The 227841-nt window shown below is 71.9% G+C and carries 209 protein-coding genes, 1 tRNA gene, 1 pseudogene and 1 riboswitch (1 of these 212 only partly in view); of the genes and pseudogenes, 71 read left to right on the forward strand and 140 right to left on the reverse strand.

Annotation, left to right across the window (positions count from 1 at the left end):
* The first annotated feature begins 577 nt into the window (after positions 1-577).
* On the forward strand, positions 578-2161 hold the full coding sequence (locus EIW28_RS17800; RefSeq protein WP_125249081.1) for a TROVE domain-containing protein: 1584 nt from the start codon (positions 578-580) through the stop codon (positions 2159-2161).
* Between the two features lie 101 nt (positions 2162-2262).
* Here EIW28_RS17800 and EIW28_RS17805 read toward each other — a convergent pair whose 3' ends face one another.
* From EIW28_RS17805 to EIW28_RS17815, 3 genes are all read right to left on the reverse strand, one after another.
* Complete coding sequence (locus tag EIW28_RS17805) at positions 2263-3348, reverse strand: epoxide hydrolase family protein (RefSeq protein WP_125249082.1); 1086 nt, start codon at positions 3346-3348, stop codon at positions 2263-2265.
* A gap of 77 nt (positions 3349-3425) precedes the next feature.
* Positions 3426-4352, reverse strand: a complete 927-nt coding sequence (locus tag EIW28_RS17810) for a LysR family transcriptional regulator (protein ID WP_125249083.1) — start codon at positions 4350-4352, stop codon at positions 3426-3428.
* A 78-nt stretch (positions 4353-4430) separates the two neighbouring features.
* On the reverse strand, positions 4431-5783 hold the full coding sequence (locus EIW28_RS17815) for a dihydrolipoyl dehydrogenase family protein (RefSeq protein ID WP_125249084.1): 1353 nt from the start codon (positions 5781-5783) through the stop codon (positions 4431-4433).
* Between the two features lie 234 nt (positions 5784-6017).
* Between EIW28_RS17815 and EIW28_RS17820 the strand changes: the two genes are divergently transcribed.
* From EIW28_RS17820 to EIW28_RS17865, 10 genes are all read left to right on the forward strand, one after another.
* Positions 6018-6839, forward strand: coding sequence for an ABC transporter ATP-binding protein (locus EIW28_RS17820; RefSeq protein ID WP_125249085.1), 822 nt, complete (start codon positions 6018-6020; stop codon positions 6837-6839).
* Between the two features lies 1 nt (position 6840).
* Positions 6841-7515 carry an ABC transporter permease gene (locus EIW28_RS17825; protein ID WP_125249086.1) on the forward strand — a complete coding sequence of 225 codons (675 nt, stop codon included), beginning with the start codon at positions 6841-6843 and terminating at the stop codon, positions 7513-7515.
* Positions 7512-8252, forward strand: coding sequence for an ABC transporter permease (locus EIW28_RS17830; RefSeq protein WP_125249087.1), 741 nt, complete (start codon positions 7512-7514; stop codon positions 8250-8252). The genes EIW28_RS17825 and EIW28_RS17830 overlap by 4 nt, the downstream gene beginning before the upstream one ends.
* 11 nt (positions 8253-8263) lie before the next feature.
* Positions 8264-9172, forward strand: a complete 909-nt coding sequence (locus EIW28_RS17835; protein WP_125249088.1) for an ABC transporter substrate-binding protein — start codon at positions 8264-8266, stop codon at positions 9170-9172.
* A gap of 126 nt (positions 9173-9298) precedes the next feature.
* A complete protein-coding gene (locus EIW28_RS17840; protein ID WP_125249089.1) occupies positions 9299-10975 on the forward strand; it encodes a DUF885 domain-containing protein in 1677 nt (558 codons plus the stop codon).
* A 375-nt stretch (positions 10976-11350) separates the two neighbouring features.
* Positions 11351-12850 carry a pyridoxal phosphate-dependent decarboxylase family protein gene (locus EIW28_RS17845; RefSeq protein ID WP_408612235.1) on the forward strand — a complete coding sequence of 500 codons (1500 nt, stop codon included), beginning with the start codon at positions 11351-11353 and terminating at the stop codon, positions 12848-12850.
* On the forward strand, positions 12847-14157 hold the full coding sequence (locus tag EIW28_RS17850) for a lysine N(6)-hydroxylase/L-ornithine N(5)-oxygenase family protein (RefSeq protein ID WP_125249090.1): 1311 nt from the start codon (positions 12847-12849) through the stop codon (positions 14155-14157). The genes EIW28_RS17845 and EIW28_RS17850 overlap by 4 nt, the downstream gene beginning before the upstream one ends.
* Positions 14154-14744 (forward strand): GNAT family N-acetyltransferase, encoded by a 591-nt coding sequence (locus tag EIW28_RS17855; protein ID WP_197717357.1) that lies wholly within the window; start codon positions 14154-14156, stop codon positions 14742-14744. The genes EIW28_RS17850 and EIW28_RS17855 overlap by 4 nt, the downstream gene beginning before the upstream one ends.
* On the forward strand, positions 14741-16507 hold the full coding sequence (locus tag EIW28_RS17860; protein WP_125249091.1) for an IucA/IucC family protein: 1767 nt from the start codon (positions 14741-14743) through the stop codon (positions 16505-16507). Before EIW28_RS17855 ends, EIW28_RS17860 begins: the two co-directional genes overlap by 4 nt.
* Positions 16508-16618: 111 nt before the next feature.
* On the forward strand, positions 16619-17386 hold the full coding sequence (locus tag EIW28_RS17865) for an SDR family NAD(P)-dependent oxidoreductase (RefSeq protein WP_158630456.1): 768 nt from the start codon (positions 16619-16621) through the stop codon (positions 17384-17386).
* Here the strand turns inward: EIW28_RS17865 and EIW28_RS17870 are convergent.
* Entirely contained in the window at positions 17383-18654 is a 1272-nt protein-coding gene (locus tag EIW28_RS17870) for an MFS transporter (RefSeq protein ID WP_125249093.1), read from the reverse strand. The two genes, EIW28_RS17865 and EIW28_RS17870, sit on opposite strands and share 4 nt — an antisense overlap.
* A gap of 66 nt (positions 18655-18720) precedes the next feature.
* Entirely contained in the window at positions 18721-20031 is a 1311-nt protein-coding gene (locus EIW28_RS17875; RefSeq protein WP_125249094.1) for an aminotransferase class I/II-fold pyridoxal phosphate-dependent enzyme, read from the reverse strand.
* Between the two features lie 48 nt (positions 20032-20079).
* Here EIW28_RS17875 and EIW28_RS17880 point away from each other — a divergent pair, with 48 nt between their 5' ends.
* Complete coding sequence (locus EIW28_RS17880) at positions 20080-20697, forward strand: pyridoxamine 5'-phosphate oxidase family protein (protein ID WP_125249095.1); 618 nt, start codon at positions 20080-20082, stop codon at positions 20695-20697.
* A 168-nt stretch (positions 20698-20865) separates the two neighbouring features.
* On the opposite strand, the gene EIW28_RS17885 is transcribed toward EIW28_RS17880, so the two are convergent.
* Both EIW28_RS17885 and EIW28_RS17890 read right to left on the reverse strand, forming a co-directional pair.
* Complete coding sequence (locus tag EIW28_RS17885) at positions 20866-21738, reverse strand: ThuA domain-containing protein (RefSeq protein ID WP_125249096.1); 873 nt, start codon at positions 21736-21738, stop codon at positions 20866-20868.
* Between the two features lie 30 nt (positions 21739-21768).
* Positions 21769-21948, reverse strand: a complete 180-nt coding sequence (locus EIW28_RS17890; protein ID WP_125249097.1) for an Arc family DNA-binding protein — start codon at positions 21946-21948, stop codon at positions 21769-21771.
* A gap of 30 nt (positions 21949-21978) precedes the next feature.
* Here EIW28_RS17890 and EIW28_RS17895 point away from each other — a divergent pair, with 30 nt between their 5' ends.
* Complete coding sequence (locus EIW28_RS17895; protein WP_232014035.1) at positions 21979-23316, forward strand: RNA-guided endonuclease InsQ/TnpB family protein; 1338 nt, start codon at positions 21979-21981, stop codon at positions 23314-23316.
* Here the strand turns inward: EIW28_RS17895 and EIW28_RS17900 are convergent.
* The 4 genes from EIW28_RS17900 to EIW28_RS17915 form a co-directional block, all read right to left on the reverse strand.
* A complete protein-coding gene (locus tag EIW28_RS17900; protein ID WP_125249098.1) occupies positions 23255-24145 on the reverse strand; it encodes a M23 family metallopeptidase in 891 nt (296 codons plus the stop codon). The genes EIW28_RS17895 and EIW28_RS17900 overlap by 62 nt on opposite strands.
* 117 nt (positions 24146-24262) lie before the next feature.
* Positions 24263-25060, reverse strand: coding sequence for an ABC transporter permease (locus tag EIW28_RS17905; protein WP_232014036.1), 798 nt, complete (start codon positions 25058-25060; stop codon positions 24263-24265).
* Between the two features lie 9 nt (positions 25061-25069).
* A complete protein-coding gene (locus tag EIW28_RS17910; RefSeq protein ID WP_125249099.1) occupies positions 25070-25897 on the reverse strand; it encodes an ABC transporter permease in 828 nt (275 codons plus the stop codon).
* A complete protein-coding gene (locus EIW28_RS17915; protein ID WP_125249100.1) occupies positions 25894-26847 on the reverse strand; it encodes an ABC transporter ATP-binding protein in 954 nt (317 codons plus the stop codon). The genes EIW28_RS17910 and EIW28_RS17915 overlap by 4 nt, the downstream gene beginning before the upstream one ends.
* 250 nt (positions 26848-27097) lie before the next feature.
* Between EIW28_RS17915 and EIW28_RS17920 the strand changes: the two genes are divergently transcribed.
* Positions 27098-28153, forward strand: a complete 1056-nt coding sequence (locus EIW28_RS17920; RefSeq protein WP_125249101.1) for a fatty acid desaturase family protein — start codon at positions 27098-27100, stop codon at positions 28151-28153.
* A gap of 150 nt (positions 28154-28303) precedes the next feature.
* Here the strand turns inward: EIW28_RS17920 and dnaG are convergent, their stop codons facing one another.
* Entirely contained in the window at positions 28304-30169 is a 1866-nt protein-coding gene (gene dnaG, locus EIW28_RS17925; RefSeq protein ID WP_125249102.1) for a DNA primase, read from the reverse strand.
* A gap of 350 nt (positions 30170-30519) precedes the next feature.
* Here dnaG and EIW28_RS17930 point away from each other — a divergent pair, with 350 nt between their 5' ends.
* Positions 30520-33075 (forward strand): hypothetical protein, encoded by a 2556-nt coding sequence (locus EIW28_RS17930; RefSeq protein ID WP_125249103.1) that lies wholly within the window; start codon positions 30520-30522, stop codon positions 33073-33075.
* A gap of 413 nt (positions 33076-33488) precedes the next feature.
* Entirely contained in the window at positions 33489-34652 is a 1164-nt protein-coding gene (gene dusB / locus EIW28_RS17935) for a tRNA dihydrouridine synthase DusB (RefSeq protein WP_125249104.1), read from the forward strand.
* A 91-nt stretch (positions 34653-34743) separates the two neighbouring features.
* Here dusB and EIW28_RS17940 read toward each other — a convergent pair whose 3' ends face one another.
* Together EIW28_RS17940 and EIW28_RS17945 are read right to left on the reverse strand one after the other, a co-directional pair.
* Positions 34744-34995, reverse strand: a complete 252-nt coding sequence (locus EIW28_RS17940) for a type B 50S ribosomal protein L31 (protein WP_125249105.1) — start codon at positions 34993-34995, stop codon at positions 34744-34746.
* Between the two features lies 1 nt (position 34996).
* The gene (locus EIW28_RS17945; protein WP_125249106.1) at positions 34997-36247 is read right to left on the reverse strand and encodes a CobW family GTP-binding protein; all 1251 of its coding nucleotides are present in this window, start codon (positions 36245-36247) and stop codon (positions 34997-34999) included.
* A gap of 63 nt (positions 36248-36310) precedes the next feature.
* Between EIW28_RS17945 and rpmB the strand changes: the two genes are divergently transcribed.
* The 4 genes from rpmB to EIW28_RS17965 all read left to right on the forward strand — a co-directional run bounded on the left by rpmB (position 36311) and on the right by EIW28_RS17965 (position 37412).
* On the forward strand, positions 36311-36547 hold the full coding sequence (gene rpmB / locus EIW28_RS17950) for a 50S ribosomal protein L28 (RefSeq protein ID WP_125249107.1): 237 nt from the start codon (positions 36311-36313) through the stop codon (positions 36545-36547).
* A 1-nt stretch (position 36548) separates the two neighbouring features.
* On the forward strand, positions 36549-36719 hold the full coding sequence (rpmG, locus tag EIW28_RS17955; protein ID WP_125249108.1) for a 50S ribosomal protein L33: 171 nt from the start codon (positions 36549-36551) through the stop codon (positions 36717-36719).
* Complete coding sequence (gene rpsN / locus EIW28_RS17960) at positions 36720-37025, forward strand: 30S ribosomal protein S14 (protein WP_125249109.1); 306 nt, start codon at positions 36720-36722, stop codon at positions 37023-37025.
* A gap of 198 nt (positions 37026-37223) precedes the next feature.
* Positions 37224-37412 (forward strand): hypothetical protein, encoded by a 189-nt coding sequence (locus EIW28_RS17965; protein ID WP_125249110.1) that lies wholly within the window; start codon positions 37224-37226, stop codon positions 37410-37412.
* Between the two features lie 60 nt (positions 37413-37472).
* Here EIW28_RS17965 and EIW28_RS17970 read toward each other — a convergent pair whose 3' ends face one another.
* Complete coding sequence (locus tag EIW28_RS17970; RefSeq protein WP_125249111.1) at positions 37473-38633, reverse strand: hypothetical protein; 1161 nt, start codon at positions 38631-38633, stop codon at positions 37473-37475.
* Between the two features lie 61 nt (positions 38634-38694).
* Between EIW28_RS17970 and EIW28_RS17975 the strand changes: the two genes are divergently transcribed.
* Entirely contained in the window at positions 38695-39588 is an 894-nt protein-coding gene (locus EIW28_RS17975; RefSeq protein ID WP_125249112.1) for a hypothetical protein, read from the forward strand.
* Positions 39589-39591: 3 nt separating this feature from the next.
* On the opposite strand, the gene EIW28_RS17980 is transcribed toward EIW28_RS17975, so the two are convergent.
* From EIW28_RS17980 to EIW28_RS17990, 3 genes are all read right to left on the reverse strand, one after another.
* Positions 39592-40968, reverse strand: coding sequence for a glycine--tRNA ligase (locus EIW28_RS17980; RefSeq protein ID WP_125249113.1), 1377 nt, complete (start codon positions 40966-40968; stop codon positions 39592-39594).
* A gap of 197 nt (positions 40969-41165) precedes the next feature.
* Positions 41166-44063: a hypothetical protein gene (locus EIW28_RS17985; RefSeq protein WP_125249114.1), complete on the reverse strand. Its 2898-nt coding sequence runs from the start codon at positions 44061-44063 to the stop codon at positions 41166-41168.
* 51 nt (positions 44064-44114) lie between these two features.
* A complete protein-coding gene (locus EIW28_RS17990; RefSeq protein ID WP_197717358.1) occupies positions 44115-45926 on the reverse strand; it encodes an HSP90 family protein in 1812 nt (603 codons plus the stop codon).
* Positions 45927-46087: 161 nt separating this feature from the next.
* On the opposite strand from EIW28_RS17990, the gene EIW28_RS17995 reads away from it, so the two are divergent.
* Positions 46088-47305 (forward strand): hypothetical protein, encoded by a 1218-nt coding sequence (locus EIW28_RS17995; protein ID WP_125249116.1) that lies wholly within the window; start codon positions 46088-46090, stop codon positions 47303-47305.
* Here EIW28_RS17995 and EIW28_RS18000 read toward each other — a convergent pair.
* From EIW28_RS18000 to EIW28_RS18040, 9 genes are all read right to left on the reverse strand, one after another.
* Complete coding sequence (locus tag EIW28_RS18000; RefSeq protein WP_125249117.1) at positions 47302-48381, reverse strand: hypothetical protein; 1080 nt, start codon at positions 48379-48381, stop codon at positions 47302-47304. The two genes, EIW28_RS17995 and EIW28_RS18000, sit on opposite strands and share 4 nt — an antisense overlap.
* Positions 48378-48749 (reverse strand): antibiotic biosynthesis monooxygenase, encoded by a 372-nt coding sequence (locus EIW28_RS18005; protein ID WP_187350629.1) that lies wholly within the window; start codon positions 48747-48749, stop codon positions 48378-48380. The genes EIW28_RS18000 and EIW28_RS18005 overlap by 4 nt, the downstream gene beginning before the upstream one ends.
* A 10-nt stretch (positions 48750-48759) precedes the next feature.
* Complete coding sequence (locus EIW28_RS18010; protein ID WP_125249118.1) at positions 48760-49170, reverse strand: Fur family transcriptional regulator; 411 nt, start codon at positions 49168-49170, stop codon at positions 48760-48762.
* Positions 49170-49484 (reverse strand): ArsR/SmtB family transcription factor, encoded by a 315-nt coding sequence (locus EIW28_RS18015; RefSeq protein ID WP_232014037.1) that lies wholly within the window; start codon positions 49482-49484, stop codon positions 49170-49172. Before EIW28_RS18015 ends, EIW28_RS18010 begins: the two co-directional genes overlap by 1 nt.
* Before the next feature lie 53 nt (positions 49485-49537).
* A complete protein-coding gene (locus EIW28_RS18020; protein ID WP_125249486.1) occupies positions 49538-50392 on the reverse strand; it encodes a metal ABC transporter permease in 855 nt (284 codons plus the stop codon).
* A 26-nt stretch (positions 50393-50418) separates the two neighbouring features.
* The gene (locus EIW28_RS18025) at positions 50419-51183 is read right to left on the reverse strand and encodes a metal ABC transporter ATP-binding protein (protein ID WP_125249120.1); all 765 of its coding nucleotides are present in this window, start codon (positions 51181-51183) and stop codon (positions 50419-50421) included.
* A gap of 15 nt (positions 51184-51198) precedes the next feature.
* Positions 51199-52227 (reverse strand): metal ABC transporter solute-binding protein, Zn/Mn family, encoded by a 1029-nt coding sequence (locus tag EIW28_RS18030; protein ID WP_125249121.1) that lies wholly within the window; start codon positions 52225-52227, stop codon positions 51199-51201.
* A 155-nt stretch (positions 52228-52382) separates the two neighbouring features.
* Positions 52383-53090 carry a TIGR03943 family putative permease subunit gene (locus EIW28_RS18035; RefSeq protein ID WP_125249122.1) on the reverse strand — a complete coding sequence of 236 codons (708 nt, stop codon included), beginning with the start codon at positions 53088-53090 and terminating at the stop codon, positions 52383-52385.
* Positions 53087-54115 carry a permease gene (locus EIW28_RS18040; protein WP_125249487.1) on the reverse strand — a complete coding sequence of 343 codons (1029 nt, stop codon included), beginning with the start codon at positions 54113-54115 and terminating at the stop codon, positions 53087-53089. The genes EIW28_RS18035 and EIW28_RS18040 overlap by 4 nt, the downstream gene beginning before the upstream one ends.
* Positions 54116-54189: 74 nt before the next feature.
* Here EIW28_RS18040 and EIW28_RS18045 point away from each other — a divergent pair, with 74 nt between their 5' ends.
* Positions 54190-55044: an ion transporter gene (locus EIW28_RS18045; protein ID WP_125249123.1), complete on the forward strand. Its 855-nt coding sequence runs from the start codon at positions 54190-54192 to the stop codon at positions 55042-55044.
* Here the strand turns inward: EIW28_RS18045 and EIW28_RS18050 are convergent.
* Positions 55041-55829: an isoprenyl transferase gene (locus EIW28_RS18050; protein ID WP_125249124.1), complete on the reverse strand. Its 789-nt coding sequence runs from the start codon at positions 55827-55829 to the stop codon at positions 55041-55043. The two genes, EIW28_RS18045 and EIW28_RS18050, sit on opposite strands and share 4 nt — an antisense overlap.
* A 238-nt stretch (positions 55830-56067) precedes the next feature.
* Positions 56068-56808: a DNA repair protein RecO gene (recO, locus tag EIW28_RS18055; protein WP_197717360.1), complete on the reverse strand. Its 741-nt coding sequence runs from the start codon at positions 56806-56808 to the stop codon at positions 56068-56070.
* A gap of 77 nt (positions 56809-56885) precedes the next feature.
* Here recO and EIW28_RS18060 point away from each other — a divergent pair, with 77 nt between their 5' ends.
* Positions 56886-57527: an MOSC domain-containing protein gene (locus tag EIW28_RS18060; RefSeq protein ID WP_125249126.1), complete on the forward strand. Its 642-nt coding sequence runs from the start codon at positions 56886-56888 to the stop codon at positions 57525-57527.
* Here the strand turns inward: EIW28_RS18060 and EIW28_RS18065 are convergent.
* The 3 genes from EIW28_RS18065 to EIW28_RS18075 form a co-directional block, all read right to left on the reverse strand.
* A complete protein-coding gene (locus EIW28_RS18065) occupies positions 57524-57976 on the reverse strand; it encodes a hypothetical protein (RefSeq protein WP_125249127.1) in 453 nt (150 codons plus the stop codon). The genes EIW28_RS18060 and EIW28_RS18065 overlap by 4 nt on opposite strands.
* 71 nt (positions 57977-58047) lie before the next feature.
* The gene (locus EIW28_RS18070) at positions 58048-58755 is read right to left on the reverse strand and encodes an endonuclease V (protein WP_232014039.1); all 708 of its coding nucleotides are present in this window, start codon (positions 58753-58755) and stop codon (positions 58048-58050) included.
* A 303-nt stretch (positions 58756-59058) separates the two neighbouring features.
* Positions 59059-59313, reverse strand: a complete 255-nt coding sequence (locus EIW28_RS18075) for a hypothetical protein (RefSeq protein WP_125249128.1) — start codon at positions 59311-59313, stop codon at positions 59059-59061.
* A gap of 157 nt (positions 59314-59470) precedes the next feature.
* Here EIW28_RS18075 and EIW28_RS18080 point away from each other — a divergent pair, with 157 nt between their 5' ends.
* Entirely contained in the window at positions 59471-60556 is a 1086-nt protein-coding gene (locus tag EIW28_RS18080; protein ID WP_125249129.1) for an NAD-dependent epimerase/dehydratase family protein, read from the forward strand.
* Positions 60557-60619: 63 nt separating this feature from the next.
* Here the strand turns inward: EIW28_RS18080 and EIW28_RS18085 are convergent, their stop codons facing one another.
* The 5 genes from EIW28_RS18085 to EIW28_RS18105 all read right to left on the reverse strand — a co-directional run bounded on the left by EIW28_RS18085 (position 60620) and on the right by EIW28_RS18105 (position 66832).
* On the reverse strand, positions 60620-61330 hold the full coding sequence (locus EIW28_RS18085) for a hypothetical protein (RefSeq protein WP_125249130.1): 711 nt from the start codon (positions 61328-61330) through the stop codon (positions 60620-60622).
* An 81-nt stretch (positions 61331-61411) separates the two neighbouring features.
* Complete coding sequence (locus EIW28_RS18090; RefSeq protein ID WP_125249131.1) at positions 61412-62560, reverse strand: uroporphyrinogen-III synthase; 1149 nt, start codon at positions 62558-62560, stop codon at positions 61412-61414.
* Positions 62560-62901, reverse strand: a complete 342-nt coding sequence (gene nirD, locus EIW28_RS18095) for a nitrite reductase small subunit NirD (protein ID WP_125249132.1) — start codon at positions 62899-62901, stop codon at positions 62560-62562. The genes EIW28_RS18090 and nirD overlap by 1 nt, the downstream gene beginning before the upstream one ends.
* Positions 62902-62906: 5 nt before the next feature.
* Complete coding sequence (gene nirB, locus EIW28_RS18100; RefSeq protein ID WP_125249133.1) at positions 62907-65390, reverse strand: nitrite reductase large subunit NirB; 2484 nt, start codon at positions 65388-65390, stop codon at positions 62907-62909.
* Positions 65387-66832, reverse strand: a complete 1446-nt coding sequence (locus tag EIW28_RS18105) for an FAD-dependent oxidoreductase (RefSeq protein WP_197717361.1) — start codon at positions 66830-66832, stop codon at positions 65387-65389. The genes nirB and EIW28_RS18105 overlap by 4 nt, the downstream gene beginning before the upstream one ends.
* A gap of 293 nt (positions 66833-67125) precedes the next feature.
* Between EIW28_RS18105 and EIW28_RS25690 the strand changes: the two are divergent.
* From EIW28_RS25690 to ispH, 5 genes and pseudogenes are all read left to right on the forward strand, one after another.
* A pseudogene (locus EIW28_RS25690) lies at positions 67126-69090 on the forward strand (terpene synthase family protein); the annotation flags it as partial.
* 988 nt (positions 69091-70078) lie between these two features.
* A complete protein-coding gene (locus EIW28_RS25750; protein WP_125249138.1) occupies positions 70079-70873 on the forward strand; it encodes a bestrophin-like domain in 795 nt (264 codons plus the stop codon).
* A gap of 81 nt (positions 70874-70954) precedes the next feature.
* Complete coding sequence (locus EIW28_RS18135; protein WP_125249139.1) at positions 70955-72379, forward strand: family 2B encapsulin nanocompartment shell protein; 1425 nt, start codon at positions 70955-70957, stop codon at positions 72377-72379.
* Between the two features lie 83 nt (positions 72380-72462).
* Positions 72463-73476, forward strand: coding sequence for a polyprenyl synthetase family protein (locus EIW28_RS25145; protein WP_125249140.1), 1014 nt, complete (start codon positions 72463-72465; stop codon positions 73474-73476).
* Positions 73473-74411, forward strand: a complete 939-nt coding sequence (gene ispH / locus EIW28_RS18145) for a 4-hydroxy-3-methylbut-2-enyl diphosphate reductase (RefSeq protein ID WP_187350639.1) — start codon at positions 73473-73475, stop codon at positions 74409-74411. Before EIW28_RS25145 ends, ispH begins: the two co-directional genes overlap by 4 nt.
* A 213-nt stretch (positions 74412-74624) precedes the next feature.
* On the opposite strand, the gene EIW28_RS18150 is transcribed toward ispH, so the two are convergent.
* From EIW28_RS18150 to EIW28_RS18160, 3 genes are all read right to left on the reverse strand, one after another.
* Positions 74625-75737, reverse strand: a complete 1113-nt coding sequence (locus EIW28_RS18150; protein WP_125249142.1) for an alpha/beta hydrolase family protein — start codon at positions 75735-75737, stop codon at positions 74625-74627.
* Between the two features lie 127 nt (positions 75738-75864).
* Entirely contained in the window at positions 75865-77901 is a 2037-nt protein-coding gene (locus EIW28_RS18155) for a molybdopterin oxidoreductase family protein (RefSeq protein ID WP_197717362.1), read from the reverse strand.
* Between the two features lie 112 nt (positions 77902-78013).
* Complete coding sequence (locus EIW28_RS18160) at positions 78014-79423, reverse strand: MFS transporter (RefSeq protein ID WP_125249143.1); 1410 nt, start codon at positions 79421-79423, stop codon at positions 78014-78016.
* Positions 79424-79679: 256 nt separating this feature from the next.
* Here EIW28_RS18160 and EIW28_RS18165 point away from each other — a divergent pair, with 256 nt between their 5' ends.
* Both EIW28_RS18165 and EIW28_RS18170 read left to right on the forward strand, forming a co-directional pair.
* On the forward strand, positions 79680-80597 hold the full coding sequence (locus tag EIW28_RS18165; RefSeq protein WP_125249144.1) for an ABC transporter ATP-binding protein: 918 nt from the start codon (positions 79680-79682) through the stop codon (positions 80595-80597).
* Complete coding sequence (locus EIW28_RS18170) at positions 80594-81697, forward strand: ABC transporter permease (RefSeq protein ID WP_125249145.1); 1104 nt, start codon at positions 80594-80596, stop codon at positions 81695-81697. Before EIW28_RS18165 ends, EIW28_RS18170 begins: the two co-directional genes overlap by 4 nt.
* Before the next feature lie 86 nt (positions 81698-81783).
* Here the strand turns inward: EIW28_RS18170 and rsmI are convergent, their stop codons facing one another.
* Positions 81784-82644, reverse strand: coding sequence for a 16S rRNA (cytidine(1402)-2'-O)-methyltransferase (rsmI, locus tag EIW28_RS18175; protein WP_408612229.1), 861 nt, complete (start codon positions 82642-82644; stop codon positions 81784-81786).
* Between the two features lie 301 nt (positions 82645-82945).
* On the opposite strand from rsmI, the gene EIW28_RS18180 reads away from it, so the two are divergent.
* Positions 82946-83506, forward strand: a complete 561-nt coding sequence (locus EIW28_RS18180) for a restriction endonuclease (protein ID WP_158630457.1) — start codon at positions 82946-82948, stop codon at positions 83504-83506.
* A 69-nt stretch (positions 83507-83575) separates the two neighbouring features.
* Here EIW28_RS18180 and EIW28_RS18185 read toward each other — a convergent pair whose 3' ends face one another.
* The 3 genes from EIW28_RS18185 to EIW28_RS18195 form a co-directional block, all read right to left on the reverse strand.
* Positions 83576-85018: a S1C family serine protease gene (locus EIW28_RS18185; RefSeq protein WP_125249148.1), complete on the reverse strand. Its 1443-nt coding sequence runs from the start codon at positions 85016-85018 to the stop codon at positions 83576-83578.
* A 161-nt stretch (positions 85019-85179) separates the two neighbouring features.
* Entirely contained in the window at positions 85180-86697 is a 1518-nt protein-coding gene (locus EIW28_RS18190; protein WP_125249149.1) for a sensor histidine kinase, read from the reverse strand.
* Positions 86694-87413, reverse strand: coding sequence for a response regulator transcription factor (locus tag EIW28_RS18195; protein ID WP_091053582.1), 720 nt, complete (start codon positions 87411-87413; stop codon positions 86694-86696). Before EIW28_RS18195 ends, EIW28_RS18190 begins: the two co-directional genes overlap by 4 nt.
* Positions 87414-87736: 323 nt before the next feature.
* Between EIW28_RS18195 and EIW28_RS18200 the strand changes: the two genes are divergently transcribed.
* The 5 genes from EIW28_RS18200 to EIW28_RS18220 all read left to right on the forward strand — a co-directional run bounded on the left by EIW28_RS18200 (position 87737) and on the right by EIW28_RS18220 (position 95401).
* Entirely contained in the window at positions 87737-88090 is a 354-nt protein-coding gene (locus tag EIW28_RS18200; RefSeq protein WP_125249150.1) for an STAS domain-containing protein, read from the forward strand.
* 237 nt (positions 88091-88327) lie between these two features.
* Positions 88328-92023, forward strand: a complete 3696-nt coding sequence (locus EIW28_RS18205) for a multifunctional oxoglutarate decarboxylase/oxoglutarate dehydrogenase thiamine pyrophosphate-binding subunit/dihydrolipoyllysine-residue succinyltransferase subunit (RefSeq protein ID WP_232014041.1) — start codon at positions 88328-88330, stop codon at positions 92021-92023.
* Positions 92024-92222: 199 nt separating this feature from the next.
* Positions 92223-93548 (forward strand): extracellular solute-binding protein, encoded by a 1326-nt coding sequence (locus EIW28_RS18210; RefSeq protein ID WP_197717363.1) that lies wholly within the window; start codon positions 92223-92225, stop codon positions 93546-93548.
* 19 nt (positions 93549-93567) lie between these two features.
* Positions 93568-94512, forward strand: coding sequence for a carbohydrate ABC transporter permease (locus EIW28_RS18215; protein ID WP_125249153.1), 945 nt, complete (start codon positions 93568-93570; stop codon positions 94510-94512).
* A gap of 1 nt (position 94513) precedes the next feature.
* Positions 94514-95401, forward strand: a complete 888-nt coding sequence (locus EIW28_RS18220; protein WP_125249154.1) for a carbohydrate ABC transporter permease — start codon at positions 94514-94516, stop codon at positions 95399-95401.
* A gap of 118 nt (positions 95402-95519) precedes the next feature.
* Here EIW28_RS18220 and EIW28_RS18225 read toward each other — a convergent pair whose 3' ends face one another.
* Together EIW28_RS18225 and EIW28_RS18230 are read right to left on the reverse strand one after the other, a co-directional pair.
* Positions 95520-96008, reverse strand: coding sequence for a hypothetical protein (locus EIW28_RS18225; protein ID WP_125249155.1), 489 nt, complete (start codon positions 96006-96008; stop codon positions 95520-95522).
* Positions 96009-96179: 171 nt separating this feature from the next.
* On the reverse strand, positions 96180-97142 hold the full coding sequence (locus EIW28_RS18230; protein WP_125249156.1) for a zinc-binding dehydrogenase: 963 nt from the start codon (positions 97140-97142) through the stop codon (positions 96180-96182).
* Positions 97143-97300: 158 nt separating this feature from the next.
* On the opposite strand from EIW28_RS18230, the gene sodN reads away from it, so the two are divergent.
* Together sodN and EIW28_RS18240 are read left to right on the forward strand one after the other, a co-directional pair.
* Positions 97301-97711: a superoxide dismutase, Ni gene (gene sodN, locus EIW28_RS18235; protein ID WP_125249157.1), complete on the forward strand. Its 411-nt coding sequence runs from the start codon at positions 97301-97303 to the stop codon at positions 97709-97711.
* Between the two features lie 228 nt (positions 97712-97939).
* Entirely contained in the window at positions 97940-98392 is a 453-nt protein-coding gene (locus EIW28_RS18240; protein ID WP_125249158.1) for an ATP-binding protein, read from the forward strand.
* Between the two features lie 284 nt (positions 98393-98676).
* On the opposite strand, the gene EIW28_RS18245 is transcribed toward EIW28_RS18240, so the two are convergent.
* Together EIW28_RS18245 and EIW28_RS18250 are read right to left on the reverse strand one after the other, a co-directional pair.
* On the reverse strand, positions 98677-98940 hold the full coding sequence (locus EIW28_RS18245; protein WP_030154989.1) for a WhiB family transcriptional regulator: 264 nt from the start codon (positions 98938-98940) through the stop codon (positions 98677-98679).
* Between the two features lie 838 nt (positions 98941-99778).
* Positions 99779-100735, reverse strand: coding sequence for a diacylglycerol/lipid kinase family protein (locus tag EIW28_RS18250; RefSeq protein WP_125249159.1), 957 nt, complete (start codon positions 100733-100735; stop codon positions 99779-99781).
* A 32-nt stretch (positions 100736-100767) separates the two neighbouring features.
* Between EIW28_RS18250 and EIW28_RS18255 the strand changes: the two genes are divergently transcribed.
* Positions 100768-101211 (forward strand): hypothetical protein, encoded by a 444-nt coding sequence (locus EIW28_RS18255; RefSeq protein WP_125249160.1) that lies wholly within the window; start codon positions 100768-100770, stop codon positions 101209-101211.
* A gap of 122 nt (positions 101212-101333) precedes the next feature.
* On the opposite strand, the gene EIW28_RS18260 is transcribed toward EIW28_RS18255, so the two are convergent.
* The 16 genes from EIW28_RS18260 to proS form a co-directional block, all read right to left on the reverse strand.
* A complete protein-coding gene (locus EIW28_RS18260; RefSeq protein WP_197717364.1) occupies positions 101334-102059 on the reverse strand; it encodes a sirohydrochlorin chelatase in 726 nt (241 codons plus the stop codon).
* Positions 102052-102762, reverse strand: coding sequence for a phosphoadenylyl-sulfate reductase (locus tag EIW28_RS18265; protein ID WP_125249161.1), 711 nt, complete (start codon positions 102760-102762; stop codon positions 102052-102054). Before EIW28_RS18265 ends, EIW28_RS18260 begins: the two co-directional genes overlap by 8 nt.
* Positions 102763-102786: 24 nt before the next feature.
* Positions 102787-102990, reverse strand: coding sequence for a hypothetical protein (locus EIW28_RS18270; RefSeq protein WP_125249162.1), 204 nt, complete (start codon positions 102988-102990; stop codon positions 102787-102789).
* The gene (locus tag EIW28_RS18275; protein WP_125249163.1) at positions 102987-104660 is read right to left on the reverse strand and encodes a nitrite/sulfite reductase; all 1674 of its coding nucleotides are present in this window, start codon (positions 104658-104660) and stop codon (positions 102987-102989) included. The genes EIW28_RS18270 and EIW28_RS18275 overlap by 4 nt, the downstream gene beginning before the upstream one ends.
* Before the next feature lie 50 nt (positions 104661-104710).
* Positions 104711-104812 carry a putative leader peptide gene (locus EIW28_RS25695; protein WP_408612230.1) on the reverse strand — a complete coding sequence of 34 codons (102 nt, stop codon included), beginning with the start codon at positions 104810-104812 and terminating at the stop codon, positions 104711-104713.
* A 139-nt stretch (positions 104813-104951) separates the two neighbouring features.
* Complete coding sequence (locus tag EIW28_RS18280; protein WP_125249164.1) at positions 104952-106430, reverse strand: sensor histidine kinase; 1479 nt, start codon at positions 106428-106430, stop codon at positions 104952-104954.
* A 73-nt stretch (positions 106431-106503) separates the two neighbouring features.
* The gene (locus tag EIW28_RS18285; RefSeq protein WP_091040324.1) at positions 106504-106806 is read right to left on the reverse strand and encodes a DUF2469 domain-containing protein; all 303 of its coding nucleotides are present in this window, start codon (positions 106804-106806) and stop codon (positions 106504-106506) included.
* 144 nt (positions 106807-106950) lie between these two features.
* Positions 106951-107577, reverse strand: a complete 627-nt coding sequence (locus EIW28_RS18290; RefSeq protein WP_125249165.1) for a ribonuclease HII — start codon at positions 107575-107577, stop codon at positions 106951-106953.
* Between the two features lie 26 nt (positions 107578-107603).
* Positions 107604-108302, reverse strand: coding sequence for a signal peptidase I (gene lepB, locus EIW28_RS18295; protein WP_232014042.1), 699 nt, complete (start codon positions 108300-108302; stop codon positions 107604-107606).
* The gene (gene lepB, locus EIW28_RS18300; protein ID WP_125249166.1) at positions 108299-109453 is read right to left on the reverse strand and encodes a signal peptidase I; all 1155 of its coding nucleotides are present in this window, start codon (positions 109451-109453) and stop codon (positions 108299-108301) included. The genes lepB (EIW28_RS18295) and lepB (EIW28_RS18300) overlap by 4 nt, the downstream gene beginning before the upstream one ends.
* A gap of 98 nt (positions 109454-109551) precedes the next feature.
* Positions 109552-109902: a 50S ribosomal protein L19 gene (gene rplS, locus EIW28_RS18305; RefSeq protein WP_125249167.1), complete on the reverse strand. Its 351-nt coding sequence runs from the start codon at positions 109900-109902 to the stop codon at positions 109552-109554.
* An 88-nt stretch (positions 109903-109990) separates the two neighbouring features.
* The gene (gene trmD, locus EIW28_RS18310) at positions 109991-110761 is read right to left on the reverse strand and encodes a tRNA (guanosine(37)-N1)-methyltransferase TrmD (RefSeq protein WP_125249168.1); all 771 of its coding nucleotides are present in this window, start codon (positions 110759-110761) and stop codon (positions 109991-109993) included.
* Positions 110761-111258 (reverse strand): ribosome maturation factor RimM, encoded by a 498-nt coding sequence (gene rimM / locus EIW28_RS18315; protein WP_125249169.1) that lies wholly within the window; start codon positions 111256-111258, stop codon positions 110761-110763. Before rimM ends, trmD begins: the two co-directional genes overlap by 1 nt.
* Positions 111259-111319: 61 nt before the next feature.
* The gene (locus EIW28_RS18320; protein WP_026922808.1) at positions 111320-111550 is read right to left on the reverse strand and encodes an RNA-binding protein; all 231 of its coding nucleotides are present in this window, start codon (positions 111548-111550) and stop codon (positions 111320-111322) included.
* Between the two features lie 3 nt (positions 111551-111553).
* Positions 111554-112054, reverse strand: a complete 501-nt coding sequence (rpsP, locus tag EIW28_RS18325) for a 30S ribosomal protein S16 (RefSeq protein ID WP_125249170.1) — start codon at positions 112052-112054, stop codon at positions 111554-111556.
* Between the two features lie 161 nt (positions 112055-112215).
* Positions 112216-113622: a proline--tRNA ligase gene (gene proS, locus EIW28_RS18330; protein ID WP_125249171.1), complete on the reverse strand. Its 1407-nt coding sequence runs from the start codon at positions 113620-113622 to the stop codon at positions 112216-112218.
* 155 nt (positions 113623-113777) lie between these two features.
* Here proS and EIW28_RS18335 point away from each other — a divergent pair, with 155 nt between their 5' ends.
* The 3 genes from EIW28_RS18335 to EIW28_RS18345 all read left to right on the forward strand — a co-directional run bounded on the left by EIW28_RS18335 (position 113778) and on the right by EIW28_RS18345 (position 118167).
* The gene (locus EIW28_RS18335; RefSeq protein WP_197717365.1) at positions 113778-116156 is read left to right on the forward strand and encodes an HAD-IC family P-type ATPase; all 2379 of its coding nucleotides are present in this window, start codon (positions 113778-113780) and stop codon (positions 116154-116156) included.
* A gap of 160 nt (positions 116157-116316) precedes the next feature.
* Positions 116317-117273, forward strand: coding sequence for an ATP-binding cassette domain-containing protein (locus tag EIW28_RS18340; protein WP_125249172.1), 957 nt, complete (start codon positions 116317-116319; stop codon positions 117271-117273).
* A 33-nt stretch (positions 117274-117306) separates the two neighbouring features.
* The gene (locus EIW28_RS18345) at positions 117307-118167 is read left to right on the forward strand and encodes an ABC transporter permease (protein WP_125249173.1); all 861 of its coding nucleotides are present in this window, start codon (positions 117307-117309) and stop codon (positions 118165-118167) included.
* Between the two features lie 93 nt (positions 118168-118260).
* Here EIW28_RS18345 and EIW28_RS25480 read toward each other — a convergent pair whose 3' ends face one another.
* Positions 118261-121248, reverse strand: a complete 2988-nt coding sequence (locus tag EIW28_RS25480; protein ID WP_158630458.1) for an ATP-binding protein — start codon at positions 121246-121248, stop codon at positions 118261-118263.
* A gap of 298 nt (positions 121249-121546) precedes the next feature.
* Here EIW28_RS25480 and EIW28_RS18355 point away from each other — a divergent pair, with 298 nt between their 5' ends.
* A complete protein-coding gene (locus EIW28_RS18355) occupies positions 121547-122008 on the forward strand; it encodes a hypothetical protein (protein WP_125249175.1) in 462 nt (153 codons plus the stop codon).
* 55 nt (positions 122009-122063) lie between these two features.
* On the opposite strand, the gene dapC is transcribed toward EIW28_RS18355, so the two are convergent.
* Together dapC and fdxA are read right to left on the reverse strand one after the other, a co-directional pair.
* Complete coding sequence (gene dapC / locus EIW28_RS18360) at positions 122064-123179, reverse strand: succinyldiaminopimelate transaminase (protein ID WP_125249176.1); 1116 nt, start codon at positions 123177-123179, stop codon at positions 122064-122066.
* A 4-nt stretch (positions 123180-123183) separates the two neighbouring features.
* A complete protein-coding gene (gene fdxA / locus EIW28_RS18365) occupies positions 123184-123504 on the reverse strand; it encodes a ferredoxin (protein ID WP_125249177.1) in 321 nt (106 codons plus the stop codon).
* Positions 123505-123602: 98 nt separating this feature from the next.
* On the opposite strand from fdxA, the gene EIW28_RS18370 reads away from it, so the two are divergent.
* The gene (locus EIW28_RS18370; RefSeq protein WP_125249178.1) at positions 123603-124598 is read left to right on the forward strand and encodes a GNAT family N-acetyltransferase; all 996 of its coding nucleotides are present in this window, start codon (positions 123603-123605) and stop codon (positions 124596-124598) included.
* Here the strand turns inward: EIW28_RS18370 and EIW28_RS18375 are convergent.
* Both EIW28_RS18375 and EIW28_RS18380 read right to left on the reverse strand, forming a co-directional pair.
* Complete coding sequence (locus EIW28_RS18375; protein WP_125249179.1) at positions 124517-125005, reverse strand: hypothetical protein; 489 nt, start codon at positions 125003-125005, stop codon at positions 124517-124519. The genes EIW28_RS18370 and EIW28_RS18375 overlap by 82 nt on opposite strands.
* Positions 125002-125412, reverse strand: a complete 411-nt coding sequence (locus EIW28_RS18380; RefSeq protein ID WP_125249180.1) for a hypothetical protein — start codon at positions 125410-125412, stop codon at positions 125002-125004. The genes EIW28_RS18375 and EIW28_RS18380 overlap by 4 nt, the downstream gene beginning before the upstream one ends.
* Before the next feature lie 89 nt (positions 125413-125501).
* Between EIW28_RS18380 and EIW28_RS18385 the strand changes: the two genes are divergently transcribed.
* Positions 125502-127238 (forward strand): SulP family inorganic anion transporter, encoded by a 1737-nt coding sequence (locus EIW28_RS18385; RefSeq protein WP_125249181.1) that lies wholly within the window; start codon positions 125502-125504, stop codon positions 127236-127238.
* Here the strand turns inward: EIW28_RS18385 and EIW28_RS18390 are convergent.
* Positions 127176-128726 carry a heparinase II/III domain-containing protein gene (locus EIW28_RS18390; RefSeq protein WP_158630459.1) on the reverse strand — a complete coding sequence of 517 codons (1551 nt, stop codon included), beginning with the start codon at positions 128724-128726 and terminating at the stop codon, positions 127176-127178. The two genes, EIW28_RS18385 and EIW28_RS18390, sit on opposite strands and share 63 nt — an antisense overlap.
* A 171-nt stretch (positions 128727-128897) precedes the next feature.
* Here EIW28_RS18390 and EIW28_RS18395 point away from each other — a divergent pair, with 171 nt between their 5' ends.
* From EIW28_RS18395 to EIW28_RS18405, 3 genes are all read left to right on the forward strand, one after another.
* Positions 128898-129554: a MerR family transcriptional regulator gene (locus EIW28_RS18395; RefSeq protein ID WP_125249183.1), complete on the forward strand. Its 657-nt coding sequence runs from the start codon at positions 128898-128900 to the stop codon at positions 129552-129554.
* A 50-nt stretch (positions 129555-129604) separates the two neighbouring features.
* Entirely contained in the window at positions 129605-130414 is an 810-nt protein-coding gene (locus EIW28_RS18400; RefSeq protein ID WP_125249184.1) for a spermidine synthase, read from the forward strand.
* Positions 130415-130846: 432 nt separating this feature from the next.
* A riboswitch (cyclic di-AMP (ydaO/yuaA leader) is annotated at positions 130847-131003 on the forward strand.
* Between the two features lie 7 nt (positions 131004-131010).
* Complete coding sequence (locus EIW28_RS18405; protein WP_158630460.1) at positions 131011-131994, forward strand: C40 family peptidase; 984 nt, start codon at positions 131011-131013, stop codon at positions 131992-131994.
* Between the two features lie 167 nt (positions 131995-132161).
* Here EIW28_RS18405 and EIW28_RS18410 read toward each other — a convergent pair whose 3' ends face one another.
* Positions 132162-133118: a sigma-70 family RNA polymerase sigma factor gene (locus tag EIW28_RS18410; protein ID WP_125249186.1), complete on the reverse strand. Its 957-nt coding sequence runs from the start codon at positions 133116-133118 to the stop codon at positions 132162-132164.
* 603 nt (positions 133119-133721) lie between these two features.
* On the opposite strand from EIW28_RS18410, the gene orn reads away from it, so the two are divergent.
* Complete coding sequence (orn, locus tag EIW28_RS18415; RefSeq protein WP_232014044.1) at positions 133722-134354, forward strand: oligoribonuclease; 633 nt, start codon at positions 133722-133724, stop codon at positions 134352-134354.
* 57 nt (positions 134355-134411) lie between these two features.
* Positions 134412-134487: transfer RNA gene (locus EIW28_RS18420), tRNA-His, on the forward strand.
* A gap of 79 nt (positions 134488-134566) precedes the next feature.
* Here EIW28_RS18420 and EIW28_RS18425 read toward each other — a convergent pair.
* The 9 genes from EIW28_RS18425 to EIW28_RS18465 all read right to left on the reverse strand — a co-directional run bounded on the left by EIW28_RS18425 (position 134567) and on the right by EIW28_RS18465 (position 141896).
* Positions 134567-135043 (reverse strand): DUF1707 SHOCT-like domain-containing protein, encoded by a 477-nt coding sequence (locus tag EIW28_RS18425; RefSeq protein ID WP_158630461.1) that lies wholly within the window; start codon positions 135041-135043, stop codon positions 134567-134569.
* Between the two features lie 49 nt (positions 135044-135092).
* The gene (locus EIW28_RS18430) at positions 135093-135617 is read right to left on the reverse strand and encodes a DUF1707 SHOCT-like domain-containing protein (protein ID WP_125249188.1); all 525 of its coding nucleotides are present in this window, start codon (positions 135615-135617) and stop codon (positions 135093-135095) included.
* A 23-nt stretch (positions 135618-135640) separates the two neighbouring features.
* Positions 135641-136477, reverse strand: coding sequence for a type I methionyl aminopeptidase (gene map / locus EIW28_RS18435; RefSeq protein WP_125249189.1), 837 nt, complete (start codon positions 136475-136477; stop codon positions 135641-135643).
* A gap of 5 nt (positions 136478-136482) precedes the next feature.
* Positions 136483-137118: an adenylate kinase gene (locus EIW28_RS18440; protein WP_125249190.1), complete on the reverse strand. Its 636-nt coding sequence runs from the start codon at positions 137116-137118 to the stop codon at positions 136483-136485.
* Between the two features lie 109 nt (positions 137119-137227).
* On the reverse strand, positions 137228-138565 hold the full coding sequence (secY, locus tag EIW28_RS18445) for a preprotein translocase subunit SecY (RefSeq protein WP_125249191.1): 1338 nt from the start codon (positions 138563-138565) through the stop codon (positions 137228-137230).
* 249 nt (positions 138566-138814) lie between these two features.
* Complete coding sequence (gene rplO / locus EIW28_RS18450) at positions 138815-139288, reverse strand: 50S ribosomal protein L15 (protein WP_125249192.1); 474 nt, start codon at positions 139286-139288, stop codon at positions 138815-138817.
* A 2-nt stretch (positions 139289-139290) separates the two neighbouring features.
* The gene (gene rpmD / locus EIW28_RS18455) at positions 139291-139473 is read right to left on the reverse strand and encodes a 50S ribosomal protein L30 (RefSeq protein ID WP_106361906.1); all 183 of its coding nucleotides are present in this window, start codon (positions 139471-139473) and stop codon (positions 139291-139293) included.
* A 10-nt stretch (positions 139474-139483) separates the two neighbouring features.
* On the reverse strand, positions 139484-140119 hold the full coding sequence (rpsE, locus tag EIW28_RS18460) for a 30S ribosomal protein S5 (protein ID WP_197717366.1): 636 nt from the start codon (positions 140117-140119) through the stop codon (positions 139484-139486).
* Between the two features lie 319 nt (positions 140120-140438).
* Positions 140439-141896, reverse strand: a complete 1458-nt coding sequence (locus EIW28_RS18465; RefSeq protein ID WP_125249194.1) for an RICIN domain-containing protein — start codon at positions 141894-141896, stop codon at positions 140439-140441.
* A gap of 455 nt (positions 141897-142351) precedes the next feature.
* Here EIW28_RS18465 and EIW28_RS18470 point away from each other — a divergent pair, with 455 nt between their 5' ends.
* The 4 genes from EIW28_RS18470 to EIW28_RS18485 are packed head-to-tail and all read left to right on the forward strand — an operon-like array spanning position 142352 to position 150092.
* Positions 142352-142849 (forward strand): GtrA family protein, encoded by a 498-nt coding sequence (locus tag EIW28_RS18470; RefSeq protein ID WP_125249195.1) that lies wholly within the window; start codon positions 142352-142354, stop codon positions 142847-142849.
* Positions 142782-145121: a glycosyltransferase gene (locus EIW28_RS18475; RefSeq protein WP_232014045.1), complete on the forward strand. Its 2340-nt coding sequence runs from the start codon at positions 142782-142784 to the stop codon at positions 145119-145121. Before EIW28_RS18470 ends, EIW28_RS18475 begins: the two co-directional genes overlap by 68 nt.
* The gene (locus EIW28_RS18480) at positions 145118-146557 is read left to right on the forward strand and encodes a glycosyltransferase family 2 protein (RefSeq protein ID WP_232014046.1); all 1440 of its coding nucleotides are present in this window, start codon (positions 145118-145120) and stop codon (positions 146555-146557) included. Before EIW28_RS18475 ends, EIW28_RS18480 begins: the two co-directional genes overlap by 4 nt.
* Positions 146547-150092 carry a PQQ-dependent sugar dehydrogenase gene (locus tag EIW28_RS18485; RefSeq protein WP_125249197.1) on the forward strand — a complete coding sequence of 1182 codons (3546 nt, stop codon included), beginning with the start codon at positions 146547-146549 and terminating at the stop codon, positions 150090-150092. Before EIW28_RS18480 ends, EIW28_RS18485 begins: the two co-directional genes overlap by 11 nt.
* 80 nt (positions 150093-150172) lie before the next feature.
* Here the strand turns inward: EIW28_RS18485 and EIW28_RS18490 are convergent, their stop codons facing one another.
* Genes EIW28_RS18490 through EIW28_RS18505 form a run of 4 tightly spaced genes read right to left on the reverse strand, consistent with a single transcriptional unit; the run spans position 150173 to position 154382 of the window.
* Positions 150173-151048: a carbohydrate ABC transporter permease gene (locus EIW28_RS18490; RefSeq protein WP_125249198.1), complete on the reverse strand. Its 876-nt coding sequence runs from the start codon at positions 151046-151048 to the stop codon at positions 150173-150175.
* Between the two features lie 8 nt (positions 151049-151056).
* Positions 151057-151980 carry a carbohydrate ABC transporter permease gene (locus EIW28_RS18495; protein ID WP_125249199.1) on the reverse strand — a complete coding sequence of 308 codons (924 nt, stop codon included), beginning with the start codon at positions 151978-151980 and terminating at the stop codon, positions 151057-151059.
* Positions 151981-152007: 27 nt separating this feature from the next.
* Positions 152008-153399 (reverse strand): N-acetylglucosamine/diacetylchitobiose ABC transporter substrate-binding protein, encoded by a 1392-nt coding sequence (gene ngcE / locus EIW28_RS18500; RefSeq protein ID WP_125249200.1) that lies wholly within the window; start codon positions 153397-153399, stop codon positions 152008-152010.
* Positions 153400-153449: 50 nt separating this feature from the next.
* Positions 153450-154382 carry a MurR/RpiR family transcriptional regulator gene (locus EIW28_RS18505; protein ID WP_125249201.1) on the reverse strand — a complete coding sequence of 311 codons (933 nt, stop codon included), beginning with the start codon at positions 154380-154382 and terminating at the stop codon, positions 153450-153452.
* Positions 154383-154520: 138 nt separating this feature from the next.
* Here EIW28_RS18505 and EIW28_RS18510 point away from each other — a divergent pair, with 138 nt between their 5' ends.
* Positions 154521-155474, forward strand: coding sequence for an N-acetylglucosamine kinase (locus EIW28_RS18510; protein ID WP_125249202.1), 954 nt, complete (start codon positions 154521-154523; stop codon positions 155472-155474).
* 92 nt (positions 155475-155566) lie between these two features.
* Here EIW28_RS18510 and murQ read toward each other — a convergent pair whose 3' ends face one another.
* Positions 155567-156493: an N-acetylmuramic acid 6-phosphate etherase gene (gene murQ / locus EIW28_RS18515; RefSeq protein WP_232014047.1), complete on the reverse strand. Its 927-nt coding sequence runs from the start codon at positions 156491-156493 to the stop codon at positions 155567-155569.
* Between the two features lie 102 nt (positions 156494-156595).
* On the opposite strand from murQ, the gene EIW28_RS18520 reads away from it, so the two are divergent.
* Positions 156596-157477 carry a MurR/RpiR family transcriptional regulator gene (locus EIW28_RS18520; RefSeq protein ID WP_125249203.1) on the forward strand — a complete coding sequence of 294 codons (882 nt, stop codon included), beginning with the start codon at positions 156596-156598 and terminating at the stop codon, positions 157475-157477.
* A gap of 48 nt (positions 157478-157525) precedes the next feature.
* Here EIW28_RS18520 and EIW28_RS18525 read toward each other — a convergent pair whose 3' ends face one another.
* From EIW28_RS18525 to EIW28_RS18720, 39 genes are all read right to left on the reverse strand, one after another.
* A complete protein-coding gene (locus EIW28_RS18525) occupies positions 157526-158194 on the reverse strand; it encodes a peptidoglycan recognition protein family protein (RefSeq protein ID WP_125249204.1) in 669 nt (222 codons plus the stop codon).
* Between the two features lie 56 nt (positions 158195-158250).
* Positions 158251-159042, reverse strand: coding sequence for a lysozyme (locus tag EIW28_RS18530; RefSeq protein ID WP_232014048.1), 792 nt, complete (start codon positions 159040-159042; stop codon positions 158251-158253).
* Between the two features lie 159 nt (positions 159043-159201).
* Positions 159202-161001, reverse strand: a complete 1800-nt coding sequence (locus tag EIW28_RS18535) for a glycoside hydrolase family 3 protein (protein WP_125249206.1) — start codon at positions 160999-161001, stop codon at positions 159202-159204.
* 119 nt (positions 161002-161120) lie between these two features.
* Positions 161121-161537, reverse strand: coding sequence for a type II toxin-antitoxin system VapC family toxin (locus EIW28_RS18540; RefSeq protein ID WP_125249207.1), 417 nt, complete (start codon positions 161535-161537; stop codon positions 161121-161123).
* Entirely contained in the window at positions 161530-161775 is a 246-nt protein-coding gene (locus EIW28_RS18545) for an AbrB/MazE/SpoVT family DNA-binding domain-containing protein (RefSeq protein ID WP_232014073.1), read from the reverse strand. Before EIW28_RS18545 ends, EIW28_RS18540 begins: the two co-directional genes overlap by 8 nt.
* 145 nt (positions 161776-161920) lie before the next feature.
* Positions 161921-162316: a 50S ribosomal protein L18 gene (gene rplR, locus EIW28_RS18550; protein WP_125249209.1), complete on the reverse strand. Its 396-nt coding sequence runs from the start codon at positions 162314-162316 to the stop codon at positions 161921-161923.
* Positions 162316-162855 carry a 50S ribosomal protein L6 gene (gene rplF, locus EIW28_RS18555; protein ID WP_125249210.1) on the reverse strand — a complete coding sequence of 180 codons (540 nt, stop codon included), beginning with the start codon at positions 162853-162855 and terminating at the stop codon, positions 162316-162318. The genes rplR and rplF overlap by 1 nt, the downstream gene beginning before the upstream one ends.
* Positions 162856-162870: 15 nt before the next feature.
* Positions 162871-163278 carry a 30S ribosomal protein S8 gene (gene rpsH / locus EIW28_RS18560; RefSeq protein ID WP_125249211.1) on the reverse strand — a complete coding sequence of 136 codons (408 nt, stop codon included), beginning with the start codon at positions 163276-163278 and terminating at the stop codon, positions 162871-162873.
* An 84-nt stretch (positions 163279-163362) separates the two neighbouring features.
* Complete coding sequence (locus tag EIW28_RS18565; protein WP_030155111.1) at positions 163363-163548, reverse strand: type Z 30S ribosomal protein S14; 186 nt, start codon at positions 163546-163548, stop codon at positions 163363-163365.
* A complete protein-coding gene (rplE, locus tag EIW28_RS18570; protein ID WP_125249212.1) occupies positions 163548-164117 on the reverse strand; it encodes a 50S ribosomal protein L5 in 570 nt (189 codons plus the stop codon). Before rplE ends, EIW28_RS18565 begins: the two co-directional genes overlap by 1 nt.
* A complete protein-coding gene (gene rplX / locus EIW28_RS18575; protein WP_125249213.1) occupies positions 164117-164431 on the reverse strand; it encodes a 50S ribosomal protein L24 in 315 nt (104 codons plus the stop codon). Before rplX ends, rplE begins: the two co-directional genes overlap by 1 nt.
* Positions 164432-164434: 3 nt before the next feature.
* Positions 164435-164800, reverse strand: a complete 366-nt coding sequence (gene rplN / locus EIW28_RS18580; protein WP_091039823.1) for a 50S ribosomal protein L14 — start codon at positions 164798-164800, stop codon at positions 164435-164437.
* Positions 164801-164812: 12 nt separating this feature from the next.
* Positions 164813-165082 carry a 30S ribosomal protein S17 gene (gene rpsQ / locus EIW28_RS18585; RefSeq protein ID WP_125249214.1) on the reverse strand — a complete coding sequence of 90 codons (270 nt, stop codon included), beginning with the start codon at positions 165080-165082 and terminating at the stop codon, positions 164813-164815.
* The gene (gene rpmC, locus EIW28_RS18590) at positions 165079-165312 is read right to left on the reverse strand and encodes a 50S ribosomal protein L29 (RefSeq protein WP_125249215.1); all 234 of its coding nucleotides are present in this window, start codon (positions 165310-165312) and stop codon (positions 165079-165081) included. The genes rpsQ and rpmC overlap by 4 nt, the downstream gene beginning before the upstream one ends.
* 2 nt (positions 165313-165314) lie before the next feature.
* Positions 165315-165740, reverse strand: a complete 426-nt coding sequence (gene rplP / locus EIW28_RS18595; RefSeq protein WP_125249216.1) for a 50S ribosomal protein L16 — start codon at positions 165738-165740, stop codon at positions 165315-165317.
* A 5-nt stretch (positions 165741-165745) separates the two neighbouring features.
* On the reverse strand, positions 165746-166549 hold the full coding sequence (gene rpsC / locus EIW28_RS18600) for a 30S ribosomal protein S3 (protein WP_125249217.1): 804 nt from the start codon (positions 166547-166549) through the stop codon (positions 165746-165748).
* A complete protein-coding gene (rplV, locus tag EIW28_RS18605; RefSeq protein ID WP_125249218.1) occupies positions 166549-167016 on the reverse strand; it encodes a 50S ribosomal protein L22 in 468 nt (155 codons plus the stop codon). The genes rpsC and rplV overlap by 1 nt, the downstream gene beginning before the upstream one ends.
* Before the next feature lie 37 nt (positions 167017-167053).
* Positions 167054-167335, reverse strand: coding sequence for a 30S ribosomal protein S19 (gene rpsS / locus EIW28_RS18610; protein ID WP_125249219.1), 282 nt, complete (start codon positions 167333-167335; stop codon positions 167054-167056).
* Positions 167336-167338: 3 nt separating this feature from the next.
* A complete protein-coding gene (rplB, locus tag EIW28_RS18615) occupies positions 167339-168181 on the reverse strand; it encodes a 50S ribosomal protein L2 (RefSeq protein ID WP_125249220.1) in 843 nt (280 codons plus the stop codon).
* 22 nt (positions 168182-168203) lie between these two features.
* Positions 168204-168518 carry a 50S ribosomal protein L23 gene (rplW, locus tag EIW28_RS18620; protein WP_091053655.1) on the reverse strand — a complete coding sequence of 105 codons (315 nt, stop codon included), beginning with the start codon at positions 168516-168518 and terminating at the stop codon, positions 168204-168206.
* On the reverse strand, positions 168515-169165 hold the full coding sequence (rplD, locus tag EIW28_RS18625; RefSeq protein ID WP_125249221.1) for a 50S ribosomal protein L4: 651 nt from the start codon (positions 169163-169165) through the stop codon (positions 168515-168517). The genes rplW and rplD overlap by 4 nt, the downstream gene beginning before the upstream one ends.
* 2 nt (positions 169166-169167) lie before the next feature.
* The gene (rplC, locus tag EIW28_RS18630; RefSeq protein ID WP_125249222.1) at positions 169168-169815 is read right to left on the reverse strand and encodes a 50S ribosomal protein L3; all 648 of its coding nucleotides are present in this window, start codon (positions 169813-169815) and stop codon (positions 169168-169170) included.
* Between the two features lie 7 nt (positions 169816-169822).
* Positions 169823-170131 (reverse strand): 30S ribosomal protein S10, encoded by a 309-nt coding sequence (gene rpsJ / locus EIW28_RS18635; RefSeq protein ID WP_026922761.1) that lies wholly within the window; start codon positions 170129-170131, stop codon positions 169823-169825.
* 391 nt (positions 170132-170522) lie between these two features.
* Positions 170523-171716: an elongation factor Tu gene (gene tuf / locus EIW28_RS18640; RefSeq protein ID WP_125249223.1), complete on the reverse strand. Its 1194-nt coding sequence runs from the start codon at positions 171714-171716 to the stop codon at positions 170523-170525.
* 126 nt (positions 171717-171842) lie between these two features.
* Complete coding sequence (fusA, locus tag EIW28_RS18645) at positions 171843-173948, reverse strand: elongation factor G (RefSeq protein WP_269462612.1); 2106 nt, start codon at positions 173946-173948, stop codon at positions 171843-171845.
* A 15-nt stretch (positions 173949-173963) separates the two neighbouring features.
* The gene (gene rpsG, locus EIW28_RS18650) at positions 173964-174434 is read right to left on the reverse strand and encodes a 30S ribosomal protein S7 (RefSeq protein ID WP_106361877.1); all 471 of its coding nucleotides are present in this window, start codon (positions 174432-174434) and stop codon (positions 173964-173966) included.
* A gap of 2 nt (positions 174435-174436) precedes the next feature.
* Positions 174437-174808 carry a 30S ribosomal protein S12 gene (gene rpsL, locus EIW28_RS18655; RefSeq protein WP_091053661.1) on the reverse strand — a complete coding sequence of 124 codons (372 nt, stop codon included), beginning with the start codon at positions 174806-174808 and terminating at the stop codon, positions 174437-174439.
* Between the two features lie 610 nt (positions 174809-175418).
* Complete coding sequence (locus EIW28_RS18660; RefSeq protein WP_125249225.1) at positions 175419-175766, reverse strand: hypothetical protein; 348 nt, start codon at positions 175764-175766, stop codon at positions 175419-175421.
* A gap of 134 nt (positions 175767-175900) precedes the next feature.
* Positions 175901-179785 carry a DNA-directed RNA polymerase subunit beta' gene (locus tag EIW28_RS18665; protein WP_125249226.1) on the reverse strand — a complete coding sequence of 1295 codons (3885 nt, stop codon included), beginning with the start codon at positions 179783-179785 and terminating at the stop codon, positions 175901-175903.
* Positions 179786-179869: 84 nt separating this feature from the next.
* Positions 179870-183304, reverse strand: a complete 3435-nt coding sequence (gene rpoB, locus EIW28_RS18670) for a DNA-directed RNA polymerase subunit beta (RefSeq protein ID WP_125249227.1) — start codon at positions 183302-183304, stop codon at positions 179870-179872.
* Positions 183305-184144: 840 nt separating this feature from the next.
* Positions 184145-185272: a hypothetical protein gene (locus EIW28_RS18675; protein WP_125249228.1), complete on the reverse strand. Its 1128-nt coding sequence runs from the start codon at positions 185270-185272 to the stop codon at positions 184145-184147.
* Between the two features lie 177 nt (positions 185273-185449).
* Entirely contained in the window at positions 185450-186703 is a 1254-nt protein-coding gene (locus tag EIW28_RS18685; RefSeq protein WP_125249229.1) for a hypothetical protein, read from the reverse strand.
* Between the two features lie 192 nt (positions 186704-186895).
* Positions 186896-187279 carry a 50S ribosomal protein L7/L12 gene (rplL, locus tag EIW28_RS18690; protein ID WP_125249230.1) on the reverse strand — a complete coding sequence of 128 codons (384 nt, stop codon included), beginning with the start codon at positions 187277-187279 and terminating at the stop codon, positions 186896-186898.
* A 39-nt stretch (positions 187280-187318) separates the two neighbouring features.
* Complete coding sequence (rplJ, locus tag EIW28_RS18695; protein ID WP_125249231.1) at positions 187319-187855, reverse strand: 50S ribosomal protein L10; 537 nt, start codon at positions 187853-187855, stop codon at positions 187319-187321.
* Between the two features lie 276 nt (positions 187856-188131).
* Positions 188132-188827 carry a 50S ribosomal protein L1 gene (gene rplA, locus EIW28_RS18700; RefSeq protein WP_125249232.1) on the reverse strand — a complete coding sequence of 232 codons (696 nt, stop codon included), beginning with the start codon at positions 188825-188827 and terminating at the stop codon, positions 188132-188134.
* Positions 188828-188915: 88 nt separating this feature from the next.
* Entirely contained in the window at positions 188916-189347 is a 432-nt protein-coding gene (gene rplK, locus EIW28_RS18705; RefSeq protein WP_125249233.1) for a 50S ribosomal protein L11, read from the reverse strand.
* Positions 189348-189493: 146 nt separating this feature from the next.
* A complete protein-coding gene (gene nusG / locus EIW28_RS18710; protein ID WP_125249234.1) occupies positions 189494-190231 on the reverse strand; it encodes a transcription termination/antitermination protein NusG in 738 nt (245 codons plus the stop codon).
* Positions 190232-190508: 277 nt separating this feature from the next.
* Positions 190509-190790: a preprotein translocase subunit SecE gene (secE, locus tag EIW28_RS18715; RefSeq protein ID WP_197717367.1), complete on the reverse strand. Its 282-nt coding sequence runs from the start codon at positions 190788-190790 to the stop codon at positions 190509-190511.
* 57 nt (positions 190791-190847) lie between these two features.
* On the reverse strand, positions 190848-191369 hold the full coding sequence (locus tag EIW28_RS18720) for a GbsR/MarR family transcriptional regulator (RefSeq protein ID WP_125249236.1): 522 nt from the start codon (positions 191367-191369) through the stop codon (positions 190848-190850).
* Positions 191370-191461: 92 nt separating this feature from the next.
* On the opposite strand from EIW28_RS18720, the gene EIW28_RS18725 reads away from it, so the two are divergent.
* From EIW28_RS18725 to EIW28_RS18750, 7 genes are all read left to right on the forward strand, one after another.
* On the forward strand, positions 191462-192382 hold the full coding sequence (locus tag EIW28_RS18725) for an ABC transporter ATP-binding protein (protein ID WP_125249237.1): 921 nt from the start codon (positions 191462-191464) through the stop codon (positions 192380-192382).
* The gene (locus EIW28_RS18730; RefSeq protein WP_125249238.1) at positions 192379-194010 is read left to right on the forward strand and encodes an ABC transporter permease; all 1632 of its coding nucleotides are present in this window, start codon (positions 192379-192381) and stop codon (positions 194008-194010) included. The genes EIW28_RS18725 and EIW28_RS18730 overlap by 4 nt, the downstream gene beginning before the upstream one ends.
* A gap of 130 nt (positions 194011-194140) precedes the next feature.
* The gene (locus EIW28_RS18735; RefSeq protein WP_158630462.1) at positions 194141-197230 is read left to right on the forward strand and encodes an ATP-dependent DNA helicase; all 3090 of its coding nucleotides are present in this window, start codon (positions 194141-194143) and stop codon (positions 197228-197230) included.
* The gene (locus tag EIW28_RS18740; protein ID WP_125249240.1) at positions 197223-200306 is read left to right on the forward strand and encodes an ATP-dependent helicase; all 3084 of its coding nucleotides are present in this window, start codon (positions 197223-197225) and stop codon (positions 200304-200306) included. The genes EIW28_RS18735 and EIW28_RS18740 overlap by 8 nt, the downstream gene beginning before the upstream one ends.
* Positions 200307-200413: 107 nt before the next feature.
* A complete protein-coding gene (locus EIW28_RS18745) occupies positions 200414-200884 on the forward strand; it encodes a DUF4878 domain-containing protein (protein ID WP_125249241.1) in 471 nt (156 codons plus the stop codon).
* 103 nt (positions 200885-200987) lie between these two features.
* Complete coding sequence (locus tag EIW28_RS24340; protein ID WP_158630463.1) at positions 200988-201164, forward strand: hypothetical protein; 177 nt, start codon at positions 200988-200990, stop codon at positions 201162-201164.
* Positions 201161-201553, forward strand: a complete 393-nt coding sequence (locus tag EIW28_RS18750) for a type II toxin-antitoxin system death-on-curing family toxin (protein WP_125249242.1) — start codon at positions 201161-201163, stop codon at positions 201551-201553. Before EIW28_RS24340 ends, EIW28_RS18750 begins: the two co-directional genes overlap by 4 nt.
* Before the next feature lie 97 nt (positions 201554-201650).
* Here the strand turns inward: EIW28_RS18750 and ileS are convergent, their stop codons facing one another.
* Positions 201651-204797: an isoleucine--tRNA ligase gene (gene ileS, locus EIW28_RS18755; RefSeq protein WP_125249243.1), complete on the reverse strand. Its 3147-nt coding sequence runs from the start codon at positions 204795-204797 to the stop codon at positions 201651-201653.
* Between the two features lie 509 nt (positions 204798-205306).
* Between ileS and EIW28_RS18760 the strand changes: the two genes are divergently transcribed.
* Entirely contained in the window at positions 205307-207433 is a 2127-nt protein-coding gene (locus EIW28_RS18760; protein WP_125249244.1) for an anthranilate synthase component I, read from the forward strand.
* A 59-nt stretch (positions 207434-207492) separates the two neighbouring features.
* On the opposite strand, the gene EIW28_RS18765 is transcribed toward EIW28_RS18760, so the two are convergent.
* On the reverse strand, positions 207493-207909 hold the full coding sequence (locus tag EIW28_RS18765) for a hypothetical protein (RefSeq protein WP_125249245.1): 417 nt from the start codon (positions 207907-207909) through the stop codon (positions 207493-207495).
* Positions 207910-208133: 224 nt separating this feature from the next.
* On the opposite strand from EIW28_RS18765, the gene EIW28_RS18770 reads away from it, so the two are divergent.
* On the forward strand, positions 208134-208721 hold the full coding sequence (locus tag EIW28_RS18770) for a dihydrofolate reductase family protein (RefSeq protein ID WP_125249246.1): 588 nt from the start codon (positions 208134-208136) through the stop codon (positions 208719-208721).
* Between the two features lie 450 nt (positions 208722-209171).
* On the opposite strand, the gene EIW28_RS18775 is transcribed toward EIW28_RS18770, so the two are convergent.
* Positions 209172-209732, reverse strand: a complete 561-nt coding sequence (locus tag EIW28_RS18775; RefSeq protein WP_125249247.1) for a PepSY domain-containing protein — start codon at positions 209730-209732, stop codon at positions 209172-209174.
* A 204-nt stretch (positions 209733-209936) separates the two neighbouring features.
* Here EIW28_RS18775 and EIW28_RS18780 point away from each other — a divergent pair, with 204 nt between their 5' ends.
* Both EIW28_RS18780 and EIW28_RS18785 read left to right on the forward strand, forming a co-directional pair.
* Positions 209937-210614 (forward strand): response regulator transcription factor, encoded by a 678-nt coding sequence (locus tag EIW28_RS18780; RefSeq protein WP_125249248.1) that lies wholly within the window; start codon positions 209937-209939, stop codon positions 210612-210614.
* 76 nt (positions 210615-210690) lie between these two features.
* On the forward strand, positions 210691-212202 hold the full coding sequence (locus tag EIW28_RS18785) for a sensor histidine kinase (protein WP_125249497.1): 1512 nt from the start codon (positions 210691-210693) through the stop codon (positions 212200-212202).
* Here the strand turns inward: EIW28_RS18785 and EIW28_RS18790 are convergent.
* From EIW28_RS18790 to EIW28_RS18850, 13 genes are all read right to left on the reverse strand, one after another.
* Complete coding sequence (locus EIW28_RS18790; protein WP_125249249.1) at positions 212199-213839, reverse strand: LPXTG cell wall anchor domain-containing protein; 1641 nt, start codon at positions 213837-213839, stop codon at positions 212199-212201. The genes EIW28_RS18785 and EIW28_RS18790 overlap by 4 nt on opposite strands.
* 139 nt (positions 213840-213978) lie before the next feature.
* On the reverse strand, positions 213979-214338 hold the full coding sequence (locus EIW28_RS18795; protein ID WP_125249250.1) for a tRNA-binding protein: 360 nt from the start codon (positions 214336-214338) through the stop codon (positions 213979-213981).
* Between the two features lie 23 nt (positions 214339-214361).
* On the reverse strand, positions 214362-215387 hold the full coding sequence (gene alc / locus EIW28_RS18800; RefSeq protein ID WP_125249251.1) for an allantoicase: 1026 nt from the start codon (positions 215385-215387) through the stop codon (positions 214362-214364).
* Entirely contained in the window at positions 215384-216733 is a 1350-nt protein-coding gene (gene allB / locus EIW28_RS18805) for an allantoinase AllB (RefSeq protein ID WP_125249252.1), read from the reverse strand. The genes alc and allB overlap by 4 nt, the downstream gene beginning before the upstream one ends.
* 262 nt (positions 216734-216995) lie before the next feature.
* Positions 216996-217403 (reverse strand): allophanate hydrolase-related protein, encoded by a 408-nt coding sequence (locus EIW28_RS18810; protein ID WP_125249253.1) that lies wholly within the window; start codon positions 217401-217403, stop codon positions 216996-216998.
* Between the two features lie 349 nt (positions 217404-217752).
* Positions 217753-218784, reverse strand: coding sequence for an XdhC family protein (locus EIW28_RS18815; protein WP_125249254.1), 1032 nt, complete (start codon positions 218782-218784; stop codon positions 217753-217755).
* Positions 218781-221003, reverse strand: coding sequence for a molybdopterin cofactor-binding domain-containing protein (locus EIW28_RS18820; protein WP_187350630.1), 2223 nt, complete (start codon positions 221001-221003; stop codon positions 218781-218783). The genes EIW28_RS18815 and EIW28_RS18820 overlap by 4 nt, the downstream gene beginning before the upstream one ends.
* Positions 220996-222357, reverse strand: a complete 1362-nt coding sequence (locus EIW28_RS18825) for an 8-oxoguanine deaminase (RefSeq protein ID WP_125249255.1) — start codon at positions 222355-222357, stop codon at positions 220996-220998. The genes EIW28_RS18820 and EIW28_RS18825 overlap by 8 nt, the downstream gene beginning before the upstream one ends.
* A gap of 94 nt (positions 222358-222451) precedes the next feature.
* The gene (locus EIW28_RS18830; protein WP_197717388.1) at positions 222452-222916 is read right to left on the reverse strand and encodes a (2Fe-2S)-binding protein; all 465 of its coding nucleotides are present in this window, start codon (positions 222914-222916) and stop codon (positions 222452-222454) included.
* A 47-nt stretch (positions 222917-222963) separates the two neighbouring features.
* Entirely contained in the window at positions 222964-223695 is a 732-nt protein-coding gene (locus EIW28_RS18835; RefSeq protein ID WP_125249256.1) for an FAD binding domain-containing protein, read from the reverse strand.
* A complete protein-coding gene (pucL, locus tag EIW28_RS18840; protein WP_125249257.1) occupies positions 223692-224537 on the reverse strand; it encodes a factor-independent urate hydroxylase in 846 nt (281 codons plus the stop codon). Before pucL ends, EIW28_RS18835 begins: the two co-directional genes overlap by 4 nt.
* Positions 224538-224861, reverse strand: coding sequence for a hydroxyisourate hydrolase (gene uraH, locus EIW28_RS18845; RefSeq protein ID WP_125249258.1), 324 nt, complete (start codon positions 224859-224861; stop codon positions 224538-224540).
* Positions 224858-225508: a 2-oxo-4-hydroxy-4-carboxy-5-ureidoimidazoline decarboxylase gene (locus tag EIW28_RS18850; protein ID WP_125249259.1), complete on the reverse strand. Its 651-nt coding sequence runs from the start codon at positions 225506-225508 to the stop codon at positions 224858-224860. Before EIW28_RS18850 ends, uraH begins: the two co-directional genes overlap by 4 nt.
* 289 nt (positions 225509-225797) lie before the next feature.
* Between EIW28_RS18850 and EIW28_RS18855 the strand changes: the two genes are divergently transcribed.
* Positions 225798-227312 carry a PucR family transcriptional regulator gene (locus EIW28_RS18855; RefSeq protein WP_158630464.1) on the forward strand — a complete coding sequence of 505 codons (1515 nt, stop codon included), beginning with the start codon at positions 225798-225800 and terminating at the stop codon, positions 227310-227312.
* Between the two features lie 79 nt (positions 227313-227391).
* Positions 227392-227841, forward strand: the 5' portion of a protein-coding gene (locus EIW28_RS18860; protein ID WP_125249261.1) for a nucleotidyltransferase family protein. 138 nt of this gene lie beyond the right edge of the window; the window shows 450 of its 588 coding nt (coding positions 1-450); its start codon is at positions 227392-227394; its stop codon lies beyond the right edge, outside the window.

Below are 227841 nucleotides of genomic sequence, written 5' to 3' on the forward strand. Positions count from 1 at the left end.
CTCCTTGACATGCCGAGATTCGGAAACGGCAGGTTCTTGGTTCGAGTCCAAGTTGGGGAGCCACCAGAGAAAGGCCGGTCGTCTCAACCGGCCTTTTCCGTCTCTTCGACAGTGGTTGGACACCTCCCCGCACGGAAGTCACCGGTTCGTGCATCGGGGACAGCGTGGATGCGGCCGCAGTGCACCGGAGGTCCGTTCCGGCGCTTGGATTCTCGGTCGCGCTCTATGGGCGGGGGTCGGTATGGTGGGGGCGCACCTCCCGGTGCGACGCCCGCGGTTCCTTCAATTCGCATTTGACCAGCCCGCAGGCACTTTGATCTCGGGAGGGCCGATATTCGGAGACAGGCGCGCCCGGTGCGAAGGCGGCGGGTTCCTTCGGAGCCGGAGGTTGCGGGTTCGAATCCCGCCGTCGTGCGCAAGCGCGGTGCAGCTCGACTCGGACGAGCGCCGGCCTGCGACCTGCGGTCGACGGTGACCTCGGGCGCGCCTGCTCGAATGGCGGCTCCTTCCGGCGCAGCGACTGGGATGGCGAGCGCCCGGTGCGCAGGCGCCGTTCCACCCTCGGAAGGTCCCCCTCATGGCCAAGTTCAACAAGTCCCCCGCCCGGCCCGTCCTCGCCTCCCCCGTCCGCAGCGAGCGCGTCCCGTCCGGGCGCACGCACGAAGGCGCCCCCGGCTACGCCCGGGACGCCAAGTCGGAGCTGTTCCTGCTCGCGGTGACCAACATGGTCGGCGAGCAGACGTTCTACGAGACCGCGAGCGGACGCGACGACCGGTTCGCCGAACTCGTCCGGGACGTCGCCGTCGCGGACGCCGAGTGGACGGCGCGGTTCCTCGCCTGGCTGCGCTCCGGCGCCAACCTGCGCTCGGCCTCGCTCGTCGGCGGCCTCGAGGCGGCCAGGGCGATAGCCGCGAACGGCGTCCCAGGCGGTCGCCAGATCGTGAACTCGGTGCTCCAGCGCGCCGACGAGCCCGGCGAAGCGCTCGCCTACTGGACCGCCTCCTACGGGCGGTCCGTGCCGAAGCCGGTGAAGCGGGGCATCGCCGACGCCGCGGCGCGGCTCTACAACGAGCGGTCGCTCCTCAAGTACGACACCGCGTCCAAGGGCTTCCGGTTCGGCGACGTGCTCAACCTCGTCCACGCCGCCGCCGGGACCGAGCGGCAGCGCGACCTGTTCCAGCACGCCCTCGACCGCCGGTACGGCCGCGACGAGTCCGTACCCGGCAGCCTCGCGGTGATCGCCGCGAACCGTGCGCTGCGGTCCGAGGCGGACAGCGCTCCGGAAGTCATGCTCGACCCCGACCGGCTGCGCGAGGCGGGGATGACCTGGGAGGACGCGCTCTCCCTCGCCGGTTCCCGACTCGACAAGGGCCGGCTGTGGTCGGCGCTGATCCCCTCGATGGGCTACATGGCGCTCCTGCGCAACCTCCGCAACTTCGACGAGGCCGGCGTTCCTGACGAGGTCGCCGCGGCGGTCGCCGCACGGCTGGCCGACCCCGCCGAGGTGGAGCGGTCCCGGCAGCTGCCGATGCGGTTCCTGTCCGCCTACCGGGCCGCGCCGTCGCTGCGGTGGGGCCACGCCCTGGAGCAGGCCCTCGACCACTCGCTCGCGAGCGTGCCCGAGCTGCCCGGCCGGACGCTCGTCCTGGTGGACACCTCGGGGTCGATGAACTCCGGGTTCTCGCGCGACGGCACGCTCAAGCGCTGGGACGCCGCCACCGTCTTCGGCCTCGCGCTGGCGCGGCGCTGCGAGCAGGCCGACGTGGTGTCCTTCTCGAACGGCTGGGGCGGCCACCCCGGCTCGATGGTCTTCCCGCGCAAGCGCGGCGAGTCGCTGCTCAGGGCGGTCGACCGCTGGAAGGACGGCGGCTTCTTCATCGGCGGCGGCACCGACACCGAGGCGGCCGTGCGCGGGCACTACCGGCGCCACGACCGCGTGGTGATCCTGACGGACGAGCAGGCCCACTTCGGCGGCGAGCAGGACGTCACGACCGCGGTCCCCGCCGACCGAATGGTCTACACGTGGAACCTCGCCGGGTACCGGCACGGGCACGCCCCGTCGGGAACGCGCACCCGCCACACCTTCGGCGGCCTCACCGACGCCGCGTTCGCGATGATCGGCCTCCTGGAGGCGGGCCGGGACGCGGACTGGCCGTTCTGAGCCCCGCGCCGCGGCAGGGCCGGTCGTTTCCGACTGGCCTTCTTCGCTGACCGAAGGAGCGGGGCCGGTCGGAAACGACCGGCCCCGCTTTCGGTTGCGGGTCAGCGGAGGGGGTTGAAGAAGGCGGCGATGTCGGCGGTGATCTCGGTGGGGATGGCGTGGTGGAGGTAGTGGGAGGCCTGGTCGTGGACGGTCCAGGCGCGGATGTCGGTGTGGTCGCGCTCGGCGAACTTGCGGATGCCGTGGAAGTCGCCGGAGGCGCCGGAGAGGGCGAGGGGGACCGTGGTGGGGCCGGAGGGGTGCTCGGCGCGGGCGTTCTCGTAGTAGAGGCGGGTGGAGGAGCCGCCGGTGGCGGTGAACCAGTAGATCGCGACGTTGGTGAGGACGAAGTCGTCGTCGACGGTCTCGTCGAGGAGCTGGGCGTTCCAGCCCAGGAGGCCCACCGGCGAGTCGGTGAGGGCGTGCGCGAGGGTCTGCGGCTGCTGGGAGTGGAGCGTGTTGAACGCGGACTTGTGCTCCATGAACTCGTTCAGGTTCTCCAGGGTCGCGAAGTCCTCGGGGGCGAGGCCCTCGAACTCGGCGGGGTCGCCGCTCGGGAAGGAGAAGACCTGGGTGACGTGGACGCCGGCGACGTGGTCGGGGTCGACGCGGCCGACCTCCGGGGAGATCATCGACCCGGCGTCGTTCCCGGCCGCGCCGTAGCGGGTGTAGCCGAGGCGGGCCATGAGTTCGGCCCAGGCGCGGGCGACGCGCTGGTTGTCCCAGCCGGCCTCGCCGGTCGGGCCGGAGAAGCCGAAGCCGGGGATCGAGGGGATCACGAGGTGGAAGCCGGCGGCGTTGAGCGGCTCGATGACGTCGAGGAACTCGACGACCGAGCCGGGCCAGCCGTGGGTGAGGACGAGCGGGAAGGCGTCCTCGCGCTCGGAGCGGGCGTGGATGAAGTGGACGGTCTGACCGTCGATCTCGGTGGTGAACTGCGGGTGCGCGTTCAGGCGGGCCTCCCAGGCGCGCCAGTCGTAGCCGTGCTGCCAGTACTCGACGAGGTGCTTGACGCGGTCGGTGCTCACGCCGTAGGCGCCGGGGATCTGGTCGGCGAAGCGGGCCCGCGCGAGGCGGTCCTGGAGGTCCTTCAGGTCGGCCTCGGGGATGTCGACGGTGAACCGCTCGATGCTGTGCTCGTTGCTCATGATCACTACAATGCCGCAGGTCAAGGGCATGATCAAGATCGAATCGCAGCACGTGCGTGTTGCCGTGCAACACGATCTCAGGTCTGCCAGCCGGCCTGGCGGGCGCAGTCCGAGGCGACGTCCGCGAACGCCTGGACCAGGAGGTTCCGGGAGGAGCGCGGCCACACCAGGCGGATCGGCATGGGCGGCAGGCCGATCAGGGGCAGGACGACGACGCCGGGCCGGTGGTAGGAGTCCAGGAGCGACGCGAACGTCAGGTGCGCGAGCTGCTGCTCGGCGACGAGGCGGAGCACGTCCTCGATGTACTCGGCGTTGACGCGGCGCAGCCGCAGCTCGCGGCCGCCCGGCGTGGTCTGCGGGGTCCAGGCCGCGCCGTACCAGCCCGGGAGCTGCGGGTAGACGACCTCGTGGTCGGCGAGGTCTTCGACGTCGACGACCGCGCGCTCGGCGAGCGGGTGCTGGACGCCGAGCATGACGGCGCGGCGCACGCGCTGGAGGACGGGCCCGATCGCGAGGTCGGCCTCGGGCGAGTCCTCGACGGGCATCCAGGTCGCGAACACGTCGACCTGCCAGGAGGGCCGGTCGCCTTCGAGCCAGCGGAACAGGTCGGTGGTCGGGGCCGCGTACTGGACGACGCGCGCCTGCGGGTACGCCTGCTCGAACGCCTGGACGAGCGCCCCGGGGACCTTCTCGGGGAGCGTGGTCGCGAAGCCGACGCGGATGACCTTGCCGGCGGGGTCGGCGGCGTCGCGCACGTCCGCGAGGGCCCGCTCGATCCGCACGTACGCGGCGCGGAACTCGGCGAAGAGGTGCTCGCCGGCGCGGGTGAGGCGGACGTTGCGGCTGGTGCGCTCGAACAGCGCCGCCCCGGCCCGGCGTTCGAGGGTGCGGATCAGCGCGCTCACCCGGGAGGTCGACAGGGCGAGCCGTTCGCCGGCGCGGCCGAAGTGGAGCTCCTCCGCGACGGTCAGGAACGCTTCGATCTCTCGCATCTCAAGGTTCACGACCGACAGTATGCCCCCGCGGCGGGCGGTCCGAACGCGTCCCGAACGCAACCGAACACCGTCGGACCTGCGAACTCGTCAGAGGCGCGAGAGCGCGTCCTCGACCGCCCGGTGGAACGTCGGGTAGGCGTAGATCATGCGGCGCAGGTTCGCGATCGGGGTGCGCTCGTGGACGGCGAGCGTGAGCATCGACAGGACCTCGCCGCCGGCCGGGCCGGCGGAGGTCGCGCCGACGAGGATGCCGCGCTCGGTGTCGGCCACGAGCTTGACGAGGCCTTCGTTGCCGCTCTTGTGGATCCAGCCGCGCGAGGAGTTCGGGATCTCGGACACCGAGGTCGCGACCGCGATGCCCTGCTCGGTGGCCTGCTTCTCGGTGAGGCCGACCGCGCCGACCTCGGGGTCGGTGAACGTCACGCGCGGCACGGCGTGGTACTCGGCGCCCGCGTTGTCCTTGCCGAGGACGTGGTCGGTGACGATCCTGGCCTGGTACATCGACATGTGCGTGAAGGCGCCCTTGCCGACGATGTCGCCGATCGCGTAGACGCCGTCGGCGACCCGCAGGTGCTCGTCGGCGTCGAGGGACCGGCCGGTGGCGTCGACGCCGACGGTGTCGAGGCCGAGGTCGCGGAGGTTCGGTTTGCGCCCGGTGGCGACGAGGAGGCGGTCGGCCTCGACGGTGACGGTGCCGGCCTTGACGGTGAAGCGGCCCGCGTCGTGCGCGACGGACTCCACGGCCGTGCCGGTGTGGATCTCGATGCCCTCGGTGCGGAAGACGTTCGCGACGAGGTCGCCGGCCTCCGGCTCCTCGACCGGCAGGAGCCGCTCGGCGGCCTCGAACACGGTGACGTGGGTGCCGAAGCGCGAGAACGCCTGCGCCAGTTCGAGGCCGATCGCGCCGCCGCCGAGGACGACGAGGGACGCGGGAGCCTCGGTCGCGGCCACGGCGTCCCGGTTCGTCCAGTAGGGCGTGTCGGCGAGGCCGGGGATCGGGGGCACGGCCGGCTCGGTGCCGGTGTTCAGGATGATCGCCTTGGCGACGGTGAACTCCTCGTCGCCGACGCGGACCGCGCCGGGCCCGGTGATGACGGCCTCGCCGCGGACGAGGCGCCCGCCGGCGTCGGTGAAGCGGTCGGCGGCGGCCTGGTCGTTCCAGTCGGCGGTGGCCTCGCCGCGGATGCGGTCGGCCACGGGCCCGAAGTCCGCGGCGACGTCGGCCGCGCCGGCGAGGCCCGGGACACGGCGCGCCTCGGCGAGCGCGTCGGAGGCGCGCACGATCATCTTGGTGGGGATGCACCCGTAGTAGGGGCATTCGCCGCCGACGAGGCGGCGCTCGGCGCCGATGACGGTGAGCCCGGCGCGGGCGAGCTCGGCGGCGGCCGACTCCCCTCCCGGGCCCATGCCCACCACGACGACGTCCACTTGCTCGGGCATGTCCCGCTCCTTCCGTCCGCGTTCGGCGCCAACGATACCGGCGCGCGCGTGCGCGGGGGCCGGTCTCGCGCCGGGACACCCCCTTCGGAGAACCCGTGCCGTCGAGCAGGTTCGGATGTCGTACAGGTCGGGTATTGTCGCGTGAGCGCCCGGCCGATAGCGGGCGCAGGCCCGGCCGACCGGGCGGTGCGGAGGCGTCGGCCGAGGTCCCGTCCGTGCACCCGGAGGAGCCCGATGATCGAGTTCCGCAACGTGACCAAGCGATTCCCGGACGGGACGGTGGCCGTCGACGCGTTCGACCTCGTCATCCCGTCGCGGAAGACGACCGTGTTCGTCGGTTCCTCGGGCTGCGGGAAGACCACGCTGCTGCGCATGATCAACCGCATGGTCGAGCCGACCGGGGGCACGGTGGCGATCGACGGCGAGGACGTCGCCTCCAAGCAGGCCGTGGCGCTGCGGCGCAGCATCGGCTACGTCATGCAGAACAGCGGCCTGATGCCGCACTTCACGGTCGCCGAGAACATCGCCACGGTGCCGCGCCTGACCGGGCGCACCCGCCGGGCCGCGCGCGCGAGGGCCCTGGAGCTCATGGACGTCGTCGGGCTCGACACGGCGATGGCAGACCGGTACCCGAGCCAGCTCTCCGGCGGGCAGCAGCAGCGCGTCGGCGTCGCCCGCGGGCTCGCGTCCGACCCGAACATCCTGCTCATGGACGAGCCGTTCGGGGCCGTCGACCCGATCGTGCGCGCCGAGCTCCAGCGCGAGCTCATCCGCCTCCAGCGCGACCTCGACAAGACCGTGGTGTTCGTGACGCACGACGTCGACGAGGCGTTCCTCCTGGGCGACCAGGTCGCGATCCTCGCCAAGGGCGCCCGGCGGCTCCAGTTCGGCAGCCCCAGCGAGATCACCGAGCAGCCCGCCGACGACTTCGTGGCCGCGTTCATCGGCGCCGAGCGCGGCAAGCGCGCCCTGCGCGTCAAGCAGACCCCGCACGGGCCGGTGCTCGTCGACGCCGAGGGCCGCACGCAGGGCGTCCTCGTGGAAGGCGGCGCCTGACATGGAGTGGGTCACGGGGAACCTCGACCTGATCGGCTCCCTCACGCTCGACCACCTGCGGCAGAGCGTCATCGCGATCGCCGCCGGGTTCGCGCTGTCGCTGCCGCTGGGGTGGGTCGCGTGGCGGTACCGGCTGCTGCGCGGCTGGGTCATCACCGTCACCGGGCTGCTGTACACGATCCCGTCGCTGGCGCTGCTCATGATCCTGCCGGTGGTCGCGGGCTATCCGGCCACGAGCGAGACGAACCTCGTCATCGCGCTCACGATCTACGCGGTCGCGATCATGGTCCGCGCGGTCACCGACGGCCTCGACGCGGTCGACCCGGCGGTGCGCCGCTCGGCGACCGCGGTCGGCTACGGCGACGCGCGGCGCTTCTGGGCCGTGGACCTGCCGCTGGCCGGACCGGTGATCCTGGCGGGCCTGCGGGTCACCGCGGTCTCCACGATCTCCCTGGCGACCGTGGGCATCCTGGTCGGCGTCACGAACCTCGGCTACCTGTTCACGAACGGCCTCCAGCGGCGCATCATCCCCGAGGTGCTCGCCGGGATCGTGGCGGTCGCGCTCGTCGCGCTCCTGATCGACCTGCTGCTCATGCTCGCCGGCCGGGCCCTCATGCCGTGGGCGCGCGCCGAGGCGCCGCGCCGGTCGAGCACGGCCGCGGAGGCCGCCGCGTGAACCTCCTCGCCGACGCGTTCGCGTGGCTCGCCGCGCCCGAGCAGTGGACCGGCCCGAACGGGCTCCAGCACCTGCTCGCGCAGCAGCTGTACTTCACCGCGATCGCGGTCGCGATCGCCGCGGTCATCGCCGTCCCGGCCGGCTGGGCGATCGGGCACACCGGGCGCGGCCGCGAAGTGGCCGTGGCGTTCGCGGGCGCCGCGCGGGCCGTCCCCTCGTTCGGGCTCCTGGTCCTGCTGGTGCTGCTGTTCGGCGTGCTCCACAAGCCGGAGGCCGCCACCGTCACGTTCGTGATCCTCGCGATCCCCTCGCTCCTCGCGGGCGCGTACGCGGGCTTCGAGGCGATCGACCGCCGCGTCATCGACGCCGCGCGGGCCGTGGGGATGACCGAGGCGCAGATCCTGTGGCGCGTGGAGGTGCCGCTCGGGCTGCCGCTGCTCGTCGGCGGGTTCCGCTCGGCGGTCCTCCAGGTCGTCGCCACGGTGACGATCGCCGCGTACGTCAACCTCGGCGGCCTCGGCCTGCCGATCATCACCGGCCTGAGCCTGCGCCGCTACGAGGTCGTCCTCGGCGGCGCCGTCCTGGTCGCACTCCTCGCGCTCGCCCTCGACGCGCTGCTCGCGCTCGCGCAGCGCGCGGCCGTGCCCCGCGGCGTCCGCGCCGACCAGGGCCGCGCCGCCGCACCGCGCCGGCGCGACCACCCCGAATCCGCCACCGTGAGCCCACACCCGTCTTGAGAGGAAGACCCATGTTGAGAGTGCGAGGCACTCGCGCCGGACTCGCCGCCGCGGCGGCCCTGGCGATCGCGCTGACCGGCTGCTCGTCCGAGGACCCCCTCGGCGAGAACGAGTCGGACGGCCCGGCCGCCGAGGGCGCCATCGTCGTCGGCTCCCAGGCGTACTACTCGAACGAGATCGTCGCCGAGATCTACGCGCAGGCCCTCGAAGGCGCCGGCCACGAGGTCGAGCGGCGCTTCAGCATCGGCCAGCGCGACGCCTACATGCCCGACGTCGAGAGCGGCGCCATCACGCTGTTCCCCGAGTACACCGGCAACCTGCTCCAGTTCCTCGACCCGGAGACGACCGCGCGGTCCCCCGAGGACGTGTACGCGGCGCTCCAGGAGGCGCTGCCGGAGGGCCTGGCGGTGCTCGACCAGTCGAGCGCGACCGACCAGGACTCGTACACGGTGACGAGCGCGTTCGCGGAGGCGAACGGGCTCACCACGATCGCCGACCTCGCGAACGTCTCCGAGCCGCTCACGCTCGGCGGCCCGCCGGAGCTCGCCGAGCGCCCGTACGGGCCGACGGGCCTGGAGGAGACGTACGGCGTCTCGGTCGAGTTCTCGGCGACCGGCGACACCACGGTCGAGGACCTGGTGGCGGGCACGGTGAACGTGGCGAACGTGTTCACCGCGGACCCGCGCATCCAGACCGACGACCTGGTGGTCCTGGAGGACCCGGAGTCGCTGTTCCTGGCGTCGAACGTGGTGCCGCTGGTGAGCGCCGACGTCGCCGACGAGATCGCCGAGGTGGTCAACGCGGTGAGCGCCGCGCTGACGCCGGAGGGCCTGGTGGCGCTGAACGTGCAGAGCACGGTCGAGCAGCAGTCCACGCCGGACATCGCGGCGCAGTGGCTGTCGGACAACGGCCTGAGCTGAGCGCGGTCCGAGGAGGGGCCGGTCGCCGTCGCGGCCGGCCCTTCCCCGTGCCGCCGGGACGGGCACTGCTTGCCGGGCGGCTAGGGAGGCGTTAGGGTCGGGGCACCTCGTTTTGGAAGGGTGCACATGGGCGATCCTCAGCTGGCTGCGCTGGCGCAGCGGTACTTCGACTTTCACCTGGCCGACAACCCCACGGCGGCCAGCTTCTACGGGATTCCCGGCTACGACGACCTGCTGCCGGACCCGAGCCGCGACGGCGACGCCGTGCGGCTCGCGCATCACGCGGAGGTCCGGGACGGGCTCGCCGGGATCGACGCGGACTCACTGGAGGGCCAGGACCGGATCACGCACTCGATGCTCGGGCGGCTGGTGCGGGACCAGTCGGCCGTGATCGAGGCGCGCCTCGGGGAGGTGGCGCTGAGCAGCACGATCAGCGGGCCGGTGGCGTCGATGCTGTCGTCGCTGCCGCGCCAGAGCCTGAACTCGGAGCAGCGCAGCCGCGACTACCTCGTGAGGCTCGGGAAGCTCGGGGACTACTTCGACGCGGTCCTGGAGCGGTACCGGCAGGCCGGGGCCGAAGGGCGGCACCAGACCCGGACCGGGGTCCTGGGTGTCATCGGGCAGTTGGACGACTACCTCGCGACCGATATAGCACGTGACGCGCTGGCGGAGCCGGAGCCCACCGGCGTCGACGCCGACGCGTGGAAGGCCGAGGCCAGGGCCCTGGTCGCCGAGCGGGTCAGGCCCGCGCTCGCCCGGTGGCGGGCGGCGCTCGAGGCCGAGTTCCTGCCGGTGTCGCGCGGCGACGCGGAGGTCGGGATCTGCCACGTGCCCGGCGGCGAGGCGGGGTACCGGGCCGCCTCGCGGCAGTTCACCACCACCGACCTCGATCCCGAAGCGGTGCACCGGATCGGGCTCGAGGAGGTGGAGCGGAACCGGGCCGAGTTCGCCGAGATCGGGGCGCGGGCGCTCGGCACGGGCGTCGTCGCCGAGGTCGTCGACCGGCTCCGCGGCGACGAGTCGCTGCGGTACGAGACGGCCGAGGAGATCCTCCGCGACGTGACGGCGGCGCTGCGGCGGGCCGAGGCCGCGCTGCCGGCCGCGTTCCTGGACTACGAGATCGCCCCCTGCTCGGTCGAGGTGATCCCCGAGGCCGCGGCCAAGGGCTCGACCCTCGCGTACTACACCGTGCCGGCCTCCGACGGGTCGCGGCCGGGCACGCACTGGGTGAACACCCACGCGCCCCGGAGCCGGGCGCGGTACGAGTACGAGGCCCTCGCCTTCCACGAGAGCGTCCCCGGCCACCACCTCCAGTTCGCGCTCGGGCAGACCCTGAAGGACCTGCCGCGGTTCCGGCAGTTCGGGTACGTGACCGCGTTCGGCGAGGGCTGGGGCCTGTACACCGAGCGGCTGTGCGACGAGATGGGGCTCTACAGCGGCGATCTCGCCCGGCTCGGCATGGTCTCCTTCGACGCCTGGCGGGCCTGCCGGCTCGTGGTCGACACCGGGATGCACGCGTTCGGCTGGTCGCGCGAGCGCGCCGTCCAGTACATGCGCGACAACACCGCCCTGTCCGAAGTGAACATCGCGAACGAGGTCGACCGGTACATCGCGTGGCCGGGCCAGGCGCTCGCGTACATGATCGGGCGCAAGCACATCGAGGGCCTGCGCGAGCGCGCCGAGCGGGAGCTCGGGGACGCGTTCGACGTGCGGCACTTCCACGACCGCATCCTCTCCAGCGGCTCGATCCCGCTGGAGACGATGACCGGCGTCGTCGAGGCGTGGATCGCCGAGGCCCGCTAGTCCACCGATCGTTGTCGGATCGCTGACAGACAGTGGCGGTCCGGTTCGAGATGATTCCTACGCGGCGGCGACTCCCCCCGGGCGCCGCCGCAACTCCTCCGACGGCGGTGCCGCGGACGGAGTCGCCGCCGCGTTCCCGTTGCGCCGCTTAGGCCCCGGCAGGGACGGCGTCCACTCCATCAGTCCACATTGGACTTCACCGAGCATTCACCGCAATTCCCAACAAAAGTCATGCAGCGGATGACGAGGCAGGAACTCGTGGAGAACATCACCATCCGGGACGACCTCTTTCGCTCCTCGTGCGCTTAGGTTAGCCTAACCTACACGTTCCCCGGCATCCCGAGAGACCGTCCCTCCCTGAAAGGACCCTCCGTGCTGACAAGCGCCGACCTCCGTCCGGCTCCCGCGCCGCACCAGCGGACCGCACCCCCGGCCCTGCTCGGCCGCGACTCGGCGGCCGCCTACCGCGGCCTCGTCGCCGACGTCGCCGACCGCATCGCCGCGCGCTTCGCCGCCGTCGAGCGGCCCTGGACCGGCGCCGCCCCGGCCGCGCTGGCGCCCTCGATCGCCGCCGTCGACCTCGACCGGCCCCTGGAGTCCTTCGAGGCCGCCTTCGACGAGGTCGGCGCCCTCTACCTCGACGACGCGGTCTGGTTCCACCACCCGCGCTACCTCGCCCACCTCAACTGCCCGGTGGCGCTCCCGGCCGTCGCGGCCGAGACCGTCCTCGCGGCCGTGAACACCTCGGTGGACACCTGGGACCAGAGCGCCGGCGGCACCCTCATCGAGCAGCGGCTCGTCGAGTGGACCGCGCAGCGCCTCGGCCTCGGGCCGGACGCCGACGGGGTCTTCACCTCCGGCGGCACCCAGTCGAACCTCCAGGCCCTGCTCCTGGCCCGCGACGAGGCCGTCGAGGCCCAGCAGCTCAAGCACGAGGTCGAGCACGGGACGCCGCTGCGCGGCGTCGAGGTCCTGCCGCGCCTGCGGTTCTTCGCCTCGCCGCACTCGCACTTCTCGGTCGTCAAGGCCGCCAGGCTCCTCGGCCTCGGCGAGGACGCCGTCGTCACCGTCCCCGCCGACGACTGGTTCCGCATGAACCCGGCCGCGCTCGACGCCGCGATCGAGACCTGCCGCGAGCAGGGGAACGTGCCGGCCGCGATCGTCGCCACCGCCGGCACCACCGACTTCGGGTCCGTCGACCCGCTCGCCCCGGTCGCCGAGATCGCCGCCGCGCACCGCGTCTGGCTCCACGTCGACGCCGCCTACGGCTGCGGCCTGCTCGTCTCCCTCGAGCACCGCGCCCTCCTGGCGGGCGTCGAGGCCGCCGACTCGGTCACCGTGGACTACCACAAGTCGTTCTTCCAGCCCGTCAGCTCCTCCGCGCTCCTGGTGCGCGACCGGGCCGCGCTGCGCCACGTCACCCACCACGCCGACTACCTCAACCCGGCCGAGGGGGCGCTCCCGAACCAGGTCGACAAGAGCCTCCAGACCACGCGCCGCTTCGACGCCCTGAAACTGTGGATGACGCTGCGCACCTTGGGACCCGACGCGATCGGCGCCATGTTCGACCGCGTCTGCGCCCTCGCGGACGAGACCTGGGACTGGCTCGCCTCCGACCCGCGCTTCGAGGTGGCCGCGCCGCCCTCGCAGCTGTCCACCGTCCTGTTCCGCCTCGCCGGGGCCGACGACGCGACCCACCGGCGCGCCCGGGAGGCCCTCGCGGCCTCCGGGGAGGGCATGGTCGCCGCCACCCGCGTCGAGGGCCGCATCGCCCTCAAGCTCACGCTGCTCAACCCCGAGACCGCCCTCGACGACGTCGTGCCCGTGCTCGAGGCGCTCGCGCGCCACGGCAAGACCGCGCAGGAGGCGGTGTGAGCGGGCGCGTCCACGACTTCGTCGGGATCGGCCTCGGGCCGTTCAACCTCGGCCTCGCGGCCCTCACCGCCCCTATCCCGGACCTCCACGGGATCTTCCTGGAGCGCAAGCCGAACGTCGACTGGCACCCCGGGATGCTCATCGAGGGCACGACCATGCAGGTCCCGTTCATGGCCGACCTCGCGACCCTCGCCGACCCCACCTCGCCGTACTCGTTCCTGAACTACCTCAAGGAGCGGGGCCGCCTCTACCCGTTCTACATCCGCGAGTCGTTCTTCCAGCTGCGCGCCGAGTTCCAGGACTACCTGCGATGGGCCGCAGGGAAACTCGACAACCTCGAATTCGAGCGCGACGTGACCGGGGTGACCTGGGAGGACGGCGCGTACGCCGTCCGCTCCGAGGGCCCGGGCGGCGAGCGCGTCGACCGCGCGAAGCGCCTGGTGCTCGGCACCGGCACCCCGCCGTGGGTCCCGCCGGCCTGCCGCGAGCTGGAGTCCGACACCGTCTGCCACGCCTCGGCGTACCTCCAGCACCGCGAGCGGCTCAAGGGCTGCAAGTCGATCACCGTGGTCGGCTCGGGGCAGAGCGCCGCCGAGATCTACCGGGACCTGCTGGGCGGCATCGACTCCGGCGGGTACGAGCTCAACTGGGTCACCCGCTCGCCGCGGTTCTTCCCGCTGGAGTACACCAAGCTCACGCTGGAGATGACGAGCCCGGAGTACGTGGACTACTTCCACGGCCTGCCCGCCGCGAAGCGCGACGAGCTCAACCAGGCCCACAAGGGACTGTACAAGGGCATCAACGCCGAACTGATCAACGAGATCTACGACGTCCTCTACGAGCTGCGGTTCGCGATGGGCGAGGTGCCGACGCGCCTGTTCACCAACTGCACCGTCGAAAAGAGCACCGTCGAGAAGAGCGCGGCGGAGCAGGCGGCCGGTCGCGGGAGCGTGCGCCTCGGGATCAGGCAGCACGAGCAGGACCGGAGCTTCGACCTGGTGACCGAGGGGCTGGTGCTCGCCACCGGCTACAGTTACCGCGTCCCCGCGTTCCTGGACGGCGTGCGCGACCGGCTGCGCTTCGACGCGACCGGGCGGCTGGAACCGCGCCGCGACTACAGCGTCGACAAGGCCGGCGCCGGCGAGGTCTTCGTCCAGAACGCCGAACTCGCCACCCACGGGTTCACCGCCCCCGACCTCGGCATGGCCGCGTACCGCAACTCCTGGATCATCCGGTCGATGACCGGCCGGGAGGTCTACCCCATCGAGCAGCGAATCGGCTTCCAGGAGTTCGGAGCACCGTCGTGAACACGCTTTTGAAGGCGCCCAAGTCCTTCTACCACCTGCACGAGCGCCTCGGCGACTTCGGGCTGCGCCCGGTCGACCCGCCGACGGACTCGCCCCTGCTGCACGAGTGGGTCACCCACCCGAAGGCGCGGTACTGGATGATGCAGGACGCCTCCGTGGCCGACGTGCTCGCCGAGCACGAGGCCATCGAGATGAACCCGCACCACTTCGCGTACATGGGCCTGCACCACTACCGGGCCCGGTTCCTCGTCGAGGTCTACGACCCGGCGCACTCGGAGCTGGCCGCGGTCTACGACCCCGAGGAGGGCGACGTGGGCATGCACGTGCTCACCGCCCCCGCCGACACGCCGATCCCCGGGTTCACCAGGGCCGTCATGGCGACCGTGATGCACCTGCTGTTCGACGGCTTCGGGGCCCGGCGCGTCGTCGTGGAGCCGGACACCGGGAACGAGGCGATCCACCGCCTCAACGAGCACGTCGGGTTCCGTCCTGAGAGGACGGTGAAGCTGGAGGGCAAGGACGCGCTGCTGAGCTTCTGCACCCGCATGGACTTCGAGCGGTCCGCCGCGAAGGGAGTGAACGCATGAGCGCCGTCGACCACCTGCGGCCGGAGCTGTGGGCCGAGGCCACGAGGGGCCTGCTGGCGAAGGCGATCGGCGAGTTCGCGCACGAGCGGCTGCTCGTGCCCGTCAAGGACGGGGACGGGTACGTGCTGCACGCCGGGGGCGGGGCCGAGCGGTACCGGTTCGCCGCCAGGCGGTTCAAGCTCGACCACTGGGTCGTGGACCCCGCCTCGATCGAGCGCGCCGGCGCCGGCGGCGAGGCGCTCGACCTCGACGCGGCCGCGTTCTTCCTGGCGTTCAAGGGCGAGCTGGGCCTGAGCGACGCCGTGCTGCCGGTGTACCTCGAGGAGGTCGCGGCGACGGTCAACCGCGGGGCGTTCCAGCTCTCGGAGGACCAGCCGTCCGCGGCCGCGCTCGCGGGCGCGGGCTTCCAGGCGATCGAGGCGGCGATGACCGGCGGGCACCCGTGCTTCGTGGCCGGGTCGGGCCGGCTCGGGTTCACCTCCGAGGACTACCGGGCGTACGCGCCGGAGGCCGGGGCCGGGGTGCGGCTCATGTGGCTGGCGGCCCTGCGCGAGCACGCCATGTTCGCGTCCTCGCCGGAGCTGGACTTCGCGTGGCTGCTGGAGACCCAGGTCGACGCCGACTCGCGCGACTACTTCGCGTCGCTCCTGACCGACCGAGGCCTGAGCTACGACGACGTGTACCTCATCCCGGTGCACCCGTGGCAGTGGCGGAACAAGATCTCGGTGACGTTCGCGCCCGAGATCGCGGCCGGGCGGCTGGTGCCGCTCGGCGAGGGCCACGACGAGTTCCAGGCGCAGCAGTCGATCCGCACCTTCTTCGACCGCACCGACCCGGGCCGCGACTACGTCAAGACCGCGCTCTCGGTGCTGAACATGGGCTTCATGCGGGGCCTGTCGACCGAGTACATGGAGGTCACGCCCGCGATCTGCGAGTACGTGGCCGACCTGGTGCACAACGACGCCACCCTGAAGCGCCACGGCACGACGGTCCTGCGCGAGCGCGCGGCCGTGGGCTACCGGCACCCGGCCTACACGGCCGGGGCGCCGAAGGGCTCGCCGTACCGGAAGATGCTCGCGGCCCTGTGGCGCGAGAGCCCGGTCCCGAAGCTGGCCAAGGGGGAGCGCGCGGCCACGATGGCCTCGCTGCTGCACGTCGACCGGGACGGGAGGCCGTTCGCGTCGGCGCTCATCCGCCGCTCGGGGCTGCGCCCGGCCGACTGGCTGCGCGGGTACCTCGACGCATACCTGGTGCCGCTCGCGCACTGCCTCTACAAGTACGGGCTGGTGTTCATGCCGCACGGGGAGAACATCATCCTGGTGCTCCGGGACGGGGCCGTGGAGCGGGTGTTCCTCAAGGACATCGGCGAGGAGTGCGCGGTCCTGGAGCCGTCCACGGAGGTGCCCGAGGCGATCGCGCGGATCAGGGCCGAGGTGCCCGACGGGGTGCGGGCGCTGTCGATCCTCACCGACGTCGTGGACTGCTTCCTGCGGTTCCTCGCCGGCATCCTGCACGTCGACGGCGTGCTCAGCGAGGACGAGTTCTGGCGGGTGGCCGCGGAGGCCCTGAAGGACTACATGGCCGCGCACCCGGAGCTCGCCGCGGCGTTCGAGCGGTTCCCGCTGTTCGAGGACGCGTTCCCGCTCTCGTGCCTGAACCGCTTGCAGCTGAAGAACAACCAGCAGATGGTGGACCTGGAGAACCAGGAGGAGAGCCTGATCTACGCGGGTCGCCTCGACAACCCGCTGGCGCCCTGGCGCTGACGGCGGGCCGCGCGGCTCCGGCGCCGCTCCGGGGCCGGGGTCCGACCGGCGGGGCGGCCCCCGCCGGTCGGCCGTGGACCGGACGAGACAGGGCGGGTCAGAATGAACGGCATGCACCTCAACAGTCCTGTCCTCATCACCGGAGCGAGCCACGGCCTCGGCCAGGCGACGGCGGCGCTCCTGGCCTCCCAAGGCGTCCCGCTCGCACTGTGCGCCCGCAACGCCGCGCCCCTGAACGAGTTCGCCGCCAAGCTGCGGGCCGAGCACGACGTGCAGGTCGCCGCCAGGGCGCTCGATGTGAACGACGCGGAGATGCTCACCGAGTTCGTGCACGAGGCCGGGCGGCGCCTGGGCGACCTCGGCGGCGTGGTCGCGAACGTGGGCGGCGCCCGGGGCCGCAGCCTCACCGACACCGAGGCCGACGACTGGGCCTACACGCTCGGCGTCAACGTGGTGAGCGCCATGACCGCGCTCAAGGCGGCGCTGCCGCAGCTGCGGCGCACCCGCGGCGCGGCGGTGCTGGTGTCCTCGATCTCGGGCTCGAAGCCCTCCCCCGGGCTCGCGTACGGGTCCACGAAGGCCGCGCTCAACCACGCCGCCACCGTCCTCGGCCGCGAGCTGGGCCCGAGCGGCGTCCGCGTGAACGCGGTCGCGCCCGGGTCCATGCTCATCCCCGACCGGAACTGGGACCGGCTGCGCGTGGCCGACCCGGGGCGCTACGAGACGTTCCTGAAGGAGTTCCCCTCGCGCCAGCTCCTCGACCCGAACGATGTGGCCGAAGTCATCGCATTCCTGCTGTCGGACAAGGCGAAGGCGGTGAACGGCGCCGTCGTGCCGGTCGACGGCGGCCAGAACGCGCCCAGCGCCTACGGGTACTAGGCCGACTCCTCCGCGGCCCGCGGCGGCGCGATGCGGCCCATCAGGAACGGCACCACGCACAGGGTGACGACGGCGCAGCACACGCACAGCATCCCGTAGGAGGCGTACTCGACGATCGGCCCGGAGGCGATGCCCGCGCCCATGGCGGCCAGGCCCATGACGAGGTCCGAGAAGCCCTGCGTGGACGGGCGCTGCGCGGGGCTGACGGCGCCGGTGACGAGCGCGGCCGAGCCGACCGTCATCGCCGACCAGCCGAGGCCGAGGAGGACCAGGCCGATCGAGAGCCGCACGTGGTCGTCGGCGGGCGAGGACCCGGAGACGGCGCACGCGGCGACGAGGACCGCGGTGCCGGTCACCAGGACCGGGCGCGCGCCGTGGCGGTCGACGAGCCGGCCGACGACCGGCGCGAGCGCGTACATGCCGCCGATGTGGAGGCCGAGGATGACGCCGACGACGGTGAGGGCCCGCTCGGGGTCGGCCATGCCGTGCTTGATGTGGAGCGCGGTCATGGCCATGACCCCGACCATGACGAAGTGGCCGAGGGCCGCGGCGACGACGCCGGTGCGCACGGCCGGGTTCGACTTCGCGGTGCGGTAGCCGTCGGCGATCGAGCGGCGCGGCGCGTCCGTCTCGCCGCTGATCTCGCGGGCGGTCAGCAGCGGGTCGGGGCGCAGGAACACGCCGATCACGGCGGCGGTGGCGACGCAGAGGACGCCGATGGCGACCATGGAGCCGACGTAGGCGGGGCCGCCGAACCAGGCGGTCCACCAGCGTTCGGCGAGCCCGGCGACCGAGGGGCCGACGACCGAGCCGATCGTGGTGGCCCACACGACGATCGCGAGGTGGGAGCCGCGGCGCGCCGCGGGCGCGAGGTCGGCGGCGGCGTACCGGGACTGGAGGCCCGCGAACGACGCCGAGCCGAGCAGGAAGTACCCGCAGACGGCGACGGCGGCGTTGTCGAGGTGGATCGCGCCGATGATGACGAGCGTGCCGAGGACCGCGCACGCGTAGCCGAAGGCGAGGCCGCCGCGGCGGCCGTAGCGCTCGGTGATGCGCACGGCCGGGACGACGACGAGGGCGGAGCCGCCCACGAACAGGCTCTGGCCGAGCCCGGCGTACGTGGACGAGCCGGTCATGTCCTCGATGAGGAGCGCGCCGACGGCGATCCCGATGCCGACGGCGAGGCCGCCGAGGATCTGGGTGGTGAACAGGGTGCGCAGGACGCGCTTCTGGAGGGCGGTCGTGTCCGTTGATGCAGTCGCGGTCACGGGGGGTTCCTTTCAGTTGTCGGCCCGGGGCCGGGCCGGGCGGGCCGCCGCGGGGCGGCCCGCGGGCTAGACCGGCGTCGTCGCCGGTCCGGAGGCGTACGCGATCGCGTCGGCGACCGCGGGGGCGGCGGCGGGGTCGAGGCGGGCGGTGCTCACCCGGATGCCCTGGTCGCCGTGGAAGGAGAAGCCGCGGCCGGGGGCGACCGCGTAGCCGCTGTCGCGCAGGGAGACGACGGCGGCGGTCTCGTCGGCGACGGGCACCCACAGGTTCAGGCCCGAGGTCCCCCACGTCTCGATCCCGCGTTCGGCCAGCGCGGTCCGCAGGGCCGCCTGGCGCTCGGCGTAGACGCGGCCGGCGTGCGCGATGGTCTCGGCGACGCCCTCGTCGGTCCAGGCGGCGATGACGAAGTGCTGGAGGATGCGCGAGACCCAGCCGTGGCCGAGGGCCATGCGGCCCTGGACGCGGGCCTTGGTGTCGGGGTCGGCGGCGACGAGGGCGGTGCGCAGGTCGGGTCCGTACGGCTTGGAGACGGACCGGACGAACATCCAGTGCTCGGCGGCGTCGGCGACGAAGTGCAGCGGCGTCTGCGACAGCTCCGCCCAGTGGTCGTCCTCGATCACGAAGACGCCGGGGCGCTCGGCGATCACGGTCCTGAGGGCGGCGGCGCGGTCGGCGGTGACGGCGGCGCCGGTGGGGTTCTGGCCGCGCGAGGTGAGGATGAACGCGCGGGCGCCGGCGGCGAGCGCGGCGGCGAGCTCGGACGCGATGGGGCCGTCGCCGTCGATGGCGACGGGCGCGACCTGGTATCCGGCCGAGAGCAGGAGGTCGCGGCCGTTGGCCCAGGTGGGCTCCTCGACGGCGACGGTGTCGCCGGGTTCGAGGCGGGCGGCGAGGCCGCGCTCGAAGGCGTCGAGCGCGCCGGAGGTGACGGTGAGCTCGCCGTGGACGCCGTCGTTCGCGAAGCGGTCGCGGGCGAGGTCGAGGAGGTCGGGGCAGGGCCCGCCGTCGCGGTAGTTGCCCGGGGGGATCTCGACGCGCGGCTTGAGGGCGGCGAGGTCGGGCAGGAGCGCGGTGTCGGGCTCGCCGGAGACGAGGTCGTGCACGCCGGCGGGGACGGTGAGCATCCCGGTGGGGGTGAACGCGGACCGCTGGCGCACGAAGGTGCCGGCGCGGCCGCCGGTCTCGACGACGCCGCGCTCGCGCAGCCGCCGGTAGGCGGAGGCGACGGTGCCGGGGGCGACCCCGAGGTCGGCGGCGAGCTTGCGGACGGGGGGCAGGGTGCGGCCGGGCGCGAGCTGTCCGGAGCGCACGCCGGCCTCGATGCTGGCGGCGATCTCGCTTGCCGCGGCACCCGTGATCTGGTACTGTACTGACATAACTCAAGTATTGTATCAGTACAAATAATCAGATGGGAGCCCCCCTCGATGTCCACCCTCGAATGCCCCTACAGCGGCCGGTTCGAGCAGACCGAGCGCACGACCCCGAAGCGCTCGCGCGAGCGGGTCACCTACGAGCGGGCCGACTCCTACCGCGTGCTCGACGAGGCGCTCTTCGTCGACCTCGCCTTCGTCGGCCCCGACGGCGCGCCCCGCGTCCTGCCCACCTTCCATGTGCGCGTGGGCGACACGCTGTACCTGCACGGCTCGACCGGCAGCAGCATGGGCCTCGGCGGCCGCGAGGGCTTCCCCGTGAGCGTCACCGCCACCGTCGTCGACGGGCTCGTGTTCTCCAAGAGCTGGTTCCACCACTCCATGAACTACCGCAGCGTCGTCGTGCACGCGAACGCCCGGCTGGTCGAGGACGCCGACGAGCGCTGGAACGTCTTCAAGGCCCTCATCGACCGCTTCGCCGAGGGCCGCTCCGACCGGTCCCGGGCGGCCAGCCCCAAGGAGAACGCCATGTCGGCGCTCCTGGCGATCCCGCTCGAGGAGGTCTCCATCAAGCAACGCTCCGGCGGCCCGATCGAGGAGCCCGAGGACGAGGACCTGCCGTTCGACAACGGCGTCGCGGACGTGCGGACGCTCGTGACCGGGCGGCTGTAGACTCCGTTCCGCGCGGTGCCGGACCCGGCTCCGCCCCTGGGCTGCATGGTGCTGCGGGGGTGTGAGCGGGTCGTGGGAACTTCCGGCTCGGAGCCGGCCGGCACCGCGCCCGGAACGAAGGAGGGCGGGCCCGCGGGCCCGCCCGTTTCGCTTGTCCCCCAAGGGGCTCTAGGCCCGGGTGCCCGCCGGCTCCGCGGCCTCCTCGGCTTCGCGCTCCGTCTCGTCCCGGTCCAGGCGCCACACCGCGACCGAGCCGCCGCCGGCGACCGCGACGACGAACAGCACGAACGTCCACGTGTAGGGCCACTCGGGGGCCGCGTCGTCGGAGTTCTGGAGCAGCGCCCCCTCCTCGCCCGCGGCCCACCAGATCCCCTGGCGGATCAGCTGGAGGAAGTCGCGGTCGCCCCAGGTCTTCCCGGCGCCGCCCGGCGAGGCGTAGAACGCCTTGTAGGACACCGAGTTCCAGGCGACCGGGTCGCCGGAGCCGAGCTGCGCGAGCACCGTCGAGGACGGCTGCGCGGGCGCGGGGTCGAAGGAGTACCAGCGCTCGGTGACCTCGAGGTCCTCGTCCAGGCCCTCGGTGATCGGGGACCCCGCGTTGAAGGACACCTCCTGCTCGGAGGCCGGCTCCTGCGGCGGCGTGAGCGCGGTGGCGCCGAGGAGCTCCTGGTAGAAGTCCCAGTCGGGCTCGCTGGCGGCGGCCGAGTTCGTGGCGACGAAGCCGCCGCCGCGGGAGACGAACGAGTGCAGCGACGCCTGCTGCGCCTCGTCGAGGATGTCGGTCCCGGTGTTGACGAACATGACCACGTCGACGTCCTCGAGGTCCTCGAGGTCCTCGGGCGCGCCCTCGACGAGGGTGAAGTTCCAGCGGCGGGCCTCCATCTGGAGCCGCTCGACCGCGAAGTCGGCCACGTCCTGGGCCTCGTTCCCGGTCGTCAGCACCAGGACCCGGGGGCCGCCGGCGGCCAGGGCCGCCGAGGGGGCGAAGGCGGGCGCGCAGGCCAACGCGACGATGATGCACAGTCGCAGGAGGGTTCTCACGTCAACTCCAAGAAGCTGGTCCGGTTTGCCTCATAGCGAATCACGGAGATCCGAGGCTTTGGCGGGCAGCTCGGCTTCAATCCTCAGGCTGCTCTCCAGACGGTAGACGATCTCGGCATTGAGCGATCGCCGAGCGCTCTTGGCCTTGGCCGACAGCCGGGTGCGGACATCAGACGGCAAGCGCAGCGTGAGGCGTGTCTCGTGTTCCATATCCCAGGATCATAGTGTTATTTTGGTGTCATGACGACACCATCCGCAGGATCGGAGACCGGCTACGCCCGGTATACCTATCGACTTCGGGTGTCGTCCAATGCCGAAGCGGCCCTGCGCGAGGAATGGGATCGGTGCAGATGGGTCTGGAATCAGTGCGTCGCCGATTCCCGCGAGGCGTTCCGGACCGGAGCGACATGCGGACTCGCCCAATTGGATAAGCGCCTGACGGGGTGGCGCTCTGAGCATCACTGGCTCGGGAGCGGCGCGTCAGTGCCGCAGCAGCAGACCATTCGCAGTTTCGCCGCGTCTCGAGCCAAGGCGATGAAGGACGTCAAGAACCGGCTCCCCGTCCCTCAGCGAGCGGGAATGCCGAAGTTCAAGAAGCGGGATCTCGCCTCGCCCACACTCAACTACACACTGCGCGGATTCCGGATCAAGGGCGGGCGACTCCTCCTGGCCGGCCGCGTCTCGCTCTCCGTCGTCTGGTCCAGGCCCTTGCCCGCCGCGCCGTCGAGCGTGCGCGTCCACCTCGATCGCCTCGGCCACTGGTACGCATCTTTCGTCGTCCCTTCGACGACCGAACCGCTCCCCGCCACCGGTGCGGTGATCGGCATCGACTGGGGAGTGACCGTAACCGCCACGACCACCAGCGACGCATACGATCTTCCGCACCCCGAGTACGGAAAGCGGTCAGCGGGAGCACTCGCCCGCTACCAGCGCATGATGGCCCGGCGACGCCGGCCGAAGGGGAAGGCGCAGAGTCGCGGGTACCTCGAAGCCAGGAAGCAGGCCGCGAAGGTGGCCAAGAAGGTCGCCAGGCAGCGGGCGGACACCGCACGCAAGTGGGCGAAGCGCGTCGTGAGAGATCACGACCGCATCGCGGTGGAGGACTTCCGGCCGAAGTTCACGGCCAAGTCCACCTTGGCCCGGAAAGCCGCCGACGGCGCCATCGGCGCTACCAAGACCGCGCTCATCGAAATGAGCCGGAAGCATGTCCGCGACCTGCGGTTGGTCCATCCGGCCCACACCACCACGGACTGCGCACGGTGCGGAGCGAGAGCCAAGCACGCACTCCCCCTCTCCCAACGGATCTACGCCTGCACCGTGTGTGGCGCCGTCTCATCTCGAGACAAGAACTCTGCACACATGATGCTGGCCCGGGCAGGTTTCGACCCGGATGGCGTTGATCGCGTCAGCCTCGGTCACCCGCAGGGTGATCCGAGCAGCGTGAGCCTGAAATCCCCTCCCTCGCGGGAGGGGAGGATTCAAGCGCCCACCTTAGCGGGCTTCGGGACCCGGCGTGTCAGCCGCAATGGCTCCACGCGCTCGTCCACGAGGTCGAGCCGACCGAGCCGCCCCATTTGACGCACGTGTTCGGGGCCGACTTCTTCACCGGCCCCGCATAGTAGGAGAAGCTCCCCGAGTCGGTCGTGGAGCTGCCGCCCTGGACCGCGAGGGTGGCCGAGACCGCGCTGGCGGTGCCGACGTTCGTGTACTTCAGCGTGACCACGCAGTTGTAGCCGTTGGAGGCGTTGTACATCAGGAAGACCGCGCCGACGGTGCCGAGCGCGCGCTGGTTGATCTGGGAGTAGCCCGAGCCGCAGACCTCGCCGGGCGTGTACGGGTTGCCGCCGGAGCAGCCGTTGCTGGAGGTGATGGCCTTCTTGGTGCCCAGGGGGACCTGGACGCCCTCGACCACGGGCGTGACGACCGAGCCGGAGCTGTTGCGCTGCTCGTAGTGCAGGTGGGGGGCGGTCGAGCCGCCGGTGGAGCCGACGGTGCCGATGATCGTCCCCTGGGAGACGCTCATGCTGGAGCCGGGGGCCTTGACCTGGGTGGCGAGGTGGGCGTAGCGGGTGCTGGAGCCGTCGGAGTGGACGATCTTGACCCAGCGGCCGTAGCTGGTGCTGCCCTCGTTGTAGAAGTAGGCGGTGCCCGCGGCGGTGGCGCGGACGTTCTCGCCGCCGATGGCGTCGGAGCCGTAGCTCTGCCAGTCGATGGAGTTGCTCGGGTTGTGCCCGCCCGTCCAGTTGTTCGCGTAGAACGTCTTGTTGCAGTTGAACGGGCTCTTGTGGGAGACGGCCTGGGCCGTGACGTCGTCGGCGTTCGAGACCAGGGCCGGGGCGAAGGCCGCCGCGGCCGCGGTGAGGAGTGCCGCGACGAATAGTGCGATTCGTCGGTTGCGGTGTCTCATAAGGGGAACGTACCGAAGATTTTCTCCGTTGTGAAGATCACATTTGAAGAAAAGCTTCTTAACGCCAAGCGGCCGCGCCCCCGTCCGACGGGGGCGCGGCCTGCTGCTTGACCGCTGCTACTTATACAGCGCCCGTGCAAGCCGGCGCTGCGCGATCCACATGCCGACGACCCACAGCGCGAGCAGGTAGACGACGTTGACCAGCATCATCGGCTCGGCCTGGCCGAGGCTGATGCCGCGCACCAGCGAGATCCCGTGGTACAGCGGCATGGCGTACACGAGCGGCTGGAGGTAGTCCGGGTAGGACTCCACGGGCGTGAACGTGCCGCCGAACAGGAACATCGTGAACACGACGGCGTTCATCCAGTCGAAGTCGGTCCAGTCGCGGAACAGCGTGGCGAGGGTGAGGCCAATCCCGGAGAACGCGAGCGCGACGAACAGGCACGCGGGCACGGCCAGGACCGACCACCACGAGTCCAGGAGCCCGAAGAGCGCCATGATGACCACGAACGCGCCGATGTAGGTGAAGCCGCGGATGAGCGCCCACCAGACCTCGCCGAGCGCCACGTCCCAGGGGCGCAGCGGGGTGTTGAGGATGCCGTCGTAGACCTTCATCCACTTGAACTTGGCGAACACGTTGATGGAGGTCTCGGCGAGCACGCCCATCATGGCGGCGTTCGCGAGGATCGCGGGGGCGACGTACGCGGTGTAGGAGACGACCGTCCCGTCCGGGAGGGTCAGGTCCCCCACGAGCGCGCCGACGCCGAACCCGAAGGCGAACAGGAACAGGAGCGACTCGACCGCGCCGGAGATGATGAGGATCCACGCCCGGCGCATGGCGATCCAGTTGCGGTTGAGCAGTGCTCCGGAGGAGCGCAGGGAGGCGCGCGCGGCGCCGTAGGCGATGACTGACACGGCCGGCTCCTAGAAGTTCAGGCGCTTCTGGATCCGCCAGCGGGCGGCGAACCACCCGGTGACGGCCAGCGCGGCCAGGTAGGCGATGTGGACGTAGGGGGGCAGCGCGGGGGCGGTGCCGGCGGTGGCGGCGCGCGCGAGCTCGGTGCCGTGCCACAGCGGGGAGGCCCACACGAGCGGCTGGAGGAAGGCCGGCATGTCGCTCGCGGGGAAGAACACGCCGGAGAACAGCGAGATCGGCATGACCGCGAACCGGAAGATCATGTTCAGGTTCGAGTCGTTCTTGATGCTGGAGGCCCAGAAGTGCAGCCAGGGCGCGAGCGAGGCCGAGACGAGCGCGGCGGCGACGACGGCGAAGGCCGCCCGCCACGAACCGGTGTAGACGCCGAAGAACGCGAGGACGACCGCGACGATGGTGCAGTTCGTGAAGGGCCGGAACACGGTCGCGTAGGCGAGGTGGCCGTTGAGGATGTCGACCGGGCTGAGCGGGGTGGCGCGCTGGGCGAGGTAGTGGCCGCCCCAGTCCTGGTAGCCGCCGTGGACGGGGAAGACCATGTCGTTGCCGAGCATCATGACCGCGACCGAGCAGATGAGGCCGGGGGCGATGAACTCGGCGTAGGTGAGGCCGCCGACGGCCGCGGGGTCGATGTAGGCGCCGACGCCGATGCCGATGGAGACCATGTAGAGGACCGGCAGGAGCACGGAGGTGAAGACGGTGCCGTGCCAGACGTGGCGGTAGAGGGCCAGTTGGAGGGTGAACGCCCGCCAGGCGCCGGTGAGGGTGCCGGGGGCGGTGCGGTCGGCCGCGGTCGCGCCGTTCTCGAGGACGGTGGTCACGCCTCGTCCTCCACGAGGGCGCGGCCGGTGAGTCGCAGGAAGACGTCTTCGAGGGTGGCGCGGCGGGCGAGCACGGAGCTGGGCCGGATGTCGCGGGCCTCGAGGGCGGCGCCGGTGTCGTCGGCGTCGTCGGTGTAGACGAGGATCTTGTCGGGCAGGGGCTCGATCTGGGCGCCGACGCCGTCGAGGGTGTGGGCGAGGGCGGCGAGCTCGGCGGTGTGGGCGGTGCCGAAGCGGAGTTCGACGACCTCCTTGGTGACGTGGGTGTCGATGAGCTCGCGGGGGGAGCCGGAGGCGATGATGCGGCCCTCGTCCATGACGACGAGGCGGTCGCACAGCTGCTCGGCCTCGTCCATGTAGTGGGTGGTGAGGAGGATCGAGACGCCGCGGTGCTTGAGCTGGAAGAGGCGCTCCCAGACGAGGTGGCGGGCCTGCGGGTCGAGGCCGGTGGTGGGTTCGTCGAGGATGACGAGCTCGGGGTCGTTGATGAGGGAGCGGGCGATGGCGAGGCGGCGCTGCATGCCGCCGGAGAGGTCGGAGACCTGGTCCTTCGCGCGCGGGGTGAGCTGCACGAACTCGAGGAGTTCGGCGGCCTTCTCGCGGGCGGCCTTCTTCTTGATGCCGAAGTACCCGGCGTAGACGACGAGGTTCTCGAAGACGGTGAGCATGCCGTCGAGGGTGTTGTCCTGGGGGACGACCCCGAGGCGGGCGCGGATGGCGGCGCCCTGGGTGTGGGGGTCGCGGCCGAAGACCTGGAGGCTCCCGCCGGTGGGCTGGGAGACGCAGCCGATCATCCGCATCGTGGTGGACTTCCCGGCGCCGTTCGCGCCGAGGAAGCCGAACGCCTCGCCGCGCCGGATCTCGAAGTCGACTCCGCGGACGGCCTCGTGGTCGCCGTAGCTCTTTCGCAGGTCGGCGGCGCTGACCAGGATCTCGTTGTCATCAGGCATACCGTCGAGCGTAGAGGCCCGATATGACATCGTTCCACTCCTTACTCACCGTCATGGCCCTGACGCGGTCCGGCCCGCCCCCGGCTCGCGCCGCACCTCGTCCCGCAGGTCGGGAGCGGGGGGTGGGGCAACCCCTACCAGTGGGACGGGGCAAGCCCCACCGGTATTGGCGGGTCAGCGGTAGCGACTTGGGGCGGAAAACACACGAGGCTAGAGGAGTCGCAGTCGTCCACGCAGAACGGAAGCCTTTATGACGATGCTCATCGCCGAACCGCCCGTGCAACAGCAGCGGACGGGCAGCGACTTCGCCCAGCTCTCGCGCCGCATCAACGCGGCCGGCCTGATGCGCCGGCGCCCCGTGTACTACGCGGTGCGCTTCGGGGTCACGGCGGCGGTGTTCGCCGGGACCTGGGCCGCGTTCGCGGCGATCGGCGACTCGTGGTGGCAGCTGCTCACGGCGGTGTTCCTCGCGATCGTGAGCGCGCAGGTGGCGTTCCTCGGCCACGACCTCGCGCACCGCCAGGTGATCCGCAGCCGCGCCGCCTCGGAGCGGATCGGCTGGTTCACCGGGAACCTCGCCAACGGCATGGGCTACGGCTGGTGGAACGACAAGCACAACCGCCACCACGCCAACCCCAACCACGAGGACCTCGACCCCGACGTGGTCGGCGGCCAGCTGTTCGTGTGGTCGAAGCGCCAGGCGCGGCTCGCGCAGGGCATCGACCGGTTCTTCGGCAAGTACCAGGCCGAGCTGTTCTTCCCCGTGCTCACCCTCGAGGGCCTCAACCTGAACTGGTCGGGTGTCAAGTCGGTCCTCAAGCCGGGCCTGAAGCACCGCGGCGCCGAGGCGCTGTTCCTCGCCCTCCACTGGGCCGCGTACCTCTCGGCGCTGTTCCTGGTCCTCTCCCCCGGCAAGGCCGTGGTGTTCCTGCTGGTGCACAAGGCCGCGTGGGGCCTGTACATGGGCTCGGTCTTCGCGCCGAACCACAAGGGCATGCCGACGTTCGTGGGCGAGACCGAGCTCGACTTCCTCCGCAAGCAGGTGCTGACCTCCCGGAACGTCAAGGGCGGCTGGTTCACCGACTTCGCGCTCGGCGGCCTGAACTACCAGATCGAGCACCACCTCTTCCCGGCGATGCCGTCGGTGCACCTGAAGTACGCCCAGCCGATCGTCGAGGAGTTCTGCGTCGAGAAGGGCATCCCCTACCACGCGACGGGCCTGATCCAGTCGTGGAGGGAAGCCCTCGGCGAGCTCCACGCCCACGGCGAGCCGCTCCGCAACCCGCAGTCGGCCAAGGCGCTCTAGGCGACCCGCGACCAGAGCGGCCGCTCCCGCGAGGGGCGGCCGCTTCGCGCTGCACTGGGAGACGGTGCCGCTGTTCAAGGCCGCTGTTCAAGGCCGCTGTCCAAGCGTGCCGTCGTTCTGGCGCGCTGCGCGTGCTGGCGTGCTGCGGCGCTACTCGATGGTGTTCGCGGCCTGGTCGCGCAGGGACCGCACGTGCTGCTCCAGGCCCATGAGCTGGCCGAAGAGCGTCATGTACTGGTCCTTGTCGGTGCTGGGGTTGATGCGCTGGAGGCGGCGCTTGAGGTCGGCGACCTCGGCTTCGACGACGGGCCGCTGGATGCGGGCGAGGATCGTGCGGACGTAGACCGCGTCGGGCTCCCCGGCGAGGCGCAGCTCCTCGACGGCGAGCTCCGAGACGAGCGCGCCGGCGGCGATCTCGGTGCAGGCGCTCTGGACCGCGGCGATCCAGTTCGGGCCTGCGGCGGCCCGGGCCGCGCCGCCGGCGGCGGCGATGGCCTCGCGCACGGCCCGGTAGTTGGGGTCGGTGTACGGCGCGGCGTCGACGGCGTCGAAGTACGGCCCGGCGATCTGCGGCTGCTGGAGCGCGACCTTGAGGACCTCGCGCTGGGCGCGCAGCTGGGTCGAGTCGGCGCGCGTCTCGCGCCGCGGCTGGGCCGGCGCCTCGGCGGGGGCCTGGCCGGCGGCGGCGCCCTGGACGGCGCGGCGCAGCTCGGCCTTGTCCTTGCCGAGCCGCCCGGCGTAGACGCCGAGGTACTCCTCGACGAGCCCGCGGTCCTTCACGCGCGCCAGGAGCGGCGCGATCGCGCGGGTGGCGTGCAGGCGGCCCTCGGCGGTGTCGAGGTCGTGCTTGGCGATGGCGCGTTCGAGCGCGAACTGCACCAGCGGCGTGTGCCGCTCGATGAGTTCGCGGACCGCCGCGTCGCCGGCGCTCTGGCGCAGCTCGCACGGGTCCTGCCCGCCGGGGGTGACCGCGATGTAGGTCTGGGAGACGAACCGCTGCTCCTCGTCGAAGGCCTTGAGGGCGGCCCGCTGGCCGGCCTCGTCGCCGTCGAACGTGAAGATGATGCGCCCGTCGGCGGACTCGGAGTCGAACAGGAACCGGCGCAGCACCCGGATGTGCTCGGGCCCGAACGCGGTGCCGCAGGTGGCGACGGCCATCGGCACGCCCGCGAGGTGGCAGGCCATGACGTCGGTGTAGCCCTCGACGATGACGACCCGGCCGGTCTTCGCGATCTCCTTGCGCGCCAGGTCGATGCCGTACAGCACCTGGGACTTCTTGTACAGCGGCGTCTCGGGGGTGTTCAGGTACTTGGGCCCCTGGTCGTCGTCGAAGAGCTTGCGGGCGCCGAAGCCGATGACCGAGCCGGAGGAGTCGCGGATCGGCCACAGCAGGCGGCGGCGGAAGCGGTCGATGAGGCTGCCGCTGCGCGAGGGCTTCGCGAGCCCGGCCTGAGTCAGCTCCTCGACGGTGAAGCCCTTGGCCCGCAGGTGCTTCGAGAGGGCGTCCCAGGAGTCGGGGGCGTAGCCGCAGCCGAACACGGCCGCGGCCTCGCGGTCGAAGCCGCGCGCGGACAGGAACTGCCGGGCCGTGACGGCCTCGGGGGTGAGGAGCTTCCCGGTGTAGAACTCGGCGGCGGCGGTGTGGGCGTCGAGGAGCCGCTGCTTGAGGCCGGGCTGCCCGGAGGGGCCGCGCTGGGGGCGGCCGTCGACGTCCTCGTAGGTGAGCTTGAGGCCGGCGCGCGCGGCGAGGCGCTCGACCGCCTCCACGAACGTGAGGCCGTCGAGTTCGGTGAGGAACGTGATGGCGTCGCCGCCGACGCCGCAGCCGAAGCAGTGGTAGACGCCGCGCGCGGGCGTGACGTTGAAGCTCGGGGAGCGCTCGTCGTGGAAGGGGCACAGGCCCTTGAGGTTGCCGCCGCCCGCGTTGCGCAGGGTGACGCGCTCGCCGATGACATCGGCGATGTCCACCCGCTCGCGCACCAGCTGGATGTCGGCGTCCCGGATTCGCCCCGCCACTCTGCCCCTTTTCTTCTTTCACCGCTTCCCTCAATTGTGCCCGGCCCCTCCGACACCCGGGCGGCGGACGCGGCGGGTTGTGAGGCGGCGGGGCGACGCGCGCGCGGCGGACGTCACGTCCCCTCTGGGCGGCCCGGGAACGCTTGCGGCCGAAGAAGTTCGAGGTGACCGGCCGGTTGTACCACGCACCCCGCGGTCATCTTTCCCGACCACGCCTCACTGTCACGAGCCCCGATCCGCTAGAGTCGCCTATCATGCCGGACCCATCGCCCGAGCAGCCGCCCTCCTGGCCTCCCACCAGCGAACCCGCGGCCACACCCACGAATCCGCCCCGAATCACCGCGCGCGGGGTGGGTCACCTGCCTTCCGCGGCGCCGGAAGACGAGGCGCCGTCCGATCCGCGTCCTCCCGCGGGCCCGAACCTCTTCGGCGACCCCGCCCCCTACGACGACCTCGACCCCGAGGCCCGGCGCAGCGAATGGGCCGCGGACCTCGGCGGGGCCGAGCCGCCCCGCGCCGGCGAGGCGCGCGGCACCCTCTTCGAGACCCCCGCGCCGCAGGAGGCCCCGCAGCCGCAGCCGCAGGGCGACTGGGGCGAGTCCGCCGACTGGCCGCCGCGGTCGAGCCAGGACTGGATGAACCAGCAGGGCCAGACCGGCTGGGGTCTCGCCTCCGGCGGCGCCTCCTGGGTCGGCTCCGGCCCCGTCCCGGGCCAGCCCGGACCCGCCGAGCCGCACGCCGAGCAGGGCCAGCGCCCCGAGCCGCACGCCGCCCCGTACGCCGCCCCCGCGTCCGGGCCGGGCCTCGCCGGCCCCGATCCGCAGGCCGGGGGCCTGGAGTTCCCCGAGCTGCGCGCCGACCCGTACGAGGCCGACGTCTACGGCCAGACCCAGTACCGCGGCGACTCCGGCGGCCAGGACCTCTACCAGTCCGACCCGTACCAGGCCGAGCGGCTCGCCGCCGAGGCCCAGGCCGCGCGCGAGGCGTACCAGGCCGAGCAGCAGCAGTACCAGGCCGACCCGTTCCCGGCCGCGACCCAGGGCGCCTTCCCCGAGCAGCCCCGGTTCCCCGAGCAGCCGCAGGGCGCCTTCGCGGAGCAGCAGGGCGGCTTCCCCGAGGCGCCCGCCAGCGCGTACGGGGGCGAGCTGTTCCCCGCCGACGCCCCGCCGTCCTATGGGGAGCAGGCCGCCGAGGCGACCGTCACCGAGACGGTCCCGGCGCAGCGCCGCAGCGAGGAGACGGCCGCACCCGAGCCCGCGCCCGCCGAGGCGCCGCCGGTGAAGGTCGCCCCGCCGACGCATGTGGGCGTGCGCTATGCGATCTACGGCATCGGCGGGCTCATCACGCTCGGCCTGATCATCGGCATCGTCCTCATGCTGGGGGCGGCCCCGCCGAGCGAGCCGAACCAGCCCGGCGACGACACCGAGGGCGACGCGACCAGCGAGAGCCCCGGCGCCGACGAGGCGCTGAGCGCCGAGCGGTACACCGAGCTCGCCGCCGCGGCGGGCACCGCGGAGTGGTTCGCGTGGCGCTACGGCGACGCTTCCGGCGGCGCCGACGCCGAGGAGGTGCCGGCCGCGGAGGGCGACGCCCTCGCGACCGCGCCGCTCCTGGGCGACGCGGACCGCAGCGTCCAGGGCCAGCTCGGCTACCTGACCGACGACGCGGCCCTGAGCGGCATCGACCACGTCACGGCGGTGGAGACCACCGACGACCTCGCGGGCCTCGTGCCGCGCGCGGGCGGGCGCTTCTCCGAGGACGGCACGCCCGAGCTCGAGCTCGTCGAGGGTTCGACGGCCGAGTGCATCGCGGGTCTCGGCGTCGAGCTCGGCCGGCCGGTCGCGCTCGCGCGGCCGGAGCAGAGCGGCGAGGTCAGCGCCCACTCGGTGATCGCGTTCTCCTCGGGGGTCGTGGCGACCGCGGGCATCAGCGGCGCCCAGGGCGGCACCTGCCTGCTCCTGCCGGACGGCCAGGTGCCGACGGACGTGGCGCTCACCGACGGGAACGAGCTCGCGCTCGTGACCACGTGGAACCCGGCTTCGCAGACCGGTTCGCTCGTGGTGATCGCGATGGGCGACAAGAGCGGCTCGTACTCGTCGAGTTGGTCGGAGTCGTATCCGGGCCTGCCGAACCCGGGGCATTTCGCGTCGGCGCAGATCGTGGGCACGGTCGCGCTGCCGTTCTCGGCCCCGACCTCGGTCGACGCCTGGTCGGACTCGTCCGGTTCGCTCGCGATCGAGCGCGGCACGGTCGAGGACGCGGCGCACCGCGACACGGTCGCGACCGCCGGGTACGCGGTCGTGGGCGACCTGAGCGCGAGCCAGGTGGCGGTCGTGGACCTGGCGTCCACGCTCCAGGGGCTGGCGGCGCAGTATTACGACGGGGCCGAGTTCGCGTTCGACGCGGCTCCCGGCGAGGCGATCGGGTTCGAGGGCGGCGTCGCGGACGTCGCCGCGGCGGAGGCCGGGCCGGCCGTCGCCACGAGCACCGGGACGGTGCACGAGCTCGACCGGGAGCTCGCGGAGACCGCGGCGACCGAGGTCGGCGCGAACCCGACCTGCCTCGTGGTGGGGGCCCAGAGCGGGCAGTTCATCGCGACGAGCCGCGGCGCCGGCACGATCAGCTGGGTCGCGGGCGGCGAGGTCGCCAAGCAGCTCGCGGACTCGCGGCTGACCGACCCGGTGTGCGCTTCGGAGACGCCCGCGCTCGACGTGCAGGGCTACGCCGGGTCTGCCGCGGTGGTCCTGGTCTCGGACTTCGAGGGCCAGAAGCTGCACGCCTACCTCGACGGCCAGGCGACCCTCCCCGGCGGCGCGGCCGTCGGCGGGGAGGGCTTCAGCTACGGCGGCGCCTACGACGTGCAGGGCAAGCCCTGGGGTGTCTCGGTGACGGTGGACCTGGAGTAGCGGCACCTGGAGTAGCGGCATTGAGGGCTTGAGGCCGTATACCGTCCCAAGCCCCCACCCACCCAGAGGGGAACGTAGCGCCCAGCATTGCTCGCGGGTCCGACAGGAATCGGGCCCGCGAGCGCTTGTGTCACCCGAAGGAGGGCGCGCCTCGTCCGGGTCCCTCATTGCTGCTGCGTGCCGCGGCCCGGTCGCGCCCCGAATCGCGGTTGGGCGCGTCGCGGTTGCGTGCCGCGTCTCGGAGGCGTGCTGCGGCTCCGCTTCGCAGTCCTGTGCCTGCGCCGTGCGTCGGCGGGGCCGGGCCGCGCCAACCGCCGGGCCGAGCCCTTCCCACCGCGCGGCCGCGCCGCCCCGCGTCGGCGGTCACGCCCGCGGGCGTTGGCGGACCGCCGGGGCACTGGGATAATCGAGCGGTGACGAATCAGCTCTCGCTCGCGGGGAAGGCCGTGTCCCCGCCCGTGGTCCTGGCGCCGATGGCCGGGATCACGAACCTGCCGTTCCGCAAGCTCTGCCGCGAGCAGGGTGCCGGCATCTACGTGTGCGAGATGATCACGACGGTGGCGCTCACCGAGCGCAACCCGAAGACCATGCGGCTCATCGAGTTCGACCCGGACGAGGAGACGCGCAGCCTCCAGCTGTACGGCGTCGACCCCGAGGGCGTGCGCAAGGCCGTGCGAATGGTCGTCGAGGAGGACCTCGCCGACCACGTCGACCTCAACTTCGGCTGCCCGGTGCCGAAGGTCACCCGCCGCGGCGGGGGCTCGGCGCTGCCGTGGAAGCGGCGCCTGTTCCGCGACATCGTCACCGCGGCCGTCGACACCGCCGCCGAGCGCGGCATCCCCGTGACCGTGAAGATGCGCAAGGGCATCGACGACGACCACCTGACCTACCTCGAGGCCGGCGAGATCGCGCAGGACGCCGGGGTCGCGTGGGTCGCCCTCCACGGCCGCACCGCGGCCGAGCGGTACTCCGGGACCGCCGACTGGGAGGCGATCGCGAACCTCAAGGAGCGCCTGGACATCCCGGTGCTCGGCAACGGCGACGTCTGGGAGGCCGACGACGCGCTCCGCATGGCCGCCGAGACGGCCTGCGACGGCGTCGTGGTGGGCCGGGGCTGCCTGGGCCGCCCCTGGCTCTTCGGGGACCTGGAGGCGGCGTTCAGCGGCCGCGCCGAGCGCCTCATGCCGTCCCTCGGGGAGGTCGCGAAGGTCATGCTGCGCCACGCCCAGCTCCTCGTCGAGTGGATCGCGGGCGCGGAGTCGTACGAGGCGCGTCGGAACATCGACGCGGAGGAGCACGGCTGCCGCGAGTTCCGCAAGCACGTCGCCTGGTACCTCAAGGGGTTCCCGGTCGGCGGCGAGCTGCGCCGCTCGCTCGCGATGGTCTCGACCCTGAACGAGCTCGAGGACCTGCTCGGGAAGCTCGACGCCGACGCGCCGTTCCCCGAGTCGACCATCGGGAAGCCGCGCGGGCGCACCAACTCCCCCGGGAAGGTCTCGCTGCCCGACGGCTGGCTCGACGACCGCGACGACCGCACCGTCCCCGAAGGCGCCGAGATCGACTCCTCCGGCGGCTGAGGACGTCCCAAGACACGACAGGAGGGGCCTCCCGGTGCCGGGGAGGCCCCTCCTGCGGTCTGCGGGGCCGCGAGCGGTCGCGGCCCGGGCGCTACCTGCCCTTCTGGCCGTAGCGCTTGTAGAACTTGGCGACGCGGCCCTCGTCGTCCAGGACGCGGTTCTTGCCGGTCCAGAACGGGTGCGAGGCCGAGGAGATCTGGACGTCGACCACCGGGTAGGTCCGGCCGTCCTCCCACTCGACGGTCTCGGCCGAGGTGGCCGTGGACCGCGTGAGGAAGGCGAAGTCGGCGCCGCGGTCTCGGAAGACCACGTAGTCGTAGTTCGGGTGGATGCCTTGCTTCATGTCAGTTCCCTTCCCTGCCGTCGAAACAACCGTCGAACGGGTCGTCGTATTCCCGCCACCGGTCCGCGCCCTCGGCGGCCTCGGCGTCGGTGAGGAGGCAGCCGTCGAGGACGGCCGCGAGCTCGTCGGCCGCGAAGTGCAGGCCGACGAACGCGAGCTGGACCTCGCGGTCGCCGAACTCGGGGTCCCAGTGCAGGTCGGCGTTGACGCGGCGCTCGGGACTGGACTCCTCCCACTCCTCGTCGGGGGTGGCCGCGAGCCAGCGCCCGAGGTCGCCCATCGCGACGCCGCCGCCGCTGGACTCCCAGGCCACGATCGCGTCGGGCTGTGAGGCGATCCACAGGTGGCCGCGGCCGCGGAGGGTGCGGCCGGCGATCGCGGGGAGCGCGGCGTGGAGGCGGCCGGGGTGGAAGGGCCGGCGGGCCCGGTAGACGGCGGCGACGACGCCGCAGTCCGGTTCGGGCTCGTGGCATCCGACGGCGTAGCCCTCGAGGCCGCGGCCGTAGGGCTCGGGGCCGTCGGGGTCGAAGCGGCCGCTGCGGCGCAGGTGCGCGGCGAGCGGGGCGGGCTCGTCGCGGTCGGCGACGAGGTGCCGGGCCCAGGGGTTGAGGCGCTGGAGGAGGACGGCGAGGCGGGCCTGCTCGAAGTCGGGTTCGCGGCCGGGGGTCCAGAGGACCACGGTGTCGGCGTACTCGATCTGGCGGGCGGCGGTGTCGGCGACGGAGCGGGTGTCGTCGTCGGCGGCGTGGAGGCCGCGGTCGCTGAGGTCCTGGTCGGAGTCGAGGGTCTCCATGAGGCTCGCGGGGTCGCAGACGGCGACGACGGAGTCGATGCGGAGGGCCTCGGTGACGGGCGCGCCGTCGACGTGGGTCCAGGAGCAGGCGGCGGCGACGGTCTCGGGCTCCATGTTCGGCGGGAGGACGAGGGCGATGTCGCTCGCGGGCCGGGTGCGGGCGAGCCGGACGAGGGCCGGGAGGAGGTCGTCGCGGACGGTGCAGGAGAGGCAGCCGTGCTCGAGGGCGGTGCGCTCGTCCTCGACGGGGCCGCGGCCGTCGCGCACGGTGCGGCGGACGGTGCCGTCGACCGGGAGGGCGGCGAGGTCGTACTCGACGACGAGGAGGGCCGGGTCGGCGCGGGTGAGCAGGTCGGCGGCCGCGCGGGTCGCCTCGGGGGCGAATCCGGTCAGGAGCGTCAGCGCGGGGCGCAGGTCGGCGTGCGGCGGTGCGGCTCCGGGCTGGGCGAGCTGGGACATGGGACCTCCGATCTAATTGAAAACGATTGTCATTATAATTGCAGACTCGAGAGGAGGGCGACAGTGTCCAGAACATGCGACGTGACCGGGGCCGGCCCCGGGTTCGGCAACAACGTGCCGTGGTCGAAGAAGAAGACCCGCCGGCGCTGGGACGTGAACCTGCAGACGAAGCGGTACTACCTGCCGAGCGAGGGCCGGCACGTGCGGCTCCGCTTGTCGGCCAAGGGGATCAAGATCATCGACCGCGACGGCGTGGAGGCCGTGGTGGCGCGGATGCGAGCAGAGGGAAGGAAGGTCTGAGATGGCGTCGAAGAGCACGGATGTGAGGCCGGTCGTGAAGCTGCGGTCGACCGCGGGGACCGGGTACACCTACGTGACGAGGAAGAACCGCCGGAACGACCCCGACCGGTTGGTGCTGAAGAAGTACGACCCGGTCGTGCGGCGGCACGTCGAGTTCCGGGAGGACCGCTAGATGGCGAAGAAGTCGGCGATCGCGAAGCAGCGGCGGCGCGAGGTCCTCGTGGAGCGGTACCGGGAGCGGCGCGCGGAGCTCAAGCGGCTCATCGCGCACCCCGCGACGGACCCGGAGGCCCGCGCCGCGGCGGTGCGGGCGCTCCAGCGGTTGCCGCGGGACTCCGCGGCGGTGCGGCTGCGCAACCGGGACGCGGTGGACGGGCGCCCGCGGGGCGTGTTCCGGAAATTCGAACTGTCGCGTGTCCGACTCAGGGCGATGGCGCACCGCGGCGAATTGCCCGGAGTACGGAAATCGTCCTGGTAGGAGGCTCGTCCGAACGGATGAGGAAGCGGCCGTGACCTGCGCCCCCGGCGACCCATTGGCATGAAACCGTTATATGCCCGTCGCCGGGGGACGCTAATCTGGGCGGTGCGAGTGCGCTGTGAGACTGCTCTCAGGCCCGGAACCAGGTGAGCCGCCTCCGCGTTTGACTCGGATAGAGACTAAGGAGCGAGAAGAGCAATGGTCCAGCAAGTGGAGACCGCCCCGGCCGAGGCGTCCGAACCCCTGCCCGCCGAAGTCCAGGCCGATGTGCCCGCCAGCCCCGCGTCCCTCTGGGCGTCGGAGAGCCGCGGCCACTACATCACGCACACCGACCGCGCCTCGGCCCCCGCGTGGGTCGACTGCGACTGCGTCATCCACAGCGACTGAGCCCGCGCGGCCGTCCGGCCGCGCCGCTCCTCCCCTGCCGCGGCCCTGAACCGCGGCAGGTCACTCCACCTCCGCGAGCGAGTTGCAGCGCTCTACGGTGGTGCCGTCCGCACGGCCGATAGCGGCCCCGGCGGCGCCGAATTCCACGGCCAGCCCGTCGATCCACACCGGGCAGCTCACCACCGCGGTCCGCGACGAGCCGTCCTCGGTGACGACCGCCTCGATGCGCGCCTCGCCGGGCACCACGGTGGTGAGCACGAAGCCCTCGAGCATCTCGTACCCCCACCACTGCGCCTCGGACTCGGGGTAGGCGGTGATCTCCCACTGCGCGCCGGGCGCGGCGGCGACCTCGCGCTCGGGGTCGTCGGGGAACCCGAGCGGGCAGCCCGCGACCTCCGGTTCGCGCGCGCACGCGTCGAGGTGGCCGCGCAGCGCCTCGTCGATCTGCGCCCGGCCCTCGGCGGTGACCTCGGGCCACGGCATCGGCAGCCACTCGTCCGACCGCTCCTCGCCCAGGAGCGCGAACCGGTCCCCGAGCGCGACCACGACGGACGGGCCGTCGAGCTCCATCGTGGACGGCAGGTCCGGGTAGAGCTCGTACACCCCCGGCAGCAGCACGATGTTCGTGATGCCCAGCGCCTCGTCCACCGGCGCGGTCACGCCGTTGATGTCGACGTGCCCGAACGGCGGGTACGCCTCGGTGGCGTCGAGCGCGTTCTCGATCAGGGCCTGCCCGTGCTCGATGCCGACCAGGTACCGGAACCCGATGCGGGTGCCGTCGAACGCCTCGATCTCGGCGTACACCTGGGCGGTGTAGCGGCCCTCGCGGGCGCTCGCGGCGTACTGGACCTGGCCGACCTCCACGATCTCCCAGCGGTCGTCGAGCGCCTCGGGGACGAGGAAGTCGCCGGTGGCGTTCGGCTGGTCGGTGAAGGCGAGCGCCCCCTGGATGTCGCCGGCGCGGGCGGCCTCGAGGTAGCCGGTGACGACGTCCTCGGCGTTCAGCCGGGCGACCGGGGCCCACTTGGCGACCGCGACGGCGCCGGCGGCGAGGACGCACACGGCCGCGGCGAACGCCATGGCGGCGTTGGGAAAGCGGAGGCGGGGCCGCGGCGGGGCGGGGGCGGGCCCGGGTGTCTCGGCCTTCTCGGGCGCGTCGACGGCGCCGAGGTCGATCGCGTGCTCCTCGCCCCAGCGGTCCGGTGACGCCGCTTCGGACACCCTGGCTCCCTTGGCTGCTACGGTGGTGAGCAAAGTGTAGCGTTCTCACACGGGACCCTCTATGCCCTCGACCAGGTGGATCAGCGCCCCCGCCGGGAAGGCCCGGCGCCTCGCGGCGCGCCTCGCCCGCCGCGCCGAGCCGCTGCCGCGCCTGCCGTTCGCGGTGGCGCTCGCGGCCGCGGCGGCGGTGCTGGCGGTGTCGGTCGAGTGGGAGCCGCGGCCGCCGGACGACATCGCGGACGTCTCGGAGCTGCCGTCGGCGCCCGAGGACGGGATCGACTTCACCGCCGGCTCCCAGGTCGAGTTCAGGATCCTCGAGTACGGGTTCAGCGTCGTCGTCGACGAGCTCGACCAGCGGCGGATCATCCTCGGCGCGGTCGTGTACAACCCGTTCGCGACCGCGATGGTCAGCCCCGGCTCGCTCGACATCGTGTCGCTGCGCGAGGACGGCACGGCCGCGTACGTCGAGAGCTTCTACCCCGACCCGATCCCGCCGGACACGGCCGTGCAGGTCGGCTACGTGCTGTCCGAGTCGATGGCCGAGGTGCCGCTGGACTCCCTGCGCCTGGAGACGCAGGAGCCGTCGTTCCTCGCCCCGGACCCCGCGGAGCTGAGCCCGGAGCTGCGGGAGTTCGCGGCCGTGCAGCCGCTGCCGCGGATCGAGCTGCTGTCGGTCCAGCCGCTGGTCAGCCCGGACGGGTACCGGATCCACTACCGGGTCGTGAGCGAGACGGCGCGGACCGTCCAGCTCGCGGTCCTGTTCCGGGACGCGGCGGGCGAGCTCATCGGCGGGCTCCCGGCGGGGGAGGACCCGTTCGCGTTCGAGTTGGGCGCGGCCGGCTGGCGCACGGTCCAGGCCGGGGAGACGGTGCAGGAGATCGACCTGCACGAGACGTGGATACCCGAAGGGGCCGACCTCGACCGGATCGAGATCGGCCCCCGCTCGGCCGGCTAGGGCCTAGAGGCGTTCGAGGAGGTACCGCTCGACTTGGTCGAGGGCGACGCGCTCCTGCTTCATCGAGTCGCGGTCGCGGATCGTCACGGCCTGGTCCTCGAGGGTGTCGAAGTCGACGGTGATGCAGTAGGGCGTGCCGATCTCGTCGGCGCGGCGGTAGCGGCGGCCGATCGCGCCGGCGTCGTCGAAGTCGACGTTCCAGTGGCGGCGCAGGCGCGCGGCGAGGTCCTTGGCCTTCGGCGACAGGTCCTCGTTGCGGCTCAGCGGCAGGACCGCGGCCTTGACCGGCGCCAGGCGAGGGTCGAAGCGGAGCACGGTGCGCTTGTCGACGCCGCCCTTGGTGTTCGGGGCCTCGTCGACGTCGTACGCCTCCAGCAGGAACGCGAGCACCGAGCGGGTCAGGCCCGCCGCGGGCTCGATGACGTACGGCGTCCAGCGCTCGCCCTTGGCCTGGTCGAAGTAGGACAGGTCCGCGCCCGAGTGCTTCGAGTGGGTCGACAGGTCGAAGTCGGTGCGGTTGGCGATGCCCTCGAGCTCGCCGAACTCGCTGCCGGCGAAGTTGAACCGGTACTCGATGTCGACGGTGCGCTTCGAGTAGTGGGAGAGCTTGTCCTTCGGGTGCTCGTAGCGGCGCAGGTTCTCCGGCTTCAGGCCGAGGTTCACGTACCAGTTCCAGCGCTCGGTCAGCCAGTACTCGTGCCACTCCTCGTCGGTGCCCGGCTCGACGAAGAACTCCATCTCCATCTGCTCGAACTCGCGGGTGCGGAAGATGAAGTTCCCCGGCGTGATCTCGTTGCGGAAGCTCTTGCCGGTCTGCGCGATGCCGAACGGCGGCTTCTTGCGGGAGGCGGTCATGACGTTCGTGAAGTTCACGAAGATGCCCTGGGCGGTCTCGGGGCGCAGGTAGTGCGTGTTCTCCGAGTCCTCGACGGCGCCGAGGAACGTCTTCATCATGCCGTTGAACATGCGCGGCTCGGTGAAGGAGCCGCGGGCGCCGCAGTGCGGGCACGCGAGGTCGGCGAGGCCGTTCTCGGGCTCGGCCCCGTCGTGCTTCTCCTGGTACGCCTCGACGAGGTGGTCGGCGCGGAAGCGCTTGTGGCAGGACTGGCACTCGGTGAGCGGGTCGGTGAACTCCTCCAGGTGGCCGCTGGCGACCCACACCTGGGGGTTGAGGACCACGGCGGAGTCGAGGCCGACGACGTCGTCGCGCTCGCGGACCATCGCGTTCCACCACTCGCGGCGGATGTTCTCCTTCAGCTCCACACCGAGCGGTCCGTAGTCCCAAGCAGAGCGGGTGCCTCCGTAGATCTCCGAACTGGGGAAGACGAAGCCGCGGCGTTTGGACAGGCTGATGAGCGCTTCGGTGCGGTCCTGGGACACGATGATTCCTCTCGATCCGGCTGGCGGTCGGTGAGACTGCGGATGATGCTGAGAACAGATTGTTCGAGCGGCGGCGGAAGTTCAACCCGGTTTCGTCCCGGTGCCGAACGGATGGGCGCACACCGCGTGCGCGCCTGCCGCCAGTGGGCAAGCGTACCTCGCGGTAGGGGCCGCGCTGTGCGCGCCCCGCTGGTGAATCAGGCTTCGGCGGCGCCCCGCCGGAGGTCGGCGAGGTGCTGCTCGAAGCCCTCGCGGGCCTCGGCGTGCTCGGGCGCGGCGAGCCAGCCGAGGGCCTCCTCCCCCACCTCGATCGCCCCGGCGGTGTCGCCGAGCTCGGACAGCAGCCACATCGTCTGGTGCGCGGTCAGGCTCGCGCGTTCGAGCAGGAGCGGGCCGTCGCGGAACACCGCGAGCGCGCGCCGCTGGAGGTCGAGGACCGGCTCGGCCTCCTCGCGGCGCAGGCCCGGCTCCCCGGCCTGGGACTCCAGGAACTGGAACGTGAGCTGCGCGTGCTGCCGGTAGGTCTCCCCGAGCTCGAACCGGGCCGCCTCGCGGAGGGCCTCGGGGGCCTCGGGGTCGCCGCGCTCGGCGATGAGGCCGGCCGCGATGTGCGCCATCGCCTGGAGGCCCTCGCCGAACGCGGTGTCGCCGGAGATCGTGCGCAGCAGCCACACGCGGGCGCGGCTCACCCGCGCCCACGACGTGGTGTCGCCGATCTCCTCGGCGGCCTCGGCGGCGCGCGTGTACACCTCGAGGGCGTGCTCGTGCTCGCCGAGCTTCTCCAGCAGCTCCCCGGTGAGGAACAGCATGTCGGCGTACAGCGGGGAGTGGCTGGTCTCGCCGCCGGCCTCCATGAGCGCGAGCGCGGCGAGGCCGTGCTCGACGCCGAGGCGGGTGTCGTCCTGCTTGTCGTACGCCTCGGCGAGGTGGAAGCGGATGTTGCACACCCGCCACAGCTCGGCGTCGGGCAGGTCCTCGAGGGCCTGCTCGAGGAGGGGGACGGCCTCGGCGCGGCGGTCGAGCTCGACGAGGGCGGCGCCCATGAGGTGGCGGGCGACGGCCCCGGGGACCGCCATGCCGGCGGCGTCGCAGTGGACGGCGGCGGCGAGGGCGTGCTCGTAGGCGCCGGCGTGGTCGCCGTCGCGCATGCGGAACTCGGCGGCCTGGAGGTGGAGCTTGGCGGCGATCGCGCGGCCGGGGTCGTCGCCGAGGGCGTCCAGGCCCTCCCGGGTGACCGCGTACGCGCGGGTGAAGTCGCCGGTGACGCCGATCTGGTCGGCGAGGTCGGCGCAGGCGCGGGCGACGGCCCAGCCGGCGCCGGCGGCGCGGGCGACCTCGAGTTCGGTGGTGAGGAGCCAGGTCCTGGCGTCGGCGTCGGCGGTGAGGCGGGCGCGCAGGTCGAGGAGGTCGCAGCGGCGGATGAGCGCGTAGCGTCGGTCGGCGAGCTCGGCGAGTTCGGCGTCGAGGGCCTCGGCGCGGGCGTCGAGCCCGGGGACGTCCTCGCCGCCGGCGGCGAGGTGTTCGGCGCGCATGGCGAGGACCTGGCTGGTGTGGAGGCTGCGGTCGTCGATGCGGTGCTCGGCCGCGAGGCGCCGGGCGGTGGCGGCGACCTGGGCGGCGCCCTCGCGGACCTCCTGGGGAGCGCTCTCGGCGCGGTGGATGAGCAGGAACGCCTCGGCGACGAGGGCGCGGCCGGGCTGCCCGGCGGTGCCGAAGAGGGCGATCGCGCGGCGCAGGCCGGACTCGACGGCCTCGGGGTCGTCGGCGCGGGCGGACTCGGCGTGGGCGATCTCGGCCCGGTGCTCGGCGATGAGCTCGATGCCGAGGGCGTCGGCGAGCGCGCCGACCTTGAGCCAGGCCTTCCACGTGTCCGGGGAGCAGGCGTCGTAGGCGGCGTAGGCGGCGTCGATCGCGGCGTCGAGGTCGGGGCCCGCGACCGGCTCGTCGCGCGGGAGGACGATGTCCGGCTCGACCGCCTTGGGCTCCTTGAGGCCCAGGTGGACCGGGTGCTCGTAGGGGGTGGACTCGACGACGCTCGCGGACATGCGGGAGTGGTGGTCGTTGCCGTTGCGGGCGTCGAAGCGGGCGCAGATCGCGGCCCGCTCGGCGTCGGCCCAGTCGTGGAGGGTCGCGGCGGTCCACTCGCGGCCGCCGGGGCCGGGGACGGCCGCGTCGGCGAAGCCGAGGGCCTGGAGGCGCCGGCAGGTGAGGACGGCGACCTCGAGGAGCCGCTGGCGTTCGCGCACCCCGAGGTCGAGGTCGAAGAAGCGGGCGTGGTCGGCGAGGATCTCCACGGCCCGGTGCTCGTTGCCGGTGAGCGCGCAGAACTCGATGTGGAGCGCGATCATCGGGACCATGTCCTCCTTGCCGCGGCACATCTGGTAGCCGCGCAGGTGGTTGGCGCGGGCCTCGGCCGGGCGGCCGAGCTCGACGAGCGGGAGGAGGGAGAGCGCGAGCGCGTAGTGGGGTTCGTGCGCGCACGAGTGCTCGCCGGCGAGGACGGGCTCGAGCATCTCCATCGCGGCGTCGGCGGAGTCCTCCTCGGCGTAGAACACGATGGTCGCGAGGGTCGTGTACTGGCAGGCGGTGCAGTCGGACATCTCGTCCTCCTCGGCCTCGCCGAGGGCCTCGATCGCGCGGGCGACCCGGTCGTAGTCGCCGGTGTGGTAGGCCAGCTGCATCTCGTACGCGGCGGGCGCGTGCATCGAGTAGCCGGCCTCGGCGTAGCGGCGGCGCATCTCCTGGAGCCAGTGCTCGATCGACTCGAGCGGGACGTCGGGCTGCTGGATCATGGAGTCGACGATCCACTTGAACGTCCAGTACAGGGACCGGGTCAGGTAGGCGTCGAAGTGCTCGGGCCGGGTGTCGTAGCCGCGCAGGAGCCGCGCGAACGGCACCAGGAGGCGGGTGGAGTCGCGGGAGAACTCGTAGGCGTCGACCAGTCCGTTGAGCGCGTAGTTGATCAGCTCGGGGTCGCCGACCGCGTCCGCGGCCTCGACCGCCCGCTCCAGGGCCGCGACCTTGGCCTCGCCGGCCTCCTCGAAGCGGGCCTCGTTGAGCAGACGCCAGATCGCGTCGGGGTCGGGAGTGGCCATCGCGGGTCCTCGGTCTCTCTCAGCGGTGTCGAGGGGGTGCTGGTGCGGGCGCTATTCCTTTGTAACGCGTTCCAGCAGGTTCATGAAAGAGCGGTTGAGCAGCGCGGTGTCGGCGCTGCGCAGGGGCCGGTGGCTCATGAGCAGCGCCTGGCCGTACAGCGACTCGACGGCGGTGCCGGCCAGCTCCGGGTCGGCGATCGCGCCGATGCGGCGCACGGTCGGGTTGCGGTGGTTGAGGACCAGTTGCGCGCGCGGCGCGTGCTGCTTGATGGACGCGAGGATGCCGCCCCACAGGTCGTCGGCCTGCGCCTCGGCTTCGGCGCGCTGGCGTTCGCGGCGGGCCTCGCGGTCGTCGAGGAGGAGCGCGGGCACCGACACGGGGTTGAACTCGCGGACGACGACGTCGACGTCGACCGCGTCGAGGCGGGCGCGGGCGGCCGCGAGGAAGGACTGGAGGGCGAGCTCGGTGCGGGTGTCGACCGGGTCGAGGCTGGCGGAGATGACGCCGGGCTGGAGCTGCTCGACCTTCACGCCGGGGTCGAGGCGCGGCAGGGCCTGGACGAGCTCGGCGTCGTACGTGTAGCCGCCGTTGACGACGCCGATGCCCTGGGCGGCGGCGATCTGGGCGACCTGCCGGTACTCGTCGACGGTCGCGGCGAGGTACACCGGCTGGTAGGCGCGGGCGAACTCGGGGAGGCTGGTGCGCCCGGCGGTGGTCTCGAAGCGCAGCCACGGGAGCATCGCGGCGAGGAGCTCCTGGTCGTGGCGGGCGAGGGCCTTGACGCCGAGCTCGTGGACGGCGAGGAACGCCTCCAGGCGGGCCGGGTCCTCGGCGGCGAGGCGGGAGATCCACTCGCGGATCTGCGCGCCGATCGCGTCCCGGGCGACGGCGAGGGCCTCGTCGTCGTAGAGGGATTCGCGGGACGCGGTGGGCCGCAGGGAGTCCGTGTCGACGACGCAGCGGACGAAGAACGCCCACTCGGGCACGAGGTTGTCGGCGGTCTCGGTGAGCAGCATCCGCTTGAGGTGCACGCGGTGCGCGGGGCGCGCCGAAGGGGAGGCGGCGTGCGGGAGGACGAACGCGACGCCCTTGAGGCCCGAGAGCGGCACGTCGAGGTCGATGACGTCGAGGGGCGGGAAGCCCATCACGGTCTCGCAGTAGCGGTTCAGGGCGAGGCGGCGCGCGGTCGGGTTGGGGTGCTCGCGTTCCCACAGCGGCGGCGTGTCCGTGACGCGGACCGGAGCCTCGCCGCCCTCGACCGTGATGTCCACCGGCAGCAGGGAGCCGTACTCGCGGGCGAGCTGGACGACGCGCTCGGGCTGGAGCCAGTCCTCGCCGGGGCGGGCCGCGAGCTCGACGGTGGTGCCCGGCTCGGGGTGCTCGGCGGCGGGGGCCTCGGTGACGGTGTAGGAGCCGTCGTCGCGCGCGGACCAGCGGACCGCGGGCGCGCCCGGGTCCTTCGCGGAGCGCGAGGTCACGGTGATGACGGAGGCGACGGTGAAGCAGGCGAGGAGGCCAATGCCGAACTGCCCCAGGAAGTCCCGGCGGGCGCCCTCGATCTCCTCATCCCTTTTGGACGATCCGCCGATGGTGGCGAGGAGCTTGTGGACCTCCGCGACCGTCAGGCCCACACCGGGATCGGTGATCCGCAGCCGCCTGCCGTCGGTGCTGATGCGCACCTGCGCGGCGGCGGCGTCGAACCCGGGGTCGAGCTGGCGGCGCGCGGTGATCGCGTCGACGGCGTTCTGGAGCAGCTCGCGCACGTACACCTTCGGCGAGGAGTACAGGTGGTGGGACAGCAGGTCCACCAGTCCGCGCAGGTCCACTTGGAACGTATGGGAAGTGGGCGTTGTCTCAGACACGGCGCGTCCTGCTCTGATCGGAGTCGTTCAGCGTCAGTCAGACTAGCAAACCGCCGCTTCCCCGGAACGCGTGAAAAGCCCGCTCCGAGGGGACGCGGACGGGCGGCCGCGTCCGGTAGGGTGGCCGCTACCGAGCACCCCGAAGGCGAGGATTCCGCCCGATGAGCCTCCAGCCCCCGCTCCTCCCGGCCGCGATGCCCAAGCCCGCCAGCATCACCGGCGTCCAGGTCCTGCTGTGGGTCCTGGCCGCGCTCGCCGGGATCGGCGACCTCTCGACGGTCGTCGTCCTGGTGCGGTACCCGACCGCGTTCGGCGTCCTCGGCCTCCTCTGGGGCGCGCACGCGACGGTCCAGGCCCTCGTGTGCGGCGTCCACGTGCCGCGCGGCAGGCACTGGGCGTGGGTGTGGTCCCTGGTGGGCGCGATCATCGGCCTCGCCTTCAGCGCCGCCGCCATCGTCATCGGCGCCGCGTTCATCGAGACGGGCTGGGCCGCGCTCGCCGCGGGCCTGGTCGCGGCCGGGCTGCACGGCACGCTGCTCGGACTCCTGTGCTCGGCCTCAACGCGGCGGTGGATCCTCATGCACCGCATATGGAGAGGCGAAGTGCAGGTCGCGGGCACGGCGGTCGGCGCGGTCGGGACGGGCGGCTTCGGCCAAGCGGGCGGCATCGGAGGCGCTGCCACGGGGAGTCCCGCCGCAGCGGGCTTCGTCGACACAGGCGGCATCGCCGCAGGAGGCGCTGCCATTGGCGGCCCCTCCGCGGCGGGCTTCGCCCCGGCCGCCACCGAAGGCCCGCAGCGGCCCGAGCGGCGGCCGCGGGCGGTCGCCCTGGCCGCGGCCGCGATCGTGCTGCTCGGGGCCCTCGGCGCCTGGGGCGTCTTCAACCTGCTGCGCCCGATACCGGACCTGGCCGCGCACGAGGCGGCGGTCCTGGGCGGGCGGCCGATCGGCGGCGCCACTCCCCCGTGGGTCCACCTGCTCGGCGACCTCACCGTGTTCGCCTGTGCCGCCGTCGCCGCCCCGCTGCTGTTCAAGGGGCGGTTCGGCGGCCGGGTCCTCGGGATCGTCTGGGCCGCGCTCGCGCTGGCCGTGTACCTGACGGTCCTCGCCGGCACCGCGGTCGACCACGCCGGCGGCTTCTACGACTTCACGGTGCCTCCGGGCCAGGTGCACCCGGTCGCGCCCGCGTACGCCTGGCCGGTCGGGCGGGCCGCGCTGGCGCTGCTCGCGCTGGTCCTGCTGCTGGGGCCGGGCGTGCGGGCATGGACGCCGCGGCGGCAGGCGGGACCCTTGGTCGTGGTGGTGCAGGCGCCGGGGCCGTCCGGGCCGGGGCAGCAGCCCGCGCCGGGGCAGGCGCCGCCACCGTTCGGGCAGGGCTAGTCGGTGACGTCGTACCAGCCGCAGATGCTGGTGCCCAGGGTCTCGGCGGTCTGGTCGACCTGGACCACGAGCGCGATCTCGGAGCCGTCGGCGAGGCGGACCCTGACGTCGACGTCGTCGAACGCGAGCGGCTGGACCTCGGCGCTGTCGGGTTCCCAGGACTGCCACTCGGCGATGTAGTCCTCGGCGGGGCGGTCGCGCATGTCCTCGCAGAGCATCGCGTACGCGCCGTCCCAGTCCTCGTCGGCGAGTTCGCCCACGAACTGGGCGGCGGTGTCCTGGACTTCCTCGGTGATCGAGTTCGCGAAGGTCACGAACGCGACGACGACCGCGATGACCACGGCCAGGACGAGGACGACCCCGCCGCCGATGCCGAGGCCGAGCTTGAGGCCGAAGCGCGAGCCGAAGCCGGTGGGCGGGGCCGCGAACGGGACCGGGACGCCGGTCGGGGGCGGCGGTGCGGAGGAGACGGCGGGCGGCTCGACGGCCTGCGTGGTCGGCGGCAGCGCGAGCGTGTCGGCGGTGCCGGGGTCGAGGGCCACGGGCGCGGCGGTCTCGGGGGACGGGTCCGGGACGGACGGCTCGGGTTCGAGCGGGATCGGGGCGGCGCCGGGCTCGGGCGCGATCTGCGCGGGGGCGGCCGGTTCGGCGACGGCCTCGACGGCGGTGTGCGGCTCGACCTCGATCGGGCCGGGCGCGTGCTGCGCCGGGGCCTCGGGTTCGGGGGCGGTGGTGAAGTCGGGGATCGGCTCGAGCGGCGGGTCGAGGCGCTCGACGGGCTCGGGCTGCGTCACCGGCTCGGGGACCGGCTCCTGCACGGGCGCGTGCGCCCGGCCGGTCGCGGCCTCGGGATGCGCGGGAGCGGAGTTCGCGGCTTCGGTGCTCGCGGGAGCGAAGTTCGCGGCCTCGGGATGCGCGGGAGCGGAGTCGGGGGTCGCGGGGTCAGGCCGCGCGGATTCGGACTGCGCGGCGTCAGGCTGCGTGGCGTCGGACTGCGTGGCGTCGGACTGCGTGGATTCGGACTGCACGAGGTCGGGCTGCGCGGTCTCGGGGTGCGCGGCGTCGCGGTCGGTCATCGGGCGGCCTCCCGGCGGGCCGAGTCGGGGTCGGCTTCGCGGTCGGAGCCGGTGCGGCGCGGCGTCCCGCCCGGCTCGCACTCGGCGAGCACCTCGAAACCGGAGGCTTCGGGGAGCGCCCGCGACAGGAGCGGGGTGGCCATCTTGACCTGGAAGTTCGAGAGCGCGCGGCGGTAGGAGCCGACGTCGTCCCACTCGGTCGCGAGCATCCAGACGGCGCCGTCGGCGTCGAAGTCGTCGAGCGCGCGCCCCAGGGAGCCGCGGACGTAGCCGCCGCAGGAGGCGAGCGCGGCGAGGGCGTCCTCGGCGTCGCGCGCGAAGCGCTCCGTCTCGCCTTCGGTTACGGCGAAACGATATACAACCAGCACGTCGCCCAGCCTACTTGGAGCAGTCGGCGCACAGGCCGTGGAGTTCGAGCGTGTGTCCGACGTCGGTGAAGCCGTGCTCGGCCGCGACCTTGTTGGCCCAGCGCTCGACGGTGGGCCCGGCGACCTCGGCGGTCTTGCCGCAGGAGCGGCAGACCAGGTGGTGGTGGTGCTCCTCGGCGGCGCAGAGCCGGTAGAGGTGGTCGCCGCCGGGCAGGCGCATCACGTCGACGATGTCGGCCTCGGCGAAGGCCTGGAGCGTGCGGTAGACGGTGGTCAGGCCGATCTTGGAACCGGCGTCGCGCAGGATCGCGTGCAGGTCCTGGGCGCTGCGGAACGCGTCGTCGTGCTCGAGCAGTTCGAGGATCGCGGTCCGCTGCTTGGTGGACCGGGCCATGTTCTCGGCCGGGGGCTTCGTCGGCATCAGTGCTCCTCCCGGGCGTGGTGGACGGCGTCGGTGACGATGTGCGCGATGTGGTCGTCGATGAGCGAGTACGAGATCTCGCGGCCCGACCTGGTGCCGCGGACGATGCCCGCGCCGCGCAGGACCCGCAGGTGCTGGGAGACCAGCGGCTGCGTGACGCCGAGCGTCTCGACGATCTGGTGCACGTACTTCGGGCCGGCGGCCAGCTCCATCACGATCGCGATGCGCAGCGGCGCGGCGAGCGCGCGCAGCAGCTCGCCGGCCGACTCGTAGTCGGCTGGCGTGGCCTCGGTTGGCTCGGCTTCGGTCCGCACTCCGCAAAAATATCGCGTCGCGCCCTCGGCCGAGGTCCCAGGTGTCCGAGCCGTCATGCTTTCGCGGGCAGCTCGACTTCGAGCGGCTCGCCTTCGGGCGGCAGGTGGCCGCGGCGGGTCTGGCGGACGCGCCTGGTGAGGGCCGCGATCACGGCGGTGGCGACGAACACGGCGACGCCGATGAGCACGATCGTGGCGCCGGGCGGGACGTCTTGGACCGCGGAGGTGAGGACGCCGGCGCCCGAGATGAGGAACCCGGCGGCCATCGCCGCGAACATGGTGGCCTTGAACGAGCGCGTGAACTGCTGGACGGTGACGACCGGGATCACCAGGAGCGCGGAGACGAGGAGGATGCCGACGGCGCGCATCGACACCGAGACGGTGACGGCGGTGGTGACGAGCAGGAGCAGGTTGAGGGCGGCGACGGGGAGCCCGGAGACGCGCGCGTACTGCTCGTCGGCGCAGATCGCGGTGAGCCAGGGCCGCAGGACGAGCATGAGCGCGGCGACGGCGGCGCCGCCGACCACGATCGTCCACACCTCGGACCAGCCGGCGGTCAGGAGCGAGCCGAACAGGTACTGCTGGAGGTTGGCGACGCCCTTGTCGGAGGCGATGCCGGTGAGGTAGACGCCGCCGGCGAGGCCGCCGTAGAAGAGCATGGCGAGGGCGACGTCGCCGGAGGTCTTGGACTTGCTGCGCAGCAGCTCCATGACGACGGCGGCGGCGACGGTGACCGCGAGCGTCGTCCACACGGGGGCGGCGCCGGTGAGGAAGCCGACGGCGACGCCGGTGAGGGCGACGTGGCCGAGGCCGTCGCCGATGAGCGCGAGGCGCTTCTGGACGAGGAACACGCCGACGGTGGGCGCGCACAGGCCGACGACGAGCGCGCTGAGCAGGGCGCGCTGCATGAACTCGTACTGGAAGTACTCGAGGATCACTTGCCACCCCAGAGGTCGTCGGAGTCGCTGTGGCCGTTGGCATGCGGGTGCGCGTGCTGGTGGGCGGGGTCGGCGTGCTCGCCGACGGGGCGCGGCGGGGCGCCGTCGTGGACGACCTTCCCGTCGGCGAGGACGACGGCGCGGTCGAGGCGGTCGGTGAGCGGGCCGAGCTCGTGGGTGACGAGGAGGACGGCGCAGCCGGCGTCGATGCGGTCCGCGATGACGGCGGCGAGCGCGGCCTGCGTCTCGGCGTCGACGCCGACGGTGGGCTCGTCCATGATGAGCAGGTCGGGGTCGGTGGCGAGGGCGCGGGCGATGAGGACGCGCTGCTGCTGGCCGCCGGAGAGCGTGTCGACCGAGCAGCGGGCGTGGTCGGCGAGGCCGACCTCGGCGAGGCTGCGGGCGACGGCGTCGCGGTCGGCGCGGCGCGGCGGCGTGCCGAGGAGGCGGTGGGAGAGGCGGCCCTGGGAGACGACTTCGGCGGCGGTGGAGGGGACGCCGGAGGCGGCGCCGGTGCGCTGGGGGACGTAGCCGACGCGCTTCCAGTCGCGGAAGCGCCGCTGCGGCGTGCCGAACAGCTCGATGGAGCCGCCGGCGAGCGGGACGAGGCCGGCGACGGCCTTGATGAGCGTGGACTTCCCGGAGCCGTTGGCGCCCATGAGGGCCACTGCCTCCCCGGGGGCGACGGCGAGGTCGGCGCCGCGGACGACGGCGCGACCGCCGTAGGAGACGGTCGCGCCGCGGACGTTGAGGACGGGCATTCGTGTAATGCTGCCTTACGCCGCGCCCAGGGCGGTCTGCAACGCGGCCAGGTTCTCGCGCATCACAGTGAAGTAGTCGTCGCCGGCGTCGGTCTGCTCGTCGGTGAGCCCTTCGAGCGGGTTGAGGACGGCGGTCTGCGCGCCGGACTCGGCGGCGAGGGTCTCGGCGATGTCGGGCGACACGAGGGTCTCGAAGAAGATCGTGGTGACGCCGTTCTCCTCCACGTAGTGGGCGACCTCGGCCATGCGCTGGGTGTCGGGCTCCTGGTCGGGGCTGAGGCCGGAGATGGCGACCTGGGTGAGGCCGTAGCGGTCGGCGAGGTAGCCGAAGGCGGCGTGGGAGGTGACGATGGCGTCGCTGGTGCGGTTCGCGAGGCCGTCGGTGAACTCGGCGTCGAGTTCGGTGAGGTTCGCGGTGAACTCGTCCGCGGCCGTGGCGTACCGGTCGGCGTTCGCGTCGTCGAGGCCGGCGAGGCCGTCGGCGATGGCGGCGCCGATCTGGGCGTAGCGGGTCGGGTCGAGCCAGATGTGGGGGTCGGTGCCTTCGAGCTCCTCGTCGTGCCCGTGCTCCTCGCCCTCCTCTTCGGTGCCGGAGGCGGGCTCCTCGGAGTGGTCCTCTTCGGCGTGCTCGTCCTCGGCGTGCTCGTCGGCGTGGTCGTCCTCGAAGACCTGGGTGGAGTCGTAGCCGATGGTGTCGACGGCGGTGCTCACGTCGAGGGACTTGTCGGCGGCGTACTCCTCGACGGCGGCGTCGAGCTCGGGGATGAAGCCCTTGAGGTAGACGACGTAGTCGGCCTCCTCGATCGCGGCGATGTCGGAGGGGGCGAGCTCGAGGTCGTGGGGCTCCTGGCCGGCGGGGGTGAGGTTGGTGACGTTCACGTCGTCGCCGCCGACCTGCTCGGCGGCGTAGGCGAGGGGGTAGAACGCGGCGACGACGTCGATCGCGCCGTCGTCGCCGGAGCCGCCCGCGCCGCCGCACGCGGCGAGGGTGCCGGCGGCGGCGAGGCCGGCGATGGGCATGATGAGCAAGCTGGATCGGCGCATGAATGAACCTTGCTCCGTCATGACAATCATTGTCAACACCTAATATGAGCCGCGCGGCGCGCCGACCGGGCGGCGAGCAGCGGGAACGCCGCCGTTCCCGCTCCGGCAGGCGCGCCCCGCATGACGGGCATCACGCGATCCGGGTGCAGCCGCGCCTACTGGTATTCGTTGTCGGGGGCCTCGATCGCGGTGATCGACTCGACCTCGATGTAGGGCACGAGCTCGCCGTTGATCTCGTCGCGGCCCTGGCGCGGGGAGTATTCGCCGACGACCTCGACCCACTGGTCGGGCTCCAGGTCGGCGGGCACCTCGCCGTCGAAGCCGATCTTGACCGGGCGCGCGTCGGCCGCGCAGCAGGAGACGACCATGCGCGCGAGTTGCGGCTCGTCGCCGTCGTAGAGGATGAACCCGCGCAGCTGGATCCGGTGGCCCTCCAGAGTCTGGCCCTCGTCGAAGATCGCGCGCGCAGCGTAGTCGAGAAGCGTGAGCGGCACCGGGTCGACGTCGTCGGGCAGCTCGGGGTAGCTCGACCGGGACTCCTCGGCGCCGAGCACGGTGCCGGTGCGCTCGGCCTCGTACGAGCCGAGCGCGTCGGGCGCGACCAGGAGCATGCCGACGACGGGCGCGAGCAGCAGCCACGCCACCTTCGGCTCGCCGTGGCCGTGGCCGTCGTCGGTCTCGCGGCTGCCGCGCCAGGCCTGCACGCCGGTGATCGCGGCGACGGCGACCAGGAGGATCCCGGCCGGGACGATGAGCCAGAACGCGTAGGGCTTCACGTAGTCGAGGTAGTCGCCGGTCCAGGCCAGGCGCAGCATGCCGCCGCCGACCAGGAGCAGGACGACCGCCTGCGCGTCGCGTCTCACAGCCAGACCGCTCCCATCAGCACGGCGGCGGCGACCGCCGCGATGAACGCCGCCGGCGCGAACCGCGCCGCGAACCGGCGGCCGAAGGTCCCGGCCTGCATGGCCGCGAGCTTCACGTCGATGAACGGGCCGACGACCATGAACGCGAGCTTCGCCGTCGGCGAGAACTGCGTCAGGGACGCGGCCACGAACGCGTCGGACTCCGAGCAGATCGACACGAGCACGGCCAGGACCGCCAGCGCGAGCACGCCGAGGACCGGGTCGTCGGCGATCGGCGCGAGCCAGGTCTCGGGCACGAGCGTGTTCAGGCTCGCGGCGATCGCGGCGCCGATGACGAGGTAGCCGCCGGCGTGGAGGAAGTCGTGGCGGATCGCGTCCCAGAATGCGGCCCACCTGCCGTCCTCGTGGTGGCGGTGCTGCGGAAGCCGGAGCCATTCGGTCTTCCCGAGTTTGGCCCACAGCCAGCCGATGGTGACGGCGGCGAGGAGGGAGGCGCTGACCCGGGCGGCGACCATCTCGGGGTTCCCGGGGAAGGCCACGAACGTGGAGACGACGACGATCGGGTTGATCGCCGGGGAGGCGAGCATGAACGTGAACGCGGCGGCGGGGGCGACGCCGCGGCGGACGAGCGCGCCGGCGACGGGCACGGACGCGCATTCGCACGCGGGCAGGACCGCGCCGGCGACGCCGGCGACGGGCACGGCGAGCGCGGTGCGCTTGGGGACGGCCTTGTGGAAGAAGTCGGCGGGCACGAAGGCGCTGATGGCGGCGGAGAGGGCGACGCCGAGGACGAGGAAGGGGAACGCCTGCACGCAGACGGCGACGAACCGGGCGGACCAGGCCTGGGCGACGGGGGCGGCGAAGAGGTCGGTGAGGCCGGGCCGGGCGGTGAGGCCGAAGACGAGGAGGAGGGCGAGCGCCTCGATGGAGGTGAGCCCGCGGCGGCGGGCCCGGGGCGGGGCCGCGGGGGCGGGGGTGCCGGTGTCGTCGGCGAGGTCGGCGCTCACGGCCCCATTGTGCGGCATGGGCGCTGCCGGATCGGTCACCGGCCCGCTCACCTCCGGGGTTGAAGCGTGTTCGCACTTATTACGCTTGTGCGGTGCGAGTCCCCAGCCTAGGTACCGACCCCAGCCGTATCCCCGCCGCGTGCCGTGCCCTGCTGGCCCACCGGCGGTTCCAGGTGCTGTCGATGTCGGTCATCCTGGTGAACGGGGCGGCCCTGGGCGCGATGACGTTCGAGCGGGCGGTGGCGGTCGCCGGGGACTTCCTGCACTGGGTGGACTACGTGTGCCTGGTGTTCTTCACGTTCGAGGTGGTCGCGGGCATCCTGTCGTTCGGGCGGCGGCCGTGGCGGTACTTCGGGAACGGCTGGAACGTCTTCGACTTCGTGATCGTGGTGGCCTCGTTCATGCCGGGCCTGCGGGAGAACGTGACGATCCTGCGGATGCTGCGGCTGGCGCGGATCGTGCGGATCTTCCGGTCGCTGCCGTCGCTGCGGCTGATCCTGGTCGCGGCCGGGAAGGCGCTGCCGAAGTCGGCCGGGGTGATGGCGCTGACGGGCATGGTCATGTACCTGTGGGCGATGATCGGGTGGATCGCGTTCAGCGACTCCGACGAGGAGCACTTCGGGTCGGTCGGGAAGGCGCTGCTGAACCTGTTCCAGCTGGTCGCGTTCGACGACATGGGCAACGTCATGCGCGACAGCATGCGGCACAACATGTGGACGCTGCCGTACTACATCGTGTTCATCCTGTTCGGGGCGTTCATCCTGGTGAACATCATGATCGGCGTCGTGCTGGCCTCGATGGAGGAGGCGCAGAAGATCGACGACGAGGACGGCCAGATCCACGCGGACACGGCGCTGCTGCTCGAGCGGATCGACAAGCTCCAGACCGCGGTCGACAAGATCGCCGCGGACCAGGAGCGCGGCCGCGAGTACACGCCGTTCCGCTAGGGCGCGGCGACCGGGTTGGGCTCGGCTCCGCCGAAGCGGCGATCCCGGCGGGCGTAGAGCTCGCAGGCGTGCCAGAGGTGGCGGCGGTCGAAGTCGGGCCAGAGGACGTCGAGGTAGACCATCTCGGCGTACGCGGACTGCCAGGGCAGGAAGTTCGAGGTGCGCTGCTCGCCGGAGGGGCGCAGGAACAGGTCGACGTCGGGCAGGTCGGGGTTGTAGAGGTACCGGGCGAAGGTCTTCTCGGTGATCCGCTCGGGGTTGAGGCGCCCGGCCTTGACGTCGCGGGCGAGGGCCGCGGCGGCGTCGGCGATCTCGGCGCGACCGCCGTAGTTCACGCAGAACTGGAGCGTGATCTTGTCGTTGTGCTTCGACATCTCCTCGGCGACCTCGAGCTCCTTGATGACGCTCTTCCACAGCTTCGGGCGGCGCCCGGCCCAGCGGATGCGCACGCCCATGGCGTGGAGCTCGTCGCGGCGGCGGTGGATGACGTCGCGGTTGAAGCCCATGAGCCAGCGGACCTCGTCGGGGCTGCGCCGCCAGTTCTCGGTCGAGAACGCGTACGCCGAGAGCGTGCCGATGCCCATCTCGATCGCGCCCTCGATGGTGTCGAAGAGCGAGGCCTCGCCCATGGTGTGGCCCTCGGTGCGCTTGAGGCCGCGCTCCTTGGCCCAGCGGCCGTTGCCGTCCATGACGAGCGCGACGTGCCGCGGCACGAGGTCGCGCGGCAGCTCGGGCGGCACCGCACCGGACGGGTGCGGCTTCGGCGGCTCGTACGTGCGGCTCACTGGACCTCCAACTCGGGCGAGGCCCGCGGCGGGGAGCGGCCGGCGGGCGGCCTCGATCGTAGTCCGGGCGCGCCCCGCCCTCGCGGCACCGTCGCCCGAAAGCCCGACCGAAAGGTGAGCCCGATGCGCGTTCACAACCGCCCCCGGTCTGCCCACCGCGGTGTCGGACCCGGCGGGCACTATCGAAGCCGGGGGCGGCTGCGAATCGGCGTGATCTTCGCGTTCCGCGAGGCCGCGCCTAGTGCGGCACGTACTTGAGCGTCCTCAGTGGACGCTCGGAGTGCCATTGGAAGTGCGCCGCGATGAGGCCGGCGGCCTCGCTGCGCTGGCGGGGGTCGGCGGCGGTGGCGTTGGCCCAGTCGCCGGACTCCAAGGCGCGCATCAGATCGAGCGAGGCGACCGCGGGGACCGTGGCGCCGCCGGGGCGGCAGTCGCCGCACACGGCGCCGCCGGCGGCGACGGCGAAGGCGCGGTGCCGGCCGTCGGCCCCGCACACCGCGCACTGCTCCAGCGAGGGCGCCCACCCGGCCGACTTCATGCCGCGCAGCAAGTAGGAGTCCATGACCAGGACGGGCGGCAGCTCGGTCTCCGCGAGCGCGCGGAACGCGCCGAGGGTCAGCTGGAAGACGTCGAGGTCCGGCTGGTGGTCCTCGGGGACGAGCCGCTCGGCGGCCTCGGCGATGACGCACGCGGCGGTGTACGCGGCCCAGTCGCCGCTGATCGCGCCCCCGGAGAGGTGCAGGCCGACCGCCTGCGTCACGGTGTGGAGCTCGGCGCGGCCCTCGATGAGCTGGAGGTCGACGTGGCTGAACGGCGCGAGGCGGGCCCCGAACTTCGAGGAGGTGCGGCGCAGGCCCTTGGCCATGGCGCGGTAGCGGCCGCGGCCGCGGCCCAGGAGCGACACGATCGCGTCGGCCTCGCCGAGTTTGAAGGTGCGCAGGACCACCGCATCGTCGCGGAACAGCTTCCGAGTGCTCACCCCCACGCCGCAAGCCTAGCCGGAACCCCCGACAAACGCGGTTGAGGCGTCCGGGATACGCCGCTAGGCTCCGGGGCGTGAAGATCCTCTCGGTGAACGTCGGCCGCCCGCGCGAGAACCCCTGGAAGGGCCTCGCCGCCACCTACATCGACAAGCGGCCCGTCGAGGGCCCGGTCCAGGTGACCTCCCCCGGTCCCAAGGGCGACGGCTCGGTCGGCCTCGCGGGCGACCGGGTCGGCGACGTGGAGCACCACGGCGGCACCGACCAGGCCGTGTACGTCTACGCGAGCGAGGACTACGCGCACTTCGGCCGCCTCCTCGGCCGCGAGTTCGGACCGGGCGCGTTCGGCGAGAACCTGACCGTGGCCGGGTACGACGTGAACGCGGCCCTCATCGGCGAGCGCTGGGCGGGCCCCGGCGGGCTGGTGCTCCAGGTGACCGGGGCGCGCATCCCGTGCGGCACGTTCCGCGGCTGGATCGACGAGCGCGGCTGGCTCAAGACGTTCGCGCGCGAGGCCCGGCCGGGCCCCTACATGCGGGTGGCCGAGCCGGGCCACGTCGAGGCGGGTGCCGTCCTCGACGTTGTGCACCGGCCCGACCACGGGGTCACGGCGGCGATGTTCTTCCGCGCCGCCATGGGCGAGCGGGAGCTGGTCGAGCAGGTCGCGTCCTGCCCGGACCTGGCGCCGGGCGAGGCCGACTGGCTGCGGGGCCGCTAGGCGGCCGGCTGGAGCGCGGGCTTCCTGAAGTAGGCGTTCGCGCTGGGGCTGAACATGACGGCGGTCGCGGCGAGCACGGCCGCGATGTGGAGCATCCGGGCGACGAAGACGCCCATCATGAGCTCGCCGTCGCCGCCGAACGCCTCCAGGAACGGCGTGCCGTCCATGAGGAGCCGGGCCGGCTCGACGACGAGCGAGGCGAGGCCGACGACGGACAGGAGCCCGGCGAGGGCCCAGCGGGCCCAGCGGCGGCCGGAGGCGAAGATCCCGATGAGGACGAGCACGCCGACGTAGATCGCACCGCGCACGCCGAGGGCCGTCCACGTGCCGGCGTCGATCCCGGACTCCTGGCGGATCTCGCTCACGACGAAGACGGCCTCCACGACCCCCGCGGCGACGGCGGTGGTCCACAGGAGGGCGGCGTTCGTGACTGAATGGGGTTTCTGCATGGTCTCGACATTAGGGTCCAGGACCCCTCCGATCGATCCGGTGAGCGTCCCGGTCCGCGGTGGGGTGGGCCCTACCCCGCGGCAGTGCGCTCGGCGAGTCGCTTGCGTCCCAACTGGTCCGCGGCGCGGATCGGCTCGGGCAGGCGGTAGCGGGGCGCGAGTTCGAGGACGAGGTCGCGCGCCGAGTCGAGGGTGCGCCGGTGCCCGACCGAGACGTACACGGGCTTGACGCCGTCCTGGGTGCGCAGCGCGCAGCCGACGGTCTCCTCCCCCGCCGCGATGGGCGTCCACGCGCCGCGCGCCGCGCCGGGCGGGTCCACGGGCAGGTGCGGGGGGTTCTTCGCGACGCCGATCGCGGGCGCGTCGAGCACCACCCCGAGGTGGCAGGCGAGGCCGAAGCGGCGCGGGTGGGTGAGCCCGTAGCCGTCGCACACGTACAGGTCCGGGGTCACCGTGAGCGCTTCGATCGCCTTGAGCAGCAACGGGAGTTCGCGGAATGCGAGGAGCCCGGGCACGTACGGGAAGTCGGAGGTCCCGCGCACGACGGTCTCGTCGAGCACGGCGAGGTCGCCGCGGCGCAGCACGACGGCGGTGGCGACCGCCTCGTCGGAGTCCTTGCCGTAGGCGATGTCGAGTCCGGCCACGGTCTCGACGGGCCGGTCGTCGTCGGCGACGACCACGCACCCGGCGAGCTCGGTCTGCATCGCGACGGCCTCGGCCTCGTCGCGCGGCAGGCGGGCGTAGGCGGCGCGGTTCGGGGGCGCTTCGGAGTCGCTCACACCGGAAGCCTAACGAAGCGCCCGCGCGGCCGGTTCGAAGCGCCCGGCGGCCGCGTCCCTGCGGCGGCGCGCATGGGTGCTGAAGGCCGTATTTCCATCCCAAACCCCCACCCACCCAGGGGAATCTAGCGGCCAGCATTGCCGAAGGGTCCGACAATCCGCGGCCCCCGCGGCCCTGATGTCACCCGGAAAGGTGCATCGCGGCCCCGATGTCACCCTGACGGGCGACAAGGTTCAGTCGGAAGGGACCCAGGGCCGATCAACGTCGCTGCGGAGATCGAACCCGAAAGGACCCGGCGCGGGTCAGCCCTCGCCGCCGAGGTCGAACGGGTAGTCCTCCGCGTCGAACTCCTCGGGGAACTCCTCCGCGGCGGCTTCCGTCTCGAAGCTGCCGTCGCCCTCGGCCTCGTACTGGAACTCGTCGGCGCCCGCGTCGCCGTCGAAGACGCCGTCCGCGGCGCCCGCGTCCTGCGGCTCAGCGTCCGGGGCGGCTTCGAGGGAGTAGAAGAAGTCCTCGCCGAAATCCGCTTCGTCTCCGGCGTCCCATTCATCGGTCATGGCGGCCTCCCCGCGTCTCCTTCCAGCATATTCAGCCCGCGCGAGCCCCGCGCCCGGACCGCCGCGATCCGGGCGCGCCCGCCCTCGCTGCCGTGAGCGGATCCGCCGAGGGCGAACGCGCCTTGCCCGCCGACCGGCAGGCCGCCATGCTCAGGGCATGAGCACGCAACCGAAGCGGGTCCTCGTCCTCGGCGGAACCGTCTACCTGTCCCAGACCATCGCGCGCCTCGCGGTCGAGCGCGGCCACCGCGTCACCGTCGCCGCCCGCGGCACCAGCGGCGAGCCGCCCGCCGGGGCCGAGTTCACCGCGATCGACCGCAGCGTCCCCGGCGGCGTCGACGCCCTGCGCGGCAAGGAGTTCGACGCGGTCTTCGACGTCGCCCGCATCCCCGCGCACGTCACCCCCGTCCTCGACGCCCTCGCCGACCGCGCGGGCCACTGGTCGTTCGTGTCCACGATCTCGGTGTACAAGCACTTCCACGTCGTCTCCGACGAACTCCACGACCCCACCGCGCCCGACTCCACCGACCCCGCGATCGAGGTCTACGGCGCCAGCAAGGTCGCCTGCGAGAACCTCGTGCGCGAACGCCTGGGCGACAAGGCCCTCATCACCCGGCCCGGCCTCATCGTCGGCCCCGGCGACCGCAACGACCGCCTCGGCTACTGGCCCCTGCGCATGGCCGAAGGCGGCGAGATCCTCGCCCCCGCACCGCGCGAGCGCCTTCTCCAGTGGATCGACGTCGAGGACTACGCGACCTGGCTCCTCGACGCCGCCGACGCCGGCACGAGCGGCACGCTCGACGCCATCGGGCACCCGATCGGCATGGGCGCCTTCCTCGACGGCGTCGGCGCGGCCCTCCAGGAGCAGGGCGTCATCGACGCCCCGCCGCAGCTGACGTGGGTGCCGCAGGAGTTCCTTCTCGAACACGGCGTCAACATGTGGGCCGGCCCCGACTCCCTCGGCATGTGGGTCACCACCCCCGAGTACGACGGACACGGCAGCCGCCCCGCCGGCCCCGCGATCGCGGCCGGGCTGCGCCTCTCCCCGCTCGCCGACACCGTCGCCCGCTGGTGGGCCGCGAACGCCGCCGCCCCGCGCCTCAAGGCCGGACTCAGCCGGGTCAAGGAGGGCGAGGTCCTCGCCGCGTTCCACGGCCGCGAACCCGACCCCGGGCTCGCCCGCCTCGACCGCGAGCGCCGCTTCGCCGTGCCCGCGCCCGAGACCCCCGACTACGAAGGCTGACAACGCGAGGGGACACGGCAAGACGGCCCCGCCGGGAAGGCGGGGCCGTCTGCGTCGAGTCTCCTACGGGGCCGGCGGCGGGGGCGGCTGCTGGCCGTAGCCGGGCTGCCCGGGCTGGCCGTAGGGAGGCTGGCCGCCGTACGGCGGCTGCCCCTGGTACGGGCCCGCGGCCGGGTCCTCCTTGCGGAAGAACTCGTTCGAGGCCGGCACCGCCAGCAGGATGATGATCACCAGCGAGCCGACGATGAACATGATGAGGGTGATCCAGTCCAGGGCGGTGAGCCAGCTCGGCGTCGCGTCCTCGACGGCCTGCGTCATCTCGTCCTGGTACTCGGTCCCGTTGACGTTGTAGGTCATCGAGCCGACCTGGCCGACGATGCCGCCGAGGCCGCAGCACAGCAGCGCGATGCCCGAGAGGATCCACGACATGATCCGGCCCGGCCGGTTGCCCTTGCCGTTCAAGATGCCGAGGACCACGTAGAAGATCGCGAACAGCAGGTAGACGCCGGCCGTGGCCGCGAAGATCACGGTCATGAGGGCGCTGACGTCGTCGGCGGTGACGCCCGAGCCCTCCAGGGAGGGGTCGTTCAGGATCTGCTCGTTGACGACGTCGCCGACGGCCGACTGGACCGCGAACATGGCGATGCCCGTGGCGACGAGCAGTGCCGCCGTGAGGAACTGGGTCCACACCACGGCGGTGACCGATCCCGGCCTGGTCTTCGGTCCCTGCGGCAGCGGCTGCTGCGGGTACTGCGGCGCTGGCGGGTACGCCATGGCGGCCTCCGATTCAGATATAGGCAGGCGGTGGTTCAGGCTCCCTCATCGTACAAAGGGAAACCGGTCGCCGCACGCCCCTCACACTTCGAGGTTCAACCGGTAGCCGCGCTTGATCACGGTCTCCACACAGGACCGGAGGTGGACGGCGTCGCGCAGGCGCGTCACCGCCATCTCCACGGCGTGGCCGTCGGCCCCGCGCGGCAGGTGCCCGAGGAGCTCGGCCCGCGAGAGGACCCTCCCGTTCGCGGAGGCCAGCGCCCGGATCACCGCCATCGGCGCGGGCGGGAGCTGGAACGGCTGGTCGTCGAGGAGGACCATGTGGCCGCGCAGCTCGATCTGGTGGCCGGTGGCGAGCTGGAGGCGCCGCGACCGCTTCGGCAGGGCCGAGGCGACGGTGCGCACGAGCGCGCCGAGGCGCGCCCGCTGCGGCTGGACGGTCTCGACCCCCAAGCGCTCCAAGGGGGCCGCAGTGACCGGGCCGACCGCGACGGGGAGGACGCCGTTGTCCTCCGCCGGCGCGCGGAACGCCTCCAGCATGTCGGCGGCCTGGTCGCCGGCGATGCGCAGGAGCGCGTTCGCGGCGGGCGCCGAGGTGAAGGTGACCGCGTCGATGCGGCGGGCGCAGATCGCGTCCACGAGGCGCTGGACCGGCGTGATGTCGGTCGGCAGCGTCCACCGGTAGACCGGGACCGGGACGGCCGCGCCGCCGCCGGCGCGGACCGTGCGGATGAAGTCCTCGGCGGGGTCGCCGTGGAGCTGGATGGCGACGCGCTGCCCGGCGACGCCGCGCTCGCGCAGGTACTCGACGACCTCGTCGCCGGTCTCCGACGGCGCGGTCCACTCCTCGGTGAGCCCGGCGGCGCGCACGGCGCCGAGGGCCTTCGGGCCGCGGCAGAGGATGCGGGCGCGGGAGAGGACGTCGAGGAGGTCCTCGCCCATGCCCCAGCCCTCGGCGGCCTCAAGCCAGCCGCGGAAGCCGATCCCGGTGGTGGCGACGACGAGGTCGGGCGCCTCCCTGATGAGTTCGACGGTGGCCGCGCGGAGGGCCTCGTCGTCGGGGAGCGGGACGATGCGCAGCGTCGGGGCGACGATGGTGCGGGCGCCGCGGCGCTCCAGGAGCGTCGCGAGCTCGTCGGCGCGGCGCTGCGCCGTGACGGCCACGGTGTAGCCGGTCAGCGGCGCGAGCGTCGTCTCGGCCTCTTGGACGGGGGCTCCGGCAGCGGCCATCAGGCGCTCGCTTTCACTTCCGAGAGGGCCCCCACGCGGATCTCTCCGGCGGCGACCTCGACTGCGTACACCTCCAGCGACACGGCCTCGTCGTCGAGGCAGACGCCGGTCTTCAGGGAGAACGCCTGCTTGAGCAGGGGGCTGATGACGACGGGTTCGCCGCCGCGGTCGCCGACCAGGCCCCGGCTGATGACGTTCGCGCCCGTGAACGGGTCCTGGTTGGACACCGCGTGGAGGCTGTCGTCGAGGAGCCGGAACACGGCGACCTGGGAGCCGTCCGCCAGGAGGGCGGCGACGCCGCGGCCGGGGACGAGCCGGTCGAATGCGCAGATGGGTTCCATCGTGGTCACTTCCCTTGGGAGGAGCGGAGGACGGGCGTGCCGAGCAGGACCGGCTGGGAGCGCTCGGTCGTGCCGGCCGGGAACTTCTGGCCGCGGACCTCCTCGAACTCGATCGAGGGGTCCGGGGTCTCGGGGGCGTTGACGAAGGACACGAACCGCTGGAGCTTCTCGGGGTCGTCGATGACGCCCTTCCACTCGTCGGCGTAGGTCTCGACGTGCTTGGCCATCATGGCGTCGAGGTCCTCGCAGATCCCGAGCCGGTCGTCGACGATGACCTCGCGGAGGTAGTCGAGGCCGCCTTCGAGGCCCTCGACCCACTTCGAGGTGCGCTGGAGCCGGTCGGCGGTCGAGATGTAGAACATGAGGAACCGGTCGATGGTGCGGACCAGCGTCTCGGAGTCCACATCGGACAGGAGCAGGTCGGCGTGGCGGGGCGTGAAGCCGCCGTTGCCGCCGACGTACAGGTTCCAGCCGTGCTCGGTGGCGATGACCCCGAAGTCCTTGCCGCGGGCCTCGGCGCACTCGCGCGCGCAGCCGGAGACGGCGGACTTGAGCTTGTGCGGGCTGCGCAGCCCCCGGTAGCGCAGTTCGAGGTCGATGGCCATCTTCACCGAGTCCTGCACGCCGTAGCGGCACCAGTCGGTGCCGACGCAGGACTTGACGGTGCGCAGGGCCTTGCCGTAGGCGTGGCCGGACTCGAAGCCGGCGTCGACGAGCTTGCGCCAGATCTTCGGGAGGTCTTCGACGCGGGCGCCGAACATGTCGATGCGCTGGCCGCCGGTGATCTTGGTGTAGAGGTCGAACTCCTTGGCGACCTGCCCGATGACGATGAGCTTGTCGGGCGTGATCTCGCCGCCGGGGATGCGCGGGACGACCGAGTAGGTGCCGTTGCGCTGCATGTTGGCGAGGAAGTGGTCGTTGGTGTCCTGGAGCGCGGCCTGCTCGCCGTCGAGGATGTGGCCGTTGGAGAGCGAGGCGAGGATCGAGGCGACGGCGGGCTTGCACAGGTCGCAGCCGGAGCCGGTGCCGTGGCGGGCGATGAGCTCGGAGAAGGTCGTGATGCCGGTGACCTTGACGATGTCGAACAGCTCGGCGCGGGACTGGGTGAAGTGCTCGCACACGGCCTTGGAGACCTCGACGCCGCCTTCGGCGAGGAGCTGCTTGAGCATGGGGATGCACGAGCCGCAGGAGGTGCCGGCCTTGGTGCACGCCTTGATCTCCGCGACGTCGTGGCAGCCCTCGTGGATGGCGCCCATGATCTCGCCCTTGGTGACGGCGTTGCAGGAGCAGACCTGCGCGCCGTCGGGGAGCGCCCCTTCGACCTCGCCGCCGCCGAGGAGGTCGGCGAGCTTGCCGGGGACCTTGCCGCCGACGCTGGCGCGCAGCAGCGGGTAGGGCTCGGCGTCGCCGACGAGCATGCCGCCCAGGAGGGTCTGCGCGTCGTCGGAGAGGATGAGCTTGGCGTAGGTGCCGTTCGCCGGGTCGAGGTAGGTGGTGGCGAGCGGGCCGTCGAAGGCGCCGAACTGGGCGACGTCGACGCCGAGGAGCTTGAGCTTGGTCGACATGTCGGCGCCGGGGAAGGTGGCCTCGCCGCCGGCGAGGCGGTCGGCGACGACCTCGGCCATCGCGTAGCCGGGGGCGACGAGCCCGTAGCAGACGCCCTCCATGGCGGCGACCTCGCCGATCGCGTACACGTCGGGGTCCGAAGTGGCGCAGGAGAGGTCGGTGGTGATGCCGCCGCGCTCGCCGACCGCGATGCCGCAGTCGCGGGCGAGCTGGTCGCGGGGGCGCACGCCGGCCGCGAAGATGATGAGGTCGGTGTCGTAGGAGACGCCCTCGCGGTTGGTGTCCATGCGCAGGCGGCCGTCGACGGCTTCGATCTTCGTGCCGCCGGTCGAGCAGTCGACGCCGATCCCGAGCTTCTCGATGTGCTGCTTGAGGACGCCGCCGCCGGCCTCGTCGAGCTGGCGGGCCATGAGCCAGGGGGCGAACTCGACGATCTGGGTCTCCAGGCCGAGGAGCTTGAGGGCGTTCGCGGCCTCGAGGCCGAGGAGTCCGCCGCCGATGACGACGCCGTGGCGCTTCCCCTCGGCGTGGGCCTTGATGTTCTCGAGGTCCTCGATGGTGCGGTAGACGAACACGCCGGGGAGGTCGGCGCCCTCCATCGGGGGCACGAACGCGTAGGAGCCGGTGGCGAACACGAGCTTGTCGTACGGGTACTCGCCGGAGGCGGAGCGCACGACCTTGGCCTCGCGGTCCACTTCGGTCGCGGCCTCGCCGAGGCGGACCTCGACGCCGGGGAGGTCGGAGGCCAGGGAGAGCTCCTCGGCGCTGACCCCGTCGAAGAACGCCGACAGGCGGACCCGGTCGTAGGCCGGGCGGGGCTCCTCGCACAGGACCGTGACGTCCCAGGACGGGTCGCGCTGGGTGACCGCCTCCAGGAAGCGGCGGCCGACCATGCCGTCGCCGATGACTACCAGTTTGCTCATGCTGACACCTCATCGAGTTGTTCCGCGGCCCGGCCACTGCGCCATTGGGCGCCTGAAGCGCTGTCAGCCACAGTGCTGTTCAGCCACTTGCAGAGTCCGGCGACGTCTTCGGTGCAGGTCCCGCAGCCGGTGCTGGCCTGCGTGGCGTCGGACAGGGCCTCGGGAGTGCGCGCGCCGTCGAAGAACGCGTCGCGCAGCTCCCGCTTCGTGACGTTGTTGCAGCGGCAGACCACGACCTCGTCGGGCATGGACGCCGGCGTTTCGGGGGCCACCGAGACGGATTCGCCGGGGCGGCCCATGAGGAGGGTGCGGCGGTCGTGCGGCACCGGGTCGCCGGTGTCGAACAGCTGGACCACCTGGCCGACCATGGGGTTGTCGCCGAGCATGACCGCGCCCGCGAGGCGGCCCTCGGCGTCGATCACGAGGCGCGCGTACGTGCCGCGCGCGGGGTCGGCGAAGGAGACGACCTCGTCGCCGTCGACCTCGCCCATCGCGGCCAGTTCGATGCCGGAGGCCTTGAGGCGGGTGACGAGGCGCGAGCCCTCGTAGGCGGCGTCGGGGTTGACGCCGGAGAGGAGGTCGACGACGACGTCGGCCTGCTCCCAGGCGGGGCCGACGAGGCCGTAGGGGATGCCGCGGTGCTCGGCGCAGTCGCCGACGGCGAACACGTCGGGGTGGGAGGTGCGGCACTGGTCGTCGATGACGACGCCGCGGCCGGTCTCCAGGCCCATCGCGGCGGCCAGGTCGGTGTTGGGGCGGATGCCGCAGGAGACGACGAGGAGCTGGCCGGTGACGGTGCGCCCGTCGGCGAGCACGAGGGTGAGGCCGTCGTCGCCGTGGATGACGCGGGTGGTCTGCGCGTCCACGACCGACTCGACGCCGACCTCGGCGTAGGAGTCGGCGAGGACCTTCGCGCCGAGGGGGTCGAGCTGGCGGTCCATGAGGTGCCCGGCGGCGTGGACGACGGTGACGTCCATGCCGCGCTTGGCGAGCCCGCGGGCCGACTCGAGGCCGAGGAGGCCGCCGCCGAGGACGATCGCGGAGGCGCGGTTGGCGGCCTCGTCGAGGATCGCGCGGGCGTCCTCGATGGTGCGCAGCACGTAGGCGCCGGTGGGGAGCGGGTCGAGGCCCGGGATCGGGGGGACGAACGCCTCCGCGCCGGTGGCGAGCACGAGCTTGTCGAACGCGGTCCCGTTCACGGTCTTCGCGTCGAGGTCGACGGACTCGACCTTCTCGCCGAGGCGGAGCTCGACGTGGTCGGGCGGGACGGGGAGGGCGATCTCGGCCTCGGTCTGCTTGCCCGCGATCATGCTCGAGAGCAGGATGCGGTTGTACGCGGCCTCGGACTCGGCGCCGAACACGGTGACGTCGACGCCGCGGCGCCCGAGCTCGCGGGCGATGCGGGCCCCGGCCATGCCGTAGCCGACGATGGCGACCTTCACGCGCTTGACCTCCAGGTGCTGGGCTGACTGCGGGCGCGGCGTCGGGGATTCGACTCCCTTGAGCCGCGCTGCCGGTGCGACGGCGCTGTCAGCCCGGACTGGCGTCTAGGTTCACCCGGGCCTGTTTCGCGATCGAGCGGTCAATGTTTCGCGTGTGCTAAGTAGTCCGCACGCTTCGGCCGCCGCGACTGGACAGCTCGTGCACGTCACCCGACTGGGTGTAGCGGTGGGCACGCCTGGGGCCTTACTGTGGTTCGCAGTGCAATCCACCGGTTTCGCCGCTAGGGAGTGCTATGGCAGAAGATCACCCGTTCGTGTTGCCCGTGTTCTACCTCCCGTACCCCGCCCGGCTGAACCCGCACGTGGAGGGCGCCCGCGTCCACGCGCGGGTGTGGGCGAAGGAGATGGGGATGCTCGACGCCCCCGCCGCAGGGGGCGGGGTGATCTGGGACGAGGCCGAGCTCGACCGCCACGACTACGGCCTCCTGTGCGCGTACACGCACCCCGACTGCGACGCGCCCGCGCTCGACCTCATCACCGACTGGTACGTGTGGGTGTTCTTCTTCGACGACCACTTCCTCGACGCGTTCAAGCGCACCCGCGACACCGCGGGCGCGAAGGCGTACCTCGACCGCATCCCGCTGTTCATGCCCTTGGACGTGGGTGAGACGCCGGAGCCGGAGAACCCGGTCGAGCTGGGCCTGCTCGACCTGTGGCGGCGCACCGCCCCGGCGATGTCGACGGGCTGGCGCAAGCGGTTCCTCGCGTCCACGGTCAACCTGCTGTTCGAGTCGCTGTGGGAGCTCGACAACATCACGTCCGACCGGGTCGCCAACCCGATCGAGTACATCGAGATGCGCCGCAAGGTCGGCGGCGCGCCCTGGTCGGCGGGCCTGGTCGAGTACGCCGTCGGCGCGGAGGTGCCCGACCAGGTGGCCGCGTCCCGGCCGCTCGCGGTCCTGCGCGACACCTTCTCCGACGCCGTGCACCTGCGCAACGACCTGTTCAGCTACGAGCGGGAGGTCGCCAGCGAGGGCGAGAACGCGAACGCGGTCCTCGTCTTCGAGCGGTTCCTGGGCCTGGAGACGCAGCGGGCCGCCGAGCTCGTCAACGACATCCTCACCTCGCGGCTGCACCAGTTCGAGAACACCGCGCTCACCGAGATCCCGGTGCTGTGTGCGGCCGAAGGGGTCGCGCCGCCCGAGCAGCTCGCGATCGCCTTGTACGCCAAGGGCCTCCAGGACTGGCAGGCCGGCGGCCACGAGTGGCACATGCGCTCGAGCCGGTACATGAACTCGACGGCCGTCAGCGGCATGCCGCACAGCGTCCTCACCGGACCGAACGGGATCGGCACCTCGCAGGCGCGGATCGCGGCCTCGGCGCTCAAGCAGCACTCGCGGGCGCCGTTCCGCGTCGTCGGGCCGACCGCGCTGCCGGACTTCCACCAGCCGTTCGAGCTGCGGCTCAACCCGCACCTGGACGAGGCCCGCCGCCACGCCGTCGAGTGGGCCGCCGCGATGGGCTTCCTCGCCCCCGACCCGGCGCTGCCGGGCTCGGGGCTGTGGGACCGGCGGCGGTTCCTCGGGTTCGACTTCGCGCTGTGCTCGGCCGGGATCGACCCCGACGGCACCGCCGAGGAGCTGAACGCCTCCGCCGACTGGCTCGCCTGGGGCACCTACGGCGACGACTACTACCCCGCGGTCTTCACCCGCGGGCGCGGCCTCGGCGCCGCGATCGCCCAGCACCGCCGGCTCCTCGAGTGCATGCCCGTCGACCTCGGCCCGACCCCGGTCCCGGCGAACCCGGTCGAGCTGGGCCTGGCCGACCTGTGGCGGCGCACGGCCGCCGGCTTCGACGACCGCGCCCGCGCCGAGTTCCGGCGGGCCGTCGAGAAGATGCTCGAGGGCTGGCTGTGGGAGGTCCACGCCGAGTCGCAGAACCGCGTCCCCGACCCGGTGGACTACGTCGAGATGCGCCGCGACTCCTTCGGCTCCGACCTCACGATGTCCTTGGCGCGCTTGCGGAAGGGCCGCACGATCCCCGACGCGGTGTGGCGCTCGCGGCCGATCGGGTGGATGGAGGCCGCCGCGATGGACGCGGTGTGCCTGCTCAACGACGTGTGCTCGTACCAGAAGGAGGTCGAGTACGAGGGCCAGCTGCTCAACGGCGTCGTCGTCATCGAGGAGTACCTGGAGGTCGGCCCCGAGGAGGCGGTGCGGATCGCCGCGGACCTCGCGAACGCCCGGATCGAGCAGTTCCAGCTCGTCGAGGCGACCGGCCTGCCGGGCCTCGTGGCCGAGCACGACCTCGACGCCGAGGCGCAGGCCGCGCTCGCGTCCTATGTGGCCGATCTCAAGCACTGGATCGCGGCGATCCACAAGTGGCACCTGGACGGCACCGACCGCTACCGCGAGGAGAACCTGCGCCGCCCGCTCGACGCCGGGCCCGGCTCGACCGCGGCCTACAGCGTGCGGCGCCACCTCGGGGCGGGGGCGCCGGAGGCCCCGGCCCCGGCTCAGTTCCGGGTTCCGGGGCCGCCGTCGTGGCGCGACTACCTGCCGCCGCGGCCCGAGAACGCCGCCCCGGCGCCGAGCGCGGCGACGAACGCGAACACCGCGGCCGCCATGCGCTTCTTAAGCGCGGAGGAGTCCTCGTCGGGCTCCGCGGCCACCGCCGCGGCGTCCTCGACCGCGAGCCCGTCCGGCAGCGGCCCGGGGTCGACGGGCGGTTCGGCCGCGGCGCTCGTCGGGGACTCGGCGGGCGCCGGCTCGGTTGCGGCGGGTTCGGGCGACGGCTCCGGTGGCGCGGGCGCGGGCGGCTCCGACTCGGCCGGCGTCGTCACCGGGTCCGGCGACGACGGCTCCGGGGGCGTCGGCTCGGCGGGCGGGGTCGGCGGGGTCGGCTCCGGCGGGGGGCTCGAGGGCGACGGCGGCGCCGAGGGCGAGGGCTCCGGCGGGTGTGTCGGGCACTCCAGCAGCGGCGGCAGGTCCGGGAGGTCGATGATCGGCAGCTCGATGCAGATCTGGACGCCGAGCCCGACCTGGGCCCGGGCGCCCTCCTCGTCGGCCGCGGCGGCCTCGGCCTCGGGACCGGTGCCGGAGGCCAGCGCGAGGCCGGAGGAGACGGTGACGGCGGCGGCCGCGATGACCAAGGCCACTAGGCGCCGCACGTATCCCACCGCCCCTCGCTGCGTTGTTCATCACGGTTCATACTGTTTATTCTGCTTTACGAAGTCTGGTGAGATCAATGGCCATCTGGCTCCAGGGACTCCTGTTCACCCTTTCGGTCGTAGCGGCGGCGTGCGTGGTGATCGCGCTCCTCCAGCGGTTCGCCCCGCCGACGGACCGGACCCACAACAACGAGCTGGGGACCACGATCTTCGAGCTCCTCACCGTCCTCTACGCGATCGTGCTCGCGTTCGTCCTCATCACCGCCTGGGAGAACAAGGAGGAGGCCGGGCAGGTGACCTACCAGGAGGCGAACGAGCTGGTCGACGTGTACTGGGCGGCGGCCGCGCTCGCGCCGGAGCAGCGCGACGAGGTGCGCGAGGCGGTGCGGGCCTACACGACCGAGGTCATCGAGGACGAGTGGCCGGCGATGCGCGACCGGGAGCCGGTGTCGGCCGAGGGGCTCATGCTGCTGGACGCGATGCGGGCACCGGTGGCGGGGGCGCAGACGGACGACGACGTGGTGCAGGCGCGGCTGACGGCCGCGGAGGACGGGGTCACGGCGATCACGGAGTACCGCACGGACCGGCTGCTCCAGGCGCAGCGGGGGCTGAGCGCGGCGATGTGGACGGTGCTGGTGCCGGGGGCGATCCTGGTGTTCGCGGTGATGCTCACGCTCGGGACGCCGACGCGGAAGTACCAGTACGTGCTGGTGGGGCTCATCTCGGGGATGGTGGCGCTCATGCTGTTCGCGACGTACCAGCTGGAGTACCCGTTCAGCCGCAGCGGGGCGACGGACCCGGTGGCGTACGAGACGGCGATGGACCGCTTCGACTACATAGACGCGAACTATGCGCATGATGAACTCTTTTGAGTGATTTATTTTAGTTTCCGCCCGTGAGCGGCATAAGATGCTAGTCGAGCCTTGACCGCCTCGAAGTGAGGAAGTGTTCGCATGACCGACTCCGTCGTCGACAGCACGCCGGCCGTCCCCCAGCAGACCTCCAACGGACAGCACCCCCAGACCAGCCTCAGCACCGCCGCCGCCCGCAACCTCGCGACCACCACGAAGTCCGTCCCGCAGATGCAGGAGATCACCTCCCGGTGGCTCCTCAAGGTGCTGCCGTGGGTGCAGACCCAGGGCGGGGCCTACCGCGTGAACCGGCGCCTGACGCACACGGTCGGCGACGGCCGCGTCGAGTTCACCAGCGAGGGCGACGTCGTGCGCGTCATCCCGACCGAGCTCGGCGAGATCGCGCACCTGCGCGGCCTCGACGACGAGGAGGCCCTGGGCGCGCTCGCCGACCGCTTCGAGCAGCGCGAGATCCGCTCCGGGGAGCACCTGGCGCAGCAGGGGGCGCCGATCGACGGGCTGCACCTGATCGCGCACGGGCGCGTCGAGCAGCTCAAGGAGGGCAAGTTCGGCGACCGGTTCTCACTGGGCGTCCTGGTCGACGGCGACCACTTCGGCGACGAGGTCCTGACGGAGTCGGACCCGGTGTGGGACCACGACGTCATCGCGGCGACCCCGGTGACGGTGCTGTCCCTGCCGGCGGGGGCGGTGGCCGAGCTCGTCGACCGCATCCCGGCGCTCGCGTCGCACCTGGCGCGGTTCCGGGCCGGGCGCTCGGCGAAGACGAACAAGCACGGCGAGTCGGCGATCGCGATCGCCGCGGGCCACACCGGCGAGCCGGACCTGCCGACCACGTTCGTGGACTACGAGCTCGCGCCGCGCGAGTACGAGCTGTCGGTGGCGCAGACGGTCCTGCGCGTCCACACGCGCGTCGCCGACCTGTACAACCAGCCGATGAACCAGATGGAGCAGCAGCTCCGGCTCACCGTCGAGGCCCTCCGCGAGCAGCAGGAGGACCAGATGATCAACAACAAGGAGTTCGGGCTCCTGCACAACGCGGCGCTGAACCAGCGCATCCCGACCCGGTCGGGCCCGCCGACGCCCGACGACCTCGACGAGCTCATCTCGCGGCGCAGGGACACGCGCGTGATCCTGGCGCACCCGAAGGCGATCGCCGCGATCGGCCGGGAGCTGAACAAGCGGGGCCTGTACCCGCCGCTGGCGAGCTTCCAGGGCGGGGAGGCCGTGGCGTGGCGGGGCGTGCCGGTCCTGCCGTGCAACAAGATCCCGATCACGTCGGCCGGGACCACGTCGATCCTGGCGATGCGGCTCGGAGAGGACAACCAGGGCGTGGTGGGCCTGCACCAGACGGGCCTGCCGGACGAGTACGAGCCGGGCCTGTCGGTGCGGTTCATGGGCATCGACGAGAAGGCCGTCATGTCGTACCTCGTCAGCGCCTACTTCTCGGTGGCGGTGCTGGTCCCCGACGCGCTCGGCATCCTCGAGCACGTCGAGATCGGGCGCTAGGCCGGACCGTTCCTCGCCGCGCCCGGGCGGCCGCGGACCGCCGCGGCCGCCCGGGCCCGTACCCCAGATTGGGAGGCCCCCGCATGACCGTCCTGACCGACCAGTTCACCGAGGAACTGATCTCCATCGATTTGCACCTCCGCAAGGCCGTGTACGGGCTGCGGAACCCCGCTGCGAGCATCGCGGCCTACCACTTCGGCTGGGAGGACGCGGACGGCGAGCTCACGGAGGCGAACTCCGGGAAGGCGCTGCGGCCGCTGCTCACCCTGCTCGCGGCGAAGACCGTGGCCGAGGAATGGCGGGCCGCCCTCCCGGCGGCGGTGGCGGTGGAGCTGGTCCACAACTTCTCCCTCGTCCACGACGACGTGATCGATCGCGACGAGTTCCGCCGGCACCGGCCGACGGTGTGGAAGGTGTTCGGCGCCAACGACGCCATCCTGGTCGGCGACGCCCTGCACGCGCTGGCGTTCGAGACGATCGCCGAGGCCGACGACGCGCACGCGGCGGCGGCCGCCAGGCTGCTGTCGAGGACCGTCCGGACGCTGATCGAGGGCCAGTTCGCGGACATCCGGTTCGAGGGCCGCACCTCGATCGACCTCGCCGAGTGCATCGCCATGAGCGAGAACAAGACCGCGTCGCTGATGGGCTGCGCGACCGCGCTGGGCGCCCTGTACGGCGGCGGCTCCCAGGCCCACGTCGACGCGCTCTGGGACTTCGGGTTCCGCCTCGGCACGGCGTTCCAGCACATCGACGACCTGCTGGGCATCTGGGGCGATCCGGAGGCCACGGGGAAGTCGGTGTACTCAGACCTGCGCAGCCGCAAGAAGTCGCTCCCGGTCACCGCCGCGCTCCGCTCCGGGGACCCGCGGGCGGAGGAGCTCGCCAGGCTCTACCACTCCGACGCGCCGCTCGACGACGCGGCGCTCGACCGGGCGGCCGAACTCGTCGAGGCGTGCGGCGGCCGCCGGTACTGCCGGGAGTCCGCGGAGGCGCTCGTCGAGGAGGCGGTGGCGAGCCTCCGCGTCAGGGGCCTCGACGCCGCGGCCGTCGCGGACCTGGGGGAACTGGCCGCGAGCACGGTAAGCCGGGTCCGGTGACCGCGGTCCGCCGGGTCCTGCTGCCGTCGCCGCGGTCGTTCTGCGCGGGCGTGGAGCGGGCGATCGAGATCGTCGAGCGCCTGCTGGAGCTGCACGGCCCGCCGGTGTACGTGCGCAACCAGATCGTGCACAACGCGCACGTCGTGGCGGACCTGGAGGCGCGGGGCGCGGTGTTCGTGTCCGAGCTGGACGAGGTGCCCGAGCGGGCGCTGGTGGTCTTCAGCGCGCACGGGGTGGCCCCGGCGGTGGAGACGGAGGCGCGGCGGCGGGGACTGGACGCGGTCGACGCGACGTGCCCGCTGGTCGCGAAGGTGCACGCGGAGGCCAAGCGCGCCGCGGACGCGGGCGACACGGTCGTCCTCATCGGGCACGAGGGGCACGAGGAGGTCGTGGGGACGCTCGGGGTCGCGCCCGGCCGCACGGTCCTGGTGTCGAGCGCCGCGGAGGCGGCGGCGCTGCGCGTGGACGACGAGGAGCGGGTCACGTACCTGAGCCAGACCACCCTCTCGGTGTCCGAAGTGGAGGACATCGCGGCGGCGCTGCGGTCGCGGTTCCCGCGCATCAGGGGCCAAGGGGCCGAGGACATCTGCTACGCGACGAGCAACCGGCAGGCCGCGGTCGCGGCGGTGGTCGGCGAGGCGGACCTGGTCCTGGTGGTCGGGTCGGCGAACTCGTCGAACTCGAACCGCCTGGTGGAGCTGGCGGCCGCGCGGGGCGTCGCGGCGCACCTGGTCGAGGACGCGGGCGCGGTGGACCCGGCCTGGCTGGAGGGCGCGGCCGTGGTCGCGGTGACCGCGGGCGCGTCGGCGCCGCCGCAGCTGGTGGACGAGGTGGTCGCGGCGATCGCCGCGGCCGGCCCAGTCGAGGTGGTCGAGCGGCCGGTGGCCGAGGAGACGCAGGAGTTCCTGCTCCCCCAACGGCTCCGGGGGGCGTGAGCACGGCTGCGGGACCCCGGGCTCCGGGCGGGTGCGCGCTCGGACGCGTGATCGGATGCGCAGTCGGGTGCGGTGAGATGGCGGCTGGTGTGCGGCCGTGGTCGCGAGGCCCGGCCGTGAGGGCCGGCCCCGAAGGGCCGGTCGCGAGGACCCGAACACGAAGGCCCGGCCGCGCATCGCGCGGCCGGGCGTGTCCGATTTCCCTTGCGGGACTTACGGGTTGTGGAAGACGGCCTCGGGCCAGTCGGTGCTGGGGCCGTCGAGGAGCGGCGCGTCGTCGCCGCGCAGCTCCTGGTCGGCGAAGGCGAGGACGTAGGCGCGGGTGAGGTCGAGCGCCCGTTCGCCGTCCATCTCCTGGAGCGGGATGCCGAGGTCCTTCGCAAGCGGCGCGAGGTCGGTGAACGAGGAGTGCGTGGTCTGCTCGACGCGGATCCAGCGCTTCCAGTCGTTCATCTGGGCCCAGGCGCTCGTCCAGCTGTCATCGGCGCCGGGGACGGCGTTCTCGGCGTTGCCGAGGAGCAGGAACGGCACGTCAACGGGGGCGACCTCGTCGTGCATGGAGCCGTCGAGGTTGAATCCGGCGTCGAAGCGCTCGTCCTCCTGCACGGCGACGTGCGCGCTGGCGCCGCCCATGGAGTGCCCGCCGGCCATGATGTCGCCGCGGTCGATGTGGCGGCGCCACTCGGAGCCGCGGGCGGTGAGCTCGTCTACGACGAAGGAGAGGTCGTCGGCGCGGGTGGCGGCGACGGTGGGCCCGTCGGGGTCGAGTTCGCAGGCGAGGCACGGGTTCGTCTCGCCGGGGAGGCTGAGCGGCGACTCGTAGTTGTGGCCGACGGCGGCGACGGCGTAGCCGTGGCTGGCGAGCTCCTCGGCGAGGCCGGTGAGGGTCGCGCGGGGGAAGCTCCAGCCGGGCGAGAGCACGACCAGCGGGAGCTTCCCGCGGATTGGATCGGCGCCGGCGACCGAGTTCGTCTCGACCGTCGCGAAGTAGTCGGACGGGGCGGGGTCGCCGAGCTGGTCGATGAACAGCGCCGACTCCTCGGCGGTCATGTACGGCGCGGTCTCGCCGGAGTCGTCGGTGGGGAACCACATGGTGACCATGAGCTGCCGGTCCTCGTCGGGGAACCACGGGTCGGCGCGGTCCTCGTCGACGAGGTGCAGGACCTCGGTGCCGACGGTGTGGCCGCCGGTGGGCTCGGGAAGCGCGTACGGCGCCGCGGGGGCGGGCTCCTCGGCTCCGGCGGCGGTGAGGCCCGCCGCGCCGACGCCGGCCGCCACGACCGCCGCTGCGGCGCCGACGAGGGCCCGTCTCGTGCTGCGTTGCAAGATGATGCGTCCAATCGGTGGAGGGTGGTGCGGCCCGGTGCCGGGCCGCACTGCCACCGTATGGGCGCGCAGGGCGGGTCGCCCTCTGTCTTTCGACCGGTTCGGGTCGGTCGTTCTGCCGATATTCCTACCGGGGCGCAGGGGCGATCTTGACGGCGCACACCTTGAACTCGGGCATGCGGCTGATCGGGTCGAGGACGTCGGAGACCGCGGCGTTCGCGTTCCCGGCCCCGGGGAAGTGGAAGGGGCTGAACACGGTGTCGGGCCGGATGTCGGCGCTCAGGACCGCGGGCGCGGTGTAGGAGCCGCGCCGGGACGTGACGCGCACGAGGTCGCCGTCCGCGATGCCGTGGCGCACCGCGGTGTCGGGGTGGATCTGGAGGAACTGGTCGCCGTCGAGGGAACCGATGCGCCGCGTCTGCGCGCCCGACTGGTACTGGGTGAGGATGCGGCCGGTCGTCAGGTACAGCGGGTAGACCGAGTCGCGGCGCTCGGCGGGATGCCGGTGGTCGACGGCGATGAACTTCGCACGCCCGTCAGGGGTCGCGAACCGGAAGTCGGCGAACATGCGCGGCGTGCCCTCGTGGTCGGGCGCGGGCACCGGCCACTGGAACGTGCGCTCGTCGAGGCGATCGTAGGAGAGCCCCGAGTAGTCGGCCTTCGCGCCGGCGGTGGCGCGGCCGAGCTCCTCGAAGATCGACTCCGGGTCGGTCGAGTAGTTGCCGGGCGCGTCGAGGCGCGCGGCGAGCTCCTTCATGATCCACAGGTCGGAGCGGACCCCGTCGGGGGCCGGGCGCAGGGACCTGCGGCGGATGACGCGCCCCTCGAGGTTCGTCATCGTGCCGTCCTCCTCGGCCCACTGCGCGACCGGGAGGACGACCTCGGCGAGCCGGGCCGTCTCGGACATGACGAAGTCGAACGACACGAGGCAGTCGAGGTCCTTGAGCCGGTCGGCGATGCGGGTCGCGCGCGGCGCGGACACGACCGGGTTGGAGCCGAGCACGAACAGCATCTTCACCTCGTCGCCGCACTTGCGCAGCAGCTCGACCGCGGAGACGCCCGCGCCCGGGAGGATCTCGGGGTCGACGCCCCACACGCCCGCGACGTGCTCGCGCGCGGCCGGGTCGGTGATCATCCGGTACCCGGGGAGCTGGTCGGCCTTCTGGCCGTGCTCGCGCCCGCCCTGGCCGTTGCCCTGCCCGGTGAGGCAGCCGTACCCGGAGGACGGCCGGCCCGGGAGGCCGAGGGCCAGCGCGAGGTTGATCCACGCGGTGACGGTGTCGACGCCCTTGGCGTGCTGCTCGGAACCGCGCGCGGTCAGGATCGCGGTGCGCTTGCCGGCGATGAGGCGCGCGGCCGCGTACAGGTCGGGGACGGACACGCCGGTGATGCGCTCGACGAACGCGGGCCAGTAGCCGGCGGCGGTCTGGCGGACCTCGTCGAAGCCGGTGGTGTGGGCGGCGATGTAGTCGTGGTCGAGGTAGCCCTGCTCGATCGCGATGTGCAGCAGGCCGTTCGCGAGCGCGAGGTCGGTGCCGGGGGCGGGCTGGAGGTGGAGCTGGGCGGCCTCGGCGGTCGCGGTGCGGCGCGGGTCGACGACGACGAGTTCGGCGTTCGTGAGGAACCGCATGAACGGCGGCATGGTCTCGGCGGGGTTCGCGCCGACGAGGACGACGACCTCGGCGTCCTTCAGGTCCTCGGCGGGGAAGGGGAGGCCGCGGTCGATGCCGAAGGAGCGGTTCAGGGCCGCGGCGGCCGATGACATGCAGAAGCGGCCGTTGTAGTCGATGTGCTTGGTGCCCAAGGCGAGGCGGGCCCATTTGCCGAGCTGGTAGACCTTCTCGTTGGTGAGGCCGCCGCCGCCGAAGACGCCGACGGCGTCCTTCCCGTGCGCGTCCTGGACGGCGCGGACGCGGGCGGCGACGTGGTCGAGGGCCTCGTCCCAGGTGACGGGTTCGCCGTGGAGGAGGGGCGCGGTGATCCGCTCGGGGTGGTCGAGGAGCTCGGGTGAGGTCCAGCCCTTCTTGCACATGCCGCCGCCGCGCGGGGCCGCGGTGACGTTCCCGTCGGCGTCCTCTTCGAGCCGCATGCCGCACTGGAGGGCGCAGTAGGGGCAGTGCGTGTCGGCGCTGCGGAGCACGGTGAGCCTGGTGCGAGCGGTCATGGGGGTGAGTGTGCCCAGAGTGCGTTTCCGTGTTACGTGAGCGATGTTTCGGGGATGCTAAGTGGCCCGCAATCACCGGGAGGCGGTGATTGCGGGCCGAGCGGCGCCTGGGTCAGACCTTGGCGTACGCGAGGCTCGGGGCCTTCGCGACGAGGACGGTGCGCTGGTAGCACCACCAGTTGAGGACCAGGAAGAACGCGTACGCGCCGACGAACGCCCACATGGCGGGGACGACGGAGCCGGTCGTCTCGTTCGCGATGCGGAAGCCCTGGTTGATGAGGAAGCCGCCGAAGGCGCCGATCGCGGAGATCCAGCCGAGGGCGGCCGCGGTGATCTTCTTCGCGGCGAGGACGTCGGCCTCGCTGGCCTTGCCGCCGGCCGCGGCGGCGGCCTCGGCCTGGAAGATCGCCGGGATGGACCGGTAGGTGGAGCCGTTCGCGATGCCGCTGGAGACGAACAGGACCATGAACGAGGCGAAGAACAGCGGGAACGACGCGGAGTTGATGCCCCAGATGGCGCCCATGGCGCCGACGGCCATGGCGACGAACGCGGCGCTGGTGATGGGGGCGCCGGCGAGGCGGTCGGCGAACCAGCCGCCGATCGGGCGGACGAGCGAGCCGACGAGCGGGCCGAGCGCGGCGATCCAGATGGCGCTGAACTCGGGGAAGGCGAGCTTGATGACCAGCGGGAACGCGAAGGAGTAGCCGATGAACGAGCCGAACGTGCCGATGTAGAGGACGCTCATGATCCAGGTGTGGCGGCGGGCCAGCGCGGGCACCTGCTCGCGGATCGAGGTGCGCGAGACGGTGAGGTTGTCCATGGCGCGCCAGGCCATGATCGCCGCGAACACGGCCAGGACCAGCCACAGCAGGGGCACGTTGTGCAGGTAGAAGGGCTGGCCGGCCTCGTTGGTGCCCTGGGAGGTGCCGAAGATCGCGGCGCCGATGACCAGGGGTCCGAAGAACTGGACGGCCGCGACGCCGATGTTGCCGCCGGCGGCGTTGACGCCGAGCGCGGAGCCGCGGTGGCGCTCGGGGTAGAAGTACGAGATGTTCGCCATCGAGGAGGCGAAGTTCCCGCCGCCGAACCCGGCGGTGACGCCGGCGACGATGAACAGCCAGTACGGGGTGCCGGGGGTCATCACGCAGTAGGCGAGGAGCCCGGTCGGGATCACCAGGAGCGCCGCGGAGATGATCGTCCAGTTCCGGCCGCCGAAGACGGCGACGGCCGCGGTGTAGGGGATGCGCAGGAACGCGCCGACGAGGTTCGGCACGGCGGTGAGCCAGAACAGCTGGGAGACGGTGAAGTCGTAGCCGGAGGCGGCCAGGAACGGCGTGATGATGCTGAACATCGTCCACACCGAGAAGCCGAGGTGCTCGGCGAGCACGGACCAGATCAGGTTGCGCCGGGCGGTCTTGCGGCCGGTCGACTGCCAGAACTCCTCGTCGTCGGGGCGCCAGTCGCTGATCCAGCCTCTGCGGGGGGCGGCCGTGCCGGCCGGGGGCGTCAGTGTCGATGTCATGGGGCCTAGCGTCGGCGAGCGGCGTTGCCTGGACGTGCGGCGTCCGTACCGGGCCCGTGAAGATCGCCTCACGGTTCTGTTACGCGGGGTGTGAACGGGACGGCCCCGCCTGCTCGCGACGGGCGCTGTCGGACCCGCGGGGCAAGTTGATCCGGGCGCCCTGTGGATGCCCGGTTTGCCCTGGAACCGCCGTTCGGATTCGCGTCGCCCGGGCCGAGAACCCGGTCACATCGCCTGATGCCCTAGGTTTGCCTGTATGGACGCCGCCATCGAGGTCGCCGACCTCCGCAAGACGTACCGCGGCCGCCGGACCGGCGAGGTCCGCGCGGTCGACGGGGTGAGCTTCCGCGTCGAGCGCGGCGAGTTCTTCGGCATCCTCGGCCCGAACGGGGCCGGGAAGACCACCACCCTCGAGATCGTCGAGGGCCTGCGCCGCCCCGACTCCGGGACCGTGCGCCTCCTCGGGCGGTCGCCGTGGCCCCACTCCCCCGAGCTCACCCGCCGCCTCGGCGTGCAGCTCCAGGCGTCCTCGTTCTTCGAGTTCCTCACCGCCCGGGAGCAGATCGAGACGTTCGCCGCGCTGTACGGCGCCACCAAGGCGCGGGCGGCCGAGATGCTCGACCTCGTCGGGCTCGCCGAGCACGCGAACGTCCGCTGCGAGAAGCTCTCCGGCGGCCAGCAGCAGCGGCTCTCCATCGCGTGCGCGCTCGTCGGCGACCCGGAGCTGGTGTTCCTCGACGAGCCGACCGCGGCCCTCGACCCGCAGGCGCGCCGCAACCTCTGGGACCTCATGCGCGGCATCAGCGCCGCGGGCCGCACCGTGGTGCTGACGACGCACTACATGGAGGAGGCCGAGGCGCTCTGCGACCGGGTCGCGATCATGGACGCCGGGCGCATCAAGGCCGTCGACTCCCCGGCGGGGTTCATCCGGTCCCTGGACGCGCCGACGCGCGTCACCGTCGCGGCCGGGCAGCTCGCAGACGAGCGCGTCAAGGAGCTCGCCGCGGACGAGGCGTTCGCCGTCGACGACGGCACCGTCGTCTTCGAGACCCGCGACCCGCGTCGGCTGCTGACCGCGCTCGCGGTCGACGGGGCGATGGACGGCCTCGCGGTGCGCACCGCGAACCTGGAGGATGTGTTCCTGCACGTGACCGGACGGGAGTGGCGCGGATGAGCCTGGACACCGCCGAGGCGCGCACCGGCCTGCCCGCGGGCGCCGGGAGCGGCGCGTTCGCGAGCCTCTTCAAGGCCCTGGGGCGCGGGTGGATCCGCGACCGCAGCCAGATCTTCTTCACGATCCTGCTGCCGCTCATGTTCATGGTGCTCCTGGCGAGCGTGTTCGGCGGCGGCGACGCCGCGGCCTCCCGGATCGTCGCGGTCGGCGACGTGGCCGTGCTCGACGGCGCCGACCCGGACGACTTCACGGTCACGCGCGCCGCCGACCTCGACGAGGCCCTGGCGATCCTGCGCGAGGGCGACGCGGACGCCGCGGTCGTCCAGGACGGCGCGACCGTGCGGATCTACCCCTCGGCGACGAACTCGACGTCGGGGGCGATCGCCGCCGGGAACCTCTCCGCCCTGGTCGACGACGTGAACGTCGAGGTGCTCTCGGCCGCGGCCCCCGGCACGCCGGTCCTGGAGACCGAGGTGGAGGAGGCCGACGGCGGGGCGCTCAAGCCGATCCAGTACCTCGCGCCGGGCATCCTCGCGTGGGGCGTGGCGATCGCCGGCGTCTTCGGGGCGGCCGGCACGATCGTGGACTGGAAGCGGGACAAGCTCCTGCGGCGGCTGCGGCTGACCCCCGCGTCGGTGCGGACGTTCCTGGGCGCGAAGGTCTCGGTGAACCTGGTGGTCGCGCTCGGCCAGACCGCGGTGTTCCTCGCGGTGGCGGCCCTCGGCTTCGGCCTGGAGCTGTCGGCGTGGACGTGGTTCGCCGCGCCGCTGGTGCTCCTCGGCACGGCCGCGTTCCTCGCGATCGGCGTGGTCATCGGCGGCATCGCCCAGACCAGCCCGGCCGCGGCGGGCCTGAGCAACCTGGTGACGATGCCGATGGCGTTCGTCTCGGGCGCGTTCTACCCGCTCGCGCTCTCGCCCGAGTGGGTCCAGTGGCTCTCGTACGCCTCGCCGATGCGCTACCTCAACGAGGCGCTCCAGGCGGTGGTGGTCTACGGCGAGCCCCCGACCGCGGTGCTCCCCCAGATCGGCTTCCTCGCGGCGTTCGCCGCCGCGGTGGCCCTGGTGTCGTGGAAGACCTTCAAGTTCGACGAGTTGTGAGGGCGGCTCGTTTTCCTTGGGGTGCAAGGGATGTCGTACTCCGCGGGTATTCTTGACACCAGGGGTCCCTTAGGGGGATATATCCGTCATTCCGGATTCGCGGCTTTGAGCACGGCGTCGTAGACGTCCCTGCGGCTCACGCCGAAGCGGCCCGAGACCTCCTTCATCGCGGCCTTGCGGTCGGTCCCGGCCGCCTCCAGGGCGGCCACGGCCGCGGCCATCGCCTCCGGGGTCGCCTCGCTCGCGTCCGGTCCGGTCCAGCCGGAGACGACGAGCGTGATCTCCCCGCGCGGCGGATCGGCCTCCGCGCCCTCGGCGAGGCCGCCGAGGCCGCCGCGGCGGACCTCCTCGTGGGTCTTGGTCAGCTCCCGGCACAGCGCCGCGGGCCGGTCCGCGCCGAAGGCCTCGGCCATGGCGCGCAGCGTCTCGGCGACCCGGCGCGGCGACTCGAAGAACACCATCGTGCGCCGCTCCTCGGCGAGCTCGGCGAACAGGCGGCGCCGCTCGCCGTCCTTGCGCGGCGCGAAGCCCTCGAAGCAGAACCGGTCGCACGGCATCCCCGAGAGCGCCAGCGCCGTCGTCACCGCGCTCGCGCCCGGCGCGCACGTGACCGGGATGCCCGCGTCGATCGCGGCGCGCACCAGGCGGAAGCCGGGGTCGGAGACCGAGGGCATGCCGCCGTCGGTGATGACGGCGACCCGCTTGCCGTCGTACAATTGTTCGAGAAGCGTCTCGGTTCGCCCCGCTTCGTTCGCCTCGAAATACGACGTGATGTGCGCCCCCGGGACCACCTCCAGCTCACCGAGGAGCCGCCGCAGGCGCCGGGTATCCTCTGCGGCGATGACGTCCGCCAGGCCGAGCTCGGTCCGGAGGCGAGACGAGGCGTCCTCTGGATTTCCCAGCGGCGCACCGAGAAGCACCAGAACGCCCGAAGTTGATGTCGACACCCGGCCAGTATCCCCCACCGACGGCGCTGGGGGCCCGGCCCGGTGAACGCGCCGCGACGGGCCGCACATGCAGACTGCCGCGCCATGCTGTCGGGTACCGGACATTGCCCTTACGCGTGAGCGAACGGTAACGGATACTCGTAGTGACAACACAGGCGACATAACGCTAACCGCAAGCCCTCTGAACCAAATGGAGGCCGCCTTGTCCGTGATCCTCAGAGTCGGAGCGGGTCTCGCCGCTCTCATCATCGGCTACTACGTTCTGGGATTCATAGCGGACCATTGGGCATGGTTCGCGTCGGTGGCGATCCTGTTGGGGGGCACCGCACTCGCGGGCTGGATCCTGTTCCGCAGCCGCGGCCACGAGCACCGGGACCGGGCGCTGACCGCCGCGCGGCACGAGATCATGCGCAGCGTCGACCGGATGAACATGCCCAGCTTCGACGCGATGGTCGGGCAGCTCCTGGTGGGCCTGGACGCCAAGCGCGTGAAGAAGTTCGGCCACCGCAAGAACGACCTCGGCTGCAACTTCGTGGTGACCTTCACCAACGGCAAGCGCATCATCGTGCGCGCCAAGAAGGACGACAAGCAGATGCGCCGGCGCAACGGCAACCGGCACGTCCAGATCCTCGGCGGGGAGATCAAGGCCCGCTGGGACTGCGACGCGGGCGTCATCATCACGAACGCGAACCTGCACTGGATGCACCACGCCGCGCGGAACGAGGCCGTCGCGCGCCAGCTCGGGGTGCTCATCGTCGACCGCGACCGCCTCGCCGAGTGGATCGACACCGGCGAGCCGCCCGCGGAGCTGCGCCCGGTGCGCGCCGCGATCCAGGCCGGCTCGGGAGCGGCCGCGCAGTAGCGCGGCCCGGCCGCAGACGCGACCGCGGCCCCGGGCTCGCGCCCGGGGCCGCGTCTTCGCCTGTCCCCCTTAGGAGGCGGCGAGGGTCGCGGTCGTGCTCGCCTCGACGCCGTCGCGGGTGTAGGTGATGGCGACCTCGGTGCCGGAGGCCGTGCCCTGGACCGCGGCGACCACTTCGGACGCGCTGGTGATCGGGGCGCCGTCGACGGCGGTGATGACGTCGCCCTCCTGGAGGCCGGCGGCCTCGGCGGGCGAGCCGGCCTCGACGCTGAGGATCATGGCGCCGTTGCCGTCGGTGTCGGCGACGGAGACCCCGAGGTAGCCCTGCTCGACCGAGCCGCCCTCGATGAGCTGCTCGACGACGGACTGGACGGTGTTCGACGGGATCGCGAAGCCGAGGCCGATCGAGCCGGAGTCGGTGGTCGCGATCGCGGTGTTGATGCCGATGAGCTCGCCGTTGCCGTTGACGAGCGCGCCGCCGGAGTTCCCGGAGTTGATGGCCGCGTCGGTCTGGATGAGGCCGGTGAGCGTCGAGCCCGACTGCTGCTGGAAGCCCTGCTGCTCCTCGCCCGCGACGGTCATGGACCGGTCGAGGGCCGAGACGATGCCGGTGGTGACGGTGCCCTCCAGGCCCAGCGGGGAGCCGATGGCGACGGCGGCGTCGCCGACCTGGATCGAGTCGGAGTCGCCGAAGGCGACCGGCGTCAGGTCGTCCACGCCGGAGACCTGGATGACGGCGAGGTCCTGGGTGGAGTCGGTGGCGATGATCTGCGCCTCGGCGGTGGTGCCGTCCGAGAAGCGGACCTCGACGCTGCGGGCGCCGTCGACCACGTGGTTGTTCGTGACGATGTACCCGTCCTCGGAGTACACGACACCGGAGCCCTCGGCGGAGTCGGTGACGATCGTGACGACCGAGGGGCTGACCTTGTTGACGATGTCGGTGTAGGTGAGGCCTTGGCCGGCGTCCATCGACACGGACTGGACGACGGTGGTGCCCTCGTCGCGGTCGGCGAGGAACCAGCCGCCCACGCCGCCGGCGCCGCCGGCGATGAGGGCGAGCGCGAGCGCGCCGGCGGCGAGCCGGCCGCGGCCGCGGGGCCGCGGCGGTGCGACGGCGGCGCCGTGGCCCTGGTACATCGGCGGCACGTGGGACGGCTGCCAGCCGGGGGCCGGGGCGGCCATGTGCGGGGCGCCGGCCGGGGCGGGCGCGGGTGCGCCGGCGGGCAGGACGCGGGTCTGGTCGGTGGCGGGGCCCTGGGGGGCCTGCGGCGGGTGCGGGGCGCGGCCCTGGTGCGGGTCGGCCTGCGGGGCCGCGGCGGCGCCGGGGTCCGCCGGGGCGGCGGGGACCGGCGGGAGGCTCGGCTCGGGGTCGCGCCGCTCGGGGAGCAGCTGGTCGCGGTCGTCGGCGGCGGTCTCGGGAAGCGGCTGCCCGGCAGCCTGGGGGTGCGGAGCCCCGGCGGGCCCCTGCTGGTCGGTCCCCTCGGGGCCCTTGGTGCTCTCAGTGTTGCTCATGTAAGGCAGCATGCCGGGCCCAGCTCTCGGTCCGCTGCGAAAACGCCTTAAAACCCTTTAATGGTTCGCGTCCGGTCCAGAGGCGGACGCACTGGTCAGCGGGGTCGGGCGGGCGCCGGCGGGCGCGGTCCGGGGCGGGTCGCCTCAGAGGTTTCCGATCTTCAGGCCGGGGCCTCGTCCTCGGGCGCGTCGGCGGGCTCGGCGGCCAGCCGGACGGTGAACGCGGTGCCCTCGCCGGGCCGGGACGCGACCTGGACGGTCCCGCCGTGGGCCTTGACGATGGCCGCGACGATCGACAGGCCGAGCCCGGAGCCGGGGTGGACGACCGCGTCGGAGCGGAAGAACCGCTCGAAGACCCGGTCGGCGGTCTCCTGCTCCATGCCGGGGCCGTCGTCGGCGACGGTGAGCAGGACCGTGCCGTCCTCGGAGGCGAGCTCGACGCGCACGTGCGTGCCCGCGGGCGTGTGCCGCAGCGCGTTCGACAGGAGGTTGTCGAGGACCTGCCGCATGCGGGCCCGGTCGGCGGCCACGACGGTGGCCGCGCCGGGGGCGCGCGTGAAGCTGAACTCGTGGTCCTCGGCCATGACCGCGTGCGCGGTGACGGCCTCGTGCGCGAGCGGCGCCAGGTCCACCGGCTCGGTCTCGACCGGGCGCTCCTGGCCGAGGCGGGCCAGGTGCAGCAGGTCGCCCACGAGCAGGCCCATGCGCTTGGCGGCCTCCTCGATCTGCCGGATGTAGTGCTGGCGGTCGGCCTCGGGCATCTGCGGGTTCGCGCGCACCAGCTCGGCGTACCCGCGCACGCTGGTGAGCGGGGTGCGCAGCTCGTGGGAGGCGTCGGCGATGAACTCGCGCATGCGCTCCTCGGAGTCGTGGGCGCGCTGCTCGGACCACTCGCGGGCCCGCAGGGCGCCCTCGACCTTGGTGAGCATCGAGTTGATGGCCCGGCCGACGCGCCCGACCTCGGTCGCCGGGTCGTGCTCGGGGACGCGCCGCGAGTAGTTCCCGGCCGCGATCATCGCCGCGGTGTTCTCGATCTGGCGCAGCGGCGACAGGCTCGCGCGCACCAGTCCCACGCCGATCGCGGCGAGGCCGGCGAGGACGCCGGCGCCGATGAGCAGGTCGACCCAGACGAGCCCGGCGACGGTCTTGTCGAAGTGCGCGAGCTTGTAGGAGAGCACGTAGTAGGCGTCGGCCTGGAGGTTGTGCGCCTCCGGGTCGTAGTCGGGGTCGTTCGTGCCGACCTTCGCGCCCGACAGGCCCAGGACCCGCCAGCGCGTGGTGCCGTCGGCCGAGAGGGCCGTGAACGCCTCGCCGTCGGCCGCGACCAGGTCGTCGTAGTCGAACACGGGGTAGTCGGCGCGGTCGGTGGGCCGGTCGAAGCGGTTGCCCTCGCCGTACAGGACGGAGAAGACGTACTGCTCGGGCCGCACGCCCGGGGTGGCCTCGTCGTCCTCGAAGTTCTCGGGGTCGAACGTGTCCGGGCTCCAGGACAGCAGCTGGTTCTCGAGCTCCTCGTCGACGGTGCCGAGGAAGTAGGAGTGGAGCGCGAGGATCGTCGAGACGCTGATGAGGATGAGGGAGCCGGCCACGAGCACGAGCACGGCGGCGGTGAGCCGCACCCGGAGCGGGGTGCGGTCCCACTTGTCGCGGACGCCTTCCATGACGCGGGGGGCGCTCAACGATGCTGCTCCCGCAGGACGTACCCGATGCCGCGGAGCGTCTGGATGAGCTTGGGCTCGCCCGTGTCGATCTTGCGGCGCAGGTAGGAGACGTAGGACTCGACGATGCCGTCGTCGCCGCGGAAGTCGTAGCGCCACACGTGGTCGAGGATCTGGGCCTTGGAGAGGACGCGGCCGGCGTTGATCATGAAGTAGCGCAGGAGCTTGAACTCGGTGGGCGAGAGCTGCACGGCCTTGCCGGCGCGCCAGACCTCGTGGGTCTCCTCGTCGAGTTCGAGGTCGGCGTACTGGAGGCGGGAGGGCCGCGGGAGTTCGCCGGAGGAGCGGCGCAGGACGGCGCGGATGCGGGCGACGACCTCTTCGAGCGCGAACGGCTTGGTGATGTAGTCGTCGCCGCCGACGGACAGGCCGGTGACGGTGTCGGCGGTGTCGTCGCGGGCGGTGAGGAACAGCACCGGGGTGTGGTCGGAGCCGGAGCGCATGCGGCGCACCACTTCGAAGCCGTCGAAGTCGGGGAGGTTGACGTCGAGGACCACGAGGTCGGGGCGGTGCCGGGCGACGGAGCGGAGGGCCTCGTCGCCGGAGCCGACGGCGTGGACGGCGAAGCCGGCGTAGCGCAGCGACGTGGCGAGCAGCTCGCAGATGTTCTCGTCGTCCTCGACGACCAGCAGGGTCGCTTCGGTCTCGGCGCTCGGCTGGCTGGTCGAAAGCGGCATGGCCTCATTCTCACGGTCGGGGCGGGCCGGGTCCGGCGCTCGGCCGGCGCTCCGCAGGTCGCAGGTGATTTCGAAGCATACGCCCGCGTCCGGGGCGTGCCAAGCGGTCGCGGGCGGTCCCGGGCGCGGCGCGCCGCGCGGGGTGACAGGGCGCACGCGCGCGCATCACGATCGTGTGACCATTATCGGAAGAGTGCGTGGCTTTGCGGGAATCCGGCGTGCGCGAGCTGTCTTCCGTGACGGGCGTCGGATAGACTTTGTGCTCCAGCCGAGTACGGCAGGTGTGCTCGGGCAAGGATCCCAACAGGGGCGAGGACCGCAATATGACGCTGTCTATCGAGACCGCCACCACCGACACCGGCGTGGTCACCGTCGAGCTCTCGGGCGAGGTCGACTACGCCACCGCGCCCCAGATCCGCGAGACGATCACGAACGCCCTCGAGGCGGGCGGCGCCACCGCCATCCGGGTCGACGTCGCGAAGGTGACGGTCCTCGACTCCACCGGCATCGGCACGATCGTGGTGGCCTACCGCATCGCCCGCGAGATGGGCGTGGCGCTGGCCGTCGTCAACCCCAACCGCTTCATCACCCGCCTGTTCACCGTCGTCGGCGCCGAGGAGCTCCTGGAGGAGCCCACCGAGACGTTCTCCGGCCGGGAGCGCAGCGCGGCCGGCTAGCGCGCGCCATCGGGCCGCGCGCGTTCGGGCCCTCCCTGCGGGGAGGGCGCGGCGCGCCGGTGTGGCGAACCAGACTCCCACCCGTATCCACCTGCTGCGCAGCACATTCGCGCGGGCCCGAGTGACCGGCCCCGCAGAGGCGTTACCGGTACTACACTTGCTCCTCCCCCCGGTTACCCTTGAGTCCGGGGACTGCCGTCCCCGTCCACGCAGCGTCAAAGAAGAGGCGATTCAGTCGTGTCGAGTGCGACTCCGGGCAATCCGTTGACCGATTTCGGTGCCAATGAGTGGCTGGTCAACGAGATGTATGAGCGTTACCGCGAAAACCCCGACAGTGTGAGCGCCGGCTGGCGCGAGTTCTTCGGCGGCGATCCGACGACGACGCAGCTCACTGACGAGAACGAGGCGAAGGCCGCGCCGCAGGCGGAGGCCGCGCCGGCCCCTGCCCCGGCGCCCGCGCCGCGGCCGGAGCCCGAGCCCGTCCGGGCCGCTCCCGAGCCGCCCGTGCCGGCCGCGCCCGCTGCCGTGGCACCCGAAGCTTCGACCGAGAAGGCGACCCCTGAAGTGAACGAACCCGGCACCGTCAAGCCGCTCAAAGGCGTCGCGGCCAAGGTGGCCCAGAACATGGACGCGTCCCTGGAGATCCCCACGGCCACCTCGGTCCGGGCGGTCCCCGCGAAGCTCCTGTTCGACAACCGGATCGTCATCAACAACCACCTCAAGCGCGGCCAGGGCGGGAAGGTCTCCTTCACGCACCTCATCGGCTACGCGCTGGTGCAGGCGGTCAAGGCCCACCCGGGCATGAACGCGTCCTACAAGGTCGTCGACGGCAAGCCGCAGCTGGTGACGCCCGAGCACATCAACCTCGGGCTGGCGATCGACCTGGCGAAGCCGGACGGGTCCCGCACGCTGGTGGTGCCGTCCATCAAGAACACCGAGTCGATGGACTTCCGGGAGTTCTGGCAGGCGTACGAGGACCTGGTCCGCAAGGCCCGCAACAACAAGCTGACGATGGAGGACCACGCCGGGGCGACGCTCACGCTGACGAACCCGGGCGGCATCGGCACCGTCCACTCCGTCCCGCGCCTGATGAAGGGCCAGGGCCTCATCGTCGGCGTCGGCGCCATGGAGGTGCCGGCCGAGTTCGCGGGGGCCTCCGACGAGACCCTCTCGGACCTGGGCGTCTCCCGGATCATGACGGTGACCTCGACGTACGACCACCGGATCATCCAGGGCGCCGAGTCCGGCCAGTTCCTGGCGACGCTCCACCGGCTGCTGCTGGGCGACGGCTTCTTCGACGAGGTCTTCCGCTCGCTGCTCATCCCCTACGAGCCGGTCCGCTGGGTCCGCGACGTGTCGAAGACCCACGAGGGCCAGATCGACAAGAACGCCCGCGTCATCGAGCTCATCCACGCCTACCGGGTCCGCGGCCACCTCATGGCCGACACGAACCCGCTGCACTACGAGATCCGCCGCCACCCCGACCTCGACATCCTGTCGCACGGCCTCACCCTGTGGGACCTGGACCGGACGTTCCCGGTGGGCGGCTTCGCGGGCCAGCAGCGCATGAAGCTGCGCGACATCCTCGGCGTCCTGCGCGACTCGTACTGCCGCCGGATCGGCGTGGAGTACATGCACATCCAGGACCCGGAGGAGCGCGCCTGGCTCCAGCGGCGCATCGAGGTGCCGTTCGAGAAGCCGAAGGTCGAGGAGCAGAAGCACATCCTCGGGCGCCTGAACGCCGCCGAGGCGTTCGAGACGTTCCTCCAGACGAAGTTCGTGGGCCAGAAGCGGTTCAGCCTCGAAGGCGGCGAGTCGCTCATCCCGCTGCTCGACCGCATCCTGAACGAGGCCGCGGGCGCCGAGCTCGACGAGGTCGTCATCGGCATGCCGCACCGCGGCCGCCTGAACGTCCTCGCGAACATCGTCGGCAAGAAGCTCTCGAAGATCTTCACCGAGTTCGAGGGGCACATCGACCCCAAGAGCATCGGCGGCTCCGGCGACGTCAAGTACCACCTGGGCATGACCGGGAAGTTCACCTCCCCGGACGGCAAGGGCGAGACCACGGTCTCCCTGTGCGCCAACCCGTCCCACCTGGAGGCCGTGAACCCGGTCCTCGAGGGCGTGGTGCGCGCCAAGCAGGACCGGCTCAACCTCGGCGAGGACGGCTTCACCGTCATGCCGGTCGCCATCCACGGCGACGCCGCGTTCGCCGGCCAGGGCGTGGTCGCCGAGACCCTGAACCTGTCGCAGCTGCGCGGCTACCGCACCGGCGGCACCGTCCACGTCGTCGTGAACAACCAGGTCGGCTTCACGACCGCGCCGGCGTACTCGCGGTCCTCGCTGTACTGCACCGACGTCGCCCGCATGATCCAGGCGCCGATCTTCCACGTGAACGGCGACGACCCCGAGGCCGTGGCCGAGGTCGCCAAGCTCGCGTTCGCGTTCCGCCAGCAGTTCCGCAAGGACGTCGTCATCGACATGGTCTGCTACCGGCGCCGCGGCCACAACGAGGGCGACGACCCGAAGATGACCAACCCGCAGATGTACCAGGTCATCGACGGCAAGCAGTCGGTCCGCAAGCTGTACACCCGCGCCCTCATCGGCCGCGGCGACATCACCATGGAGGACGCGGAGGAGGCGCTCGCGGACTACCAGGCCCAGCTCGAGCGGGTCTTCCGCGAGACGAAGGAGGCCCTGGCCGGGCAGACCGGCCCGCTGCCGTGGCGCCACCAGCCCGAGCCGGTCGCCGACATCGACACCTCCGTCGACGCCGAGACGATCGCGATGATCGGCAAGGCCCACACCACGCTCCCCGAGGGCTTCGGCCCGCACAAGGCGGTCCGCAAGGTCCTCGAGAAGCGCAGCGAGATGTCCACCTCGGGCCACGTCGACTGGGCGTTCGCCGAGACGCTCGCGTTCGGCTCGCTCCTCATGCAGGGCAAGGCCGTGCGCCTCGCCGGGCAGGACTCGCGGCGCGGCACGTTCGTGCAGCGCCACGCGGTCGTCATCGACCAGGCCACCGGCGACGAGTACACGCCGCTGGCGCACCTGGGCGAGCACACCGCGAAGTTCTTCATCTACGACTCGCTGCTCAGCGAGTTCGCCGCGCTCGGCTTCGAGTACGGCTACTCGGTGGAGAACCCGGACATGCTCGTCGCCTGGGAGGCCCAGTTCGGCGACTTCGTCGACGGCGCCCAGACGATCATCGACGAGTTCATCTCCTCGGGCGAGGCCAAGTGGGGCCAGCACTCCGGCGTGACCCTGCTGCTCCCGCACGGCCACGAGGGCGCCGGCCCGGACCACACCTCCGGGCGCATCGAGCGCTTCCTCCAGCTGTGCGCCGACGAGAACATGCGCGTGGTCAACTCCACGAGCCCGGCGAACTACTTCCACCTGCTGCGCCGCCAGGCGCTCGACCCGGTCAAGAAGCCCCTCGTGGTCTTCACGCCGAAGTCGCTGCTGCGCCACAAGTCGGCCGTCAGCCAGCTCGACGAGTTCACCGGCGGCCGCTTCCAGCCGGTCCTGCACGACCCGGCGCTCGCGTCCGGCGAGATCCGGCCCGAGAACGTCAAGCGCGTCCTCCTGTGCTCCGGCAAGGTCTACTACGACCTGGCCGCGGCCCGGACCGCGCGCGGCGTCGCCGACACCGCGATCGTCCGCGTCGAGCAGCTGTACCCGCTGCCGGCCGAGGAGCTCAAGGCCGCGCTCGGGGCGTTCCCGAACGCCGTCGAGACCGCCTGGGTCCAGGAGGAGCCCGCGAACCAGGGCGCCTGGTCGTTCATCGCGCTCAACCTCCTCGAGCAGCTCGGCGGGGTCCACCTGCGCCGCATCTCCCGCCCGGCCGCGGCCGCGCCGTCCACCGGCTCGCCGAAGGTCCACGAGGTCGAGCAGCAGGCGCTCATCGACGTCGCGGTCCCGCAGCCGCAGTAGCACGATCACCGAAAGGGGGGCGACCGGCGCCGGTCGCCCCCTTTCGGCGTCCCCGGGCCGGAATTCACAACGTTGCAGAAGAAAGCGGTTCCTTTTCATCCATGCTCTTGACTCCATCGATGAGAGCGATAACAATGTCAGGACGGCTCGCCCCTCCGCACAGCCGTCCCGACACCGCGATCACATTGGAGTGATGCAGATGCCGAACCCTCCCTCACCACCCGGGGCCCTCTCCCGGCGGGCGCTCCTCACCGGCACGGCCGCGGCCGCCGGACTCGGGCTCGCCGGGTGCGGCTCGGTCAGCGGCGGCCTCAGCGGCAGGACCCGGGTCAAGCAGTGGAACCTCCTCGCCGGCTCCGACGGCGCGGTCATGACCGAGATGCACGACCAGTTCGCCGCCGAGCACCCCGACATCGAACTCGAGGCCACCACCTTCGGCTGGGGCACCCCGTTCTACACCCGCCTCGTCATGGGCGCCTCCGGCGGCAACGCCTCCGACATCGCCACCATCCACCTCTCCCGGCTCAAGAGCGTCTCCCCCGCGACCCTCCTCGACCCGATCACCCTCGACGAGCTCACCGCCCACGGCCTCGACCCCGCCGACTTCCCCGAGAAGATCTGGGAGCAGTGCTTCGCCGGCGACGAGCTCTACGCGATCCCGATCGACACCCACGCCCTCGTCAACTACTACAACCGCACCGTCTGCGAGCAGGTCGGCGTCCTCAACCCGGACGGCACCCTCCTGGAGACGCACGGCGTCGAGGAGTACCTCGACCTCCTGCGCGCCGTCAAGGAGGCCACCGGCCAGTACGGGACCTCCCTCGACACCCTCGGCGGCTGGCGCCAGTTCTGGGCCTGGTACCGGCAGGCCGACGGCGAGATGACCTTCGGCGACGGCGAGTACGAGATGGACGACGACAAGGCGCTCCAGTCCATCGAGATCATGTACCGCATGGCCGAGGAGGGCCTGTGCCCCACCTTCGCCGACGGCGGCCAGTGCGCCGCCAACTTCGAGAACGGCGCCGCCGGCCTCGTCCAGGTCGGCAACTGGGAGATCAACCGCTTCAAGGCCTTCGACCAGGCCCAGGGCCTCGACTTCTCCATGACCGAGATGCCCGACTTCTTCGGCAACCGGCGCACCCAGGGCGACTGCCACTCCTACGTCCTCCCCCGCCACCACAGCTGGGACCCCGAGGTCCGCGAGGCCACCCTCGCCTACGCCGCCTGGATGCTCCGGCACAGCTTCCGGTGGGGCGAGGGCGGCGGCCACACCCCGGCCTACCTGCCCGTCACCGAGAGCGCCGAATACCAGGCCCTGCAACCGAATGCCGAGTACTCCGGCGTGGTCCAGAACGTCCAGTTCGACCCCGACGTGTGGTTCTCCGGCTCCGCCGCGCGCCTCTTCGACGAGACCGGCGCCATCTTCAACCAGGTCTACGGCCTCGCCATGACCCCGGACGAGGCGCTGGCGCTCGTCAAAGAGCGGATCCAGGCGCTGCTGGACCTCCCGAACCCGGTCGATTGAAACGTTCCAAGGACTTGCCATGACTGTGAAGACCGAGGCGCCCGCCGCGGCGCCGGCCGCGGTGCCGCGGCCCCCGACCGCCCCGAACCCGAAGCGCCGCTCGTGGACCGGACTCTGGTTCGTGCTCCCCTTCGCCGCCTTCTACGCCCTCTTCCTGGTCTACCCGACCTTCCTGGGCCTGTTCTACTCCTTCACCGACAAGAGCCTCACCGGCCGGCCCGCCTCCTGGGTCGGGCTCGACAACTGGGCCGAGGCGCTCGGCGACGAGCGCGCCTGGGACGCGCTGTGGAACACCGCCGTGTTCACCCTCTACTCCACGCCGCCCCTGGTCGTCCTCGCGATCGTCCTGGCGCTCCTGGTCAACCGGGCCCGGAGGATCGGCTGGTTCCTGCGCATGGCGTTCTTCGCGCCGTTCGTCGTGCCCGTCTCCGTGGTCACCATGATCTGGATCTGGATCTACCAGCCCACCGGCGGCCTGCTCAACCACTACCTCCAGCTGCTGGGCCTCCAGGACCCCGCCGCGCCCACGATCTGGCTCCAGGGCGAGACCACCGCCATGTGGTCGGTCGTCATCACCACCGTGTGGTGGACGCTCGGCTTCAACTTCCTGCTCTACCTGGCCGCGCTCCAGACGATCGACCCGAACGTCTACGAGGCCGCGAGCATCGACGGCGCCGGCTGGTGGCGCCAGACCGCCCACCTCACCCTGCCGCTGCTCAAGCGCACCACCGGGCTGGTCGTCGTCCTCCAGCTCATCGCCTCGCTGCGGATCTTCGACCAGATGTACCTCATGACCGCCGGCGGCCCCAACCGCGCCACCGAGGTCGCCATCCACTACATCTACATCGCCGGCTTCGAGGGCTACCGGATCGGCTACGCGTCGGCGCTGTCCTATGTGCTGTTCGTGCTCATCCTCGTCGTCTCCATCGTGCAGTTCCGGCTGTTCTCCCGGAAGGAGGCCTGACATGGCCGCGGTCCTCGACAAGCCCCGAACGGTCGCCCCCGGGCGGCGCGCCGCCAAGCGCCGCTTCAAGCGGCCCACCGTCGGCGCCGTCGTCGTGTACGTCGCCGCCGCCGCGCTCGCCGTGCTGTGGCTGCTGCCGCTGCTGTGGGCGCTCTCGACCTCGCTCAAGCCCGAGACGGAGGCGAGCCTCGGCCAGGACATCCACTGGATCCCGCAGGACTGGTCCCTGGAGGGCTACCGGACGCTGTTCGAGCGCGGCGACCACCTCACGTGGATGATCAACTCGACGATCGTGTCGACGATCGTCACGGTCCTCACGCTGGTCCTGTGCGTCCTGGCGGCCTACGGGTTCTCGCGGTTCGACTTCCCGGCCAAGAACGTGATCTTCGGGGCGATCATCGCCGGGCTCATGGTCCCGGGCCAGGCGCTCATCATCCCGCTGTTCGACCTCGTGAACGACCTGCGCCTCTCGGGCACCTACTGGGGCCTGGCGCTCCCGCAGGTGGTCGCGCCGGTCATGGTGTTCATCCTGAAGCGCTTCTTCGACGCGATCCCGCGCGACTACGAGGAGGCCGCGAAGCTCGACGGCGCCGGGCACCTGCGGGTCCTGGTGAGCGTCATCGTGCCGCTGTCGGGGCCGATCATGGCCGCGGTCGGGATCTTCACGTTCATCGGCTCGTGGAACAACTTCCTGTGGCCGCTGCTGGTGGCGACCGACCCGTCGATGATGACCCTCCCGGTGGGCCTGGGCGTCGTCTCCGGCGGCTACGGCCTGTTCTACGCCCAGAACATGGCCGCCGCGGTCCTCGGCGCGCTGCCGCTGCTGGTGGTGTTCCTGATCTTCCAGAAGCAGATCGTGAACGGCGTCGCCGGCGTGGGCCTGAAGTAGGCGCACGGGCAGGGGCGCGGCCGATGCCGCGCCCCTGCCGTGTTCCGTCTCCGAGAGCGGCTCCCCCGTGCTCCTGCGGGACCCGCTCACTCCGGCACTGCCGTCGTGTTCGGTGCCGTCATAGCACCCCCTTCTTGACGAGGCACGAGGCAGGGCTGTAGCCGACGGTGTCGCCGGACTGGACGCGGATCCAGTCGGTCTCCCAGCGCAGGCCGGCGCAGCCGACGGTCCTGCCCCCCTGGGTCGGCTCGCAGGCCCCGTGGACCTCGGTCTTGTTGTGCAGGCGCAGCAGGCGCCGCGCGCCCATGTCGGTCTCGGTGAAGACCGAGACGCCGAACGTGGCCTTGACCGCGTATGTGCACGACAGGTCCTGCTCGTCGGTCCACCCCTCCGAGAGGATGGCGTGCTGGGCCGCGATCGGGCGGGCGTCGGTCCCCGCGACGCCCGCGGACTCGGCGGCCGAGCTCTCCCCGTTCCGGGCCAGGACGATGGCAACGGCCATGATGGCCGCCGCGATCGCGATCCTGACCAGGAGCTTCTTCGTGACCGTCCACGTGCTTCCGGCGGCGGACTTGATCCCGCCCTTGACCCGTCCCATGACCGACATGGCCGCTTCCCCCTGCCCCCGGCGCGCGTCCCCGCGGCGCTCGGCGTCCGATGCCGGGGCCGGACCGGCCCGTGAACGACATCCATTCCAGGGTGGGGGCAGGCGGGGCCGGCCGGAGGGCGAACCGCGCAGAAACCGGCCCCACTGTCGTACTTACGACGCTGTCGGGTCCTATTCGGCGGTGACGACGACCTTCCCGAAGGCGTCGCCCGAGGCGAGGCGGCGCAGGGCCCGCTCGGCCTCGGCGAGCGGGTGCACGGAGTCGATGACGGGCTTGAGGCCGCTCTCGGCGCAGAAGAGGAGGAGTTCGCGCAGTTCGGCGAGGGTGCCCATGGTCGAGCCGACGATCTCGAGCTGCTTGAAGAAGACGTGCCGCAGGTCGACCTCGGCGACGGGGCCGCCGGTGACGCCGCAGTTGACGAGGCGCCCGCCGGGTTTGAGGGACTTGATCGAGTGCTCCATGACGGGCGCGCCGACGGAGTCGACGACGACGTCGACGCGCTCGGGCAGGCGGCCGCCGGCCTCGACGGGGACGGCGCCGAGCTCGGCGGCCCGCTCGCGGCGCTCGGGGGTGCGGCCGGTGGCGTACACGCGGGCGCCGAGGGCGCGGGCGAGGACGATCGCGGCGGTGGCGACGCCGCCGCCGGCGCCCTGGACGAGCACGGCCCCCTCGGCGCCGAGGCGGCCGCGGCTGGTGAGCATCCGCCAGGCGGTGAGGTACGCGGTGGGCAGGCAGGCGGCCTCGGCGGCGGTCCAGCCCCGGGGGACGGGCACGAGGTTGCGGGCGGGCACGGACACGTACTCGGCGAGCGTCCCGGGGTGGAGTTCGGACAGGAGGGTGCGCTTGGGGTCGAGGGTCTCGTCCTCCAGCGACCCGTCGGCGATGACGGGGTAGACGACGACCTCGTCGCCCGCGGCGGTGCGGCCGACGGCGTCGGTGCCGAGGATCATCGGGGTCTGCTCGGCGCGCAGCCCGACGCCGGCGAGGGACCACAGGTCGTGGTGGTTGACCGAGGCGGCGACGAGCGCGACGCGGGTCCAGTCCTCGGGCACGGCCGGGGGCTCGATCTCACCCACCGAGAGGGCGCTGAACGGGTCTTCGGGGTTGGTGTCGCGGGCGTACGCGGCGAGCATCGGGCCTGACCTCCGTCTCGTGGATTGCACTGTCCACCTTGGTGTTCTGTGAGCAGCGTTGTCGCAAACACAACTCTAGGGGTCCGGCCGAAAGGGGCCTGGGTAGAGGTAGGGTCGGCGGTGGAATCACAACCCACTGAAGGAAGCTGGAGGGGCGCATGTTCAAGCCTCTGTTCAAGCGGCTGCTGCCGCAGACCACCGCTTCCGCTCACTGCGACCTGCCGTGCGGGGTCTACGACCCGGCCCAGGCCCGCATCGAAGCGGAGTCGGTCAAGGCCATCTGCGAGAAGTACCAGGCCAACGAGGACCCCGAGTTCCGCACCCGGGCCCTGATCATCAAGGAGCAGCGCTCCAACCTGGTCAAGGAGCACCTGTGGGTGCTGTGGACCGACTACTTCAAGCCGCCGCACTTCGAGAAGTACCCGCAGCTGCACACCCTCGTCAACGAGGCCACGAAGCTCGCGGGCGCCTCCGGCGCGAAGGGCTCGGCCGACCCGAAGGTCGCCGAGGAGCTGCTGGCCAAGATCGACCAGATCGCCGAGATCTTCTGGGAGACCAAGAAGGCCTAGCCTTCCCGGGCCCCGCCGGAGCGCCCGCCGCCGCATCCCGCGGCGGCGGGCGCTCCGCCGTCTCAGGCCGGGGCCGCTCCGCTCCTTCGGGGACGGTCGCGGCGCGGCGGGGCCGCGCGGTCCCGGAGGCGTGATTCCTCCAGGGTGGTACCCGTATCCCGGGGGTCCCCACTATTCTGGACGCGAGAGGGCGGAAGTCCTTCGGCCCCTCAGTCACAGGAAGCGGCGATGCCGGTGAGCGATGAGCGCGACGACGTGCTGCTGCTCGACGTGCCCTCGACGGGCGACTACCTGTCGGTCCTGCCGACCGCGACCGCGGCGGTGGCGACCCGCCTCGGGTTCTCGCTGGACGAGATCGAGGACCTGCGGGCGGCGGTGAACGCCGCGGTGGCGCTCCTGATCCCGCCCGACGCCGGCCGGCCGCGGCCGTTCCGCCGCAGGTCGGGCGACGAGCCGCTCCACTGCCGCCTCGAAGTGGGCGAGGAGACCCTCCAGATCGTGCTCAGCCGCCCCAAGGGCGAGCCGCTCCCCGACGCCGGGTCGTACCAGTGGCAGGTGCTGCGGGCCCTCACCGACGAGGTCGAGTCGGAGGTCGAGGGGGCCCTCACCACGATCCGCATCCGCCAGCGCCGCCCCGCGACGGAGGCCGACGCGGACACCGAGCGCCACCAGATCCACTAGGCCGCCCCGGTCGGGGCGGAACTGTCGTACCCCCGGGGCACCATGGAAACCGGGGGCCCTTCCCAGCGCCGAGTGCGCTCCCCAGGGGTGCCCGGCTCCCGGACCGGAGTGTCGTACCCCTGCGGCACGATCGAGACCGGGGGCCCTTCCCAGCGCCGGCCGCGGGCCTTCAGGGTTCCCGGCCGGAGCCGGGCAAGCTTGAAGGCCCGGCGGGCATGCCGGGCCTTCCAAGCTTCTGTTGTCGCAAATTCGAGGGATGGGTCACATCAAGGGATTGCGCGGTCCTAGCCGACGACCTGGGTGGCGAGCGTGCGCAGGGCACCGGAGCGGCGCTTCAGCTCGCGGCGCTCGATCTCGCTCATGCCGCCCCACACGCCCGCGTCCTGACCGCTCTCGAGCGCCCACCGCAGGCACTCCTCGGTCACGGGGCAGCGCCGGCAGACGTTCTTGGCCTGCTCGATCTGTACCAGTGCCGGACCGGTGTCCCCGATCGGGAAGAACAGCTCGGGGTCCTCGTCACGGCAGATGGCCTCGTGGCGCCAATCCATCAAAACATCTCCTTGCTAAGCATCAAGCATCTTGCTTTCACGGTGTTGTGAGTTCTTGCGGTTCGGGCGTCGCGGGCCGCTGGGGCCTCGCGCCGGGCGTTCAAGCCGCGCTGCGCTCGTGCACCGGTCCGTGTTCCCCCCGCTGGAAATCGCTGCGGCGGTCGCACCCCACGGACGGTGCATACGGGCACTCAGGACGGAACTCGTCTCCCTGCAAAGGGAATCGTTGTCGCCGCGAGCATGGAGTGACCTCGCGCGGCGCCAGCACCGTTGCTGAACGCGCTGGGCCGGGGAGGCATCTCCGTCTCCGGCGTCGGCCGCCCGAATGGCGACTGCAAACGTACAGCTCCGCGAGCGGATCTGCGACTCGTCCGCACCGTGACCCGGGCCCTTGTGAATACTTTCACAAGGTCGTGATTTGTCAAGGGTTCGACTCCCGAATTCAGCACGAAGTGAGTGAACTCACCGTGCTACCTCGAAGAAGACTCGCGGAACTCGTTCCGCGGCACCGCCGGGACCCCTACCGCGGGCCCTCGGGCGACGCCCGCCACACGTTCCCTCCGCGCGAGCCGAAGCCGTTGTCCGGCTGTCAGGCTTCGTAAAGGAGGGGGTCGGTGACAGCGAGTCGAACCGGTTTGACACACTGGTACTCAAGGTTGGCAGACACACCTTACGAGAAGTCCGCCAGGGCAGAAGTACCCACGACGCCCGGTCAATAACGCACCGAAAAGACGATATTCGGTTGTAAGTCTCGCGCCGTCCCGGTAGGGATGGCGAAATCAACCTTGCCTGCTCACGGGCGACTTGTCAACACCCGTCTAGAGGTTTTCCCAAGTTGTTAGCAGGCCACCCGCAGCGCCTTCGGCACCGAACTGAGTTCGAGTTCCGTGCGCTCGCCGAGATAGTCCCCGTCGAGCTGGAAGGCCTGCGGCAGCGACGCGCGCAACCGGATCCTGGAGAGATCGTGATGCGTCACCGCGTGCTTGCCGTCGGGTCCGTCACGTCCCACCAGCAGTGAAGCGGCGGTCCGCGCGGCGTCCGACAGCCCAAGTTTACGCAGAATCAGGACATCAAGTCCAGCATTAAAGGACGCCCGCGCGTTGAGATTCACCGGAAGGGCGCCGAGATAGGTCCACGGTGCGCAGTTCTGCACCACGACCATCCCGGTCGATTCGACCTCTTCGCCGGTGGACAGCGACACTTGGATCGAATCGCCTTCCACCCCATGCTCATTGAGTTCGGCCATGACGGCGCGGGCGTAATGCGCGCCGAGATTGCGCTTCTTGCGGTACGACTCCACCTTCTTGATGATCGACGCGTCCCAGCCGAGTCCGGCGCAGAAGGTGAAGAGGCGGTCGACCCCGTCGGCCTGGAGCCGCCCGAGGCTCACGGTGCGGGTGCGGGGCGAGTCCGTGAGGGCCGCGACGATCGCCATCGCGGCGCGGCGCCGGTCCCAGGGGAGCCCGAGGGCGCGCGCGAAGACGTTCGTGGACCCGGCGGGGATCGGCGCGAACAGCGGCGCCTCCTCGGCGGGGCGCCCGTCCGCGACGAGGCCGTTGACGACCTCGTTCACCGTGCCGTCGCCCCCGAGGCTGAGCACGACGTCGTAGCCGGCGTCGGCGCCCCGGCGCGCCAGCTCCTCGCCGTGGCCGCGGTCCCCGGTCTTCTCGACGGTCAGGTCGAGGACGCCGTCGAGCTTCTTGGCGACCCACCGCGTGCGGCGGCGCGAGCCGGTGGAGGCCTTCGGGTTCACGATGAGCAGGCCGCGCTGTGGCGCTGCTTTCAGGGCGCGCATAGGCGCAGAGTAGCCCGGGATACGGTTGAGGGGTGAACGAAACCGACGCCGACATGGGCGCGGTCACCGAAAGTCGCGGTGACGGCGCACGACCGTGGACCCTCACCGCCGCCGCCGGCGTGTTCTGGCTCCTCGCAACGGGACTCGTGGCGGCCGGGGCCTGGGCCCTGGTGCAGATCCTCACCGGCGACGTCGACACCGCGAGCGGCGCGGCGGGCATCGCCCTCATCGCGTGGCTCGCGGCGCTGTACTACTGGTTCATCGGCCGCCGGCTCCTCCAGCGCCGCGACGTCGTGGCGCAGGCGGTGTTCCAGGCGCTCCTGTGGCTCCCGGTCGGGTACTACCTGCGGGAGGCCGCGCACCCGGTCGCCGGGCTCGCGGCGTGGGCGCTCGCGGCGGCGATGCTGGCGCTGGTGCTGTGCGGCCCGAGCCGGCGCGCCGTCGGTTTCGGCGAGCGGCGGCCCTTCGGCGAGTGAAGCCGCTTGAACCCGCGACCTCCTGGACCACAACCAGGCGTCTGCTCAGCTGAACCGCGCCTCGGCGGCGCACTCCGCGGTCCAGCCGCACTACGCTTCGGCGCGCTTCGCGGTCAGTCGGACTACGCCTCGGCGGCGCGCTTCGCGATGAGGTCGAGCAGTTCCGGTGCGGCGCCCAGCGGTTCACCCGCATGGACGATGCCGGCCTCGCGGGCCGACGCCAGCGCGGCGTCGCACAGCAGCCCCGGGGCGATGAAGTAGCAGACGGCCGCGACGCGCTGGGCGCCTTGGGCTTTCAGGCGCTCGACGGTCTCGCCGGCCTTCGGGCCGGGGCCGGAGGCGAAGCCGGGGCCGGCCGGGACGCCGAGCAGGCGGCCGGCCTCCTCGGCGACGGCCGCGACGTGCGCGCGGCCCTCGTCGACGCGGGTGCCCGCGGCGCACACCACGAGCCCGTCGACGCCGAACGGCAGGTCCCGCACGAGCGCCTTCGCGAGCGACAGGTCCCCCACCGGGCGGGCCACCGCGACCGCGAGGCCCGGGCGGGCCTCCTCGGCGCGCTTGGCGACCTCCGGGAGGTCGGTGCGGGAGTGGTAGGCGTCGGTCAGCAGCAGCGGGAGGGCCACCGCGGCGGCGACGCCGGTGTCGGCGATGCCGCGCAGGACCTCGACCGGGTGCGGCTCGTTGAACTCCAGGAAGCCGGCGTCCGCCCCGGCCGCCCGCGCGATGGCGCGGACGGCCTCCGGGGAGCGCGGATCGGGGCTGCCGTGGGCGACCAGGACGATCGGGCGCGGCGGCCCCGCGGGCGCGGCCGGGGCCGCGTCCCGTCCGGGGGCCGGGAGGTCAGACATGCAGTCCGCACTCGGTCTTGTCGAACGCGGCCCAGCGGCCCGCGCGCGGGTCCTCGCCCGGCGCGGTGCGGCGGGTGCACGGCCAGCAGCCGATGGAGCGGAAGCCGTCCTTGAGCAGCGGGTTCACCGGGATGTTGTACCGCTCGATGTACGCCTCCTGGTCGGCCTCGGTCCACTTCGCGATCGGGGAGACCTTGACCTTGCGGCGCGAGAGGTCGAAGTCGACGACGCGCGTGTTCGCGCGGGTCGGGCCCTCGTCGCGGCGCAGGCCGGTGGCCCAGGCGTCGTAGTCGGCGAGGGCCTTGTTGAGCGGCAGGACCTTCCGGAGCGAGCAGCACTCGTCGGGGGCGCGGGAGAACAGCCGGGGGCCGAACTCGGCGTCCTGGGAGAGGACGCTCTGGTCGGGCTGGATCGAGCGCACGTTGACGTTCATCGTGGAGGCCACGAAGTCGCGGACCTCGAGGGTCTCCGGGAAGTGGAGGCCGGTGTCGAGGAAGACGACGTCGATGCCGGGGGCGACCTCGCTGGCGAGGTGGACCACGGCGGCGTCGGCCATCGACGAGGTCACGCAGAAGCGCTCGCCGAACTCGCCGACCGCCCACTCGATGATCTGGTGGGCCGTGGCGTCTTCCAGGCGCTTCCCCGCTGCGGTCGCGAGGTCACGGAGTTCGAAGGGGTCTCTCTGGGTCCCGTTGCTGCTCATGCTGCTTCACTCCGATCGGGGTGTTCACTCCGGCGCGGGGCCGGTGGGCGGGGCCGCGTAGGTGGGCGCGGCCGCCATCCCGTGGTATTTGACGGCGAAGACGCGGGTGCAGTCCGCGCAGTGCCAGCCGCCGCGGATCTCGACGTCGCTGTCGTCGTCCGCTTCGTACGGTCTGAGGTCTTCCTCGCCGCAGTAGGGGCAGTAGTAGGGAACGACGCGGGCGCTCACTGCAATTCCGTCTCTTCGGCGCGGTGGACCCACTGGGCGAAGCTCTCGCCCTCGGACCTGCCGGCGAGGTAGCGGCGGGTGACGCGTTCCACGTAGTCGCCGAGGTCCTCGGAGGGGACCTTGAGGCCGCGGGACTTGCGGCCCAGGCTCGCCGCGGCGGCGTGGCCGCCGCCGAGGTGGACCTGGAAGCCCTCGACCTGCTCGCCGTCCTTGACCACGAGCTGGCCCTTGAGGCCGATGTCGGCGGTCTGGGTGCGGGCGCAGGCGTTCGGGCAGCCGTTGACGTGGATGGAGACGGGCGTGTCGAGTTCGGGGACGCGCTTCTCGAGCTCGGCGACGAGGTCGCGGGCGCGGTCCTTGGTGTCGACGATCGCGAGCTTGCAGAACTGGATGCCGGTGCAGGCCATGGTGGCCCGGCGCCACGGGGACGGGTGGGCCTCCAGGCCGATCGCGCGCAGGTCCTCGACGGCGTCGTCGACCTTGTCGCCGGGGATGTCGAGGAGGAGGAGCTTCTGGAGCGGCGTGGCGCGGACGCGGTCGGAGCCGTACTTCTCGGCGATGTCGGCGAGCTGGTCGAGCATGGTGCCCGAGACGCGGCCGGCGATCGGGGCGACGCCGATGAAGTAGTTGCCGTCGTTCTGCTTGTGGACGCCGATGTGGTCGAGGAGCTTCTCGGGGACCGGGGGCTGCTCGAGGTCGGGGAGGCGGCGCCCGAGGTAGGCGTCGGACTCGAGGACCTCGCGGAACTTCTCGGCGCCCCAGTCCTTGACGAGGAACTTCAGGCGGGCGCGGGTGCGCAGGCGCCGGTAGCCCCAGTCGCGGAAGATGCGGACGACGTTGACCCACACGTCGACGACGTCGTCCTGGGAGACCCACACGCCGAGGCGCTGGGCGAACATCGGGTTGGTGGAGAGGCCGCCGCCGACGTAGAGGTCGAAGCCGGGGCCGTGCTCGGGGTGGTGGGCGCCGATGAGGGAGATGTCGTTCGTCTCGTACGGGCTGTCGGGCAGCCAGCCGATCGTCGACTTGAACTTGCGCGGCAGGTTCGAGAGGCTCTTGTCGCCGATGAAGCGGTCGTAGATCTCCTGGATCTGCGGGGTGGCGTCGATGACCTCGTCGACGGCGACGCCGGCGACCGGGGAGCCGAGGATGACGCGCGGGCAGTCGCCGCAGGCCTCCTGGGTGTCGAGGCCGACGGCCTCGAGGCGGCGCCAGATCTCGGGGACGTCCTCGACGCGGATCCAGTGGTACTGGACGTTCTCGCGGTCGGTGACGTCGGCGGTGTCGCGGGCGAACTCCTTCGAGATGCCGGCGATGGCGCGCAGCTGGGCGAGGTCGAGCTGGCCGCCGTCCATGCGCACGCGCATCATGAAGAACTTGTCGTCCAGCTCCTCCTCGTCGAGGACGCCGGTCTTGCCGCCGGCGATGCCGGGCTTGCGCTGGGTGTACAGGCCCCACCAGCGGAAGCGTCCGCGGAGGTCGGCCGGGTCGATGGAGTCGAAGCCGCGGTGGGCGTAGACGCCCTCGATGCGCTGCCGCACGTTGAGCGGGTTGTCGTCCTTTTTGGACTGCTCGTTCTTGTTGAGCGGCTCCCGGTGGCCCATGGCCCACTGGCCTTGGCCCTTGGGGCGGGACGGTTTGCGCGTTGGCGTTGGCACGGTACTCCTCATCGCGGACACAGGTGTGGCGTGGATTCGAACGGCGGAAAGCCGGAAGCGAATTAAGCGCACATGAGACACATGGCGCTGTACACACGGCAGAGGTCGACGTGGCGGCGTGCCACCAGTCGGAGCCCGTGTGCGCGAGACATGCCAGCAAGCATGACACACGTTCCGGGTGCGCGCACCGGTCGTCCCGCTCCATGGACAGCAGGTCACATGCGCACGCCGGGCGGGCGGTCGGACCTCGGCGCGCGGCGGCGGGGCGGCGCGGTCCGGCCGTTCCAGCCGCTGGGACGGGCCCTAGGCCAGGGCGAAGTCGACGACGGCCTCGGTGCCGCCCGCGGCGCGGGGGCGCATGTCGATGGTGCCGCGGAGCTCGCCGGTGACGAGCGTGTGGACGATCTGGAGGCCCAGGCGGGTCGAGTCGGCGATGCGGAAGCCCTCGGGCAGGCCCTTGCCGTGGTCGGAGACGGTGACGCGGAAGCGGTCGCCGTCGCGCTCGACGCCGATGACGACCTCGCCCTCCTGGCCGGGCGGGTAGGCGTGCTCGACGGCGTTCTGGATGAGCTCGTTGACGACCATGACGAGCGGGGTGGCGTACTCGCTGGGGAGGACCCCGAAGGTGCCCTCGCGCCGGAGCGTGACCTTCGACTCGGCGACCGAGACCTCGACGGCCATCGACGCGACGCGGTCGACGATCTGGTCGAAGCCGACCGACTCGTCGGAGGACTGCGAGAGCGTCTCGTGCACGAGCGCGATCGAGGCGACGCGGCGCACCGACTCCTCGAGGGAGAGCCGCGCCTGCGGGGAGCCGACCCGGCGGGCCTGGAGGCGCAGCAGCGCGGCCACGGTCTGGAGGTTGTTCTTGACGCGGTGGTGGATCTCGCGGATCGTGGCGTCCTTGGTCACCAGCTCGCGGTCGAGGCGGCGGACCTCGGTGATGTCGCGGACCAGGACGAGCGCGCCCGCGGCCTTCCCGCCGGGGCGCAGCGGGAGGGCGCGCATGAGGACCGTGGCGCCCTTGGCCTCGATCTCCTTGCGGCGCGGGGTGCCGCCGGCGAGCGCGTCGGCGATGCGGCGCGCGGCGTCGGCGCCGACGTCGGCGCTGGAGGGGAGGCTGCGGGTGAGCTCGGCCAGGTCGCGGTCGCGCAGGTGGCCGGTGACGCCCATGCGGCGGTACGCGGAGAGGGCGTTCGGGGAGGCGTAGCGGACGAGGCCGTCGGCGCCGATGCGGACGAGGCCGTCGCCGATGCGCGGCGCGGTGGTCGGCTCGCCGGGCAGGAGCGGGGGCGGGAAGCCGCCGTCGGTGAGCATCTGCACCAGGTAGTCGGCGGTCTTGAGGTAGTTGAGCTCCAGGTGGGAGGGGCTGCGGGTGTCCGAGAGGTTGGTGTCGCGGGCGGCGACGGCGATGACCTGGCTGCGGTCGCGGCGGCGGACGGGGATGGCCTCGTGCCGGGCGGCGACGTCGCCGCGCCAGACCGGGTCGCCCTCGCGGAAGATGCGGCCCTCCGTGTAGGCGACGTCGAGGTGGCGCGCGTCCTCGCCTTCGAGGATGCGGCCGACCTGGTCCTCCTCGTAGGCGGTGGGGCCGGTGGTGGGCCGGACCTGGGCGAGGCACACGTACCGGCCCGGGTGGTCCTTGACGGCGCCCCAGAGCAGGAAGTCGGCGAAGGAGAGGTCGGCGAGGAGCTGCCATTCGGCGACGAGCCGCTGGAGGTGGGCCGCGGAGTTCGACGTCAGGTCGGTGTGCGCGCTGATCACATCACGGAGTGTGGACACCGGGCCAATGGTACTGGCGGGTCGGGCGGACCACTCCGTGCTCGCTCCCGCCGCTCCCGGCGGCGCGCCGCGGCTACGGCAGCGTCATGTCGGGCTTGTCGAGCTCCTCGACGTTGACGTCCTTGAAGGTGAGGACGCGCACGTGCTTGACGAAGCGGGCGGGCCGGTACATGTCCCAGACCCACGCGTCGCTCATCTCGACCTCGAAGTAGGTCTCGGCGTCGGCGCCGCGCACGTGGACTTCGACCGCGTTGGCCAGGTAGAACCGCCGCTCCGTCTCGACGACGTAGGTGAACTGCCGGACGATGTCCCGGTACTCCCGGTACAGCTGCAGCTCCATGTCGGTCTCGTACTTCTCGAGGTCCTCGGCGCTCAACGCTCCTCCTTCTGTGCGACGGTTCCACGATAGTGCGCGCATGCCCCGCCGCGGATGCGGCTCACTGCGAACGCTTGCGGAGCCGGGGTCCGGCCCCGGCCCGGGCACCGGGGGTGCCCCGCGGGCGGGCGCCGCGAACCCGGTTCACGCGGGCGCCGGCGCGGCGCACGCGGCCACGTTCGCGTACGAGAGCCGGTGCTGCTCGCTGGGGCCCCAGCGGCGCAGGGCCGCCTCGTGCCCCGGCGTGCTGTATCCCTTGTGGACGGCGAATCCGTACTCGGGGTGGCGCCCGTCGAGCTCGCCCATGATCCGGTCGCGCGTGACCTTCGCGACCACGCCGGCCGCGGCGACGCACGCGGCCGTGCGGTCGCCCTTGACGACCCCGAGGCTCCCGGGCAGGCCCGGGACCGCGAACCCGTCGGTGAGCGCGTACCCGGGCCGCTCGGGCAGGCGCGCGACGGCCACGCGCATCCCCTCCAGGTTGCACACCGAGACGCCGCGCCGGTCGATCTCCCGCGGCCCGTAGCTGACGACGCTGATGAGCGCGCGGGAGCGGCGCAGCCGCTCGAAGACCCGCTCGCGGGCGGCCTCGGTGAGGAGCTTGGAGTCGTTCAGCTCCTCGAGCCGCGCGCTCGGCGGCAGGATCACCGCCGCGACCACGAGCGGCCCCGCGCACGCGCCGCGCCCGGCCTCGTCGGCGCCCGCGACCGGGCCCAGGCCCCGCCGGACGAGCGCCGCCTCCAGCGCGTACAGGTCGCCGTCGCGCCGCATGCGGGAAGGGGTCGGGCGGATCACGGTCAGGAGGGCTCCGGCACGTCGTCGAAGGTCTCCGGGATGGAGAACCAGTTGAAGTCCGCGAAGGGCCAGAACAGGACGAACGCCTTGCCGATCACGGCGTCGACCTCGATCGTGGAGGCCTCGACGTTCCCGCCGGTGCGCACGAAGCGCTCGCGCGAGTCGCCCGAGGCCGAGCGGTGGTCGCCCATGACCCACAGGCGGCCCTCCGGGACGACCACGTCGAACGGGTCCTGGGAGGGCTTGTCCTGCTCGCCGGTGAGCGGGTTCGTGTACAGGTAGTCGTCCTCGTCGAGCGGCACGCCGTTGACGGTGATGCGGCCATGCTCGTCGCAGCAGACGACGTGGTCGCCGCCGACCGCGATGACCCGCTTGATGAACTCGTCCTCCTCCATGACCGACCGCCAGGACTCGGGCGCGGTGAAGACGATGATCTCGCCGCGCTCGGGCTCGGAGAAGTCGTAGACGAGCTTGTTGACGAGCACCCGGTCGTTGATCTGGAGGGTGTTCTCCATCGAGCCGGAGGGGATGTAGTAGGTCTGGACGACCCAGGTCCGCACCACGATCGCCACCAGGATGGCGACGCCCAGGAGGATGGGGAGCTCCTTCCAGAACGACCCCTTCTTCTTGGCCTGCTGCTTGTCGGAGGTCTCCTCGGCGCCCTCGCCGTCGGCGCCGGGCGCCTGCCCTTCTTCGATCACGGTGCGAGTCTACGCGCTCGCGCTCCGGGGGCAGGGGCGGTGGTCGCGGTGGCGGGCAAGGAAGGCGGTGCGTCCCAGGCCGTGCCCCACGCGGCCGGCGCGCCGTCGCCGACGGCGCCCGAGGCCGACTGGCCCCCTTCGGTTCCGGTGGTGCCGTCGAGGACGTCGAAGGCCGCCGGGATCTCGAGCTCGGTGGCGCGGTCGGTGGGCCACACGAGCGCGATGGCGCGCCCGATGATGTTCTCGACCGGGACGGGCCCCTGGCAGCGGGAGTCCTTCGAGTTGCCGCGGTGGTCCCCCATCACCCACACCTCGCCCTCGGGGACGGTGACCTGGTCGAAGCGGCGGGAGTGGCAGGTGCCGGGCTCGGGTTCGAGCGGCGCGTCGTCGTAGACGTACTCCCCCTCGTCGAGCGAGACGCCGTTGACGACCACGTTCCCGTCGGCGTCGCAGCACATGACGGTGTCGCCGCCGACCGCGATGACGCGCTTGATGAAGTCCTTCTCGTCGGGCTCGGCCAGGCCGATGAGGTCGAGGACGGCGGTGGTGACGTCGGACACGACCGAGTCGGAGCCGCCCGCGGGCCGGTACTCGGGGTCCCAGGAGTCGGTGCCGCGGAAGACGACGACCTCGCCGCGCTGCGGCGTGCGCAGCGTCGTGGTGAGCTTGAGGACCAGGACCTTGTCGCCCTCCTGGAGGGTCTGCTCCATCGAGCCGGACGGGATGTAGAAGGGCTGCACCGCGAACGTGCGCAGCAGGACCGCGGCCGAGAACGCGACGACCAGGAGCAGCGGCAGCTCGATCCACAGCGACAGGTACTGGCGCTTGTGCGGCTGCGAGAGGCGGCTCTCGGCCTCCTTGCGGGCCGCGCCGTCGGCGGCGGCGGGCGCGGGCTCGGGGGCGGCCTCGGGACGCTCGGGGCCCGGCGGGGGGACGCGCGGGGCGCGGGCGCCGGCGGGGGGCCGGCCCGCGACTGGGCTGCCGGCGACTGGGCCGCCGGAGCCGGGGCCGCCCGCGCGCGGCCCGTCGGGCAGGCGCGCGGGGCGCTGCGGGGCGCCGGGGGGCGGCACGGGGGCTCCGGGCCCGCCGGGGAGTCGGCTCCAGTCGATGCGGCGGGGTCCCTGCGCCCCGTCGGAGGAACCGGGACTCATGAGGTGAGGGTAGCGGAAGCCGGGGCGCAGCGAAGAACCCCGGGCGCGGGCCCGGGGTTCTTCGAACGGCTGCGGCGCGGTGCCGCCGAGCGGGAGGACTAGTCCTCGCGGCGCTCCTTGATCTTGGTGGCGGCCTTGCCCTTGCGGTCGCGCAGGTAGTACAGCTTGGCGCGGCGGACCTTGCCTCGCATGGCGATCTCGATCGAGTCGACCATGGGGCCGTGCACCGGGAAGGTGCGCTCGACGCCGATGCCGTAGCTGATCTTGCGGACCGTGAAGGTCTCGCCCAGACCGCCGCCGTGGCGGCGGATGACGACGCCCTGGAACACCTGGACGCGGGACCGGTTGCCTTCCTGAATACGGACGTTCACCTTGACGGTGTCGCCGGGACGGAAGTCCGGCACGTCGGCGCGCATGGAGGCGGCGTTCAGCTCATCCAGAATGTTCATTGGTCTCAACCCTCGTTGATGAAAAGTTCACGGGTTCCGATCCGGGAGAGGTACCGCTTGAACGAACGGCACGTCACGGGGAACCGTCTTACTCTGCCACACCCTGCCCGGGCACGGCGAGCCCGGCCCCTTCGAGGAGGAGCCGGTCACGTTTGTCGAGGCTACCCGGGTCGAGCCGTTCCAGCAAATCCGGGCGGGCCGCCGCGGTGCGAAGGAGTGCCTGCTCACGCCGCCAGCGGTCGACCCTGCCGTGGTCGCCCGAAAGGAGGACCGGCGGGATCTCGTGGCCGCGCCACTCGGCGGGCCGCGTGTACGCCGGGGCCTCCAGGAGGCCGGCGTTGTGGGACTCGTCGTCCAGGGAGGCGGCGTTGCCGAGGACGCCGGGCACCAGCCGGGCCACGGCCTCGACGATCGCGAGGACCGCGACCTCGCCGCCGAAGAGCACGTAGTCGCCGATGGAGACCTCGGTGACCTCCATCCGCTCGGCGGCGTAGTCGACCACCCGCTGGTCGATGCCCTCGTACCGGCCGCAGGCGAACATGAGCCACGGCTCGGCCGCCAGCTCGTGCGCCATCGCCTGCGTGAACGGCCGCCCGGCGGGGCTGGTGACGAGCAGGCGGGGCCGCTCCTCGCCCGGGACGAGCTCGTCGAGGCACTCGCCCCACGGCTGCGGCTTCATGACCATCCCGGCCCCGCCGCCCGCGGGCGCGCCGTCGACCGAGTGGTGCACGTCGTGGGTCCAGCGGCGCAGGTCGTGGACGTGCAGGTCGAGCAGGCCGCGCTGCCGGGCGCGGCCGATGAGCGAGAGGTCGAGCGGGGCGAGGTACTCGGGGAAGACGGTGACGACGTCGATCTTCACTACAGCTCCAGCAGGCCCGGGGGCAGGTCGACGGTGATGGTCCCGGCCTCGAAGTCGATCTCGGTGACCATCTCGGCGACGAATGGGATGCGCGCCGGGTGGGTGCCGCGGCGCTTGACGACGAGGGTCTCGTGGCCGGCGCCGTGCTCGACGCGTGCGACGGGCCCGATCTCGTTCCCGTCGGCCTCCACGACCGCGAGGCCCACCAGGTCGTCGTCGCGGAACTCGTCCTCGCCGAGGTCGTCCTCGTCGACGTCCACCGAGAGCAGCACGCCGCGCAGCGCCTCCGCCTCGGTGCGGCCGGGCACGCCTTCGAAGCCGATCATGGGCCGGCCCTGGTGCCAGCGCACGGTGACGGCCTTGAGCGGGCCGTTCTTCGTGGCGTAGACGACGCCGGGCTGGAACCGGGCCTCGGGGTCGTCGGTGCGGACCTCGACGACCAGCTCGCCGCGCAGCCCGTGCGGGCGCACGATCCGGCCGACCACGACCTCTGCCATGCGTACCTCTCCTTGCAGCACGACAGCCCCGGGGTTGACCCCCGGGGCTGTACGCGATGACTCAGTAGGAATCGACGACCTCGACGCGGATGCCGCGGCCGCCGATCGAGCCGATGACCTGCCGCAGCGCGTTCACGGTGCGGCCGCCGCGGCCGATCACCGTGCCCAGGTCGTCCGGGTTGACCCGGACTTCCAGGCGCTTGCCGCGGCGCGAGTCGACCAGACGGACACGGACATCGTCAGGGTGATCGACGATGCCTTTCACAAGGTGTTCAAGCGCTGGTCGCAGCACGGTCTACTCCCCTTTTTCGTCGGACGCCTCGGCGGCCTCCGCCTCGACCTCTTCAGTCTTAGCGGATTCGTCGGCCTTCTCGGCGGACTTCTTCGACTTCGCCGCGGGCTTCGTGTCGGCGGCCTTGACGGCCTCCTCCGAGACGTACGCCTTCGACGGGTCGATGCCGGACTCCTTGAGGGCGGCCACGTAGAGGGCCTCCTTCTCGGCCTTCGGCTCGGCGACCTTCAGCGGTCCCGGCTCGGGCAGGCCCTTGAAGCGCTGCCAGTCGCCGGTCTTGCGGAGGATGGCCTTGACCTGGTCGGTCGGCTGGGCGCCGACGGAGAGCCAGTGCTGGACGCGGTCGGAGTCGACCTCGATCCGGGACGGGTTCTCCTTCGGGTGGTAGATCCCGATGTTCTCAATGACCTTGCCGTCGCGCTTGACCCGGGAGTCGGCGATGACGATGCGGTACTGGGGAGTGCGGATCTTCCCCATTCGCGTGAGGCGAATCTTAACTGCCACGTTCTTGTTACTCCTGTAATAAGGATCACGCAGCACGCACGCACTCCAGGGGAATCACTCCGGATTGCGTTCGCGCTGAAACCTGGCTTTGCGTCACGGTTGTTGAGAGGGCACCCGTCCCAAAGCTCATGTACAGCGACCGAGTCTAGCGCACGGGCATATCAGTACGACCGGGCCAGGTAGGCGATGAGACCGGGTTCATCCAGCGAGTCGGGGACAGTGCCGTCCTCGCGCTGGAGGACGCGGACCGTGACCGCGGACTCGGCGGCCTTCCGCTCCCCCTCGACGCCGCAGGCGTCCCAGGGCAGACGGGCGTAGCCGGACTGCGCGGCCTCGACGGCCTCCTCGACGGTGGACGCGTCCGCGGTCCGCGACTCCCGGAACTCCAGGGCCTCGTTCCACAGCTGCTCCTGCGCGCCCTGGAGGGCGGCGGCGACGGCCTCGGCGAGCATCCCGAGCGGGACGGTCTCCTTGGTGCCGGCGACGCGGGAGACGACGGTGGCCTCGCCGTTCTTCAGGTCGCGGGGGCCGACCTCGATGCGCACCGGGTAGCCCTTGAGCTCGGCGTCCACGGCGCGGCGGCCGAAGGCCACGTCGCCGCGGTGGTCGAGCTTGACGCGCAGGCCGTCGCCCTTGAGCTCGTCGGCGACCTTGCGGGCGGCGGTCTGGACCTCGTCGGTGTCCTTGACGACCATGACGCAGACCTGGACGGGCGCGAGGTTCGGCGGGACGCGCAGGCCGGCGTCGTCGCCGTGGCCCATGATGAGGCCGCCGATCATGCGGGTCGAGGTGCCCCAGGAGGTGGTCCAGCCGTGCGCCTGCCTGCCGTCCTTGCCCTGGAACTGGATGTCGAACGCCTTGGCGAAGTTCTGGCCCAGCTCGTGGGAGGTGCCCATCTGGAGGGCCTTGCCGTCGCGCATGAGCGCCTCGACCGCGAACGTGTTCAGGGCCCCGGCGAAGCGCTCGGCCTCGGTCTTGATGCCGCGCAGCACCGGCAGCGCGAGCACGTTCTCCATGAAGTCGGCGTAGACCTCGTGGAGGATCCGCAGCGTGAAGGCGTGGGCGTCCTCGTAGGACTCGTGGACGGTGTGCCCCTCCTGCCACAGGAACTCCGAGGAGCGCAGGAACAGGCGGGTGCGCAGCTCGTAGCGCATGACGTTGCACCACTGGTTGAGCAGCAGGGGCAGGTCGCGGTACGAGTTGACCCACTTCGCCATGTACTCGCCGATGACGGTCTCGGAGGTGGGGCGGATCGCGAGCTTCTCCTCGAGCTCCTTGCCGCCGCCGTGCGTGACCATCCACAGCTCGGGGGCGAAGCCCTCGACGTGGTCGGCCTCCCGGGTGAAGTAGGACTCGGGGATCAGCAGCGGGAACGAGGCGTTCTCGGTGCCGGTCTCCTTGATGCGGGCGTCCATCTCGGCCGTCATGCGCTCCCACAGGGCGAACCCGGACGGTCGGATCACCTGCGAGCCGCGCGCCGGCCCGTTCTCGGCCAGCTGGGCCTTGGCGATGACGTCCTGGTACCAGCGAGGGAAGTCCTCGCCCTGCGGTGTGAGTACATTGGCCATAATCAGGGATTCTACGGGCCCGGCCGGGCCGGGCCGCAATCGGATGAGGCGGCCCGCGGCCCCGGCCGCCCTCGGCCGGACGGCCGAGCCGCGAAACCGACGTCTCGGTCGTTCGGCGGTGATACGAAAAGGCGAACGTCGCATAAGCTGTCGACGTGACCACACCCATGCTGGCAGGCGACCGCGGCCTGACTGCCGCCGAGGTGGCCGAGCGCGTCGAGGCCGGAGCCGTCAACGAGGCGAAGCGCCACACGAGCCGCCCGTTCTCCGCGATCCTGCGCGCCAACCTGTTCACGCCCCTGAACGGCGTCATCGGCGTCCTCGCCGTGATCGCGGTGACGTTCGGCGGCTGGAAGCAGGGCCTGTTCGCGGGCGTCATCATCGCGAACATCCTCATCGGCACGATCCAGGAGCTGCGCGCCAAGCGCACCCTCGACAAGCTGTCCCTGATGAACCAGGCGAACGCGAAGGTCCTGCGCGACGGCGAGGTCCACGAGGTCGCGCCGAACCGGATCGTCAAGGACGACCTCGTGTTCGTCGAGCCCGGCGACCGCGTCGTCGTCGACGGGCCGGTCGTCGAGTCGCGGAACCTGGAGATCGACGAGTCCCTTCTGACCGGCGAGGCCGACCCGGTCGCGAAGACCCCCGGGGACGAGGTGCGCTCCGGCTCCTTCGCCGTCGCCGGCACCGGCCTGTTCCGGGCCGAGCACATCGGCGCGGACTCCTACGCCGCCAAGCTCGTCGAGGAGGCCAGCAAGTTCACGCTGGCGCGCTCCGAGCTGCGCGAGGGCATCAACCGCTTCATCAAGCTCATCAACTGGCTCATCGTGCCGATCGCGATCCTGCTCGTCATCAGCCAGGCCGCGGACGCGCAGAACTGGCGGGAGATCATCGTCTCCACCGTCGCCGGGATCGTGCCGATGATCCCCGAGGGCCTGGTGCTCCTCACCTCCGTCGCGTTCGCCGTCGGCGTCGTCCGCCTCGGCGCCCGCAAGTGCCTCGTGCAGGAGCTCCCCGCGATCGAGGGCCTGGCCCGCACCGACGTGCTGTGCCTCGACAAGACCGGGACGCTCACCGAGGGCGGCATGGACGTCGACGAGATCCGCCCGATCGGCGGCGCCGACGACGCCGCGGCCCTCGAAGCGCTCGCCGCGCTCGCGGCCGCCGACGACAGCCCCAACCCGACCATGCAGGCCGTCGCCGCCCACCTCCGCACGCAGGAGGTCGCCGACCCGCGCTGGCGCGTCATCGACGTCATGCCGTTCTCCTCCGCGCGCAAGTGGTCCGGCACCCGCTTCACCGACCACGGCACCTGGCTCCTCGGCGCCCCCGACGTGCTCCTCGACCACGGCGACCCCGTCGCCCTCGAAGCCGACGTCCTCGCCGCGCAGGGCCTGCGGGTCCTCGCGCTCGTCACCGCCGAGACCGCCTCGACCACCGGCGGCGTCACCGGCGTCAAGGCCCAGGCGCTGGTCGTCCTGCGCCAGCGCCTGCGCTCGACCGCGGCCGCGACCCTCGCCTACTTCAAGGAGCAGGGCGTCGCCGTCAAGATCATCTCCGGGGACTCGCCCGCGGCCGTCGGCGCGGTCGCCGCGCAGCTCGGCGTCGAGGGCGCCGCGGACACCGTGGACGCGCGCCGCCTCCCCGAGGACCCGGAGGAGCTCGCGGACCTGCTGGAGCGGGCCACGATCTTCGGGCGGGTCAAGCCGCACCAGAAGCAGATGTTCGTGCGGGCGCTCCAGTCGCGCGGGCACACCGTGGCGATGACCGGCGACGGCGTCAACGACGTGCTCGCGCTCAAGGACGCCGACCTCGGGATCGCGATGGGCTCCGGTTCGGCGGCGGCGCGGTCGGTCGCGCAGGTCGTGCTCCTGGACGACGAGTTCGCGACCCTGCCGCACGTGGTCGCCGAGGGCCGGCGCGTGCTCGGGAACATCGGGCGCGTCTCGAACCTGTTCCTCACCAAGACCGTGTACGCGATCGCGCTGGCGCTGTTCATCGCGGTGGGCGCGTCGGTCGCGTTCCTCGCGGGGAACGAGCCGCTGCCGTACCCGTTCCTGCCGATCCACCAGTCGCTCATCAACGCGTTCACGATCGGCATCCCGGCGTTCTTCCTGGCGCTGGCGCCGACGTTCGACCGGGCCCGGCCCGGGTTCGTCAAGCGGGTCCTCAAGTTCGCGATCCCGGCGGGGATCTGCTGCGCGGTGCCGACGTTCGCGGTGTACCTGGCGGCGCTGGCGCACGACGGGTACGACTCGGAGCTGCCGCAGACGACGGCGGCGATCACGCTGTTCAGCCTGGCGCTGGTGGCGCTGGCGATCGTGGCGAAGCCGTACGTGTGGTGGAAGGGCCTGCTGGTCGGGGTGTGCGCGGGCGCGTTCGTCCTGGTGCTGGCGGTGCCGCCGCTCGCGCGGTTCTACGAGCTGTCGCTGCCGGGGGCGTGGAACACCACGGCGGCGGCGATCGCGATCGGCTCGGGCGTGGGGGCGCTGCTGTTCTGGCTGGTGGTGCGGCCGAAGCACCTGCGCGATTGAGCTGCTGAACGACTGAAGCTGCTGAACGACTGAGCCGCTGGACGGCGATCCGGGGCCCCGCTACACGGGATGTAGCGGGGCCCGCGGCGTGCGGGGCGGGTTCTGGCGGGCGTGTAGCGCCTCTGGAGTGAAGGCAGTTGTTTCACTCAGGGAGCTGATCATGACTCGCGAGACCGCGATCCGGGCCGAGGGGCTCGTCAAGCACTTCAAGGACGTCAAGGCCGTGGACGGCGTGGACCTGGAGGTCCCCGCGGGGACCGTGTACGGGGTGCTCGGGCCGAACGGGGCGGGGAAGACCACGACGGTGCGGATGCTGGCCACCCTGCTGCGTCCGGACGCGGGCCGGGCCGAGGTGTTCGGCCGGGACATCGTGGAGGACGCGGCGTCGGTGCGCACGCAGGTGAGCCTGACGGGCCAGTACGCGTCGCTGGACGAGGACCTGACGGGCCTGGAGAACCTGGTGCTGCTGTCGCGGCTGTACGGGTTCGCGAAGCCGGCGGCCCGGTCGCGGGCCGCGGACCTGCTGGAGGCGTTCGGGCTCTCGTCGGCGGGCGGCAAGCAGGTGAAGTCGTACTCGGGCGGGATGCGGCGGCGGCTCGACATCGCCGCGTCGATCATCATCACGCCGAAGCTGCTGTTCCTGGACGAGCCGACGACGGGCCTGGACCCGCGCAGCCGCAACCAGGTGTGGGAGGTCGTGCGGACGATCGTCGGCGAGGGCACCACGGTGCTGCTGACGACCCAGTACCTGGAGGAGGCCGACCAGCTGGCGAGCCGCATCGCGGTCATCGACACCGGGAAGGTCATCGCCGAGGGCACGCCGGGGCAGCTGAAGTCCTCGGTGGGCGCCGGCTCGATCAAGCTGCGGCTGCACCACGCCGACCAGCGCGAGCACGCGCGGCGGATCCTCGCCGAGGCGCTCCGCGCGGAGGTCGAGCTGGACGACGACCCGGTGGCGCTGACGGCGCTGCTGCTGCCCGGGCAGGACAACGCGATGCAGGGGGCGCACGCCCTCGGTGAGCTGGCGAAGGCCGGCGTGCTCGTCGACGACTTCTCGCTCGGCCAGCCGAGCCTCGACGAGGTGTTCCTGGCGCTGACGAACCGCGTCGAAGCCTGATTCGAAACGTACTGAGGGAGAAGGAAAGCGATCATGGCGGTCACCGAGACCAAGACGAAGTCCGAGAACGAGGCGGCGGCGGCGCCGGTGGAGAAGGAGCGGCTGCGGCGGCTCCTGGCCCAGGGCGAGCGGCCGGCGGCGCCGAGCGCGTTCGCGTCGGCGCGGGCGTTCGCGTGGCGGTCGATGCTGAAGATCAAGCACGTGCCGGAGCAGCTGGGCGACATCCTGGTGTTCCCGATCCTCATGCTGCTCATGTTCACCTACCTGTTCGGCGGCGCGATCGCCGGCGGCACCGGGGACTACCTCCAGTTCCTGCTGCCGGGGATCATGGTGATGAGCATCGTGATGACGACGATCTACACCGGCATGTCGGTGAACATCGACATCAACAAGGGCGTGTCGGACCGGTTCCGAACGCTGCCGATCTGGCGGGCCGCACCGATGGTCGGGTACCTGCTGGCGGACATGTTCCGGTACGCGGCGGCCGGGGCGATCATGTTCGGCACGGGCATGGTCATGGGCTACCGGCCCGCGGGCGGCGCGGTCGGCGTGCTGCTGGGCGTGGGGCTGCTCCTGGTGTTCTGCTTCGCATTCTCGTGGGTGTGGACCTGGCTGGGCCTGGTGACGCGGTCGGAGAAGACGGTCATGTCGATCTCGATGTCGATCATGTTCCCGCTGACGTTCCTGTCGAACATCATGGTCGACCCGGCGACGATGCCCGGCTGGCTCCAGCCGGTCGTGGAGAACACCCCGATCAGCCAGCTGGTGGACGGCGTGCGGGGCCTGTTCGACGGGACCTCCCCGTCGACGGCGATCCTGACGACGCTCATCTGGTCGGCCGGGTTCACGGCGGTGTTCGGGTTCCTGACGCTCCGGGCCTACAACCGCAAGTGAGAACTTGATGCAACACCCCGGCGGGGCCGGGAGGGCGCTTCTCGACGAAGCCTGCGAGCCGTGGACCGGCTCGGCCCTCCCGGCCCCTTCGCGTCACAGGGTCCACTCGGGGGCGTCCGGTCCGGGCCGGTAGGAGCAGGAGGAGCCGGTGGCGACGGCCTCGCGCAGGTGGGCGCCGAGGGCGGGGTGGCCGTCCTCGATCTTCTTGAGGGTGTTGCGGATGCGGTTGGTGACGGACTTGCGGGCCCGCTCGTGGTTGTCGCCGAGGCGGCGGGCGCGGCCGCCGAGGCCGGTGGCGGCCTTCAGGTGCTCGATGAGGGCCTGGCGCTCGGCGTCGAGGGCGGCGGCGCGGGCGTCGTCGCCGACCGCGGCGGCGGCGTCGATCTGCTCGTCGAGGGTCTCGAGGTGCTCGCGGAAGCGGGCGCGCGACTCGGCGTCGAGGACGTCGTCGCCGCCGAGGCGGGCGTCGGCGGCGACGGCCTCGGACGGTTCGAGGAGGTCGGCGGCGGCGACCTCCTCGCCGGGGCGCGAGAGCAGTTCGTGGAGGTCGGCGAGGCCCTTCGCGTGGGGCAGGTGCAGGACGGTGCCGGCGTAGGCGAGGGTCCAGGTGGCGCCGTCGCGGCGGAACACGTCGCCGGGGCCGGCGGCGCCGGTCCGGGCGGGGGCCGCGAGGTCGGCGAGGCCGGCGCGGGCGAGGGCCGACCAGGGCGCGGCGTCGAGCCGCTCGGCCTGCTTGACGGCGGCCTCGAAGTGCGCGGCGGCCCGCTCGGCGTCGCCGAGGAACGCCGCGAGGGTGCCGAGCCAGTGGCTGATGGGCCCGCTGATGCTGGTGCCCCACATGGCGACCAGCCATTCGCCCTCGTGGGGCGCGAGCCGGTCGTAGAGGTCGCGGGCGAGGTCCGGGTCGCCGTCGGCGACGGCGAACTCGGCCTCGAAGCGCAGCCGCAGGGACTCCCAGGAGCCGAAGAGGTCGTGGGCGCCGTCGAGCTGCTCGCGGATGCCGCGGGCCCGCTCGACGTCGCCGCGGCGCACCGCGGCGATCCCGGCGAGGAGGTCGCCGTGGTGGTCGCCGAACGTGGAGCGCCACACGTCCGGGTTCGCCTCGGGCACCTCGCCGCGGGCGAGCTGGAGCTCCCAGCGCAGGTGGCCGAGGAGGTCGAGGTAGGCGCGGTCGTCGTCGATCATGTCGGCGGCCTCGTCGATGAGGGACTGGGCCCGGTCGAAGCGGCCCTGGACGATGTCGATGACGGCCTGGTCGACGAGGGAGCCGCCCTGCCAGCGGTCGGACTCGGCGAGGGCCGCGAGCGCGCGGAACTCGGCGAGCTGCGCGGTGTAGGACGGGTCGCCCTGCTCCAGGAGCACGACCCAGCGGAGCGAGGAGGCGAGCAGGCGCATCTCCTCGTCGCCGGTGCGGCGGGTGATCTCGGCGAGCTCCTCGACGATCTCCTGGCGCTGCGCGGCGGTGCCGGGGCCCCAGTTCGCGGCGTGGGTGGCCCAGAGGCCGAAGGAGATCTCCTCGTCGTCGCCGGAGGCGCGGGCGGCGATCATGAAGCGGTACAGCAGCCGCCGGGTGAGGGCCTCGTGGTCGAGGCCGGGCTCGGGCGGCTCGCCGGCGAGGCCCTCGTAGGCGAGGGCCTTGAGGCGCATGAGCTCGGGGAGGTCCTCGTCCTGCGGGACGTCCATGGCGGCGCGGGTGAGGAGCATCGGGTCGCCGTGGTCCTCGGCCTCCTGGAGGGCGGCGGCGAAGAGGGCGCGGGCCTCGTCGGGGCGCTTGAGCCAGCGCACGGACTCGGCGAGCTGGAGCCGCAGGAGGACGCGGCGGCGCACCATGTCCGGGGTGCAGCGCTCGACGGCGCGGCGGAAGTACTTCTCGGCGCCGGCGACGCTCATGCAGGCGCTGGACTTCGCGCCGGCGCGGGCGATGAGCTCGACGGCGGTCTCGGGGTCGAGGTCGTCGCCGGCGACCCACGCATGGTGGGCGATCTCGGTGTCGAGCATGTGCTTCTTGAGGGACTCGTCGGCTTCAAGGGCGCGCACGACGCAGCCGTGGTGGTGGGCGGCCTCGGCGGGGTCCATGGAGTGGTAGAGGGTCTCGCGGACGAGGTCGTGGACGAAGACGTACCGGTCGCGCTCGCGGCGCACGAGCCGGGTCTGGCAGGCGAGGTCGAGGGCGGCCTCGATCTGGTACCGGTCGATGCCGGCGGCCTGGGCCATGATGCCGGCGTGGAACTCGCGGCCGCCGACGGAGGCGAGGGTGAGCATCCTGCGGATCGGGGTGGGGAGCTGGTCGAGGCGGCGGCGGAGGGCGTCGCGCATGCCGGCGCTGGTGGCGTCGACGGGCTGCCCGGAGGCCCACAGGAGCGCGGACTGCTCGACGAAGAACGGGTTCCCGCCGGTGCGGCGGGTGATCTCGGCGACGGTGTCCGGGTCGGGGGCGGCGCCGGCGGTGGCCTCGACGAGGGCGGCGACGCCGTCCTCGGTGAGCCCTTCGAGGCCGACCACGGCGGCCTTGCTGACGAGCTGGAGCATGCGGCCGCGGAGGCGGTGGCCGGGGTCGACCTCGGAGTCGCGGTAGGTGCCGACGAACAGGACGCGTTCGAAGAAGGTGTGCTGGCAGGCGAACTTGAGCAGTTCGATGCTGGCGGTGTCGGAGAAGTGGAGGTCGTCGAGGACGATCAGGAGCGGTCTGATGCGGGAGGCGTTGATGAGCAGCTGGGTGACCGCGTCGTGGAGCTCGAACTCGAGGGGCCGGGAGCCGTCGCCCTCGCCGAGGAACACGTCGATCGCGGGGGCGGGGCGCAGCGACCGCCACTGCTCCTCGCCGAGGCGGCCGCGGAGGGAGCGCAGGACCTGGACCCAGAGCCAGTTGTCGGGGACGGCCTCGGACTCCCAGGAGGTGGCGAAGGCGACGAGGAGGTCGTCGCGGCGGGCGGCCGCGGCCTCGGTGACGAGGGCCGTCTTGCCGATCCCGGCCTCGCCGACGACGAGGACGAGGCCGCCGTGGCTCGCGGCGGTGCGGTCGACGGCCGCGCGCAGGGCGGCGGCGGGATGGTCGCGTCCGATGAGCGGCGAGTCAGTCACCCGACCAGTGTGGCCGACGGGTCCGACGCCCGCCACCCGGTTCGGAGCGGACTGTCGGGATTCCGACGATGGGTTTTCCGGGCTTTGCCCCTGTTCAGCGGGGGTCCATAAGCGAGGATTCCAGTATTTGCCCCGCCGGTTTCGCCGAAGCGACCCGGAAGTTACGTTGAGTACATAAAGTCCTACGGAAAGTTAGGCGTCCTGGTGTCGACGGGCGGTCGGGGCCGTCCCCACTGGCGGCCTTTGAAGGCAGGACCGCACCTGAGCCGGGGCGCCGACGATCCACAGGAGCAATTCCATGGCCGAGTCCATGTTCAACGAAGCACGAGTCCAGACTCCCAAGAAGACCTGGCGGGCCGCCGTCGTCGGCCTCGCCGTCCCGGCGCTCATGCTCGTCGGCGCGCCGGCGGTGAGCGCGGCCGGGACCACCGCCGAGCCGGTCCAGGCCGTCGCGGGCGAGCAGCTGCCGGGCGTGCCGCTGCCGGGAGGGCTGCCGGACCCGGCCGCCCTGGCGGACCTGCCGGCGCTGCTCACCTGCGTCACGGACCTGCTCGACAAGCTCGGGGGCGCCGCGCCGCCGCTGCCCGCTCCGGCCGGCGAGCAGCTGCCGGGCCTGCCGCTGCCGGCCCCGCCGGCGCCGGGCGGCGACGCGCCGCTGCCCGACATCACGGCGCTGAACGACAAGTGCCAGGCGGCCCTGGCGAACCTGCCGGAGGTGCCGGTCGACCCGCCGGCCGACCTGCCGGTCCCGGCGAACTAGCCGCAGACGCGGAAGGGGCCCGCGGCCGTGCCGGCCGCGGGCCCCTTCCGCGTGCTCACTTCAGGCGCTGCGCGGCGTCCGCGACCGCCTCGTCGGTGGCGGTCAGGGACAGGCGCACGTGCCGGTTCCCCTTGGCGCCGTAGAACTCCCCCGCCGCGGCGAGGATGCCGCGGTCGGCCAGCCAGGAGACGGAGTCCCAGCAGTCCTCGCCGCGGGTGGCCCACAGGTACAGGCCGGCCTCGGAGTGGTCGACGCGGAACCCGGCGGACTCGACGGCGGCCCGCAGGACCTCGCGGCGGCGGCCGTAGCGGGCGCGCTGCTCGATCGCGTGCTCCTCGTCGTGGAGCGCGGCGATCGTGGCCCGCTGCACCGCCCACGGGACCATGAAGCCCGCGTGGCGGCGGATCTCCAGGAGGTCGGCGATGAGCGCGGGGTCCCCGGCGAGGAACGCGGAGCGGTACCCGGCCAGGTTCGAGCGCTTCGACAGCGAGTGCGCGGCCAGCAGGCCGGTGAGGTCGCCGTCGTTGACGCGCGGGTCGAGGACGGACACGGGCGGGCGCTCCTCGTCCCAGCCGAGCGTCAGGTAGCACTCGTCGCTGGCGAGGACGATGCCGCTCTCGCGGGCCCAGCGGACCAGCTCGCGCAGCCGCTCGACCGAGGCGGTCTCGCCGGTCGGGTTCGTCGGGTAGTTGATCCACGCCAGGCGCAGCCGGGACCCGGCCGCGTCGCGCGGGTCGGCGACCGGGACGGGCTCGGCCTTGGCGAGGATCGCGCCGATCTCGTACGTGGGGTAGGCGATCTCGGGGTAGGCGACGGCCTCGCCGGGGCCGATGCCGAGCTGGAACGGGAGGTTCGCGACCAGTTCCTTCGAGCCCACGGTGGGGAGCACCGCGACGTCCTCGGCGACCCCGGTGTGGCGGTGCAGCCACGAGCGCATCGCGGCGGCGAGCTCGGGCGGACCGGCCACGGTCGGGTAGCCGGGGATCGCGGCGGCGTCGTGGAGCGCCCGCTGGATCGAGTCGGGCACCGCGTCGACGGGCGCGCCGACGGTGAGGTCGACCAGGCCGTCGGCGTGCGCGGCCGCGCGCTCCTTGTACGGGGCCATGCGGTCCCAGGGGAAGCGCGGCAGCCGCCGCGCCGGGGAGGAGCTGTGGAGGCGGCGCAGCGCCATCGGGCTACTCCTCTTTCGCGGGCTGCTCGGCCACGAACGGGTCGTCCTTGTCGATCTTGCCGACCTTCGAGGCGCCGCCGGGGCTGCCGAGCTCGTCGAAGAAGTCGACGTTGGCCTTGGTGTACGGGGCCCACTCGTCCGGGACGTCGTCCTCGTAGAAGATCGCCTCGACCGGGCACACCGGCTCGCATGCACCGCAGTCGACGCACTCGTCCGGGTGGATGTAGAGCATCCGGTTGCCTTCGTAGATGCAGTCGACCGGGCACTCTTCGATGCACGCCTTGTCGAGGACATCCACACACGGCTCGGCGATAACGTAAGTCACGAGTCGTCCTTCCTACGGAGCGCGGTCGGGCGGACTGCGCTGTGATGAGCCTAAAGCTTATTTCGGCAAGCGGACCCGAAGGATAGGGGTGCCCCCAGATGTTGGGACCGGAACACGTGGGACGGCGGGTCGCCGTCCGCGTCCGCCTGGCCGAGCCCGAGCGCGGCGGCCGCTTCAGGGACGTCACCGGGGAACTCGTCGAGGCCGGGGCCGTGTGGCGGATCCGCACCGGGCCCGGGACGGAGGTCGCCGTGGCGCCCGGCACGGTCGTGGCGGCGCGCGCGATCCCGCCGAAGCCGACCCCGTTCTCCGAGATCGTCGCCACCGAGCGGCTCCTCGCCGAGACGTGGCCCGCGGTCGAGACCGAGCGGCTCGGCGGGTGGGTGCTCCGCGCCGCCGAGGGGTTCACCAACCGCGCGAACTCGGTCCTGGCGCTGACGGCCCCCGAGGGCGGCACCGACGCGGCCGTGGCCGCCGTCGAGGCCTGGTACGCCGCGCGGGGCCTGCCTCCGAAGTTCTCCACGGCCGGGCCGGTGACGCGGCGCCTGGAGGACGAGCTCGCCGCCCGCGGCTGGGAGCCGCAGCTGGACACCGTCGTGATGGTCAAGGCGCTCAACGGGAGCGGATACCGCGGCGAGGCAGTCGTGACCGACGCGCCGAGCCCGGAGTTCCTGGCGCAGACCGCGCGCGGCGCCCGCGAGGCCGTGGCCGCGCGGGTCCTCGGGTCCGGACCGGACCGCGGGTACGCCGAGATCCGCCGCGGCGGCGCGCTGATCGCCCGCGGACGCGGCGCGACGGCCGGAGACCTCCTGGCGCTCACCAACATCGGCACGAGCGAGGCGCACCGCCGGCAGGGGCTCGGCACCGAGGTCCTGGCCGCCCTCGAGGCGTGGGGCGCGGCGCGGGGAGCGGCGCGCGCCGCCCTCCAGGTGGAGGCCGACAACGCGCCGGCGATCGCGATGTACCGGCGGCTCGGCTACGCCGAGCGCTACCGGTACCGCTACCGGGTCGGTCAGGCCTTAGCGGCGGCCTTCTTGGCCGGGTTCGCCTTGCGCTCGAACGCGAGCTTGGTGGCCTTGAGCTCGCGGCCGTAGTGGTCGACGCCGAGCGCCGTCACGATGAGGTAGCCGACCCAGCCCGACACCGCCAGGAGCGCGAAGTAGATCGGGACCTGCGAGAAGACGCCCTGGAGGTCCGGGTAGTCGACGCGCGCGATGAGCGGGTTCACCAGGACCGCGAACAGGGTCGCGATGAGGAAGATGACGAGGAGCTCGCCGGTGATCTCCTGGCGGCGGCGCCGCACGCCCCACCAGATGCCGGCCGTGACCGCGACCGCGGCCATCGCGCCGAACGTGTACACGCCCACCAGGTCGCCGATCGCGGTGCCCTCGCCCCACACGTTCGAGGCGATCCGGCCGCCGAGGTTCGCGGCGATCAGGCCCAGCGCGAAACCGTAGATCGAGGGCCAGTGCGGCATCAGGAGGCGGCTGAGGAGGGTCACTGTCGGGACTCCTTCGGAGCGGAGGGGGCTTGCTGCGGTCTGGGACGAAAATACCGCCACAGCGCGACGGCGATCCCGGCGGTACCGGCCAGGAGCAGCGCGTAGCCGTTGAGCCCACTGCCGACCACCAGCGAGCCGGCGGACGTGGGCATCGAGGCGGCCAGGACCACCCCGAACCAGGCGATCGAGGTGAGCAGCGCGCCCCAGCGGCTGCCGGTCCACCACACCGCCAGCGCGGCGAGCGACCAGTTCCCGGCGAACGCGAGCGCCCCCGCGAGCGGGATCGCGACGCCGTCCCAGTAGGTGGGGACCAGGAACGATTCGATCAGGGCGGCGAGGACCGCCGCGGCCGCCGCGACGACCGCGCCGCCGGCGCGGACTGCCGTCTCCAGACCTCTCGCACGCACGGTGGCGATCCTACGGCAGCAAGCGAACCGGGCGCCGCCCCGGCGCGTTGGAGGCCCGCTGCCCTCCCGCCGGACGGGACAATACGCTCATGACCACGACACGAGAGACAACTGCCACGAAACGCCGACGATTCCGACAGCTGTTTCCCGAACGGTCCGACTTCGCGCACGTCCGCCGCCACTGGCACACCGACCTCCTCGCCGGGCTCACCGTCGCGGTCGTCGCGCTGCCGCTGGCCCTGGGCTTCGGGATCGCCTCGGGCCTGGGGGCCTTCGCGGGCCTCATCACCTCCATCATCGCCGGGGTCCTGGCGGCCCTCCTCGGCGGCTCGAACCTCCAGGTCTCCGGCCCGACCGGGACGATGGCCGTGGTCCTGGTGCCGCTGGCGGCCACGCACTCGCACACCGGCGTGATGCTCGTGGGGATCATGGCCGGCGTCATGCTCATCGCGCTCGCGGTCGGCGGCGCGGGCCGGTACGCGCGGTACGTGCCCGTCCCGGTGGTCGAGGGCTTCACCGCGGGCGTCGCGATCGTGATCGCGGTGCAGCAGCTGCCGCCCTCGCTGGGGCTGCCGACGCAGAACGCGCACCTGCTCACGGGCGCTTGGGAATCGCTGCGGACGTTCGCGGCGGCGCCGGACTGGGCGCCGGTCGCGGTCGCGGGCGGGGTGGTCGCGGCGATCCTCCTCGGCTCGCGCCTGCACTCGCAGATCCCCACGCCGCTCCTGGCGGTCGTCGCGGCGACGGCGGCGGTGTGGTTCGCGGAGCTCGACGTCGCGGTCATCGGGTCGCTCCCGCGCACGATCCCGGCCCCCGAGGCCGGGTTCCTCGACTTCGCCTCGGAGGCGCCCGAACTCGTGGCGGCCGCGATCGCGATCTGCGCCCTGTGCGCGCTCGAGTCGCTCCTGTCGGCCACGGTCGCGGACAACATGACCGTGGACCAGCACCACAACCCGGACCGGGAGCTCTTCGGGCAGGGCGTGGCGAACCTGGTGACGCCGTTCTTCGGCGGCATGCCGTCCTCGGGGGCGCTGGCGCGCACGGCGGTGAACGTCAGGTCGGGCGCGGCCGGGCGGCTCGCCTCGCTCACGCACGCGCTCGTGCTGGCGCTCATGATGCTCGCGCTGGCGCCGCTGGTCGCGCACGTGCCGCTGGCGGCGCTCGCGGGCGTGCTCATCGCGACGTCGATCCGGATGATCGAGGTCGGCTCGATGCTGGCGCTGGCGCGGTCGACGCGCGCGGACGCGGCGGTCATGTGGCTGACGCTCGCGGCGACGGTGCTGTTCAACCTGGTGTGGGCGGTCGCGGTGGGGATCGCGCTGGCGGGCCTGCTGGCGCTGGGGCGGATCTCGCGGTCGGTGTCGGTCGAGGAGGAGCCGATCGACCACGGCGATCACCACGACGAGGAGGCGGCGCTGCTCCACGAGCACATCGTGGCCTACCGGCTGGAGGGGCCGCTGTTCTTCGCGGCGGCGCACCGGTTCCTGCTCCAGCTGCTCGACGTGGCGGACGTGCGCGTGGTGGTCCTGCGCATGAGCCGGGTGTCCACGATGGACGCGTCGGGGGCGATGGTCCTGGCGGACGCGGTCAAGCGCCTGGAGCACCGCGGCATCGCCGTCTACCTCTCGGGCCTGGAGCCGGTGCACGCCAAGCCCCTCGAGGCGCTCGGCGTCCTGGAGCCGCTGTGGCAGCAGGGCCGCCTGTTCGAGCACACCAGCGAGGCGATCGCGGCGGCCCGGCGGCGCCTCAAGGCCGACGGGCTCCTAGAGCAGCTCGAAGCGGAGGCCGGGGGACTCCGCGGGGAGGCCGAAGCGGAGCGCCCATAGCCGGTCGCGGACACCGCGGTGGTCGGCGGTGTCGACCGAGTCGACGACGGCGTCCTCGGGGTTGACGCCGTGGAGGACGACGGTGCCGCGCTCGCCGGTCCAGACGGCGCGGTCGCCTTCGAGTTCGGGCCGGATGCGGCTGACGAACGACTCGGTGATCTCGGGTCCGAAGTCGCCCAGGGCGATCCCGTCCCCGGTCCACGCGAACTTGCGGATGAGGGCGCCGTCGCCGTACGCGTCGACGTAGACCTCGACGCCCGCGGGGCCGTCGACGAGCTCGGCGCGCGAGTCCTCGCCGGGCTGCTGCGCGGCCCCCTCGACGGTGGGCACGGAGTGCCAGGCGGCCGAGGGGTGGACCTGCTCGTACCGCTCCTCGCCGAAGTACGCGGCGGTGTACTCGCCGGACCCGGGGTCGCACAGCAGCTGCTCTCCGTCGACGGCGATGATGAACGAGCCGAGGTCGAGGTGGTTGTGGGGCTCCTCGTTGTAGCCGCCCTTGACGGCGAGCGCCCACATCCGCCGGCCGATGCGGCGGCGCTCGACGAACCAGCCGACCTCGGGCAGGAGGGTCCGGGCGGGCGCGACCTCCTCGGGGAGGGGCCGGCCCCAGGCGAGGGTGCGGGTGAGCGGGGCCCAGCGCGCGCACTCGTCGTCGGCGAACCGCTGCGGGCGGGAGGCGGCGGGCAGGTCGACGCCGAGCCGGTCGTGGAGGCGGGTGAAGAGCCCGGCCGGGAGCAGCGGGTCGCCCTCGGTGTCGCCGAAGGTCGCGAAGGACCCGGGGTAGAGCTGGGCGCGGGCCGGGAACGCGGCGATGGCCTCGTTCCCTTCGAGGAGGTCCTCGCCGGTGGCCTCGCGCCACGCCTCCGCGAAGTAGGTGAAGTAGCCGAAGCCGTAGATCCAGTAGTAGACGCCCTCGACGCAGCCGCCGTCGGGGCCGAAGGAGAACAGGTAGCTCTGGAGGGCGGGGAGGACGCGGCCGCGGATCTGGTCGATGTCGTACCCGAGCGCGAGCGCGGCCATCCCGGCGGCGCCGGCACACACGGCGGTCCAGTTCGAGATCCGCATCTCCCACCAGAACGGGAACTCGGCCTCGAAGAACGGGTCGAGGACGCGCTCGCGGATCTCGGCCTCGACCTGCTCGCGGCCCTCGACGTCCTCGCGCAGGCGCAGGATCTCGGCGAGGGTCTGCGCGGTCTCGCACGCGAACAGGTCGACGCAGGTGCGCGGGTCGAAGTCCTCGCCCCAGTGGGCGGGCAGGGCCCAGGAGCGCTCCTGGCAGACGTCCTTGATGAGGGAGGAGAGCGCGGCGGCCTCCCCGGCGACGGCGAGCGCGGCGAGGTGGCGGCGGCGCGCGAAGTACTGGGTCTCATACGGCAGGCGGCGCCCGGTGGCGGCGAAGTCGTCGGCGAGCGCCGGGTCGAACGGCGGCACCGGCTGCGCCGCGATCTCGCGGAGCTCTTCGAGGAGGGCGGTACGGAGGTCAAGCATGGCGCAGCCGTTCGGGTTCGGGGGTGGCGAGCGGGGGGAGCTTGGGGCGGGGCGGCGGGTGCCGGTGGTCGCGCATTGGCCGTCGCCTTTCCGAGCGGGGTGATGAAGGCGGGGGTTCCTGCCGTGGCTCAACGGTAACGCGGGCGCGCATTCCGTCATAGACTCCCTCGTATGCGCATCGGCGAGCTGTCGGAGCGGACCGGCGTCCCGGCCGCCACGATCAAGTACTACCTGCGGGAGCACCTGCTCCAGCCGGGCGAGCACGGCGAGGGGAACACGGTCGAGTACGGGCCCGCGCACGTGCACCGGCTGACGCTGATCCGGGCGCTCTCCGAGACCGCCGGGCTGTCGGTGGCGCAGATCGGCGAGGTGCTCACTGTGCTTGCGCGCCATCAGGACTCGGCGTTCCAGGCGCTGGGCGCGGCGCTCGCGGCGACGCACCGGGAGCCGGCGTTCTCGCTCGCGAGCGAGGGCACCGCGGAGGCCGCGGAGCGCACGGTGGACCAGCTGCTGGCCGAGTACGGCTGGGCGGAGGTGGCGCCGCCGATGTACCGCGACGCGATGGTCACGGCCCTGACCGCGTTCTACCGCTTGGGGAATCCCGATCCGCAGGAGGTGCTGGGGCACTACGCGGACGCGGCGGCGGCGCTCGCGTCGGCGGACATGGAGGCGGTCGCGGAGGCCACGCGGATCGAGGGCGTCGACGTCGAGCAGGCGGTCGTCGCGACCGTGCTGGGCGAGACGGTGTTCGCGGCGCTGCGGCGCATCGCGCACATCGCGGCCTCGGCCAGGACGCAGGCGTCGCAGGGCCCTTCGGGCACAATCTAGAGCGCGGCCGGCGCCGGCCGCGCCCGCTCCCCGACCACGAACGGCTCCCCATGCAGGACGCTCTCCGCTTCGACCGCGACCCCGACCGCCCGAACCTGCTGCACCTCGTCAACGACGGGGTCGTGCAGGCGACGATCGACCTCGACGACCCGTCCTACCTGGACGCGGAGTACATGCAGCGGATCGCGTACCTGGTGGACGCGGCGGCGGAGCCGAGGCGGCCGCTGCGGGTGCTGCACCTGGGCGCGGGCGGGCTCGCGATGGCGCGGTACGTGGCGACGACGCGGCCGGGCTCGTACCAGCAGGCGGTCGAGACGAACGAGGCGCTCATCGAGCTGGTCCGCGCCGAGGCGCCGCTGCCGCGCGGCGTCAAGGTGAAGATCCGGCGCACCGACGCCCGGGAGGCGATCGAGTCGGCGCCGGAGGACAGCTACGAGCTCGTCATCACCGACGTCTACGACGGGGCCCGGGTCCCGGCGCACGTCACGGGCGTCGAGTTCCTGCACGGGGTGAACCGGGTGCTGCGGGCGGGCGGGCACTACGCGGTGAACCTGTGCGACGGCGGCCAGATGCGCTTCCTCAAGCCGGCGCTCGCGGCGATGCGGGAGGTGTGGCCGCACGTCGCGGTCATGGCCGAGCCGGCGGTCCTGCGCGGGCGGCGCTTCGGGAACGTCGTGGCCGTGGCCTCCGGGGTCGAGCTCCCGATCGCGGCCCTGCGCCGCCGCTGCGCGGGCGCGGCCTTCCCCTGCCGGGTCGTCGAGGGCGCCGAACTGCGCGAGTACATCGCGGGCGCCGCCCCGGCCACCGACGCCACCGCAATCCAGTCCCCGCCCCCGCCGCGCTCGCTGCGGAGCTTCTGAACCCCGACACCCCCGGCCGCCCGCCCCCACCGGCCCGGCCCTGTCGCACCCGTCGGGCACGCTTGCAAGCGGGGGCGGGTACGAACGCGAGGCACATTCGCGCCCGTGCCACCACCTGTCACACCTCCGAGAGAGGCTTGCAAGCGGGGGCGACTCCCGATGCGAGCGCCCCTCGCGAACCGTCCCGGCGGACGGTCCACCCGCAGGTCGACCGTTCGGCCAATAAACCCGCTGGATAGCGACCCTGTCTCCCCACCCGTCCCCGGTGTCCGATCCCGGCGCGTGAAGGCGCTCACAGCGGACTTGGCGATCCGGGTCACCTTGCACTAGCGTCGGCGGCTGTTCCGGTCGGGTCCTCAGGGCTCCCCCAGAGACCCACCCGTCCGGACCGCCGAGCCGCGCAGCGCATGACGCCCGTTCCTCCCGGTGCAGGGCGAGACACCGCCGCGCGGGCCGGGGACCCAGCCGCGCCGCTCCCCCATGCAGGCGGCGCACGGGGTGAATCCCGCTCAGGCAGCGCCTGCGCGGGTAGGGCACCTTCCCTGCCCGAACCCGACAGCTAACCCGGTAGGCGGCCGAGGAAGAAAGGCCACCTGGTGGCTCAAGCCTGCACAGACATCGAACACCGATCGCGCGCCGGCGCGATCCTCCGCCGCATCGCCGCCTACACCGGCGTCACCGTCGCCACAGTCGGGCTCGTGACGGCCTTCGCCGGCAGCCGCGCCCACGCGGCGGACATCGAGTACGACACCGCGTCGGCCGCCGAGATCGAGGCCCACCTCGAGGACCTCGAAGCCCGGCGAGACGACGCCGCCACCTCCCTCACCGGTCTCCAGACGCAGCTCACCGCCGCGCAGGCCGTCATCACCGCCGCCACCGAGGACTACGGCACCACCGGCGCCCAGCTCCTCGACGTCACCGCCGCGGTCGAATCCGCCGAGGACGAACTCGGCGCCAAGGTCTCCACCCTCGTCGAGTACGCGCAGGAGCAGTCCGACAAGTACGCCGAGGCCGAGGCCGCCACCGAGACCGCCGACCAGCTCGAACCGCAGATCGCGGCCCTCGAAGCCCAGGTCGAGGAGCTCGACGCGCAGATCGACGAGGCCGAGGCCGCGTACGACGAGGCCGCCGAGGCCGAGGCCGAGGCAGCCGCCGCTGCCGAGGCCGAAGCGGAGGCCGAGAGCGAGTCCGCCTCGTCCTCCTCCGATTCCGGCTCGACGGCCGAGTACAGCGCCGACGCCGCCACCGCCGCCGTCCAGTTCGCGAAGGACCAGCTCGGCGAGTCCTACGTGTTCGGCGCCGCCGGCCCCGACACGTGGGACTGCTCCGGCCTCATCGCCGGCGCCTACGGCGTCTCGGGCGTCTCCCTGACCCACTCCACGTGGGCGATGTGGGACGAGACCAGCGCGATCAGCCGCGACGAGCTCCAGCCGGGCGACCTGGTCTTCTACAACGGCCAGGGCCACGTCGCCATGTACATCGGCGACGGCCAGGTCATCCACGCGCCCAAGCCGGGCGACGTCGTGAAGATCTCGGACCTCGACATGGGCATGTCGATCGACGGCTACCGCCGCGTCTGACCGGAGCCCGCTCCGCGCGAGCAGCGCTCGCGTTCGCACCCGCCCCCGCTTGCAAGCGTGCCCGGCCGGTGCGACAACCGAACACGACGACGGCCGAGGGCCGGGGCTTTCGCCCCGGCCCTCGGCCGTTCGTTCTGCTTCCTCGGGATTCCCTAGCGCCTGCGCATTCAAGCCGCTTCGGCCATGACCTGGTCGTTGGCGAGCTCCTTGAGGCGGGCCAGGGCCTGGATCTCCAGCTGGCGGATGCGCTCGCGCGACAGGTGGAACCGGTGCGCGACCTCGGTGAGCGAGTGCTCGCGGCCGTCTTCGAGCCCATAGCGGGCCTTGACGATGCCGGCCGAGCGCTCGTCGAGGTGGTTGAGCATCATCTCGATGCGCTGGCGCTCCATGCCGGCGAGGACGACGTCCTCGGGGCTGGGCTCGTCGGAGTCGGCGACCAGGTCGCCGAGGTTGGTGTCGCCGTCGTCGCCGATCGGCGTGTCCAGCGAGACGGTGTCCTGGCTCCAGCGGATGAGCTCGTTGACCCGCTCGACCGTGACGCCGAGCGCGGCGGCCACCTGGTCGGGTTCGGGGTCGCCGCCGAGCTCACGGGTGAGCTGGCGGGTCACGTTGCGCATCCTGTTCACGTCCTCGACCAGGTGCACCGGCAGGCGCACGGTGCGCTCCTGCTGGGCGATCGCGCGGCTGATGGCCTGGCGGATCCACCACGTGGCGTAGGTCGAGAACTTGAAGCCGCGCGCGTAGTCGAACTTCTCCACGGCGCGGACCAGGCCGGTGTTGCCCTCCTGGATCAGGTCGAGCATCGGCATACCGGAGCGGACGTACCGGCGGGCGATCGAGACGACCAGCCGCAGGTTCGCCTTGATGAACTGCTCCTTCGCGCGAGCGCCGTCCTCGATCAGGCGCTTGAGCTCCTTCTCGGTGGCGTCGCCGAAGGTGTCCCCCTCGCCGAGCAGGTGCTTCGCGAACAGACCCGCCTCGACGGCCTTCGCGAGGTCGACCTCGGCGGCGGCGTCAAGCAGCGGCGTCTTCGAGATCTCGTGCAGGTACACACCTACAAGGTCTCGTTCCTCAGCGACCTCTTCGGTGGTGAGGGTGGGTGTTGTCGTAGTCTCCACGCTCAAGGTCTCCTCCAGCTTCCTCGTCCCCCGACACCGCGTGAACGGTGTACCAGTTACAACGACCGCTTCGTTGCGTGGAATTCCGTGCCCCGGTGTTCGATGCGCCACGGTTACGGAATCGATGCGAACGGGTGCCCTTTCGGGTGGTCGCACAATCCCGCAAACCGGTCTCTCGGGCTATGCTCGGTTCACGGCTCCTGTCACTGGGACGGGCGCGGGGAACGCTCATGATGCCTCTGAGACGGAGATCACCTCACCAGCGTCGTGGTGGGGCGATCCGAGTCCTGGTCACGGTATCGTTTCCGGCCTGCTTCATCGCAAACCTTCAATCTCTAGGGGTACACGCGCCTTACCTTGAAAAAGTTGAGAGATCATCTCTTTGCGGCCCGAATCACGTGTTTCCCGGCCGGGAAGGCGGCGACGCTCTGATATCCGCACCATAGCGGACGGTAGCGGTGACGAGCAACACCTTTCCCAGCAGTTGAGGGTCGGATTCCGAGCACCCCTCGTTCCTTCAGTGTGAACCTCCCGGCGGCTCCGCGGGGCGGGTTCCAGCGGCGTGGTACGAAGATCACGCCCGTGACCCGCGCGCGTAGAGTTGGCCGGGTGACAGAAGAACGCCTTGTCTGGGTCGACTGCGAGATGACCGGTCTCGACCCCGACGTCGAAGCCCTCATCGAGATCGCCGTGCTCGTCACCGAACCGGACCTGACCCCTCTGGACGCCGGGCTCGACATCGTCATCGCGTGCGACCCGGCGACGCTCGAGAACATGGGCGCGTTCGTGGCCGACATGCACGCCAAGTCCGGGCTCACCGACGAGGTGCGGGCCTCCCGCATCTCCCTCGCCGAGGCCGAGGACGCGGTCCTCCAGTACATCAAGCAGCACGTGCCAGAGGCGCGCACGGCTCCGTTGTGCGGCAACTCGATCGCCACGGACCGCACGTTCATCGCCAAGTACATGCCGCGCCTGGACGACCACCTGCACTACCGCATGATCGACGTGTCGTCCATCAAGGAGCTGACCCGGCGCTGGTACCCGCGCGTCTACTACAACCAGCCGCCGAAGGGCCTCGCCCACCGCGCGCTCGCCGACATCAAGGAGAGCGTGAAGGAGCTGGAGTACTACCGCCGCACCGTGTTCGTGGGCCTGCCCGGGCCGACGAGCGAGGAGGCGAAGGCGGCCGCCGCGACGCTGGTCGAGGCGCCCGGTGAGACCCCGAACACCCAACCCCGTTGACACCACTCGGGGCTCAGTGGCTATTATTGTCCCCGGCTTCCTTGTTGAAGCCCGATGGTGGTCGTAGTTCAGCTGGTAGAACGCTTGGTTGTGGTCCAGGAGGTCGCGGGTTCAAGTCCCGTCGATCACCCCATCTGAAAAGGCCCTGCGGCGATGCCGCAGGGCCTTTCGCATGCCTGGCCCCCGCCGTCGTACGCCGGGGGCGGCCCGGGTCAGCGCTGGTTCCGCCTGCGGCGCAGTCGCTCCTTGCGCTTGCGCTCCTCGGCCGGGCGCATGATGGCGCGCTCGGCACCGGTCAGGGCCACGCCCACGACCAGGAGCGGGACCATGACCCAGATCGGCCAGAAGTAGATCGAGCCCTCGGTCAGGGCCTCCACGACCGCCCAGACGCCCACGTTGATGCCGATCGGGATCGAGAAGCCGAACCACATCCACTTGATCCAGTCGGGCGTGCGGAGCTTCTCGGGCTCCTCGGCGTCGAGGAGGCGCTGGTAGGACGGCAGGTCCGCGAGGACGACCTCGGCGTCGCCCACCGTCTGGGCCGCGAGGAGCACGTCCACGCGCTTCTCGTACTCGTCGAGGTCGATGTACCCCTGGTCGACGGCCGAGCGCAAGAGCTCGGTCAGCGCGCCGCGCTCAGGGTTGCCGATCCTCATGCTGCGGTCGCCGAACCGTTCGAGGGAGGACATTCGGGCTCCTTGGGGGCTGGAGTGGCTGGTCTGGAAGGTCAGGGCTCGGTCAGTGGCCGAGGTGGCCGTGGCCGTGGCGGCGGTCCCGGTCGCGGCGGTCGTCGTCCTCGTCCTCGTCGTCATCGTCGTCGTCACCGAAGCCGAGGTTCACGACCTGGACGACCGTGGCGATGCCGAGGCCGAGGATGGGCCAGATGGGCCAGAAGTACCCCGGTTCGCCGGCGACGATCGCGGTCGCGGCCCAGACCGCGGTGCAGATCAGGCCCACCGTCACCAGGCCGCGCAGGGCCGGCACACGGCGGATCCAGTTCCCGCGGCGCGCGGGCGGGGCGGCGGGAGCGGCGGGGGCCGCCTCACCGGCGGGCACGACCTCGCCGACCGCCGGGCGCCCGCCCGGGAGGTCCTCGAAGATGAGGTCGAGCTCGGCGTTGGTCTTGGCGTTGTACGCGGCCAGGGAGCGCTCGTCGAACTCGCCGAGATCGATCCGGCCCTCGTCGAGGGCCGCGCGGAGCTGCTCGATCGCCTTGTCGCGGTCGGCGTTGGAGATCCGCAGCTTGCCGTGGTCTTCGGTCACGACGCCATTATGGCATCGGCGTCCTATTCACCGCGAGCCGCGCTCGCAGCCAGTTCGCCCAGTTGTTCGACCCCGCCGTCGGGCGCCGTCAGCACCCACACGCCGTCCTCGCACAGCGCGATGGTGTGCTCGGTGTGGGCCGCGACCGAGCCGTCGTCGGTGACGATCGTCCAGCCGTCCTCGAGCTCGGCGGTGTCGGCCGAGCCGAGCGTGATCATAGGCTCGATAGCCAGGGCCATGCCGGGGCGGAGCTTGGGGCCCTCGCCCGGGCGGCCGTAGTTGAGGATGTGCGGGTCCTGGTGCATCTCGGTGCCGATGCCGTGCCCGCCGAAGCCGGTCACGATCCCGTAGTCCCCCGCGTGCTCCACGGCGCGCTCGATCGCGTGCGAGATCCCGCCGAGGCGCTTGGACGTCGCCGCGGCCCGGATGCCGGCCCACATGGACGCCTCGCACGCCTCGCGCAGCGCCGTCAGCTCGGGCGCGACCTCGCCGATCTCGATCGTGATCGCCGCGTCGCCGTGCCAGCCGTCGACGATCGCGCCGACGTCGACCGACAGGAGGTCCCCGGGCTTGAGGACCGCGTCCGGCGCGGGGATCGCGTGGACGACCTGCTCGTTCACCGAGGAGCAGATCGAGGCGGGGTAGGGCCCGAAGCCGATGTCGTAGCCCTTGAAGGAGGGGACGGCGCCGGAGGAGCGGATGACCTCCTCGGCGATCCGGTCGAGTTCCGCCGTCGAGACGCCCGGTCCGGCGGACTCGCGCATGGCCTGGTGGACCTCGGCCACCACGAGGCCGGCGGCCCGCATCTTGCGGATCTGCTCCGGGGTCTTGTACTGGATCCGGTCGCGACGGCGGAACACGGCCGCTACTCCGCGGCGCCGATGGCGGCCAGGGCGCGCTCGGTCACCTCGGCGACCTCGCCGATCGCGTCGATCTCGACCAGCTTGCCCTGCTTCTGGTAGTAGCCGACCAGGGGGGCGGTCTGCTCGGCGTACACCTCGAGGCGGTGCTTCACGGTCTCCGGCTTGTCGTCGCTGCGCTGGTACAGGTCGTCGGAGTCGGGGTCGGCCGGCGGGTCGAACTCCAGGTGGTAGACCTTGCCGGTGGACTTGGAGACGCGGCGGCCCGAGAGGCGGCGCACGACCTCGTCGTCGCTGGCGACCAGTTCCAGGGCCGTGTCCAGGGTGACGCCGGCCTCCTGGAGGATGCCGTCGAGGACCTTCGCCTGCTCGGTGTTGCGGGGGTAGCCGTCGAGGAGGAAGCCGTCCTTGGCGTCGTCCTGCGCGAGGCGGTCGGCCACCATCTCGTTGGTGACCTCGTCGGGGACGAGCTCCCCGGCGTCCATGTACTCCTTGGCCTTGAGGCCCAGCGGGGTGCCGCCGGAGACGTTGGCGCGGAAGATGTCGCCGGTGGAGATCTTGGGGATGCCGAGCCGCTCGGCGATGATCTCCGCCTGGGTGCCCTTGCCGGCCCCGGGCGGGCCTACGAGTACCAGTCGCAAAGGAAATTCCTCCCGTGTCGTGCTGTGCCGATCTCGGCGAGAACCTTCGCCGAACGTGCCGATAGCGCGGCCTGGGCGGCCGCGCTGTGGCACCGAGGTCAAGCCTGCGTCAGCGCAGGAAGCCCTCGTAGTGGCGCTGCATCAGCTGGGACTCGATCTGCTTGACCGACTCCAGGCCGACGCCCACCATGATCAGCACCGAAGTGCCGCCGAACGCGAACTGAGCGAACAGCTGCTGGTTACCGAACGCGATGATGGCCAGATTGGGAAGGATAGCGATCGCGGCGAGGTAAAGCGAGCCCGGGAAGGTCAGGCGTGACAGGACTCGCTGCAAGTAGGTCGCGGTCGGGTTGCCGGGGCGCACGCCCGGGATGAACCCGCCGGCCTTCTTCATGTTCTCGGCGACGTCGTCGACCTTGAAGGTGATCGACACGTAGAAGTACGTGAAGAAGATGATCAGGAACGCGTACAGCGTGATGTAGACCCACGAGCCCTGGTTCAGCAGGTACCGGTCGATGAACTGGACCCACGAGGCGTCGCTGTTCTGGTTCAGCTGGCGGAACAGCGTCGGGATGTACAGCAGCGACGAGCCGAAGATGACCGGGACGACGCCGGCCTGGTTGACCTTGAGCGGGATGTACGTCGAGGTGCCGCCGTACATCCGGCGGCCGACCATCTTCTTCGCGTACTGCACCGGGATGCGCCGCTGCGACTGCTCGATGAAGATGACCGCGACCATGATCGCGATGCAGAGGCCGACGATGACGGCGAACATGAACCAGCCCTCGGACTCCTGGAGGGACCAGAACTGGCCGGGCATCTGGGCCGCGATCGACGCGAAGATCAGGAGGCTCATGCCGTTGCCGACGCCGCGCTCGGTGATCTGCTCGCCGAACCACATGATCATCGCGGAGCCGGCGACCATGACCGCCACGACGACCACGACGGACATCCAGTAGGGGATGTTCGCCTCGGTCTCGGACAGGTCGGGCAGGATCGGGCTCGGGCACTCGGTCTGGAACAGAATGCCCGACCGCGCCAGCGCGATGTAGCCGGAGGCCTGGAGCAGGGCGAGGCCGAGCGTCAGGTACCGGGTGTACTGGGTGATCTTGACCTGGCCGGGCTGCCCCTCCTTGCGGAGCTGCTCGAGCCTGGGGATGACGACCGTGAGCAGCTGCATGATGATCGACGCGGTGATGTACGGCATGACGCCGAGCGCGAAGACCGAGAGCTGGAGGAGCGCTCCACCGGTGAACAGGTTCAGGAGGCCGAAGACGCCCGCTTCATCGGTGGGCTGGATGTTCAGGCAGGACTGCACCGCGGCGTAGTCGATGCCGGGGCTCGGCATCTGCGCACCCAGACGATACAGGCCGATGATCATCAGGGTGAACAGGATCTTCTTGCGCAGATCCGGGGTCCGAAACGCGCTGATGAAGGCGGAGAGCAATGCGGTTCCTCCTGAACAAGACCCCCTGGCGGGGCCCATGGTGTTGCGGTGCAACACCTTTCGTTACCAGTGGGCGTGTGAAGTTCGTCGTGGGGAGGGTCACGCGCCCGAGGAAGACGGTGGACCTCGCCAAGGGAGCCTAGCAGGCGCATTCGGACGCAGAGTATTCGGCACTCAGCATGACGAAACGGGCCGGAGTTCCCTCCGGCCCGTTTGCGCAGATCAGGTGTTCGGTCGATCCGAGCTCGCCTACTCGGCGAGCGCCTCACCGGTCTTCTTGTCCACCACGGTGGTCGAACCGCCGGCGGCGGCGACCTTGGTGGTGGCGGAAGCCGAGAAGGCGTGGGCCTTCAGGTCGAACTTGACGCCTTCGAGCTCGCCCGAGCCGAGGACCTTGATGAGCTCCTTCTTGTTGAGGACGCCCACCTCGATCAGCTGCTCCGGACCGACCTCGCCGCCCTCGGGGAAGAGTTCCACGAGGCGGTCGAGGTTGACCACTTGGTAGACGAGCTTGTTGTGCGGCTTGAAGCCCTTGAGCTTCGGCAGCCGGATCTGGAGCGGCATCTGGCCGCCCTCGAACGCGACCGGCACGGTCTTGCGGGCCTTGGTGCCCTTGGTGCCGCGGCCGGCGGTCTTGCCCTTCGAGCCCTCACCGCGACCGACGCGGGTCTTGGCCTTCTTGGCGCCGGGGGCGGGCTGCAGGTCATGAATGCGGATAGCCATGACTACTCGACCTCCTCGACGTCGACCAGGTGACGGACGCGGTGGACCATGCCGCGGTACTGCGGGAGGTCCTCTTTGTAGACGGTCTGGCCGATCTTGCGAAGGCCGAGCGTCTGGATGGTCGCGCGGGCCTTCGGCTTCTCGCCGATGACCGACTTGTGCTGGGTGATCTTCAAACGTGCCATGTCAGATCCCCTAAGCCTGCGCAGCCTGGGCGGCTTCGGCGCGGGCGCGCAGCAGGCCCTGAGGAGCGATGTCCTCGAGCGGCATGCCGCGGCGGGCCGCGACGGCCTCCGGGGCTTCGAGCTGCTTGAGCGCGCGCACCGTCGCGTGGACGATGTTGATCGCGTTCGAGGAGCCGAGGGACTTGGACAGGACGTCGTGGACGCCGGCGCACTCGAGGACGGCGCGCACGGGGCCGCCCGCGATGACACCGGTACCGGCCGAGGCGGGCTTCAGGAGCACCTTGCCGGCCGCGTCCTCGCCGAAGGTCTCGTGCGGGATGGTGCCGCCGATGCGGGGAACCGTGAAGAAGTTCTTCTTGGCTTCCTCGACACCCTTGGCGATCGCCGCCGGGACTTCCTTGGCCTTGCCGTAGCCGACGCCGACGTTGCCCGCGCCGTCGCCGACCACCACGAGGGCGGTGAAGGCGAAGCGCCGGCCGCCCTTGACGACCTTGGCGACGCGGTTGATGGTGACGACGCGCTCGATGTGCGGGGACTTCTCGGCGCGGTCGCGTCCGCGGCCGCCCTCGCGTCCTCCGCGGCCACCGCGTCCGCCGCGGCGGTCGCCGCCGTCGCGGCCGCCGGCCGATTGCTGTTGATCAGTCACGAGACTGATTCCTTTCGTTCGCTCAGCGCCACGCCCGACTGCGTCGGGCCTGACTCGCATACTGTCCCCCTTTGGGGGCCTTCGGCCCCGGGGGTCCGGGTTCGAGACCCGGGAGACGCCGCGCCGAAGCGCAACCTCTCGATTATGCCTGGTCAAGGGACATGCGGCGAACGGCGGGGTGGGGATGAGGCAGGCGACACAGGCCGCCGCGGGGCCGGGGCTCCGCGGCGGCCTTATATATGGCGCGCGCCGGCGCGCGGGTGGTGCCGTGCGGGGGCGCGCACGGCCGTCGTCGCGCGCCCCCGCGCTGCCTGCCCGCTTACCGCACGGTGACGGCCCACCGCTGATTGGCGGCGCCGGTGCAGGTGCTCTGGACGATGGCGGCGCCGTCGGCGGTGGAGGAGCCGCTGACCGAGACGCACAGGCCGGAGTGCTGGGCGACGATCAGGTGGCCGCCTCCGGCGGCGGCGCGGAGCGAGAAGCGCTGGTTGCCCCCGGCCCAGCAGCCCCACTGGCCGACGGGCGCGCCGCTGGCGGTGGACTGGTCGAGGACGTCCCAGCACTTGCCGGTGGCGGTGTTGGCGATGGAGCCGACCTTGGAGCCGGGGTAGACCGGGTCGAAGGTGAAGGCCTGGGGCGCGCCGTTCCAGCAGCCGTACTGGATGAGGGCGGTGCCGTCGGCGCCGGAGCCGGAGGGGACGTCGATGCACTTCCCGGAGCCGGCGTTGACGAACTTGGTGGAGTACGGGCTGCCGTCGTCGCTGCCGGCGACGCCTTGGACGGTGCCCGCGGCGGCGTCGATGTTCAGGGTCGGGTACCAGGTCAGCGACATGGTGGTGCTGCTGGGGAAGGCGATGGGGAGCCAGACGTACTCGCTGTCCATGGGCTTGCCGCCCCACTGGGGCCCCCAGCGGTCGCCCATGTAGAGGTAGCTGGTGCCGGCGGTGCCGCTGACGGTGGCGACGAAGGTCGGCTGGGAGCCGTAGGTGGTGGCGTCGCCGGCGTTGGACCAGCCGGACCAGGCGCCCTCGGGAAAGTTCGCGGTGGTCGCGTACCGGGTCTGGTTGGCGTTCCAGCCGGTGGCGCCGGAGGTGACGAGGAAGTAGACGCTGCCGCGCTTGAAGACGGCCGGGGCCTCGCGGTGGTAGCCGTCGAAGACGTGGACGAGCTCCTCGACGCCGAGGTAGTCGTCGGTGAGGCGGTAGACGTTGAGGTCGTAGTTGACGTCGGCGGCGGAGATGAGGTAGGCCTCGCCGTCGGTGTCGACGAACAGGGTCATGTCGCGGGAGTCGTAGCCGAGGGGGCGGAACGAGCCCTGGTAGTCGTAGTCGCCGTCGATGGTGTCGGAGACGGCCACGGCCACTTCGGCGTCGCCGTAGTCGACGCCGTTCTCCTTGTGGGCCCACAGGACGTACTTGTCGGTGGCGGCGTTGTAGATGACCTTGGGGCGCTCGATGTTCGCGGGCGAGAGCTCGGGGTCGGACTCGGCGCTGAGGATGTCGTTGCGGAAGGTCCAGTTCACCAGGTCGGTGCTGGAGTACATGCTGACCTGGTCGAAGAGGTAGCCGTTGCGCTGCTCGCCGACGAGGTAGTAGGTGTTCCCCTCCTTGAGGATGCCGCCGCCGTGGGCGTGCATGAGGTTGCCGGAGGTGTCGGTGATGGTCTGCCCGTTGTCGAACGGCACCGCGGCGGCTTCGGCCGGGGCGGGGGCGCCGAGGCCGAGGGCCGCGGTCGCGAGGGCGGTCGCCGCCGCGAGCGCGGCGAGCCTTTGGGACATCGTCGTCTCCTTCGCTTGGGCCCGGAGTCAGGGCCTGATTGATCGATTTCGATATTTACACAGATGCCCCCGTCTTGTAAAGACCCTTCGTCTAACGGGTTTAGTAACATATTCTTTCAATTTCTCCAAGAACCCGATAAAGCTACTCCCCAGTCATCCCCCATTCGGGCACATTCGAATCGTCAAGTAGGCGACACTTCCCGCGGAATTGTAATCGCGACTTGTCCGAATCGATCGGATACGCGCGAGACGTGCGCGGTCACGTACTCGCGCAAAATGGACATATGCCGACCTTGAAGTGACACACCGTGATCGGCGGCCGCGTGCGGCAGGACACATGGCCTGCTCAAGGCCCGCTAAGGTGGATCCAGACAACCCGAATCGCCGAACGCACGACACTCCATTGAAGAAGAGTCGATGCGCTTATCCGTCGTGCCCTTCAGGAGGCTAATCGAATGCGTCGGCTCCGGCCGCAATTGCTGCGGCTCGCCCGATTCTCAGGCGTCGGCCTGACCTGCTTCGCCATTCAAGCCGGGATACTCCTGGCCCTCGAGCGCCCCGGCGTGCCCGGCCCGGCCGCCAATGCGGTCGGGTTCCTCGCCTCGGCGCAGGTCAACTTCCTGCTGTCCACCTACGTCACGTGGGCCGACCGCCGCCGCCCGCGGACCGAGCCGTGGGGCCGGCGCTGGCTCTCCTTCCAGGCCACCGTCGCGGTGAGCCTGGCCTGCAACACGGGCGTCTACGCCCTCGTCTCCGGATTCCTCCCGCCGGTCGCCGCCGCCGCGGCGGGGGTGTGCGCCGGGGCCCTCCTCACCTACCTCGCGAGCGACCACCTCGTCTTCCGCCGCCGCAGGGCGGAGCGGACCGACCACTATGGAGATTCAATTGACGATCATCGCCCCCCAGCCGCAGCACTCCCCGGTCCGGACGGCGGCGCCGCCGCCGCTGACTGACGGCGTCGCCGTGGTCATGCCCGCCTACCGCGAGGAGGCGAACGTGGCCTCCACCGTGCAGGACTTCCTGTCCGTGCTCGTACGCGAGGGCGTCCCGCACGCGGTCGTCGTCGTCGACGACGGCAGCGACGACCGCACCGGCGCGATCATCGACCGGCTCGCCGCCGCCCACCCCGGCCGGGTGATCGCGGTCCACCACGAGCGCAACCAGGGCTACGGCGCGGCCGTGCGCACCGGCATCGAGGCCGCCCTGCGCCGCACCGGGTTCCGCGAGATCCTGCTGACCGACGCCGACTGCCAGTTCAAGGCCGCCGACCTGGTGCGCCTGCGCGAGCGCAAGAAGGAGGAGCGCGCCGACGCGGTCATCGGCTACCGCCGCCGGCGGGCCGACCCGTGGCGGCGGCGCCTGAACGCCAAGGTGTGGACGCTCCTGTGCAAGGCCCTGCTGCGCGTCCCCGGGCGCGACGTCGACTGCGCGTACAAGCTCATCGACCGCTCGCTCCTCCAGGACCTGCGCCTGTCCGGCGAGGCCGCCGCAATCTCCCCCGAGCTGCTGTGCCGCATCAGCGGCGACGGCGCCCGCATCGTCGAGCACCCCGTGGAGCACTACCCGCGCGAGCACGGGGAGCAGACCGGGGCGCGGCTGTCGGTCGTCGTCAAGTCGCTCGTGAGCCTCGCGGTCGTCTACGCCCACATGGTCCGCGACGCCCGCCGCCTCGGGTGGGCGCGCCGCCTCGCGTCCCCCAAGGACCCCGGCGCGGCCCTGGTCGCCCTGGCGGCCGGCGCGATCGCGGTCGCCGCGTACCTCTACTTCGCCGACCACGGGTACCTGCTGGCGTACAAGGACGCGAACTCGCACCTGCTCATCGCCAGGCGCGTCGTCGACAGCCCCACCGCCGGGCTGGCCCAGCTCGGCGGCGTGTGGCTCCCGCTCCCCCACCTGTTGGCGGCCCCGCTGTCGCTGTGGGAGGCGCTGTACCTCAACGGGTTCGCGGGCGCCGCGGTCTCGATGGCGTCGTACGTCGTCGCCGTGCGGTTCCTGTTCGCGCACGGGCGCTCGCTCGCGGGCCACTGGGCCGGGGGCCTCACCGCCGCGGGCCTGTTCGCGCTCAACCCGAACGTGCTGTACCTCCAGGCCACGGCCATGACCGAGCTGCTGCTGTTCGCGTGCGCGATCGTCGCGCTCCACTACCTCCACGAGTGGTGCACCGAGGGCCGGCTGCGCGACCTCTCGCTCGCCTCCGGCGCGGTCCTGGCCGCGACCCTGACCCGCTACGAGGGCTGGATCCTCTGCGGCGTCGCGGGACTCGTCGTCGCCGTCACCGCGCTGCGCCGCCACCGCCGGTACGCGCACACCGAGGGGTCGGTCGTCGTCTTCGGGTTCGTCGCCGGCGCCGGCGTCATCGGCTGGATGGCCTGGAACCTCGCGATCTTCGGCGACGCCATGAACTGGAAGTCCGGCGAGTACGCCGACTCCTCGCTGTGGGTCGCCGAGGGCGAGGCCAACGTCGGCTCGCTGCCCACCGCGATGGAGACGTACGGCCTCGCCTCCCTGCACAACCTCGGGATCGCCACGGCCGCCCTGGGCCTGGCCGGACTCGTCCTCTACGCCGTCCACAAGCGGCTGAAGTCGAGGTGGCTGACGCCCTACGCGATGCTCGTGTTCGCGCCGTTCTTCGTGTGGGCCCTGTACACCGGCGAGCGGCCCCTCCACGTCAAGGAGGTCATGGGCGCGCTCTACAACGTGCGCTTCGGCCTCATCATGCTCATCCCCGCCGCGGTCTTCGCCGGGTACCTCGTCGGGAAGCTCGTGCCCCGGCTCCCGGGCCGGCGCCTCGCGGCCGCCGCGCTCGCCGGGTCCGCCGTCGCCGGCGCGACCCTCGCCGTCGACGGCGCGGTCACCCTCGACGAGGCCGTCGAGTACCGCGCCAGCGGCTGGGAGGCCGACAACGCGGCCGTCGCCGCGTGGCTGCGCGAGCACCACGACGGCGGCACCACGCTCATGATGTCGTTCGAGAACGAGTCGGTGACCTTCGAGTCCCAGGTGCCCACCGGCTCGCTCGTCTACGAGGGCTCGTACCGGATCTGGGAGGAGGCGCTCGCGGACCCGCACGCCGCGGGGGTCGAGTGGATCTACATGCGGGCCACGCCCGGCGCCGAGGACGACGTCTGGGAGGCCCTGTGGGGCACCGAGGCCCTCGACGAGCACTACGAACTGGTCTACGACGAGGGCGACCGCCTCGTCTACCGCGCCGAGGACGGTGCCGCGTGAACCCCGACGCCCCGCCCGCCGGCCTGAGCGCCCAGCGGCTCCTCTCCACCGGCCAGACCGCCCTCGCGCTCGGCGCCGCCGGATTCGTCGCCGCCGCGATCGCGGTCGACCTGCTCACCGGGTTCGGGCCCAGCCCGCTCCAGTGGGCGCAGGGCGGCATGTTCGCCCTCATCGTCCTCTACCTCGCCGTCATCGGGTTCAAGCTCGCCATGGTCCTCGGCTCCGGCCGGTCGACCGCGATGCGCTTCGAACCCGGCGCGCTGGAGACGTTCCCCGACGCCGAACTCCCCCGGTACACGGTCCTGGTGCCGCTGTACCGGGAGGCCGCGGTCGTGCCCGGCCTCGTGCGCCGCCTCTCGGCCCTCGACTACCCGCAGGAGAAGCTGGAGATCCTGCTCCTGGTCGAGGCCGACGACGGTGAGACGCGGACCGCGCTCGCCGCGCAGGACCTCGGCCCCGCCTTCAGGACGGTGGTCGTGCCCGACACGCAGCCGAAGACGAAGCCCAAGGCGTGCAACGTCGGGCTCGCCCGCGCCACCGGCGAGCTGTGCGTCATCTTCGACGCCGAGGACCGGCCCGACCCCGACCAGCTCCGCAAGGCCGCGCTCGCGTTCCGGATCCTCCCGGACCGGGTCGTGTGCGTGCAGGCCGAGCTCCAGTACTGGAACCCGTGGACGAACTGGCTCACCACCTGCTTCTCGGCCGAGTACGCCACGAACTTCAGCCTCACCCTCCACGGCATGGACCGGCACCGGCTCGCGATCCCCTTGGGCGGCACGTCGAACCACTTCCGGATCGACGCGCTGCGCGACCTCGGCGGCTGGGACCCGTTCAACGTCACCGAGGACGCCGACCTCGGCATCCGCATCGCCCGGCGCGGCTGGGACGTGCGCATGATCGTCTCGGTCACCGAGGAGGAGGCGAACTCCCGCCTCGGCAACTGGATCCGCCAGCGCAGCAGGTGGATCAAGGGCTACCTCCAGACGTGGCTGGTGCACTCGCGGCAGCCGTACCGGCTGTGGCGGGAGCTGGGGACCCGCAAGACCCTGGCGATCCACCTGACGCTCGGGTTCTCGACCGTGACGACGCTGGTCAACCCGCTCATGTGGGCGATGACGCTGTCCTACTTCGTGTTCGGGCCGCAGTGGATGGAGCCGCTGTTCCCGCCGGCCGTCCTGTACGGCGGCATGTTCGCGATGATCGCGGGCAACGCGCTCATGTGCTACGCGCTCATGCTCGGCTGCCTCAAGCGCGGCCTGTACGCGGCGGTGCGGGCGATGCTCACGGTGCCCCTGTACTGGGGGCTGATGAGCGTGGCCGCGTACAAGGCGTTCGGGCAGCTGCTGCGGCCCAGCAAGCGCCACTTCTGGGAGTTGACGGTCCACGGCCTGGACACGTCGGACGAGGCCGACGAGGAGGTCGTCCATGCCCGGTAGGAGGCTGGGCCGCTTGGCGGTCGGGGCCGTCGTGGGCGCCGCGCTGCTGACGGCGCCGGGGGCGGCGGAGGCGGCGCCCCCGGACGAGTTCGAGAAGCTGCTCGTGGTGGGCGGCCTGGAGGAGCCGACGTCGTTCCGGTTCACGCCCGACGGGGACGTCCTGGTGGCGGAGAAGAACGGCGACATCGAGCTGGTGCACGACGGTGTCCTGCACGAGCACCCGCTGATCGAGCTGGCGACGGCCGGGTCGGACGAGCGGGGGCTCCTGGGCCTCGAGCTCGACCCGGACTTCGCGTCGAACGGGTACGTGTACGTGGGCTACACGGCCGCGGACAACCTCGACCGGTTGAGCCGCTTCACGATGAGCGGGCACGCGATCGATCCGGGCTCGGAGCTGGTGCTCATCCAGTCGCAGCAGGACGCGAACGTGTTCCACCACTCCGGGAGCGTCAAGTTCGGGCCGGACGGGAAGCTGTACTGGACGCTCGGGATGAACACGAACAACCAGAACCCGCCGAACCTGGGGAACGTGCACGGCAAGATGCACCGCGTCAACGCCGACGGCTCGATCCCGCCGGACAACCCGTTCGTGGACACGCCGGGGGCCGAGCCGTCGGTGTGGGCGTACGGGCTGCGGAACTCGTTCCGCTGGGACTTCGTCCCCAGTGGACCGAACGCGGGGAGCGCGCTCGCCGGCGACGTGGGCGGCTCGGAGTGGGAGGAGCTCAACCTCGTCGAGCGCGGCGCGAACTACGGCTGGCCGCACGTCGAGGGCGTGTGCGCGGACTGCCCGTACGCGCAGCCGGTGTACGCGTACCCGCACACGGCGCCGCCCGCGAGCGCGGGCTCGATCTCCGCGGTCGAGGTGTACGAGGGCGGCCTGCTCGGGCCCGCGTTCGAGGACGCGGTGTTCATCGCGGACTACACGCTCGGGTTCGTGAAGTACCTGGAGATGGACGAGGCGTTCGAGACCGTGGTCGCGGTGCACGACTTCGACACCGAGGCGGGCACGCCGGTCGAGCTCCAGACGGGCCCGGACGGGGCGCTGTACCAGTTGAACATCTACCCCGGTGAGCTGTATCGGATCGCGCCCTCGGGCGGGAACCGGACGCCGGTCGCCGCGGCGGCCGCGACGCCGGACAGCGGGTACGGGCCCCTGGAGGTGGCGTTCTCGTCGGCGGGGTCGTCGGACCCCGACGGCGACGCGCTGGCCTACGAGTGGGACTTCGGCGACGGCACCGGCGCGACCGGGCCCGACCCGGTCCACACCTACGCCGCGGACGGCGTGTACCAGGCGGTGCTGACCGTCTCCGACGGCCAGAAGACGGCGTCGGCCCAGGTCGAGGTCCAGGTGGGGAACACCAGGCCGGAGGCGGTGGTGCTGACGCCCGCGGCGGGGCTGACGTACGACGGCGGGGACGTCGTCGCGTTCTCGGGCGAGGCGACCGACCCCGAGGACGGGGCGCTGGGCGCGGCCTCGCTGTCGTGGACGGTGCAGTTCCACCACGCCGACCACGTGCACCCGTTCCACGGGCCGGCCGAGGGCGCGGGCGGCGAGATCACGATCCCGACCGCGCCGCACGGCGGGGACAACACGTTCTACCGGATCACGTTGACCGCCACCGACTCCGGGGGCCTGACGGACACGGCCTCCGTGGACGTGCACCCGAACACGGTCGAGGTCGCGATCGCGACCGATCCGCCGGGGCTCGAGTTCACGCTCGACGGGCGGCCGCTCGAGTCGGCGGCGAAGCGGATGGTCGTGGGCACCGAGTACGTGCTCGGGGCCGAGTCGCCGCAGTACGCCGGGGACGACCGCTACCGGTTCGCGGGCTGGTCCACCGGCGCCGGGCAGCAGCACGTGTTCACGGTCCCGGCCGAGGACACCGCAGTGACGGCCGTGTTCGAGGAACTCCCGTACCCGCCCGAGCCGTGGGAGTCGACCGACGTCGGGGAGCGGACCCAGCTGGGGCTCAGCAGCTTCGACCCGGGCGGCCCCGGCGGCGGCGCGTTCGCGGTGACCGGCGCGGGCTGGGACGTCTGGGGCGGCACGGACGAGTTCCACTTCGTGCACCGGGCGCTCGCCGGGGACGGCTCGATCACGGCCCGGCTCACCGCGCAGGGGAACACGAACCCGTGGGCGAAGGCCGGCGTCATGGTCAAGGAGTCGGCGGCCGAAGGGGCCCCGTACGCCGCGATCGCTGTCACGCCCGAGCACGGCGCGCACTTCCAGGCCGACTTCGGCACGGACGGCGGCGGGTTCGCGTACGAGGCCGGGAGCGCCTGGCTGCGCCTGACCCGCGCGGGCGACCTGTTCACCGCCGAGCTGTCGCCGGACGGCGAGACGTGGACGGTAATCGGCTCCGCGGAGGTCCCGATGGCGGCGGGCGCGCAGGTCGGGCTGTTCGCGACCGCGCACGACAACACGCGGTTCTCGACGGCGGTGTTCGACCACGTGGCGGTGGCCGCGGCGCCGCCGGAGCTCACGTGCGCCGACGTGGGCGACCCGGCGCTGGCCGGTTCGGCCGCGTTCGGCCCGGACGGGTCGGTGGCGCTCACGGGCGCGGGCGACGACGTCTGGGGCGACGCCGACCAGTTCCACTACTGCTACCGGGAGCTCGCCGGCGACGGCGAGATCATCGCGCGGGTCGCGTCCCTGGAGCACACCAACGACTGGGCGAAGGCCGGGGTCATGGTGAAGTCGGGGCCGACCGAGGGCGCGGCGTACGCGGCGGCGATGGCGACCGCGGCGGAGGGCGTGCACTTCCAGACGGCCTTCGACCGGGACGTGGACGGCCCGGCCGCCGCCGCGCCGGTGTGGCTGCGCCTGGTCCGCGACGGGGACACGGTCACGGCCTACCACTCCGCGGACGGCGCGTCCTGGGAGCCGTTCGCGAGCGCCGCGGTCGTGGGGCCGGCGACGATCGGTCTGTTCGTGACCTCGCACGACGGCAGCGCGCTGAGCACCGCCGTGTTCGACTCGGTCGTCGTGCGCGACACGGCGCCCGCCGTCCCGGAGCCGTGGACGTGCGCCGACGTGGGCGGGCCGCGGATGCCCGGCGACGCCGTCGCCGCGGGCGGGACGTGGACGATCGTGGGCGCGGGCGACGACATCTGGGGCGACGCCGACCAGTTCCACTACTGCCACCAGCCGCTCGCCGGCGACGGGCAGATCACCGCGCGCGTGGTCTCCCAGGAGCACACGGACGACTGGGCGAAGGCCGGGGTGATGGTCAAGGCCGCGCCGGAGGCGGGCGCGGAGTACGCGCTGCTGGCGGTGACGCCCGCGAACGGCGTGCACCTCCAGTCCGGTTTCGACACCGACACCGCCGGGACGGCGGCGGGCGCGCCTATGTGGCTGCGGCTCAGCCGGACCGGTGACACGGTGACGGCCTCCTGGTCGGCCGACGGCGAGGTCTGGTCGGTGTTCGGCACCGTCGAGCTCGCGGGCGCGGCGACGATGGGCCTGTTCGTCACCTCGCACGACGGCTCCGATCCGGGCACGGCCGTGTTCGACTCGGTGGCCGTGGCGTAGACCGGCGCCGGGGGGCTGCGGAAACCCTCCGGCGCCCGCCGCCGCTCGGGACGCGAAGGGGGCGTCCCGGGCGGCGGCCCCTACTTGATGGCGCCGGCGGTGAGGCCGGCCTGGATCTGGCGCTGGAACAGCACGTACGCGATGAAGATCGGGATCATCGCCATGACGGTGCCGGCGAACAGCGCGCCCGGGTCGCCCTCGTAGCCCTGGCGCAGCGCGAGGTTCGCCAGGCCCTGCGAGATGACCGCGTCGTCGGGGTTGCGGCCCATGAGGACCAGCGGGAGCAGGAACTGGTTCCACTGGCCGATGATGTTGAAGATCGTGATCGCGATCAGGCCCGGCCGCGCCATCGGCAGCATCACCTGGAAGAACAGCCGGTAGTGCCCGGCGCCGTCGACGATCGCGGCCTCGGCGACGCCGGTGGGGAGCGTGCGGAAGAACGCGGTCAGGAAGAACACCGTGAACGGCAGCGAGTACGCGATGTACACCAGGACCAGGCCGGTGTACGTGTTCAGCAGCGCCACGTTCTGGAGGGTCTTGAACAGCGGGAACAGGGCCAGGAACACCGGGAACATCATGCCGGCGGCGAAGCCGAAGTAGATGACGCGGCTCCCGGGGAACGAGTAGCGGGCGATGACGTACGCGGCCATGGCGCCCAGGAGCATCGTCCCGGTGATGCTGAAGACCATGACCTGGAGCGTGTTCAGGAAGTACGCGCCGATGTTCCCGTTCGTCCACGCGCTCGCGTAGTTCTGCCAGTGGAGGGTCTCGGGCAGGCCGAGCGGGTCGGCGGCGATCTGGCGGGTGGTCTTGAACGAGGTGAGCACGATCCACACGACCGGGACGATCACCAGGAGCGACCACAGCCACAGGAAGCCCTGGGACAGCAGGTTGAACGCGGCGCCTTCGCGGGGGGCGCCGGAGGCGCGGCTCGGGGCGGGGGTCTGGGTTGCCATGTCGCTCCTCAGAACTCGATCTGCTCGCGGCGGCCGAACCGCAGCGAGACCACGGCCAGGGTGAGGGCGGCGAAGAACAGGACCACGCCGACGGCGGAGGCGAAGGCCTGCTCGCCGTGGTTGAACGCGTACTTCCAGATGACGCCGCCGACGACCTCGCTCGCGCCGTCGGGGCCGCCGCGCTCGGGCGTCATCATGTACACGAGGACGAACACGTCCAGGGCCACGATCGACAGGTAGATCCAGGCGGTCTGGACCGAGTCCCACAGCAGCGGCAGCGTGATCCTGAAGAACATCTGGAAGCGGCCGGCGCCGTCGATGACGGCGGCCTCGTAGAGGTCGCGCGGGATCGACGCCATCGCCGAGGAGAAGAACACCAGGTAGAAGCCGACGGCGCTCCACACCAGGACGGCGATGACGGCCGCGAGCACGAACCGCTTGTCGGCCAGGAACCCGTTGACGGGCGCGGGGAGCCCGACCGCGGTCATCGCGCCGGTGATGAGCCCGCCGAAGTTCTCGGGCGCGTACACCTGCTTCCACAGGATGCCGATGATCGCCACCGACAGCACCTGCGGGAAGAAGTAGACGACCTTGTGGAACTTCGAGCCGGCCACGCCCTCGATGCGGCCCTGGCGGCTGCGGCCGCCGAGGTTGAGCATGAACGCGAAGAACAGGCCCAGCGCGATCGTCACCACCGGGAGCACCACGAGGATGATCCCGGTGTGCCGCAGCGCGGGCAGGACGAGCCGCTCGTCCTTGAACAGGTTGACGTAGTTGTCGAACCCGATGTAGTCGAAGGAGTTCGACGACCCCGACCAGTCGGTCAGGGAGATCTGGAAAGCCTGGGCGAACGGCAGGATCACCAGCCAGGCGTAGAGCCCCACCGGCAGCGCCAGGAAGCTCAGGATGAACGGATACCTGCCGTGCTTCACGTCCCAGGCCCTCCTCTCGACTCGGGTCTAGCCGTCGTGGCGGAACTTGTCGATCGTCTCGTCGGCCGCGGTCTCGTCAGCGACGGCCTGCATCCGGTCGATGAACTCGGCCGCGGTCTGCTCGCCGGACGCCAGCGCGCCCAGGGCGGCCTTGACCTCGTCGCTCATCGCCGTGTACCAGAAGCGGAACCGCGGCTGGAACAGGTCGTCGGGGTTCGACACGAGCTGGTCGGTGGCCTGCGCGGCCGGGTTCGACAGCTCGACGCCCTTGACGACCGTGGCGGCCTGGACGGTGTCGCCGAAGATCTGCGCGCCCTCCTTGGAGAGCATGATCCGCAGGTACTCGTAGGCGCCCGCGAGGTTCGTGGCGTTCTTGGGGATCACGAACGGCTCCTCGCCGCCGGCGCTGATGAGCCCCGGCTGCACCGAGCCCTCGAAGTACGGCACGCCCATCGGCATGTACTCGAAGTCGGCGGGCGCGATCGCGGCCTGCTCGTTCGGCAGCCACGAGCCGCACGGCAGGAACGCGGCCTTGCGCTCGTTGAACGCCGTCTGCGACTGGATGTGGTCGATGCCGGGGGTGCCCTCGAGGATGTAGCCCTCGCTCTGGAGCGCGGACAGGGCCTCGGCGGCCTTGACGACCGACTCGTGGCGCCACGCGTCGGGCTCGAGGTGGTCGATGTTCTTGAGGACCTCGACGCCGCCGTGGCGGCCGGCGAGGATGAGCAGCATGTCGTACAGGTACACCGGGTGCTGCCCGGCGTACGTCCACGGCGCGATCCCGGCGGCCTGGATGGTCGGGCAGAGCGCGAGCATCTCCTCCCACGTCGTCGGCGGGGTCCAGCCCTGGTCGCGGAACAGCTTGGCGTCGTACCAGACCGTCCACGCCGAGAACACGTAGTTCAGGGCGTACACCTCGCCGTTGAAGGTGCCCATGGAGAGGACGCCGTCGCGCAGGGTCTCGCGCACGGTGACGTCCGGGTCGTCGTAGGAGGGCGCGTCGAGCAGCGGCGTGAGCTCGGCGAGCTCGCCGTCGCTGACGAGCGAGTCCATCGGGATCTGCTGGGCGCCGGAGTTGTCGAGGACGTCGCACGGCTTGCCTTCGGCGAAGCGCGGCTGCTGGGTCTCGGCGATCGCCTGGGTGGCGAGGTGGGTGATCTCGGCGTCCGGGAACGCCTCGTTGTACATCGCCTGGTGGGCGACGGCGTACTCGTTGCCGAAGCCGCCGTCGAAGATGACGACGTCCAGCGGGGCGGAGCCGTCGACGCCGAACGGGTTCTCGGCGTCGTCGCCGACGGTCACCTCCTGGGCGTCGTCGTCGCTGCCGCTGGTGGCGCAGGCCGCCAGGGACGAGGCCGCGAGTCCGGCGGCGGTGGCCCCGAAGAGGTTGCGGCGGTTGAAAACGGGTGAGTTCCTCATGGGTTTCGCTCCTGAGTTGGGGGTAGAGGGTGGGACGGACGGTCGGGCGGTCAGCCGGCGCCGTTCCGCGGCCGCGGCGTCGGGCGGTGGCCGACCACGGCCCGGGCGCGGGATTCGAGGGCCTCGGACGCTGCGGGGAAGCGCCGCTGCGCGACGGCGATGTGGACGAGGTCGGCGACCAGGAGCTGGGAGTGCCTGGCGGCCAGGAGGTCCGCTCGGTGGCCGGTCTGCCGGGAGGCCGAGACGAGCGTGACGTCGGCGATCTCGGCGATCGGCGAGTCGGGGAAGGCGGTGAGGGCGACGGTGAGCGCGCCGCGGCTGCCGGCCTCGGAGAGCATCTCGACGATCTCGACGGTGGTGCCGGACATGGAGGCGGCGATGGCGACGTCGCCCTCGGCGAGGATCGCGGCGCTGGCGAGGGCGTCGTGGACCTCGGTCCAGGCCCAGGCGGCGACGCCGGTGCGGTAGAAGCCCATCTGGAGCTCGCGGGCGACGATGGCGCTGGAGCCGACGCCGTAGACGTCGACGCGGCGGGCCTCGGCGACGCTCGCGGCGACGCGCTCGACGGCGGCGAGGTCGAGGAGGTCCATGGTCCCGCGGAGCATCGCGGCGTCGATCGTGATGAGCTGCTTGAGGACTCGGTCGAGCGGGTCGTCCGGTCCGATCTCGCGGCCGATGTTGACGTCCCAGCCGGTCTCGTGCCTGGCCGAGGCCCTGCCGGTCTCGGTGGCGATGGCGACCCGGAGGGCCGCGTAACCGTCGTATCCGAGGTGACGGCAGAATCGTGTGATGGTTCCTGGGGAGGTGCCCGAGAGCTCGGCGAGGTCGATGATCGTCGCCCGGGCCGCGGCTTCGGGGTCGGCCAGCACTTGGCCGGCCACTTTGGACATGGCTTCGGAGAGTTCGCTCGCGCCCAAGCGGATCCGTTCGAGGACGCCCGCTTCGGCGGGGGCCGCGGTGGCATCTGTCCGGGTTCGGTCCATGGGCGACCCTTTCGGGAGGTGGATGCAAGAAAAACTATTACCCGTGCCACACTCGTGTCAAGTTCATGAGAATTATTTTTACTGGTTTGCACTGAGAACGGATACTGCTGGTAGCGCGAGAAGCGAGGACCCTCAAACATGCATGCAAGACTCGCCGTCGGCCTCGACGCCGGCGGAACCAGCAGCCGCGCCGTCCTCATCGACGAGAGCGGGGCGGTGCTCGGCACCGGCGCGTCCGGGCCGGCGAACCCCGTGGGCGGCGACCGGGAGATCGCGCTGTCCAACATGGCCCTGGCGTTCCAGCGGGCCCTCGGCGGCATCGACCCGGCCGAGGTCGGCTCGGTGTGCGTCGGCACCGCGGGCGCGCTGTCGCTGACCGAGGAGGTGCGGGAGCTCTCCGCGGACCTGAAGCGGCGCTTCGCAACCGGTTGCGAGGTGGCGGTGGTGTCGGACGCGGTGATCGCGTTCGCGGCCGGCTCCTCGGCCCCGGACGGGACGGTCGTCGTCTCGGGGACGGGCGCGGTGGCGTTCGCGATCCGCGACCGCACCCCGGCGCTCCGCGCCGACGGCTACGGCTGGCTCTTCGGCGACGCCGGCTCCGGCTTCTGGCTCGGCCGCGAAGCGGTCCGGGCGGCACTGCGGCACATCGACGGGAACGGCCCCGGCGGCCGACTCGTCGAGGCCATCATCGCGGCCGTCGCGCCGGAGAAGCGGCGCTCGGGCGCGCTCGTCGCCAAGTGCATGGCCGACCCCCCGGTCCGGCTGGCGCGCTTCGCGGCCCTGGTGTGCGAGGCCGCCGACGGCGGCGACGCCGTGGCCGAGTCGATCGTCGCGCGGGCCGTCGGCCACCTGGCCGAGTCGGTCTCGTACGTCGTCGACCGCGAACTGCCGATCGTCATGGCCGGCAGCCTCCTGACCCGCCCCACCCCCATCGCCGCGCTCCTCCAGGAGCGCTTCCGGCTGGTCTACCCCAAGGCCGGCATCAGCAAGGCCACCGACCCCGCCATCGGCGCGGCCTGGATGGCCGCCAGCGCCTTCGTCACCGACCCGGCCGAACGCGTCCGGCTCCACCGCCGGCTCGCCTGGCGCTGACCGCACCGGGCCCCCCACCCGACCACCGCCGCCCCTGCCGATCCGCCCCACCCATCGGGCGGCACCGGACCGGGGCGGCACCCGGCGCGCGCTCAGGCCGCCAGCGCGCCCGAGAGGCGTCCGGCCGCCCGTTCCAGCCTCGCCTCGGCGTCGGCCGCGCCGACGCCGAGTTCGAGCATCACCACCGCGGTCTTCACCCGGTTGTCCGCGGCCGCCAGCGCCGCCTCGGCCTCCTCGGCCCCGGCGCCGGTGATCTCGCGGATCATGCGCACCGCCCGGGCCGCGAGCTTCTGGTTCGCGACCTTCATGTCCACCATGTAGTTCCGATAGACCTTCCCGAGCCGGACCATGGTGATCGTGGAGACCATGTTGAGCACGAACTTCTGGGCGGTCCCCGACTTCAGCCGCGTCGACCCGGCCACCACCTCGGGCCCGACCTCGACCTCGATGCGGTGCTCGGCCGCGTCCGAGAGGACCGTGCCGGCGTTGCACGACAGGCCCACCGTCAGCGCCCCGCGCCGCCGCGCCTCGCGCACGGCCGCGACCACGAACGGGGTGCGGCCGCTCGCGGCCAGGCCCACGACCGCGTCGGCCGGGCCGATCCCGTCGGCCGCGATCGCGGCCGCGCCGGCGGCCTCGTCGTCCTCGGTGCCCTCGACCGCGCCGCCCTCGGCGGCCTTGCCGCCCGCGATGATCGCCTTGACCAGCTCGGGGTCGGTCGAGAACGTGGGCGGGCACTCGGCGGCGTCCATGATCGCCATCCGCCCGGCCGTCCCGGCCCCCACGTACCGCAACCGCCCGCCCTTCGCGAGCCGGTCGGCGATCGCGTCGATCGCGGCGGCCACCTCGGGGAGCACCGCCGCGACGGCGGCGGATACGCTCGCGTCGGCCTCGTTCATGGTCCGGGCCAGGTCGAGGGTCGACAGGCGCTCGATCTCCGCGTAGCGCGGATCGGCCCGCTCGGTCGCCAGCATGGCCAACAGGGTGCGCGCCTCGTGGCGCTCGGTCGGTTCACTCACAGCTGCGAGCGTAGCGCAATGAAGTAAAATTTCACTGGCCCATTCTCAGGTGAAGAATCGCGCCGTCCCGTCGCGGTCCTCCCGCGGGTGTACCGTGACGTCATGCCAGCCAGCCGCACCGACACGCCCAACCTCCTGGTGCTCATCAAGTCGGTCCTGCCCTCCCTGTCGAAGGCGGAGACCAAGGTCGCCCAGGAGATCATCCGCGAGCCCGAGGCCGCCTCGACGCGGACCATCACCGAACTCGCCCGCGCCGCGGGCACCTCCGAGGCCACCGTCGTGCGCTTCTGCCGCTCGCTCGGCCTCGCCGGGCACCGCGAGCTGCGCATGCGCGCCGCCCAGGCCGTCATCGGCACCGGCGACGGCCCCGACCGCGAGATCGCCGGCGGCGACATCCCCACCGGGGCCGACATGTCCCGCATCATCGCCACGGTCTCCTACGCGGACATGGGCGCGATCACCGACACCGCGAACGCCCTCGACACCGCCGCCTGCGAAGCCGCGGTCGCGGCCCTCGCCGGGGCCGGGCGCATCGACGTGTTCGGCGTGGAGGCCTCGGGGATCGTCGCGGCCGACCTCGTCAAGAAGCTGCACCGCATCGGCTCGGTCGCGTACTCGTGGCCCGACGTCCACTCCGCGCTCGTCGCCAGCGCCCTCGCCGGGCCCAAGGACGTCGCCGTCGCGATCTCCCACTCCGGCGCGACGACCGAGACCGTGGAGTTCCTCGAGGCCGCCCGCGACCGGGAGGCGGTCGCCATCGCCATCACCAACCACGCTCGGTCGCCGCTGGCGCAGGTCGCCGACCTGGTGCTCACGACCGCGGCGCGCGAGACGACGTTCCGGTCCGGGGCCACCGTCAGCCGCATCGCCCAGCTCATGGTCGTCGACTGCCTGTTCGTCGGCGTCGCGGCCAAGCAGCGCAAGCGCACCGCGAAGGCGCTCGCCGCGACCGCGGCCGCGGTCTCGCACCGGCAGCGGACGTGACGACCGCGCGCGGCGGTCACCGTCGCCGCGCGCGATCAGCTCGGAAGCCTACCGGTACCGGGCCGCCTCGACCTCGTCGCGCAGCCGCGGGAGCCGGTCGTGGAAGATCCCGGGGCACAGGGTCGAGTTGAAGTCCATGTGGCCGTAGATCTCGCTGGAGGGGATCGCGTACCGCTCGCACGCGTACGCGCACAGCACCACCAGCGCCTCCCATTGGGCCGCAGGGGGGACGGCGCCCGCGTGGTAGGACCCCTCGTTCGAGATCCCCAGCGCGGCCGTGTTCTGGCCCGAGGTGTGGATGCCCTGGATGAAGCGCTGCCCGGCGTGCAGGGCCGCGAGGCTCCCGGTGGTGCCCTCGGTGATCCAGCCGCCGCGGCTGACGATGAAGTTGTAGCCGGTGTCGCGCCAGCCGTTGTCGTCCATGTGGAGGTTCTGGACCCACCTGGCGTGGGCGTGCGCCTGCGCGCGGGAGAAGTCCGAGGTGTTCGGCGCGACCGTGTGGTGCACGATGAGCTTCGCCGGGCGGCGGTCGATCACGGGGTTGGTGCCGGCGGGGCGCCGGGCGCCCCATTCGGCGGTCGCGTCGATGTCGGGTTCGAGGGCGGCGCTGCCGGCGTCGGCGCGGGCCGGGGAGGCGCCGAGCGCGCCGACGCCGGCCGCGGCGATCGCGGCGCCGCCGCCGAGCAGGGCCCGGCGCCGGATGCGGTGGTCGTCCATAGTGGCTCCAAGGGGGGTGTGCGGGGGCCGGGCCGGCCGGCCCGGCCCCCGGGCCGCTAGGTGTTGTTGGCGAGCGCCAGGAGGCGGTCGCGCGCTCCGTTGAAGTAGTTCCGGTCCACGTTCCCGGAGATGCCCGAGACCGAGCCGGTGGAGGTGTACTGCCAGAACGTCCACGTGGTGCTGCTCCACCCGGCCGGGAGCGCCGGGGCCGAGACGCCCCAGTGCGCGATCCACAGGGGGCTGCGCGAGGCCATGCCGGTCCACGAGCCGGTGCAGGTGTTCCACCACGAGGCGGTGGTGTAGATGACGACGTCGCGGCCGGTCCTGGCCTTGTACGTGTTGTAGAAGTCGAGGATCCAGTTGCGCATCCCGGTGGTGCTCAGGCCGTAGCAGGCCGCGCCCGAGGGCGGGGCCTCGAGGTCGAGCGCGCCCGGGAGGGTCAGGTTGTCGGCCGACCAGGCGCCGCCGTTGGAGGCGAAGAAGTTCGCCTGGGTCGCGCCGCTGGAGGCGTTCGGCCGCGCGAAGTGGTAGGCGCCGCGGATGACGCCCGCGGCGTGCGCGGCGGGGTAGTTGTAGTTGAACCGGGGGTCCTTGTAGGTGGTGCCCTCGGTGGCCTTGATGTAGGCGAACTGGACGCCGGAGCTGCGGACGGAGGTCCAGTTGATGGAGCCCTGGTAGTGGGAGACGTCGATGCCCGGGATGCGGGTCTGGGCCTGGGCGGGGCTCGCGACGGCGAGGCCGCCGGCGGTGAGCGCGGCGGCGAGGAGGACGACGACCGCGGTCCGCAGTCCGCGGCGCTGGTCGAGGAGGGCGGCGAGGGCGGTTCGGAGGGTTGCGAAACGGTTCACACGATGCTCCCTGCTTGTCAGGAGATCTGTCATTTGGGTGGAGTGCCTGGTTTGGCGCTCGGCCCCAGTATGGAGACGATCGCCACAAACAGTCAAGCCTGTGAAAATAACTTTCCGTTTCGCGGGGGTGAACGCCCCGGGCGGTGCTCCGGCGCCCGCCTAGTAGCCGAGGCCGTGGCCCAGGGCGTACAGGACGCCGCCCCCGGCGGCCGGCACGTCGACCGGGAGCGTGCCGGTCGGGGCGACGGCGCCGGTGATCACCTTCGCAAGGGCCGCAAGGGAGGGCGCGGCGTAGGAGTACGAGGCGAGGCTGGCGTGGACGGCGCCGAGGTGCGCCGCGTCGTACGGGGTCCCGACGGCGGCGGCGACCACGGGCGCCGGGCCTTCGAGGAGGGCGGCGACGAGCGCGGCCTGCGCGGAGCCGGCCCGCACGTCGCGGGTGGCGACGACGACGAGGTCGCGGCCCGCGGCAGCGGCCTTCGCGGCGGCGATCGCGCCGGCGTCGGGGGCGTCGCCGGTGACGAGCGCTTCGGCGGCGAGCCCCTGCGCGGCGAGCGCCTCGGCGAGGCGCCGCGTCGTGTTCTCGCCCCAGCCGGTCACGAGGACCGATCCGGCCGCGAACGGCAGCGTGCCGTCGTTGGCGAGGAGCGTGACCGAGCGCTCGGCGATGTCCGCGGCGGCGGCCAGGTTCGCGTCCGAGCCGACCGCCTCGGCGGCGGCGCCCTCGTCGGCCTCGGGAGCGTCCACAATGCCGCGCGAATGCTTCAATGCGAGGATGCGGCGCACCGATTCGTCGATGCGGGCCTCGGTGAGCTCGCCGGAGGCGACGGCGTCCAGGACGGCCTCGTACGCGAGCGGGAAGTCCGGCGGCATCAGCAGCAGGTCGGCCCCGGCCAGGAGCGCCAGGACGGGGACGCGGTCGTCGCCGTACTCGGTGCGCACGCCCTGCATGTCGAGCGCGTCGGTGACGACGACGCCGGTGAACCCGAGCCGCTCGCGCAGCAGCCCGGTGAGGATCGGCCGCGAGAGCGTCGCGGGTGCGAGCGAGTCGTCCAGGGCCGGGAACTGGAGGTGCGCGGACATGACCATGTCCGCTCCGGCCTCGATGGCGGCCCGGAACGGCGGGGCGTCGATCCGCTCCCACTCCTCGGCGGTGTGCGTGATGACCGGCAGGCCCACGTGGCTGTCGGTCCCGGTGTCGCCGTGGCCCGGGAAGTGCTTGGCCGAGACCGCCACGCCCCCGGCCTGGTACCCGCGCACCTGCGCGGCCGCGAAGTCGGCCACCAGGGCCGGGTCGGAGCCGAAGGACCGCACCCCGATGACCGGGTTCGCGGGGTCCACATTGACATCGGCGTCGGGCGCGAAGTTCTGGTTCAGCCCCATCGCGCGCAATTCGGCGCCCGCGATCCGCGCGGCCTCCTCGGCCGCCGCGAGGTCGCGCGTGGCGCCCAGCGGCATCGCCCCCGGGAACTGCGTCGCCGGCTCGCCGATGCGCACGACCGAGCCGTACTCCTGGTCGGTCGCGATGAGCAGCGGCACGGTCGAGGCCGCCTGGAGGCCGTTCGAGAGCGCCGCGATCTGCGCCGGGTCCCGCAGGCCGTTCGCCCAGTCGAAGTAGATGACGCCCCCGGGCCGGTACGCCGCGACGAACGCGGCCCCGTTGTCGGCGCCGAGCCGCTCCCGGTTCGCGGCGACCGCGTCCGGATCGTCCGTGTCGGCGCGCTCGCCGTGCACGTACACCATGAACAGCTGGCCGACCTTGTCCTCCAGGGACATCGACGCGAGCAGCTCGCCGACCGGGTCCTGCGTCGTCGTGGCCTCCACCGGCTCGTCCCCCTCCGGCGCATCCTCGCGCTCCGAGGTCGCCTCGGCGACCACCACCCCGCCGCCGACGACCGCGAAGGCCGCCGCGACACTCGAGAGCAGCACGGTCTTGCGGGAGAGCTTCGCCGAACGCACGAGCCCATCCTCGCGCAACCCGCCCCGCCCCGAGCGCCCGCCCCCGCCCGAAACGGCCGAAATCACCCCGGAGACGGCGCGCCGGAGAGGAGCCGAGCTCCTCGCCGGTGGCTTTCGCCCTATTCCGGTCCGATCACTTCCAGCTTCGGAAAGTACGTCTTGAACCGGGCCGTGTCCCGAGTGAGCAGCCGGAGACCCCGAACCATCGCATGGGCTCCGATATAGAGATCCGGCAGAGGCGTGCGCTTCGTGCCGCCGAATTTCTTGTACTGCTGGAATGCCTTGCCCGCAAGGAAGGCCGCCGTGTAGGGAAGCGCCTCCCGCTCCACGACCTGCGGGGGCAGCACCGCGCCGAGCTCTCCGATGCTGTTGAAGCGGTTCGAGACCTCGGCGTAGATGATCGGGTTGATGAAGAGTCCGCCTTCGTTGAGGCAACGGGCTATCGTGCGCTTCGCGGGCGGACCCCACTGTTCGTCCGCCCCGAACACATCGATCCACACATTGCTGTCGACGAGGGTTCCGAGAATTCTAGTCATCGCCGCGAAGCATCGCCATGAGCTCGTCGGTGGTCTTGTCCATGTTCGCCGTGCCCTTGCCGTAGATGCGGCGCACGAACCGCTCCCCCTTGGTGAGGTCGTCATCCACCGGCTTGAGGTAGACCTTGCCCTGCTCGTCGGTGTAGAACTCGAACTCGTCCCCGGCCTGCCAGCCGAATTCCGCGCGGATCTCGGCGGGCACGGTCACCTGGCCCTTGGTGTTCATGAGCATTCCCATCGTTGTCACCTCCCCAAGTTAAGCGATACTCCGGCTCCGTTCTGACATGTTAGCTCTCACCGCGTGTCGCCCACACGTTTCCAAGACGACGAAAGCCGGGCCGGAGCAGGTGCTCCGGCCCGGCTTCGAAAGCCGTCCTAGCGGACTAGAACTTCAGACCGGCCTCGCGGGCGGCGTCGGCCAGGGCCGCGACGCGGCCGTGGTACTTGACGCCGCCGCGGTCGAAGACCACGGCCTCGACGCCGGCGGCCTTGGCGCGCTCGGCGACCAGCTTGCCGACTTCCTTCGCCTTGGCGGTCTTGTCGCCCTCGAAGGCGCGCAGACCGGGCTCGACCGTCGACGCGGCGGCCAGCGTGTGGCCCTGCACGTCGTCGATGACCTGGGCCACGATGTGCTTCGAGGAGCGGAAGACCGCGAGGCGCGGCTGGGCGGCCGTGCCGTTGATCTTCTTGCGGCCGCGGAAGTGGCGGCGGTTCTTGCCGATCCGGCGGCGCTCGGACACCGACCCGGAGGGGCGGCGGTTTTCGAGTTTGCTAGCCATTACTTACCTGCCTTACCGGCCTTGCGGCGGATGCGCTCGTCGACGTACTTCACGCCCTTGCCCTTGTAGGGTTCCGGCGGACGCAGTCGGCGGATGTTCGACGCGACCTGGCCGACGAGCTGCTTGTCGATGCCCTCGACGTGCAGCAGGGTCGGCTTCTCGACGGTGAACGAGATGCCCTCCGGGGCGTCGACCTGGATGGTGTGGGAGAAGCCGAGGCTCATCTCCACGCCCTTGCCCTTGGCCTGCGCCCGGTAACCGGTGCCGTTGATCTCGAGGGACTTCTTGTAGCCCTCCGAGACGCCGACGACCATGTTGTTGACGAGGCTGCGCGCCAGGCCGTGCAGGGCCCGCGACTTGCGCTCGTCGTTCGGGCGGGTCAGCGCGAGCGACCCGTCCTCGTTCTTCTCGATGCCGATCGGCTCGGGCAGCTCGCGCACGAGCTGGCCCTTGGGGCCCTTCACGGTCACCGTCGCGCCATCGATCTTGACGTCGACGCCGGAGGGCACCAGAATCGGCTGCTTCCCAATGCGGGACATGCTTATACCCTCCTGCTACCAGACGTAGGCGATGACTTCGCCGCCCACGCCGCGCTTGCGAGCCTGGCGGTCGGTCAGCAGGCCCTGGGACGTGGACACGATGGCCACACCCAGGCCGCCGAGGACGCGCGGCAGCTCAGTGGACTTGGCGTAGACCCGCAGGCCCGGCTTGGAGACGCGGCGCAGGCCCGCCAGGGACCGCTCGCGGCGCTCGCCGAACTTCAGGTCGATCACCAGGGTCTTGCCGACTTTGCCCTCCTCAGGCTCCTCGGCGCGCCAGTCGGCGATGTAGCCCTCCTGCTTGAGGACCTCGGCGATGGAGGCCTTCATCTTGGAGTGCGGCATCGACAGCGAGTCGTGGTATGCCTGGTTGGCGTTCCGCAGACGGGTCAGCATGTCTGCGATCGGGTCGGTCATTGTCATTAGCGTTGTATACCTTTCTCACCCCGGTTCCCCGCCTTGTGAACCATGGCGGGGCCTGTGGCGATCGGAGCTGTGGGCCTGGGGTTACCAGGAAGCCTTGTGGACGCCCGGGAGTTCACCCGCGTGGGCCATGTCGCGCACGCAGACGCGGCACAGGCCGAACTTGCGGTAGACGGCCTTCGGCCGGCCGCACTTCTGGCAGCGGGTGTAGGCGCGCACGGCGAACTTCGGCTTCCGCTTGGCCTTCGCGATGAGGGCTTTCTTCGCCATTAGTCGTTCTCCTTGAACGGGAAGCCGAGCAGCTTCAGGAAGGCCCGGCCTTCGTCGTCGGTCTTCGCGGTGGTCACCAGGGTGATGTCCATGCCGCGAACCCGGTCGATCTTGTCCTGGTCGATCTCGGGGAACACGGACTGCTCCGTGAGACCGAAGGTGTAGTTCCCGTTGCCGTCGAACTGCTGGTCCGAGAGCCCGCGGAAGTCGCGGATGCGCGGCAGCGCGATCGCCAGCAGGCGGTCGAGGAACTCCCACATGCGGTCGCCGCGGAGGGTCACCTTCGCGCCGATCGCCTGGCCCTCGCGCAGCTTGAACTGCGCGATCGACTTCTTGGCCCGGCGGACCAGGGGCTTCTGCCCGGTGATCGTCGCCAGGTCCTCGAGCGCACCGTTGATGAGCTTCGAGTCGCGGGCGGCCTCGCCGACACCCATGTTCACCACGATCTTGGTCAGACCGGGGATCTGGTGGATGTTGGTGTAGTTGAACTGCTCCTGGAGCGCCGGACGGATGTCGGAGCGGTAGGTCTCCTTCAGCCGCGGCTGCACCTTCTCTGCAACGTCAGTCATTACAGGTCCTTACCCGTCCGCTTCGAAACGCGGACCTTGCGGCCGTCGTCGCCGAACCGGTAGCCGACGCGGGTCGGCTGGTTGTCGGCGTCGAGCACCTGCACGTTCGACACGTGGATCGCCGACTCCTGGACGACGATGCCGCCCGTCTTCGATCCGCGAGCCGTCTGGCCGGCCTTGGTGTGCTTGGTGATGCGGTTGACACCCTCGACGAGCACGCGCTCGCGGTCGGGGTACGCCTCCAGCACCAGGCCCTCGGCGCCCTTGTCCTTGCCCGCGATGACGCGGACGCGGTCGCCCTTCTTGATCTTCATCTCTTACAGCACCTCCGGTGCGAGGGAGATGATCTTCATGAACTGCTTGTCGCGCAGTTCGCGGGCGACCGGCCCGAAGATGCGGGTCCCTCGCGGTTCGCCGTCCTTGACGAGGACGGCGGCGTTCTCGTCGAACTTGATGTACGTGCCGTCAGGACGGCGCGTCTCCTTGACCGTGCGCACGATGACGGCCTTGACGACGTCGCCCTTCTTCACCCCGGCACCCGGGGTGGCGTCCTTGACGGAGGCGACGATCGTGTCGCCGATACCGGCGTAGCGTCGGCCGGAGCCGCCGAGGACACGGATGCACAGGATCTCCCGCGCACCGGTGTTGTCGGCGACCTTGAGCCGCGACTCTTGCTGAATCACGTCCCGATCCCCCTACTTCGCCTTCTCGAGGATCTCGACGATGCGGAACCGCTTGGTCTTCGACAGCGGCCGGGTCTCCATGATGGTGACGCGGTCGCCGATGCCGGCCTCGTTGTTCTCGTCGTGAGCCTTGTACTTCTTGTTGGACTTGATGACCTTGCCGTACAGCGGGTGCTTCTTGCGGTCCTCGACCTCGACGACAGCGGTCTTGTCCATCTTGTCGCCGACGACCAGGCCCTCGAGGACCTTGCGCCGACCGCGAGTCTGAGTCTCCTCGCTCACTTCTCAACCTCCTCCGGCGCGGCGCTGAGGCCCAGCCGGCGCTCGTTCATGACGGTGTAGATCCGCGCGATCTCCTTGCGGACCAGGCCGAGCTGGTGGTTGTTCTCCAACTGCCCGGTCGCGTGGCGCACCCGGAGGTTGAACAGCTCTTCCTTCTTCTCCAGGAGCTTCGCCTGGAGTTCCTTCTCGCTGAGCTCGCGCAGCTCACCGGTGTCGATACCAGTAGCCATCACTACTCACCTGCCCCTTCGCGAGAGACGATGCGGCACTTCATCGGGAGCTTGTGGATCGCCCGCTGGAGCGCCTCGTGCGCGGTCGCCTCGTTCGGGAACGAGAGCTCGAACATGACGCGGCCCGGCTTGACGTTCGCCACCCAGTACTCGGGCGAGCCCTTACCGGAACCCTGACGGGTCTCGGCCGGCTTCTTGGTGATCGCGCGGTCCGGGAAGATCGTGATCCACACCTTGCCGCCACGCTTGATGTGGCGGGTCATGGCGATACGAGCGGACTCGATCTGGCGGTTGGTCACGTAGCTGTGCTCCAGCGCCTGGATGCCGTACTCGCCGAAGGAGACCTTCGTGCCGCGAGTGGCCTTGCCCTTGCGCTTCGGAGCGTGAGGCTTCCGGTAACCGCGCGGCGGTTTCCGTGGCATGAGCATGTCGCTTAGCCCTCCTGCTTCTCAGTTGCGGGCGCAGCGGCGGCGGCCTCGGCAGGCTGCGCGGCGCCGCGGCCGCCACGGCCCCGACCACCGCGAGCGGCACCCGCGCCGCCGCGGCCACCGCGTCCACCGCGGTCACCGCCGGCGTCGCGACGACGCTGCACCTGCTCGGCCTGCTCCTTGAGCGTGGCCTCGCCCTTGTAGATCCACACCTTCACGCCGATGCGGCCGAAGGTGGTGTGGGCCTCGAACAGGCCGTAGTCGATGTTCGCGCGCAGCGTGTGCAGCGGGACCTGGCCCTCGCGGTACTGCTCCGAGCGGGACATCTCGGCGCCGCCGAGGCGGCCCGAGCACTGCACCTTGATGCCCTTGACGGTCGGGTTGCGCATGGCCGACTGGATGGCCTTGCGCATCGCGCGACGGAAGTTGACGCGGCTGGACAGCTGCTCGGCCACGCCCTGCGCGACGAGCTGCGCGTCGACGTCGGGGTTCTTGACCTCGATGATGTTCAGCTGGACCTGCTTGCCGGTCAGCTTCTCCAGGTTGCCGCGCAGACGATCGGCCTCGGCGCCCTTGCGGCCGATGACGATGCCCGGGCGGGCGGTGTGGATGTCGACGCGGACCCGCTCGCGGGTGCGCTCGATGTCGACCTTGCTGATGCCGGCGCGCTCGAGACCCTGGGTCATGAGCTTGCGGATCTTCACGTCCTCGCCGACGTACTCGGCGTACTCCTTGTCGGCGTACCAACGCGACGTCCAGTCGGCGCTGATGCCGAGGCGGTACCCGTGCGGGTGGATTTTCTGACCCATTACTCGGTCTCCTCCTTCTCAGCGTTCTCGTTGGACTTCTCGTTGGCCTCGACCGGCTTCGGGGCGGCGGCCTTGGGGCGGCGCACCGAAGGGGCGGACGACTGCTTGGCCTGGACCGACTCGACCACCACGGTGATGTGGCTGGTGCGCTTGTTGATCCGGTAGGCGCGACCGTGGGCGCGCGGACGGTACCGGCGCATGGTCGGGCCCTCGTCGACCTTGATCTCGGACACCAGGAGCGATTCCGGGTCGAGACCGAGGTTGTTCTCGGCGTTCGCCTGAGCCGACGCGATGACCTTGTAGACGACCTCGGCCGCGCTGAACGGCGCGAACTCGAGGGTCGTCAGGGCCTCGTCCACAGGCAGGCCACGCACGAGGTCGACGACGCGGCGCGCCTTGCGAGGTGCTACGCGGACGTACCGCGCCACCGCGCGCGCCTTCGGAGCCTCCTGCTCCACTGTTGCCATCGTTCTAAATCCTTCGTTCGTTTCTCAAACCCGTGGCCTAGCGGCGACGGCTCTTCCGGTCGTCCTTCTCGTGCCCGCGGAACGTGCGGGTCGGAGCGAACTCGCCGAGCTTGTGCCCGACCATGTTCTCCGTGACGTAGACCGGAACGTGCTTGCGACCGTCGTGGACGCCGAAGGTCAGCCCGATGAAGTCCGGGGTGATCGTCGAACGGCGCGACCAGGTCTTGATGACGTTCTTGCTCTTGGTCTCGACGGCGGCGTCCACCTTCTTCTGCAGGTGGTCGTCGACGAACGGACCCTTCTTGAGGCTGCGAGCCATGGCTTACTTACCCCGCTTCCGGTTGGCGTGGCGACGGCGCACGATGAGCCGGTCGGTCGGGTGGTTCTTCTTCCGGGTGCGACCCTCGGGCTTGCCCTGCGGGTTCACCGGGTGGCGACCACCGGACGTGCGGCCTTCACCACCACCGTGCGGGTGGTCGACCGGGTTCATGACGACACCGCGGACGGTCGGGCGCCAGCCCTTCCAGCGCATGCGGCCGGCCTTGCCCCAGTTGATGTTGCCCTGCTCGGCGTTGCCGACCTCGCCGATGGAGGCGCGGCAGGTCACCTGGACCAGGCGGATCTCGCCGGAGGGCATGCGCAGGTGCGCGTACTTGCCTTCGCGGGCGAGCAGCTGGATCGAGGCGCCGGCCGAGCGGCCCAGGGCGGCGCCGCCGCCGGGCTTGAGCTCCACCGCGTGGACCGTGGTACCGACCGGGATGTGGCGCAGCTCCAGCGAGTTGCCCGGCTTGATGTCGGCCGCCGGGCCGTTCTCGATGGTGTCACCCTGCTTGATGCCCTTGGGGGCCAGGATGTAGCGCTTCTCGCCGTCCGCGTAGTGCAGCAGCGCGATGTTCGCGGTCCGGTTCGGGTCGTACTCGATGTGCGCGACCTTCGCGGGGATGCCGTCCTTGTCGTGGCGACGGAAGTCGATCACGCGGTAGCGGCGCTTGTGCCCGCCGCCGCGGTGACGCGTCGAGATCTTGCCCGAGTTGTTGCGGCCGCCGGTCTTGGAGATCGGGCGCAGCAGCGACTTCTCGGGGGTCGAACGGGTGATCTCGGCGAAGTCGGAGACGCTGGAGCCACGACGCCCGGGCGTCGTCGGCTTGTACTTGCGAATAGCCATATCGGTTAACTCCCTGCGTCTCTTAGGCGATCTGTCCGCCGAAGATCTCACCCAGGCGACCGGGGTCGCCCTCGACGGTGACGATCGCGTGCTTGACGCTCTTGCGCTGGCCCCAACCGGTCCGGGTGCGCTTGCGCTTGCCCGAGCGGTTCAGGGTGTTGACGCTCTTGACGTCCACGTCGAAGATCTGCTTGATCGCGATCTTGATGTGGCTCTTGTTGGCGCGCGGGTCGACCTCGAAGGTGTACTTGCCCTCGCCGAGGAGGGTGTAGGTCTTCTCCGAGATGACCGGCTTGATGATGATGTCGCGCGGGTCGGCGACGGTCACTTCGCTCACGCCGCGACCTCCTGATCGGTCCGGTCAGCGATGAACGCCTCGATGGCGGCCTCGCTGAACACGATGTCCTCGTTGTTGAGCACGTCGTAGGTGTTGACCTGGCCCCAGTCGAGGAGGTGCACCTCGGGGAGGTTGCGCAGGCTGCGGGCCGCGGTCTCCTCCTCGCGGGAGAGGACCACGAGGACCTTCTTCGCCGAGGTGATCGCCTCGAGGGCGGCCTTGGCGGTCTTGGTCTTCGGGGTCTCGTCCGCGATGAACGAGTCGATGACGTGCACGTTGTCGCCGCGCACCCGGTCGGTGAGGGCGCCCGCGAGAGCGGCGGCCTTCATCTTCTTCGGGGTGCGCTCGGCGAACGACCGCGGCTTGGGGCCGTGGACGACGCCGCCGCCGGCGAACTGCGGGGCGCGGGTCGAGCCCTGGCGGGCGCGGCCGGTGCCCTTCTGCCGGTACGGCTTCTTGCCACCGCCGCGGACCTCGCCGCGGGTCTTGGTGTTGGCCGAGCCCGAGCGGGCGGCCGCAAGCTGCGCCGTCACGACCTGGTGCATGAGCGGGATGTTCGGCTCGACGTCGAAGATCGACGCCGGGAGCTCGATGGTCTTCCCGGTCTCCTCGCCAGAGGCGTTCTTGACGTTGATTTCAAGGCTCATGGTTATGCCACCTGCTTCACTGCGGAGCGGACGAGCACCAGGCCGTTCTTCGGTCCGGGCACGGCGCCGACGATGAGCAGGAGCCCGCGCTCGGCGTCGACCGCCTGGACGCGCAGGTTCTGCGTGGTGTGGCGCGAGCCGCCGTGGCGGCCGGCCATGCGCATGCCCTTGAAGACGCGACCGGGGGTCGCGCAGCCGCCGATGGAGCCGGGGGCGCGGTGCACCTTGTGCGCACCGTGGCTGGCGGGGAGACCGCCGAAGCCGTGGCGCTTCATGACGCCCGCGAAGCCCTTGCCCTTGGTGGTGCCGGTGACGTCGACGATCTGGCCGGCCTCGAAGGTCGTGGCCTCGATCGTCTGGCCGAGCTCGTAGTCGGCGGCGTCCGAGGTGCGCAGCTCGACGAGGTGGCGACGCGGAGCGACGCCGGCCTTCTCGAAGTGACCCTGGAGCGGCTTGGTGACGTTCTTGAGTTTGATGTCGCCGAAGCCCAGCTGGACGGCGGCGTAGCCGTCGACGTCGGGCTTGCGGACCTGGGTGACCACGTTCGGGCCGGCCTGCACCACAGTGACGGGAACGGCGCGGCCGTTCTCGTCCCAAACCTGGGTCATGCCGAGCTTGGTGCCCAGGATTCCCTTGATCTGCCTGTCCATTGGTCCCCTACAGCTTGATCTCGATGTCGACGCCGGCCGGGAGGTCAAGGCGCATCAACGAGTCGACCGTCTTCGGGGTCGGGTCGAGGATGTCGATGAGGCGCTTGTGCGTGCGCATCTCGAAGTGCTCGCGCGAGTCCTTGTACTTGTGCGGCGACCGGATGACGCAGAAACGGTTGATCTCGGTCGGCAGCGGCACCGGCCCGGAGATGGCAGCACCGGTACGGGTGACCGTCTCCACGATCTTGCGGGCCGAGGAGTCCACGACCTCGTGGTCGTAGGCCTTCAGCCTGATGCGGATCTTCTGTCCCGCCATGTGTCCTAACCTAACGTAAATTGGCTGTTCAGACCGCTCCACGCGGTCGGGCGTGTCGCGAGTTTGAGACTGGCCCGGGCACGCGAATGCCCGCTGCTGGTCTTTCTGGCTCGCCCGCCTGCCCGTCGTGAACGGTCCCTCTCAGCACAGCAACAGCGCCTACTAGGGCCCGCGGGCCGGGCGTGAGCACCGCGCACGTCGAAAGCGCGCAGGTGCGAACGCAACCTGAATATTATGCCCGGTCCCCCGAATGCCCAGCAAGCTGGGGTCGGGGAACAGTGGGGCAGGTTACGCGTATGCAGCTCTCACGGCCTCCGGAACGCCCGTCGCGGGCGTCCCCGGAAGCGAATGAACCGGGGTGGCCCCAGCGGGACCACCCCGGTGTCCGGTCTTACTTGATGACCTTGGTGACGCGGCCGGAGCCGACGGTGCGGCCACCCTCGCGGATCGCGAAGAGCAGGCCCTCGTCCATGGCGATGGGCTGGATGAGCTCCACCTTCATGTCGGTGTTGTCACCCGGCATGACCATCTCGGTGCCCTCGGGGAGGGTCACGACGCCGGTCACGTCGGTGGTCCGGAAGTAGAACTGCGGACGGTAGTTGTTGAAGAACGGCGTGTGGCGGCCGCCCTCGTCCTTGGACAGGATGTAGACCGCGGCCTCGAAGTCGGTGTGCGGGGTGGTCGTGCCCGGCTTGACGACGACCATGCCGCGCTCGACCTCTTCGCGCTTGGTGCCGCGGAGCAGGAGGCCCACGTTCTCACCGGCGCGCGCGTCGTCGAGGGTCTTGCGGAACATCTCGATGGCGGTCACCTTGGTGGTGATGGCGCCCTCGCGGATGCCGACGATCTCGACGTCCTCGTTCGGGAGGAGCACACCGCGCTCCACACGACCGGTGACGACGGTGCCGCGGCCCGTGATGGTGAAGACGTCCTCGATCGGCATGAGGAACGGCAGGTCGGTGGCGCGCTCCGGCTCCGGGACCGAGTCGTCGACGGCCTGCATGAGCTCGGCGACGGCGTCGACCCACTTCTGCTCGCCCTCGAGGGCGCCCAGCGCGGAGACCTGGACCACCGGAGCGTCGTCGCCGGGGAAGCCCTGGTCGGACAGCAGCTCGCGGACCTCCATCTCGACGAGCTCGAGGATCTCCTCGTCGTCGACCATGTCGGACTTGTTGAGGGCCACGACGACGTACGGGACGCCGACCTGGCGGGCGAGCAGGACGTGCTCGCGGGTCTGCGGCATGGGGCCGTCGGCGGCGGACACGACCAGGATCGCGCCGTCCATCTGGGCGGCACCGGTGATCATGTTCTTGATGTAGTCGGCGTGCCCGGGGCAGTCGACGTGCGCGTAGTGACGGGCCTCGGTCTGGTACTCGACGTGCGAGATCGAGATGGTGATACCGCGCTGGCGCTCCTCGGGAGCGTTGTCGATCTCGTCGAACGGCGTGTACGGGTTGAGGTCCGGGAACTTGTCGTGCAGAACCTTGGTGATCGCCGCGGTGAGCGTGGTCTTGCCGTGGTCGACGTGACCGAGCGTACCGATGTTGACGTGCGGCTTGTTCCGCTCGAACTTGGCCTTTGCCACTTCGTCCTCCTGTGGACTGGGTAAATCTGGTTTGACTTATCTGACCTATTGCGTCGCTTCGGATATCAGCGCCTCTGCTGGCAACAGGTGGTCAGCGGTCCCGCCCAGGCTCGGGCGGGGAGCCGCTTACTCGCCTGTCGCCTTGGCGATGATCTCCTTGGCGACGTTCGTCGGGACTTCGGCGTAGGTGTCGAACTGCATCGAGTAGTTCGCCCGCCCGGCCGTCTTCGACCGCAGGTCGCCGACGTAACCGAACATCTCCGACAGCGGCACGACGGCCTTGACCGTGCGGTCGTTGCCCCGCTCGCCCATCTCCTGGACCATGCCGCGACGGGAGTTGATGTCGCCGATGACATCGCCCATGTTCTCTTCAGGGCAGATGACCTCGACGGCCATCATCGGCTCGAGCAGCACCGGACGCGCCTTCTTGGCCGCCTCCTTCAGTGCCATCCGACCCGCGATCTTGAAGGCCATCTCCGAGGAGTCGACCTCGTGGTACTGACCGTCGATCAGTTCCATCTTCACGCCCACCAGCGGGTAGCCCGCCAGGACGCCGTCTTCGAGCGCGGACTCCGCGCCGGCCTTGACCGACGGGATGTACTCGCGCGGGATGCGGCCACCGGTGATCTTGTCGTCGAAGGCGAAGACCTCGTCCTCGTTCGACTTCATCTCGAGCGGCTCGAGGTTGACGAGCACGCGCGCGAACTGGCCGGAACCACCGGTCTGCTTCTTGTGCAGGTACTCGACCTTCTCGACGCGCTGCGTGATGGTCTCGCGGTAGGCCACCTGCGGCTTGCCGATGTTGGCCTCGACGTTGAACTCCCGCTTCATGCGGTCGACCAGGATGTCGAGGTGCAGCTCGCCCATGCCGGAGATGACCGTCTGGCCGGTCTCCTCGTCGGTGCGGACCCGGAAGGTCGGGTCCTCCTCGGCGAGGCGCTGGATGGCGGTGGCCAGCTTGTCCTGGTCGGCCTTCGACTTGGGCTCGATGGCCACGTCGATGACCGGCTCGGGGAAGACCATCGACTCCAGGATGACCTGGTCGTTCGAGTCGCACAGCGTGTCGCCGGTGGTGGTGGCCTTGAGGCCCTGCACCGCGATGATGTCGCCGGCCTGCGCGTCCGAGCGCTCCTCGCGCTTGTTCGCGTGCATCTGGTAGATCTTGCCGACGCGCTCCTTGCGGCCCTTGGTCGAGTTGATGACCTGGGTGCCGGACTCGACGCGGCCGGAGTAGATCCGGACGTAGGTGAGGCGGCCGAGGTGCTTGTCGGTCTGGATCTTGAAGGCCAGGCCGGCGAAGGGCTCCTCGACGTCCGCGTGACGCTCGGCGGGGGTCTCGTTGTCGGTGAGGGTCCCCTGGATCGCCGGGATGTCGAGCGGGCTCGGCAGGTAGTCCACGACCGCGTCGAGCAGGGGCTGGACGCCCTTGTTCTTGAACGCGGTGCCGCAGAGCACCGGGTTGATCAGGTTGGCGATGGTGGCCTTGCGGATCGCGGCCTTGACGTCGGCGACCGAGATCTCCTCGCCCTCGAGGAAGCGCTCGGCGAACTCGTCGTCGGCGTCCGAGAGGGTCTCCAGGAGCTTCTCGCGGTACTCCTCGGCCTGGTCGGCCAGGTCCGCGGGGATCTCCTCGATCTCGTAGTTCTCGCCGAGGCCGGTCTCGCCGCGCCACACCTTGGCGTGCATCTCGACCAGGTCGACGACGCCGATGAAGTCGGCCTCGTTCCCGATCGGGAGCTGGATCACCGCGGTGTTCGAGTTGAGGCGGTCCTGCATCATCTCGACGCAGCGGAAGAAGTTCGCACCGGTGCGGTCGAGCTTGTTGACGAAGCACATGCGCGGGACGCTGTACTTGTTCGCCTGGCGCCAGACGTTCTCGGTCTGCGGCTCCACGCCGGCCACGCCGTCGTAGACGGCGATCGCGGAGTCGAGCACGCGCAGCGAGCGCTCCACCTCGACGGTGAAGTCGACGTGGCCGGGCGTGTCGATGATCTGAATGGTGTGGTTGTCCCACTCGCACTTGGTAGCGGCGGAGGTGATGGTGATACCACGCTCCTGCTCCTGCTCCATCCAGTCCATCGTGGCGGCGCCGTCGTGGACCTCACCGATCTTGTGCGAGACGCCCGTGTAGTAGAGGATGCGCTCGGTGGTGGTGGTCTTACCGGCATCGATGTGGGCCATGATGCCGATGTTGCGGAGCTTGGCGAGCTCGGCGTTGGCCTTGTTAGCCACGATGTCTCCTTCTCACTACCAGCGGTAGTGCGCGAACGCCTTGTTGGAATCGGCCATCTTGTGCGTGTCCTCGCGCTTCTTGACCGCGGCGCCGAGGCCGTTCGAAGCGTCGAGGATCTCGTTCGTCAGGCGCTCCACCATGCTCTTCTCGCGGCGGTCGCGGGCGTAGCCCACGAGCCAGCGGAGGCCGAGGGTGGTGGCGCGCTGCGGCCGGACGTCGACCGGGACCTGGTAGGTCGCGCCGCCGACGCGGCGGGAGCGGACCTCGAGGGTCGGCTTGACGTTGTCGAGGGCGCGCTTGAGGATGACCACGGGGTCCGAGTCGGCCTTCTGGCGGCAGTTCTCGAGGGCCTCGTAGACGATGCGCTCGGCGAGGCGGCGCTTGCCGTCCTTGAGGACCTTGTTGATCAGCTGGGTCACGAGGACCGAGTTGTAGACCGGGTCGGCGGTAAGCGGCCGGCGCGGCGCGGGACCTTTACGCGGCATGCCTACTTCTCCTTCTTCGCGCCGTAGCGGCTGCGGGCCTGCTTGCGGTCGCGGACGCCCTGGGTGTCGAGCGCGCCGCGGATGATCTTGTAGCGCACACCCGGGAGGTCGCGGACACGGCCGCCGCGGACCAGCACGATGGAGTGCTCCTGGAGGTTGTGGCCGACGCCCGGGATGTAGGCGGTGACCTCGGTGCCGTTCATGAGGCGCACACGGGCGACCTTGCGCATGGCCGAGTTCGGCTTCTTGGGCGTGGTGGTGTACACGCGCGTGCACACGCCGCGGGCCTGCGGCGAGCCCTTCAGCGCGGGCGTCTTGTTCTTGCTGGTCTTGGCCTGGCGGCCTTTGCGGACCAGCTGCTGGATAGTCGGCACTAGGCGGACCCCTCTCAACAGTCGACGGTTGCGTATTCCTGTGTCGGCGCCATCTGTCCCCCACGTCCGGGCGGCGCCGAAGCGCAGCTCGGAGGGCGTGGGTTCCCGTCCCCCGCGTTCGGGCGTGTCGCGTCTCTCCGGACCCATACCCGCCGCGCGCGCAGACCAAGTCCGCCGCAAAGCGAGTTCAGACGCGTTCGCGAAGCGATCTCCTCGGAGACCGGCTAGAGAGCCGTGTTCGCGAAGCCCCCAGTGCGAGGGATGCGTGCCGATGGCGCCGGCCTGCGGGACCGGGGTCCCGCCGCCTTGCAGGCACGCAACCTGGCCTGGCTCTCACGGGGACCGAGCTGCCGGAGTTGACAGGGCCACCATGCCGCTCAAAGCGGTGTCCAGGCGCAAGGGAGAAGCCTACCTAGCCTAACGAACAAGGTCAAAGCCGATTTCGCCCTGAGCGGCATCCGTGTCCAGTGTCACGGAGCCGGGACGAGGGGCCGTGTCCCGTTCGGTCGGGTGCGGTAAGCACACCGCGGCCATCTTATCTCGCGGGACGCGCACGCCCCGCGCGGGGAGGCCCGATGGAGTGCTTGTTCACCAGCGCTTCCCCCGGATGTCAGGCGACGTCCCCGCCGTAGGACCCCTGCCCCGCGGAGCGGGCCAGCGCGAGGACCCAGACGAGGAGGGCCGCCGTGATCACGGCCCCGGCGATCCCGATCGCGGTCCACGCCGTCCGCCGGATGCCGGGTAGCCGCGAAGCCCCCAGGAGAAACCCCTCCGAGGCCCGGATGTCGGCCTCGGCCTGCCGGGCCAGCATGAGCGCGATCACCGCCGGGACCGCCCCGCCGACGAACGGCGACAGCGCCGCCCCGACCCCGGCGAGCATCCTCGCCGCCACGATCTTCGTCGACTCCACCGGCTCCGGGTCGTCGGGATGTCTGACCCCCTGCTGCACCTGCGCCACCCGCCCATCCTATGGCGGCGGCGCCGCCCCGCCGCGGCCGCTCCGGCCCCGGAGACGCCGGTGGGCCGGCGGCGCTTGCGCGCCGCCGGCCCACCGGTTCTCACTGGCCGTCGGGAATCGGCTGTCCAGTGGCTCTAGAACGTCCCCAGGTCGTAGGAGTCCTCGAGGCTCACGGCCGGGCCGCCGCCGTAGGCGAAGGCGCTGGCGGTGGAGTCCTCGTAGCCGCCGAGGGAGTACACCGCGGCCTTGGCCTCCTCGGTGGGCTCCACGGAGACGTTGCGGTACTTGGCGATGCCGGTGCCGGCCGGGATCAGCTTGCCGAGGATCACGTTCTCCTTCAGGCCGACCAGCGAGTCGGACTTGCCGGAGATCGCGGCCTCGGTGAGCACCCGGGTCGTCTCCTGGAACGAGGCCGCGGACAGCCACGACTCCGTCGCCAGCGACGCCTTGGTGATGCCCATGAGCTGCGGGCGGCCGGAGGCCGGCTCGCCGCCGTCGGCGATGATCTTGCGGTTCTGCTCCTCGAACTCGAGGCGGTCGACCAGGGAGCCCGGCAGGAACTCCGAGGTGCCCGAGTCGATGATCGTGATCCGCTTGAGCATCTGGCGCACGATGATCTCGATGTGCTTGTCGTGGATCATCACGCCCTGCGAGCGGTACACGTCCTGGACCTGCTCCACCAGGTGGCGCTGGACCTTCCGCGGACCGAGCACGCGCAGCAGCTCGTGCGGGTCGATCGTGCCCTCGACGAGCTTCTCGCCGACCTCGACGTGCTCGCCCTCGCCCACGCGCAGGCGCAGACGGCGCGGCACCTTGTCGACCACGATCTCCTCGGAGCCGTCGTCCGGCGTGATGATGATCTTCCGGGACTTCTCCGCGTCCTCGATGCGCACGGTGCCGCTCGCCTCCGCGATCGGCGCCTTGCCCTTCGGGATGCGGGCCTCGAAGACCTCCTGCACGCGCGGCAGGCCCTGCGTGATGTCGTCGCCCGCCACACCACCGGTGTGGAAGGTACGCATCGTCAGCTGGGTGCCGGGCTCGCCGATCGACTGGGCCGCGATGATGCCGACGGCCTCGCCGAGGTCCACCTTCTCGCCGGTGGGCATCGAACGGCCGTAGCAGGCCGCGCAGACGCCCTGGCGGGACTCGCAGGTGAGGACCGAGCGGACCTTCACCGAGCTGACGCCGGCGGCGACGAGCTGGGCGATGTGGTCCGAGTTCAGCGGCGTGTTCCGCTCGAGCAGCACCTTGCCGTCGACCTCGACGTCGTCGGCGAGGTTGCGCGCGTCGATCGAGGTCTCGACCAGGTCGGACTCGATGAAGCGGCCGTCGACCTCGACGCCGACCTGGAAGTCGAGCGCCCGGTCGGTCCCGCAGTCGTCCTCGCGGATGATGACGTCCTGCGACACGTCCACCAGGCGGCGGGTCAGGTAACCCGAGTCGGCGGTCCGCAGCGCGGTGTCGGCGAGGCCCTTGCGGGAGCCGTGGGTCGAGATGAAGTACTCGAGCACCGTCAGGCCCTCGCGCAGCGAGGACTTGATCGGGCGCGGGATGATCTCGCCCTTCGGGTTCGCCACCAGGCCGCGCATGCCGGCGATCTGGCGGAGCTGGAGCATGTTGCCCCGCGCGCCCGAGTTGATCATCTGCCACAGCGGGTTCTCCGGCTGGAGCGTCTCGTTGAGGTCGTCGAGCACCTCGGCCGTGGCCTTGGTCCAGATCTCGGTGAGCTCGCCGCGCCGCTCCTCGGCCGTCATGAGGCCGCGGATGTACTGCTTGTCGATCTTGGCGGAGTCGGCCTCGTACTTCTCGAGGATCTCGGCCTTGTGCGCCGGCTCCACGACGTCCTCGATGCCGATGGTCACGCCCGACCAGCCGGCCCAGCGGAAGCCCGCGGACTTCAGCGCGTCCAGGCAGGCGCCCAGCTGCACCTTCGAGTAGTGCTCGGACAGGTCGTGGATGATGTTCGACAGCTGGCCCTTGCGCACCTCGTAGTTGACGTACTCGAAGTCCGGCGGCAGGCACTCGTTGAAGAACACCCGGCCCAGCGTGGTCTCCACCAGCAGCGGCTCGCCCGGGGTCCACCCCTCGGGGGCGGTCCACGGCTCGCCGCTGCCGTTGTTGATCGACTCGATGCCGTCGAGGCGGATCCGGATCGGCGCCTGGAGGTCCAGCTCGCCGCGGTCCTTCGCCATCTGCGCCTCGCCGACGTCCGAGAACGCCCGGCCCTCGCCGACGCGACCCTCGGAGAGGTGCGTCAGGTAGTACAGGCCGATGATCTGGTCCTGCGTGGGCAGGGCCACCGGCTTGCCGTCCGAGGGCTTGAGGATGTTGTTCGACGCCAGCATCAGGATGCGGGCCTCGGCCTGGGCCTCGGCGCTCAGCGGGACGTGCACGGCCATCTGGTCGCCGTCGAAGTCGGCGTTGAAGGCGGTGCACACCAGCGGGTGCAGCTGGATGGCCTTGCCCTCGACCAGCTGCGGCTCGAAGGCCTGGATGCCGAGGCGGTGCAGCGTGGGCGCGCGGTTGAGCAGGACCGGGTGCTCGGAGATGACCTCTTCGAGCACGTCCCACACGACCGGGCGCGCGCGCTCGACCATGCGCTTGGCCGACTTGATGTTCTGCGCGTGGTTCAGGTCCACCAGGCGCTTCATCACGAACGGCTTGAACAGCTCCAGCGCCATCTGCTTCGGCAGGCCGCACTGGTGCAGCTTCAGGCGCGGGCCGACCACGATGACCGAGCGGCCCGAGTAGTCGACGCGCTTGCCGAGCAGGTTCTGGCGGAACCGGCCCTGCTTGCCCTTGAGCATGTCGGACAGCGACTTGAGCGGGCGGTTGCCCGGGCCCGTCACCGGGCGTCCGCGGCGGCCGTTGTCGAACAGCGCGTCCACCGACTCCTGGAGCATGCGCTTCTCGTTCGCCACGATGATCTCGGGGGCCCCGAGGTCCATCAGGCGCTTGAGCCGGTTGTTGCGGTTGATGACGCGGCGGTACAGGTCGTTCAGGTCCGAGGTCGCGAACCGGCCGCCGTCGAGCTGCACCATCGGGCGCAGCTCCGGCGGGATCACCGGCACGCAGTCGAGGACCATGCCCAGCGGCGAGTTGCCGGTGGCCTGGAACGCGGCCACGACCTTCAGGCGCTTGAGCGCGCGGAGCTTCTTCTGCCCCTTGCCGGTCGCGATCGTCTCGCGCAGGCTCACGGTCTCGGCGTCCAGGTCGAGGTTCTCGAGCAGGTTCTTGATGGACTCGGCGCCCATCCCGCCCGTGTAGTACTCGCCGAAGCGCTGCTGGAGCTCGCGGTAGAGCATCTCGTCGCCGATGAGCTGGCGCACGTCCAGCTTGCGGAACGTGTCCATGACCTCGTCGAGGCGGTCGATCTCCCGCTGCGCCTTGTCGCGGATCTGGCGCATCTCGCGCTCGCCGCCGTCCTTGACCTTGCGGCGGACGTCGGCGCGGGCGCCCTCGGCCTCGAGCTCGGCCAGGTCGGCCTCCAGCTTCGAGGCGCGCTCCTCGATCGCGGCGTCGCGCTGCTGCTCGAGGTGGCGCTTCTCGGCCACGATCTCGTTCTCCAGCGTCGGCAGGTCGCGCTGGCGCGCCTCGTCGTCGACGGCGGTGATCACGTAGGCCGCGAAGTAGATGACCTTCTCGAGGTCCTTCGGCGCCAGGTCGAGCAGGTAGCCCAGGCGCGAGGGGACGCCCTTGAAGTACCAGATGTGGGTGACCGGAGCGGCGAGCTCGATGTGGCCCATGCGCTCGCGGCGCACCTTCGAGCGCGTCACCTCGACGCCGCAGCGCTCGCAGATGATGCCCTTGAAGCGGATGCGCTTGTACTTGCCGCAGTAGCACTCCCAGTCCCGGGTCGGACCGAAGATCTTCTCGCAGAAGAGACCGTCCTTCTCGGGCTTGAGGGTCCGGTAGTTGATGGTCTCGGGCTTCTTCACCTCGCCGTGAGACCACTGCCGGATGTCCTCCGCGGTGGCGAGGCCGATCTTCAACTTGTCGAAGAAGTTGACGTCGAGCACTGAACTCTTCTTCCCCTTGTGCTGCTTCTGTAAGGATGGGATGAGACGTAAGGCGGGGGCGGCGGCTGCCGCCCCCACTCGACGTCAGGCGCTCTCGAAGTCCACGCTCGAGGGCTCTTCGTGGGACAGGTCGATCCCGAGCTCCTCGGCCGCGCGGAAGACCTCGTCGTCGCTCTCGGTCATCTGGATGGCCTGCCCGTCGGCGGACAGCACCTCCACGTTGAGGCAGAGCGACTGGAGCTCCTTGAGCAGCACCTTGAACGATTCGGGAATGCCCGGTTCGGGGACGTTCTCGCCCTTGACGATCGCCTCGTAGACCTTCACGCGGCCCACGACGTCGTCGGACTTGATCGTCAGCAGCTCCTGGAGCGCGTACGCCGCGCCGTAGGCCTGCATGGCCCAGCACTCCATCTCACCGAAGCGCTGGCCGCCGAACTGGGCCTTGCCGCCGAGCGGCTGCTGGGTGATCATCGAGTACGGACCGGTCGAACGCGCGTGGATCTTGTCGTCGACCATGTGGTTCAGCTTCAGGATGTACATGTAGCCGACCGAGATCGGGTCCGGGAACGGCTCGCCGGTGCGCCCGTCGAACAGCTGCGCCTTGCCCGTCGGGGCCACCATGCGCTGGCCGTCGCGGTTGGGGAGCGTGTTCGCCAGGACGCCCTGGACCTCCTCGGGGTGCGCGCCGTCGAACACCGGCGTGCCCACCTTCGAGTCGGCCGGGGCCTCGTCGGCGCCGATGGCCTTGAGGGCCTGCTGCCAGGCCTCGTCGAACCCTTCGAGCTTCCAGCCCGTCTTCGCCGCCCAGCCCAGGTGGACCTCCAGCACCTGGCCGATGTTCATTCGGCCCGGCACGCCCAGCGGGTTGAGCAGGATGTCGATCGGGGTGCCGTCCGGCAGGAACGGCATGTCCTCCTGCGGCACCACCTTCGAGATGACGCCCTTGTTGCCGTGGCGGCCGGCGAGCTTGTCGCCGACGCCGATCTTGCGCTTCTGCGCGATGTAGACGCGGACGAGCTCGTTCACGCCCGGGGACAGCTCGTCACCGTCCTCGCGGCTGAAGGTGCGCACCCCGATGACCGTGCCGGCCTCGCCGTGCGGGACCTTCAGGGACGTGTCGCGGACCTCGCGGGCCTTCTCGCCGAAGATCGCGCGGAGCAGGCGCTCCTCCGGGGTCAGCTCGGTCTCGCCCTTGGGCGTGACCTTGCCGACCAGGATGTCGCCGTCCTCGACCTCGGCGCCGATGCGGATGATGCCGCGGTCGTCCAGGTCGGAGAGCATCTCCTCGCCGACGTTCGGGATGTCCCGGGTGATCTCCTCCGGGCCCAGCTTGGTGTCGCGGGCGTCGACCTCGTGCTCGTCGATGTGGATCGAGGTGAGCACGTCCTCTTCGACCAGGCGCGAGGAGAGCACGATGGCGTCCTCGAAGTTCTGGCCCTCCCAGGTCGTGAACGCGACCAGCAGGTTCTTGCCGAGGGCCATCTCGCCCTTGTCGGTCGAGGGGCCGTCGGCGATCGGCTGGCCGGCCTCCACGCGCTCGCCCTCGGTGACGAGGGGCACCTGGTTGATGCACGAGCCCGCGTTCGAGCGGCGGAACTTGTGCAGCAGGTAGGTGCGGCGCATGCCGTTGTCCTGCGCGATGGTGATGTAGTCGGCGCTGGAGTCCTCGACGGTGCCGTCGGCCTCGGCGACGACGACGTCGCCGGCGTCGACCGCGGCGCGGTACTCCATGCCGGTGCCCACCAGCGGCGAGTCGGTCTTGATGAGCGGCACGGCCTGGCGCTGCATGTTCGCGCCCATGAGCGCGCGGTTCGCGTCGTCGTGCTCCAGGAACGGCACCAGCGCGGTCGCGACCGAGGTCATCTGGCGCGGCGACACGTCCATGTAGTCGATCTCGCCGGCCGACAGCAGCTCCGCCTCGCCGCCGTGGCGGCCGCGGGCGAGGATCTGCGAGTCGACGAACGAGCCGTCCTCGTTGAGGAGCTGGTTCGCCTGCGCGATCGTGTAGCGGTCCTCCTCGTCGGCGGTGAGGTAGTGGACCTCGTCGGTGACCTTGCCGTCCTCGACCTTCCGGTACGGCGTCTCGATGAAGCCGAACGGGTTGACGCGGGCGAAGGTCGACATGGCGCCGATGAGGCCGATGTTCGGGCCTTCCGGCGTCTCGATCGGGCACATGCGGCCGTAGTGCGACGGGTGCACGTCGCGGACGTCCATGGCGGCGCGGTCGCGCGAGAGGCCGCCCGGGCCGAGCGCCGAGAGGCGGCGGCGGTGCGTCAGGCCCGTGATCGGGTTGACCTGGTCCATGAACTGCGACAGCTGCGAGGTGCCGAAGAACTCCTTGATCGCGGCCACCACGGGGCGGATGTTGATCAGGGTCTGCGGCGTGATCGCCTCGACGTCCTGCGTGGTCATGCGCTCGCGCACGACGCGCTCCATGCGGGAGAGGCCCACCCGGATCTGGTTCTGGATGAGCTCGCCGACGGTGCGCAGGCGGCGGTTGCCGAAGTGGTCGATGTCGTCCGGCGCGTAGCCCGGCTCGGCCGCGTGCAGGCGCAGCATGAACTCGATCGTGGCGGCCAGGTCGTCCTCGGTGAGGACGCCGGTCGAGATCGGGTGGTCGAGGCCGAACTTCTTGTTGACCTTGTAGCGGCCGACCTTGGCGAGGTCGTAGCGCTTCTTGTTGAAGAACAGGTTCTCCAGCAGCGACTGCGCGTTGTCCTTCGTCGGCGGCTCGCCGGGACGGAGCTTGCGGTAGATGTCGAGCAGGGCCTCGTCCTGCGAGTTGATGGTGTCCTTCTCGAGGGTCGCCATCATGAGCTCGGACCAGCCGAAGCGCTCGCGGATGCGGTCGTTGTCCCAGCCGATGGCCTTGAGCAGCACGGTCACGGCCTGGCGGCGCTTGCGGTCGACGCGCACGCCGACGGTCTCGCGCTTGTCCACGTCGAACTCGAGCCAGGCGCCGCGGCCGGGAATGACCTTCGCGCTGGTGAGGTCGCGGTCCGAGGTCTTGTCGGGCTGCTTGTCGAAGTACACGCCGGGCGAGCGGACGAGCTGCGAGACGACCACGCGCTCGGTGCCGTTGACGATGAAGGTGCCCTTCGGGGTCATCATGGGGAAGTCGCCCATGAAGACCGTCTGGCTCTTGATCTCGCCGGTGGTGTGGTTGATGAACTCCGCGGTGACGAACAGCGGCGCGCAGTAGGTGAGGTCCTTCTCGCGGCACTCCTCGATGGGGGCCTTGACCTCGTCGAAGCGAGGGTTGGAGAAGGACAGGCTCATGGTGCCCGAGAAGTCCTCGATCGGGCTGATCTCCTCGAGGATCTCGTCGAGGCCGCTGACTGCGTCTTCACCCGCGCGGGCGCGGTAGGTCTCGTTGCCGACGAGCCAGTCGAACGAGTCGGTCTGGAGCGCCAGAAGGTTCGGTACTTCGAGTTTCTCTTCGATCCTGCCGAACGAGATGCGGCGAGGTGCGTGCTTGCTCTTGCTGGAGCTGGTCTTGCCAGTGCGGGAAGCTGCCAAGATTCGTCCTTCCGAGGACCTGAGTGTTACGACGGCCGGCGCATGCCACAGTCACCGCATCGATGCGGGATCGACGAGGACAGCCGGAAACGGGCACCGAATCGAACGCCCATGCCGAGCATGGCGTTGAACGTCGGTCGATAGCCTGGAATCCCCACCGTCCGCGACCCTCACCGCGTCAAGAAGGCGTGAAGGAGGCAGCGCAAATTATTACCCTAGCGTACACTCCGGCAGACTGTCAACTGCCCCACCGTGCGGCGAGGTCTGTCGTGACGACCGTCTCTCCTGCTGCCGAAGTTCCTCCCGGTCCCGGGCCGGCCCCCCGCGGGGCCGTCAGTGCGTCGTGCCTCCGGGCCGCCGCCGGCGGCCCGTGTTCGCCCGCTCCCGCAGCGCCCGGACGGCGTCCGGGACACGGGGGCGTTGCGCGCGCCACGCAGTGGCGCTTGAGGAACTAGTTTGCAGGATCAAGTCACAGTTCGTCAAGTCAGGCGTCTCATTCGCCCGGATGCGCCCCTTCGGCCCGGGCGCGCCGTGCGTGCCCCGCGGGGGCGGCCGGGGACGGGCGAGGCCCAGCGCAGCGGGGCCGGAGGGCGGCGGAGGCACCGGCGCGGCGCCCGCCGCCGGGCAAGGGCGGCGGGCCGCGCATTCGGCCGGCGCCCGGGCGTGTCGCGGCCGGGCGGGGCTTCGGTGCGGGGGCGGGGCGCCTTGCGTCGCCCGCGGCCGGGGACCGGCCGTGATGCGGCGCCTCGCACCCGGGCACCTTCGGCGGCGAGCCGCCTCGCCTTGTACAACGAGCCCGCGCCGGGAAGGTGACGCGGGCTCAGCCGGGGTTCTCGCGGGCTACGCGCCGAGGAGGTCCTGGGCGCGCTCGAGGGCCTCGCGCATGGCGTCCTGGTAGGCGAACAACTCGTCCTCCAGGGCGGTGTAGTAGCCGGTCTGGACGGCGTCCCAGGCGGCGGCCGCGGTCTCGCGGTAGCCGGTCTCGTCGCCGCAGGCGGCGAAGTCGACGGCGAGGGCGGTCTCGTGCTCGCGCACGCTCGCGTAGTCCTCGCCGAGGTCGGCGGGGAGCTCGGGGATCGCGCCGGACTCGGGCGAGACGGGCTCGTAGCCGGGCAGGCCGCGGTAGTAGGCGTTGGCGAAGTAGTCGGTCAGGGGCAGGCCGGCGAGGTCGTCGAAGGCCCAGTCGCCGCGGCCCCGGTCGAAGAGGCAGGCGAGGAAGGCGGCCTCGGCGTCGGCGGTCAGGGCCCGGTAGTCCTCGCGCAGGGCGTCGAAGTCGCCGGTGTCGGCGGGGTCCTGGGGCGCGCGGTTCCAGCCGGGGCCGTCGCCGGTGTCGCCTTCGGCGGGGCCGTAGAGGCCCTCCTGGACGGCGAGGAGGCAGCCGCCGGGCTCGGCGTCGGCGATGCCGCCGTCGCCGGCCCCGGGGGCCATGCCCATGGCGGCGGCGCGGAAGTCGAGGTGGTCGGGGCCGTAGTACGCCTCGTACCAGGCCTCCTGCTCGGCGGCGGGGAGCTCGTCCCAGGCGCTGTTGTCGGGCTCCTCCTCGACGTGGTCCTCGCCGTAGACCGCGGCCGCGTACTCCTCGGCGTCGTCGCTCTCGGCGCCCTCGGGGGTGGTGAGCCACTGGCCGAAGCCCCAGCGGGCGGCGGTGTCGGCGTCGGGCAGGAAGCCGTCGAAGGGGTAGGTCTCGACGAGCAGCTCCAGCTCGGCGATGTCGGCGGGCCGCAGGACGGCCCGGTCGTGGACGGCGTGGCCGGCCTCCTCCAGGCAGGCCTCGGCGAGGCGCAGCTCGGCGTCGGCGAGGTCGGCTTCGAGGCGGCGGTTCTCGTTGACGACGTCGGTGAGGGCCGCGGCCTCCTCGGGCTGCTCGGAGGCGGCGGCGCCGCCGTCCTCGCCGGGGCCGGCGCAGGCGCTCAGGGCGAGCGCCGCGGCGGCGGCCAGGAGTGCGGCGGCGGGGGTCCGCTGTGTCATGTCGGGTCGCTCCTCAGGTCGGTGCGCCCCCTGATACGCGCGGCGGGCCCGGCGGGGTTGCCCGGCGGCGCGCGCTTCCGGCCCCCGGACGCGGGGCGGCCCGGGCCGCGCCCCATCTGCGCAGCCCGGGCCTTTTCTTCCCCGATAGAGAAGTGGTCTTCGTGTCGACGAGCGCCGCTAGGCGTCCAGGAGCTCCTGGGCCGTCGCGAGGGCCTCCTTGATCTTCTCCTGCCAGGCGTAGACGTCCTGCTCGACGGCCGTGTAGGCGTCGACGTGGGCCTCCTCGTAGGCCTGCTCGGAGGCGTCGGCGTAGCCGGTCTCGTCGCCGCAGGCGGCGAAGTCGACGGCCATCTGGATCTCGTACGCCTTCCACTCCTCATAGGAGCTGCCGGCGGCCTCGGGGATCTCGGGCACGACGGCGTCGGAGTCGCCGAGCATCATGTCCTTCTCCTCCTCGGAGGCGTTCTGGTAGTACAGCTGGGCGAAGAACTCCCACACCGGCAGCGCGTTGTACTGGTCGAACTCCCAGCCCTCGTAGCCCTTGCCGGAGATGCAGTCGAGGAACGCGTCCTGCTCGTCCGCCATCTTGTCGGCGTAGTCGAGTTCGATGTCCTCCCACATGGTCTCGCTGGCGTAGAGGGGGTTCTCGACGCCGTAGGACCAGTACTCCCACGTCTCGGTGCTGCCGTCCTCGTTCTCGTACGACTCCTCGACGAGCTCGGGCTCGCCGTGGAGCTGCTGGATCATCTCCAGCTGGCAGCCGCCCGGCTTGGGCTCGGGGTCCATCTCCTCTTCGAGGTCGATCTCGCCCTCGTCGGCGACGGCCTCTTCCTCAGCGATCGCGTCCTCGGCGTAGTCGCCCTCGCCGGCCATCATGTCGGCGTACTCCTGCGCGGAGCCGTACGACCACTCGGCGTACTCCTCGCCCTGGTAGGCGACGTACCACGCGTACTGGTCGGCGGGGTCGAGGGCGTCCCACTCGGCGGTGTCGGGCTCCTCGTAGCTGTCGCCCTCCTCCTCCTGCCACTCCTCTTCCTCAGCGGCCCAGTAGTCCTCGGTGGCCGGGTCCTCCATGCCGTCGGGGCCGTTGGCCCACTGGCCGAACCCGTACTCGGCGGCCTCCTCGGCCTCGATGATGAAGCCCTCGTGAGGGGGGTACTCGGAGAGGGACTCCTGCTCCTCCGGCTCGTAGGCCTGGAGCGCCCAGGGGTCGTGGACGGTGAAGCCGGCGTCCTCGAGGCACTTCTCGATGAGGCGGTACTCGGCGGCGGCCAGTTCGGCCTCGAGCCGGTTGGAGTCGTTGATCATGTTGACCAAGCGGTCCTCATCGGACTCCGCGGCGTCCTCGCCGAGTCCGAGCATGCCGCAGCCGGCGGTGAGCGCCAGCACGGCGGCCGCGCCTGCGGCGGCGACTCCTCTGCTCCCGGGCATCGTGGTTCTCCTTGCGTGTCAGGTGTGTCTACCCGCAAGACGAGGCGGTGGCCCGCTTTCGTTGCAAGCCGCCCGGGATTCTTCTGAAAATCTCTCAGATGGCACGAAACCGGGGTCCCGCCGCGCGATGCGGCGGAACCCCGGTGTCCGTACCAAGGGCTGGGAGGCCCCTTGAGCTGGTGTAGCGGAAGGCTACTTGAGGGAGACGGTGGCGCCGGCGCCCTCGAGGGCCTCCTTGGCCTTGTCCGCGTCGTCCTTCTTCGCGCCCTCGAGGACGGCCTTGGGGGCGCTCTCGACGAGCTCCTTGGCCTCCTTGAGGCCGAGGCCGGTCAGGCCGCGGACTTCCTTGATGACCTTGATCTTGGACTCGCCCGCGGACTCGAGGACGACGTCGAAGGTGTCCTTCTCGACAGCGGCCTCCTCGCCACCGGCGGCGGGGCCGGCGGCGGCCACGGCGACGGGGGCGGCGGCGGTGACGTCGAACTTCTCCTCGAACGCCTTCACGAACTCGGAGACCTCGAGCAGGGTCATGCCCTCGAACTGCTCGAGCAGCTCGTCGGTGGACAGCTTAGCCATGGTGTGTTTCCTTTCCTTAAGTCTCGGACCGGCGCGGGGCTACTCCCCGGCGGCCGCTTTCTTGTCCTGCAGCGCGGCACCCAGACGCGCCACCTGCCCGGCGGGGGCGGCGACGACGGCGACGGCCTTCTGCGCGGTGGCCTTGAGCGCACCGGCCAGCTTGGCCAGCAGCACTTCGCGGGATTCGAGGTCGGCGAGCTTGTTGATCTCGTCGACGGAGAGGGCCTTGCCCTCCATGAACCCGCCCTTGATCACCAGGGCGTCGTGGGACTTCGCGAAGGCGCGGAGGCCCTTGGCGGCTTCCACCGGGTCGCCTTCGATGAAGGTGATCGCGGTGGGACCGGTGAACAGGTCGTCCAGACCGGTCACGCCGGCCTGGTTGGCGGCGCGCTTGGCGAGGGTGTTCTTGGCAACGCGGTAGCGCGTCCCCTCGCCGAGGGAACGCCGGAGCTCGCGCAGTTCGGCAACGGTCAGGCCGCGGTACTCGGTGAGCACCGTGGCGGTCGCGCTGGAGAACTCGTCGGCGAGTTCGGCGATGGCGGTCGTCTTACCCGCCGGGTATTCCCTGTCAGCCATGTTTCCCTCCTTTCTCGGCTGGTCAATCCACAACCGTGCGGAGGCGACAAAAAAGGCGCCCTCGCGGGACGCCTCATCATTGGGACCTTCGGGCCGTTGCACGGCCCGCACCATGGTCGCTTCGAGTAGTCGCCCTACGTCGGTCCCCGGAGGGTTTACAACCGCGCGAGGCGGTGACCGAACGGTCTATGGGTTGTTGCCGCAAGCGTACCAGCGGAGACGGGAAAGCCCCAGTGCAGGAGGCCTGCACCGGGGCTGCGTCACACTCGGCGAGCGCTACTTGATCTTGACCGCCTGCGGGTCGACCGGGATGCCCGGGCCCATGGTGGTCGAGATGGTCGACTTCTTGATGTACACGCCCTTGGAGCTGGCGGGCTTGAGCCGCTGGACCTCTTCGAGGGCCGCGCTGTAGTTCTCCGCGAGCTGCTCGGCCGTGAACGAGGTCTTGCCGATCGGCAGGTGCAGGTTCGCGTGCTTGTCGACGCGGAACGCGATCTTGCCGGCCTTGATCTCGGTGACGGCCTTGGCGACGTCCGGCGTGACGGTGCCGGTCTTCGGGTTCGGCATGAGGCCGCGCGGGCCCAGGATCCGCGCGATCCGGCCGATCTTGGCCATCTGGTCGGGGGTGGCGACGGCGGCGTCGAACTCGAGCCAGCCCTCGGAGATCCGCTTGACGAGCTCGTCGGAGCCGACCTCGTCGGCGCCGGCGGCGACGGCGGCCTCGGCCTTGTCGCCCTCGGCGAAGACGATCACGCGGACGGTCTTGCCGGTGCCGTGGGGCAGGGAGACGGTGCCGCGGACCAGCTGGTCGGCCTGGCGCGGGTCGACCCCGAGCCGCAGGGCGACCTCGACGGTCGCGTCGAACGAGGTCGGCGAGGTCTCCTTGGCGAGACCGGTCGCCTCGACGGGCGCGTAGAGCTGCGTCCGGTCGACCTTCTTGATGAGGTCTTGGTACTTCTTGCTGCGCTTCATGTTCCATCCTTCGGATGTCGTGGTGGGGGCGGGCGCGCGCCCTTCCACTGGGTTGACGCCGGCGGGGCCGGCGGACGTGCTGGAGCCCTTAGCCCTCGACGGTGATGCCCATGGAGCGGGCGGTGCCGGCGACGATGAGCGACGCGGCGTCGAGGTCGTTGGCGTTGAGGTCGGGGAGCTTCTTCTCCGCGATCTCGCGCACCTGGGCCTGGGTCACCTTGCCGACCTTGACCTTGTGCGGCTCGCCCGAGCCCTTGGGAACGCCGGCGGCCTTGAGCAGGAGCTTCGCGGCCGGCGGGGTCTTGAGGACGAACGTGAACGAACGGTCCTCGTACACCGTGATCTCAGCGGGGAGGACCTCGCCGCGCTGGGATTCGGTGGCCGCGTTGTAGGCCTTGCAGAACTCCATGATGTTGACGCCGTGCTGACCGAGGGCGGGGCCCACCGGCGGAGCCGGAGTGGCCTGACCACCCTGGAGCTCCAGCTTGAACGTCACAACGGCCTTCTTGTTGGGAGCCATCGTGTCCTTCTCTTCCTGGGATAACGCGGGACGGTCCCCGCGTCTTCTTGCGAGCGCGCGGCAGCGCCGAGCCGCCGCGCAACCGTTCCAGGGTACCTGCCGGACGGCGGGCCGCCTGGACGGAGGTGTGTGAGCTGTAGCTCGTGCTACAGCTTCGAGACCTGGTTGAAGTTGAGCTCGACCGGGGTCTCGCGGCCGAAGATCGACACGAGCACCTTGAGCTTCTGCTGCTCCGCGTTGATCTCGGCGATCGTGGCGGGCATCGAGGCGAAGGCGCCGTCGACGACGGTGACGGACTCGCCCTCGGAGAAGTCGACCTTGATGTCGGGGTCGGAGGACGCCGACTCGGCGGCGGCCTCGTCCTTGGGCTTCTGCTCCGGCGGGAGGAGCCACTGGATGACCTCGTCGAGCGGAAGCGGGCTGGGCCGGTCGGTGCGGTCGACGACGCCGACGAAGCCGGTCACGCCGGGCGTGTTGCGCACGACCGAGTAGGACTCGGGGGTCATCTCCATGCGGACGAGCACGTAGCTGGGGAAGACCTTGGCCTCGACCTTCGAGCGCTTGCCGTTCTTGATCTCCACCTCGGTGTGGGTGGGGACCTCGATCTGGTAGATGAAGTCCTCCATGTCGAAGGACTGGATGCGGTTCTCCAGGTTCGAGCGCACGCGGTTCTCGAAGCCGGCGTAGGAGTGCAGCACGTACCACTCGCCGGGGGCGAAGCGCAGCTTGGCCCGCAGCGCCTCCGCCGGGTCGACCTCGGGCTCGGCGGGCCCGGCCGCCTCGTCCTCGTCGAGCTCCGGCTCGTCGTCGACGTCCGCGACCTGTGCGGCCGCGGCGGCCTGCGCCGCGACTTCTTCCTTCAAGGCCTCGTCGAACTCAGACACGCTTGACTCTCATTCCGGCTCGGTGCCCGCGGTCGGCGGGACACGGCGACTGTGCTTCGGTTTCTCGGATGCGGCGGCGCTGCGCCGATGTGCGGCCCGCAGGCTCCCGCTACGTGGATCCCGCCGCCTGTGAAGTCGCGCGCCGGCGGAACCGGCGCGCGTCATACCCACTAGGGTAGCCGCTCTGCGGCGCGGCGCGCTTCAGGCACCGTCGAAACGGCGCAGGTCACGCGAACCGCCCGCCTCGGGCGGGGGCGGGACCGGCCGGGGAGGCGCGCTAGGAGTCGGCGCCGAAGGCGCGGCGGACGAGGTCGCCGAAGAGGAGGTCGAGCCCGCCGATGTAGGCCATCATGATGCCGACGAAGACGAGGACCACGATCGAGTAGGTGATGAGCTGGCGCCGGGTCGGGTAGACGACCTTGCGGAGCTGCTCGACGACCTCGCGCAGGAACCGGCCGAGCTTCTTGAAGGGGTTGCGCTCGACGGCCTTCTCGCCCTGCCTGCGGGTGGGACGACCCTTGTCGGCGGTCGCATCGGAGCGGCTGGTGTCGTCGGCCACGTCGGCTTCCTCCAGGGTTCGTCGCTGATGGGGCGGTCAGGGTTGCAGCATACCGGACTAGCCGGACGCGCCCGCGTCGCGGCGTCGCGCTTCGTATGCGGCGCTGAGTTCGGCGCGCCGCTCGTTCCAGTGGTCGCGCATGAGCCGCATCTCGGTCTTGGTGAACTCCATGAACGCGGCGGTCTGGATGAGTCGGTCGCGGCCGGGGCCCTCGGGGAGGGTGTCGATCCCGATGAGGGCGGTGTCGCGGTAGCGGTCGAGGAAGCCGGAGCGGTCGAGCATGATGTTGCCCCAGATGTCCTCGTCGTTGAGGCGGTAGACGTCGGCGCGGGTGGAGGGGCGGCGGGTCTTGAAGACGAGCCCGGCGGCGAGGAGCTCGCGGACGGCGCCGGAGACGGCGGCGAGGCTGATGCCCAGGCCCTCGGCGATCTCGGCGGCGGTGTAGGTCTCGTCGTCGTCCACCAGGATGTACGTGAAGACCCGCGCGGCCATGCGCTGCATGCCGCTGGTCGCGAGGATGCCCGCGAACTGCTCCACGTAGTCGAGCATGGCCTTGCGTTCGGCGTCCGGCTCGTCCATCGCCGCGCTCCCCCGTCCCTTGATGCGTGTTGATGATATCTTGACACGACATTGTTTTCACAAATTCATGAAAACTATGTTAGCTTGATGGCATGAACGCAGTGATCCGCACTGAGGAACTGGTCAAGCGCTTCGGTCATGTGACCGCGCTCGATCATCTCAATCTCGAAGTCGCCCAAGGCGAGACCCACGGATTCCTGGGCCCGAACGGCGCCGGCAAGTCCACCACCATCCGCGTCCTCCTCGGCATGCTCCGCTCCGACGGGGGCCGCGCCGAGCTCTTCGGCGCCGACCCCTGGAAGGACGCCGCCGAGCTCCACCGGCGCCTCGCCTACGTGCCCGGCGACGTCGCCCTCTGGCCCGGCCTCACCGGCGGCGAGACCATCGACCTCCTCGGGCGCCTGCGCGGCGGCGTCGACCGCGCCAGGCGCGACGAGCTCCTCGAGCGCTTCGACCTCGACCCCCGCAAGAAGGGCCGCTCCTACTCCAAGGGCAACCGGCAGAAGGTCGCCCTCGTCGCCGCGTTCGCCGCCGACGTCGACCTCCTCCTGCTCGACGAGCCCACCTCCGGGCTCGACCCCCTCATGGGCGCCGTCTTCAACGAGTGCGTCAAGGAGGCCGCCGCGCAGGGCCGCACCGTGCTCCTGTCGAGCCACATCATGAGCGAGGTCGAGGCCCTGTGCGAGCGGGTGAGCATCATCCGCAAGGGCGTCGTCGTCGAGACCGGCTCCCTCGCCGAGATGCGGCACTTCTCGCGCTCGCGCCTGCGCGCCACCCTGAAGCACCCCGTGCACGGCCTCGCGGACACCGACGGCGTCCACGACCTCGTCGTCGACGGCCTGGAGATCGACTGCTCGGTCGACGCCGCCGCCCTCGACGACGTGCTCGCCCGCCTCGCGGCCGCCGGCGTCGCCGCCCTCACCTGCGAGCCGCCGTCCCTGGAGCAGATCTTCATGCGCTTCTACGGCGACGAGCTCGCCGCCCACGGCGTGCGGGAAGGGAACGGGCGATGACCGCCGCCGCAGCCGAGGTCGGGGACGGCCTCGGGACCCTCGCCGGCACCGGCAAGCTCCTGCGCTTCCAGGCCCGCCGGACCCGCGTCCACCTCACCGCCTGGACCCTCGGCATCGCCGGCGGGACCTGGCTGATCACGCCCGTCCTCGCCGACCAGTACGCCACGCCCGAGTCCCGCGTCGCCCTCGGCGCGACCATGAACACGCCCGCGATGCGGTCCATGACCGGCCCCGCCGAGTACGTCGCGGCGTACGCCGACAGCATCGGCGCCCTGTTCGCCAACCGGATGCTGCTGTGGACCGGCGCGATGACCGCCGTCATGTTCGTGCTCCTGGTCGTGCGCCTCACCCGCGCCGACGAGGAGACCTCGCGGTCCGAGGTGCTCCGCTCGAACCCCGTCGGCCGCCGCGCCGACCTCGCCGCCGCCCTGGCGCTCAGCGCCGCCGCGGCGACCGTCCTGGGGGCGCTCATGGCGCTCGCGGTGCTCGGCCTCGAGGACGGCGCCGCGGGCGGCGCGGTCCTCTTCGGGCTCGCGCACACCGCCATCGGCCTCGTGTTCGCGGCCCTGACCGCGGTGGCCGCGCAGGTGAGCGATTCCGCCTCGACGGCGACCGGGTACGGCCTGGGCCTGCTCGGCTGGAGCTTCCTCACCGCCGGGGTCGGCAACGCGCAGGAGAACGCCGCGGTGTGGCTCTCGCCGCTCGGCTGGTCGCAGCTGACGTTCATGTACACGTCCGAGGAGCGGTGGTGGCCCCTCGCGCTCACCCTCGCCGTCGCCGTCGCCGCGTCCTCGCTCGCGTTCGCGCTCGTCTCCCGGCGCGACTTCGGCCAGGGCCTGGTCGCGGCCCGCGCCGGCCGGCCCGGGGCCGCCGCCGGCCTGCGCAGCGCCCACGCGCTCACGTTCCGCCTCACCCGCGGCCTCATGTGGACCGGCGCCGCCACGCTCCTCCTGCTCGGCGCCGCCTACGGCTCGGTGCTCGGCAGCGCGGACGAGTTCGCCGACAGCCTCTCCGAGGCGCAGCGGGCCATGCTCGACCGGGGCGGCAGCACGATGGCGTACAGCTTCGCGGCCACGTTCATCGCGATCAACGCCGTCGTGGCGGCGCTGTTCGGCATCCTCGTGATCGGCAGGGGCCGCAAGGAGGAGACCGTCGGCCGCGGCGAGCTCATCGCCGCGTCGCCGGTGGCGCGCAGCGCCTGGCCGGGCTCCTACCTGCCGGCCGCGCTGTTCGCCGCCACCGTGACGAACCTCCTCGGCGGCCTCGGGCTGGCCGCGACCGGCTCCGGCGGCGACGGCGGGCTGTTCGGGAAGGTCCTGCTCGGCACCGCGATCCAGCTCCCGGCGGTCTGGACCCTGGTCGCCTTCGCGTTCGCGGCCTTCGCCTGGCTCCCGCGCGCGGGCTGGCTGCGGTGGCTCCTGTGGGTGTGGAGCCTCCTGGTCATCTACTTCGGGAACATGCTCGACATGCCCGAGTGGCTCCAGGACGCCTCGCCGTTCCACCACGTAGCCGCCTACCCCGCGCAGGACCTCGAGTGGGCGCCGCTGGGCGTGCTCGCCCTCCTCGCGGCCGCGCTCGTCTGGCTCGGCTACGCCGGCGCCCGCCGCCGCGACCTCCACTTCAGCTGAGCCGCATACCCTCCTCAAAGGAAACCGGGCGCCGCCGGTCCGACACCCCGGACCGGCGGCGCCGACCCGTCGCGGCACTCGCGGGCGGACTTGTCGTACCCCTGTGATTCGCTGTGGTTCCATGGGCAGCGTGTTCGACCTCCGCTTTGAGTTGACCGATCCGCCCGCCGAGCAGGAGTGCGAACTCGACCCGGCGCAGCGGTCGGTGACCGAACACGCCGCCGGGCCGCTCCTGGTGCGCGGCGGCCCCCAGACCGGCAAGACCGAGGCGCTCCTGCGGGCCGCCGCCGCGAAGGTCGAGGCCGGGGCCGACCCTGCCTCCGTCATGTTCTTCGGGCTGCGCCGCCAGGACACCGCGCACCTGCGCGCCCGCCTGAACGCCGCCACCGCCGCGGTCTCGGCCGCCGAGATCGGCGTGTACACCTTCCCCGCGTTCGCGTTCGCGCTGCTGCGCGCGGCCGCCGCCCAGGACGGCCGCGAGGAGCCGCGCCTGCTCACCGGCCCCGAGGCCGACGCCCTCATCCGGTCGATGCTCGAAGGCGAGGACTTCGGCTGGCCCGACGGCTTCGACGAGGCCGTGCGCACCTACGCGTTCGCGCAGCAGCTGCGCGACCTGGTCCTGCGCTGCGGCGAGCGCGGCCTCTCCGCGCCCGAGCTGACTCGGCTCGCGCTCGAGCACGACCGCCCCGAATGGGCCGTCGCCGCGCGCTTCTACGACCGGTACGTCACCACCCTCGCGCTCCAGTCCATGTCGAGCGCCCTCTACGACTCCGCGGAGATCGTGCGGGCCGCCGCCGCGGCCCTGCGCGCGCGCCCCGAGCTCCTGCCGCGCCCCGCGTGGGTGTTCGTCGACGACCTCCAGGACGCCACCCCGGCCCACCTGCGGCTGCTCGAACTCCTCGTCGGCGAGCGCGGCAACATCGTCGCGGCCGGCACCCCCGACGCGGCCGTGTTCGGCTACCAGGGCGGCGACCCGGAGTCGGTGCGCGAGTTCCCGTTCCGGTTCCCCGGCCCCGACGGCGCCGAGGCGCCCACGGTCCAGCTGAACGACGTCCACGCGGTGGCGCTCGCGCCCCTCGCGGCGACCACGGCCCTGTCGCGGCGGCTGCGCGGGTCCGACCGGGACCGGCGGCGCGGCACCGCCTCGGAGGAGCCGGGCCGGGCCGAGGTCGTGTACCTGCCCTCGCCCACGCGGGAGGCGGTGTACATCGCCGACACCGCGCGCCGCGCCCACCTGCTCGACGGCGTCCCCTACGGCGACATGGCGGTCGTCGTCAAGTCGGCGTCGTCGATCCCGCACCTGCGGCGGGCGATGCAGCACGCCGGGGTGCCGACCCGGCAGGCCGCCGACGACGTGCCGCTCCCGGCGCACCCCACCGTGCGCGACCTGCTGCGGGTCGTCCTCGTCGGGCGCCACCCCGAGCGGCTCGACGAGACCGTCGCGGCCGGGCTGCTGCACTCCCAGTTCGGCGGCGCCGACCCGTTCGCGGAGCGGCGGCTGCGCCAGGAGCTGCGGCGCCTCGCCGTCGCGGCCGACGACTTCTCCCCCGGCGCCGACCTGCTCGTGGAGGCCCTGGCCGACCCCGCGCGGATCGCGGCCCTCCCCGAGGAGGAGTGGGCCGAGCCGGCGCGGCGCCTCGACGCGCTGTTCACCGCGGCCCGCGAGGGCGGCGGGATCACCGCGACGCTGTGGACGGTGTGGGAGGCGTCCGGGCTGGGCGAGCGCCTCAAGCGGCGGGCGCTGTCCTCGGACCGGCGGGCGCAGCGCGCCGACGCCGAGCTCGACGCCGTCATCGCCATGTTCGACCTCGCCGCCGACTACGAGAGGAAGCAGCCGGGCGCGCTCGTCGACGTGTTCTGCGAGCACGTCCTCCACCAGCAGCTGCCCGGCGACTTCCTGTCCGCGCGCGCGGAACTGGGCGACGCGGTGACGCTCGCGACCGCGCACGCCGCGCACGGGCGGCAGTGGGACTTCGTGGTCGTCGCCGGCGCGCAGGAGGGCGCGTGGCCGAACCTGCGCCCGCGCGGCTCGCTCCTGGGCGCCGAGGCGCTCGTCGACGTCCTCGACGGCCGCGCCGACGTCGACCAGGTGGCGCAGCTCCTCGACGAGGAGCGGCGCCTGTTCTACAACGCGTGCACCCGGGCGCGCACGCGCCTGCTGGTCACCGCGGTCGACTCCGACGACCTCCAGCCGAGCCGGTTCACCGCGGAGCTCGGTGTCGAGCCGGTCACCGCGCCGCGGCGCGGGCGGCCCCTCAGCCTCGCGTCGCTCGCGGCCCGCCTGCGGGAGGCCGTGATCGACGCCGGGCACGCCGAGCGGGACGCGGCCGCGGCCGGGCTGCGGCGCCTGGCCGAGTCGGGGGTGCCCGGCGCGGACCCGGCGAAGTGGTGGGGGCTCGCGCAGCTCTCGGACGAGCGCGCGCTCGCGCTCGCGGGCGAGACGATCCGGATCTCGCCGTCCCAGGTGGAGACCTCCCAGCAGTGCGGGCTGCGGTGGGTCCTGGAGTCGCACGGCGCCGACGACGGCGACCTGCTGCCGCGCCACCTCGGCACGCTCCTGCACGCCGCGGCCGAGGCGGTCACCGTCGACCCCGCCGCGGACCCGAAGGCGGTCATGGAGCAGGTCGTGGGCGAGCACTTCGACCGGCTCCCGTTCGAGGCGCCGTGGCACGCCGAGCAGCAGCGCCGCCGCGTCTCCGGCGCGGTCGAGCGGTTCGCGGCCTGGCTGCGCTCGAACCAGCGCGAGCTCCTCGGGGCCGAGCGGTCGTTCCGGGTCAAGCTCGAACTGGGGCCGCCGGGCGTCGAGGTGGTCATGTCCGGGCAGGTGGACCGGCTCGAACGCGACGGCGACGGGCGCCTGTACGTGGTCGACCTGAAGACCGGCAAGAACGTGCCGAAGGCGAGCGAGGTGCAGACGCACGCGCAGCTGGGCGCGTACCAGCTGGCGGTCGCCGAGGGCGCGTTCGAGGAGGGCGCCGAGCCGGGCGGCGGCGAACTGGTCTACCCGAACGTGGAGAACAAGAAGTCGATCCGGATCGTGGCGCAGGGCCCGCTCGGCGAGGGCGAGAACCCGGACTGGGCGCGCGAGGCCGTGGCCGAGGCCGCGAACCGGATGGCCGGCGACGTGTTCGAGGCGCGGAACACGAGCAAGTGCGCCACCTGCAAGATCAAGCAGTGCTGCCCGATCGCGGACGAGGGACGGCAGGTCACCGATGAGTGAGGCACGGGTGGACGGGGCGCGGGCGGGCCGCCGGTACAGCGCGCTGGGGCTCGCGAACCGGCTGGGCGCGAACCGGCCGACCGCCGAGCAGGAGGCGGTGATCGAGGCCGGGCGCGACCCGATGCTCGTCATCGCGGGCGCGGGCTCGGGCAAGACGACGACGATGGCCGACCGGGTGGTGTGGCTCATCGCGAACCGGGTGGTGCGGCCCGAGCACATCCTGGGGCTCACGTTCACGCGCAAGGCCGCGGCGGAGCTCGCGGCGCGCGTCAGGGACAAGCTGCGGCGCCTGACCGAGTCGATCCCGGAGCTGTCGGAGCTGCACGGGGAGCCGTCGGTGTCGACGTACAACGCGTACGCGGGGAACCTGGTCGGCGAGCACGGGCTGCGCATCGGGATCGAGCCGGGGACGCGGATCGTCACCGACACGGGGCGCTGGCAGATCGCGCGCGACCTGGTGTGCGCGTGGGACGGCGAGATGAGCGAGTTCGACGTCGGGATCGACGAGGTGACCAAGCGGGTGCTCCAGTTGGCCGGGCAGCTCGCGGAGCACCTGCGGGACGGCGCGGACCTGCGGGCGTTCGGGCGCGGCCTGTACGAGGAGCTGGAGGAGCGCACGAACGGCAGGCCGCTGAACGACGAGTTCCGGGGCCTGGCGTCGCTGCGGCGCAAGTACGACCAGCTGCTGCCGCTGGTGGAGGCGTGGGACCGGCGCAAGCGCGAGCTCGGCGTCATGGACTTCGCCGACCAGCTGTCGCTGGCCGCGCAGCTGGTCGCGGGCGCGCCGGAGATCATCCGGTCCGAGCGGGACCGGTGGAGGGTGGTGCTCCTCGACGAGTACCAGGACACGTCGTTCTCGCAGGTGTCGCTGCTGCGCGACCTGTTCGGCGGCGGGCACCCGGTGACGGCGGTCGGCGACCCGAACCAGTCGATCTACTCGTGGCGCGGGGCCTCGGCGGGGACGCTCCAGCGCTTCCCGGCGGACTTCCCGGCGGCGAGCGGGGAGCCCGCGAAGGTCGCGTACCTGACGAAGTCGTGGCGCAACCGCGAGGCGGTCCTGGAGGCGGCGAACACCGTGTCGGCGCCGCTGCGGGCCGGGAACGTGCCGCCGCTGTCGGTGGGCGCGAAGTTCGACGACGAGCACGGGCGCGGCTCGGTCGAGGCGGCGATGCACCTGTCGGCGGCCGAGGAGGCGGCGTGGGTCGCGGCGCGCCTGGTCGCGGTGTGGCGGCCGGACGCGGAGGAGACCGCGGCGGTCCTCATCCGCAAGCGCCGCCAGATCCCGGCCCTGCACCGGGCGCTCACGAACGCCGGGCTGCCCGTGCAGGTCGTGGGGTCGCTGGGGCTGCTGTACTTCCCGGAGGTGGCCGAGACCGTGGCGATGCTGCGCGCGGCGGCCGACCCGATGAACGGCCCGGCGCTCATGCGGCTGCTCGCGGGGAACCGGTGGCGGATCGGGCCGCGCGACATCGCGGCCCTGTGGGCGCGGGCGCGGGAGCTCGCCCCCGACTCGCGCGGGTTCGAGCCGGACGCGGGCGTGGAGGCCGAGGCGTCCCTCGCTGACGCGCTCGGCGATCCCGGTGCGGCCGAACGCTACTCGACGCTCGGGTACCTGCGGTTCGCGCAGCTGCACGAGGAGCTGAGCTGGATCCGCAGCCGGCTGGGGCAGAGCCTGCCCGACGTGGTCGGCGACGTCATCGCGCACACCGGGCTCGACGTCGAGGTCATGCTCCACCACGGCGACCTGTCCAATCTGGACGAGTTCATCGACGTGGCGGCCGCGTACGAGAACGACACCGCGGGCGCGAGCATCCCGGGGTTCCTGTCGTACCTGGAGACCGCGGCCGAGCAGGAGCGGGGGCTGACGGTGGAGGGCGCGAACCCGGCCGGCGGGGTGGTGCAGCTGCTCACCGTGCACGCCGCGAAGGGCCTGGAGTGGGACGTGGTGGCCGTGCCGGGCCTGTGCGACGGGATCCTGCCGACCACGAAGCGCGACTCGACGTGGGTCTCCGACGCGGCCCGGCTGCCGTACCCGCTGCGCGGCGACGCCGAGAACCTCCCGGTGCTGTACCTCGACGAGGCGCACGTGCCCGCGGAGGTCGCCAAGGCCGTCAAGGCGTTCAAACAGGACGACCACGAGGCGAACCTCGGCGAGGAGCGCCGGCTCGCGTACGTGGCGATGACGCGCGCCCGCCGGGCGCTGCTGGCGAGCGGCTACTGGTGGGACGCGGACAAGCAGGGCGCGCGCAAGCCCGCCCCGTACCTCGAGGAGGCCCGGAGCGCGGGCGCCGAGGTCCCGGTGTGGGTCGAGTCGGGCCCCACGAACCCGCTGGAGGACCAGGCCCGGACGGCGCAGTGGCCGAGCAGGGCGCCCTTGGGGTCCCGGCAGGCGGCGTTCGCCGAGGCGGCCGAGCTGGTGCTGTCCGCGCCCGAGCCGGGCCGCGAGGGGCCGCTGGGCCGGCAGTGGCGCGAGGAGGCCGAGCTGCTGCTGGCCGAGCGCGACGAGCGCGAGTCGGGCGTGGTGCGCCTGCCGCGCCCGGCGCGCCTGTCGACGTCGCAGCTCATGGCGATGCGCGCCGACGAGGCGGCCTTCGCGGCGGAGCGGCGCCGTCCGATGCCGCAGCCGCCGCGCCCGGCGACCCAGCGCGGCACCGAGTTCCACTCGTGGGTCGAGGAGTTCTTCGGCGGCGGCGCCCTGTTCGACCCCGCCGACCTCCCCGGCGCGGCCGACGAGGCCGTGGACCAGGCCGACCTCGAACGCCTGAAGGCCGCGTTCCGGGCCTCGGCGTGGGCGGGCCGCCGCATCGCCGCGCAGGAGGTGCCGTTCGTCATCGACTTCGAGGGCACGGTGGTGCGCGGGCGCATCGACGCGGTGTTCCACAACGAGGACGGCGGCTACGACATCGTCGACTGGAAGACCGGCCGCCCGCCCGAGGGCGACGCGGCCGCGCACGCCGCCCTCCAGCTCAAGGTCTACCGCCGCGCCTGGGCCCGCCTCAAGGGCGTCGACGAGGCCGAGGTGCGGGCCGCGTTCCACTACATCGGCGCGAACCGCACCTGGTGGCCGGAGCTGTAGCGTGGAGTTCAGTCCAGGCTCGCCGCGGGTTTGCCATGCCCTTCTAATCTGGCGTTCGAACCGGCCTGCCCAGGCCGGACGCGATCCCCCCGATCTGATTGGATCTCATGAGCATCAACGTCACGCTCCGCCGCACCACCGCCGTCGCCGGCGGCGCCTTCGCGCTCGCCCTGACCCTCGCCGCCTGCGGCGCCGGGAACGACACGCCCGACGGCGCGGTCGAGAACTTCCTCGACAACGGCGCCGAGGACATGGTCACCGCCATGCTCGACGGCGACGCCGACAAGGCCGGCGAGGTCGCCTCCGACCACTTCTGCGCCGACGACGTCGAGGGCGTCAAGGAGGCCGCCGGCATGTTCGCGGACATGTCCGAGGAGGAGCGCCAGTCCGCCCTGGACATGGCCGGCGACGAGTTCACCATGTTCGAAGACCTCTCCTACGAGATCGGCGAGGTCACCGAGGACGGCGACACCGCCACCGTCGAAGCCTCCATCACCGCCGACGGCGAGACCACCGACGAGACCTTCGACCTCGTCAAGGAAGACGACGCCTGGAAGATCTGCGGCTTCCTCGCCTAGCACCGGACAGCGAAGGGCCCGGCGAGCGCCGCTCGCCGGGCCCGTTCCCGTGCGCACCGGAATGTCCGTTGCCGTGGCCGGTCCGGACCCCTACAGTCACGGCATGACCGAGACTCCAGCGGAGAACGAGCCCGCAACGGAAGGGGCCCTTTCCGAGACGGCGAACGTCGCGCCGGCCGAGACGACCGGCGGCGAGGCGGAGCGGCGGGGGCGGTTCGAGCGGCTCCTCGCCGACGCCCTGGTTGAGGACGGCGAACTGCTCGACCGGCTCGCGACATGACCGGCCGCATCGACTACCTCGACCTCGCCGACCTGATGGTGGTGGCGCGGGCCGTGACCGGCCTGGCGCACCCGCCGGTGCGCGACCCCGGCCTCCTCGAGTCCGCGCTCGCCAGGCCCGCGACGAGCGTGTTCGGGCAGGAGGCGTTCCCGTCGCTGCACGAGAAGGCCGCCGCCCTGTTCCACTCGCTCGCGCGCAACCACCCGCTCGCCGACGGGAACAAGCGCCTCGCGTACATGGCCGCGAAGATCATGTACGGCCTCAACGGCTTCCACCTGCGGGTGCCCTCGGTCGACGAGGGCGACGCATTCGTCCGCGCGGTCGCCAAAGGCGACTTCGAGGTCCCCGAACTCGCGGCCGCGCTCGCCGCCTGGACCACGCCGCGCTGACCGGCGCCCCGCCCGGACCGCGGACCGCCGGCGGCGCGCACACCTGACAGCGAAGGGCCCGGCGAGCGGCGCTCGCCGGGCCCTTGATCTCTTGCGCCTACCGCTTGGCGACCGCGGCCTTGACGGTCTCGCCCTCTCCCGCGTCGCCGCTGGTGGCGGTGTCGGGGAGGGCCGCGAAGGCGAGGTCGAGGGCCAGGGTCTCGGCCTTGACGAAGTCGAGGTGGGCCTCGACGGCGGTGCGGACCGCGTCGGAGGCGTCGACGGTGGCGGTGATGCGGTCGGTGACGTCGAGGCCGGCGTCCTTGCGGGCCTGCTGGATGACGCGGACGAGGTCGCGGGCGAGGCCCTCGGCGGCCAGGTCCGGCGTGACCTCCGTGTCGAGGACGAGCACGCCGCCCTCGTTCGGGAGGGCCTCGGTGTGCTCGGCGTCGACCGCGACCATCGTCAGCTCGAACTCGCCGTCCTCGAGGACGACGCCGCCGGCGGTGACGGTGCCGTCCTCGGCGGTCCAGTCGCCGGCCTTGACGGCCTTGATGACCCGCTGCACGTCCTTGCCCAGGCGGGGCCCGAGCACGCGCGGGACCAGCTTCAGGTCGGACTTCGAGTACGCCTCGACGTTCGAGTCGAACTCGACGGCCTTGACGTTCAGCTCGTCCTTGAGCAGGTCCGCGAACGGCGCGAGGCGCTCGGCGTGCGGGGTCGCGACCGTGACCTTCGCCAGCGGCAGGCGCACCCGGAGCTTGCGGGCCTTGCGCATGGACAGGCCCACCGAGGCGATGTCGCGCACGGCGTCCATCGCCTCCACGAGGGCGTGGTCGGCGGGCAGGTCCGCGGCATCCGGCCAGTCGGCGAGGTGCACCGAGCGGCCGCCGGTGAGGCCCTTCCAGATGTCCTCGGCGACCATCGGCAGCAGCGGCGCCGCGACCTCGGTGGCGGTCTTCAGCGCCGTCGCGAGGGTCGCGAACCCGGCCTCGTCGCCCTCCCAGAAGCGGTCGCGCGAGCGGCGCACGTACCAGTTCGTGAGGGACTCGAGGTAGGACCGGAACGCGGCGGTCGCGGCCACGAGGTCGTAGCCGTCCATGGCCTCGGTCGTCTGCTCGACCAGTTCGCGGGTCTTCGCCAGCAGGTACCGGTCGAGCCGGTGCTCGGACGCCAGCGCGGTCGCGCGGGCCTCCTCCGGGCTCGCCTCGTAGCCGGAGGCGCCGGCGTAGAGCGTGTAGAAGTACCACGTGTTCCACAGCGGGAGCACGATCTGGCGGACGGCGTCGCGGAAGCCGGTCTCGGTGACGGGCATGTCGCCGCCGCGCAGGACCGGGGACGAGACGAGGGACCAGCGGACGGCGTCGGATCCGTACTGCTCGAAGGACTCCCGCACGTCCGGGTAGTTCCGCAGCGACTTGGACATCTTCTGCCCGTCGGCGCCGAGGAGGGTGCCGTGGACGACGGCGGTCCGGAACGCGGGCCGGTCGAACAGGGCCGTGGACAGGACGTGCAGCAGGTAGAACCAGCCGCGCGTCTGCGCCGTGTACTCGACGATGAAGTCGCCTGGGAAGTGGTGCTCGAACCAGTCGGCGTTCTCGAACGGGTAGTGGACCTGCGCGAACGGCATGGACCCGGACTCGAACCAGCAGTCGAGGACCTCGGGGACGCGGCGCATGACGGACTTCCCGGTGGGGTCGTCCGGGTTGGGCCGCACGAGCTCGTCGATGTGGGGCCGGTGCAGGTCGGTGACGTGCACGCCGAAGTCGCGTTCGAGCTCGGCGAGGGAGCCGTAGACGTCGACGCGCGGGTAGGCGGGGTCGTCGGAGACCCACACGGGGATCGGGGAGCCCCAGAAGCGGTTGCGGCTGATGTTCCAGTCGCGCGCGTTCGCGAGCCACTTCCCGAACTGGCCGTCCTTGATGTGGCCGGGGGTCCAGTCGATCTCCTGGTTCAGCTCGACCATGCGGTCGCGGAACCGGGTGACGGCCACGAACCACGCCGAGAGGGCGCGCTGGATCAGCGGGGAGCCGCAGCGCCAGCAGTGCGGGTAGTTGTGGTTGTAGGTGTCGTGGCGCAGCAGCCGCTGGGTGGCCTTGAGGTCGTTGATGATGAGCTTGTTCGCGTCGAAGACGTGCACGCCCGCGTAGGGGGGCACCTCGTCGGTGAACTTGCCGGAGTCGTCGACGGGCACGACCGGTTCGATGCCGGCGGCGTCGGTGACGACCTTGTCCTCCTCACCGAACGCGGGGGCGATGTGGACGACGCCGGTGCCGTCCTCGGTGGTGACGTAGTCGGCGGTGAGGACCTGGTGGGCGTTCTCGCGGCCGGCGAAGAAGTCGAACGGCGGGTTGTAGCGCAGGCCGACGAGGTCGGCGCCCTTGTGGCGGGAGAGGACCTCGGGGTCCTCGCCGAGTTCGCGCGCGTACGCGGCGAGGCGGGCCTCGGCCAGGAGGTAGCGGCCGTCCCCGGTGGCGACGACGGCGTAGTCGACGTCGGGGTGGACGGCGGCGGCGAGGTTCGACGGCAGCGTCCAGGGCGTGGTCGTCCACACCAGGAGCTTGACGCCGTTCAGGGGCCCGTCGTCGACGACGTCGAGGCCGACGGTGACGGCCGGGTCCTGGCGGTCCCGGTACGTGTCGTCCATCTTGGTCTCAGTGGCGGCCAGGGGGGTCTCGCAGCGCCAGCAGTACCAGAGCACGCGGTAGCCCTCGTAGACCAGGCCCTTGTCGTACAGGGTCTTGAAGGCCCACATGACGCTCTCCATGTAGGTGAGGTCGAGGGTCTTGTAGTCGTTCTCGAAGTCGACCCAGCGGGCCTGGCGGGTGACGTAGTCGTGCCATTCGCCGGTGAACTGGAGGACGGAGGCCTTGGCGGCGGCGTTGAACCGGTCGATGCCGTACGCCTCGATCTCGGCCTTGGTCTTGAGGCCGAGCTCCTTCTCGGTGGTGACCTCGGCGGGCATGCCGTGGGTGTCCCAGCCGAAGCGCCGCTCGACGCGCCTGCCGCGCATGGTCTGGTAGCGGGGGACGATGTCCTTGACGTACCCGGTGAGGAGGTGCCCGTAGTGGGGCAGGCCGTTGGCGAAGGGCGGGCCGTCGTAGAAGACGAACTCGTTCGCGCCGTTCTCGCCGGCGTCGCGGGCCTCGATCGAGGCCTGGAAGGTGTCGTCCTTGGTCCAGAAGTCGAGGACGCGGCGCTCGACCTCCGGCAGGTTCGGGCTCGCGGGAACGCCCCGTCGGGGGTCGTCGAGTGGATAGGCCATGGACCCGTGTCTCCTCACACACACCTTGCTGGTCAGTGTGCGAGGACGAGCCGCGCCCTCGCTTCGGTGAGGGCGGCCCGCGGTACCACCTCGCTTGGCGCACGGATGCGCCCGCTCGTTCGGCGGCGGTGACGGGCCGCGTCCGTCCGGGTCTAGTGGGGCCCGCGCGGCTGCGCCGCGGTGGGCCGGTTCTTCCGGAAGCTCGCCGGTGATGGCCGGGTCGACGCTGTTGCCCGCAAGTGTAGCGCTGCCCGGCCGGGGGCCCGCGAGCGATTTACGGCCGCCGCGCCGCCCGGTCTCACCGGGCGGCGTCCCAAGGGGCGGACATGTACCATTCGGAGTGTGAGCATCCACGCGAACAACTGGTGGTGGCGTCGCTGAGGCGGCGTCCTGCTTTTGCGTGCGAGCGAAGTGAGCGACCGTCTTGAAGGCGGTCGCTTCGTCGTATCCGGGGTCGGCCGCCTCAGGACGGGACTCGAGACCCAGCGATCCTTGAGGAAGAGGCCCTGATGACAGTGTTCAAGACCCCGTCGGGCGTGACGGTCGAGCGGACGGTGTCCGACCTCGACTCCCCCGACCTGACGTCCGTGGTGGCGCAGGTGGAGGCCCGCCGCGGCGGCGTCCTCTCCAGCGGCATGGAGTACCCGGGCCGCTATTCGCGCTACCACCTCGCGTACGTCGACCCGTCCCTGGAGGTCGTGGCGCGCGGGCGCACGGTGACGGTGCGGCGGTTGAACGACCGCGGCGACCTGCTGGTCGACGTCCTCGCGGACGCGCTCGCGGCGGCCGGCGTCGGCGCGGTGGCGCGCGGGGACGGCGAGGTGCGCGTCGAGGTCCCGGCGCCGACGGGCCGGGTGCCGGAGGAGCTGCGCTCGAAGCTGCCGACCGCGTTCTCGGCGCTGCGGGTGGTGCTCGACGCGCTCCGCTGCGACGACCCGTACCTGGGCCTGTGGGGGGCGTTCGGGTACGACCTGGCGTACCAGTTCGAGCCGATCCCGTACGCGAAGGACCGCCCGGCCGACCAGCGCGACCTGGTGCTGCACCTGGCGGACGAGATCTACGTGGTCGACCGCAAGCGCGAGACCGCGCAGGTGCGCCGGTACGAGTTCGCGTTCGGGGGCCGGTCGACGAAGGGCCTGGCGCGGGAGACCGAGTCGCTCGACTACGTGCCGGCCGCGGCGGTGCCGGACGGGCCGGTGCCGGGCGTGTACGCGGACACGGTGCGGCGCGCGAAGGCGGAGTTCAAGGCGGGCAACCTGTTCGAGGTCGTCCCGGGCCACGAGATGTACGCGGCGTGCGACTCGCCGACGGCGTTCTACGAGCGGCTGCGCACGGCGAACCCGGCGCCGTACGAGTTCATCTTCAACCTCGGCGACCGCGAGTACCTGGTGGGCGCCTCGCCGGAGATGTTCGTGCGGGTGCAGGGCGACCGGGTGGAGACGTGCCCGATCTCGGGGACGATCGCGCGCGGCGACGACCCGCTGCACGACGCCTCGCAGATCGCGGCGCTCATCGGCTCCCCGAAGGAGGAGTCGGAGCTGACCATGTGCACCGACGTGGACCGCAACGACAAGGCGCGCGTGTGCGTGCCCGGCTCGGTGAAGGTGCTGGGGCGCAGGCAGATCGAGATGTACTCGCGGCTGATCCACACGGTCGACCACGTCGAGGGGCGGCTGCGGGAGGGCATGGACGCGCTCGACGCGTTCCTGACGCACATGTGGTCGGTGACGGTGACGGGCGCGCCGAAGACGTGGGCGATGCGGTTCATCGAGGAGCAGGAGACGACGCCGCGGCGCTGGTATGGGGGCGCGGTCGGGTTCGTGGGCTTCGACGGGTCGATGAACACGGGCCTGACGCTGCGCACGGCGCAGGTCCGCGAGGGCGTGGCGCGGGTGCGCGCGGGCGCGACGCTGCTGTACGACTCCGACCCCGCGGCCGAGGAGGCCGAGACGCACCTGAAGGCGCGGGCGCTCCTGGAGACGGCGGCGGGGGGCGTCGGCGCAGCCGCGCCGGTGCCGGAGCCGATCGAGGTCGCCGGCGGGCCGGCCGGGGAGGGCCGGAAGGTCCTGCTGGTCGACCACGAGGACTCGTTCGTGAACACGCTCGGGGACTACTTCCGCCAGCACGGCTGCGAGGTGACGACCCTGCGGTTCGGCTTCGACGTGCCGTCCACGCTGGATGAACTGGCGCCGGACCTGGTGGTGCTCTCGCCGGGCCCGGGCCGGCCCGAGGACTTCGGGACCGCGGACCTGCTCGACGAGCTCGAGCGGCGCTCGCTGCCGGCGTTCGGCGTCTGCCTGGGGCTCCAGGCGATGGTCGAGCACGCGGGCGGGCGGCTCTCGCTGCTGGAGGAGCCGAGCCACGGCAAGCCGGGGAACGTGAAGGTCACCGGCGGGGGCCTGTTCGACGGGCTGCCCGACGAGGTGACCGCGGCCCGCTACCACTCGCTGTACGCGACGGCCGACCAGGTCAAGGGCGATTTCACGCCGACCGCGGCGATCGACGAGGTCGTCATGGCGATCGAGGCGCCCGCGAAGCGGTGGTTCGGGGTGCAGTTCCACCCCGAGTCGATCCTGACGGCCGCGGGCGCGCACGGGCACCGCATCATCGGGAACGCGCTGCGCCTGACGGCGTGAACTGACGACGCGAGCAGGGGGCCGGGAGTACATCCCGGCCCCCTGTCGTCTTGCGCTGCTTACGAGGTGAACTCCCAGTCCTTGACGCAGCCCCAGGCGCCGTGGCCCCAGTTGCCGTTCCAGTAGACCTCCATCCAGAAGTCGCTGGAGAGCCCGCACGCGGTGTACTCGCCGCCCGCGACGCGGGTGCAGGAGGTCTGCACCCAGGCGCCGGCCGGGATGGAGCCGAGGATCGCCGAGCCGGCTTCGGCGCGAAGCCGGTGGTTGACGTTCTCGGAGAAGCGGGCGCGGCAGGTGCGCTGCTCGACGGCGCTGGCGGGGGCGACGGTGTCCGCCGCGGTCGTGGACTCGATGCGCGACTTGACGGGAGTCGGCGCCTGGGCGGGCACGGCCGCGGCCGGAGACGCGGCGGACAGCGACAGCGCGAACGCGGCCGCCGCGACGCCGATGGCCGTGAAGAGCTTCTTCATTACCATGATCACCCCTTTGGTGAAACTTGATCGTGACTGCGCCTTGTGACGCACTCCCACCTAAATACGTCGAAGCGCCTGATTCCCTACAAAACGGTCAATGTCGTGTATCCGACAGTAGCGGCCCGACGCGTCGGATCGGTGCGGCCGCGCCGCGGGGCTCGGGTGTTCGAATGCGGTCGCCCGGGATTCGCGGCCGGGGTGTCGGTGGCCCGTGGTTGGCTTGGCGGATGGGCAAAACCGTGTACAACACCGCGACCTCCGTCGACGGGTTCATCGCCGATCCCGACAACTCCCTGGAGTGGCTCTTCACGGTCCCCGGGGGGCATCCGGATGACCTGGGCGCGGGCGAGGGCGGCGCGGAGACGCCGCTCGACGAGTTCGCCGAGTTCCTGAAGGGCGTCGGCGCGATCTGCATGGGGTCCACCACGTACGAGTGGATCCTGAACTTCGAGCACGTGCTCGAGCAGCCGGAGAAGTGGGAGTACGAGCAGCCGGCCTGGGTCTTCACGAGCCGCGAGCTCCCGGCGGTGCCGGGCGCCGACATCAGGTTCGCTTCGGGCGACGTCGCCGCGGTCCACGCCGAGATGACCGCGGTGGCCGAAGGCAAGGACCTCTGGATCGTCGGCGGCGGCGACCTCGTCGGCCAGTTCTTCGAGGCGGGCCTGCTCGACGAGATCCGAGTGAGCCTCGCTCCGGTCTTTCTCGGCGGCGGCGCGCCGCTCCTCCCCCGCCGCATCCTCTCGGACCGCCTCGAACTCATCGAGGCCAGGCCGAGCGGCCAGTTCGCTTGCCTCGCTTACCGGGTGAAGAACTAGTCCGCTCCCACCGGGCGGCCGGAGACTCGCCTCCGGCCGCCCACCTCACGCAGCTACCTTCCGCCTCCGGCCACCCGCCTCCTGCCTTCGCTCCGCGCATTCAAGAACCCACCTCCGGCCACCAAACCGCCAGCCTCCGCCCCCGCATCCGACAACCCATCTCGGATCGCCCACCGCCCACCGCACCCATCGGCCCCGCCCCGGCCATCAGCCGCTAGCCGCCAGCAATGGCCCCGCATTCGGCAGCCTGGCTACGGACCGCCCACCGCCCACCGCATGCCTGTCGCATCGTGGGGGCCCCTCCCCTCCCCCCGCCCCACCCACCCTTTCTGGCCCTGGGGGTCCGCGCGGCATGCCGCGCGGACCCCCAGGGGATGCTGTTGTCAGTTGCTGGTTATCGGTCGTCGGGCCGGTGAGGGCCGGCCTGATCGGTCGTTTCTGGTGCTGCGACTAGTCGTCGCCGCGGTCGTCATCGTCGTCGTGGCGGTCGTCGTCGGTGTCGTCGTCATCGTCCGCGTCGTGGTCGTCGGAGCCGTCGTCGTTCTGGTCGTCGTCCTGGGCCGAGTCGAGGACCGTGCCGTCGAGGGCGTCGACCGCGACGTCCCACTCGACGCCGTCGGCGTCGGTGATGTCGATGATCCAGACCGGGACCTCGGCCGTGCCCTCGAGGTCGGTGTCGCGGACCGTGCCGTCGATCTCGGCGAGGGCGGCCTCGACGGCCGCGTCTTCGCCGATCGCGTCGGCCGGGAGCTGGAAGTCATCGTCCGAGCCGTTGTCGTCGGCGTCGTACTTGTCGTCGAGGTCGAGGGCGGTGCCGGAGGCGCCGGTCGAGTTGTTCTCCTCGCGGCGGTCGTCGGCGTCGTCCAGGTCGGCCGCGAAGGCCGCGGCGGTGCCGCCGCCCAGGAGGATCGCGCCGGCGGCGCCGGCGATCACGAGGGTGCGGTGGCGGCCGGTGAAGCGGCGGGTCCGCTGCGGGGCCTCGGGCTGCTGGGCGGGAGTCTGCTCGTTCATGGCTGGTCCTCTCGGTCCGTTCGGATCTGATGTCGGCAACCATGCGCCCTCGAACCTGAAGCCAAGCTGAAGTCACCTGAAGACGGCTTCAGGTTCGAGTTCCGGGACCGGGGCGCCGGGGCGTTCGCGCTGGTAGTAGGCCCATGGGAGCCGGGAAGACCGACTTCAGCTTGGCTTCAGGTTCCCTGTGTCAAGCTTCGGGACATGCGTTTGCTGATGGTGGAAGACGAGCAGCGGCTGGCCGAGGTGGTCGCCGCCGGGCTCAAGGCCGAGGGGTACGCCGTGGACCTGGCCCACGACGGCCGGACCGGCCTGTCGATGGCCCGCAACGGCGGCTACGACGCGATCATCCTGGACATCATGCTGCCCGGCATGAACGGCTACCAGGTGTGCGAGACCCTGCGGAAGGAAGGCGTCGAGACGCCGATCCTCATGCTCACCGCCAAGGACGGCGAGTACGACGAGGCCGAGGGCCTCGACACCGGCGCCGACGACTACCTGACCAAGCCGTTCTCCTTCGTCGTCCTCCAGGCCCGCATCCGGGCCATGCTGCGCCGCGGCAGGTCCGCGCAGCCGAACGTGTGGCGCTTCGGCGACCTCGTGGTCGACCCCGCCAAGCGCGCCTGCCGCCGCGGCGACGCCCCGGTCGACCTCACCGCCAAGGAGTTCGCGGTCCTCGAATACCTCGCGAGCCGGGCCGGGCAGGTCGTGTCCAAGTCGGAGATCCTCGAGCACGTCTGGGACTTCGCCTACGACGGCGACGTCAACATCGTCGAGGTCTACATCTCCAACCTGCGCCGCAAGATCGACGCGCCCTACGGCAGGGCCGCCATCACCACCGTCCGCGGGGCGGGCTACCGGCTGGCGGCCGACGGTGGATAGGAAGCAGGCCGAGCGGGCGAAGAGGCTGTCCGCACGGCAGTCCGGCGGCCCGCGGCCGCTGTGGCTGCCCGAGTCGGTGCGCGCCCGCACCACCCTGGGCGCCACGGTCGTCGTCGCGATCGCGCTCGTCGCGGCCGGGTTCCTCGTCGTCGCGCTCCTGCGCGACAACCTCTACGGCCGCGCCGAACTCACCGCCGAGGTCAGCGCTCGCTCGATCGCCGGGCAGCTCGCCTCCGGCACCGCCCCGGCCGCGGTCACGCTGCCGGACGACGACGAGGCCGCCCAGATCCTCGACGCGACCGGCCGGGTCGTGGCCGCCAGCGACGACCTCGAAGGACTCGGCGCGATCGGCGACTTCGCCCCCGCGCCCGACCCCGTCGCCGCCGAGACCACCGAAGAGGCCGACGACGATGACGAGGACCGGACCGATGACGACGACGATGACGACGGGGACGAACCGGACGACACCGAGACGCCGTCCGACGAGCAGGGGTCCGCGAGCGGCGCGGTCGGGTCGTCGGTCGCCTACGAGACCGTGACCGTGGACGGCGAGGACGCGCCGTACCGGTTCGCGGCCACGACCGCGACCGCACCGGACGGCACCGCGTACACCGTCTACTCGGGAGCGTCGCTGGAGACGCAGGAGGAGGCCGTGCGGAGCGTCGCCGACACGATGTGGCTGGCCCTGCCGGTGCTGCTCGCGGTCGTCGCGGTCACCACGTGGCTCGTGACGCGGCGGGCGCTGCGGCCGGTCGGCGCGATCCAGAAGGAGCTCATCTCGATCACCGGCGGCGACCTGTCCCGGCGGGTGCCGGTCCCGGCGAGCCGCGACGAGATCCACAGCCTCGCCGTCACCACGAACACCACGCTGGCCGCGCTCGACCACGCCGTGGCGCAACAGCGCCGGTTCGTCGCCGACGCCTCCCACGAGCTGCGCAGCCCGCTCGCGATCCTCCGCAGCCAGATCGAGATCGCCCGCGACCACCCGCAGCTCCTCGACCTCGACGCCACGCTCGCCGACGTCATCCGGCTCCAGGACCTCGCCGCCGACCTGCTCCTGCTCGCCCGCCTCGACGCCGGGGAGCGGCCGCCGCACGCCGAAGTGCCGTTCACCGAGCTCGTGCGCGAAGAGGTGGCGCGGCGGTCGGCCTCCGACCGGGTGCCGGTGCGGCTCGAGGTCGAGGAGGACCTCGCGGTCTTCGGCGTGCGCGGGCACCTCGCGCGCGCCGTGGGCAACCTGCTCGCGAACGCGCAGCGCCACGCCGCGACCGCCGTCACCGTCACCCTCGCGGCCGAGGACGGGGAGTGGCTCCACCTCGACGTCGGCGACGACGGCAACGGCGTCCCCGCCGGAGAGCGGCGGCGGATCTTCGACCGGTTCGTGCGCCTCGACGAATCTCGCAGCCGCGACGAGGGCGGGGCCGGACTGGGCCTGGCGATCGTGCAGGACGTGGTGCTCGCCCACCGCGGCATGGTCTGGGTCCTCGAGTCCCCGGAGGGAGGTGCGCTGTTCAGGATGGCCCTGCGCAGGGCCGGACGCCGGCCCCCGCGAGCGGACGCGGAGGCCGGCGACGGGCCGGATGATTAGGAGGCCGGGTTCGACGTGCCTTCGCCGCCGTCGGCGGTGCCGGTGGCGTCGGCGTCGCCCGCGGCCGCCGCGGGTTCCCGGCGGCGGCGGGTCAGCACGAAGAGCACGATGCCGAGCGCCAGCGCCCCGGCGGCGACCGCCACGACGGTGATCGTGGAGGTGCCGGTGTTCGGCAGGGCGCGGTCGTCGACCGTGAGGGCGGCGGTGTCGTTCGACGGGTCGCCGTCGAGGTCGAGTCCGTCCACGCCGCGGTAGAGCGCGGCGACCTCGAGCGCGCCCGGTTCGCCCGTGGCGCCGTCCAGGTCCACGGTGAACGTGAACTCGCGCTCCTCGTCGGGTTCGAGGGCCCAGAAGGAGCAGACGAAGTCGAAGCGGTCGAGTCCGGTGCCGTCGCCCGCGGCCTCGTGGAGCGCGTCCAGTTCGCCGCTGTCGGCGCAGGTCCACTGGTCCACGCCGTCGCTGTCGAGCGAGACGAGTTCGGCGCCCTCGGGGAGCCGGCCGCGGAGCTGGTACGCCGGCTCCTCCTCGCCGAGGGCGCGGTTGAGCGCGGCGGCGGGGCCGTCGTTCCCGACCGGGACGGTCACTTCGACCACGCGGCCGCGGAGGTCGGCGCCTCCGGTGTAGAGGTCGTAGGGATTGGCGGTCGTCTCGATGTCGACGGCGCCGCGGGTGGGCTCGTCGCCGGGCACCGGGTCCTCCTGGTTCGCGGCCGCGCCGATGCCGAGCAGGTTCGTGGAGGCGGGGTCCCACCAGACGCCGCCGAAGTCGCGGTCGAAGACCTCTTGGCTGATGCCGAAGAGGTCGTATGAGCAGCCGCACGCGAGCATCGGGCCGGGCGCGTCGCCGTCGACCTGGTACCGGATCGGTTCGGAGAACCCGAGGACGGTGCCCGGCAGGTCCTCGATGTCGGTGAAGAAGCAGTACCAGCCGCCGCTGGGCATGACGATGTCCGGCGTGCAGTTGTCCCACGGCGCGGTGACGCCCACGCCGTCGAGGCTGAGTCCCGGTCCGACCGGGCCGCCGAAGAAGACCCCGAGGGCCGCGATGTGGTCCGGCAGGGCGCTGTTCTGGAGGATTCGCGGCGACGCCTCCACGACCGATCCGGGCTCGACGCCGGTGAACGAGAGGTACTCGTGCGTGAAGTCGCGGAACACGCCGTCAGCGCGTTCCTCGGCGACTTCGACCACGCCGGACTCGGTGTGGATCTCGGTGCCGTCGAGGAGGATCGTGAGCGTGTAGTCGTAATCGCCCGGCTCGGTGCCGGTGGCGGCCGCGACGGTGAACGCGAACGTGTTCGCCGGTCCGGGGTCGGGATGCTCGCATTCGATGGAGGGCTGGTTGTCGGGCGTCTCGCACCCGGTGCCGGCGCCGAAGTAGACGGTGGCGTCGGGGGCGTCGACTTCGAGTCGCATGAGGAGCACGCCGGTCGGGTCCTCGTCGAAGGCGACGTCGAGCGAGGCCGCCCGCGGTGGGGCGCCGGGAACGTGCGGGTTGTCGAGGTGCAGGGAGACGTCCGACGGGACCGGGGCTTGAGCAGCGGCGGGCGGCGCGAACGCGCCGGCTCCGGCGGCCGCGGCCGCGAGGACCGCGGCGAGGGCCGCCGGCAGGCGTCCTGCCTTCTTGAAGGGTGTGCTCATTGGACACTCCAGGTGCGGTCGCCGCGGCGGCCGGGGCCCGGTCGGCGGCGGAACGGCTGATGAAGGGGAAACGTGCGGCCGTCACCGGAGGTTGCGGCGCCGAATCTGAACGCTGGGCGAACAGGCCGGCGCCGGGCGGTCAGGAGATGCGGGCGCCGAGGGGGACGTCGGCGTCGGGGGCGAGGAGGACGACGTCGTCGGTGCCGTCGATGGGGACGCCGAGGACGAGGACTTCGGACATGAAGTCGGCGATCTGGCGGGGCGGGAAGTTGGTGACGGCGACGACGGTGCGTCCGATGAGGTCGTCGGGGGTGTAGCGGGCGGTGATCTGGGCGCTGGAGCGTTTGACGCCGAGGTCGCCGAAGTCGATCCAGAGCTTGTAGGCGGGTTTGCGGGCCTTCGCGAAGACTTCGGCGCGTTCGATGCGGCCGGTGCGGATCTCGGTGCGGAAGAAGTCGTCGGCGGTGGTCTGCTGCTCGGTCCGGGTCTGGTGTGCCATGCGGGGAGGATAGCGCCGCGGCGTCAGGCCCGGAAGCGGGTTTCCAGCTCGCGGAGGGCCTCGGGGGTGAGGCGGCCGTAGAGGCGGAGGCGGGCCATGCCGCCGTCGGGGAAGATGTTGAGCCGCACGGAGGTCGCGGGCCGGTCGCCGGTGAGGACGAAGCGGTGGGGCGTGTCGGGTTGGAGCGGGGTGCGTTCGAGGAGGGGGAAGGACTCGGCGCCGTCGCGGGCGTCGAGGGAGGCCCAGCCGGGGGCGTTGTGCTTGAGGTGGGTGGTGTCGAGTTCGGCGACGCGGATGACGCCGCGGCCGGCGAGGCGGACGTCGAGCCATTCGTGGCCGGGGGTGCGGCGGCGGGCGGTCTCCCAGCCGTCGGCCTGGCTGGCGGGGAGGCCGGGCATGATCGCGCCGGTCGGGTTGGAGTAGAAGGCGTTCGAGGCGCCGGTGACGGCGGCGCCGTTGGCGAGGGCGGCGAGGTCGAGGGGGAGGTCGGCGAAGCCGGCCGGGTCGGGGACGGGGGTGCCGTGGACGCGGAGGCGGGCGACGCCGCCGTCGGGGTGGAGGTTGAGGCGGACGTGGGTGTACCGGTGGGGGTCGTCGACGTCGTACTCGTTGCGGGTGTCGCCCTTGGCGTCCGAGACGGGGACGATGGTGCGCCAGTCGGCGCGGAGGAGGTCGGCGACGGCGGGGTGGCCGTCGGCGCGGCAGGCGTCGACGGAGACGCGCGGCGGGTAGTTGCCGGTGAAGTAGGCGGTGTCGACGGCGACGGCGCTGATGACGCCGGGGACGCCGAGGCGGACGATCGCCCAGTCGTGGCCGTCGGTGCGGCGACGGCGGGTCTCCCAGCCGTCGTAGACCTGGCCTTTCGCGCCGAAGGTGTGCGCGGCGTGGACGACGGGGTAGGGCTGGATGAGGTGCTCCTTCTCGGCGAAGGACTCGTCGTTGGCGGCGAGGACGGCGCCGCCGAGGGCGCGGGCGGCGAGGTCGGGGAGGGCCCACCGGTCGGGCGCGTCGGCGCGGGGCTCGGGGATCTGGGCGGCGGTGTCGGTCATCGCGGGCTCCTGTGCAGCTGTCGGCCGCGCGGGGCGGCCTCGGTGCCGATGCGCTTGCCGCGCAGCCAGGTGGCGACGGCCCGGCCGGTGACGCGGCGGCCGTCGTAGGGGGTGACGGGGTGGCGGTGGAGGAGGTCGGCGCCGCGCACGGTCCATTCGCGGTCGGGGTCGAAGGCGACGAGGTCGGCGTCGGCGCCGGCGGCGATGCGGCCCTTGCGGTGGAGGCCGGCGAAGTCGGCGGGGCCGCGGGACATCCACCGGGCGACGTCGGCGAGGCCGTGGCCGCGGGCGCGGGCCTCGGTCCAGACGACGGGGAGTCCGATCTGGAGGGAGGCGATGCCGCCCCAGGAGGTGGCGAAGTCACCGGTCTTCATGGCGGGCGGGCTGGGCGAGTGGTCGGAGACGACGAAGTCGATGCGGCCTCGGGCGAGGCCGTCCCAGAGGGCGTCGCGGTTGGCGGCGTCGCGGAGGGGCGGGCAGCACTTGTAGGCGGTGGCGCCGTCGGGGACGTGTTCGGCGGCGAGGGCGAGGTAGTGGGGGCAGGTCTCGGCGGTGATGGCGACGCCGTCGCGGCGGGCGCGGTGGATCTGCTCGATGGCGGCGGCGGCGGAGAGGTGGAGGATGTGGACGCGGGCGCGGGTGGCCTTGGCGGCGTCGATGACGCCTTGGACCGCGTCGGTCTCGGCGCCGGGCGGGCGGGTGACGAGGAAGTCGGCGAAGCCGGGGGCGGTGTCGGTGTCGCGGAGGTGGTCGGGGTTCTCGGCGTGGACGATGAGGACGGTGCCGAGGGCGGCGGTGGTGGTGCAGGCGCGGATGAGGCCGGCGCGGTCGAGGGGCGGGAACTCGTCGACGCCCGAGGGGGCGGTGAAGCACTTGAAGCCGAAGACGCCCGCTTCGTGGAGGGCTTTGAGCTCGGTCTCGTTGCCGGGGATCGCGCCGCCCCAGAATCCGGTGTCGATCCAGGTCTTCCCTTTGGCCGCTTCGCGTTTCGCGGCGAGCGCGGCGGTGTCGACGGTGGGCGGGAGGCTGTTGAGGGGCATGTCGATCAGGGTGGTGACGCCGCCCGCGGCGGCGGCGCGGGTGGCGGTCGCGAAGCCCTCCCATTCGGTGCGGCCGGGTTCGTTGACGTGGACGTGGGTGTCGACCAGGCCGGGGAGGAGGGCGAGGTCGCCGAGGTCTTCGGTGCGGCGGGCGGAGATCGGTTCGGTGTAGTCGCCGATGACGGCGATGCGCTCCCCGGCGATGGCGACGGCGGCGGGCCGCTCGCCGTCGGGGAGGACGGTGCGCCGGGAGCGGAGCACCAGGTCGTAGACGACGGGAGCGGCGATGTCGGAGGCGTCGGTCATCATAGTGACTCCAAGTGAGCGCACAGTGACGAGAGAGGGGAGGTGGCGCGGCGGGAGCGCTGGTCGAGGCGGGGCCGGTGCGCGTCGCGGCCGTGCGACGCGGCGGCGGGGCCGCGGCCCGCGGGTGCGGACTCGAATGCGGAGTCGGACACGCAGTCGTGTGCGGAGTCGAATGCGCAGTCAAATGCGGAGCCGGGCGCGGAGTCGAATGCGCAGTCGGACGCGGGGTCGAATGCGGAGCCGGGAGCGGAGTGCGTGCGGCTCATGGCGTTCCGGCCTTCGACGCCCTGTAGGCCCGCCAAGAGCCGTGGGCGGTGATGTCGACCATGCCGGGGAGGTCGGCGCAGGCGTCGCGGAGGCGCATGCCGAGGGCTTCGGTGCCGTCGGCGAGGCCGACGACGCCGAGTTCGAGGTCCGGCGGTTCGGCGGGCAGCAGGGAGGTGCGAAGGACGGTGAGGTCGATGTCGTAGAGCTCGCCTTCGATGGCGGCGCCTTCGCCGGGAGGCGCGGCCTGGAGGGCCGGGTGGTCGTCGGCGGCGCCGTCGAGCGGGACGGCGTGGAGGCGGTAGATCGGCAGTGTCGTCGCGGGTCCGAGGAAGGGCGCGCCGCCGATGAGGTGGTGGAGGTTGCCGCCTTTCATGCCGCCTCCGTTGAGGAACATGTGGACCATCGCTTCGGCTCCTTCGGTGCTTCGCTTGCGGTTCGGTTGTCGGCGCCCGGCGCCGCCGGTCGGTCCGGCTGGCGGTGACCGCCGACCGGCCGCCGGGCCGGTGGTGACCGCCGGAGCGGTCGGCCGCCGAGCCGCTGGTGCCTGCTGCGGCGGTCTTGCCGCTCACTCGCCATGTCGGCGGCCCCGCCGGTCGCCGCGGTGTGCGTCGCGGCCGGTCTCCCGGCCGGTCGTCCGGTCCGCGGCCGCTGGGTTGCGGTCGTTCGGCCCGGCCGCTCGGTCGGCCTTCCGGCTCGGCCCGTGCGGGCCGGTTCGGGCTGTCCTGGCGCGGGCCGGGCGGCCCGCGGGTCGGTCAGCGGTGGATGGGTCCTTCGGCTTCGGTGAGGAAGCCCGCCGCGGCGCCGTTGCGGACCGCGGTGATCTCGGCGAGGATCGACAGCGCGGTCTCCTCTGCGGTGCGGCCGTTCAGGTCGAGGCCGATCGGGGACCTGAGCCGGGCCAGCGCGGCCTCGGGGACGCCGCTGTCGCGGAGCCGGGCGAGGCGGTCGCGGTGGGTGGCGCGGGAGCCGAGGGCGCCGATGAATCCGGCGTCGGAGGCGAGCGCGCGTTCGAGGAGGGGCGTGTCGAACTTCTCGTCGTGGGTGAGGACGCAGATCGCGGTGTCGGCGTCGACGTCAGTTTTGTCGAAGTGGCGGTGGGGCCAGTCGACGACGACCTCGTCCGCTTCGGGGAAGCGGATGTCGGTGGCGAAGACGGGGCGGGCGTCGCAGACGGTGACGCGGTAGCCGAGCTGCTTGGCGATCCTGACGAGGGGCCCGGCGAAGTCGACGGCGCCGTAGACGAGGAGGCGCGGCGGCGGGGTGTGGACTTCGACGGCGTATTCGCCGGTGCGGCCGGAGGCGGCGAGGTCGGCGTCGCCGAGTTCGAGGGGGCCGCCGGTGCGGCCTGGGACGACGCCGTGGGCGGTGATGGCGACGGCCTGGCCGAGGCGGGGGCCCGCGGTGGTGCGGACGAGGGTGACGGGTTCGCCGTCGAGGATGGCGTCGAGGGTCGCGGCGATGGCGGTGTCGTCGGGTGCGACGCGGACGATGAGGACGTCCATGGTGCCGCCGCAGGTGAGGCCGACGGCGACGGCGTCGTCGTCGCTGTAGCCGAAGGATTCGACGGCGGGGATACCGGTTTCGAGGACTTCCTGGCATTTGAGGTAGACGGCGGCTTCGACGCAGCCGCCGGAGACGCCGCCGACGGCGGTGCCCTGGTCGTCGACGGCGAGCGCGGTGCCGAGCGGGCGCGGCGAGGACCCGGTGGCCCCGATGAGGGAGGCGAGGGCGAAGGGGCGGCCTTCGCGCATCCAGGCGCGCAGTGCGGCGGCGATGGTGTTCATGACGGCCTCCGGACGGTGAGGTGCTCGGGTTGGACGGGGACGCGGGTGAGCGGCAGACCGGTGGCGTCCCGGATGGCGGCGACGATCGCGGGGGTGGAGGAGAGGGTGGGGGGTTCGCCGGCGCCGCGGAGTCCGTAGGGGGCGTCGGGGTCGGCGTTTTCGACGATGCGCAGCCGCATCGGGGGCATGTCGAGGATGGTGGGGATGAGGTAGTCGGTGAAGGACGCGTTCGCGACGTGTCCGTCCCGGGTGATGATCTCCTCCATGACGGCGAGGCCGAGTCCTTGGGCGGTGCCGCCGTGGATCTGGCCTTCGAGGGCGACGGGGTTGAGGATCGTGCCGACGTCCTGGACGCAGGTGAGGTCGACGACTTTGACGAGGCCGAGTTCGACGTCGACGTCGACGGTGGCGCGGTGGACGCAGAGGGCGAGCTGGACGTGGCTCTCGCCTTGGCCGGTGACGGGGTCCATGGGTTTGGTGGCGCGGTGGCGGAAGACGCGGACGGCTTCGATGGGGCCGTCGGCGAGGTCGCGGTCGTGCCAGAGTTCGCGGACGGCTTCGCAGGCGGCTTTGACGGCGCCGCCGGTCATGTAGGACTGGCGGGACGCGGAGGAGGACCCGGCGGAGCCGGCCTTGGTGTCGTTGGGGAGCAGGACGACGTGGCGGATGCCGAGTTCGGTGCGGGCGATCTGCTGCTGGAGGTTCCAGTGGCCCTGGCCGACTTCGGCGGCGGCGGTGTGGACGTAGGCGACGGGTTCGCCGTCGTGCTCGGGGCCGCCGAGTTCGAGGCGGACGCGGGCGGTCGAGTAGTCGTCGAAGCCTTCGGAGTAGCAGATGTTCTTGAGGCCGACGCCGTAGCCGACGCCGCGGCGCACGCCTTCGCCGTGGGTGGTGTTGCCGGTGCCGCCGGGGAGGTCGACGATGTCGCGGCCGGCGGGGACGGGCGGGACGGGGAGGTCGGCGAAGCGGTCGATGAGGTCGCGCAGCGGGGAGAACGGGGCGCCGGCGGCGGCCTTGTCGGGGTCGACGGCGTCGACGACCTGGCCGGTGATGAGCTGGTCGCCTTGGGCGAGGGCGTTGCGGCGGCGGATCTCGAGGGGGTCGAGGCCGAGGGCGTCGGCGAGGGCGTCCATCTGGGACTCGTACGCGAAGCAGGTCTGGACGCCGCCGAAGCCGCGCATCGCGCCGCACGGCGGGTTGTTGGTGCGGGCGCCCCACGCGTCGATGCTGACGTGCTCGACGTTGTAGGGGCCGACGGCGAGCGAGGCGGCGTTGCCGACGACGGCCTCGGTGGTGGAGGCGTAGGCGCCGCCGTCGAGGACGATGTGCGCCTTGACGTAGACGAGGCGGCCGTCGGCGTCGGCGCCGTGCTCGTAGCGCATGCGGGCGGGGTGGCGGTGGACGTGGCCGAGGAAGGACTCGGCGCGGTCGTACATCATCTTCACGGGCCGGCCGGTGCGCAGGGCGAGCATCGCCATGTGGATCTGGACGGAGAGGTCTTCGCGGGCGCCGAATGCGCCGCCGATCCCGGCCATGGTCAGGTGGATGCGGCCGGGTTCGAGGCCGAGGCAGGGCGCGATCTGGTCGAGGTCGGAGTGGAGCCACTGGGTGGCGACGTGGAGGACGAGGCCGCCGTCGGGGGCGGGGACGGCGACGCCGGATTCGGGGCCGAGCGGCGCCTGGTCCTGCATGCCGACCTCGTATTCGCGGGCGACGACGACGGCGGCCCGGGCGGTGTCGGGGTCGCCGACGCGCACGGGCTGGTACCGGAAGCAGTCGCCCGCGGCGACGGCTTCGCCCGCGTCGCAGCGGGGTTCGAGGATCTCGTAGTCGACGTCGATGAGGGCGGCGGCGCGGCGGGCGAGGTCGAGGGTGTCGGCGGCGATGATCGCGACGGCCTCGCCCTGGTAGTTCACCTCGCCGGGGGCGAGGACGGGCTGGTCGGCCTCGATGAGTCCGTAGTGGAGCTTCCCGGGGACGTCGGCGGCGGTGAGCACGGCCGCGACGCCGGGGAGGGCGAGCGCCGGGCCGGTGTCGACGGAGCGGATGCGGGCCCTGGGGTGGGGGCTGCGGAGCGTGTGGCCCCACAGCATCCCGTCGAACGCGAGGTCGGAGGCGTAGTCGAACGCGCCGTTGACCTTCGCTTCGGCGTCGGGGCGGATCGGGGAGTGCCCGACCCCGCCGGCTGCCCAAGGGGTCGGAGTCGTGGGTTCAGGCATCGCGGGCCTCCCTGAGGTCGGCGCTGGCGGCGGCGAGGTCCTTCGCGAGCGTCTCGGTGTCGGCGGTGCGCAGTTCGCCGTCGGCGACGACGGTCTCCCCGGCGACGGCGAGGAGCCGCAGGGGCGCGGCGGGTCCGAGGACGAGGGCGGTCACGGGGTCGGCGATGCCGGCGTGGCCGAGGCCGGTGAGGTCCCACAGGGCGATGTCGCCCTGCTTGCCGGGTTCGAGGGACCCGATCTCGGCGCCGCGGCCGAGCACGTGCGCGCCTCCGGCGGTCGCGAGGCGCAGCGCGGTGCGCGCGTCCATGGCGTGCGGGCCGTGGAGCTGCCGCGCCGTGTAGACGGCCTGGCGCAGCTCCTCCCCCAGGTGGCCGGCCTCCTGGCTGGCGGCGCCGTCGACGCCGAGGCCGACCGGGATGCCGGCGGCGAGCATGCCGGGGACGTCGGCGAGGCCGGTGCCCAGGCGGGCGTTGGAGGACGGGCAGTGCGCGACGCCGGTGCCGGCCGCGCCGAGGCGGGCCCGGGCGCGGTCGTCGAGGTGCACGGCGTGGGCGAGCCACGCGTCGTCGGCGATCCAGCCGACCCTGTCCATGTACTCGACGGGGTCGCAGCCGTGGACCTCGGCACAGAACTCGGCCTCGTCCACGGTCTCGCACAGGTGCGTGTGGAGGCGCACGCCCTTGTCGCGGGCGAGCGCGGCCGACTGCTCGAGGAGCTCGGTCGAGACGGAGAACGGCGAGCACGGCGCGACCGAGATCCGCAGCATCGAGCCGGGCTCGGGGTCGTGGTGGCGGTCGACGGCCGCGGCGGTCGCGGCGAGGGCGGCGTCGAGGTCCTCCACGATCCGGTCGGGCGGGAGGCCGCCGTCGGTGACGCCGCGGTCCATGGAGCCGCGGGCGAGCTGGAGCCGGACGCCGATCCGTGCGGCGGCCGCGACCTGCACGTCGACGAGCTCGGCGGCGAGGCCGCTCGGGTACACGTAGTGGTGGTCGGCGGCGGTGGTGCAGCCGGACAGGGCGAGCCAGGCGAGCCCGGCGGTGTTCGCGGCGGCCACGTGCCCGGGTCGGATGCGGCCCCAGACGGGGTAGAGGTCGACGAGCCATTCGAAGAGGGTGTGGTCGGTCGCGTGGCCGCGGGTGGCCCACTGGTAGAGGTGGTGGTGGGTGTTGACCAGGCCGGGGGTGGCGAGGCAGCCGGTCCCGTCGATGCGGCGGGCGCCGTCGACGCGCGGTGCGGGGCCGGGCCCGACGGCGGTGATCAGGCCGTCCTCGACCACGACGTGCCCGGTCGGGTGCTCGGTGCCGGCCGCGTCCACGGTCGCCACATAGGTGTTCTCGATCACGACCGCGCTCATTCGGCACGCTCCGGGGTCGGATTGTCACACCTGGTGGGCACGGTTGGGGCCTGCCTCGGAATGGATGTGGAAGGAGGTGCGGCGATGGAGTGAGTCATGGGCGATCACCCGCCATGGTCGCGGCGGCCGTGTGGACGGCGTCGATGATCTTCTCGTACCCGGTGCAGCGGCACAGGTTCCCGGCGAGGGCCTCGCGGATGCGGGCGTCGGCCGGGTCCGGCTCGCGACGGAGGAGGTCGGCGACGGCGACGAGGAGCCCGGGGGTGCAGAACCCGCACTGGACGGCTCCGCGCTGCACGAACGCGTCGCGCACCGGCCGCGGCACGGCCCCGACGACGGTCTGCACTTCGCGGCCTTCGCACTGCGCGGTCGCCACCAGGCACGCGCAGACGGGATCGCCGTCGAGGAGCACCGTGCAGGACCCGCACTCGCCCTGCTCGCAGGCGTTCTTCGCGCCGGTGAGGCCGAGCCGGTCGCGCAGCGTCGACAGCAGGCTCTCCCCGGGCCGGTCCACGTCGGCGGCGACCTCGGCGCCGTCGACGCGCATGGTCACGCGGATCGCGGTCACCGCCGCGGTCGCGGCGGCCGGGCCGGTTGCGGGCTGCGTCATCGGGGGCTCCTCTCGTGGGCGGCGGCCCAGACTCGGCGCAGGGCGCGGGCGGCGCAGACGGCGAGGGCGTGGCGGCGGTAGTCGGCGGTGCCGCGGACGTCGTCGATGGGGCGCGCGGCGGGGTCGAGCGCGAGGGCGAACGAGCAGACGGCGATGACCATCGCGTTGCGGGTGCCGACCTTCAGGAACTGCTGCGGGCCAGCGGCCTTCGGGACGGTCACGGCCGTGACGAGTTCGCCCGGCCGGAGCGCGGACCGCTTGGGGCCCAGGAAGAACTCGCCGATCGGGACGCGGCGCGCGCCCGCGGCGGAGGCGATCTCGACGGTCGCGCCGGTCGCGAGGAGCGGCGGGTGGCCGTCGCCGGCCGGGGACGCGGTGGCGAGGTTCCCGCCGAGGGTGCCGCGGTTGCGGATCTGCGGGGAGCCGACGGTGCGCGCGGCGGCGGCCAGGCCGGGGAGGACCGCGGCGAGCTCGGCGGTGATGCGCGCGTACGGGACGCCGGAGCCGATGCGGACCGCGTCGCCCTCGTCGGCCCACTCGCGCAGTTCGGCGACGCCGGTGAGGTCGAGCATCGCCTCGGGCCGGGCGAGCCGGTAGTTGACGGCGACCATGAGGTCGGTGCCGCCCGCGACCGGGACGGCCTCGGGGTGCTCGGCGAGGAGGCGCACGGCCTCGTCCACCGCCGCCGGGCGGTGGAAGGCGGGGCGGGCCGGGGCCGCGGTGCTCATGGCGCCTCCCTTCGGACCGTGCCTTCGATGAGCCCGTAGGGGAGGTCCCCGGCCTGGAAGACGACGCCCGGGTTGTCGCGGCCGAGCGGGCCGAGGTCGAGCAGGTAGTGGTGCCGGTTCGGCAGGGACAGCCGCACTTCGCGGGCCTCGGGGACCGTCTTCAGTATGCGCTCGCCGACGGCGTAGAGGGTCTGTTGCAGCGAGAGCGAGTAGGTCCCGGCGAACGCGTCGAGCAGGGCGGCCCGGGCCGCCCGGAACGCCTCGTCGGGGTCGGCGGGCGCGGCCGCGTAGTCCCAGGCGGCCGTGACGGCCGTGGCGAGGATGCGGTCGTCGGTCTCGGGCAGCGTCGTGTACCCGTCGACGAGGAACCCGCTGAACTCGGAGTCGGTGGTGTTGAGCAGCAGCAGGTCCCGCACCCCCGCGGTCACCGACGCGGCCCCGTCGAAGCGCACCTCCGCGGTGCGCAGCTCGCCGCCCTCGCCGCGGGCGAAGGAGTGGTCGCCGATGCGCGTCCACGGGTGCTCCTCGATCCGGACCCGGGCGTGCGCGACGGCCGGGACGGTCTCGACGAAGTGCCGGGCGAGGCGCTCGGCGAACGCCTCGATCGCGCCGACGCCGTCGCGCGCGAACGCGTACACGGTGTTCTTCTGCGTGTCGGTGGGGAGCACGCCGGTGTTGTCGCCGCTGTAGTGCGTGGCGTCGAGGTCGCCGGCGAGCGCGGTGTGCACGGTCAGGTCGCGGATCGCGTGGCGCGCCGAGGCGCGGTCGACGTGGACGAGCCGGATGCCGGACTTGCCGTAGCTGTTGGGTCCCAGGGTGAACCCGGGCGCGGGTGCGTTCATCTAGCTGCCTCGGTACGTGGAGTAGGCGAAGGGGCTCAGCAGGAGCGGCACGTGGTGGTGCCCGTCGGCGACGAGGAAGGCGATCTCGACCTCCGGGTAGAAGGTGTCGGTGCCCTGCGCGGCGAACCAGTCGCCGGTGTCGAAGCGGAGCCGGTGGAGGCCGGGCGCGGTGTTCCAGCCGGCGACGCGGCCGTCGTCGTCGGTGCGGCCGGTGTGGACGACGGCGAACACGCCGTCGTCCTCGCGGCGCGCGAGCGTGAGGTGGACCCCGGCGGCGGGGCGGCCGGTGACGGCGTCGAGGACGTGCGAGGAGACGGTGCTCACCGGGCCTCCCCGGGGGTCTCGGCGCCGAAGGCCTTGGCGAGGCGGAGCGCGACGATCCGGCGCAGCTCGGCGCGGGCCTCGGCGCGTTCGGTCGCGTCGTCGTTCGCGAGCCGCCGCCGGGCCTCGGCGAGGATCTCCTCGGCGGTGAGGCCGGTGGCGCAGATGAGGAAGACGCGGCCGAAGCGGCGCTCGTAGGCGGCGTTCGCCGCGGCGAGCTCGGCCTTGACGGCGTCGCCCGCGGTCATCGCGCGGGACTGCTCGCTCCGGGACCACTCGGCCTCCGTGCTCCCGGGCGGGGCCGCGGCCGGCCGGCCCGATCCGGCGGGTCGGCCGGCCCGTGCGGGCGCGTCCGCCGCTCCCGTCGCGCTCGGCCGGCCCGCGCCGGGCCGCGAGTCCGCCGGTGCGCCGGGCCCCGGCGTGCCTCCCGGCGGTCCTCCGATGCGCGGGTGGGCGGCGTGGGCGACGGCGACCTCGGCGTCGTCGAGCTCGTCGAAGCCGGCCAGCGCGGCGGCCCGCAGCGCCGCGAACGTGCCGTAAGGCCGGCCGGTGGCGACCTTCTCGGCCCAGGCGCGCGAGGCGCAGCAGGCCGTGAGGACCCCCGTCGCGGTCTCGGGGTCCGCCGTGTCGAACCCTTCGAGCGTCCACATCGGCGCCTCCGTTCATGTCCGGTTCTCCGCGGTGTCCCCTCAGGGTCGCAAATTTGCCGCCGCGTCGGGCAATTGAAGCCGAAACGCGAGGCAGGGGGCATTGTCACCGGCTATGAAACCTTCGTTTCCCGGCCGTTAAATGCTGGAGGATCGTCCAAAGTCGGGTCTTGGGCGGGGTTATGGTGGCCGTAGGGCCGCGCGCACCTGACCGGCCCGCCACGCGTCCCGAACCCGCCTGCGAAGGCCGGACCCCCTGGGGGCCACCATGCGACTCCGTTCACTGCTAGAGATGCCCGGGCTGGGGCTGACCCTGGTCTCCGGCCGCCACCATCTCGACCGGGAGGTGCGGTGGGTCGTGCCGACCGACCTGCGCGACCCGCGCCGGTATCTGTCGGGCGGGGAGCTGGTGCTCACCGGGATGATGTGGCGCCGGGCCGAACCGGACTCGGACGCGTTCGTGCGCAACCTGACCGCCGCCGGGGTGACCGCGCTCGGCGCGGGCGACCACCCCGAGTTCCACACGGTGCCCTCGGATCTGGTCGACGCGTGCCGGCGCCACGACCTGCCGCTGTTCGCCGTGGACGCCGACGTCGCGTTCGCCGAGATCACCGAGCGGATCGTGCAGCGCCTGTCGGCGGGCCGCTCCGGGGACCTCGCCTCGCTCCTGGACCGGCACCGGCGGCTCATCGCCGCCGACGGGATCGGGCAGATCCTCGAACTCATCGACCGCGAGCTGGGCATGGAGTGCCAGGTGCTGTCGCCGACGGGTCGGGCCCTGCGCGGGAGCCTGGAGCTCGGCGAGGAGGAGCGGGCCGCGATCGTCGCCCGCGCGCACGCCTCGGACCGCCTGCCGCAGAAGGTCACGCTCGACCGGCACCGCTGCTGCTCGGTGTTCGGCATCGGCTCCACCATCCACACCGGACGGTTCCTGGTCGTCGGGGACGACCACACGCGGTGGCCGCCGGAGCGCCGCCTCGTCGCCGAGCAGCTCTCGGCCCTGCTCATGCTCGAACTCGACGACCCGTCGCAGCGCCCCGCCCCGCACGTCGAGCTGGTGACGGCGCTGCGGGAGGGCCGCGTCGACGCGCACCTGCTGCGCTCGGCGGGCCTGCCCGCGGACGGCCCGGCGGTCGTGATCGCGGCGACCGGTGAACCGGAGGCGCTCAGGGAGGCCGTCGTCGCCGAGGCCCTCCAGTTCGACGCGGGCGCGGCCCGGGACCCGCTGCGGCCTCCGACGGCGGCGTGGGCGACCTGCGGCGGCGAGACCGTCGCGGTCCTCGCCGGTCCGGGCGCCGCGCCCGAGGAGCGCGGGCGGTTCTTGGCGTGGGCGCGGCGCTGCGCCGCCGTGCTCGCCGGGGCGCACCCGGGCGGGCCGGGCGCCGTCGGCGTCGGCATCGCCGACCCGGTCCGCTCCCCCGACGGGCTGCGCGGCGCCCTGGAGCAGGCCCGGCACACCGCCGCGCTCGCCCAGCCGCGGCCCGGCCGCATCGAGGTCGCCGAGCCCGACCACCTCGTCTCGCACCGGATGCTCCTGGCCGCCGTCCCGCCCGACGTCTCGCGGGCGTTCCGCACCCGCGTCCTGGACCCGCTCCTGGAGTACGACGCCCGGCACCGCTCCGACCTGCTGCCGACCCTCCGGCGCTTCCTCGAATGCGACGGCTCCTGGCGCCAGTGCGCCGTGAGCCTGCACGTCCACGTGAACACCGTCCGGTACCGCATGCGCCGCGTCGAGGAGCTCACCGGCCGCGACCTGCGCAATCCCCTCGACCGGATGGACCTCGCACTGGCGGTCAGCCTGGACTGACCGCCCCGCCGACGGGCGGCGCAGGGGGCGCCGCCGCAACCTCCGCCGCGAGGCGGACCATCGAAGGGGGATGCAGAACATGGGGAACACCGCGGGGCTCGTGCTCGCCGCAGGCGCCGGGAGGCGCTTCGGCCAGCCCAAGGCCCTCGTCCAGTACGACGGCCGCAGCCTGCTCGACCGGGCCGTGGCGACGCTGCGCGACGGCGGCTGCCGGCAGGTCCTGGCCGTGCTGGGGGCCGGGGCCGAGCAGGCGCTGTCGGCCGCGCAGGAGGCGTTCACGCCGGTGCTGAACCGGCGCTGGGGGCAGGGGTTGTCGACGTCGCTGAAGGCCGGACTGGCCGCCGTCCCGGAGCGCTACGACGGGGTCGTGGTGACCCTCGTCGACCAGCCGCGCGTCGAGGCCGAGGCGGTCCGGCGGCTCATCGCGGCCGCCGACGGCGGGGCGACGGTCGCGATCGCGACGTACGGGGGCCGCCCGGGCCATCCGATGTACTTCGCGCGCGAGCACCTGGACGGCATCGCCGCGGGG

This window comes from Glycomyces terrestris (assembly GCF_003933745.1).
Lineage (GTDB): Bacteria > Actinomycetota > Actinomycetes > Mycobacteriales > Micromonosporaceae > Glycomyces > Glycomyces terrestris.

Bases quoted from the DNA above. Each gene is read 5' to 3' on its own strand.
- ngcE (WP_125249200.1), bottom strand. From the start codon at position 153,399: ATGAGGAACTCACCCGTTTTCAACCGCCGCAACCTCTTCGGGGCCACC.
- EIW28_RS18745 (WP_125249241.1), top strand. From the start codon at position 200,414: ATGAGCATCAACGTCACGCTCCGCCGCACCACCGCCGTCGCCGGCGGC.
- EIW28_RS18770 (WP_125249246.1), top strand. From the start codon at position 208,134: ATGGGCAAAACCGTGTACAACACCGCGACCTCCGTCGACGGGTTCATC.
- EIW28_RS18505 (WP_125249201.1), bottom strand. From the start codon at position 154,382: ATGGACCGAACCCGGACAGATGCCACCGCGGCCCCCGCCGAAGCGGGC.
- EIW28_RS18390 (WP_158630459.1), bottom strand. From the start codon at position 128,726: ATGCTTGACCTCCGTACCGCCCTCCTCGAAGAGCTCCGCGAGATCGCG.
- rpmG (WP_125249108.1), top strand. From the start codon at position 36,549: ATGGCGTCGAAGAGCACGGATGTGAGGCCGGTCGTGAAGCTGCGGTCG.
- EIW28_RS17860 (WP_125249091.1), top strand. From the start codon at position 14,741: ATGAGCGCCGTCGACCACCTGCGGCCGGAGCTGTGGGCCGAGGCCACG.
- EIW28_RS18080 (WP_125249129.1), top strand. From the start codon at position 59,471: ATGAGCACGCAACCGAAGCGGGTCCTCGTCCTCGGCGGAACCGTCTAC.
- EIW28_RS18780 (WP_125249248.1), top strand. From the start codon at position 209,937: ATGCGTTTGCTGATGGTGGAAGACGAGCAGCGGCTGGCCGAGGTGGTC.
- dapC (WP_125249176.1), bottom strand. From the start codon at position 123,179: ATGGCGCTGCGCCGCCTCCACAGCTCCTCCCCGGCGCGGCGGCTGCCG.
- EIW28_RS18815 (WP_125249254.1), bottom strand. From the start codon at position 218,784: ATGAACACCATCGCCGCCGCACTGCGCGCCTGGATGCGCGAAGGCCGC.
- sodN (WP_125249157.1), top strand. From the start codon at position 97,301: ATGTTCAAGCCTCTGTTCAAGCGGCTGCTGCCGCAGACCACCGCTTCC.
- rplL (WP_125249230.1), bottom strand. From the start codon at position 187,279: ATGGCTAAGCTGTCCACCGACGAGCTGCTCGAGCAGTTCGAGGGCATG.
- EIW28_RS25750 (WP_125249138.1), top strand. From the start codon at position 70,079: ATGGCCATCTGGCTCCAGGGACTCCTGTTCACCCTTTCGGTCGTAGCG.
- EIW28_RS17915 (WP_125249100.1), bottom strand. From the start codon at position 26,847: ATGCCTGATGACAACGAGATCCTGGTCAGCGCCGCCGACCTGCGAAAG.
- EIW28_RS18185 (WP_125249148.1), bottom strand. From the start codon at position 85,018: ATGAGCAACACTGAGAGCACCAAGGGCCCCGAGGGGACCGACCAGCAG.
- EIW28_RS18675 (WP_125249228.1), bottom strand. From the start codon at position 185,272: ATGACACAGCGGACCCCCGCCGCCGCACTCCTGGCCGCCGCCGCGGCG.
- rpsH (WP_125249211.1), bottom strand. From the start codon at position 163,278: ATGACAATGACCGACCCGATCGCAGACATGCTGACCCGTCTGCGGAAC.
- EIW28_RS25695 (WP_408612230.1), bottom strand. From the start codon at position 104,812: ATGCTTGCTGGCATGTCTCGCGCACACGGGCTCCGACTGGTGGCACGC.
- EIW28_RS18250 (WP_125249159.1), bottom strand. From the start codon at position 100,735: ATGCGCGCCCTGAAAGCAGCGCCACAGCGCGGCCTGCTCATCGTGAAC.
- EIW28_RS18220 (WP_125249154.1), top strand. From the start codon at position 94,514: ATGGCCGCGGTCCTCGACAAGCCCCGAACGGTCGCCCCCGGGCGGCGC.
- alc (WP_125249251.1), bottom strand. From the start codon at position 215,387: ATGACCGACACCGCCGCCCAGATCCCCGAGCCCCGCGCCGACGCGCCC.
- EIW28_RS18245 (WP_030154989.1), bottom strand. From the start codon at position 98,940: ATGGATTGGCGCCACGAGGCCATCTGCCGTGACGAGGACCCCGAGCTG.
- EIW28_RS18160 (WP_125249143.1), bottom strand. From the start codon at position 79,423: ATGACATCGACACTGACGCCCCCGGCCGGCACGGCCGCCCCCCGCAGA.
- rpsJ (WP_026922761.1), bottom strand. From the start codon at position 170,131: ATGGCGGGACAGAAGATCCGCATCAGGCTGAAGGCCTACGACCACGAG.
- EIW28_RS18720 (WP_125249236.1), bottom strand. From the start codon at position 191,369: ATGGACGAGCCGGACGCCGAACGCAAGGCCATGCTCGACTACGTGGAG.
- EIW28_RS18725 (WP_125249237.1), top strand. From the start codon at position 191,462: ATGAACGCAGTGATCCGCACTGAGGAACTGGTCAAGCGCTTCGGTCAT.
- EIW28_RS18370 (WP_125249178.1), top strand. From the start codon at position 123,603: ATGTTGGGACCGGAACACGTGGGACGGCGGGTCGCCGTCCGCGTCCGC.
- rplE (WP_125249212.1), bottom strand. From the start codon at position 164,117: ATGACTGACGTTGCAGAGAAGGTGCAGCCGCGGCTGAAGGAGACCTAC.
- EIW28_RS18465 (WP_125249194.1), bottom strand. From the start codon at position 141,896: ATGTCCCAAAGGCTCGCCGCGCTCGCGGCGGCGACCGCCCTCGCGACC.
- EIW28_RS18170 (WP_125249145.1), top strand. From the start codon at position 80,594: ATGAGCCTGGACACCGCCGAGGCGCGCACCGGCCTGCCCGCGGGCGCC.
- rplX (WP_125249213.1), bottom strand. From the start codon at position 164,431: ATGAAGATCAAGAAGGGCGACCGCGTCCGCGTCATCGCGGGCAAGGAC.
- EIW28_RS18790 (WP_125249249.1), bottom strand. From the start codon at position 213,839: ATGAGCACACCCTTCAAGAAGGCAGGACGCCTGCCGGCGGCCCTCGCC.
- rpmD (WP_106361906.1), bottom strand. From the start codon at position 139,473: ATGGCACGTTTGAAGATCACCCAGCACAAGTCGGTCATCGGCGAGAAG.
- EIW28_RS18340 (WP_125249172.1), top strand. From the start codon at position 116,317: ATGACTCGCGAGACCGCGATCCGGGCCGAGGGGCTCGTCAAGCACTTC.
- EIW28_RS17875 (WP_125249094.1), bottom strand. From the start codon at position 20,031: ATGTCAGTACAGTACCAGATCACGGGTGCCGCGGCAAGCGAGATCGCC.
- rplS (WP_125249167.1), bottom strand. From the start codon at position 109,902: ATGAACATTCTGGATGAGCTGAACGCCGCCTCCATGCGCGCCGACGTG.
- EIW28_RS18085 (WP_125249130.1), bottom strand. From the start codon at position 61,330: ATGGCGTACCCGCCAGCGCCGCAGTACCCGCAGCAGCCGCTGCCGCAG.
- EIW28_RS17900 (WP_125249098.1), bottom strand. From the start codon at position 24,145: ATGAGACACCGCAACCGACGAATCGCACTATTCGTCGCGGCACTCCTC.
- EIW28_RS17880 (WP_125249095.1), top strand. From the start codon at position 20,080: ATGTCCACCCTCGAATGCCCCTACAGCGGCCGGTTCGAGCAGACCGAG.
- EIW28_RS18345 (WP_125249173.1), top strand. From the start codon at position 117,307: ATGGCGGTCACCGAGACCAAGACGAAGTCCGAGAACGAGGCGGCGGCG.
- EIW28_RS18485 (WP_125249197.1), top strand. From the start codon at position 146,547: ATGCCCGGTAGGAGGCTGGGCCGCTTGGCGGTCGGGGCCGTCGTGGGC.
- EIW28_RS18215 (WP_125249153.1), top strand. From the start codon at position 93,568: ATGACTGTGAAGACCGAGGCGCCCGCCGCGGCGCCGGCCGCGGTGCCG.
- EIW28_RS18290 (WP_125249165.1), bottom strand. From the start codon at position 107,577: ATGCGGCGCGACGGCGACCTGTACGCGCTGGAGGCGGCGCTCGTCCGG.
- EIW28_RS18810 (WP_125249253.1), bottom strand. From the start codon at position 217,403: ATGGTCCACATGTTCCTCAACGGAGGCGGCATGAAAGGCGGCAACCTC.
- rplB (WP_125249220.1), bottom strand. From the start codon at position 168,181: ATGGCTATTCGCAAGTACAAGCCGACGACGCCCGGGCGTCGTGGCTCC.
- EIW28_RS18775 (WP_125249247.1), bottom strand. From the start codon at position 209,732: ATGAACGAGCAGACTCCCGCCCAGCAGCCCGAGGCCCCGCAGCGGACC.
- rpsG (WP_106361877.1), bottom strand. From the start codon at position 174,434: ATGCCGCGTAAAGGTCCCGCGCCGCGCCGGCCGCTTACCGCCGACCCG.
- EIW28_RS17920 (WP_125249101.1), top strand. From the start codon at position 27,098: ATGACGATGCTCATCGCCGAACCGCCCGTGCAACAGCAGCGGACGGGC.
- EIW28_RS18195 (WP_091053582.1), bottom strand. From the start codon at position 87,413: ATGCCGCTTTCGACCAGCCAGCCGAGCGCCGAGACCGAAGCGACCCTG.
- EIW28_RS18000 (WP_125249117.1), bottom strand. From the start codon at position 48,381: ATGACCGACCGCGACGCCGCGCACCCCGAGACCGCGCAGCCCGACCTC.
- EIW28_RS17965 (WP_125249110.1), top strand. From the start codon at position 37,224: ATGGTCCAGCAAGTGGAGACCGCCCCGGCCGAGGCGTCCGAACCCCTG.
- EIW28_RS17835 (WP_125249088.1), top strand. From the start codon at position 8,264: ATGTTGAGAGTGCGAGGCACTCGCGCCGGACTCGCCGCCGCGGCGGCC.
- EIW28_RS18685 (WP_125249229.1), bottom strand. From the start codon at position 186,703: ATGCCCGGGAGCAGAGGAGTCGCCGCCGCAGGCGCGGCCGCCGTGCTG.
- rpsN (WP_125249109.1), top strand. From the start codon at position 36,720: ATGGCGAAGAAGTCGGCGATCGCGAAGCAGCGGCGGCGCGAGGTCCTC.
- EIW28_RS18855 (WP_158630464.1), top strand. From the start codon at position 225,798: ATGCCCGGGCTGGGGCTGACCCTGGTCTCCGGCCGCCACCATCTCGAC.
- EIW28_RS17940 (WP_125249105.1), bottom strand. From the start codon at position 34,995: ATGAAGCAAGGCATCCACCCGAACTACGACTACGTGGTCTTCCGAGAC.
- EIW28_RS17895 (WP_232014035.1), top strand. From the start codon at position 21,979: ATGACGACACCATCCGCAGGATCGGAGACCGGCTACGCCCGGTATACC.
- allB (WP_125249252.1), bottom strand. From the start codon at position 216,733: ATGACCGACGCCTCCGACATCGCCGCTCCCGTCGTCTACGACCTGGTG.
- EIW28_RS17865 (WP_158630456.1), top strand. From the start codon at position 16,619: ATGCACCTCAACAGTCCTGTCCTCATCACCGGAGCGAGCCACGGCCTC.
- rplA (WP_125249232.1), bottom strand. From the start codon at position 188,827: ATGAAGCGCAGCAAGAAGTACCAAGACCTCATCAAGAAGGTCGACCGG.
- lepB (WP_125249166.1), bottom strand. From the start codon at position 109,453: ATGAGTCCCGGTTCCTCCGACGGGGCGCAGGGACCCCGCCGCATCGAC.
- rplV (WP_125249218.1), bottom strand. From the start codon at position 167,016: ATGGCAACAGTGGAGCAGGAGGCTCCGAAGGCGCGCGCGGTGGCGCGG.
- EIW28_RS18090 (WP_125249131.1), bottom strand. From the start codon at position 62,560: ATGGCCGCTGCCGGAGCCCCCGTCCAAGAGGCCGAGACGACGCTCGCG.
- EIW28_RS18850 (WP_125249259.1), bottom strand. From the start codon at position 225,508: ATGTGGACGCTCGAAGGGTTCGACACGGCGGACCCCGAGACCGCGACG.
- EIW28_RS25145 (WP_125249140.1), top strand. From the start codon at position 72,463: ATGACCGTCCTGACCGACCAGTTCACCGAGGAACTGATCTCCATCGAT.
- EIW28_RS18020 (WP_125249486.1), bottom strand. From the start codon at position 50,392: ATGCAGCGCGCCCTGCTCAGCGCGCTCGTCGTCGGCCTGTGCGCGCCC.
- nirB (WP_125249133.1), bottom strand. From the start codon at position 65,390: ATGAGCAAACTGGTAGTCATCGGCGACGGCATGGTCGGCCGCCGCTTC.
- EIW28_RS18400 (WP_125249184.1), top strand. From the start codon at position 129,605: ATGCAGGACGCTCTCCGCTTCGACCGCGACCCCGACCGCCCGAACCTG.
- rplJ (WP_125249231.1), bottom strand. From the start codon at position 187,855: ATGGCTGACAGGGAATACCCGGCGGGTAAGACGACCGCCATCGCCGAA.
- EIW28_RS17840 (WP_125249089.1), top strand. From the start codon at position 9,299: ATGGGCGATCCTCAGCTGGCTGCGCTGGCGCAGCGGTACTTCGACTTT.
- EIW28_RS18835 (WP_125249256.1), bottom strand. From the start codon at position 223,695: ATGAGCACCGCGGCCCCGGCCCGCCCCGCCTTCCACCGCCCGGCGGCG.
- EIW28_RS17815 (WP_125249084.1), bottom strand. From the start codon at position 5,783: ATGCCCGAGCAAGTGGACGTCGTCGTGGTGGGCATGGGCCCGGGAGGG.
- rpsS (WP_125249219.1), bottom strand. From the start codon at position 167,335: ATGGCTCGCAGCCTCAAGAAGGGTCCGTTCGTCGACGACCACCTGCAG.
- EIW28_RS18010 (WP_125249118.1), bottom strand. From the start codon at position 49,170: ATGCCGACGAAGCCCCCGGCCGAGAACATGGCCCGGTCCACCAAGCAG.
- EIW28_RS18230 (WP_125249156.1), bottom strand. From the start codon at position 97,142: ATGCTCGCCGCGTACGCCCGCGACACCAACCCCGAAGACCCGTTCAGC.
- EIW28_RS18225 (WP_125249155.1), bottom strand. From the start codon at position 96,008: ATGTCGGTCATGGGACGGGTCAAGGGCGGGATCAAGTCCGCCGCCGGA.
- EIW28_RS18520 (WP_125249203.1), top strand. From the start codon at position 156,596: ATGCCAGCCAGCCGCACCGACACGCCCAACCTCCTGGTGCTCATCAAG.
- EIW28_RS18740 (WP_125249240.1), top strand. From the start codon at position 197,223: ATGAGTGAGGCACGGGTGGACGGGGCGCGGGCGGGCCGCCGGTACAGC.
- rpmC (WP_125249215.1), bottom strand. From the start codon at position 165,312: ATGGCTACTGGTATCGACACCGGTGAGCTGCGCGAGCTCAGCGAGAAG.
- EIW28_RS18260 (WP_197717364.1), bottom strand. From the start codon at position 102,059: ATGTCTGACCTCCCGGCCCCCGGACGGGACGCGGCCCCGGCCGCGCCC.
- EIW28_RS18820 (WP_187350630.1), bottom strand. From the start codon at position 221,003: ATGCCTGAACCCACGACTCCGACCCCTTGGGCAGCCGGCGGGGTCGGG.
- rplO (WP_125249192.1), bottom strand. From the start codon at position 139,288: ATGGCTATCCGCATTCATGACCTGCAGCCCGCCCCCGGCGCCAAGAAG.
- EIW28_RS18265 (WP_125249161.1), bottom strand. From the start codon at position 102,762: ATGAGCAGCAACGGGACCCAGAGAGACCCCTTCGAACTCCGTGACCTC.
- nirD (WP_125249132.1), bottom strand. From the start codon at position 62,901: ATGGAACCCATCTGCGCATTCGACCGGCTCGTCCCCGGCCGCGGCGTC.
- EIW28_RS18155 (WP_197717362.1), bottom strand. From the start codon at position 77,901: ATGACCGCTCGCACCAGGCTCACCGTGCTCCGCAGCGCCGACACGCAC.
- EIW28_RS17825 (WP_125249086.1), top strand. From the start codon at position 6,841: ATGGAGTGGGTCACGGGGAACCTCGACCTGATCGGCTCCCTCACGCTC.
- proS (WP_125249171.1), bottom strand. From the start codon at position 113,622: ATGGCCAATGTACTCACACCGCAGGGCGAGGACTTCCCTCGCTGGTAC.
- EIW28_RS18490 (WP_125249198.1), bottom strand. From the start codon at position 151,048: ATGGCAACCCAGACCCCCGCCCCGAGCCGCGCCTCCGGCGCCCCCCGC.
- EIW28_RS18795 (WP_125249250.1), bottom strand. From the start codon at position 214,338: ATGGCACACCAGACCCGGACCGAGCAGCAGACCACCGCCGACGACTTC.
- EIW28_RS18825 (WP_125249255.1), bottom strand. From the start codon at position 222,357: ATGAGCGCGGTCGTGATCGAGAACACCTATGTGGCGACCGTGGACGCG.
- EIW28_RS18135 (WP_125249139.1), top strand. From the start codon at position 70,955: ATGACCGACTCCGTCGTCGACAGCACGCCGGCCGTCCCCCAGCAGACC.
- EIW28_RS18760 (WP_125249244.1), top strand. From the start codon at position 205,307: ATGACAGTGTTCAAGACCCCGTCGGGCGTGACGGTCGAGCGGACGGTG.
- EIW28_RS18385 (WP_125249181.1), top strand. From the start codon at position 125,502: ATGACCACGACACGAGAGACAACTGCCACGAAACGCCGACGATTCCGA.
- EIW28_RS18165 (WP_125249144.1), top strand. From the start codon at position 79,680: ATGGACGCCGCCATCGAGGTCGCCGACCTCCGCAAGACGTACCGCGGC.
- EIW28_RS18210 (WP_197717363.1), top strand. From the start codon at position 92,223: ATGCCGAACCCTCCCTCACCACCCGGGGCCCTCTCCCGGCGGGCGCTC.
- EIW28_RS18240 (WP_125249158.1), top strand. From the start codon at position 97,940: ATGCCGGTGAGCGATGAGCGCGACGACGTGCTGCTGCTCGACGTGCCC.
- rplR (WP_125249209.1), bottom strand. From the start codon at position 162,316: ATGGCTAGCAAACTCGAAAACCGCCGCCCCTCCGGGTCGGTGTCCGAG.
- rpsC (WP_125249217.1), bottom strand. From the start codon at position 166,549: ATGGGTCAGAAAATCCACCCGCACGGGTACCGCCTCGGCATCAGCGCC.
- rplP (WP_125249216.1), bottom strand. From the start codon at position 165,740: ATGCTCATGCCACGGAAACCGCCGCGCGGTTACCGGAAGCCTCACGCT.
- rplC (WP_125249222.1), bottom strand. From the start codon at position 169,815: ATGGACAGGCAGATCAAGGGAATCCTGGGCACCAAGCTCGGCATGACC.
- EIW28_RS17890 (WP_125249097.1), bottom strand. From the start codon at position 21,948: ATGGAACACGAGACACGCCTCACGCTGCGCTTGCCGTCTGATGTCCGC.
- EIW28_RS18355 (WP_125249175.1), top strand. From the start codon at position 121,547: ATGGCCGAGTCCATGTTCAACGAAGCACGAGTCCAGACTCCCAAGAAG.
- EIW28_RS18075 (WP_125249128.1), bottom strand. From the start codon at position 59,313: ATGACCGATGAATGGGACGCCGGAGACGAAGCGGATTTCGGCGAGGAC.
- EIW28_RS18730 (WP_125249238.1), top strand. From the start codon at position 192,379: ATGACCGCCGCCGCAGCCGAGGTCGGGGACGGCCTCGGGACCCTCGCC.
- EIW28_RS18750 (WP_125249242.1), top strand. From the start codon at position 201,161: ATGACCGGCCGCATCGACTACCTCGACCTCGCCGACCTGATGGTGGTG.
- EIW28_RS18510 (WP_125249202.1), top strand. From the start codon at position 154,521: ATGCATGCAAGACTCGCCGTCGGCCTCGACGCCGGCGGAACCAGCAGC.
- EIW28_RS18525 (WP_125249204.1), bottom strand. From the start codon at position 158,194: ATGGACGACCACCGCATCCGGCGCCGGGCCCTGCTCGGCGGCGGCGCC.
- EIW28_RS18565 (WP_030155111.1), bottom strand. From the start codon at position 163,548: ATGGCGAAGAAAGCCCTCATCGCGAAGGCCAAGCGGAAGCCGAAGTTC.
- EIW28_RS18540 (WP_125249207.1), bottom strand. From the start codon at position 161,537: ATGACTAGAATTCTCGGAACCCTCGTCGACAGCAATGTGTGGATCGAT.
- EIW28_RS18425 (WP_158630461.1), bottom strand. From the start codon at position 135,043: ATGTCCTCCCTCGAACGGTTCGGCGACCGCAGCATGAGGATCGGCAAC.
- EIW28_RS17805 (WP_125249082.1), bottom strand. From the start codon at position 3,348: ATGAGCAACGAGCACAGCATCGAGCGGTTCACCGTCGACATCCCCGAG.
- rplF (WP_125249210.1), bottom strand. From the start codon at position 162,855: ATGTCCCGCATTGGGAAGCAGCCGATTCTGGTGCCCTCCGGCGTCGAC.
- EIW28_RS17945 (WP_125249106.1), bottom strand. From the start codon at position 36,247: ATGTCCCAGCTCGCCCAGCCCGGAGCCGCACCGCCGCACGCCGACCTG.
- EIW28_RS18545 (WP_232014073.1), bottom strand. From the start codon at position 161,775: ATGGGAATGCTCATGAACACCAAGGGCCAGGTGACCGTGCCCGCCGAG.
- EIW28_RS18040 (WP_125249487.1), bottom strand. From the start codon at position 54,115: ATGCCGCACAATGGGGCCGTGAGCGCCGACCTCGCCGACGACACCGGC.
- EIW28_RS17975 (WP_125249112.1), top strand. From the start codon at position 38,695: ATGCCCTCGACCAGGTGGATCAGCGCCCCCGCCGGGAAGGCCCGGCGC.
- rimM (WP_125249169.1), bottom strand. From the start codon at position 111,258: ATGGCAGAGGTCGTGGTCGGCCGGATCGTGCGCCCGCACGGGCTGCGC.
- EIW28_RS17985 (WP_125249114.1), bottom strand. From the start codon at position 44,063: ATGGCCACTCCCGACCCCGACGCGATCTGGCGTCTGCTCAACGAGGCC.
- rplD (WP_125249221.1), bottom strand. From the start codon at position 169,165: ATGAGCCTTGAAATCAACGTCAAGAACGCCTCTGGCGAGGAGACCGGG.
- EIW28_RS17820 (WP_125249085.1), top strand. From the start codon at position 6,018: ATGATCGAGTTCCGCAACGTGACCAAGCGATTCCCGGACGGGACGGTG.
- EIW28_RS18470 (WP_125249195.1), top strand. From the start codon at position 142,352: ATGCGTCGGCTCCGGCCGCAATTGCTGCGGCTCGCCCGATTCTCAGGC.
- pucL (WP_125249257.1), bottom strand. From the start codon at position 224,537: ATGAACGCACCCGCGCCCGGGTTCACCCTGGGACCCAACAGCTACGGC.
- EIW28_RS17995 (WP_125249116.1), top strand. From the start codon at position 46,088: ATGAGCCTCCAGCCCCCGCTCCTCCCGGCCGCGATGCCCAAGCCCGCC.
- ileS (WP_125249243.1), bottom strand. From the start codon at position 204,797: ATGGCCTATCCACTCGACGACCCCCGACGGGGCGTTCCCGCGAGCCCG.
- EIW28_RS24340 (WP_158630463.1), top strand. From the start codon at position 200,988: ATGACCGAGACTCCAGCGGAGAACGAGCCCGCAACGGAAGGGGCCCTT.
- EIW28_RS18030 (WP_125249121.1), bottom strand. From the start codon at position 52,227: ATGCGCCGATCCAGCTTGCTCATCATGCCCATCGCCGGCCTCGCCGCC.
- EIW28_RS18275 (WP_125249163.1), bottom strand. From the start codon at position 104,660: ATGAGGAGTACCGTGCCAACGCCAACGCGCAAACCGTCCCGCCCCAAG.
- EIW28_RS18200 (WP_125249150.1), top strand. From the start codon at position 87,737: ATGACGCTGTCTATCGAGACCGCCACCACCGACACCGGCGTGGTCACC.
- rplK (WP_125249233.1), bottom strand. From the start codon at position 189,347: ATGGCTCCCAACAAGAAGGCCGTTGTGACGTTCAAGCTGGAGCTCCAG.
- EIW28_RS18765 (WP_125249245.1), bottom strand. From the start codon at position 207,909: ATGGTAATGAAGAAGCTCTTCACGGCCATCGGCGTCGCGGCGGCCGCG.
- EIW28_RS17800 (WP_125249081.1), top strand. From the start codon at position 578: ATGGCCAAGTTCAACAAGTCCCCCGCCCGGCCCGTCCTCGCCTCCCCC.
- EIW28_RS18395 (WP_125249183.1), top strand. From the start codon at position 128,898: ATGCGCATCGGCGAGCTGTCGGAGCGGACCGGCGTCCCGGCCGCCACG.
- EIW28_RS18025 (WP_125249120.1), bottom strand. From the start codon at position 51,183: ATGCCCGTCCTCAACGTCCGCGGCGCGACCGTCTCCTACGGCGGTCGC.
- EIW28_RS18065 (WP_125249127.1), bottom strand. From the start codon at position 57,976: ATGCAGAAACCCCATTCAGTCACGAACGCCGCCCTCCTGTGGACCACC.